The sequence below is a fragment of the Wenyingzhuangia gilva genome (genome assembly GCF_030519655.1).
Classification (GTDB): Bacteria; Bacteroidota; Bacteroidia; order Flavobacteriales; family Flavobacteriaceae; genus Wenyingzhuangia; species Wenyingzhuangia gilva.
Genome location: NZ_JAUMIT010000001.1, coordinates 230,686 through 461,371, shown reverse-complemented (window position 1 = coordinate 461,371; position 230,686 = coordinate 230,686). Strand labels below are relative to the sequence as shown.

Annotated in this window: 231 protein-coding genes, 3 tRNA genes, 2 pseudogenes and 1 riboswitch (2 of these 237 running past the window's edge); of the genes and pseudogenes, 145 read left to right on the top strand and 91 right to left on the bottom strand. The window is 31.7% G+C overall.

Annotation, left to right across the window (positions count from 1 at the left end; genetic code table 11):
• The 29 genes from QVZ41_RS02165 to QVZ41_RS02025 all read left to right on the top strand — a co-directional run.
• Window positions 1–1,304, top strand: partial view of a UDP-glucose dehydrogenase family protein gene (locus QVZ41_RS02165; RefSeq protein ID WP_302882904.1) — the 3' portion only. The gene continues 22 nt to the left of window position 1, outside the view; 1,304 of the gene's 1,326 nt are visible here — the last part of the coding sequence; the start codon falls outside the window, past its left edge; its stop codon occupies window positions 1,302–1,304.
• Window positions 1,305–1,928: 624 nt separating this feature from the next.
• Window positions 1,929–2,900 (top strand): type I phosphomannose isomerase catalytic subunit, encoded by a 972-nt coding sequence (locus QVZ41_RS02160; protein WP_302882903.1) that lies wholly within the window; start codon window positions 1,929–1,931, stop codon window positions 2,898–2,900.
• A 171-nt stretch (window positions 2,901–3,071) separates the two neighbouring features.
• Entirely contained in the window at window positions 3,072–4,457 is a 1,386-nt protein-coding gene (locus QVZ41_RS02155) for an MATE family efflux transporter (RefSeq protein ID WP_302882902.1), read from the top strand.
• Window positions 4,454–5,620: an EpsG family protein gene (locus QVZ41_RS02150; RefSeq protein ID WP_302882901.1), complete on the top strand. Its 1,167-nt coding sequence runs from the start codon at window positions 4,454–4,456 to the stop codon at window positions 5,618–5,620. The genes QVZ41_RS02155 and QVZ41_RS02150 overlap by 4 nt, the downstream gene beginning before the upstream one ends.
• A gap of 2 nt (window positions 5,621–5,622) precedes the next feature.
• The gene (locus QVZ41_RS02145) at window positions 5,623–6,558 is read left to right on the top strand and encodes a glycosyltransferase family 8 protein (RefSeq protein WP_302882899.1); all 936 of its coding nucleotides are present in this window, start codon (window positions 5,623–5,625) and stop codon (window positions 6,556–6,558) included.
• A gap of 19 nt (window positions 6,559–6,577) precedes the next feature.
• On the top strand, window positions 6,578–7,588 hold the full coding sequence (locus tag QVZ41_RS02140) for a polysaccharide biosynthesis protein (RefSeq protein ID WP_302882898.1): 1,011 nt from the start codon (window positions 6,578–6,580) through the stop codon (window positions 7,586–7,588).
• Window positions 7,589–7,598: 10 nt separating this feature from the next.
• Complete coding sequence (locus QVZ41_RS02135; RefSeq protein ID WP_302882897.1) at window positions 7,599–8,024, top strand: cupin domain-containing protein; 426 nt, start codon at window positions 7,599–7,601, stop codon at window positions 8,022–8,024.
• 6 nt (window positions 8,025–8,030) lie between these two features.
• A complete protein-coding gene (locus tag QVZ41_RS02130) occupies window positions 8,031–9,149 on the top strand; it encodes a polysaccharide biosynthesis C-terminal domain-containing protein (protein WP_302882896.1) in 1,119 nt (372 codons plus the stop codon).
• A gap of 11 nt (window positions 9,150–9,160) precedes the next feature.
• Window positions 9,161–10,291, top strand: coding sequence for a non-hydrolyzing UDP-N-acetylglucosamine 2-epimerase (wecB, locus tag QVZ41_RS02125; RefSeq protein WP_302882895.1), 1,131 nt, complete (start codon window positions 9,161–9,163; stop codon window positions 10,289–10,291).
• Between the two features lie 2 nt (window positions 10,292–10,293).
• Window positions 10,294–11,472 carry a glycosyltransferase gene (locus tag QVZ41_RS02120; RefSeq protein ID WP_302882894.1) on the top strand — a complete coding sequence of 393 codons (1,179 nt, stop codon included), beginning with the start codon at window positions 10,294–10,296 and terminating at the stop codon, window positions 11,470–11,472.
• Between the two features lie 111 nt (window positions 11,473–11,583).
• Window positions 11,584–12,747: a glycosyltransferase gene (locus QVZ41_RS02115; RefSeq protein WP_302882893.1), complete on the top strand. Its 1,164-nt coding sequence runs from the start codon at window positions 11,584–11,586 to the stop codon at window positions 12,745–12,747.
• Window positions 12,748–13,680, top strand: coding sequence for an NAD-dependent epimerase/dehydratase family protein (locus tag QVZ41_RS02110; RefSeq protein WP_302882892.1), 933 nt, complete (start codon window positions 12,748–12,750; stop codon window positions 13,678–13,680).
• A 315-nt stretch (window positions 13,681–13,995) separates the two neighbouring features.
• Window positions 13,996–14,943: a GDP-L-fucose synthase family protein gene (locus QVZ41_RS02105; RefSeq protein ID WP_302882891.1), complete on the top strand. Its 948-nt coding sequence runs from the start codon at window positions 13,996–13,998 to the stop codon at window positions 14,941–14,943.
• Between the two features lie 60 nt (window positions 14,944–15,003).
• Window positions 15,004–15,348, top strand: a complete 345-nt coding sequence (locus tag QVZ41_RS02100; protein WP_302882890.1) for a four helix bundle protein — start codon at window positions 15,004–15,006, stop codon at window positions 15,346–15,348.
• A 68-nt stretch (window positions 15,349–15,416) separates the two neighbouring features.
• Entirely contained in the window at window positions 15,417–16,595 is a 1,179-nt protein-coding gene (gene gmd, locus QVZ41_RS02095; RefSeq protein WP_302882889.1) for a GDP-mannose 4,6-dehydratase, read from the top strand.
• A 41-nt stretch (window positions 16,596–16,636) separates the two neighbouring features.
• Window positions 16,637–18,172, top strand: coding sequence for a lipopolysaccharide biosynthesis protein (locus QVZ41_RS02090; protein ID WP_302882888.1), 1,536 nt, complete (start codon window positions 16,637–16,639; stop codon window positions 18,170–18,172).
• A gap of 11 nt (window positions 18,173–18,183) precedes the next feature.
• On the top strand, window positions 18,184–19,236 hold the full coding sequence (locus QVZ41_RS02085) for an NAD-dependent epimerase/dehydratase family protein (protein ID WP_302882887.1): 1,053 nt from the start codon (window positions 18,184–18,186) through the stop codon (window positions 19,234–19,236).
• Window positions 19,237–19,265: 29 nt separating this feature from the next.
• Window positions 19,266–21,011 carry a thiamine pyrophosphate-binding protein gene (locus tag QVZ41_RS02080; RefSeq protein ID WP_302882886.1) on the top strand — a complete coding sequence of 582 codons (1,746 nt, stop codon included), beginning with the start codon at window positions 19,266–19,268 and terminating at the stop codon, window positions 21,009–21,011.
• Between the two features lie 45 nt (window positions 21,012–21,056).
• Window positions 21,057–22,187 carry a polysaccharide pyruvyl transferase family protein gene (locus QVZ41_RS02075; protein WP_302882885.1) on the top strand — a complete coding sequence of 377 codons (1,131 nt, stop codon included), beginning with the start codon at window positions 21,057–21,059 and terminating at the stop codon, window positions 22,185–22,187.
• Window positions 22,188–22,200: 13 nt separating this feature from the next.
• A complete protein-coding gene (locus QVZ41_RS02070; RefSeq protein ID WP_302882884.1) occupies window positions 22,201–23,166 on the top strand; it encodes a glycosyltransferase family 2 protein in 966 nt (321 codons plus the stop codon).
• 23 nt (window positions 23,167–23,189) lie between these two features.
• Complete coding sequence (locus tag QVZ41_RS02065) at window positions 23,190–24,185, top strand: hypothetical protein (protein ID WP_302882883.1); 996 nt, start codon at window positions 23,190–23,192, stop codon at window positions 24,183–24,185.
• 69 nt (window positions 24,186–24,254) lie between these two features.
• Window positions 24,255–24,794: an LbetaH domain-containing protein gene (locus QVZ41_RS02060; RefSeq protein WP_302882882.1), complete on the top strand. Its 540-nt coding sequence runs from the start codon at window positions 24,255–24,257 to the stop codon at window positions 24,792–24,794.
• A complete protein-coding gene (locus QVZ41_RS02055; protein ID WP_302882881.1) occupies window positions 24,781–26,037 on the top strand; it encodes a hypothetical protein in 1,257 nt (418 codons plus the stop codon). The genes QVZ41_RS02060 and QVZ41_RS02055 overlap by 14 nt, the downstream gene beginning before the upstream one ends.
• 6 nt (window positions 26,038–26,043) lie before the next feature.
• On the top strand, window positions 26,044–26,877 hold the full coding sequence (locus QVZ41_RS02050) for a glycosyltransferase family 2 protein (protein WP_302882880.1): 834 nt from the start codon (window positions 26,044–26,046) through the stop codon (window positions 26,875–26,877).
• 1 nt (window position 26,878) lies between these two features.
• On the top strand, window positions 26,879–27,964 hold the full coding sequence (locus tag QVZ41_RS02045; RefSeq protein WP_302882879.1) for a glycosyltransferase: 1,086 nt from the start codon (window positions 26,879–26,881) through the stop codon (window positions 27,962–27,964).
• Between the two features lie 27 nt (window positions 27,965–27,991).
• Complete coding sequence (locus QVZ41_RS02040; protein WP_302882878.1) at window positions 27,992–29,128, top strand: polysaccharide pyruvyl transferase family protein; 1,137 nt, start codon at window positions 27,992–27,994, stop codon at window positions 29,126–29,128.
• An 11-nt stretch (window positions 29,129–29,139) separates the two neighbouring features.
• Complete coding sequence (locus QVZ41_RS02035; RefSeq protein WP_302882877.1) at window positions 29,140–29,694, top strand: putative colanic acid biosynthesis acetyltransferase; 555 nt, start codon at window positions 29,140–29,142, stop codon at window positions 29,692–29,694.
• Window positions 29,694–30,599 (top strand): glycosyltransferase family 2 protein, encoded by a 906-nt coding sequence (locus tag QVZ41_RS02030; RefSeq protein ID WP_302882876.1) that lies wholly within the window; start codon window positions 29,694–29,696, stop codon window positions 30,597–30,599. Before QVZ41_RS02035 ends, QVZ41_RS02030 begins: the two co-directional genes overlap by 1 nt.
• 8 nt (window positions 30,600–30,607) lie before the next feature.
• Window positions 30,608–31,369 carry a glycosyltransferase family 2 protein gene (locus QVZ41_RS02025; protein ID WP_302882875.1) on the top strand — a complete coding sequence of 254 codons (762 nt, stop codon included), beginning with the start codon at window positions 30,608–30,610 and terminating at the stop codon, window positions 31,367–31,369.
• Window positions 31,370–31,535: 166 nt separating this feature from the next.
• Here the strand turns inward: QVZ41_RS02025 and QVZ41_RS14575 are convergent.
• A pseudogene (locus tag QVZ41_RS14575) lies at window positions 31,536–31,830 on the bottom strand (transposase); the annotation flags it as partial.
• A gap of 320 nt (window positions 31,831–32,150) precedes the next feature.
• Between QVZ41_RS14575 and QVZ41_RS02015 the strand changes: the two are divergent.
• The 17 genes from QVZ41_RS02015 to QVZ41_RS01935 all read left to right on the top strand — a co-directional run bounded on the left by QVZ41_RS02015 (window position 32,151) and on the right by QVZ41_RS01935 (window position 56,563).
• Window positions 32,151–33,542, top strand: coding sequence for an undecaprenyl-phosphate glucose phosphotransferase (locus QVZ41_RS02015; protein WP_302882873.1), 1,392 nt, complete (start codon window positions 32,151–32,153; stop codon window positions 33,540–33,542).
• Between the two features lie 81 nt (window positions 33,543–33,623).
• A complete protein-coding gene (locus QVZ41_RS02010; RefSeq protein ID WP_302882872.1) occupies window positions 33,624–34,604 on the top strand; it encodes an MraY family glycosyltransferase in 981 nt (326 codons plus the stop codon).
• 2,033 nt (window positions 34,605–36,637) lie between these two features.
• Complete coding sequence (locus QVZ41_RS02005; RefSeq protein ID WP_302882871.1) at window positions 36,638–37,864, top strand: oligosaccharide flippase family protein; 1,227 nt, start codon at window positions 36,638–36,640, stop codon at window positions 37,862–37,864.
• A 3-nt stretch (window positions 37,865–37,867) separates the two neighbouring features.
• Window positions 37,868–39,028 carry a hypothetical protein gene (locus QVZ41_RS02000; RefSeq protein WP_302882870.1) on the top strand — a complete coding sequence of 387 codons (1,161 nt, stop codon included), beginning with the start codon at window positions 37,868–37,870 and terminating at the stop codon, window positions 39,026–39,028.
• Window positions 39,015–40,148: a glycosyltransferase family 4 protein gene (locus QVZ41_RS01995; protein WP_302882869.1), complete on the top strand. Its 1,134-nt coding sequence runs from the start codon at window positions 39,015–39,017 to the stop codon at window positions 40,146–40,148. The genes QVZ41_RS02000 and QVZ41_RS01995 overlap by 14 nt, the downstream gene beginning before the upstream one ends.
• A 165-nt stretch (window positions 40,149–40,313) precedes the next feature.
• Window positions 40,314–42,203 (top strand): polysaccharide biosynthesis protein, encoded by a 1,890-nt coding sequence (locus QVZ41_RS01990; RefSeq protein ID WP_302882868.1) that lies wholly within the window; start codon window positions 40,314–40,316, stop codon window positions 42,201–42,203.
• A gap of 1 nt (window position 42,204) precedes the next feature.
• Window positions 42,205–42,993, top strand: coding sequence for a polysaccharide biosynthesis/export family protein (locus tag QVZ41_RS01985; protein WP_302882867.1), 789 nt, complete (start codon window positions 42,205–42,207; stop codon window positions 42,991–42,993).
• A 3-nt stretch (window positions 42,994–42,996) separates the two neighbouring features.
• Window positions 42,997–45,375 carry a GumC family protein gene (locus tag QVZ41_RS01980; RefSeq protein WP_302882866.1) on the top strand — a complete coding sequence of 793 codons (2,379 nt, stop codon included), beginning with the start codon at window positions 42,997–42,999 and terminating at the stop codon, window positions 45,373–45,375.
• A 65-nt stretch (window positions 45,376–45,440) separates the two neighbouring features.
• Window positions 45,441–46,352: a phosphatase PAP2 family protein gene (locus tag QVZ41_RS01975; protein ID WP_302882865.1), complete on the top strand. Its 912-nt coding sequence runs from the start codon at window positions 45,441–45,443 to the stop codon at window positions 46,350–46,352.
• A gap of 1,816 nt (window positions 46,353–48,168) precedes the next feature.
• Window positions 48,169–48,245, top strand: a tRNA-Thr gene (locus QVZ41_RS01970).
• 1,313 nt (window positions 48,246–49,558) lie between these two features.
• Window positions 49,559–50,374: a prephenate dehydratase gene (locus QVZ41_RS01965; RefSeq protein ID WP_302882864.1), complete on the top strand. Its 816-nt coding sequence runs from the start codon at window positions 49,559–49,561 to the stop codon at window positions 50,372–50,374.
• A gap of 2 nt (window positions 50,375–50,376) precedes the next feature.
• On the top strand, window positions 50,377–51,525 hold the full coding sequence (locus QVZ41_RS01960) for a pyridoxal phosphate-dependent aminotransferase (RefSeq protein ID WP_302883465.1): 1,149 nt from the start codon (window positions 50,377–50,379) through the stop codon (window positions 51,523–51,525).
• A gap of 35 nt (window positions 51,526–51,560) precedes the next feature.
• Complete coding sequence (locus QVZ41_RS01955; protein WP_420896117.1) at window positions 51,561–52,412, top strand: prephenate dehydrogenase; 852 nt, start codon at window positions 51,561–51,563, stop codon at window positions 52,410–52,412.
• Window positions 52,413–52,430: 18 nt separating this feature from the next.
• On the top strand, window positions 52,431–53,513 hold the full coding sequence (locus QVZ41_RS01950; protein WP_302882862.1) for a bifunctional 3-deoxy-7-phosphoheptulonate synthase/chorismate mutase type II: 1,083 nt from the start codon (window positions 52,431–52,433) through the stop codon (window positions 53,511–53,513).
• A gap of 133 nt (window positions 53,514–53,646) precedes the next feature.
• On the top strand, window positions 53,647–54,585 hold the full coding sequence (rsgA, locus tag QVZ41_RS01945; RefSeq protein ID WP_302882861.1) for a ribosome small subunit-dependent GTPase A: 939 nt from the start codon (window positions 53,647–53,649) through the stop codon (window positions 54,583–54,585).
• Entirely contained in the window at window positions 54,585–55,037 is a 453-nt protein-coding gene (gene dtd, locus QVZ41_RS01940) for a D-aminoacyl-tRNA deacylase (RefSeq protein ID WP_302882860.1), read from the top strand. Before rsgA ends, dtd begins: the two co-directional genes overlap by 1 nt.
• A gap of 2 nt (window positions 55,038–55,039) precedes the next feature.
• Entirely contained in the window at window positions 55,040–56,563 is a 1,524-nt protein-coding gene (locus QVZ41_RS01935; protein WP_302882859.1) for a hypothetical protein, read from the top strand.
• Here the strand turns inward: QVZ41_RS01935 and QVZ41_RS01930 are convergent.
• On the bottom strand, window positions 56,560–58,521 hold the full coding sequence (locus QVZ41_RS01930; protein ID WP_302882858.1) for a putative porin: 1,962 nt from the start codon (window positions 58,519–58,521) through the stop codon (window positions 56,560–56,562). The genes QVZ41_RS01935 and QVZ41_RS01930 overlap by 4 nt on opposite strands.
• Window positions 58,522–58,597: 76 nt before the next feature.
• Between QVZ41_RS01930 and QVZ41_RS01925 the strand changes: the two genes are divergently transcribed.
• Window positions 58,598–59,200 (top strand): ribonuclease HII, encoded by a 603-nt coding sequence (locus QVZ41_RS01925; protein WP_302882857.1) that lies wholly within the window; start codon window positions 58,598–58,600, stop codon window positions 59,198–59,200.
• Here the strand turns inward: QVZ41_RS01925 and lipB are convergent.
• Complete coding sequence (lipB, locus tag QVZ41_RS01920; protein WP_302882856.1) at window positions 59,197–59,910, bottom strand: lipoyl(octanoyl) transferase LipB; 714 nt, start codon at window positions 59,908–59,910, stop codon at window positions 59,197–59,199. The genes QVZ41_RS01925 and lipB overlap by 4 nt on opposite strands.
• Window positions 59,891–60,628: a hypothetical protein gene (locus QVZ41_RS01915; RefSeq protein WP_302882855.1), complete on the bottom strand. Its 738-nt coding sequence runs from the start codon at window positions 60,626–60,628 to the stop codon at window positions 59,891–59,893. Before QVZ41_RS01915 ends, lipB begins: the two co-directional genes overlap by 20 nt.
• Window positions 60,629–60,700: 72 nt before the next feature.
• Here QVZ41_RS01915 and gldA point away from each other — a divergent pair, with 72 nt between their 5' ends.
• Complete coding sequence (gene gldA / locus QVZ41_RS01910) at window positions 60,701–61,594, top strand: gliding motility-associated ABC transporter ATP-binding subunit GldA (protein WP_302882853.1); 894 nt, start codon at window positions 60,701–60,703, stop codon at window positions 61,592–61,594.
• 3 nt (window positions 61,595–61,597) lie between these two features.
• On the opposite strand, the gene QVZ41_RS01905 is transcribed toward gldA, so the two are convergent.
• Window positions 61,598–61,951: a DUF4870 domain-containing protein gene (locus QVZ41_RS01905; RefSeq protein WP_302882852.1), complete on the bottom strand. Its 354-nt coding sequence runs from the start codon at window positions 61,949–61,951 to the stop codon at window positions 61,598–61,600.
• Window positions 61,952–62,006: 55 nt separating this feature from the next.
• Here QVZ41_RS01905 and QVZ41_RS01900 point away from each other — a divergent pair, with 55 nt between their 5' ends.
• Window positions 62,007–62,462, top strand: coding sequence for a DUF4442 domain-containing protein (locus QVZ41_RS01900; RefSeq protein ID WP_302882851.1), 456 nt, complete (start codon window positions 62,007–62,009; stop codon window positions 62,460–62,462).
• Here QVZ41_RS01900 and QVZ41_RS01895 read toward each other — a convergent pair.
• The 11 genes from QVZ41_RS01895 to QVZ41_RS01845 form a co-directional block, all read right to left on the bottom strand.
• Window positions 62,452–63,141: a DUF4369 domain-containing protein gene (locus tag QVZ41_RS01895; RefSeq protein WP_302882850.1), complete on the bottom strand. Its 690-nt coding sequence runs from the start codon at window positions 63,139–63,141 to the stop codon at window positions 62,452–62,454. The genes QVZ41_RS01900 and QVZ41_RS01895 overlap by 11 nt on opposite strands.
• A 78-nt stretch (window positions 63,142–63,219) precedes the next feature.
• On the bottom strand, window positions 63,220–64,926 hold the full coding sequence (locus QVZ41_RS01890) for a solute:sodium symporter family transporter (RefSeq protein ID WP_302882849.1): 1,707 nt from the start codon (window positions 64,924–64,926) through the stop codon (window positions 63,220–63,222).
• A gap of 158 nt (window positions 64,927–65,084) precedes the next feature.
• Window positions 65,085–65,894 (bottom strand): HAD family hydrolase, encoded by an 810-nt coding sequence (locus QVZ41_RS01885; RefSeq protein ID WP_302882848.1) that lies wholly within the window; start codon window positions 65,892–65,894, stop codon window positions 65,085–65,087.
• Window positions 65,895–66,048: 154 nt separating this feature from the next.
• Window positions 66,049–67,959 (bottom strand): molecular chaperone HtpG, encoded by a 1,911-nt coding sequence (htpG, locus tag QVZ41_RS01880; protein ID WP_302882847.1) that lies wholly within the window; start codon window positions 67,957–67,959, stop codon window positions 66,049–66,051.
• A gap of 91 nt (window positions 67,960–68,050) precedes the next feature.
• On the bottom strand, window positions 68,051–70,453 hold the full coding sequence (locus QVZ41_RS01875; RefSeq protein ID WP_302882846.1) for a TonB-dependent receptor: 2,403 nt from the start codon (window positions 70,451–70,453) through the stop codon (window positions 68,051–68,053).
• Window positions 70,454–70,505: 52 nt separating this feature from the next.
• Entirely contained in the window at window positions 70,506–70,991 is a 486-nt protein-coding gene (locus QVZ41_RS01870; RefSeq protein ID WP_302882845.1) for a dihydrofolate reductase, read from the bottom strand.
• Window positions 70,992–71,048: 57 nt separating this feature from the next.
• Window positions 71,049–72,020, bottom strand: a complete 972-nt coding sequence (locus QVZ41_RS01865; RefSeq protein WP_302882844.1) for a hypothetical protein — start codon at window positions 72,018–72,020, stop codon at window positions 71,049–71,051.
• A 12-nt stretch (window positions 72,021–72,032) separates the two neighbouring features.
• Complete coding sequence (locus QVZ41_RS01860; RefSeq protein WP_302882843.1) at window positions 72,033–72,857, bottom strand: thymidylate synthase; 825 nt, start codon at window positions 72,855–72,857, stop codon at window positions 72,033–72,035.
• A gap of 89 nt (window positions 72,858–72,946) precedes the next feature.
• Entirely contained in the window at window positions 72,947–73,582 is a 636-nt protein-coding gene (locus tag QVZ41_RS01855; RefSeq protein WP_302882842.1) for a bifunctional nuclease family protein, read from the bottom strand.
• A 16-nt stretch (window positions 73,583–73,598) separates the two neighbouring features.
• Window positions 73,599–74,558: an electron transfer flavoprotein subunit alpha/FixB family protein gene (locus tag QVZ41_RS01850; RefSeq protein ID WP_302882841.1), complete on the bottom strand. Its 960-nt coding sequence runs from the start codon at window positions 74,556–74,558 to the stop codon at window positions 73,599–73,601.
• A gap of 49 nt (window positions 74,559–74,607) precedes the next feature.
• The gene (locus QVZ41_RS01845) at window positions 74,608–75,354 is read right to left on the bottom strand and encodes an electron transfer flavoprotein subunit beta/FixA family protein (protein ID WP_302882839.1); all 747 of its coding nucleotides are present in this window, start codon (window positions 75,352–75,354) and stop codon (window positions 74,608–74,610) included.
• A 142-nt stretch (window positions 75,355–75,496) separates the two neighbouring features.
• Here QVZ41_RS01845 and QVZ41_RS01840 point away from each other — a divergent pair, with 142 nt between their 5' ends.
• From QVZ41_RS01840 to QVZ41_RS01830, 3 genes are all read left to right on the top strand, one after another.
• Complete coding sequence (locus tag QVZ41_RS01840) at window positions 75,497–76,477, top strand: pyruvate dehydrogenase complex E1 component subunit beta (RefSeq protein ID WP_302882838.1); 981 nt, start codon at window positions 75,497–75,499, stop codon at window positions 76,475–76,477.
• 69 nt (window positions 76,478–76,546) lie between these two features.
• Window positions 76,547–79,060, top strand: coding sequence for a DUF5686 family protein (locus tag QVZ41_RS01835; RefSeq protein ID WP_302882837.1), 2,514 nt, complete (start codon window positions 76,547–76,549; stop codon window positions 79,058–79,060).
• Window positions 79,061–79,128: 68 nt separating this feature from the next.
• Window positions 79,129–80,043, top strand: a complete 915-nt coding sequence (locus tag QVZ41_RS01830) for a manganese-dependent inorganic pyrophosphatase (protein ID WP_302882836.1) — start codon at window positions 79,129–79,131, stop codon at window positions 80,041–80,043.
• Between the two features lie 69 nt (window positions 80,044–80,112).
• Here the strand turns inward: QVZ41_RS01830 and QVZ41_RS01825 are convergent, their stop codons facing one another.
• Window positions 80,113–81,168, bottom strand: a complete 1,056-nt coding sequence (locus QVZ41_RS01825) for a LacI family DNA-binding transcriptional regulator (protein ID WP_302882835.1) — start codon at window positions 81,166–81,168, stop codon at window positions 80,113–80,115.
• Between the two features lie 376 nt (window positions 81,169–81,544).
• Between QVZ41_RS01825 and QVZ41_RS01820 the strand changes: the two genes are divergently transcribed.
• From QVZ41_RS01820 to nagB, 3 genes are read left to right on the top strand one after another with little or no spacing between them, the layout of a single operon-like run.
• On the top strand, window positions 81,545–82,159 hold the full coding sequence (locus QVZ41_RS01820) for a hypothetical protein (protein ID WP_302882834.1): 615 nt from the start codon (window positions 81,545–81,547) through the stop codon (window positions 82,157–82,159).
• A 32-nt stretch (window positions 82,160–82,191) separates the two neighbouring features.
• Window positions 82,192–83,517 carry a sugar MFS transporter gene (locus QVZ41_RS01815; RefSeq protein WP_302882833.1) on the top strand — a complete coding sequence of 442 codons (1,326 nt, stop codon included), beginning with the start codon at window positions 82,192–82,194 and terminating at the stop codon, window positions 83,515–83,517.
• Between the two features lie 23 nt (window positions 83,518–83,540).
• Window positions 83,541–85,469 carry a glucosamine-6-phosphate deaminase gene (gene nagB, locus QVZ41_RS01810; protein WP_302882832.1) on the top strand — a complete coding sequence of 643 codons (1,929 nt, stop codon included), beginning with the start codon at window positions 83,541–83,543 and terminating at the stop codon, window positions 85,467–85,469.
• Window positions 85,470–85,647: 178 nt separating this feature from the next.
• Here the strand turns inward: nagB and QVZ41_RS01805 are convergent, their stop codons facing one another.
• The 4 genes from QVZ41_RS01805 to metK form a co-directional block, all read right to left on the bottom strand.
• A complete protein-coding gene (locus tag QVZ41_RS01805; RefSeq protein WP_302882831.1) occupies window positions 85,648–86,262 on the bottom strand; it encodes a deoxynucleoside kinase in 615 nt (204 codons plus the stop codon).
• 30 nt (window positions 86,263–86,292) lie between these two features.
• On the bottom strand, window positions 86,293–87,006 hold the full coding sequence (locus QVZ41_RS01800) for a hypothetical protein (RefSeq protein WP_302882830.1): 714 nt from the start codon (window positions 87,004–87,006) through the stop codon (window positions 86,293–86,295).
• A gap of 13 nt (window positions 87,007–87,019) precedes the next feature.
• Window positions 87,020–90,340 carry a proline dehydrogenase family protein gene (locus QVZ41_RS01795; protein WP_302882829.1) on the bottom strand — a complete coding sequence of 1,107 codons (3,321 nt, stop codon included), beginning with the start codon at window positions 90,338–90,340 and terminating at the stop codon, window positions 87,020–87,022.
• 94 nt (window positions 90,341–90,434) lie between these two features.
• Entirely contained in the window at window positions 90,435–91,691 is a 1,257-nt protein-coding gene (gene metK, locus QVZ41_RS01790; RefSeq protein ID WP_302882828.1) for a methionine adenosyltransferase, read from the bottom strand.
• Between the two features lie 293 nt (window positions 91,692–91,984).
• Here metK and QVZ41_RS01785 point away from each other — a divergent pair, with 293 nt between their 5' ends.
• From QVZ41_RS01785 to QVZ41_RS01750, 8 genes are all read left to right on the top strand, one after another.
• Entirely contained in the window at window positions 91,985–93,259 is a 1,275-nt protein-coding gene (locus QVZ41_RS01785) for an O-acetylhomoserine aminocarboxypropyltransferase/cysteine synthase family protein (RefSeq protein ID WP_302882827.1), read from the top strand.
• 138 nt (window positions 93,260–93,397) lie between these two features.
• Window positions 93,398–93,509: riboswitch (SAM riboswitch) on the top strand.
• Between the two features lie 105 nt (window positions 93,510–93,614).
• On the top strand, window positions 93,615–94,589 hold the full coding sequence (locus tag QVZ41_RS01780) for an alpha/beta fold hydrolase (protein WP_302882826.1): 975 nt from the start codon (window positions 93,615–93,617) through the stop codon (window positions 94,587–94,589).
• 149 nt (window positions 94,590–94,738) lie between these two features.
• Window positions 94,739–97,165 carry a bifunctional aspartate kinase/homoserine dehydrogenase I gene (thrA, locus tag QVZ41_RS01775; protein WP_302882825.1) on the top strand — a complete coding sequence of 809 codons (2,427 nt, stop codon included), beginning with the start codon at window positions 94,739–94,741 and terminating at the stop codon, window positions 97,163–97,165.
• A gap of 98 nt (window positions 97,166–97,263) precedes the next feature.
• Entirely contained in the window at window positions 97,264–98,439 is a 1,176-nt protein-coding gene (locus QVZ41_RS01770) for a trans-sulfuration enzyme family protein (protein ID WP_302882824.1), read from the top strand.
• A gap of 132 nt (window positions 98,440–98,571) precedes the next feature.
• On the top strand, window positions 98,572–99,288 hold the full coding sequence (locus tag QVZ41_RS01765; protein WP_302882823.1) for a 3-ketoacyl-ACP reductase: 717 nt from the start codon (window positions 98,572–98,574) through the stop codon (window positions 99,286–99,288).
• Window positions 99,289–99,444: 156 nt separating this feature from the next.
• Window positions 99,445–99,882: a DUF4870 domain-containing protein gene (locus QVZ41_RS01760; RefSeq protein WP_302882822.1), complete on the top strand. Its 438-nt coding sequence runs from the start codon at window positions 99,445–99,447 to the stop codon at window positions 99,880–99,882.
• A 46-nt stretch (window positions 99,883–99,928) separates the two neighbouring features.
• Window positions 99,929–100,273 carry a PadR family transcriptional regulator gene (locus QVZ41_RS01755; RefSeq protein WP_302882820.1) on the top strand — a complete coding sequence of 115 codons (345 nt, stop codon included), beginning with the start codon at window positions 99,929–99,931 and terminating at the stop codon, window positions 100,271–100,273.
• On the top strand, window positions 100,266–102,014 hold the full coding sequence (locus tag QVZ41_RS01750) for a PspC domain-containing protein (protein ID WP_302882819.1): 1,749 nt from the start codon (window positions 100,266–100,268) through the stop codon (window positions 102,012–102,014). Before QVZ41_RS01755 ends, QVZ41_RS01750 begins: the two co-directional genes overlap by 8 nt.
• A gap of 79 nt (window positions 102,015–102,093) precedes the next feature.
• On the opposite strand, the gene QVZ41_RS01745 is transcribed toward QVZ41_RS01750, so the two are convergent.
• Complete coding sequence (locus tag QVZ41_RS01745) at window positions 102,094–102,705, bottom strand: DUF975 family protein (RefSeq protein WP_302882818.1); 612 nt, start codon at window positions 102,703–102,705, stop codon at window positions 102,094–102,096.
• Between the two features lie 262 nt (window positions 102,706–102,967).
• Here QVZ41_RS01745 and QVZ41_RS01740 point away from each other — a divergent pair, with 262 nt between their 5' ends.
• Complete coding sequence (locus QVZ41_RS01740) at window positions 102,968–104,080, top strand: aminotransferase class I/II-fold pyridoxal phosphate-dependent enzyme (protein ID WP_302882817.1); 1,113 nt, start codon at window positions 102,968–102,970, stop codon at window positions 104,078–104,080.
• Here the strand turns inward: QVZ41_RS01740 and QVZ41_RS01735 are convergent.
• The 17 genes from QVZ41_RS01735 to QVZ41_RS01655 all read right to left on the bottom strand — a co-directional run bounded on the left by QVZ41_RS01735 (window position 104,077) and on the right by QVZ41_RS01655 (window position 122,542).
• On the bottom strand, window positions 104,077–105,057 hold the full coding sequence (locus tag QVZ41_RS01735) for a magnesium and cobalt transport protein CorA (RefSeq protein ID WP_302882816.1): 981 nt from the start codon (window positions 105,055–105,057) through the stop codon (window positions 104,077–104,079). The two genes, QVZ41_RS01740 and QVZ41_RS01735, sit on opposite strands and share 4 nt — an antisense overlap.
• A 14-nt stretch (window positions 105,058–105,071) precedes the next feature.
• Complete coding sequence (locus QVZ41_RS01730; protein ID WP_302882815.1) at window positions 105,072–105,908, bottom strand: mechanosensitive ion channel family protein; 837 nt, start codon at window positions 105,906–105,908, stop codon at window positions 105,072–105,074.
• A gap of 62 nt (window positions 105,909–105,970) precedes the next feature.
• A complete protein-coding gene (gene moaA / locus QVZ41_RS01725) occupies window positions 105,971–107,011 on the bottom strand; it encodes a GTP 3',8-cyclase MoaA (protein ID WP_302882814.1) in 1,041 nt (346 codons plus the stop codon).
• Window positions 107,012–107,074: 63 nt separating this feature from the next.
• Window positions 107,075–108,010 carry a bifunctional molybdenum cofactor biosynthesis protein MoaC/MoaB gene (moaCB, locus tag QVZ41_RS01720; RefSeq protein WP_302883464.1) on the bottom strand — a complete coding sequence of 312 codons (936 nt, stop codon included), beginning with the start codon at window positions 108,008–108,010 and terminating at the stop codon, window positions 107,075–107,077.
• Complete coding sequence (locus tag QVZ41_RS01715) at window positions 108,007–108,369, bottom strand: four helix bundle protein (protein ID WP_302882813.1); 363 nt, start codon at window positions 108,367–108,369, stop codon at window positions 108,007–108,009. Before QVZ41_RS01715 ends, moaCB begins: the two co-directional genes overlap by 4 nt.
• A gap of 40 nt (window positions 108,370–108,409) precedes the next feature.
• The gene (locus QVZ41_RS01710; protein WP_302882812.1) at window positions 108,410–108,844 is read right to left on the bottom strand and encodes a molybdenum cofactor biosynthesis protein MoaE; all 435 of its coding nucleotides are present in this window, start codon (window positions 108,842–108,844) and stop codon (window positions 108,410–108,412) included.
• Between the two features lie 29 nt (window positions 108,845–108,873).
• A complete protein-coding gene (locus QVZ41_RS01705; protein ID WP_302882811.1) occupies window positions 108,874–109,116 on the bottom strand; it encodes a MoaD/ThiS family protein in 243 nt (80 codons plus the stop codon).
• Window positions 109,110–109,679, bottom strand: coding sequence for a molybdenum cofactor guanylyltransferase (gene mobA, locus QVZ41_RS01700; RefSeq protein WP_302882810.1), 570 nt, complete (start codon window positions 109,677–109,679; stop codon window positions 109,110–109,112). The genes QVZ41_RS01705 and mobA overlap by 7 nt, the downstream gene beginning before the upstream one ends.
• A gap of 14 nt (window positions 109,680–109,693) precedes the next feature.
• Window positions 109,694–110,890 (bottom strand): molybdopterin molybdotransferase MoeA, encoded by a 1,197-nt coding sequence (locus QVZ41_RS01695; RefSeq protein WP_302882809.1) that lies wholly within the window; start codon window positions 110,888–110,890, stop codon window positions 109,694–109,696.
• Window positions 110,891–110,915: 25 nt separating this feature from the next.
• On the bottom strand, window positions 110,916–112,373 hold the full coding sequence (locus QVZ41_RS01690) for a rubredoxin (RefSeq protein WP_302882808.1): 1,458 nt from the start codon (window positions 112,371–112,373) through the stop codon (window positions 110,916–110,918).
• On the bottom strand, window positions 112,366–115,896 hold the full coding sequence (locus tag QVZ41_RS01685) for a nitrate reductase (RefSeq protein WP_302882807.1): 3,531 nt from the start codon (window positions 115,894–115,896) through the stop codon (window positions 112,366–112,368). Before QVZ41_RS01685 ends, QVZ41_RS01690 begins: the two co-directional genes overlap by 8 nt.
• Window positions 115,897–116,133: 237 nt before the next feature.
• Window positions 116,134–117,387 (bottom strand): alginate export family protein, encoded by a 1,254-nt coding sequence (locus QVZ41_RS01680; protein ID WP_302882806.1) that lies wholly within the window; start codon window positions 117,385–117,387, stop codon window positions 116,134–116,136.
• A 70-nt stretch (window positions 117,388–117,457) separates the two neighbouring features.
• Window positions 117,458–118,270 carry an ABC transporter ATP-binding protein gene (locus tag QVZ41_RS01675; RefSeq protein WP_302882805.1) on the bottom strand — a complete coding sequence of 271 codons (813 nt, stop codon included), beginning with the start codon at window positions 118,268–118,270 and terminating at the stop codon, window positions 117,458–117,460.
• 11 nt (window positions 118,271–118,281) lie between these two features.
• Entirely contained in the window at window positions 118,282–119,133 is an 852-nt protein-coding gene (locus tag QVZ41_RS01670; RefSeq protein ID WP_302882804.1) for an ABC transporter ATP-binding protein, read from the bottom strand.
• 21 nt (window positions 119,134–119,154) lie between these two features.
• Window positions 119,155–120,252, bottom strand: coding sequence for an ABC transporter permease (locus tag QVZ41_RS01665; RefSeq protein WP_302882803.1), 1,098 nt, complete (start codon window positions 120,250–120,252; stop codon window positions 119,155–119,157).
• A gap of 91 nt (window positions 120,253–120,343) precedes the next feature.
• Complete coding sequence (locus QVZ41_RS01660) at window positions 120,344–121,720, bottom strand: CmpA/NrtA family ABC transporter substrate-binding protein (RefSeq protein ID WP_302882802.1); 1,377 nt, start codon at window positions 121,718–121,720, stop codon at window positions 120,344–120,346.
• A 165-nt stretch (window positions 121,721–121,885) separates the two neighbouring features.
• Window positions 121,886–122,542: a Crp/Fnr family transcriptional regulator gene (locus tag QVZ41_RS01655; RefSeq protein WP_302882801.1), complete on the bottom strand. Its 657-nt coding sequence runs from the start codon at window positions 122,540–122,542 to the stop codon at window positions 121,886–121,888.
• Window positions 122,543–122,699: 157 nt separating this feature from the next.
• Here QVZ41_RS01655 and nirB point away from each other — a divergent pair, with 157 nt between their 5' ends.
• On the top strand, window positions 122,700–125,219 hold the full coding sequence (gene nirB, locus QVZ41_RS01650) for a nitrite reductase large subunit NirB (RefSeq protein ID WP_302882800.1): 2,520 nt from the start codon (window positions 122,700–122,702) through the stop codon (window positions 125,217–125,219).
• 25 nt (window positions 125,220–125,244) lie between these two features.
• Window positions 125,245–125,619 (top strand): nitrite reductase small subunit NirD, encoded by a 375-nt coding sequence (gene nirD, locus QVZ41_RS01645; RefSeq protein WP_302882799.1) that lies wholly within the window; start codon window positions 125,245–125,247, stop codon window positions 125,617–125,619.
• A 90-nt stretch (window positions 125,620–125,709) separates the two neighbouring features.
• On the opposite strand, the gene QVZ41_RS01640 is transcribed toward nirD, so the two are convergent.
• Window positions 125,710–125,865 carry a hypothetical protein gene (locus tag QVZ41_RS01640; protein WP_302882798.1) on the bottom strand — a complete coding sequence of 52 codons (156 nt, stop codon included), beginning with the start codon at window positions 125,863–125,865 and terminating at the stop codon, window positions 125,710–125,712.
• Window positions 125,866–126,097: 232 nt separating this feature from the next.
• Here QVZ41_RS01640 and QVZ41_RS01635 point away from each other — a divergent pair, with 232 nt between their 5' ends.
• From QVZ41_RS01635 to QVZ41_RS01590, 10 genes are all read left to right on the top strand, one after another.
• Window positions 126,098–126,511: an RrF2 family transcriptional regulator gene (locus QVZ41_RS01635; RefSeq protein ID WP_068824152.1), complete on the top strand. Its 414-nt coding sequence runs from the start codon at window positions 126,098–126,100 to the stop codon at window positions 126,509–126,511.
• A gap of 1 nt (window position 126,512) precedes the next feature.
• Window positions 126,513–126,725, top strand: a complete 213-nt coding sequence (locus QVZ41_RS01630) for a putative signal transducing protein (protein WP_302882797.1) — start codon at window positions 126,513–126,515, stop codon at window positions 126,723–126,725.
• Between the two features lie 179 nt (window positions 126,726–126,904).
• Window positions 126,905–127,162: a DUF2061 domain-containing protein gene (locus tag QVZ41_RS01625; protein ID WP_302882796.1), complete on the top strand. Its 258-nt coding sequence runs from the start codon at window positions 126,905–126,907 to the stop codon at window positions 127,160–127,162.
• On the top strand, window positions 127,162–127,791 hold the full coding sequence (locus QVZ41_RS01620; RefSeq protein WP_302882795.1) for a phosphoadenosine phosphosulfate reductase domain-containing protein: 630 nt from the start codon (window positions 127,162–127,164) through the stop codon (window positions 127,789–127,791). The genes QVZ41_RS01625 and QVZ41_RS01620 overlap by 1 nt, the downstream gene beginning before the upstream one ends.
• Window positions 127,792–127,891: 100 nt before the next feature.
• Window positions 127,892–128,791: a sulfate adenylyltransferase subunit CysD gene (cysD, locus tag QVZ41_RS01615; RefSeq protein ID WP_302882794.1), complete on the top strand. Its 900-nt coding sequence runs from the start codon at window positions 127,892–127,894 to the stop codon at window positions 128,789–128,791.
• A 112-nt stretch (window positions 128,792–128,903) separates the two neighbouring features.
• Window positions 128,904–130,145 (top strand): sulfate adenylyltransferase subunit 1, encoded by a 1,242-nt coding sequence (locus tag QVZ41_RS01610; protein ID WP_302882793.1) that lies wholly within the window; start codon window positions 128,904–128,906, stop codon window positions 130,143–130,145.
• Between the two features lie 90 nt (window positions 130,146–130,235).
• Window positions 130,236–132,338, top strand: a complete 2,103-nt coding sequence (locus QVZ41_RS01605) for a HEPN domain-containing protein (protein WP_302882792.1) — start codon at window positions 130,236–130,238, stop codon at window positions 132,336–132,338.
• Window positions 132,339–132,407: 69 nt separating this feature from the next.
• Window positions 132,408–133,163, top strand: a complete 756-nt coding sequence (gene cobA, locus QVZ41_RS01600; protein WP_302882791.1) for a uroporphyrinogen-III C-methyltransferase — start codon at window positions 132,408–132,410, stop codon at window positions 133,161–133,163.
• The gene (locus QVZ41_RS01595; protein WP_073121883.1) at window positions 133,163–133,759 is read left to right on the top strand and encodes a precorrin-2 dehydrogenase/sirohydrochlorin ferrochelatase family protein; all 597 of its coding nucleotides are present in this window, start codon (window positions 133,163–133,165) and stop codon (window positions 133,757–133,759) included. The genes cobA and QVZ41_RS01595 overlap by 1 nt, the downstream gene beginning before the upstream one ends.
• A 78-nt stretch (window positions 133,760–133,837) precedes the next feature.
• Window positions 133,838–134,890 carry an NAD(P)/FAD-dependent oxidoreductase gene (locus QVZ41_RS01590; RefSeq protein WP_302882789.1) on the top strand — a complete coding sequence of 351 codons (1,053 nt, stop codon included), beginning with the start codon at window positions 133,838–133,840 and terminating at the stop codon, window positions 134,888–134,890.
• An 80-nt stretch (window positions 134,891–134,970) separates the two neighbouring features.
• Here QVZ41_RS01590 and QVZ41_RS01585 read toward each other — a convergent pair whose 3' ends face one another.
• Together QVZ41_RS01585 and QVZ41_RS01580 are read right to left on the bottom strand one after the other, a co-directional pair.
• Window positions 134,971–135,381 carry a hypothetical protein gene (locus tag QVZ41_RS01585; protein ID WP_302882788.1) on the bottom strand — a complete coding sequence of 137 codons (411 nt, stop codon included), beginning with the start codon at window positions 135,379–135,381 and terminating at the stop codon, window positions 134,971–134,973.
• A 10-nt stretch (window positions 135,382–135,391) separates the two neighbouring features.
• Window positions 135,392–136,177, bottom strand: a complete 786-nt coding sequence (locus QVZ41_RS01580) for a TIGR00266 family protein (RefSeq protein WP_302882787.1) — start codon at window positions 136,175–136,177, stop codon at window positions 135,392–135,394.
• A gap of 233 nt (window positions 136,178–136,410) precedes the next feature.
• On the opposite strand from QVZ41_RS01580, the gene QVZ41_RS01575 reads away from it, so the two are divergent.
• Window positions 136,411–136,737 carry a 2Fe-2S iron-sulfur cluster-binding protein gene (locus QVZ41_RS01575; RefSeq protein WP_302882786.1) on the top strand — a complete coding sequence of 109 codons (327 nt, stop codon included), beginning with the start codon at window positions 136,411–136,413 and terminating at the stop codon, window positions 136,735–136,737.
• Between the two features lie 64 nt (window positions 136,738–136,801).
• On the opposite strand, the gene QVZ41_RS01570 is transcribed toward QVZ41_RS01575, so the two are convergent.
• The 3 genes from QVZ41_RS01570 to QVZ41_RS01560 form a co-directional block, all read right to left on the bottom strand.
• Window positions 136,802–137,398, bottom strand: a complete 597-nt coding sequence (locus QVZ41_RS01570; RefSeq protein WP_302882785.1) for a DUF1684 domain-containing protein — start codon at window positions 137,396–137,398, stop codon at window positions 136,802–136,804.
• A 4-nt stretch (window positions 137,399–137,402) separates the two neighbouring features.
• Window positions 137,403–138,113: a class I SAM-dependent methyltransferase gene (locus QVZ41_RS01565; RefSeq protein WP_302882784.1), complete on the bottom strand. Its 711-nt coding sequence runs from the start codon at window positions 138,111–138,113 to the stop codon at window positions 137,403–137,405.
• Window positions 138,114–138,242: 129 nt separating this feature from the next.
• Window positions 138,243–139,697: an ATP-binding protein gene (locus tag QVZ41_RS01560; RefSeq protein WP_302882783.1), complete on the bottom strand. Its 1,455-nt coding sequence runs from the start codon at window positions 139,695–139,697 to the stop codon at window positions 138,243–138,245.
• A 193-nt stretch (window positions 139,698–139,890) separates the two neighbouring features.
• On the opposite strand from QVZ41_RS01560, the gene QVZ41_RS01555 reads away from it, so the two are divergent.
• Together QVZ41_RS01555 and QVZ41_RS01550 are read left to right on the top strand one after the other, a co-directional pair.
• Window positions 139,891–140,052, top strand: a complete 162-nt coding sequence (locus QVZ41_RS01555; RefSeq protein WP_302882782.1) for a C1orf53 family protein — start codon at window positions 139,891–139,893, stop codon at window positions 140,050–140,052.
• 7 nt (window positions 140,053–140,059) lie between these two features.
• Window positions 140,060–140,770, top strand: coding sequence for a DUF4197 domain-containing protein (locus QVZ41_RS01550; RefSeq protein ID WP_302882781.1), 711 nt, complete (start codon window positions 140,060–140,062; stop codon window positions 140,768–140,770).
• An 86-nt stretch (window positions 140,771–140,856) separates the two neighbouring features.
• Here the strand turns inward: QVZ41_RS01550 and QVZ41_RS01545 are convergent, their stop codons facing one another.
• From QVZ41_RS01545 to purH, 8 genes are all read right to left on the bottom strand, one after another.
• Window positions 140,857–141,669 (bottom strand): ABC transporter substrate-binding protein, encoded by an 813-nt coding sequence (locus tag QVZ41_RS01545; protein WP_302882780.1) that lies wholly within the window; start codon window positions 141,667–141,669, stop codon window positions 140,857–140,859.
• Entirely contained in the window at window positions 141,669–142,502 is an 834-nt protein-coding gene (gene pyrF / locus QVZ41_RS01540; RefSeq protein WP_302882779.1) for an orotidine-5'-phosphate decarboxylase, read from the bottom strand. Before pyrF ends, QVZ41_RS01545 begins: the two co-directional genes overlap by 1 nt.
• Window positions 142,503–142,569: 67 nt before the next feature.
• Window positions 142,570–143,847: a rod shape-determining protein RodA gene (gene rodA, locus QVZ41_RS01535; protein WP_302882778.1), complete on the bottom strand. Its 1,278-nt coding sequence runs from the start codon at window positions 143,845–143,847 to the stop codon at window positions 142,570–142,572.
• A complete protein-coding gene (mrdA, locus tag QVZ41_RS01530) occupies window positions 143,828–145,717 on the bottom strand; it encodes a penicillin-binding protein 2 (protein WP_302882777.1) in 1,890 nt (629 codons plus the stop codon). The genes rodA and mrdA overlap by 20 nt, the downstream gene beginning before the upstream one ends.
• The gene (locus tag QVZ41_RS01525) at window positions 145,714–146,226 is read right to left on the bottom strand and encodes a hypothetical protein (protein ID WP_302882776.1); all 513 of its coding nucleotides are present in this window, start codon (window positions 146,224–146,226) and stop codon (window positions 145,714–145,716) included. Before QVZ41_RS01525 ends, mrdA begins: the two co-directional genes overlap by 4 nt.
• Window positions 146,219–147,040, bottom strand: a complete 822-nt coding sequence (mreC, locus tag QVZ41_RS01520; RefSeq protein ID WP_302882775.1) for a rod shape-determining protein MreC — start codon at window positions 147,038–147,040, stop codon at window positions 146,219–146,221. Before mreC ends, QVZ41_RS01525 begins: the two co-directional genes overlap by 8 nt.
• 4 nt (window positions 147,041–147,044) lie before the next feature.
• Window positions 147,045–148,073, bottom strand: coding sequence for a rod shape-determining protein (locus QVZ41_RS01515; RefSeq protein ID WP_073121913.1), 1,029 nt, complete (start codon window positions 148,071–148,073; stop codon window positions 147,045–147,047).
• Between the two features lie 51 nt (window positions 148,074–148,124).
• Window positions 148,125–149,651 carry a bifunctional phosphoribosylaminoimidazolecarboxamide formyltransferase/IMP cyclohydrolase gene (purH, locus tag QVZ41_RS01510; RefSeq protein ID WP_302882774.1) on the bottom strand — a complete coding sequence of 509 codons (1,527 nt, stop codon included), beginning with the start codon at window positions 149,649–149,651 and terminating at the stop codon, window positions 148,125–148,127.
• A gap of 145 nt (window positions 149,652–149,796) precedes the next feature.
• Between purH and xrtF the strand changes: the two genes are divergently transcribed.
• The 3 genes from xrtF (at window position 149,797) to QVZ41_RS01495 (ending at window position 151,753) form a co-directional block, all read left to right on the top strand.
• A complete protein-coding gene (gene xrtF, locus QVZ41_RS01505; protein WP_302882773.1) occupies window positions 149,797–150,333 on the top strand; it encodes an exosortase family protein XrtF in 537 nt (178 codons plus the stop codon).
• A 1-nt stretch (window position 150,334) separates the two neighbouring features.
• A complete protein-coding gene (locus QVZ41_RS01500; protein ID WP_302882772.1) occupies window positions 150,335–150,781 on the top strand; it encodes an exosortase F system-associated membrane protein in 447 nt (148 codons plus the stop codon).
• Window positions 150,782–150,850: 69 nt separating this feature from the next.
• Window positions 150,851–151,753 (top strand): EamA family transporter, encoded by a 903-nt coding sequence (locus tag QVZ41_RS01495; protein WP_302882770.1) that lies wholly within the window; start codon window positions 150,851–150,853, stop codon window positions 151,751–151,753.
• A 3-nt stretch (window positions 151,754–151,756) separates the two neighbouring features.
• On the opposite strand, the gene QVZ41_RS01490 is transcribed toward QVZ41_RS01495, so the two are convergent.
• The 11 genes from QVZ41_RS01490 to cyoE all read right to left on the bottom strand — a co-directional run bounded on the left by QVZ41_RS01490 (window position 151,757) and on the right by cyoE (window position 159,423).
• Complete coding sequence (locus tag QVZ41_RS01490) at window positions 151,757–152,155, bottom strand: EamA family transporter (protein ID WP_302882769.1); 399 nt, start codon at window positions 152,153–152,155, stop codon at window positions 151,757–151,759.
• A gap of 11 nt (window positions 152,156–152,166) precedes the next feature.
• Entirely contained in the window at window positions 152,167–153,516 is a 1,350-nt protein-coding gene (mgtE, locus tag QVZ41_RS01485) for a magnesium transporter (protein WP_302882768.1), read from the bottom strand.
• On the bottom strand, window positions 153,497–154,282 hold the full coding sequence (gene rsmA, locus QVZ41_RS01480) for a 16S rRNA (adenine(1518)-N(6)/adenine(1519)-N(6))-dimethyltransferase RsmA (RefSeq protein WP_302882767.1): 786 nt from the start codon (window positions 154,280–154,282) through the stop codon (window positions 153,497–153,499). Before rsmA ends, mgtE begins: the two co-directional genes overlap by 20 nt.
• Window position 154,283: 1 nt before the next feature.
• Window positions 154,284–154,499 (bottom strand): hypothetical protein, encoded by a 216-nt coding sequence (locus QVZ41_RS01475; protein WP_302882766.1) that lies wholly within the window; start codon window positions 154,497–154,499, stop codon window positions 154,284–154,286.
• An 87-nt stretch (window positions 154,500–154,586) separates the two neighbouring features.
• Window positions 154,587–155,108: a DUF420 domain-containing protein gene (locus QVZ41_RS01470; RefSeq protein WP_302882765.1), complete on the bottom strand. Its 522-nt coding sequence runs from the start codon at window positions 155,106–155,108 to the stop codon at window positions 154,587–154,589.
• 1 nt (window position 155,109) lies between these two features.
• Complete coding sequence (locus QVZ41_RS01465; protein WP_302882764.1) at window positions 155,110–155,805, bottom strand: SCO family protein; 696 nt, start codon at window positions 155,803–155,805, stop codon at window positions 155,110–155,112.
• Complete coding sequence (locus QVZ41_RS01460) at window positions 155,795–156,448, bottom strand: hypothetical protein (protein WP_302882763.1); 654 nt, start codon at window positions 156,446–156,448, stop codon at window positions 155,795–155,797. The genes QVZ41_RS01465 and QVZ41_RS01460 overlap by 11 nt, the downstream gene beginning before the upstream one ends.
• 73 nt (window positions 156,449–156,521) lie before the next feature.
• The gene (locus tag QVZ41_RS01455; protein WP_302882762.1) at window positions 156,522–156,866 is read right to left on the bottom strand and encodes a cytochrome C oxidase subunit IV family protein; all 345 of its coding nucleotides are present in this window, start codon (window positions 156,864–156,866) and stop codon (window positions 156,522–156,524) included.
• 33 nt (window positions 156,867–156,899) lie between these two features.
• Entirely contained in the window at window positions 156,900–157,874 is a 975-nt protein-coding gene (locus QVZ41_RS01450; RefSeq protein ID WP_302882761.1) for a cytochrome c oxidase subunit 3, read from the bottom strand.
• Between the two features lie 60 nt (window positions 157,875–157,934).
• Window positions 157,935–158,510 carry a cytochrome c oxidase subunit 3 gene (locus tag QVZ41_RS01445; RefSeq protein WP_302882760.1) on the bottom strand — a complete coding sequence of 192 codons (576 nt, stop codon included), beginning with the start codon at window positions 158,508–158,510 and terminating at the stop codon, window positions 157,935–157,937.
• A gap of 13 nt (window positions 158,511–158,523) precedes the next feature.
• Window positions 158,524–159,423, bottom strand: coding sequence for a heme o synthase (gene cyoE, locus QVZ41_RS01440; protein WP_302882759.1), 900 nt, complete (start codon window positions 159,421–159,423; stop codon window positions 158,524–158,526).
• A gap of 246 nt (window positions 159,424–159,669) precedes the next feature.
• On the opposite strand from cyoE, the gene QVZ41_RS01435 reads away from it, so the two are divergent.
• From QVZ41_RS01435 to QVZ41_RS01420, 4 genes are all read left to right on the top strand, one after another.
• Window positions 159,670–159,755: transfer RNA gene (locus QVZ41_RS01435), tRNA-Leu, on the top strand.
• Window positions 159,756–159,785: 30 nt separating this feature from the next.
• Window positions 159,786–159,871: transfer RNA gene (locus QVZ41_RS01430), tRNA-Leu, on the top strand.
• Between the two features lie 142 nt (window positions 159,872–160,013).
• The gene (locus QVZ41_RS01425; protein WP_302882758.1) at window positions 160,014–161,492 is read left to right on the top strand and encodes a glycoside hydrolase family 28 protein; all 1,479 of its coding nucleotides are present in this window, start codon (window positions 160,014–160,016) and stop codon (window positions 161,490–161,492) included.
• 63 nt (window positions 161,493–161,555) lie between these two features.
• Window positions 161,556–162,860, top strand: a complete 1,305-nt coding sequence (locus tag QVZ41_RS01420; protein ID WP_302882757.1) for a DUF4861 domain-containing protein — start codon at window positions 161,556–161,558, stop codon at window positions 162,858–162,860.
• 64 nt (window positions 162,861–162,924) lie between these two features.
• On the opposite strand, the gene QVZ41_RS01415 is transcribed toward QVZ41_RS01420, so the two are convergent.
• From QVZ41_RS01415 to QVZ41_RS01390, 6 genes are all read right to left on the bottom strand, one after another.
• Window positions 162,925–163,641, bottom strand: coding sequence for an SIMPL domain-containing protein (locus tag QVZ41_RS01415; RefSeq protein ID WP_302882756.1), 717 nt, complete (start codon window positions 163,639–163,641; stop codon window positions 162,925–162,927).
• Between the two features lie 56 nt (window positions 163,642–163,697).
• The gene (locus QVZ41_RS01410) at window positions 163,698–164,561 is read right to left on the bottom strand and encodes a cupin-like domain-containing protein (RefSeq protein ID WP_302882755.1); all 864 of its coding nucleotides are present in this window, start codon (window positions 164,559–164,561) and stop codon (window positions 163,698–163,700) included.
• A gap of 64 nt (window positions 164,562–164,625) precedes the next feature.
• Entirely contained in the window at window positions 164,626–165,582 is a 957-nt protein-coding gene (locus QVZ41_RS01405) for an RluA family pseudouridine synthase (RefSeq protein ID WP_302882754.1), read from the bottom strand.
• Window positions 165,583–165,657: 75 nt separating this feature from the next.
• Window positions 165,658–166,257 carry a PhnA domain-containing protein gene (locus QVZ41_RS01400; protein WP_302882753.1) on the bottom strand — a complete coding sequence of 200 codons (600 nt, stop codon included), beginning with the start codon at window positions 166,255–166,257 and terminating at the stop codon, window positions 165,658–165,660.
• 61 nt (window positions 166,258–166,318) lie between these two features.
• On the bottom strand, window positions 166,319–167,065 hold the full coding sequence (gene rlmB, locus QVZ41_RS01395) for a 23S rRNA (guanosine(2251)-2'-O)-methyltransferase RlmB (protein ID WP_302882752.1): 747 nt from the start codon (window positions 167,063–167,065) through the stop codon (window positions 166,319–166,321).
• 124 nt (window positions 167,066–167,189) lie between these two features.
• Complete coding sequence (locus QVZ41_RS01390; RefSeq protein ID WP_302882751.1) at window positions 167,190–168,791, bottom strand: BamA/TamA family outer membrane protein; 1,602 nt, start codon at window positions 168,789–168,791, stop codon at window positions 167,190–167,192.
• 227 nt (window positions 168,792–169,018) lie between these two features.
• Between QVZ41_RS01390 and rpsL the strand changes: the two genes are divergently transcribed.
• The 33 genes from rpsL (at window position 169,019) to carA (ending at window position 187,256) form a co-directional block, all read left to right on the top strand.
• On the top strand, window positions 169,019–169,393 hold the full coding sequence (rpsL, locus tag QVZ41_RS01385; RefSeq protein WP_068827466.1) for a 30S ribosomal protein S12: 375 nt from the start codon (window positions 169,019–169,021) through the stop codon (window positions 169,391–169,393).
• A gap of 29 nt (window positions 169,394–169,422) precedes the next feature.
• Entirely contained in the window at window positions 169,423–169,902 is a 480-nt protein-coding gene (gene rpsG / locus QVZ41_RS01380; RefSeq protein ID WP_302882750.1) for a 30S ribosomal protein S7, read from the top strand.
• 5 nt (window positions 169,903–169,907) lie between these two features.
• The gene (fusA, locus tag QVZ41_RS01375; RefSeq protein ID WP_302882749.1) at window positions 169,908–172,028 is read left to right on the top strand and encodes an elongation factor G; all 2,121 of its coding nucleotides are present in this window, start codon (window positions 169,908–169,910) and stop codon (window positions 172,026–172,028) included.
• Window positions 172,029–172,045: 17 nt separating this feature from the next.
• The gene (gene rpsJ / locus QVZ41_RS01370; RefSeq protein WP_010137088.1) at window positions 172,046–172,351 is read left to right on the top strand and encodes a 30S ribosomal protein S10; all 306 of its coding nucleotides are present in this window, start codon (window positions 172,046–172,048) and stop codon (window positions 172,349–172,351) included.
• 97 nt (window positions 172,352–172,448) lie between these two features.
• On the top strand, window positions 172,449–173,063 hold the full coding sequence (rplC, locus tag QVZ41_RS01365; RefSeq protein ID WP_302882748.1) for a 50S ribosomal protein L3: 615 nt from the start codon (window positions 172,449–172,451) through the stop codon (window positions 173,061–173,063).
• Window positions 173,063–173,692 carry a 50S ribosomal protein L4 gene (gene rplD, locus QVZ41_RS01360; protein WP_302882747.1) on the top strand — a complete coding sequence of 210 codons (630 nt, stop codon included), beginning with the start codon at window positions 173,063–173,065 and terminating at the stop codon, window positions 173,690–173,692. The genes rplC and rplD overlap by 1 nt, the downstream gene beginning before the upstream one ends.
• 9 nt (window positions 173,693–173,701) lie before the next feature.
• Window positions 173,702–173,992 (top strand): 50S ribosomal protein L23, encoded by a 291-nt coding sequence (gene rplW, locus QVZ41_RS01355; RefSeq protein WP_073121968.1) that lies wholly within the window; start codon window positions 173,702–173,704, stop codon window positions 173,990–173,992.
• Between the two features lie 26 nt (window positions 173,993–174,018).
• Window positions 174,019–174,846: a 50S ribosomal protein L2 gene (gene rplB, locus QVZ41_RS01350; RefSeq protein WP_302882746.1), complete on the top strand. Its 828-nt coding sequence runs from the start codon at window positions 174,019–174,021 to the stop codon at window positions 174,844–174,846.
• A gap of 6 nt (window positions 174,847–174,852) precedes the next feature.
• On the top strand, window positions 174,853–175,134 hold the full coding sequence (gene rpsS, locus QVZ41_RS01345) for a 30S ribosomal protein S19 (protein WP_068827452.1): 282 nt from the start codon (window positions 174,853–174,855) through the stop codon (window positions 175,132–175,134).
• A gap of 6 nt (window positions 175,135–175,140) precedes the next feature.
• Complete coding sequence (gene rplV, locus QVZ41_RS01340) at window positions 175,141–175,548, top strand: 50S ribosomal protein L22 (protein ID WP_302882745.1); 408 nt, start codon at window positions 175,141–175,143, stop codon at window positions 175,546–175,548.
• A 12-nt stretch (window positions 175,549–175,560) separates the two neighbouring features.
• Window positions 175,561–176,283: a 30S ribosomal protein S3 gene (gene rpsC / locus QVZ41_RS01335; protein ID WP_073121972.1), complete on the top strand. Its 723-nt coding sequence runs from the start codon at window positions 175,561–175,563 to the stop codon at window positions 176,281–176,283.
• Window positions 176,284–176,309: 26 nt separating this feature from the next.
• A complete protein-coding gene (gene rplP / locus QVZ41_RS01330; protein ID WP_068827446.1) occupies window positions 176,310–176,738 on the top strand; it encodes a 50S ribosomal protein L16 in 429 nt (142 codons plus the stop codon).
• 12 nt (window positions 176,739–176,750) lie between these two features.
• Complete coding sequence (gene rpmC, locus QVZ41_RS01325) at window positions 176,751–176,936, top strand: 50S ribosomal protein L29 (RefSeq protein WP_068827443.1); 186 nt, start codon at window positions 176,751–176,753, stop codon at window positions 176,934–176,936.
• Window positions 176,937–176,949: 13 nt separating this feature from the next.
• Window positions 176,950–177,207, top strand: coding sequence for a 30S ribosomal protein S17 (rpsQ, locus tag QVZ41_RS01320; RefSeq protein WP_068827442.1), 258 nt, complete (start codon window positions 176,950–176,952; stop codon window positions 177,205–177,207).
• Between the two features lies 1 nt (window position 177,208).
• Complete coding sequence (gene rplN / locus QVZ41_RS01315) at window positions 177,209–177,577, top strand: 50S ribosomal protein L14 (RefSeq protein WP_073121974.1); 369 nt, start codon at window positions 177,209–177,211, stop codon at window positions 177,575–177,577.
• A gap of 13 nt (window positions 177,578–177,590) precedes the next feature.
• A complete protein-coding gene (gene rplX, locus QVZ41_RS01310) occupies window positions 177,591–177,899 on the top strand; it encodes a 50S ribosomal protein L24 (protein WP_068827438.1) in 309 nt (102 codons plus the stop codon).
• Window position 177,900: 1 nt separating this feature from the next.
• Complete coding sequence (gene rplE, locus QVZ41_RS01305) at window positions 177,901–178,452, top strand: 50S ribosomal protein L5 (protein WP_302882744.1); 552 nt, start codon at window positions 177,901–177,903, stop codon at window positions 178,450–178,452.
• A gap of 2 nt (window positions 178,453–178,454) precedes the next feature.
• Window positions 178,455–178,724 (top strand): 30S ribosomal protein S14, encoded by a 270-nt coding sequence (gene rpsN / locus QVZ41_RS01300; protein ID WP_073121980.1) that lies wholly within the window; start codon window positions 178,455–178,457, stop codon window positions 178,722–178,724.
• A 70-nt stretch (window positions 178,725–178,794) separates the two neighbouring features.
• A complete protein-coding gene (gene rpsH, locus QVZ41_RS01295) occupies window positions 178,795–179,193 on the top strand; it encodes a 30S ribosomal protein S8 (protein ID WP_302882743.1) in 399 nt (132 codons plus the stop codon).
• A 12-nt stretch (window positions 179,194–179,205) separates the two neighbouring features.
• Window positions 179,206–179,751, top strand: a complete 546-nt coding sequence (gene rplF / locus QVZ41_RS01290; protein ID WP_302882742.1) for a 50S ribosomal protein L6 — start codon at window positions 179,206–179,208, stop codon at window positions 179,749–179,751.
• A gap of 11 nt (window positions 179,752–179,762) precedes the next feature.
• Complete coding sequence (gene rplR / locus QVZ41_RS01285; protein ID WP_073121986.1) at window positions 179,763–180,116, top strand: 50S ribosomal protein L18; 354 nt, start codon at window positions 179,763–179,765, stop codon at window positions 180,114–180,116.
• Between the two features lie 9 nt (window positions 180,117–180,125).
• Window positions 180,126–180,650 (top strand): 30S ribosomal protein S5, encoded by a 525-nt coding sequence (gene rpsE, locus QVZ41_RS01280; protein ID WP_143155302.1) that lies wholly within the window; start codon window positions 180,126–180,128, stop codon window positions 180,648–180,650.
• Between the two features lie 11 nt (window positions 180,651–180,661).
• Window positions 180,662–180,844: a 50S ribosomal protein L30 gene (rpmD, locus tag QVZ41_RS01275; protein ID WP_068827426.1), complete on the top strand. Its 183-nt coding sequence runs from the start codon at window positions 180,662–180,664 to the stop codon at window positions 180,842–180,844.
• A gap of 11 nt (window positions 180,845–180,855) precedes the next feature.
• On the top strand, window positions 180,856–181,305 hold the full coding sequence (gene rplO, locus QVZ41_RS01270) for a 50S ribosomal protein L15 (RefSeq protein ID WP_302882741.1): 450 nt from the start codon (window positions 180,856–180,858) through the stop codon (window positions 181,303–181,305).
• Window positions 181,306–181,319: 14 nt separating this feature from the next.
• Window positions 181,320–182,654: a preprotein translocase subunit SecY gene (gene secY / locus QVZ41_RS01265; protein ID WP_302882740.1), complete on the top strand. Its 1,335-nt coding sequence runs from the start codon at window positions 181,320–181,322 to the stop codon at window positions 182,652–182,654.
• 2 nt (window positions 182,655–182,656) lie between these two features.
• On the top strand, window positions 182,657–182,872 hold the full coding sequence (gene infA, locus QVZ41_RS01260) for a translation initiation factor IF-1 (protein ID WP_010137062.1): 216 nt from the start codon (window positions 182,657–182,659) through the stop codon (window positions 182,870–182,872).
• Between the two features lie 12 nt (window positions 182,873–182,884).
• A complete protein-coding gene (gene ykgO, locus QVZ41_RS01255; RefSeq protein ID WP_013621733.1) occupies window positions 182,885–183,001 on the top strand; it encodes a type B 50S ribosomal protein L36 in 117 nt (38 codons plus the stop codon).
• Window positions 183,002–183,003: 2 nt separating this feature from the next.
• Window positions 183,004–183,369, top strand: a complete 366-nt coding sequence (rpsM, locus tag QVZ41_RS01250; RefSeq protein ID WP_302882739.1) for a 30S ribosomal protein S13 — start codon at window positions 183,004–183,006, stop codon at window positions 183,367–183,369.
• A 7-nt stretch (window positions 183,370–183,376) separates the two neighbouring features.
• Complete coding sequence (rpsK, locus tag QVZ41_RS01245; RefSeq protein WP_068827418.1) at window positions 183,377–183,769, top strand: 30S ribosomal protein S11; 393 nt, start codon at window positions 183,377–183,379, stop codon at window positions 183,767–183,769.
• 89 nt (window positions 183,770–183,858) lie between these two features.
• A complete protein-coding gene (gene rpsD / locus QVZ41_RS01240; RefSeq protein ID WP_302882738.1) occupies window positions 183,859–184,464 on the top strand; it encodes a 30S ribosomal protein S4 in 606 nt (201 codons plus the stop codon).
• A gap of 20 nt (window positions 184,465–184,484) precedes the next feature.
• A complete protein-coding gene (locus QVZ41_RS01235; protein ID WP_073121997.1) occupies window positions 184,485–185,477 on the top strand; it encodes a DNA-directed RNA polymerase subunit alpha in 993 nt (330 codons plus the stop codon).
• Window positions 185,478–185,540: 63 nt separating this feature from the next.
• Window positions 185,541–186,014, top strand: a complete 474-nt coding sequence (gene rplQ, locus QVZ41_RS01230; protein WP_302882737.1) for a 50S ribosomal protein L17 — start codon at window positions 185,541–185,543, stop codon at window positions 186,012–186,014.
• A 144-nt stretch (window positions 186,015–186,158) separates the two neighbouring features.
• Entirely contained in the window at window positions 186,159–187,256 is a 1,098-nt protein-coding gene (gene carA / locus QVZ41_RS01225) for a glutamine-hydrolyzing carbamoyl-phosphate synthase small subunit (protein ID WP_302882736.1), read from the top strand.
• Between the two features lie 43 nt (window positions 187,257–187,299).
• Here carA and QVZ41_RS01220 read toward each other — a convergent pair whose 3' ends face one another.
• From QVZ41_RS01220 to ruvX, 10 genes are all read right to left on the bottom strand, one after another.
• Window positions 187,300–187,857: an acyl-CoA thioesterase gene (locus tag QVZ41_RS01220; RefSeq protein WP_302882735.1), complete on the bottom strand. Its 558-nt coding sequence runs from the start codon at window positions 187,855–187,857 to the stop codon at window positions 187,300–187,302.
• Window positions 187,858–187,953: 96 nt separating this feature from the next.
• Window positions 187,954–188,733 carry a nucleoside triphosphate pyrophosphohydrolase gene (gene mazG / locus QVZ41_RS01215; protein WP_302882734.1) on the bottom strand — a complete coding sequence of 260 codons (780 nt, stop codon included), beginning with the start codon at window positions 188,731–188,733 and terminating at the stop codon, window positions 187,954–187,956.
• A gap of 122 nt (window positions 188,734–188,855) precedes the next feature.
• Window positions 188,856–189,287, bottom strand: a complete 432-nt coding sequence (locus QVZ41_RS01210) for a DUF5606 family protein (RefSeq protein WP_302882733.1) — start codon at window positions 189,285–189,287, stop codon at window positions 188,856–188,858.
• Between the two features lie 15 nt (window positions 189,288–189,302).
• Window positions 189,303–189,890, bottom strand: a complete 588-nt coding sequence (gene def / locus QVZ41_RS01205) for a peptide deformylase (RefSeq protein ID WP_302882732.1) — start codon at window positions 189,888–189,890, stop codon at window positions 189,303–189,305.
• 202 nt (window positions 189,891–190,092) lie between these two features.
• Window positions 190,093–191,100, bottom strand: a complete 1,008-nt coding sequence (gene rfbB, locus QVZ41_RS01200; RefSeq protein ID WP_302882731.1) for a dTDP-glucose 4,6-dehydratase — start codon at window positions 191,098–191,100, stop codon at window positions 190,093–190,095.
• Window positions 191,101–191,958, bottom strand: a complete 858-nt coding sequence (gene rfbD / locus QVZ41_RS01195) for a dTDP-4-dehydrorhamnose reductase (RefSeq protein WP_302882730.1) — start codon at window positions 191,956–191,958, stop codon at window positions 191,101–191,103.
• Window positions 191,951–192,523, bottom strand: a complete 573-nt coding sequence (rfbC, locus tag QVZ41_RS01190) for a dTDP-4-dehydrorhamnose 3,5-epimerase (protein WP_302882729.1) — start codon at window positions 192,521–192,523, stop codon at window positions 191,951–191,953. The genes rfbD and rfbC overlap by 8 nt, the downstream gene beginning before the upstream one ends.
• Window positions 192,524–193,399 (bottom strand): glucose-1-phosphate thymidylyltransferase RfbA, encoded by an 876-nt coding sequence (gene rfbA / locus QVZ41_RS01185; protein ID WP_302882728.1) that lies wholly within the window; start codon window positions 193,397–193,399, stop codon window positions 192,524–192,526.
• Window positions 193,400–194,443, bottom strand: coding sequence for a hypothetical protein (locus QVZ41_RS01180; protein ID WP_302882727.1), 1,044 nt, complete (start codon window positions 194,441–194,443; stop codon window positions 193,400–193,402).
• A 20-nt stretch (window positions 194,444–194,463) separates the two neighbouring features.
• Window positions 194,464–194,871, bottom strand: coding sequence for a Holliday junction resolvase RuvX (gene ruvX / locus QVZ41_RS01175; protein ID WP_302882726.1), 408 nt, complete (start codon window positions 194,869–194,871; stop codon window positions 194,464–194,466).
• Between the two features lie 167 nt (window positions 194,872–195,038).
• Here ruvX and QVZ41_RS01170 point away from each other — a divergent pair, with 167 nt between their 5' ends.
• The 3 genes from QVZ41_RS01170 to QVZ41_RS01160 all read left to right on the top strand — a co-directional run bounded on the left by QVZ41_RS01170 (window position 195,039) and on the right by QVZ41_RS01160 (window position 198,409).
• Window positions 195,039–196,148, top strand: coding sequence for a glycosyltransferase family 4 protein (locus tag QVZ41_RS01170; protein ID WP_302882725.1), 1,110 nt, complete (start codon window positions 195,039–195,041; stop codon window positions 196,146–196,148).
• 1 nt (window position 196,149) lies between these two features.
• Complete coding sequence (locus QVZ41_RS01165) at window positions 196,150–197,229, top strand: glycosyltransferase (protein ID WP_302882724.1); 1,080 nt, start codon at window positions 196,150–196,152, stop codon at window positions 197,227–197,229.
• Window positions 197,230–197,311: 82 nt separating this feature from the next.
• Complete coding sequence (locus QVZ41_RS01160; RefSeq protein WP_302882723.1) at window positions 197,312–198,409, top strand: glycosyltransferase family 4 protein; 1,098 nt, start codon at window positions 197,312–197,314, stop codon at window positions 198,407–198,409.
• Here QVZ41_RS01160 and QVZ41_RS01155 read toward each other — a convergent pair.
• Window positions 198,406–199,539 carry a glycosyltransferase gene (locus QVZ41_RS01155; protein WP_302882722.1) on the bottom strand — a complete coding sequence of 378 codons (1,134 nt, stop codon included), beginning with the start codon at window positions 199,537–199,539 and terminating at the stop codon, window positions 198,406–198,408. The two genes, QVZ41_RS01160 and QVZ41_RS01155, sit on opposite strands and share 4 nt — an antisense overlap.
• Window positions 199,540–199,546: 7 nt before the next feature.
• A complete protein-coding gene (locus tag QVZ41_RS01150; protein WP_302882721.1) occupies window positions 199,547–200,527 on the bottom strand; it encodes a DUF5672 family protein in 981 nt (326 codons plus the stop codon).
• A gap of 121 nt (window positions 200,528–200,648) precedes the next feature.
• Here QVZ41_RS01150 and QVZ41_RS01145 point away from each other — a divergent pair, with 121 nt between their 5' ends.
• The 5 genes and pseudogenes from QVZ41_RS01145 (at window position 200,649) to QVZ41_RS01125 (ending at window position 205,578) form a co-directional block, all read left to right on the top strand.
• On the top strand, window positions 200,649–201,518 hold the full coding sequence (locus QVZ41_RS01145; RefSeq protein ID WP_302882720.1) for a hypothetical protein: 870 nt from the start codon (window positions 200,649–200,651) through the stop codon (window positions 201,516–201,518).
• Between the two features lie 37 nt (window positions 201,519–201,555).
• Window positions 201,556–202,476: a glycosyltransferase family 2 protein gene (locus tag QVZ41_RS01140; protein ID WP_302882719.1), complete on the top strand. Its 921-nt coding sequence runs from the start codon at window positions 201,556–201,558 to the stop codon at window positions 202,474–202,476.
• Between the two features lie 87 nt (window positions 202,477–202,563).
• Window positions 202,564–203,526 (top strand): hypothetical protein, encoded by a 963-nt coding sequence (locus QVZ41_RS01135; RefSeq protein ID WP_302882718.1) that lies wholly within the window; start codon window positions 202,564–202,566, stop codon window positions 203,524–203,526.
• 76 nt (window positions 203,527–203,602) lie between these two features.
• Window positions 203,603–204,157 (top strand): annotated as a pseudogene (locus QVZ41_RS01130) (L-threonylcarbamoyladenylate synthase); the annotation flags it as partial.
• Entirely contained in the window at window positions 204,157–205,578 is a 1,422-nt protein-coding gene (locus QVZ41_RS01125) for a CCA tRNA nucleotidyltransferase (protein ID WP_302882717.1), read from the top strand. The pseudogene QVZ41_RS01130 and the gene QVZ41_RS01125, both read left to right, overlap by 1 nt.
• Window positions 205,579–205,640: 62 nt before the next feature.
• Here the strand turns inward: QVZ41_RS01125 and fbp are convergent, their stop codons facing one another.
• Window positions 205,641–206,648, bottom strand: coding sequence for a class 1 fructose-bisphosphatase (gene fbp, locus QVZ41_RS01120; protein ID WP_302882716.1), 1,008 nt, complete (start codon window positions 206,646–206,648; stop codon window positions 205,641–205,643).
• A gap of 252 nt (window positions 206,649–206,900) precedes the next feature.
• Entirely contained in the window at window positions 206,901–208,010 is a 1,110-nt protein-coding gene (locus tag QVZ41_RS01115; RefSeq protein ID WP_302882715.1) for a M42 family metallopeptidase, read from the bottom strand.
• A gap of 103 nt (window positions 208,011–208,113) precedes the next feature.
• Between QVZ41_RS01115 and QVZ41_RS01110 the strand changes: the two genes are divergently transcribed.
• The 3 genes from QVZ41_RS01110 (at window position 208,114) to QVZ41_RS01100 (ending at window position 210,155) form a co-directional block, all read left to right on the top strand.
• Window positions 208,114–208,800: a DUF4294 domain-containing protein gene (locus QVZ41_RS01110; RefSeq protein WP_302882714.1), complete on the top strand. Its 687-nt coding sequence runs from the start codon at window positions 208,114–208,116 to the stop codon at window positions 208,798–208,800.
• Window positions 208,801–208,862: 62 nt separating this feature from the next.
• Window positions 208,863–209,255 carry an START-like domain-containing protein gene (locus tag QVZ41_RS01105; protein ID WP_420896108.1) on the top strand — a complete coding sequence of 131 codons (393 nt, stop codon included), beginning with the start codon at window positions 208,863–208,865 and terminating at the stop codon, window positions 209,253–209,255.
• 81 nt (window positions 209,256–209,336) lie between these two features.
• Window positions 209,337–210,155, top strand: a complete 819-nt coding sequence (locus QVZ41_RS01100) for an aminotransferase class IV (protein WP_302882713.1) — start codon at window positions 209,337–209,339, stop codon at window positions 210,153–210,155.
• Here the strand turns inward: QVZ41_RS01100 and QVZ41_RS01095 are convergent.
• The 5 genes from QVZ41_RS01095 to QVZ41_RS01075 all read right to left on the bottom strand — a co-directional run bounded on the left by QVZ41_RS01095 (window position 210,142) and on the right by QVZ41_RS01075 (window position 214,598).
• Window positions 210,142–210,699, bottom strand: a complete 558-nt coding sequence (locus QVZ41_RS01095) for a YqgE/AlgH family protein (protein ID WP_302882712.1) — start codon at window positions 210,697–210,699, stop codon at window positions 210,142–210,144. The two genes, QVZ41_RS01100 and QVZ41_RS01095, sit on opposite strands and share 14 nt — an antisense overlap.
• An 87-nt stretch (window positions 210,700–210,786) precedes the next feature.
• A complete protein-coding gene (locus QVZ41_RS01090) occupies window positions 210,787–211,059 on the bottom strand; it encodes an HU family DNA-binding protein (RefSeq protein ID WP_073122271.1) in 273 nt (90 codons plus the stop codon).
• A 167-nt stretch (window positions 211,060–211,226) separates the two neighbouring features.
• Window positions 211,227–212,171, bottom strand: a complete 945-nt coding sequence (gene fmt / locus QVZ41_RS01085; protein ID WP_302882711.1) for a methionyl-tRNA formyltransferase — start codon at window positions 212,169–212,171, stop codon at window positions 211,227–211,229.
• The gene (locus tag QVZ41_RS01080) at window positions 212,168–214,069 is read right to left on the bottom strand and encodes a RecQ family ATP-dependent DNA helicase (RefSeq protein WP_302882710.1); all 1,902 of its coding nucleotides are present in this window, start codon (window positions 214,067–214,069) and stop codon (window positions 212,168–212,170) included. Before QVZ41_RS01080 ends, fmt begins: the two co-directional genes overlap by 4 nt.
• The gene (locus QVZ41_RS01075) at window positions 214,062–214,598 is read right to left on the bottom strand and encodes an AAA family ATPase (RefSeq protein WP_302882709.1); all 537 of its coding nucleotides are present in this window, start codon (window positions 214,596–214,598) and stop codon (window positions 214,062–214,064) included. Before QVZ41_RS01075 ends, QVZ41_RS01080 begins: the two co-directional genes overlap by 8 nt.
• An 84-nt stretch (window positions 214,599–214,682) precedes the next feature.
• Between QVZ41_RS01075 and QVZ41_RS01070 the strand changes: the two genes are divergently transcribed.
• The 9 genes from QVZ41_RS01070 to QVZ41_RS01025 all read left to right on the top strand — a co-directional run bounded on the left by QVZ41_RS01070 (window position 214,683) and on the right by QVZ41_RS01025 (window position 223,598).
• Complete coding sequence (locus QVZ41_RS01070) at window positions 214,683–214,964, top strand: DUF493 family protein (RefSeq protein WP_302882708.1); 282 nt, start codon at window positions 214,683–214,685, stop codon at window positions 214,962–214,964.
• A 15-nt stretch (window positions 214,965–214,979) separates the two neighbouring features.
• On the top strand, window positions 214,980–216,572 hold the full coding sequence (locus QVZ41_RS01065) for a peptidylprolyl isomerase (RefSeq protein ID WP_302882707.1): 1,593 nt from the start codon (window positions 214,980–214,982) through the stop codon (window positions 216,570–216,572).
• The gene (locus QVZ41_RS01060; RefSeq protein ID WP_302882706.1) at window positions 216,572–217,411 is read left to right on the top strand and encodes a hypothetical protein; all 840 of its coding nucleotides are present in this window, start codon (window positions 216,572–216,574) and stop codon (window positions 217,409–217,411) included. Before QVZ41_RS01065 ends, QVZ41_RS01060 begins: the two co-directional genes overlap by 1 nt.
• Complete coding sequence (locus QVZ41_RS01055; protein ID WP_302882705.1) at window positions 217,398–218,750, top strand: peptidylprolyl isomerase; 1,353 nt, start codon at window positions 217,398–217,400, stop codon at window positions 218,748–218,750. Before QVZ41_RS01060 ends, QVZ41_RS01055 begins: the two co-directional genes overlap by 14 nt.
• A 48-nt stretch (window positions 218,751–218,798) precedes the next feature.
• Complete coding sequence (locus QVZ41_RS01050; protein ID WP_302882704.1) at window positions 218,799–219,713, top strand: ion channel; 915 nt, start codon at window positions 218,799–218,801, stop codon at window positions 219,711–219,713.
• A 224-nt stretch (window positions 219,714–219,937) separates the two neighbouring features.
• Window positions 219,938–220,324: a pyrophosphohydrolase domain-containing protein gene (locus QVZ41_RS01040; protein WP_302882702.1), complete on the top strand. Its 387-nt coding sequence runs from the start codon at window positions 219,938–219,940 to the stop codon at window positions 220,322–220,324.
• Window positions 220,325–220,369: 45 nt separating this feature from the next.
• A complete protein-coding gene (locus QVZ41_RS01035) occupies window positions 220,370–221,686 on the top strand; it encodes a D-arabinono-1,4-lactone oxidase (protein WP_302882701.1) in 1,317 nt (438 codons plus the stop codon).
• 22 nt (window positions 221,687–221,708) lie between these two features.
• Window positions 221,709–222,374, top strand: a complete 666-nt coding sequence (locus tag QVZ41_RS01030; RefSeq protein ID WP_302882700.1) for an HAD family hydrolase — start codon at window positions 221,709–221,711, stop codon at window positions 222,372–222,374.
• Between the two features lie 3 nt (window positions 222,375–222,377).
• Window positions 222,378–223,598 (top strand): BaiN/RdsA family NAD(P)/FAD-dependent oxidoreductase, encoded by a 1,221-nt coding sequence (locus QVZ41_RS01025; protein ID WP_302882699.1) that lies wholly within the window; start codon window positions 222,378–222,380, stop codon window positions 223,596–223,598.
• 298 nt (window positions 223,599–223,896) lie between these two features.
• Here the strand turns inward: QVZ41_RS01025 and QVZ41_RS01020 are convergent, their stop codons facing one another.
• Window positions 223,897–224,130, bottom strand: coding sequence for a hypothetical protein (locus QVZ41_RS01020; protein WP_302882698.1), 234 nt, complete (start codon window positions 224,128–224,130; stop codon window positions 223,897–223,899).
• Window positions 224,131–224,256: 126 nt separating this feature from the next.
• Between QVZ41_RS01020 and QVZ41_RS01015 the strand changes: the two genes are divergently transcribed.
• The 4 genes from QVZ41_RS01015 (at window position 224,257) to QVZ41_RS01000 (ending at window position 228,253) form a co-directional block, all read left to right on the top strand.
• Window positions 224,257–225,342, top strand: a complete 1,086-nt coding sequence (locus QVZ41_RS01015) for a diphosphomevalonate decarboxylase (RefSeq protein WP_302882697.1) — start codon at window positions 224,257–224,259, stop codon at window positions 225,340–225,342.
• 72 nt (window positions 225,343–225,414) lie between these two features.
• Window positions 225,415–226,341 carry a mevalonate kinase family protein gene (locus QVZ41_RS01010; RefSeq protein WP_302882696.1) on the top strand — a complete coding sequence of 309 codons (927 nt, stop codon included), beginning with the start codon at window positions 225,415–225,417 and terminating at the stop codon, window positions 226,339–226,341.
• 13 nt (window positions 226,342–226,354) lie between these two features.
• Window positions 226,355–227,269 (top strand): geranylgeranylglycerol-phosphate geranylgeranyltransferase, encoded by a 915-nt coding sequence (locus QVZ41_RS01005; protein WP_302882695.1) that lies wholly within the window; start codon window positions 226,355–226,357, stop codon window positions 227,267–227,269.
• A 48-nt stretch (window positions 227,270–227,317) separates the two neighbouring features.
• A complete protein-coding gene (locus QVZ41_RS01000) occupies window positions 227,318–228,253 on the top strand; it encodes a pseudouridine synthase (protein ID WP_302882694.1) in 936 nt (311 codons plus the stop codon).
• A gap of 42 nt (window positions 228,254–228,295) precedes the next feature.
• Here the strand turns inward: QVZ41_RS01000 and QVZ41_RS00995 are convergent, their stop codons facing one another.
• Window positions 228,296–229,036 (bottom strand): tyrosine-protein phosphatase, encoded by a 741-nt coding sequence (locus QVZ41_RS00995; RefSeq protein WP_302882693.1) that lies wholly within the window; start codon window positions 229,034–229,036, stop codon window positions 228,296–228,298.
• A 147-nt stretch (window positions 229,037–229,183) separates the two neighbouring features.
• Between QVZ41_RS00995 and QVZ41_RS00990 the strand changes: the two genes are divergently transcribed.
• Window positions 229,184–230,140 carry an acetyl-CoA carboxylase carboxyltransferase subunit alpha gene (locus QVZ41_RS00990; RefSeq protein WP_302882692.1) on the top strand — a complete coding sequence of 319 codons (957 nt, stop codon included), beginning with the start codon at window positions 229,184–229,186 and terminating at the stop codon, window positions 230,138–230,140.
• 160 nt (window positions 230,141–230,300) lie between these two features.
• On the top strand, window positions 230,301–230,686 hold the 5' end (the start) of the coding sequence (locus tag QVZ41_RS00985) for a GMP reductase (protein WP_302882691.1). The gene runs 655 nt beyond the window's last position; 386 of the gene's 1,041 nt are visible here — the first part of the coding sequence; its start codon is at window positions 230,301–230,303; its stop codon lies beyond the right edge, outside the window.

Here is a 230,686-nt window from a genome sequence, read left to right as displayed (position 1 = left end):
CAGGATATGTAGGGCTGGTTACGGGAACTTGTTTTTCTGAAATGGGAAACAAGGTAACTTGTATAGATATTGATCAAAAAAAGGTAGACGCCCTAAAAAACGGGATCATTCCAATTTACGAACCAGGGTTAGAGCCTTTGGTAAAAAAGAATGTAGAATTAGGAAACCTAAGCTTTAGCACTGCCATCAAAGAAGGCTTAGAGAATTCCGAAGTTGCTTTTATTGCGGTAGGAACGCCTATGGGAGATGATGGGTCTGCAGACTTACAATATGTGTTGGCAGTAGCCAAGCAAATTGGAGAAGAAATGACCAAGCCATTAGTAGTAATAGACAAATCTACAGTGCCTATTGGAACAGCAGACAAAGTAAAAGCCACCATAAAAGAGGCTTTAGACAAAAGAGGGGTAGATATTGAATTTCATGTGGTGTCTAATCCAGAGTTTTTAAAAGAAGGAGCGGCAGTAAATGACTTTATGAAGCCAGATCGTGTAGTGGTAGGGGCGGAAACAGAAGCTGCTTTTAAAGTCATGAGAAAGTTATACGCAACGTTTACTCACAACCATGATCGTTTGATTGAAATGGATGTTCGTTCTGCTGAAATGACAAAATATGCTGCCAATGCCATGCTTGCGACAAAGATTTCATTCATGAATGAAATTGCCAACATTTGTGAAAAAGTAGGAGCAGATGCCAACAAAGTAAGAATTGGAATAGGTTCAGACAATAGAATAGGATATAGTTTTATTTATCCAGGAGCGGGTTACGGAGGATCATGTTTTCCTAAAGATGTAAAAGCTTTAAAGAAAATTGCAGAAGAAAACGGATACAAAGCAAAGTTAATTACTTCGGTAGAAGAGGTAAATGATACACAAAAATTTGTGATTTCTAACAAAGTAATTGCAAGATTTGGCGAGGATTTATCTGGATTTACTTTTGGTGTTTGGGGATTGTCTTTCAAGCCGGGAACGGATGATATGAGAGAAGCACCAGCAATTTATGTAATCAAAGAATTGGTAAAACGTGGAGCAAAAATAAAAGCTTACGATCCAAAAGCCATGCACGAAGCACAAGAGTTTTATTTAAAAGGAGTAGAGAGTTTAGAGTATGTTTCTTCTAAATACCAAGCGTTAGAGAGTGCAGATGCCATGATTTTATTAACGGAATGGAAAGAGTTTAGATCTCCAGATTTCATGGAAATCAAGGCCTTATTAAAATCTCCGGTAGTATTTGATGGTAGAAATCAATACGGAGTATTTGAAATAGAAAAAGAAGGATTTGAATATTACCAAATCGGAAAAGCCTAATTTAATAGGTCGGTCATCGAGTAGCTTGTGCTGAGCTTGTCGAACTATGGTCATCGAGCGTAGTCGAGATGTCATTATTGAATAAAGTTAGCTGAGTCTAGTCTACGTAAGTCTAAAATAGGTCATCGAGCGGCCTGTACTGAGCTTGTCGCAGTAAGTCGAGATGCAGAGGAAATATAGAAAAACAAGTAAATCTTCGAACAAACAATGTCAGTTCGAGTGATTTTATGAAGTAAAACGAAATAAAATTGTATCGAGAACAGAAATAATTTAAATGAAACTCCGACATACACAGTTATTGCGTAATAATCACAAGAGAAATTTGCGTAAAAATAAAAGTTGTTTGAGTCCGATGTTCCATCGGGGAGTTCTTTTATTTTAGCAAATGATCTTCGAGATTTAGCAATGTTTGTGAAGTCTTGATTTTTGGTTACTTTTTATCAAGAAAAAGTAATAGAAGAAGAAATCTAAAAGGAATGTTGTTTTATGATAAAGAAAATAGTTGTGATAAAAGTTAAATAAAACAATGTCAGTTCGAGTGAATTTCGTAACGCAGTGAAGAAATTAGTATCGAGAACAGATTAAGTAAAATAAATAATAAAAACCAACAACTGATAACCGAAAATGATAAACTATCCAATAAAATTTACCCCAATTCTAAAAGATAAAATTTGGGGAGGTGAAAAATTAAAAACAGTACTAAATAAAAAAACCTCTTTAAACAACATTGGAGAAAGTTGGGAGTTGTCTTCTGTGGATGGAGATATTTCTCAAGTGTCTAACGGAGCATTAAAAGGGTTGTTATTAACGGAGTTAATCGAAAAATATAAAGGAGACTTGGTTGGTGATAAAATATATGAGCAATTCGGAAACAAATTTCCGCTACTATTTAAATTCATCGACGCCAAAGAAAATTTATCAATCCAACTACATCCCAACGATGAAATAGCCAAAAAGTTACACAATTCTTTCGGGAAAACAGAGATGTGGTATGTGATGGATGCGGATCAGAGTTCTGAACTAAATATCGGTTTTTCAGAGGCAATGACGCCTGTAAAATACAAGCAAGCCATTGAAAATAAAAATATTTTAGAAAAACTAAACTTTGAAAAAGTAACCAAAGGAGATTCTTTTTTCATCAAAGAAGGGTTGGTACATGCCATTGGAGCAGGTTGTTTAATAGCAGAAATTCAACAAACTTCAGACATAACTTATCGTATTTACGATTGGGACAGGGTAGATGACCAGGGAAATGAGAGAGAATTACATACAGACTTAGCATTAGAAGCATTGGATTATAATGCGGTGGGTGCAAACAAATGTAAATATCAAAAAGAAGTCAATCAACCTTCAAACATAGCATCTTGTGAATATTTTACGACAAATTATATCAAAGTTAATGATTTGTTTACGAGAGACTTATCTAGTGTAACATCATTTACAGTCTATATTTGTGTGGGAGGAGCAGGAACCATTTCATTAGGAGCTGAAAAAGAAGAAATCAAAAGAGGTGAAACCGTTTTAATTCCTGCAAATACAAAGGAAATTGTTGTCAAGTCACAAGAAATAGAATTACTTGAGGTGTATGTTAAATAATGAAGAATAATTGATCGTTTTTCGATGAAATATGTATATTTTTAAAGATAATTTAAGAATAGATGTTGAAGTCAATAATCCTAATTAAATCAAAAATACTAATGATTGAAGTTTCATTCTTAATGATGTTAAAATAAATAATAAACTCAACAAAAGTGTGGTTTAGGTAGTATGGGGTTAAAGAAAGATTTGTTAAGAGTATCGGGGGCTAATTTAGTAGTGATGCTTTCAAGTATTGTAAATGGTATTGTCTTACCATATGTGTTGTCAATTGGTAGCTTTTCTGAACTTAAAACATATACTTTATATGCTAGCTTTATTGGTTTTTTACATTTAGGTTTTGTGGATGGTTTAAATATCAAATATGGTGGGAAAACTCGTGAAGATATTGATAAAGTAGAATTTAATAGTTTTCATAATTTTTTTATAACCTTTCAATTAATCATATTGTCATTGTTTGTTGGGATTGGGCTAATCATCAATAATAACATCATTTTATTACTTGGTTTAGCAATTCTTCCAATCAACCTTCAGTCTTTTTTTCTGTATTATTTTCAGGCGATAGGAGAGTTTAAAGAGTATTCAAAAACAACAATACTTGTTCCTCTGATCAATCTAGTTTTAACACTTATTTTAGTTTTTATAGAAGTAGTTGATTATAGAGTTTACATTATTTCAACAATAATTAGTTACTTAATTTCAATCTTGTTTTTAGAAAGAAATTATAGAATATATTCTAATTTTTCCTTCGTTATAGATAAGAAGTCACTTGCATTAAAAGGTAGTTTTAAATTATATAAAGCAATCTTTATGTCTGGCTTTTTCATAATGTTGGGGAATGTTCTATTTACAATGTTTTTTGACATTGGTAAATGGGGAGCTAAGTTTTTAACAAACAATGAAGGTTTTGCTAAATATTCGTTAGGAATATCATTAATTGGTTTTGTAATGATATTTATAGGGGCTATTAATAAAACATTTTACCCTTATATATCCAGAAATAATAAAGTAGAACAGATTCTTAAGTATAAAAACATTTTATATATAATTAGTAGTTTTTCTTTAGCAGGTTTTTTTTTTCTTCAAATAATAATCAAAACATTTCTACCAAAATATATAGATTCATTACCTATTACGGCTGTCCTGATGACCTCAATTCCAGGGATGATGATCATCAAATCTATATATATCAATCTATACAAAGTTCAGAAAAAAGAAAAGAAGTTTTTGTATGATACTTTAATCTATTTAATGTTTGCAGTGTTATTAAATATCATTCTCTATTTTTATTTGGAATCTTTAATAAGTATTGCAATAGCCTCGGTAATTTCAATTTATATTTGGACAATATTTCCTATAAGTTGTTTTAAAATTAAAAAGGAAGAAGTCTCAAAAGAGGTCTTATATCTAATTAGTATTCTTAGCCTTTTTTGGTTTGTTTATATGATTCACCATACCCTTTTCATAAAAATAACTGTTTTAACAATTTCAATGTTATTTATTAACATAATATTTTTTAAAAAACTGATATTTAATATTCTGAATATAAAAGTATGATTTATTTTATTATCTTATTTTTACTTCTATTTTTTACTTTGATATATGATTTTTTAAAGGTCAAATCAGGAAAAAAAATGGTGTATTACATAGTTTTGATTGGATTGATTTGTCTGTCAGGATTTAGATACAGAGTTGGGGGGGATACTTTAATGTATATGATTGTTCATCCAAGATTACCTTCGTTATCTGAATTAGGGAGTAATCATGCTATTAATGAAAAGCTTCAACCGCTTTGGATATTTTTTGTTGCAGTTTCAAAGTCTATTACAGAAGAATTTTACATGATCCAATTACTTCATGCAATAATAATTAATACGTTGATTTTTAATTTTATAAAATCAAATACCAAATATATATTTACAGCAATATTGCTTTATTATATTGGATATTATGGGTATTTTAATTTTGAAATATTAAGAGAGTCAATCGCTGTTGCTATTTTTTTATATTCAATTAAATTCATAAAAAATAAAAAATGGGTTGCTTATTATATAATTTCATTACTAGCTTTATCCGTCCACTTTTCTGCCATAGTACTATTTGTAATTCCTTTACTGTTAAAATTAAAATTTAATTTATCAAGAGCTTTAATAATTTTTATTTTAGGAGTAATTTTTGGTGTTTTTTTTATTAAAATTTTATTTTCATTAAATGTTGGAGGAGGTCTCGTAGAAAGTATAAAATTATATCTTGATTACAAACCTACATTTTACGGGTTAATATCAATTTTAGTTCTATATATTTTATACCCATGGGTGATTTATAAAATATCTAATTATTATTTGAAAATTGAATCTAACTTAAATAATTTTTTGAATGTTTACATCCTGATTGGGGCTTCAACGTCTTTTTTCTTTATTTTTTTTAGATTCTTAAATTACCTAACACCTATTTTGTTTCTTTTTATAGCTGAAATTATACATGGGGTTTACAGAAAAGGTAAGCTTAAACAAGTTGGATTGACAAGTGGTATACTAACTTTTATAATTTTCTCAGTAATTCATATGAATGCTTATTTTTCAGATACCTCACAATTTGTAGAATCATCGAGATGGTATAGTAGGTGGTACCCTTACTATTCAATTTTTGATAAGGAAATAGATGAGACTAGAGAGAAGTTAGTAATTGAGCAAAATAAATTTCAACTTAAAAAGAAATAATAATGAATATAGCCTATTCTTGTGATGAAGCGTATATACATCATACAGGTATTTCAATACTATCTTTACTAGAAAACAATAAGGAGTTTAAAGAAATTAATATTTATTTTATTGAAAAGAATGTCTCAAAAAAATCAATAGCTTCCATAGAAAAATTAATTCATTCTTATCAAAGGAGTTTAATTTGTATACCGTTTCATGAATTGTGTTCGGAACTGAAAATAAATGCCTTGGGACGTCATATTGAAACAGTGTATTCAAAATTGTTTTTTTCTGGAATTCCCAATATTGATAAAATTTTATACATTGATAGTGACACAATAATTAATGATTCATTAATTGATTTTTGGAACATCGACTTAGAAGAAAATTTGGTTGCAGGAGTAGAAACTTACAGTGTAGAGGCAAAACCAAAGCTAAATTTAAATAAAAAAGATAGATTTATAAATGATGGGATTGTTTTGATTAACCTAAAGGAATTTAGAAAACAAAATATAAAACAGAAGTTTATAAATTGTATAAATAGTTATCATGGAAATCCTCCTGTACTTAGTGAAGGAGTTATAAATAAAGTATGTAAAAATAGGATAAAGGTAATTCATCCCAAATACAATTTAATGAGTGGTTTAATTACATACAAACACAACCCGTTTTTAGACTTAGATAAATTTTATACAAAAAAATGTATAAATGAGGCTATAAAGAAACCTGTTATTATTCATTATTTGTCGGGATTCTACAATAGACCTTGGGATGTAAATTGTACACATCCAATGAAAGAAAAATACCTGTATTATAAATCAATATCATACTGGAAAGACATTCCTTTGCAGAATAAAAAAATGAATCTAAGATTGCGTACAATCAAGTTTCTTTATCAATATATTCCAAACATATCCTTGGAATATATCAGGTTCTTAATAAAGAAAATGAGATAAAACTGTTAAAACGAAGAATATGAAAATACAAAATAAAACACTTTTAATTACAGGAGGAACTGGTTCGTTTGGGAATGCAGTTTTAAATCGTTTTTTAGCAACAGATCATTTTAGTGAGATTCGAATTTTTTCTCGTGATGAAAAAAAACAAGATGATATGCGTAATCAACTTAGAAATGAAAAATTAAAATTCTATATAGGTGATGTTCGTGATTATAATGCTGTTGAAAAAGCAATGAGAGGTGTTGATTATGTCTTTCATGCAGCTGCTTTAAAGCAAGTGCCATCATGTGAATTCTTTCCTTTAGAGGCAACCAAAACAAACGTGATGGGAACACAGAATGTAATTGATGCAGCTGGAGCCAATAAAGTAAATAAAGTAATTTGTTTAAGCACAGACAAAGCAGCTTATCCAATTAATGCTATGGGAATATCAAAGGCTTTAATGGAAAAAGTAGCCATTGCTGCTTCACGAAATTTAAGAGACACAACGGTTTGTTTAACTAGATATGGGAATGTAATGGCTTCAAGAGGTTCTGTAATTCCTTTGTTTTTAAAACAAATAAAAGAAGGAAATGATATAACGATAACAGATCCTAATATGACCCGTTTTTTAATGTCTTTAGAAGAGGCTGTAGAATTGGTTTTATTCGCTTTTGAACATGGTAATTCTGGAGATTTGTTTGTAAACAAAGCCCCAGCAAGTACTATTGGAGACCTGGCAAAAGCGATCAAAGAAATCTTCAAGGCCAAGAATGATGTAAAAATAATAGGGACTCGTCATGGAGAGAAATTATATGAAACTTTGTGTACACGTGAAGAGATGATCAAAGCAGAGGATATGGGAGATTTTTATCGAATTCCAGCCGACAATAGAGATTTAAATTATGCACGTTATTTTTCGGAAGGAGAACAAAATATTGCACTTATAGAAGATTATCATTCACACAACACCAAGCAACAAAATGTTGAGGAGGTGAAAAAGATGTTGTTGAATTTAGAAATTATCAAAAACGAACTGTTAAAATAAATTTTAAAAAATGCCAAAACCTATTTTAATTAAAGGAGGAAGTTTTTCTGACGAAAGAGGTTTGTTGTTGTATAACAACGATTTTGATGCAACAGAAATCAAACGTATGTATATAATAAAAAATAAAAGTCCAGAGTTAATAAGAGGGTGGCAAGGGCATAAAATAGAACAACGCTGGTTTTCTGTTATATGTGGAGAATTTTTGATTAAATTATTGGCAGTTGATAACTGGGAAAGTCCCTCTAAGGATTTAGAAGTGATGGAATTTCAAATTTCTGCAAGTAATATGAGTGTATTGCATGTGCCTGCAGGCTATATAAGTAGTATTCAGTCAACCAAAGAGAATGCTAAATTATTAGTAATGTCAGACTATTTGTTAGGTAGTATAAAAGATGAGTATAGGTACGATATTAAATATTTTGAGGATATAAATTAAATAAAAATGTTAAAAATAGGGATAACGGGACAACAAGGTTTTGTAGGAACCCATTTATATAATACAATTAGTTTAAGTCCACACGATTTTGTATTAATTGATTATGAAAGGAAGTTTTTTTCTAATGAGATTTTATTAGATGAATTTGTTTCTAAATGCGATGTAATAGTCCATTTAGCAGCAATGAATCGACATGAAAATCCAGCAGTTATTTACGAAACAAATATCAGCTTGGTAAAAAAACTAGTTTCTTCCTTAGAAAGAACAGGGAGTAAGCCACATATTTTATTATCATCTTCTTCTCAAGAAGAGAAAAATAATTTATACGGAAAATCTAAGAAAGAGGGTAGAGAACTTCTAATAAATTGGGCAAACAAAGTTGGAGCAGTATTTACAGGTTTAATAATCCCTAATGTGTTTGGCCCGTTTGGAAAACCTTTCTATAATTCAGTAGTGGCCACATTTTCGCATCAATTAGCCAATGGAGAAACTCCAACGATACAAGTTGATGGAGAATTAAAATTAATTTATGTGGGTGAGTTGATAGATAAAATAATCAATTTTATAAAAAATAAGATTGAAGAAAATATTTATGTAGTTCCTCATTCTAAGGAAGCAAAGGTTTCGGAATTATTAGTATTACTTAAGAAATTTAAGAATCAATACCAGAATAATGGAGAAATACCCTTATTAAATAATTCGTTTGAGTTGAATTTATTCAACACTTTCAGATGTGCGATGCCTATCAAAACTTATTTTCCTGTAAAGTTTACTAAACATACAGATCCAAGAGGATCCTTTGTAGAAGTGATTCGTTTAGGAATAGGAGGTCAGGTATCATTTTCTACAACTGTACCAGGAATTACTAGAGGAAATCATTTTCACACAAGAAAAATAGAACGTTTTGCCGTCATCAAAGGAAAAGCATTGATTCAATTAAGACGTATAGGGACCGATGAAGTTCTTGATTTTTATTTAGATGGTGAGCAGCCTTCCTATGTTGATATGCCAATATGGTATACACATAATATAAAAAATATAGGAGAAGAAACCTTATATACAAACTTTTGGATAAATGAACCATACAATCCAGAAGATGCAGATACGTATTTTGTAGAAGTTTAAAAAAATGAAAAATGAAAAAGTTAAAAGTTCTTACAGTAGTAGGTACAAGGCCAGAAATTATTAGACTTTCTAGAGTGTTATTAAAATTAGATGATACTGAAAGTATTGATCACGTTTTGGTACATACAGGACAGAATTATGATTATGAGTTAAATGAAGTGTTTTTTAACGATCTAGGCTTAAGAAAACCTGATTATTTTTTGAATGCGGCGGGTGGAAATGCAACGACTACGGCAGGACAAATTTTAATTAACATAGATCCTGTACTAGAGGAGGTAAAACCAGATGCTTTTTTAGTGTTAGGAGATACAAATTCATGTTTGTGTGCAATTGCAGCCAAAAAAAGAAAAATCCCAATTTTTCATATGGAAGCTGGTAATCGTTGTTTTGATCAACGTGTTCCAGAAGAAACAAATAGAAAAATTGTAGATCATATTAGTGATATAAATCTAACCTATAGTGATATTGCAAGAGAGTATTTATTAAGGGAGGGACTACCTGCAGATAGAGTCATTAAAACGGGTTCCCCTATTTTTGAAGTAGTCACCGCGTATAATAAACAAATAGAAGAATCTGAAGTATTGTCTAGACTAGAGTTAAAAAAAGGATTATATTTTTTAGTATCAGCCCACAGAGAAGAAAATATAAATTCAGATAATTTCTTAAAATTAGTAGAATCTTTAAATGCAATTGCAGAAAAATATAAGTTACCTGTAATTGTTTCTACACATCCTAGAACTAGAAATAAAATTAATGAAATGAAGGTTGAGTTCAATTCTTTGGTGAGTTTAATGAAACCCTTAGGTTTTCACGATTACAATAACTTACAGAGAAATGCAAAAGTGGTATTGTCTGATAGTGGAACAATTTCTGAAGAATCCTCAATTATGAATTTTTCTGCATTAAATATACGAGAAGCTCATGAAAGACCAGAAGCCATGGAAGAAGCTTCTGTAATGATGGTTGGACTTTCTCCTGAAAGAATAATGCAAGCATTAGTCATCTTAGAAAAGCAAAACATAGGTAAAGAAAGATTGTTAAGGCCTGTTGCAGATTACTCCATGCCGAACGTATCTGATAAAGTGGTAAGAATAATTTTGTCCTACACAGATTATATTAACAGAGTAGTTTGGAATAAATAGGTATGAGTAAAGGAACAATTATATATATTGGAGGATTTGAGATGCCGGATAAAAATGCTGCAGCACAACGAGTAGTCGCTAATGCTAAGGTGCTTAATTCGCTAGGTTTTAAAGTAGTTTTTATAGGGGTGTCTAAATCAATTGATGAGGCAATAGTAAAAGAGAAACATTTTAATTCAGACGTCTATGTTAAGAAATATCCAACAGGAGTTAAAGAGTGGTTTAAGCATTGGGTATCCTATAAAGACTATATAAAAATAGTGAAGTCTTACAAAAATGTAAATGGAATTATAGCTTACAACTTTTCATCTTATTCTCTTTACAGGTTAAATATTTGGGCTAAAAAAAATCAAATAAAAATCATTTCAGATTGTACGGAATGGTACGAGGTTGCTAAAGGAGAAAGTTTTTTAAAAAAACGAATAAAGACATTTGATATTTACACAAGAATGCACATCATGCATACTAAATTAGATGGAGCCATTGTCATTAGTAATTATTTACAAAATTTTTACGAAAAAAAAGGGGTAAAAACGATAAACATTCCTCCTTTGGTAGATAGTAAAGCCCTAAAATGGTTATACCAAGAACAAAGTGTCAGAATAGAACAAGACAGGGTTGAGGTCATTTATGTGGGCTCTCCTTTTTCAATTGAAACCAAAGGACAAAAAGATCGGCTAGATAATCTTGTAGGGATGTTTATAGACTTGTCTAGTGAAATAAAAGTAAGGTTAAATATAGTTGGTATAGAGAAAGAAATGTTTTTGGAATTTTATCCCGATTTACAATATAATTTAGAGGATGAAGTAGTTGTTTTTTATGGAAGAAAACCTCATTTAGAGGCAGTTGAGATGCTGAAAAAATGTGATTTTTCAATATTTTTAAGAGAAGATACGTTAGCAAATCGTGCAGGGTTTCCAACAAAGTTTGCTGAAGCTATTACATTAGGAGTACCAGTTTTAACAAATAAAAGCACTAATTTATCGGACTTTTTAATAGAAGGACAAAATGGATTCTGGCTAGATACTAGTAATTCAAATTCCTTAAAAGAAAGTTTGCGAAAAGCATTGCTTACAGATAGAGTAAAGTTAAATCAGATGAAAAAAAATACAATCAAAACGGAACTGTTCGATTTTAGAAAGTATACTTCGATATTTGAAGCATTCTTAAAAGAAATTTAGTGTTTACTTCTAATATTTATTTATGTTGGTTGTAAACAAGAATGTTGATGAGGGGAGAAAAAGAAATGTCATTTTACAACAAGTGTCAACACTAAAAGTGAAGTAAAATAAATGAGTATGAAGATAGCATTGGTTGAGAATTTTGGAGCTGATTTTGTGGGAGCTAGGCTGAGATATGCTGTGTTTTTAAAAAATAAAGGTTTTGAGGTTTATGCAATAATTCCTAAAGATGGACATAAGATGTTGATTAAGAGGGAAAAGATCAATGTGATTGAAGTTGAAGATAGCATTAGAGATAAAGGAATAAAATCAAAAATAAAGTACGCAAGTGAACTAAGGGGGATCCTAAAAAAAGAAAATTTTGATATTGTTCACTTTTATAGGTTACAACCAAACTTGATTGGAACTTTTATAGCTGGGCTTTACACTTCATCTAAAATTGTGAATCATATAACGGGTTTAGGGGTTGTTTTTTCTAGTAATAATACAAAAAGTAAGATCCTACAATTAGTAATTAAGCTTTTATATAAACTTAACAACTATTGCTTTAAACCCTATACTGTTTTTCAGAATAAAGAAGATATTCAAGAATTAGGTTTTAAAGAAAGAGTCTATTGTATTGAAGGAAGTGCAGTAAATGAAGATAGATTTAATGATCAATCAAATTTAAATAATATAAAAAAAATCAATGAACTTAGAGAGCAACTTAAAATCTCTAAAGAGAGTAAAATTATTGTTTTTGTCTCTAGATTATTAAAAGAAAAAGGAGTGTTAGAGTTGGTTAAGGCCGTAATCAAAGTAAATGAAAATTATGCCCCTCCTATAAGTTTGGTGGTTGTTGGCTGGAGTGATATTCAAAACCCTTCCGCTGTTAATCCTAAAGATTTAGAAGAATTAGCCAAGGAATTTGATTATATTAATTTTTTAGGAAAGCGATCTGATATTGAGGTTGTTATAGGAATGGGAGATGTGTCTATTTTACCAACATATTATAGAGAGGGAACTCCTCGGTTTTTATTAGAATCGATGGCTGTTGGAAAACCAATAATTACAACTGATATGCCAGGGTGCAACCATTTAATTGATAAAGAGAATATGAATGGTTTTTTAATAAAGCCTAGAAATGTAGAAGCAATTCAAAAAGCCATTGTGGAAGTTTTAAAAAGTGACATAGATGTTTTAGGAAAGAATAGTCAAAAATTATACAAAGAAAAATTCTCAGAAGACAAGGTTTATTCGGCCCTACTTAACATTTATACTTCAATTGTAGAATAAATGAAGAAAAACATAACAATCACAGGAGTTACAGGTTTTGTTGGGCAAAATTTAAGCCCATATTTAGAAAAAAATAGGTCAAATAAAATAAAAGGAATTTCTAGGAGTGCAAAAGAAACAAAAATGATTTCTTATAGTCATTTAACTTCTCAGGAATGGAATAATATGCATGTTTTTATTCACTTAGCAGGAAAAGCGCATGACCTAAAAAAAACATCTCAAGACCAAGAATATTTTCAAGTAAACACAGAGTTAACAATTCAATTATTCAACCAGTTTTTGCAAAGTACTTGTGAAACTTTTATATACATGAGCTCTGTAAAAGCAGTGGCAGATAAAATGGAAGGAGTTTTAACTGAAGAAACACATCCAAATCCGCAAACAGTTTACGGACAATCCAAACAAAAAGCTGAGGAGTATTTGTTGAACCAGCCTTTACCTAAAGGGAAAAGATTATACATACTAAGACCTTGTATGATTCATGGACCTGGGAATAAAGGAAATTTAAACTTATTATATAGTTTTGTGTCTAAAGGAATTCCATATCCATTTGGAGGGTATCAAAATCAGCGATCTTTTTTAGCTGTTGAGAATTTATGTTTTGTCATTAAAGAAATCATAGAAAACAAGGATATTCCAAGCGGAGTATATAATGTTGCAGATGATGAGTCTTTGTCAACCACAAATTTAGTAAGCATCATTGGAGAAGCCATTAACAAGCCAACAAAAATTTTAAAGATTCCAAAAAGCATCGTAAAATTGATGGCAAAACTAGGAGATGTAATTCCCTTACCTGTAAATAGCGAGCGTTTAGATAAATTAACCGAGAATTATTTGGTGAGTAATGTAAAAATAAAAAAAGCCATAAAAAAAGAGTTACCAATTAATACGAAACAAGGAATCGTCAAAACCATAAAATCTTTTAAGAAATAAGTTGCTTTAGTAGAATATCGAATGTTTATGGATATCACAGTATTTAAGGTTGAAATTGTAGTTGTTTTTAACAAACCACATCAAGTATTAAGAATATTCAAAATCAAATAATCAAACAAAAATTAATTGCTTGTTTATCATAAATTTAATGTGAAAACAATTTTCGGTTGTTTATATTTGTCAAAAGAAAAAGTTACAATTGTTTTGGTAAATCAATGTGAAAAGTTGACAGAAGTGAGTTTTTTAGTCAACAAATTTCAAATATATAATTGAGGGATATCGTAAATAATTAGAAGTATAGATAAAAAGAAGGCTATGAATAAAAACAAAAAGATATATGTCGCTGGCCATAGAGGAATGGTGGGAAGTGCAGTATGTCGAGTGTTAGAGCAAGAAGGTTATACAAATGTCATTGGAAAAACTAGTAAAGAATTAGATTTAAGAAATGCAATTGCGGTCAAAGAATTCTTTGAAACCGAAAAACCAGAGGTGGTAATTGATGCTGCAGCCAGAGTAGGAGGGATTTTAGCAAACAATGATTATCCTTATCAATTCTTGATGGAGAACATGCAAATTCAGAACAACCTGATTGATGCAGCGTTAAAACAAGACATTCAAAAATTCATTTTTTTAGGAAGCTCTTGTATTTATCCAAAATTTGCTCCTCAACCTTTAAAAGAAGAATATTTATTAACCGATACTTTAGAACCCACAAATGAGTGGTATGCCATTGCCAAAATAACAGGAGTCAAAGCTTGTCAAGCAATTAGAAAACAATTTGGAAAAGACTTTGTGTCTTTAATGCCTACAAATTTATATGGAACCCACGATAATTTTGACTTACAAACATCTCATGTCCTACCAGCCATGATTCGCAAATTCCATGAAGCAAAATTGAACAGTGAGCCTGTCGAACTGTGGGGGAGTGGAACGCCAATGAGAGAATTCTTGTTTGTAGACGACATGGCAAAATCAGTAGTATTTGCCTTAGAAAATGTATTGCCAGAGCATTTATATAATGTGGGAACAGGAGAAGATCTAACCATCAGAGAATTAGCAGAAACCATTCAAAAAGTAGTAGGGCATACTGGAGAAATCATTTGGGACAGCTCAAAACCTGACGGAACCCCTCGAAAGTTAATGGATATCTCCAAAATGCATGCGTTAGGATGGAAACATCAAGTAGGGCTAGAAGAGGGAATTCAAAAAACCTATCATTGGTTTCTAGAAAACATAGAAAGCTTTAAACAAGTAAAATTATAATTGGATAACGACCACCGCTCATCGAAAATCGAGTAGCGAACATCGGACAACGAACAAAAAATGGAATCAAATCTTGAAGTTTGGAAATTAGCACATCAATTAACATTGGAGGTATATCAAATTTCTAAAAACTTTCCTTCTTCTGAAATATATGGTTTAACGAGTCAGATAAGGAGAAGTTCAAGTAGTGTTCCAACAAATATAATAGAAGGACATGGACGACAATATAAAAAAGAATTTGTACAGTTCTTATACATCGCCAAAGGTTCTTTAGAAGAAACAAATTATCAACTATTTCTAGCAAGAGATTTAGAATATATCTCAAGTGAAAAGTATGAGGAATTATATGAAATGTGTACACGAGTAAAAATGATGTTATATAAATTAATAAAATCATTAAAATAACACCGACAAGCGACGATCGAAGAGCGAACAACGGTCATCGGAAACCGAACAACGAAAACTAAAAAAATATGAAAGTAGCATTAATCACAGGAATCACAGGTCAAGATGGATCTTACTTAGCAGAATTATTATTAGAAAAAGGATACATGGTACATGGTATCAAAAGAAGATCATCTTTATTTAATACGGATAGAATAGATCATTTATACCAAGACCCACATGATCCAAATCAAAGGTTAAAGTTACATTATGGAGATTTAACAGACTCTATGAATCTTACACGTATCATACAAGAATGTCAGCCAGATGAAATTTACAACTTAGGAGCCATGTCTCATGTAAAAGTATCATTTGATTGTCCGGAATATGTAGGAAATGTAGATGGTTTAGGAACCCTAAGAATCTTAGAAGCAGTAAGACTTTTAGGGCTGACAGAAAAAACAAGAATTTACCAAGCTTCTACTTCCGAGTTGTTTGGAGGATTACCAGAGAATAAAAATGAAAGAGGGTTTTATGATGAAAACTCACCTTTATATCCACGTTCTCCTTATGGAGTAGCAAAAATTTATGGTTTTTGGATCACAAAGAACTACCGTGAGGCCTATAACATGTATGCGTGTAATGGATTGTTATTCAATCACGAATCTCCAAGAAGAGGAGAAACGTTTGTGACTCGTAAAATTACCCGTGCGGTGGCAAAAATTGCTCTAGGTTTACAAGATAAAATTTACTTAGGAAATTTAGAGGCAAAACGTGACTGGGGACATGCCAAAGATTATGTTCGCATGATGTGGATGATTTTACAAGCAGACAAAGCAGAGGACTGGGTCATTGCCACAGGGGTAACTACAACAGTGAGAGATTTTGTTCGTATGGCATTTAGCGAAGTAGGAATTGAATTAGAATTTAAGGGAACAGGAGTAGACGAAAAAGGGTTTATCAAAAGCATAGATAAAGAAAAATACGAGGCAGCTACAGGAATGAATATCGACCATCGAACATCGAAAAGCGAACTTCGACCAACCATTGGCAAAGAAGTCTTATCTGTAGACCCTTCTTACTTCCGTCCAACAGAAGTAGACTTATTATTAGGAGATCCAACTAAAGCAAAAGAAAAACTAGGATGGGTACCAGAATATGACTTAGCAGGTTTGGTAAAAGACATGATGCAAAGCGATGTAAAGTTGATGAAAAAAGACAAAGACATGTTAGCAGCGGGGCATGAGATTTTAAAGCAGGTGGAGTAAGCAATAATTAAGTCATTGAAGAGTGCAAATTATAAAAATAAATGAATAAAATTTCAAGTAACAAAACGATTTTAAAGAATACTTTAATGTTGTATATCAGACAGATACTTAGCTTAGGTGTCAGTCTATATACAGTCCGAGTTGTCTTAGACGTGTTAGGCGCTGAAGACTATGGTATTTATAGTGTTATTGGAGGTATTGTGATGTTTTTTTCTTTTTTAAAAGGATCCATGTCTTCAGCAACACAACGTTTTTTTTCTTTTGCAATAGGAGAAAATGACGAATTGAAGTTAAATCAGATTTTTTCAGTTAATTTATTAATTTACTTCCTAATAGCTGTTTTTTCATTAATTTTATTAGAAGTAATAGGTTTTTGGTTTGTTAAAGAATATTTGAAACTACCTGAAATAAGAATTGATGCTGCTTTAAATATATACCATTTTTCAGTTTTCACCTTTTTTGTTACAATATTTTCGACTCCATTTACTTCGGCAATTATTGCTCATGAAGATATGCATATATATGCTTACCTATCAATTATTGACGTACTGATGAAACTTGGGGTGGTGTTTCTATTGGTGGTTCTTGAGGGTGATAAATTAATTCTATACTCACAACTTTTGTTTACTGTTTCGGTTGTTTTATTTGTTGTATATGGCTGGATATGTACTAGAAGGTATCAAGAATGTCAAATATCAAAATTTTATTGGAATAAGAAGATATTTTCAGAAATTATAGGGTTTACTGGCTGGACGTTGTTTGGTCAATTTACTAGCGCAGCTAGAAATCAGGCTGTAGTTGTTTTGGTAAATCAGTTTTATAATCCTGTAGTGGTTGCATCCACGGTAGTTGCTAGAAACATTTCTACTCAAATACAAATGTTCTCTAACAATTTTAATTCTAGTTTGTATCCACCAATTATAAAATCATACGCTTCTGATAACAAGGTTAATATGTTTGCATTAATTCATAGCGGATCAAAAATAACTTTTTTTTTAATGTGGATTTTTGCTTTACCATTTCTTTTAGAAATGGATGTGATATTAGGATTGTGGCTTAAAACTATTCCAGAAGGAACAATTCTGTTTACAAGGTTGGCTTTAATAGAGGTACTTGTTAATTCTATAAGTCTTCCAATTCAAACTGCTGCAAGGGCTCCGGGCAGGATGAAAGTATATGAGCTTGTTTTAGGTTTTATTCAGATTTTAATTTTTTTAGCGTCTTGGCTGTTCTTTTATTTAGGATATTATGCATATATAATATTTGTTGTTGCAATTGTAGCTAATGCAATAATGTTTTTTGTTCGTTTGTTAATAGTTAAGTATTTAGTAGATCTTTCTATTCAAGAATTCTTAAGCAAAGTATTTTACCCCGTAGGATTAGTGGTGCTAGTCACAACATTAGTATCTTGTACATATAAATATTTAATTTGTCAGACTAATGATGTTCCTCAATCGCTACTAGCTATATTGGTGTATGTAATTTGTATCTTACTGAGTGTATATTTCATTGGTTTAGATAAAGAATGGAGAGTCAAACTGAAGAATATGATAGTACAAAAAATAAAGTTTAATTAAATGACTTCATTATGAGAATTTTAATACTTGGAGGAACTGGTGCTATGGGTGTTCATTTAGTAGATTTATTATCAAAAACTCAAGACAAGGTTTTTGTTACATCACGTAGTGAGAGGGATTCCTATGAAAATATAACATATATTCAAGGAAATGCAAATCAAGATGAGTTTATAGCTAAATTGATGCAAAAAAAATGGGATGCAATTATTGATTTTATGGTGTATTCAACAGAGTCTTTTAAGAACAGAGTGGAGTTACTTTTAAAAGCTACATCACAATACATTTTTATAAGTTCCGCAAGAGTTTATGCTGAAACAAATCCCGTAATAACAGAGTCCTCTCCAAAATTATTACATGTTTCTAAAGATGAAGAATATTTATCTACAGATGAATATGCATTAACTAAAGCACGACAAGAAGATATACTGAAAATATCAGTAGAGAAAAATTACACAATTATTAGGCCGTATATTACTTACAGTGAAAGAAGATTACAATTAGGTGTATTAGAAAAAGAAGATTGGCTTTATAGAGCATCAAGAGGAAGAACAATTGTTTTTTCTGAGGATATGATAGATAAAAGGACAACACTAACATATGGGCTAGACGTGTCTTTTGCTATTTTTAAGATTATCGGAAAACAAGAAGCTTTAGGGAATGAATTTCATGTCACTAACAATCAAAGTGTAACATGGCGTTATGTACTTAATGTGTATAAAAAAGTAATTGAAAATCACACAAATAAGAAAACTAAAATATTATTACAAAATAAAGAAAGCTTTTTTAAACATCATGACGCAAAATATCAAGCCTTATATGATAGGTTTTATAACAGGTGCTTTGATAATTCTAAAATTTCAAAACTTGTTGATACAAGGGAATTTATAGAGGTTGAAAAGGGGTTGCAAAATTGTTTGCAAGAATTTTTTAAAAATCCACACTATATAAAAATAAACTGGAGAAAAGAAGCAGTGAAAGATAGAGCAACAGGAGAATTTGCTTCTTTGTTAGAAATAAAGAAATTAAAAGATATTGCGAGATACTTGAAATACAGGTTTTTTTAATTTTTTTCGCAAAAAATAAATGATACATTATGGGAAAGTTTTATACAGATGAGAAAAATGCTCAAATTATTATCGCTCTACTAAAAGAGCATGGAATTAAAAAAGTTATAGCTTCGCCGGGTACTACAAATATGGCGTTAGTGGTTAGTATGCAGTTTGATCCTTTTTTTGAAGTCTATTCTTCTGTAGATGAAAGATCTGCAGCATACATGGCGTGTGGTTTGGTTGCCGAGTCTGGTGAGCCAGTCGTTATAAGTTGTACAGGAGCTACAGCTTCAAGGAACTATTTGCCTGGTTTAACTGAAGCTTACTATCGTAAGCTACCAGTTTTAACAATTACATCTACCCAGCCAATATCGAGTATAGGACATAATATAGCACAAGTAATTGATAGAAGTTCTTTACCGACTGATATAGCTAATTTAAGCTTAACCTTACCTATTGTTGAAAATGAACAAGAAAAATGGGATTGTGAAATTAAAGTAAACAAAGCTATCTTGGAATTAAAAAGAAATGGAGGAGGACCAGTACATATTAATTTACCAACTACTTATGGAACTTTTGAAACAAAAGAACTTCCTATAGCTCATAAAATAGAGAGATATGAATTAATAGATAAAATGCCAAGATTACTAGAAAATGATCTTATAGCTATATTTATTGGAGCACATGTTAAAATGTCTAATGAGCTAACTTTATCAATAGAAAAATTCTGTGAAAAAAATAATGCAGTTGTTTTTTGTGATCATACTAGTGGTTACTATGGTAATTATAGAATATTAGGGTCTATTTTAGGTGGGCAATCAATGGGATTGTCAAATTTTAAACGTCCAGATTTAGTAATTCATATTGGTGAAGTAACGGGAGACTATTATTCATCACCTTTGATAAGAAATAAAGTATGGAGAGTAAGCCCTGATGGAGAGATAAAAGATACCTTTAAAAAATTAATTAAAGTGTTTCAAATGGATGAGGCAAGTTTCTTTAATTATTATGCCATTAATGGTTTAAATATGTCTAAAAACACATATTTTCCTTTGTGCACTAACAAAATAGAGGAGTTAAGAAGTAAATTACCAGAAATCCCATTTTCAAATATTTGGATAGCTTCAATGATGGCTCATTTAATTCCCCAAAAATCAACGATACACTTTGCTATCTTAAACAGTCTACGTTCGTGGAATTTCTTTGAGTTACCAAAATCTGTAGAATCATCATCTAATGTCGGTGGATTTGGAATAGATGGTTGTATGTCTACGTTAATTGGTGCTTCTTTAACAAATAAGGAGAAGTTATATTTTAGTGTTATTGGAGATTTAGCTTTTTTCTATGATATGAATGTGTTAGGAAATAGGCATGTTGGTAATAATCTCAGAATTTTAATGATAAATAATGGTGTAGGAACTGAGTTTAGACAATACAATCATAGGGCTTCGGAATTTGGGAATAGCGCAGATGCATTTGTAGCAGCTTCAGGTCATTATGGACAAAAATCTCCAAAATTAGTTAAAAATTATGCAGAAAACTTAGGTTTTGAGTATTTAACAGCTTCTAATAAAAAAGAGTTCACAGATGTATATAAAAGATTCTTAGAAAGCGATATTACTGAAAAATCAATGTTTTTTGAAGTTTTTACAGAAAATGAAAAAGAAAGCTATGCGCTTGAGAGAATGTTAAATATTGAAGAGAATGTTAAAGGAAAAGCGGTGAAAGTAGCAACACAACTTATTGGTAAAAAAGGAATTAAAGGGCTTAAAGGGATTATTGGGAAATAAATAACTAAACAGCAAAACATCCTTTTTGGAGTAAAATTTAAATAAATGAAAATAGCAATTTTAACACAACCATTACACAACAATTATGGGGGGCTTCTTCAAGCTTTTGCTTTACAAAAAGTACTTAAGAAAAAACTAAATATTGAATCAGAAACCTTAGACATAGGCTATAGTTCTTCTTTTATTTCAAAATTAAAAGGTGTTGTTAAATTGAACATAGACAAGTTTATTTTCCAAAAAAAAATAAGACCACAATTTAAACCAACAGAAGAGCAAAAAAAGAAAATAGCCACACACACAGATGCCTTTAAAAATGAGTATATTAAACTTGGACAAGGAAAATATACCAAACAGAATTTAGGAGACTTACAAAAATTAAATTATGATGGTTATGTGGTTGGAAGTGACCAAGTTTGGAGGCCTAGATATTCTCCAAATATTCAAACCTATTTTTTAAATTTTTTAAAAAATAACTCAACATCAAAACGTATTTCTTATGCAGCTTCTTTTGGTGTAGATTTTAACGAGTTTAAAGATAGAGATTTATATAAATGTGCTAGCCTTTTACAAAAATTCGATGCTGTTTCTGTAAGAGAAGAAGGAGCAGTAAAATTATGTGAAACAAAGTTTGGGGTAAAATCAAAGCTAGTCTTAGATCCTACATTATTGTTAGAAGTAGACGATTACAAAGCTTTTTTTGATAAAGATTTAGAAACAAAAAAACAGATAATGTTTTATGTTTTAGATCCTGAATATGCAAATAAAGAAATTGAGACTAGTGTTAAAGAGTATTTTGATTTGCCATTGTTTAAAATTATGCCAAAAGCAATGAATGAAGAAAGTGTAAAAAATATTAAAGATTGTATATATCCTCCTGTAGAAGATTGGATAGAAGGATTTTTAACGAGTGAATTCATTATAACAGACTCTTTCCACGGAACCATATTTTCAATACTATTCAACAAGCAATTTATAACTATTGGCAACGAAGTAAGAGGAATGTCTAGATTTAATTCTGTCTTAAAAATATTTAATTTACAAGATAGATTGGTAAGTGATTTAGATGGTATTAAAAAGGTTTTAAAAACTAAAATAGATTATACAGCTGTAAATAAAATTTTAGAAACAGAAAAGGAAAAATCTTTAGATTTTTTAAAAGAAAGCCTCTTAAAATAAATTATTTACTAACATGATCAGTATTATAATTCCAGTATACAATGCAGAAAACACAATTAAGAAATGTGTTCAAAGCGTATTTAATCAGTCTGTAACAAATTATGAAATAGTGATTGTGGATGATGGAAGCATAGATAACTCTATTCAGGAATTAAAAAAAATAGAAGAAGAGCACTCTTGTGTTAAAGTTTTTTCACAACAAAATAGTGGGGTTACTGCTGCTCGTAAAAAAGGCTTTTTAGAGTCTGTAGGAGAATATATTATGTTTTTAGATGCGGATGACAACTTAAAAACCAACTGCTTAGAAATACTATTAAATAACTTTACTAACGAAATAGATGTTGTAAATGCTGGTCTAATTGGTGTTCCAAATAAGAAAATATGGGAGCACAAAGATATTGGAATATTAAATAAAAAAGATTATTTGTTTAGCTTACTAAAAAGCAATTCCTACGGCTATTTATATGCTTCTTTATATAGGAGAAGTGTTATAAAAGAAGAAATATTTAATATTGATGCTAGCATTAAAATAGGAGAAGATGTATTGATGAAGCTCTATATATGTAAATACATTAATAAAGCGTGTAATATAAAGCATATTGTGTATGAATATGTAGATAATGAAGTGTCTGCGATGAATACTAAAATAATACATCCGGACTACTATGTTAGGTATATGGGTGTTAGGAATAACATCATCAATGATATAGACAACACAATGCTTAACTTTGCAGAGAAAACTTTTTTAGATCGAGTAGATGCAAACAAAATGATAACTGTTTTTTTTAACTCGTTAATAGTTTTTGATGATAAAACCTATAAGTTAGTAAAAGCGTATAGTGCAAAAGCGAATCATAAATACACAAAACTGTTAAATAGCAAAGTAAGAACAAAATTGTTCAAAAGTTTTAAAACCTTAGTGTACAAAACAAGAGCGGTTTTACTTGGGAAAAAGCTGAACTACATTATAATTCACTAAGAATTAAGATAATAAGACAACTTATGAAATTAAAAGATATCGCAATAAGAGTTGTGAAAAAGGCATATAGAAAACTAACTGGTAAAGTTTTTTTGAATCCCAAATGTGAAATGGATAGACAAGTAGCAAATGATGCTATTTTTACCCTGTTAAATGCACCAGAACCATGCATGATTTCTAGGTTTGGAACTACCGAAATGAATTGTATTAACAATTATTTGTGTATTACAAGTAATAAAAGTTTTTCACGAAAAATTTATGAATACATTACAGATTATACACATACACCTTGGTGGAATACTAACCACTTTAAATATATGAACATTTATTCTGGTATTTTTCCGCCATCTGAAGAAACAAGTGAGAAGTTTTCTGAAAGATATTTGAAGGACATTCCTTTAATAGATTTATTAGGCTCTTTTCAGTACCACGAAAAGTTTATGCCGCTTAAAAAGAGTGTTGTAAAAGTTCAGTTAGAAACCTTGTATCCCTTTTTTGTAGAAAATCCTTGGACAAGATTATTAAAAGGGAAAAAAGTATTGGTGGTGCATCCCTTTGATCAATCCATTAGAGAGCAATACGCAAAAAGAAAATTATTGTTTAAAGATGCTGAAATTTTACCTGATTTTGAATTGATTACTTTTCAAGCAATACAATCAGTTGCGGGTACTAAAGTCCCTTTTAAAGATTGGTTTGAAGCTTTGGAGTATATGGAAAATAAAATCTCTAAGATAGATTTTGATATCTGTATTTTGGGTTGTGGTGCCTACGGATTGCCATTGGCTGCTCATGTAAAAAGAATGGGGAAAAAAGCTGTACATATTGGTGGTGGTACGCAACTGTTATTTGGTATTAAAGGAAAAAGATGGGAAGAACAATACGAAAGAATACGTATTTATAGACCCGATGAAACCATAAATGTTAATTACGTAGATTTGTTTAATGAGCATTGGATTTATCCCGGAGCAAATGAAAAGCCCAAAGGAGCCGAAAATGTAGAGGGTGCCTGTTATTGGTAAAATAAATGAAAATTAAAACTAAAGTTTGATTATTCGGTTACAATTAGTTTAACTTCCAAATTTGAAGGAATGAATAAATTATATAAAAACTCGAGGTTTAATGGACAGCTAGGGTATGGTAGTTATATTCAATGTGATTCAGACATAATAGGTTCTTTTGTTAAGGTAAATCTAGTAAAGCATCCGTTTGAGGTACCATATGTGTCAACATCACCCAGTTTTGTTTCTTTAAGAAAACAAAATGGATCTACTTATGTGGACAAACAATATTTTGAAGAAATTAGATATGCTGATTCTAACAACAAACATGTAGTGTTTATTGGTCACGATTGTTGGATAGGTCAAGGATTTTTTATTGTAGGTGGTGTTACAATAGGCAATGGAGCTATGGTTTTAACACATGGAGTGGTAACAAAAGATGTTCCTCTTTACGCAATTGTGGGGGGAGGTCCTGCCAAAGTATTAAAATATAGGTATGATGAAGAAACTATCAAGTTTTTATTAGAGTTTGAGTGGTGGAATAAAGATGAGGAATGGTTAAAGCAAAACATTCATAAAATGTACAATATAGAATTGCTAAAAGAAGAGAGGATATATGAATGCATCTAAAATAGCAAAGTACAGTGTTCTACTATGTTTTGTGCCGTTTATTTTTAATTTCTTTTTCTATGGAAGAACGGCGGTAGTTACTATGTTGTGTAGTTACCCTTTAATGTTATTTTTAATTTTATTTAATATTAAATCTCCAAAAACAAACTTAGATAGTAAAACACAATGGATACTTAATATCTTTATTTTCTTAAATTTAACTTTAATGTGTAGAGGAATTATTGATATGACTTCACTTCAAGATAAAAAGGTGATTTTTTCGTCAACCATTCCTACCATGATTTTCTTACCACTGAGTATTTATCTTTTTTCTGAGGGTATACAAACAATTAAAATGGCATTTAGAGCATTTATGTTAAATGTGTTGTTATTTGCTACTATATTATTGTTTAAACGTTCTACAGGTACATTTGATTATGCACATGCTGTTGGACCTATATATTTGTTAATTATTTTTATGCCTTATTTACAAAAAAAATGGAGGCTTATTGTATTACTAGTTGCGTTCATATCATTTTTTAATGATTTATCTGTGAGGGCGAATCTATTAAATATTATGGTTGCGTTTTTAATTTCTTTTACATTCTATTTTAGAAATTTAGAAATTATGTATAAACTCATCAAAACATTTAGAAGAATACTATTATATGTTCCGGTATTTTTACTCTTTTTAGGACTTACTGGTGGGTTTAACATCTTTAAAATTGGAGAGTATGTTGGGAGTTATGAGTTAGATACAGGGGACTATGGTGATCAAGAAGTGACGGTAGATTCTAGAACGGGTATTTATACAGATGTGTTTTCTGCATTAAATAAAAAAGATGCACTTTTATTTGGGTTAGGGGCGAATGGGAAAACCAAAACATATTTATCCAAAGTAAGTTGGGGAGATTTAAAAAAGATATATGCTGAGGGAAGAAGAGCAACAGAATCAGGAATGCTAAACTACATACAATGGGGTGGTTTCTTAGGTATGTTTTGTTATTTGGTTCTTTTTATTAGAGCATCATATTTAGGTGTTTATAAATCTAATAATTGGCTATGTATTTGTTTGGGCTTATGGGTCGCATATAAATCAATGTTTTCTTTTATAGAAGATAGACTGTTTTTCAGTATCTATTCTTTATTTTTATTTATTCCTATTGCGATGTGTCTAAATAATGATTTAAGAAAATTAAATGATAAAGAAATACTTTTTTATATAAGAAATATGTTTAATAGTAATTACACCATAAAATACTAGTGAAATATGAATAATATAGCTGTTTTACTAACTTGCTTTAATAGAAAGCAAATAACTTTAAGATGCTTGAATCATTTCTTTCAATTAAGAAATGATATAGATGTTTTTTTAGTAGATGATAATTCTAGTGATGGTACTTATAGTGCTATTAAAGAACATTTTCCCCAAGTGAATATAATAAAGGGAAAAGGAGACTTGTTTTGGTGTAGAGGAATGAATATAGCATGGAAACATGCTAGTGAAAAAAATAAATACGATTTCTTTTTATGGCTTAACGATGACGTCATTTTGTATAAAGATGCTTTTGAGGAAATATTAAAATGTTCTGAAATAAAGGAGCATAAAGCAATTGTTTCTGGAGTCATTGAAAATCATGATAAAAATAAAATAATATATGGAGGGTTTGACGAGAACAAAAATATCATTATTCCTAAAGGTATAATGAAGTCGATTACTTTTTTAAATGGAAATTTTGTTTTGATACCAAGATTTGTTTTTGAGAAAATTGGGTTTATGGATAAAGTTTTTCATCATGATTTAGGGGATGTTGATTATGGTTTAAGAGCAATAAAGAAAGGAATACAAGTTATGAGTACTACTAAGCCCATAGGAAGTTGTGGTGTAAACAACATCTGTAGAGTAAGATTAAATAATAGTACACTTCTGAAAAGATTTAAGAGATTGTATTCACCATTAGGTTCCAACCCTAATATCAATTTTTATTATAGAAAACAGCACAAAGGCATCTTAAACGCAGCTGTATATTATTTATTTTTAATTTTTCTAAATATAATTCCAGATAAATTAAATACAGTTTTATTTAAACAAAAATATACATAATATGAAAGTAATTCATGTAGTAGGTTCTTTAGATATTAGTGCCGGGGGGCCTTCTAGGAGTGTGCCACAAAGTTGTGAGGCTCTTTCAAAATTAGGGGTTGATATAGAAATATATACCAGACCTAGTAAGAACCCTGTTAAAGTTAATACAACAGCAAAATTTAAAGTATCTTTTAAGACTATTTTTAAATTGTTTAAAGATGGTATGTTTTTATCTAAAGACAAAGTAGACCTAATACATCTACAACACGTTTGGGATCCATACATTCATGTAATGGCATTAATAGCTAGAATAAAAGGCATCCCATATATAATTACACCTAGAGGAATGTTAGAGCCTTGGATTATGAATAATAACCCTTGGAAAAAGAGAATAGCTATGTTTTTATATCAAAAACGTGATTTGAAACTAGCTGAAGCGATTCATGCTACTTGTACTCTAGAAAGAGATAATATTCATAAGTTAGGTTTTAATAATACAGAGAAGATTATACCTAATGGTATAGTGTTGGATGAGGTTAAGGACGTAAAGAAAACTTTTGGGACAAAAAAAATAGTGTTCCTATCAAGAATTCACCCAAAGAAAGGTATAGAACTACTTATAGATGCATGGGAGCAAATTCAAGATATTGGTTGGTCTATTGAAATTGCAGGTGATGGTAATGCGGAATATATAAAAAATCTTAAAAAAGATATTGAAGTAAAAAAAATTAAAGGAATTTCATTTGTTGGATCTAAATATGGCGAAACAAAGTGGGATTTTATTCGTAGTGCAGATATATTCATTCTGCCAACTTATAGTGAGAATTTTGGAATTGTTGTAGCAGAAGCATTAGCAGTTGGAGTACCAGCAATAACTACAATGGGGACACCATGGGAGGAACTTAATGAGTTCCATTGTGGGAAATGGATTGATTTAAGTGTAGAAAATATAAAAAATACAATATTAGAGTTAAGCTCGCTATCTTCAGATCAATTAAAGAAAATGGGAGAAAATGGGATTGAATTAATTAATAATAAATATACCATATCATCTGTTGGTAGTGCTATTTTTGATATGTATAAACGTGTGTTAAAAAACAAATAAGATTATAGTCTAAATACCAATACAATTATGAAAATAGGAATTATCACAATACTTAACGTTAATAATTACGGTGCGGAACTTCAAGCATCTGCATTAAACATAAAGCTTAGAGATTTAGGTTATGATAATGAGATTATTAATTATTTATATTACAAACATAAAGATTATAGACCAGAAAAAAAATCTAATCCTATTGTTAAAATAGATATACTTACGAATGTAAAAGGGATAGTGTTAAAGTGGATTGATAAATATAACAAGTTAACGCATCCACAAAACACAAAAATAAGAAAAGAAAGATTTGATAAGTTTCATAAGGAAAATACTAATATTTCTAAACCCATAAGAAGTATTTCTGAATTATATGATAATAAAAAGGATTATGATGTATATATAGTAGGAAGTGATCAAGTATGGAACCCAAATACGAGAACATCTATTGAACCATACTTTTTAACTTTTGCTCCAAAAGATAAAAAGAGAATTTCTTTTGCATCTAGTTTTGGTGTAGGAAGCTTAAACAAAGATTTCTATCCCACATATAAAAAGTGTTTTGAAAGTTTAGATGTTATTTCTTGTAGAGAATCATCGGGTGTTAAACTCATAAAAGAAATTACGAATAGAGAAGCTACTCAGGTTGTAGATCCTACTTTGTTACTGACCAAATCTGAATGGGAATCTAAAATGGTTAAGTATAAAAGTGAAGAACCATATATTTTGATGTATATACTTACATATTCACCATACATAACAAATTTAGCACTAGAAATACAAAAACAAACTGGATATAAAATCATAAGGGTTTGTTTTAATTCTGTAAACAAAGAGAAAGATGCATCAATATTAAATATTGTGGATGCGGGACCTTCAGAGTTTTTAGGTCTATATGCAGGTGCATCTTTTGTCTTAACCAATTCTTTTCATGGATCAGTTTTTTCTTTAATTTTTCAAAAACCATTTTACACAATTGCTCCAGCAACTAAAAATAACAATGCCAGACAAGAAAATTTATTGAGAATGGTAAATTTAGAAAATAGGTTAATAAAAGAAAATAGTCCATATCCAGAAGGTTTTTTAGATATAGATTTCGCCTATGCAAATAAAGTATTGGAGGAGGAAAGACAAAAATCAATTAATTTTTTAGTAGAGGCAATTAACTCATAATAGATAGCAAAATGGATGAGGGAATAGTTAATAATACAACAACAAGACATAAGTTTTCTTTTAAGAACAAAATTAAAAGAGCTTTATGGGGAGTCGTTTACATTTTTTTATTTAAGCCTTTTAAGTTACGTGTTTTTAAAAAATGGAGAGTTTTCATTCTTAGATTATTTGGGGCTCAAATAAGTTGGAATGCAATGGTAAATTCTAGTGTTAAAATATGGGCTCCTTGGAATTTAAAAATGGGAGCATATTCTTGTTTAGGTCCTAAAGTAGATTGTTATAATCAAGGGATGATTAAAATTGGTTCAGATGTAACTATATCACAAAAAACTTACTTATGTGCTTCAAGTCATGATTTTACAAGTTTAAATCATGAATTGTTTTTAGCACCAATAATAATAGAGGATAAAGTGTGGGTGGCTGCAGATGCATTTATTGGCCCTGGAGTAACTATTAAACAGGGTTCTGTAATTGGAGCTAGATCGGCTGTGTTTAAAAATGTAGAAGAGTGGACAGTTATAGGTGGGAATCCTGCTAAATTTATAAAAAAAAGAGAGTTAAAATAATGGATTCACTAAATAAAATTGCAGCAATAATTTTAACATATAATGAGGAACAACATATCTCAAGATGTATAAACTCCTTAAAAAATACAGTTGATGAAATTTTTATTGTAGACTCTTTTAGTAAAGACAAGACTTTAGAAATAGCAGAGAGTTTAGGAGCCAGAGTATATCAAAATCCATGGGTAAACTATGCAACGCAGTTTAATTGGGCTTTAGAAAATTGTGATATTCAATCACAATGGGTATGGCGTATAGATGCTGATGAATATTATGAAGATAATAAAAAATTAGATTTAAAGAAGTCTTTGTCAAACCTTGATCAAGACATAACGGGGATATATATAAAAAGAAAAATAATTTTCATGGATAAACCATTATTACATGGAGGTTGGTTTCCTGTATGGCATTTAAAAATATGGAAATATGGTAAGGGGTTTTGTGAAAATAGGTGGATGGATGAACATATCAAATTAACCGAAGGAACCACTACACAATTAGATTGTGTACAAGTAGATGAAAATTTTAATAATTTAACTTGGTGGACAGACAAACACAACCACTATGCAACTAGAGAAGTAGTTGATTTATTAGATACTAAATATCAAATATTTTCTAAAAGTAGTGTAGAACCTAATTTTTTTGGAACTGGGGAACAAAGGAAAAGATATTTAAAATTAGCATATTTAAAATTTCCATTATTTTTAAGACCTTTTATTTATTTTTCATATAGATATTTTTTTAAACTAGGATTTTTAGATGGGAAGTCTGGTTTTGTATGGCACATACTCCAAGGGTTTTGGTATCGTTTTTTAGTGGATGCCAAAATTTATGAATTAAAATTAAAATTTAAAAATGACGAGCAAGAAATAATTGAATTTATTAAAAAGGAGTACAGTACTAAATAAGAATCAACATGAAAATATCTATCATCACCATTGTATATAACAATGCAGCTTGTATAGAAAGTTGCATTCAATCTGTTTTGAGTCAAAGTTATAAAAACATAGAGCATATCATCATTGATGGAGGTTCTAAGGATGGAACTCAAAAAGAAATAGAACCTTATATTCCTCAATTGGGCTATTATCTTTCAGAAAAAGACAAAGGGTTATACAACGCTTTAAACAAAGGAATCAAAGCAGCGACTGGTGATATAATTGGAATTTTGCATTCAGATGATTTGTTTTATAGTAAAAACACCATCCAACAAATTGCAGACACTTTTCAACAAACCCAAGCAGATTTAGTATATGCCAATGGAATGTACGTGAACAAAGAAGACATCACACAGGTAAAACGTATATACAAAGCAAAAAATCATAAGAAAAGATATTTAAACTTTGGTTGGATTCCTTTACATACTACCATTTATGTAAAAAAGGAGGTATTCAACAAATATGGAATGTATGATGAGTCTTACCGAATAGCCAGTGATTACGAAATTTCCTTAAGATGGTTTCAAGAAAAAAACATCAAAAAACAATTTTTAAATAATTGGGTGGTAAAAATGCGCTTAGGAGGAAAAAGTACGACTCCTAAATTACAAAAGTTAAAGTCAACAGAGGATTTACAAATCATAAGGAAGAAAAACTTATGGGGACAGTTTACCTTGTTTTGCAAAATAGCAAGAAAAATTCCACAATACATCATTCCTAAAATTAAAACTTACAGCTAGAAAATTACTTCTTATTCTTAGCACAAGATGAGGAGTTAAAAAGAGTGTTTTCTAATTTAGAAGATACGATCCTAAAAAGTGTATAAGTGTTAAAACTTCAGGGTTAAGTTATTTAAAGTCGAATCCTGTTTTCAAATAGAGCTAAAAATTGATTGAGTATGACTCCCTAATTTCGGATTGTCATTGTCCATTTTTTAGTACTTCCTCTAAGGGCTAGAAATACAGATCCCATAACAGCTTCATATGTTGTAAACTAGAGTTTTTTTGGTGTATTTCCTTATTATTTCCGTTCAGATTTTCTATAAGATTTGTGGTGTAAATGATGGTGCTTTTTTCAATTGGAAAATCAAAGAATACAGTAAGCTCATCCCAATTGTTTTCCAAACTTTTAATAGCACAAGAAAATTTAGATCCCAGTTAGTTTTGAAGTCCTTTATAGCAGTTTTAGTGGCTTCTTTTGTAGCAACTAATCGAAGTGTCAAGAAAGAGTAATAAACTAAAGCTTTAAAATCTTTGAGTTTAGATTTTTAAGCAAGGAGCGTTCATACTAAACACTCCTCACCATTCACCGTTCACTCCTCACTATCCACTATTCTCAACCTTGAAAAACCAGCGTTGAGCCTTCTTAACCAAAACGCCATCATCAAATAAAGTATTTTAAACAAATCATCACTAACATATATCACAAAATATTTTTAAGTTTGTTCATTAAACTATGTTAAGAAAACAAAATTAATTCTGTTGTTAGTTTTACTTTGATTAATTTCACTAAAAAAAAGCCATGTTCGCACAAAAGAATAAAAACATATCCATTCTTTCTTTAACAGTAGATTTACTGTTGTTATTAATATCCTTTTTTTTAGCCAAACAAACCATTTTTAATTGGGAAATACCAGACAAAATATTATACAATGGGTTAATATTAGCATGGTTAATAGTATGGGCAATTGTAGGATTAAAATCAGGTTTGTATGATGTGCCTAGAATCATTCAAATGCACAGAGTATTTACCAAAAATACCAGAGCATTTTTAATTTTTGGTTTTATCAGCACAGGATTAATTTTCATAGGAACCAATTATAAGTTTTCAAGAAGTTTTGTGTTGGCAACTTTGTTGACTTTTTTTGTATTAATGATTATTTGGAGAATGGCCCTGACTTATTGGTTAAAGTACACCAGAAGAAAGGGGAATAAAGAAAGTAGAATAGTCATGGTAGGGATGAACAAAAATGTCACCAGTCTGATAAAAAAAATATACGTCAATCCTAGCTATGGATTTAATATTTTGGGAGTATTCACAGATGCAAAAATCACAGAAGAAATCAAAGATTATTACAAAGGGAATTTAAGTGAAGTTTTTGCTTTTTTTGAAGAAAATACTATAGATGAAATCATTGTCTCTTTACCATATTCACAAAGTAAGTTGATCAATGATTTGTTTCAATATGCGGATAACAACATGATTCGTGTGAGGGTAATTCCTGAGTTTTCAGAGTATTTATCTCAGGTATTTACCATTGATTATGTGCAGAACATTCCAGTAATGAAATTGAGAAAGGAACCTTTACAAAGTTTGTCAAATAGGTTCATCAAAAGAATTTTTGATTTGGTGTTTTCTTTAGCGGTAATCATCTTAATTTTTTCATGGTTATTTCCAATCATTGCCATCATCATAAAACTAACAAGCAAAGGACCAGTATTCTTTTCTCAATTAAGAACAGGTAGAGATGGGGAGTCTTTTAAGTGTTTAAAGTTTAGAAGTATGGAGGTAAATGAAGATTCAGATTCGAAACAAGCAACCAAAGGAGACAAAAGAATTACCAAGTTCGGAGCTTTTATGCGCAAAACAAGTATTGATGAGCTACCACAAATCATCAACGTACTAATCAATAACATGTCTTTGGTGGGGCCAAGACCTCACATGCTAAAACATACAGAAGAATATCGAGTATTGGTTGACAAATTTATGGTACGTCATTTTGCAAAACCAGGGGTAACTGGTTGGGCACAAATCAATGGATTTAGAGGAGAAACCAAATTTGTTAAAGACATGGCAAACAGAGCAGAAGCAGATATTTGGTATATTGAAAACTGGAGTTTTTTCTTAGATATAAAAATTATTTGTATCACAGCTTGGTCTATGTTCTTTAAAAAAGATGAAAACGCATTTTAATAGCAAATTTGTTGATAAAATAGAAGTATAGAATAACAACCCATTTATTGATCCCTAATAAAATAGGATATCAAGAACGATATGTACATCATCACCTTCTTACTGCTTTGTTTCTTATCAGTAGTGTATTTAAAGTTAGCAGACAAATTAAACATCATTGACAAACCAAATCAGAGGAGCTCTCATACGGTGCCCACCATCAGAGGAGGAGGAATTTTATTTGTTGTTGCTTTTTTATTAGATCAAATGTCAGTAGGATTCACAGAGATCTACTTCTCAATAGCCGTCTTATTAATAGCCACAGTAAGTTTTATAGATGACCTGGTTACACTAAGTCCTAAAATTAGGTTTCCTTTTCAGATGGTAACAGTAACTTTAGTGATTTATCAAATAGGTTTTTTTAATTTACCCATTTGGATTCCTTTAATAACTATTTTTTTAGGAACAGCCTTTATTAATTTTTATAATTTCATGGATGGAATCAATGGAATTACAGGTTTGTATAGCATAGCGGTGTTGATAGGAATATACACAGTCAACTTTAACATTCCTGTAATAAGCAATCAACTGATTGCTTATGAACTTTTGGCTTTGGTGGTTTTTGGATATTATAATTTTAGAAAGAAAGCACGTTTTTTCGCGGGAGACATTGGAAGTATGTCTATGGCTATAATTTTGGCATACATGATCCTTACCTTGTTGTATAAATTTCAATCCCCAATTTATATTCTATTGTTTGTAGTATATGGGATAGATGCAACCATCACAGTGTTTTATAGAGCACTGATAAAAGAAAATATAACAGAGGCACACAGACATCATATATATCAAAAGTTAGTAGACAGAACACCATTAACACATCTTCAGGTAGCAGGATTGTATAGTGTTTTACAGTTAGTAATAGTGGTGTTTATTAGGTTTGTTATACCTTATCCAATAGAAATACACTACATGTTTACAGTAGGGATAATACTTTTGATGATTATTTTATATGTGTTAATTTACATCAAGATGGAAAACATCATAAAAGTAAATAAACAACGATATCTTCCTAATTCCTAACTTCTAAATTCTTCACCCCTCACTCTTCACTAATCTTCATCATCGGTTATCGAGCGGCCTGTGCTGAGCTAGTCGAAGTATCAAGCAAAAATGAACATAAGAAGTTAAAAGAAAATGTAAAAGTTTGAAGTTAGAGAAAATTTAAAACATAGGATGAATTTATGTAGCCTAGATTTTTTCGTTCGTTTTGCACTTGTGCTGAGCTTATGGAAGTATTAATGTAGAATTTAATTGACATAAAAGGGTATTGCGTAAAAAATTCAATTGAAATGGCCGTAAAAACAAAAGCTGTTTGAACGCAGAGAGTTCTTTTGTTTTCGGTTATGAGATTAGAATTTTAGCGATGTTCTTTTTAGAGTCTTGACTTTTGCATACTTTGTGTCAAGACAAAGTATGAGAATTAAAAAAGAATCGTGATTGTTAGTTTATTTAGCAGGCAGTTCTTTATTTTCAACATTCACTATTCGCTTTACACTCTTTACCAATTCTAGAACTTTCAACTTTGAACCCAAATCCCAAATCCCGAACCCCGAACATCGGTCATCGAAGAACTTCTCTCAAAAACAGACAACCTATAACCAAGAACTTCTCACCACTCACTTCTCACCACTCACTCTTCACTAATCCTCGCCATCGGTCATCGAGCGGCCTGTGCAGAGCTTGTGGAAGTATCAAGACAAAATGAACATAAGAAGCTAGTATTGATAACAATTAATAGAAGAATGGAATTTATTGATAAATCTAAGAAATAAGTCATGGAGTCATGGAAGTGCGTAGCATAGCTAAAGAGCATGGAATGATGGAATGACTGTTACGTAGTAATTTCATAAGATTTATCTTGATTTTTTGGTTCGTTTTGTACTTGTGCTGAGCTAGTCGAAGTATCAAGCAAAAATGAACATAAGAAGTTAAAAGAAAATGTAAAAGTTTGAAGTTAGAGAAAATTTAAAACATAGGATGAATTTATGTAGCCTAGATTTTTTCGTTCGTTTTGCACTTGTGCTGAGCTTATGGAAGTATTAATGTAGAATTTAATTGACATAAAAGGGTATTGCGTAAAAAATTCAATTGAAATGGCCGTAAAAACAAAAGCTGTTTGAACGCAGAGAGTTCTTTTGTTTTCGGTTATGAGATTAGAATTTTAGCAATGTTCTTTTTAGAGTCTTGACTTTTGCGTACTTTGTGTCAAAACAAAGTATGAGAATTAAAAAAGAATAGTGATGGTTAGTTTATTTAGCAGGCAGTTCTTTATTTTCAACATTCACTATTCGCTTTACACTCTTTACCAATTCTAAAACTTTGAACTTTCAACTTTGAACCCAAATCCCGAACCCCGAACATCGAACATCGAAGAACTTTTCTCAAAAACAGAAAACTTATAACCGAGAACTCCTCACCACTCACTACTCACTTTTCACTAATCCTCGCCATCGTCATCGAGCGGCCTGTTCTGAGCTTGTGGAAGTATCAAGACAAAATGAACATAAGAAGTTAAAAGAAAATGTAAAAGTTTGAAGTTAGAGAAAATTTAAAACATAGGATGAATTTATGTAGCCTAGATTTTTTCGTTCGTTTTGCACTTGTGCTGAGCTTATGGAAGTATTAAAGGAGAATTTAATTGACATAAAAGGGTATTGCGTAAAAAATTCAATTGAAATGGCCGTAAAAACAAAAGCTGTTTGAACGCAGAGGGTTCTTTTGTTTTCGGTTATGAGATTAGAATTTTAGCAATGTTCTTTTTAGAGTCTTGACTTTTGCGTACTTTGTGTCAAGACAAAGTATGAGAATTAAAAAAGAATCGTGATTGTTAGTTTATTTAGCAGGCAGTTCTTTATTTTTCACTACTAACTACTAACTCCTCACCATTCACCACTCACTTCTAAACTCACAAGGTATCATCACTGATCAAGTCTTGATATTACATTTTTTTGTTTTTTATCAATCAACAGGATGAAATCATCAAAAAAGTATAGTATTTTGCGTTTCTGTAGAAATCAGTTTTGAGAACATAAAAACAACATTGGATCCTGAACATGATCAATAAAAAAGTCTTTCAATTAATAGAGAATATCAGTGCCTTGTTTTCTTTAAAAGTAATTGATTTGGGATTAAGCCTGTGGTTAATCCCTTATTTGATATTAAAAATAGGTTTACATAACTATGGGGTATATGCTTTGGCGATGTCTTTGGTTTGGTTTTTTGTGAATGTTTTAAATTATGGATTTAATTTGTCAACAGTAAGGGAGTTGGCAAAACACAAAAATGATCAGATAAAAGTAAATCTCATTTTCAATGAAGTCTTGTCAGTAAAATTATTTTTATTTGTACTTTTATTTGTGTTGTTTTTAGCAATTAGTTTGGTAATTCCTAAATTTTCAGAACATTTTCATTTGTATTTTTTTGCCTCTTTATTGTTGTTAGGCGATTTGTTCTCTTTAAGATGGTTTTTTATGGGGATAGAAAAAATGAAGTTCATAACGCTGATTCATCTTAGTGCAACGGTAATATTTACAGGTTTGGTTTTAAAGTATGTGGTTGTACCCTCTGATTATAGGGTAATCCCTTTATATGAAGCGATAGGTTTGTTAATAAGTGCTGTTTTTTCTTTTGCATGGGTTGTTAAAAAATATAAAATTCAAATCAAATTAATTCCTTGTAAAGCAGTATTAAACTATCTTAAAGTACATTTTCATTCCTTTATAAACTTATTACTGCCATCAACTTCAGGAATGCTAATTGTGTTACTGTCAGGAATGTTAGCAGGGCCATCTTTGGTAGGTTTAACACAGATTGGAGTCAAGTTCACAGCAGCTTTCACAACCCTAAACACAATTTTAACCAATGCTTTTTTCCCATGGGTAAATAGAAACAAAGCCATAGAACTAAAAACAAGAAAAATCTTAAATAGTTTAGGCTTATTCGTAAGCATATCGATGTTTTTTTTAGGGGAATTTTTAACAATAACATGGTTAAATTTTGAATCAGAACTAATGATGCAAAACATGGTGAGGATTGTAAAAATTCTAAGCCCTATTCCTTTTTTAGCAGCATTGGTTTCTAGTTATGGAGTCAATGGGTTGTTAACTCAATACAAAGACAAATTATTTGGAAGAATAACATTAATATCTACCTTTAGTATGTTGATAACGGCAATTGTATTAGTCCCCTTATATCCAATTATTGGAGCAGCAGTTTCTTTTTTATCAGCAAGAGTTGTGTATAGTGGTTTATCTTGGTGTTTTTTTAAAGTGAATAGTTAGTTGATGAATATTTTAGAATTAGGAATTTGTGTAGGTGTATTGGGATATGTGGGGTACCTATTAAAAAAAAAGCTAGAACTGACAACCAGTGTAAAGATCAAAACATTTTTAGTGCTTTTTACGCTAATCCATTATTCAGTCTCCATAGTGTTCGCAGTTTACTTAAATAGTTTTTCGAACATTAATGACCCCAAAGATTTTTTTACAATGGCTACAGATAGTAATTCATGGTTACCATTATTAGGCTTAGGTCATGATTTTATAGCTTTTCTAATTTATCCTTTGGTAAAAGCTGGAGTGGGAATAGAGGTCTTGTTTTTAATCTTCGCAACCATTAGTTATGTAGCTTTTTTTAAATACTTCAAGTTAATTGGAATACGAACCTTAGAAAAAACATCAATACTGTATTTGTTATTTTATTTAATTCCAACCATTCATGTGTGGACTGCTTTTTTAGGAAAAGAACCCTTATTGTTGTGGTTAATGGTTGTGCTGCTAGAAATAATAAATAATAAAAAAAGTAATGTTTTGACATTCTTGGTGTTGGGACTTATATTTTTAATAAGGCCACATGTTGGTTTGATATTATTATTTGTTTTGTTCCTTTTTAAACTAAGTGATAAAAAAACACCTAAAAAGTATAAAATTAAAATAGTTGTTACCTTTATAATATTAATATGTGTAGGCATAATATTACTCATGAAATTCTTTTTAAAATTTGAATCCTTAAGTTTGGAAAGTATATTAAGGTACATCGAAAGTTTTAATAGTGGTTCAGAGGATAAAGGTGGGAGTGCCATTAGCATAGAAGATACAAATATAGGAACAAGAATTTTATACCTTTTATGGATGCCTTTGCCGTATGTATATAAAATTAAAAATACCTTACAGGCATTGGTGGCTTTAGAAAATATATATTATGTTGGGGTTATGTTGTATATAGGTTTTGTGTGTATCAAAAATAAATTAAAAATGACAATTGAAAAAGAAGTGCAATTTTCCTTCATGGCAGCAGTAGCTTTGATGTTATTATTTGCTTCTTATTTGTATAATTTAGGCTTAGGAAACAGAATGAAAATAATGTTTTTACCTTACTTTTTTTATGGATGGATACAAATAGATAAAAGACTTCTTGATAAGACAAATGGATATGAAAAGAGATAAATTACTATTAATGGTCGTCAATGTAGATTGGCTTTTTTTACTTCATAGGTTAGAAATAGCCAATGAGGCATTAAATAGAGGCTGGAGAGTGGTAATTGCTGCGAAAGGTACTGGGAGAGAACATGAAATAAAAGAACAAGGGTTTGAATTTGTCAATATTGACATTTCTCGCTCTGGAACAAGTTTGGTCAAAGAATTTAAGACCTTTTGTAAATTATATTTTTTATACAAAAAATTACATCCAGAAGTAGTATACCAAGTAACCATGAAGCCTGTTATTTACGGTACACTTGTGTCAAAGTTTTTAGGAATAAGTACCCTGAATTCAATAAGTGGTTTAGGATATAATTTCACCAATCAACGTAAAGGAAGGGTGCAAAAAATCATGATAAAAATGATGCGTTATGGATTCAACAAAAAGAAGAATAGTCTAATTTTTGAAAATGAAGAGGACTGTCAAGAATTGAGAAATCTTAACATAATCAATATTCAAAATACTGTAAACGTAATCAAAGGGATTGGTGTAAACTTAGAGAAGTTTTCGTCTACTCAGCAACCATTATCCGATAAGGTAAGAATATTATTACCTACACGAATGCTATGGGATAAAGGAGTTAGAGAGTTTGTGGAAGCTGCAATTTTGTTGAAAAAAAAATACAATCACAGGGCAATATTTGTGTTGTGTGGTCGTTTAGACACAGAAAACAAAGAAGCAGTTCCCTTAGAATATTTAGAAAAATATCAAATAGAGGGATATTTAGAATGGATTGGAAATCAAAATGATATGGTTTCCCAATATGAAAAGGCAGACATTGTTGTTTTACCTTCTTACAGAGAAGGATTACCCGTTGTACTAATGGAAGCTTGTGCCATGGGAAAACCTATTGTTACTACCGATGCCATTGGTTGTAAAGAATGTGTACAGGAAGGGAAGAATGGTTATAAAGTACCTGTTAAATCTGTTTTAGAATTGGCAGAAGCCATAGAGAAATTAATCAACAGTCCAGAAGACAGAACAAAAATGGGAAAAGCTTCAAGGCAAAAAGCTGAAAAAGAGTTCGATAAAAAAAGAGTGGTGAAAGAGCATTTAACTTTATGTAGGGAGCTATTAAACGAATAAACCAATAAAAAGCAGAAGAACTAAATAAAGACTTAGGATGGCTTTCTAAATAAGAAAGATCAAAAAGAATAGAGGAGCAATAAGGAATTGAAAAATCCAATGTTATTTTGAATTACACAGACAAACAAAGAGGGGAAATAAGATGGAAATCATATATTTGCGGCTGTGAAAAAGTATATTATTGAAAAAATTAGCAACAACATTCCTAGATATCTAGTATTGTTGATAGATTTATTGATTGTTACAATCAATTTTATTCTAACTTATTTTATTTTAGAAAATTTTTCGAGGGAGATTGATTATATAAAACTATTAATTCAATTGCCCTATATTTTAGTCGTAGCGTTAATTTCTTTTCTAATTGTAGGCTCTTACAAAGGGGTTATCAGGTACACGGGACTAAGAGATACCATTAGTTTATACACAAGTATTACTTTGATGAGTGTTTTATTTGCCTTGGTAAATTATGCCAATGAAAGGTTAAACATATCTGCTCATTATATTTTACCATTTTCTTACATCATCGTTTTGTTTTTACTCAACGTAATGTCATTGGTAACAAGTAGATTTTTATTCAAGTTTGTATACAAAACATTGATAAAAAATCCAATGGACACCATAAACATCATGATTTTTGGTGCGGGAGAATTAGGAACAATTGTTTATTCTGCTTTAGAAAAAGAAAATGCACAACGAAATAAGGTTCGTTGCTTTATAGATGATGATCCTAGAAAACAAGGAAAAAAAATTGATAGAATTAATATTTATGGTTTGGAAAAAATTGATGAATATTTTGTGAATTCTAGAAGGATAAAAGAAGTAATCATTGCGACGGACAAAATTTCTCAAAAAAGACTTTTAGAGGTGTCAGATAAGTTCTTAACGCTTGGAGTAAAAGTCAAAATGGTGCCTCCTGTAGTCAACTGGGTAGAGGCTGATTTAAGTATCAATCAAATCAAAGAAATCAGGATAGAGGATTTATTAAACAGAAGTCCTATAAACATAAAAAACACCTTAATAGAAGCCGAAGTAAGCCATAAAGTGATATTGGTAACCGGTGCGGCAGGTTCCATAGGGACTGGTATAGTGGAGCAATTAGCGAATTATAATTGCAAAAAATTGATATTAATAGACCAGGCAGAGTCTTGTTTATACGATTTACAGCAAAGTTTAAAAAGAATTAAAAAAGCAAATATCGCTTGTTATGTGGCCGATGTAAGAGATGTAAAAATGATGGAAATGATATTTAAAGTACATCAACCCGATTTGGTCTTCCATGCAGCTGCATACAAACACGTGCCTTTGATGGAGGCAAATCCTTATGAAGCGGTAAAAGTAAATGTAGTAGGAACCAAAATCATCGCAGATTTGTCTTGTAAATTTAACATAGAGAAGTTTGTAATGATCTCTTCAGACAAAGCGGTAAACCCAACCAGCGTAATGGGAGCAACCAAAAGAGTGGCTGAATTGTACATAGGTACAAAAAATAAAAGAACCAATGGAACAAAGTTTATCACCACCAGATTTGGAAATGTGTTAGGGTCAAATGGCTCCGTAATCCCATTGTTTAAAAAACAAATAGCAGAAGGAGGACCAATCACCTTAACACATCCTGAAATCACAAGATATTTCATGACCATCCCAGAAGCTTGTCAGTTGGTGATAGAAGCAGGGGCCATGGGAATGGGAGGAGAAATTTTTATTTTTGACATGGGGAAATCTGTCAAAATCATCGACTTAGCAAAGAGAATGATAAAATTATCAGGTTTGCAATATCCTGATGATATTGACATCAAAATTACAGGACTCAGACCAGGAGAAAAATTATACGAAGAATTGTTAAATGATGGTGAAAATGCGTTGCCAACCCATCATCAAAAAATAATGATCAACAAATCTGAAATTTTAGAAGTAGAAGAAAAAACGAACTTAATCAACCAATTAATTGAAATCAATCACCCAGAAAATAATATACAAATTGTAGAAAAAATGAAGGAAATTGTACCCGAATTTATATCTAATAATTCTATATTTGAAAATCTTGATAACAAATAATATGAAAGGAATAAAAAAAATTGTTTTATCGCTATTAACCCTAGGAGTAATCTCATGTGCTTCTAGAAAAGACATCATTTACTTGCAGGATGTAAATGATAAAACAGAACAAAGTAATGTGTTAGAAATGGACAGTGTACATTTCAATCCTCTAACAATCAAACCAGACGATCGATTAACGATCAACATCTCATCCATCAACCCAGAAGCAGCCAGACCTTTTAATTTATACTTAAGCTCATTTAATACTGGAGGACTGACTGCAAATGGACAGCAACAACAACAATCTTATTTGGTAGACAAAGACGGATGTATTAGTTTTCCTCAATTGGGAGATTTAAAAGTGGCTGGATTCACAAGGGTACAATTAGAAAAACACCTAGAAAAAAAAATCAAACCCTTTTTACCAGATGTCAAAGCCAATGTACAATTGGTGAATTTTAGAATATCAATCCTAGGAGAAGTAGCTAGGCCTGGTGAATACACTATCAATAGAGATAAAATATCGGTATTACAAGCCATAGGTTTGGCGGGAGATTTAACCATTCATGGAAAGCGAGATAATATTAAAATAATGAGAGATGTAGAAGGGGCAATAAAATACTACCATATCGACTTGAGGTCTAAGGGATTTATGAATTCTCCAGCTTTTTATTTACAACAGAATGATGTGATTTATATAGAACCAAACAAACCGAGAGTTAATGCAGCAATAAGTTCTCCTACAAATTCATATATCATATCCGCAACAGGGTTATTAATCACAATTATTTCTATTTTAACGAGATAAATCATGGAAAACAATACAGAAAATATATTTACCAAAGAAAACGATAGCATAGACATTCGAGCGGAAATAGAAAAATACTTAATCCATTGGAAGTGGTTTTTATTATCAACGGTAATATGTGTAGGAATAGCAGTATTCTATGCCAAATCTAAAGTAAATATATACCAAACCAATGCCACCATTTTAGTCAAAGAAGAAGGAGGAGCGGCTTCTGAATTATCAGCTTTCCAAGACTTGTCAGCTTTAGGCTTGGGAGGAAAGAACAATGTAATGGATGAAATAGAAATCATCAAATCAAGAACCTTAGCAGAAGCTTATGTAAGAGAACTAGATTTAAATGTCTCGATATTTCAGCAGCAAGGACTAAAAAAAGTAGAAAAATTTAAGAATCTACCATTAAAATACCAGATTTTATCAGACAAAGAGGCTTTTTATAAATTGGATACTGTTTTAGAGATCACAATTTTAAATAAGGAACAGTTCGAGTATCAATTAGAGGGAACAGATGAAGAGGTCATAGCAAAATTTGGAGAAAAACTAAAAATTGGGAACTATGAATTTTTACTTACACCAAATTTCGTAAAATTCAACCAAGAAGCAGACAATAGCTATGAATTGAAGTTTAAAAGTTTAAATGAGACCATAGAGGATTTTAAAAGCAAGGTATCGGTATCTGAAGTAGACGATGCAAACATCATCAATATTGGAATACAATATCCGGTAAAAGAAAAAGCAGAATTGATTTTAAATACCTTAATAGATTTATACAACCAAATGTCTATTGAAGATAAAAATCAGGTAGGGAAAAAAACAGATGCTTTTATTGAAGAACGTTTAGAAGGAATCACAAAAGAACTAGATGAGGTAGATCGTCTAGAAGAAGTATATAAAAAAGACAAACAGATCACAAACATACAAGAGCAAGGAAAGTTATTTGTGGAAGAGAAATCTTTAAATGAACAAGTTTTATTCCAAAAATCAACACAGCTAAGTGTGGTACAGTTCATGATCGAAAACATCCAAAAGCAAAAAGAAGATTTTGACTTGTTGCCGGCAAGCATTGGGGTAGAAGACAACACGCAGTTAAGTGTCTCTGTAGCAAATTACAATCAGTTATTACTAGAGAGAAATAGATTGTTAAGAACCTCATCACCTGCCAATCCAGTCGTACAAAATTTAAATGTTGAATTAGGGAATCTAAGAGAGAACATCAAGAAATCATTAATCAACAGCAAACAGCAACTACAAATTGCCATCAATTCTCTAAAAGAAAAAGAGAGTCAATACGATGGTAAAATTTCTTCAATGCCCCAACAAGTTCGTGAATATCGCACCATTTTAAGAAGACAGGAAATCATTGCCCAATTGTATTCCTATTTATTACAAAAAAAGGAAGAAAATAAAATTTCCTTAGCGGTAACGGTGTCCAACGCAAAAATCATTGACAGGGCTTATAGCAACAAAAAGCCAGTGGCTCCCAAAAAAGCCATCATTGCTTTAGCAGGATTAATCATAGGGTTAATCATTCCTTTTGTTATTATTTATGTCAGAGAGTTATTAGATACCAAATTCCATTCCAGAGCTGATATAGAAAAACAGGTATCTATTCCAATTTTGGGGGACATTCCTTTTGACAAATCTGAGGAAAAAGTAATCATCAAGCAAGGGAGTAGATCTAGTTCTGCAGAGGCTTTTAGATTGTTGAGAACCAATTTAGATTTTATTTTATCAGGGGTCACAGAGAAATCTAAAGTCATTTTTGTAACGTCTACGGTCTCAGGAGAAGGAAAAACCTTTGTCGCTGTAAATACGGCTTCTTCTTTAGCATTAACTGGAAAAAAAGTACTCTTAGTTGGATTAGATTTAAGAGCACCTAAAATTACACAATACTTAGGCTTACCCAACAGAAGTGGGGTCAGCAACTACCTCATTGGACAGGTAGAAAAAATTACGGAGGTAGTATTCCCTATACAAGAAGTAGACAATTTACACGTGCTAAGTTCTGGAGTAGTACCACCAAATCCGGCAGAATTATTGTTGAGTCCTAGAGTGCAAACCATGTTTGAAGAATTAAAAGAAGTGTATGATTACATTGTGGTAGATACTGCTCCGGTCAACTTGGTAACAGATACCTTAATGATCAGTAAATATGCAGATATGTTTGTGTATGTAGCAAGAGCAAATTACCTAGACAAACGTTTGTTAGAAGTGCCTCAGAAATTATACCAAGAAAAACGTTTGCCAAACATTTCGATTTTGATAAATGCCATGAGTCATGAAAGATCCTATGGGTATGGAGGATATTATACCTATGGAGGCTATGGTTATGGAGAAGAGGACCAAGTGAAAAATAATTTTTTCAAAAAAATATTTAAACGATAGTTAACAAAGTGTTTAGAATTAATTTTCTAGACACTTTTTGTATCATAGAGAATAAAGTGATAGAGATGAAAAAGATATACATAGTTTTTTTAGTGATTCCTTTTTTGCTCACTGCCCAAGAGACAAAAAAATCTTATTTTCCCAGAACCTTAAACTTAGCAGGGGAGGTCATCAAAACTTCATTCAAAACCATTCCCTCTGATTTTGTTTACATGGGAAAGAATGTGTCAGAGGATTGGAAAAAAACAGCCTTGTATACTGGTGTAGTGGGAGCATTGGTGTTGGTAGATAAACCAGTCACACAGTTTTATCAAGAAGAAATTGAAACCAGAATTGATTACAAATTACCCAATATAGCGATTAACAATAATGAGTTTCCTTGGTTAAGTGGAAATGATGCTTACATATTTTATACCATGGCAGGGATATATGCAGGCTCCTTCTTTTCAGGATATGAAAAAGGACAATATGCAGCCATTAACAGCTTCAAAGCTTTAGCATATTCTATTGCTATTTCTCACGTAATGCTAAAAACTGTGTTTGGAAGATCAAGACCATATGTTAGTTTAAAGAATAAGACAGCGGATTTTGAAAATCCAACAGATAATCCGTTTGATTTTTTTAATTCTAGAGAAGGGGAGTATATTTTTGAAGGACCCCATGGAACTTCTTTTCCATCTTTACATGCCACTGCTTTTTTTGCCATGGCAAAAGTATTTCAAATGGAGTTTGACAATTACTGGATTCCTTATGGGTTCATGACGGCTGTATTTTTAGCAGATATTAAAAGTCATAGACATTGGGTATCCGATATGGTAGCAGGGGGAATCATAGGAACCGTTATTGGGAGGTCCATTGTAAGAAGTAGCTGGAAAGCAAGGGGCTTATTGCCAAACAAGGAAAAAGAAATTGCTATTCAATGCATCCCATCTGTCTCTTCTAAATACAATGGCTTAACCTTAGTAGCAACTTTTTAATTGTTTCGTCATGCTGAACTTGTTTCAGCATCTCACCTTTAACTTTCATCGTTGAATCTTAAACTTTAAGCATCAACCCTCGCCCCTTGAGTAGCGACCAACGGCCATCGAAGAACTTCTCTCAAAAACAGACAACTTATAACCGAGAACTTCTCACCACTCACCACTCACTTTTCACTAATCCTCACCATCGGTCATCGAGCGGCCTGTGCTGAGCTTGTTGCAGTAAGTCGAGATGCACTTTTTATCCCAATAAGAAACAGTTTCTAAAACGATAAATCTAAGAAATAAGTCATGCAATCATGGAAGTGCGTAGCAGGGCGGAGCGTTGAAAAAGAATCTAGTAGATTCTTTTAGTGAACGAGCCAGATGGCGGGCTGGAAGATAATAATATTTAGCATTGTTAAGCAGTAATTTCATAAGATTTATCTTGATTTTTTGGTTCGTTTTGTACTTGTGCTGAGCTTATGGAAGTATTAATGTAGAATTTAATTGACATAAAAGGGTATTGCGTAAAAAATTCAATTGAAATGGCCGTAAAAACAAAAGCTGTTTGAACGCAGAGAGTTCTTTTGTTTTCGGTTATGAGATTAGAATTTTAGCAATGTTCTTTTTAGAGTCTTGACTTTTGCGTACTTTGTGTCAAGACAAAGTATGAGAATTAAAAAAGAATAGTGATGGTTAGTTTATATAGCAGGCAGTTCTTTATTTTTCATTCCTCACTCCTCACTAATCTTAGGTCACTGAGCTTGTCGAAGTGCGAACCTCAAAGACCGACAACTTATAACCGACAACCTCTCACTCCTCACTAATCTTCATGATCAGTCATCGAGCGGCCTGTGCTGAGCTTGTTGCAGTAAGTCGAGATGCACTTTTTATCCCAATAAGAAACAGTTTCTAAAACGATAAATCTAAGAAATAAGTCATGCAATCATGTAAGTGCGTAGCAAAGCTAAAGAGCATGGAATGATGGAATGACTGTTACGTAGTAATTTCATAAGATTTATCTTGATTTTTTGGTTCGTTTTGTATCAAGACAAAATGAACATAAGAAGCTAGTATCGATAACAGTGAATAGAAGAATAGAATATATTGATAAATCTAAGAAATAAATCATGCAATCATGGAAGTGCGTAGCAGGGCGGAGCGTTGAAAAAGAATCTAGTAGATTCTTTTAGTGAACGAGCCAGATGGCGGGCTGGAAGATAATAATATTTAGCATTGTTACGCAGTAATTTCTTTTGTTTTCGGTTATGAGATTAGAATTTTAGCAATGTTCTTTTTAGAGTCTTGACTTTTGCGTACTTTGTGTCAAGACAAAGTATGAGAATTAAAAAAGAATCATGATGGTTAGTTTATGTAGCAGGCAGTTCTTTATTTTTCAACATTTACTATTCGCTTTTCACTCTTTACCAATTCTAGAACTTTCAACTTTGAACCCAAATCCCGAACCCCGACCAACGGTCATCGAAGAACTTCTCTCAAAACAGACAACTTCTCACCACTCATTCTTCACCAAACATATCTTGATTTTTGGTTTGTTTTATACTTGCATTGAGCTAATCGAAGTATCAAGCAAAAATGAATAAAGAAAACATCAATAAATGCATAAACTTTGTAGTCGTTACATAACAGATCAAGGTAGCGTTTTGGAATTTAACAAAATACTTTTGCAGAGCTTGTTAAAGTGCCAAACAATGAAAACTTCCTATTTAACTGATTTTTAATGATTTATTTTCGGGCTAAAAAAAACACTATTTTTTATTAAAAAAATATTTGGTGAATTGTAAAAACCAACTATATTTGCATCCGCAACGCCGATATAGCTCAGCTGGCTAGAGCAGCTGATTTGTAATCAGCAGGTCGTAGGTTCGAGTCCTATTATCGGCTCCAAAGAGACAACGAAAGTTGTCTCTTTTTTTTTGCTCATATGGGTACTTCCTTTCTTGTAGAGTTTTAGATATGTAAATTGTCACTTCGAGTAATTTTTGAGGAACGAAAAAATGTATCGAGAAGTGTCAGGCATAACAAAGCTTAAAAGGCTAATATGGCTTTCCTTAACTGTGTTGTTAAGCCATCCTGATTTATAGAAGACTGACGATTAAGTTTTTTTATACAAGGTTCACTGAATATGTCTCAGCATCCCAACCTTAAACTTCCTTTTCTCTTTTCTAAAGTTAAAAAAAATACACGTTACTAATATAAAGGAGCGCAGTCGAGATGCAAAATGAATAGAATACTATGAGGTTGAATTATAATGTGTTGAATGTTCGTGCGTTTAGTCTTTTTTAAGAGAGCGTATGCCCTTGATCAATTCATAGTTGAAATTTCTCAATTCGTTATTAAATAAATCTGTTTGTATATGGTCATCGAGCGCAGTCGAGATGAACTCTCTATACCAATAAGAAACAGTTCTTAAACCGATAAATCTAAGGAATAAATCATGTACTCATAAAATTCTTCATCGTTGAATCTTAAACTTTGAACTTTAAACATCAACCCCGCCCCTTGGGTAGCAAACATCGAACATAGAAGAACTTCTCTCAAAAACAGACAACTTATAACCGAGAACTTCTCACTACTCACCACTCACTTCTCACTTCTCACTATTCACTAAATCCTCGCCATCGGTCATCGAGCGCAGTCGAGATGCACTCTCTATACTAATAAGAAACAGTTCTTAAACCGATAAATCTAAGGAATAAATCATGTACTCATGAAATTCTCCATCGTTGAATCTTAAACTTTGAACTTTAAACATCAACCCCGCCCCCTTGAGTATCAAACATCGAACATAGAAGAACTTCTCTCAAAAACAGACAACTTATAACCGAGAACTTCTCACTACTCACCACTCACTTCTCACTCTTCACTAAATCCTCGCCATCGGTCATCGAGCGCAGTCGAGATGCATCATAACTAAAATTTCCCCCAGTCACTTCGAGTGCATTTATGAAATAAAATAAATTAAATGAATATCGAGAAGTACACTGAACAAAAAAAACAAAATTAATGTTTGTCAATGTTGATTTAATTTTTACATTTGCCGTATTATATCACGAACATGAAATTATTTAACACTAACGGATTTTATTATTTTTTCTTCTTTATGGAAGAAAAGAGACTTTTCGTGTGTTAATTTTATATAAAACAGCATAACTGGAAGTCTCGATTTATCGAGACTTTTTTTTTGTCAAAAAAAGAAAATGAAAATAGCAATTCAAGGAATAAAAGGGTCATTTCATCATATCGTAGCTGAAAACTATTTTGGAGAAGACATCGAGTTGATAGAATGCATGACTTTTGGAGAAATGCCTAGTCTTTTGTTAAATGGAACAGCAGATTATTTAGTTATGGCCATTGAAAATTCTATAGCAGGGGCAATCATTCCAAATTACACTTTAATTGACGAAAATAATTTAGCCATTGTTGGAGAGTATTATTTAGGAATAAATCAAAATTTAATGACTTTACCAGGTCAAAAAATAGAGGAAATCAAAAAGGTGTATTCTCATCCCATGGCATTGTTACAATGTAGAAGTTTTTTTAAAGATTATCCTCATATCAAATTGATTGAGGACACAGATACAGCAGAAGTCGCCAAGAGAATTCAAGAGAATCAACTCAAAAAAGTGGGAGCCATTGCTAGTGATAAGGCAGCAGAAATATATGGCTTAGAAATGATTGCAGAACAAATTCAAACCATCAAACATAATTACACAAGGTTTGTGATTTTACAAAAGAAGGAGTCTTTAAACAACCCTGAAGAGACCAAAGCTTCTTTAAAATTTGTGCTAAAAGACGAAAGTGGTTCCTTAGGAGAAGTATTGATGTTGTTAGCAAATCACAAAGTGAATTTATCTAAAATACAATCTTTACCCATTATAGAAACCCCATGGGAATATGCGTTTTTTGCAGATTTGGTTTTTGAGGATTACCAAGAATACAAAAATGCATTGGTAGACATCAGAAGTAAGGTGTCGAGTTTAAAAATATTAGGAGAATATAAAAATAACAAGTAATGATTGTTTCGGCAGCAAACAGATTAGACGAAGTAAAAGAATACTATTTCTCAAAAAAATTAAGAGAAGTAGCAGCGCTAAGAGCAGCGGGAAAACCAATCATCAGTTTAGGAATTGGAAGTCCAGACTTAGTACCTGATGAAAAAGTTTTACAAGCATTAAATACGGCTGCAAATGAAACAACAGCACATGGATATCAATCTTACCAAGGATTACCAGCCTTAAGACAAGCCATGGCTTCTTTCTATCAAGCAAATTTCAAAGTAACGTTAAATCCTGATACAGAAGTATTGCCTTTAATGGGGTCAAAAGAAGGAATTATGCATGTGTCGATGGCTTTTTTAAATCCAGGAGACCAGGTGTTAGTGCCAAATCCGGGATATCCAACATATACCTCAGTAACAAAGTTGGTAGGTGCAGAACCTGTTTTTTATGATTTAGTAGAAAACAATCATTGGTTGCCAAACTTGGAAGCTTTAGAAAAGCTAGATTTAACGAAAGTAAAAATCATGTGGATCAATTATCCACACATGCCAACAGGAGCAACGCCCAAAAATAAGATATATCAAAAGTTAATTGCTTTTGCTAAAAAGCATCAAATATTATTGGTAAACGACAATCCATATAGTTTTGTGTTAAACGAAAATCCTGAAAGTATTTTAAACTTTGAAGGAGCTAAGGAAGTTGCTTTAGAGTTAAATTCTTTGAGTAAGACTTTTAACATGGCAGGTTGGAGAGTTGGAATGTTTGTTGGAGCTCAAGAATATTTAGACCAAATATTAAAAGTAAAAAGTAATATGGATTCTGGAATGTTCTATGGAATTCAAAAAGGAGCCATTGAAGCTTTACACTTGTCAAAAGACTGGTTTAAAAGCATCAATGAACATTATCACAGACGTAGACAAATTGTTTATCAAATATTAGACAGCTTAAATTGTGTTTACGATAAAAGTCATGTAGGAATGTTTGTATGGGCAAAACTACCAGAAGGAATTACATCAGAACAAATGACAGACAAAATGTTGTACGAAAAAGATGTATTTATCACACCAGGAACTGTTTTTGGCTCTAACGGAGAGGGATATATAAGATTATCCTTATGTGTTTCGGAAGAAAATTTAGAACAAGTTTTAGCTAGGGTAAAGGCATAGTTAAAGTATAGATAAAGCATAGATAGAGTATTAAAATTATGTTAGTAACAATCATAGGGTTAGGGTTAATAGGAGGATCTTTAGCATTAGAATTAAAGAAACGTCTAGGGTATACTGTTCAAGGAATCGATACCAATAACAACAATGCCCAAAAAGCATTAGAACTTGGTATAGTTGATAAAATAGTAGACTTTCATCAAATTACTGACAGTGATGTGGTTGTGTTGGCAGTACCTGTAAATTTTTTACCTGACCTAGCTATAAATGTGTTAAATACCATTAAAAACAACGCTATTGTGTTTGATATGGGTTCTACGAAAGAGAAACTGAGTAAAACAGTTGAAAATCACGAAAAAAGAACTAATTTTGTGGCCGTTCATCCAATAGCGGGTACAGAACACTCTGGACCAGAAGCGGCTATTTATAATTTATTTGATGATAAAGTAAATATTATCTGTGATAAAGGGCTAAGTAGTAAGAAAGCTGTAGATAAAGTATTGCATATTTTTAATGCTTTAAACATGAGAACTATTTTTATGAATAGTGCAGAGCACGACAAGCACATTGCTTACGTTTCTCACTTATCTCACATTAGTTCTTTTATGTTAGGCAAAACAGTATTGGAAAAAGAAAAGAACGAGAAGAATATTTTTGACATGGCAGGTTCTGGTTTTGAATCTACCGTTCGTTTGGCAAAAAGTTCTCCAAACATGTGGACTCCGATTTTTATAGAAAACAAGGAGAATATTTTAAGTTCATTAAATGAGTATATAGATAATTTAACTGCATTTAAGAATTTAATCATAGAAGAAAATAAAGAAGGTTTGCAAAAAACAATGTTGGAAACAAATCATATAAAGGAAGTATTAAAAGGAATTCAAAAATAAAAGTATATAATTACTAAGATGGAAAACAAAAAAGAATTAAGAACGTGGTTGGATGACATGAAATTAGATCATCCTCTAGTAATTGCTGGACCTTGTAGTGCAGAAACAGAAGAGCAAGTATTAAAAATTGCTCACGAATTAAAAGACACAGATGTAACTGTATTTAGAGCAGGTGTTTGGAAACCAAGAACTAGACCAGGTGGTTTTGAAGGAGTTGGTGCTGTAGCATTACCTTGGTTAAAGAAAGTAAAAGAACAAACAGGATTGTTAACTGCTGTTGAGGTTGCTAATGTAGCTCACGTAAAATTAGCTTTAGAAGCTGATGTTGATATCTTATGGTTAGGTGCTCGTACTACTGTAAACCCATTTGCGGTTCAAGAAGTAGCAGATGCTTTAGAAGGTACAGATAAAATTGTTTTAATTAAAAACCCAATCAACCCAGATTTAGCTTTATGGTTAGGTGGTGTTGAGCGTTTGTATAAAGCAAATATTAAAAATTTAGGAGTTATTCACAGAGGATTCTCTTCTTACAAAAAAACTCGTTACAGAAACGTTCCTCAATGGCAATTGCCAATTGAATTGAAACGTCAATTCCCAGATTTACCAATTATCAACGATCCATCTCACATTTGTGGAAACAGAACTGGAATCCAAGAAATTTCTCAAATCGCTTTAGATTTAAACTTCGAAGGATTGATGATTGAAACTCATATTACTCCAGATGAAGCTTGGTCTGATGCTGCACAGCAAATTACTCCTGCTCGTTTGGTAGAAATTATGAATGATTTAAAAGTTCGTAAGCCTAAAGCTGAAGGAGAAACTTTAGATCAGTTACAACAGTTAAGAGCTGAGATTGATGTGATTGATAATCACTTAATTGATACTTTAGCTGAGCGTATGAAAGTGGCCGTTCAAATAGGTGAGGTTAAAAAATCTAAAAACATTTCTGTTTTACAAGATGCTCGTTGGGGAGAAATTTTACAAAACATGGTTGCTGTTGGAGAAAAATCTGGTTTAAGCCAAGAATTTATCGAGTCTGTTTTTAAAGCAATTCACCAAGAGTCTATCAACAAACAAGAAGAAATAGTTACTTCTAAGTAATTATAATCACTTTGTTATATTAAAAACGGGAACAAGTTTAACTTGTTCCCGTTTTTTTGTTTTATCCACATATAAGAAATAAATTTTTATCTTTCCAATACAATAAGTAAATAGGAACTACTATTTTTACCGCATGAATGGAATTGTTACAAAATCTACAGGAAGTTGGTATTCAGTAAGAACTGAAGACGGAGAAGTGCATCAATGTAGAATTCCAGGTAAGTTTAGAATGAAGGGAATTAAAAGCACCAATCCTATTGCAGTAGGGGACGAGGTGACTTTTGAATTGGAACCTAAAAAGGAAACGGGAGTTGTTAAAGAAATTCACGAACGTAAAAATTTCATCGTTCGTAAATCCGTAAACTTATCTAAACAAACACATATCATTGCTTCTAATATTGATATCGCTTTTTTAATTGTAACGCTACACAATCCAGAAACCACCACTACTTTTATTGATCGATTTTTAGCCACTGCTGAAGCGTATAGCATCAAAACTATTTTGTTGTTTAACAAAGTAGATACACATGATGAGGAAATGGATGAATTCAGAGAAGCTTTTAAATATATTTATACCAGTATTGGTTATGAATGTATTGATGTTTCTGCTACTGAAAAAATAAACATCGACCTTGTTAAAGCCTTGATGAAAGATAAAGTGAGTTTATTTGCTGGACATTCTGGAGTAGGAAAATCTACTTTGGTGAATGCTTTAGAGCCTACGTTAGATTTAAAAACCAAAGCCATTTCTGAACAACATCAGCAGGGTCAACATACTACTACTTTTGCAGAAATGTATCCCTTGTCTTTTGGAGGTTATATTATTGATACGCCTGGAATTAGAGGCTTTGGAGTGGTAGATTTTGATAAATATCAGGTTACAGATTATTTTCCTGAATTGTTTGCTTTAAAATCAGATTGTAAGTTTAACAATTGCCTTCATTTGAATGAACCTAAATGTGCAGTGAAAGATGCTTTGGAAGAAGGAAAAATAGCAGAAACTAGGTATGAAAGTTATCTTCAATTATTAAGCGAAGATGAGGAACATTATAGACAAGACGTTTTTAAATAATGAGAGTAGTTATTCAGCGAGTTAGTGAAGCATCAGTTACGATTGAGCAACAAAAAGTGGCTGAAATAGCGAAAGGATTATTGGTGTTGGTAGGAATTGTACCCGAAGATTCCCAAGAAGATATTGAATGGTTGTGTCAGAAAATTATTAAATTAAGAATATTTGGAGATGATAAAGGTTTGATGAATTTATCATTACAAGATATTGATGGAGAGGTAATTGTTGTAAGTCAGTTTACCTTACATGCCTTGACCAAAAAGGGAAATAGGCCTAGTTATATAAAAGCTGCAAGACCAGAAATTGCCATTCCACTCTACGAAAATTTTAAAAAACGTTTACAAGAACTACTTTCTAAAAAAGTTCAAAGTGGTGAGTTTGGAGCAGATATGAAAGTTGCTTTGGTAAATGATGGACCTGTAACCATTACTATGGATTCCCACAATAAAGAATAGTTATGAAAAGAATATTTACAATTTTATTACTCGTTTGCTCATTTGTATCTTTTTCACAAAATAAATACCAAGTTGAAAGACTTTCTTCTAGAATTCGCCTTTCTGGTGAAATTGTGAGAATGCAGGGAGAACAAGATTTAGGTTTTTTAGGTCATGGCTATGAAGTGTTTGGATTAATACCTAAGGCACCAAAATGGTATTTTGGTGTGAATGCTTACTCAGCTTTAACAGGAATAAGATCTGGTTTATTTGTGTTTGGAATTACAGGGGGAATTCAGAAACCTATTATTAAGGATTGGCTTTATTATGATGCGGGGCTTTTTCTAGGAGGTGGAGGAGGAAGTGGAGCACCAGACGGAGGTGGTTTAATGGTTAGGCCTCATTTTGACTTAGAAGCTTTTGTAAGTAAAAACATTTCTCTTAGAGCTGGAGTCTCATTGGTTGATTTTCCTAGTGGAGCTATTAATAGTTTTAATTTTAATGTAGGAGCCACTATTAATACCAATACTTATTTAGCTAATAATATTAATACAATTGAAAAAGGAAATACGGCTACCTTTTTTAATACCATAGAAATAAGTGCACTTTCTATGAACTTATTTAATTATAAAAAGGGACCTTTAAAAACAGATTTTACTGTTGATAAAAATGCTCCAAATATATCACTAATAGGAGCAATGATTAAAAGTGGCCATTACAATAATTTTTATGGGATTTTAAAACTAGGAGGAGCTTTTATTGGAGAAGTAGATGGTTTTATGATGCTTTTGTCTGGAGTTGGATATGAATTGCCTATAACCAATTGGTTGTCTATTGATGCCAAAGGACTTGTTGGAGGTGCAGGAGGTGGGAATGTGCAATTTGGTGGTGGTTTTGCTACTCAAATTGAAGCGGGTGTTGGATTTCGTTTCTCGGATTATTTATTTAATATAAGTTATGGAAACACCTATGCTCCTAATGGAAATTTTGAATCTAATCATTTAGATGTTTCTTTAGGGAAAAGATTTAAGCTATATAAAAATCCTGAAATTCATTCCATTGAATTGGTTGAGTCAGATAATTTAAAGAAAGAAGAATTTAGTTTTAGTACTTATAACAGGGCTTATTTTTCTGGAAATAAAAAGGATAAAAGTGGTAGAGTCTATGATGATGTTTTTAATTCTATAGGATTTGAATTAGAAAAGAAAATAAACAATCACATAAGCATTGTTGGGGCTACGGTATGGGCTTACCAAGGGAATTATGGTGCTTATGCCGAAGGTTGGTTAGGATTGCAATACTATTATCCTTTAGGTGCTTCATGGAGTGCAACGGCTAAGGGGTTAGTCGGTGCTGGTGGTGGAGGTAGTATTAATTTAGGAAGCGGATTGATTTATCAATATACTTTAGGAGTAGAAAAACAAATAAACAAGCGTTGGAGCTTTATTATGAATGCAGGTCAAGTAAGAGCTGTTAATGGTAATTTTACACCAATTTTATTAGATGCAGGAATTAAGTTAAATATCAGTCAGTTGGTAAAAAATTAATTCCAGAAATTCCAAATTAATCCTAATCTAATTGAGAGGTCTCTAGCTGGGCTGTTAGGGGTTACAAAGTAATTTCTTCCTGTTAAAGCAGCGGTTACATTCTCTACTTTAAAATAGATTCTGGTACGTCTTACTTCTCCATTTACAAAAACATCAAAAGTAGGATAGTCTCCAATTTGGGTGTTATTCTGAAGATAAAATTCATTTAACACAGGATTAAAAGCATTTGCATAATACTTGGTAAAATATTTAAAGCCAATTCCAATTTGTGCCAATAAAGGTTTTCCTTTAAAAAAGTAATCTTGGTAATATAAAGTATTTCTAGTAACAAATTCAGGGACTCTAAAAACATCGCTACCACGTGCCAATTTTTGATACATAATGGTGTTGTTCAATCTAAATTTTCCAAACTTAAACTCGTTATTTACTTTCACTTTTAAATAGTCAATAGTCTCTGTGTTTTGGCTCGCTACACTATTACTATTGTAGTACGTATAATTTTTTATTTGATGAATATAAGCATCAGCATTGATCCATTTGGTTTTAATGTTTCCATAGATAGTTCTATAAACAATGTTCTCAAAATTTTGATTCCAATTAAGGTTGCTAAAATTAGATTGATAGTACATCGTGTTTGTATTTGGAGCTGCTGTTTTTAATTGAATTCCAGCCCTAGCCAGGGTATTGTTTTTTAGTTTAAATCCGGCATTAACATGTAGGTTGCTTCCAAAGTTACCTCCGCTAATTACTTGTTCCGCATATGCGTTTAAAAAGATTCCTTTTAGTTTTCCATTCCAGTTGGCTCCTGCCGATGTATAACTAGTGGTTTTGCTTTTTGGAATAATGTTACTACCTACAATTAAAGAATTATCATAGGATTGATTAAAGTTATAAAGACTACTAAAAACTTTAAAGTTTCCTAAAATCCAAGGAGAATTGAACTTTAAATATACCTGATTTTCAGTTTCAGTAAAGTCGGTTTTATCACTAGTTCCACTATTAATGGTATCTAATCTTGTTCCATAAATATTAGGATTGTTATCAAAATATTGAGTATCACTAGAGTCAAAAGTATATTTTGATTTTTCGTAACTAATATGATGTCCTAATTTTAAGTTTGTTAAATGTTGATCTAAACTATCTTTAGAGTTTAGAATTCTGAGTTCGTGCTCATAATAATATCTGGTTGATTTTAGAAAACTTTCTGAGCTTGCTAAATTTACATTGATTCGACTTCTGGCAGAAAAGTCAGGATTGTCATTTTTGAAATTAATGACAGAACTCTCTGTTAAACCTCCATTTTCAAAATTGCTTAATTTCTGAGAAATAATGTGGGTTCTAAATTGATATCTTTTGGCAGGATTAAAATAGCTGTAGGCAAAACTAAAATTAACATGACTAACCCTAACCCTTTGATAGTCTCCTTGAGATCTTAGACCTTTGTAGTTAATTGCAACATTATTATATCTACCAAAATTAGTGGTAAATAAAGAGTTTAAATACTGTCCTGTGAATCCAGATCTATAATTTAAAATAGTTGTTGGTGTGGGAACGTGATAGTAGTTGATATCTTCAACTTTATAAAAATTATATTGTTTTGCTGTAATTCCAAGTTTTGGTGTGATTTGATTGTTAACAAAGTCATACCCTAATTTATTAAAGGTTTGTCCCATGTTTGCAAAGGCCAACCATTCAAAATCATCTTGATGTGTGTAATTATGAGCAAAATATTTTTGAATAGTTAAAGTGGTGTCTATTTGTACAGTGTCTTGGTCATAAGTAATCATTTTATAATCAACATATCTTGCACCGTACATGTTCTTAATACTATCCAAAGGAATGTCTTCAGACTTTTTTTCTTTTTGTATTTCTATGTTGGTTTCTACGATTTCATTTTCCTGAGAAAATATAGGGAACGCCGTGATAAAAAGTATCCAAAGGAAGATGTATTTTTTCATATTCAATAATTGCAAGACAAAGGTAATTTTTTTAAACGAATTAGTTTGATTAATATTGGGCAGTACAAGTATCAATATGGGATTAGCGATAAATTTTTCAGGACATATTTTAGAAGCAGGAACGGATGAAGCTGGTAGAGGTTGTTTATCGGGGCCTGTGGTAGCAGCAGCAGTTATTTTGCCAGAAAACTTTAATCATCCATTATTAAATGATTCTAAAAAATTAACGGAAAAACAACGTAAAATGTTGTTGCCAATTATAGAAAAAGAAGCGATTGCTTTTGGCGTTTCTTTTGTATATCAACAAGAGATTGATGAAATAAATATTTTACAGGCTTCTATTACCGCTATGCATCGTTCTATTGATGAATTGAGTATAAAACCAAAGTTTATTATTGTAGATGGAAATAAGTTTAGGCCTTATCAAGATATTCCTAGCGAGACCATAGTAAAAGGAGATGGAAAGTATTTGTCTATTGCAGCAGCATCAGTCTTGGCAAAAACTTATAGAGATTTTTACATGGAAAAAATTCATGAAGATTTCCCCGCTTATAATTGGAAGAAAAATAAAGGATATCCAACCAAAGAACACAGAAGGGCTATTTTAAAAATTGGAAGTTGCGAACATCACAGAAAAACTTTTAAATTATTGCCAGATGATCAGTTGAGCTTGTTTTAAGTATTGACCAATTCCCATTCAAAAAGATCTCCAAGATGTTTTAGCAATTTTTCTTGAACATCTTTAATCTCTATTTTTTTACCCAATTCCGATTGCATAGAAGTCACGGCTTTTCCTTTAATTCCACACGGGATAATATTGTCAAAATAACCTAAATCAACATTTACGTTTAAAGCAAAACCGTGCATGGTTACCCAACGACTACTGCGAACGCCCATAGCACAAATTTTTCTTGCAAAAGGAGTTCCAACATCTAGCCAAACACCGGTTTCACCTGTGCTTCTTTCAGATTTTATTCCGTATTCAGCCAAAGTTAAAATAACCGCTTCTTCTAAAAAACGAAGGTATTTGTGGATGTCCGTAAAAAAATTGTCTAAATCTATAATAGGATAACCCACAATTTGTCCAGGACCGTGATACGTAATATCGCCACCTCTATTGCTTTTGTAAAAAGTTGCTCCTTTGGCTTCTAGTTGTTTTTCGTTTAGTAATAAATTAGAAATATCTCCACTTTTTCCTAAAGTGTACACGTGTGGATGTTCTACAAACAAGAAATAATTTTTAGTAGGAACTTCAGTATCATTTCTGCGATTGTCCATTTTAGATTGGATAATTTCTTGAAACAATTGGTCTTGATAATCCCAAGTTTCTTTGTATCCTTTTTTACCAATGTTTTGGTAGATTACTTTTTTATTTAAATGTGACTTCAAATTCTAATAAATATGGATTTAGCGTTAAGGTATCCATAGGATAGCTTATTTCTAAAGTTTTATAATCATCACTAATAATGGCATCTTTATTAGTAACTTTTTTTATTTTTCTATCAAAATGATATACCAGCTTGTAATTGATACCGCTAAAAAATAGTTTGCTGCTTTTTACGTAAGCTTGGTATTTATTTTCATCTTCTTCAGATAGTTTTTTCTCAATTACAAATCTCTTAAATTTTTTTCTTTTAAAGTCAAAACCTGTATTGTATTTAATGGGGTTCTTAGTTGCTTTATTTTTTTTGTCAATAGACGAAGCTTTTTGCATTAACTCCTCAAATTGACCCATTTTACTGATGTCCTTAAATTGATTAGATATAGCCATCATTCCAATTTCTTTTTCTGGATCGATGTTCATTCGCATACTATAACTCTTTAGCTGATGAATGATTTTTTGATCTTCGGGACTTAACAAATCAATACTATCTTTCTTTTGATTTATAATATCTTTAAAATAAATAATAGTATCTGTTTTCTTACCTATATTAATTTTGTTTTTGGAATTATTATTCACAAAACCTTTCATGGTAGAAAGTTGATTTCCGTAGTCAATTACAAAGTTTATGTTTCCACTTCCATCATTGTGTAAATATATTTCTTCTTGTATTTCACAACTGATAAGTAATATGGCTGTAACGAATAATAACAATAATTTTTTCATAGTGATAATCAATTTTTTTCTTTCTTTAAAAGTAGTGAAAGAATGTTTAATTTAGCATTAAAATTAAAAAGGATGTCTATTAAGGTAGTTCATGTTTCTAAAAAGTACGGCGAACAGATTGCTGTAAATAATTTAGATTTTGAGATTAACAAAGGAGAAATTGTTGGGTTTTTAGGACCCAATGGAGCAGGAAAATCTACCTTAATGAAAATGTTAACAGGATTTTTAACTCCTACAGAAGGTGTACTTTATATTAATGATATTCCTGTAATTCCTAACCAAAAACAAACCAACAAACATATAGGGTATTTGCCAGAACACAACCCGCTTTATAAAGAAATGTTTGTGAAAGAATATTTAAGATTTATTGCAGATATTCATAAGGTTGATAAAAGTGAAATAGACAAAGTAGTTCTTCAAACAGGATTGAATTCAGAAGCATCTAAAAAAATACATCAATTATCTAAAGGATATCAACAAAGAGTTGGATTGGCAGCCGCTTTAATTCACAACCCAGAAGTGTTGATTTTAGATGAACCTACTACTGGTTTAGACCCGAATCAAATTCTTGAAATAAGAGCGTTGATTAAAGAAATTGGGAAAGAAAAAACCGTATTGTTTTCTACACATATCATGCAAGAAGTAGAAGCCGTTTGTGATAGGGTAATCATCATTAACAAAGGAAATCTAAAAGTAGATGAAAAATTATCAACCTTAAAAGCAGGGCAGCAACAAATCATTCAAGTAGAATTTGATTTTAAAATTGAAGAACAATTCATCAAACAAATTTCGAATCTAGTTTCTTGGGTAAATTACCATGATAATGAATGGGAACTGACCTTTAACACTCAAGAAGATCAACGTGCTGCTATTTTTGATTTTGCACAAGAACAAGGATTAAAAATATTGCAGATGAATACTAAAAATAAAACCTTAGAAACTTTGTTTAAAGAAGTTACTGCCTAGTAATTATTTAATTAACTCTAAGCTAATAGGATATTTATATAATTGACCACCACTTGCATTAATAGCAGCAATTACCACAAAAATAATTGATAATACACCAAGTATAATGGCTAAAGGAACCATAATAAAAGCTCCTATACCAAAAGTAAATAAAGCAAAAAGGAATCCTCCTGCACCAATAATTAGCATGGTTAGTTGAAAATTTAATGCCGATTTTCCATGTTCGTTTATAAATTGACTTTCATCTTTTTTTAATAACCATATCAGCAACGGAATTACAATAGGTAAAAATCCACTTAAGAATATTGATAAATGTATAATTATGGCTAACGTTTTTTCTGTGCGTGTATCTATCATAACTTTATTTTTTTGAATTTTATTTGTGTATCTTTTCCTTAGAGATAAATATACTATGAAACTTACTGTAAAACAATTTAATAGATTTATTTTATACAAACTACCAGCAGCATATCTTTGTGGAGTACGCTTGGTAGATTTGAACAATGATAGTGCTGTGGCTAAAGTTAGATTCAAGTGGATCAATCAAAATCCTTTTAAGTCTATTTACTTTGCAGTATTGGCCATGGCCGCAGAATTGTCTACAGGAGTATTGGTGTTAAAACAAACTCAAGAAAGTAAACTCCGATTTTCTACTTTGGTGGTAAGAATGAATGCCCAGTTTTTAAAAAAAGCGGTTGGGCTTATTCGTTTTACTTGTATTGATGGAGCTGACATTCAAAAACACATTTATACTGCCATGGAAACCAAAGAAGGAGTTGCCTTTACTTTAGAGAGCATTGGTGTTGATGAAATGGGTGATGAAGTTGCTAGATTTGAGTTTTCTTGGAGTATTAAAATTAAAGAGTAGCGTCTAATTCTTTTTTAAGTAACAATCCGTATTTACTTTCTTTTACTTCTGGAGTTAAAGCATCGTAAATTTGTTTTTTTAATTTAGGCGTTGCATTGTCCATTCTAGTCACCGCAATATAGGCAGCAATAATATCACTACTGTGATTAATGGCATAGTTTGCAGAGAACAAATAAATACGCTTTAAATTATTATTGTATTTATTATCTAACGCTTCAAGTTTATCTAATTCACCACTTTTTTGTGCAATGAATCTTTCTTTGATAAGGTCTAAATTTTGATATTGAATTTGTTTGGTGTAACTATCGTGTTCTTTTAACAAATCTTGTTGTGGAGATCCTGTGATTTTTGCATTTGAAATAAATTTATTCAAATCTGTTTCAATATTCATTTGTCCTGGTTCCCCAAAAAACAATATTTTCTTTGTCATAGATTTATCAAGAGAAATAGAGAAAAGATCACCTTCTTCAATATTTTCAGAAAAAGAAAAATTTTCTAATCCATTATCAACGTAAACAGAATCTAGCACTTGAGTAGTGTCAATATCAATTTTTTCTAGATAGATAGTTCCTTTTTTTAAGCCTACTATTTTTCCTTGAATATTAAAATTTCCGTTTTTGCTTTTTGAACAACTAACGAACAAGACAGCACATACTGTTAGATAAAGAAAATTTTTCATAATGATAAAATAAATAACCCCACTACAAGAGAGTAGTGGGGTTACAAATATATCTATTTGATTATGATTTACAAATACTTATTTTAAGAAGTCAGCTAATGGACTAAAGTAAATATATGTCAACACAACAATAATCACTACCATGATACTTACTGGTTTTAGATATTTCCAAGGAGTGATGTCTACTTGTTCAGTGTATTCTTGTACAAAGTCAGTACCTCTTGGTTTAAGTTTACCAATAATCAACATAATAATAATGTTCAATACAAAAAGAATAGCCATTACGTGTAAAAAGTGAGGATAAGTACCACCCGATTCAACAACCATTGGTTTTAATACGAATTGACTAATTGTATAAAGAACAACTCCGGAAATTAATCCTACTTTAGCAGCAATTGCAGGAACACGTTTGGTAACATATCCTACCACAATAATAGTAAAGATTGGAATAGAATAACATCCGTTAATTTCTTGTAAATAGTTGAATAAACCTCCTTTTGCGTAAATTAAGAAAGGAGCAATACAAACCCCTCCAATAGCTAAAAACACTCCAAAAGTTTGTCCCATTTTAACCACTTTAGCTTCTGAAGCTTCTGTGTTGATATGAGCTTTGTAAATATCTAGTCCAAAAATTGTTACTGATGAGTTTAAAGCTCCGTTAAAAGAACTTAAGATGGCTCCAAATAAAACAGCAGCAAAGAAACCAACCATTCCGGCAGGTAATACTTGTTTTACTAATAATGGATAGGCTTGATCTTTATAGATACTGTTTCCTCCTTCAAAAAACGTGAAAGATTCAGGGTGTTGAGACATGTAAAAAGCAATAATTCCAGGTAAAACCAACATTAAAGGTCCTAATATTTTTAAGAAAGATGCAATCAACAATCCTTTTTGTCCTTCTGCTAAGTTTTTAGCACCTAATGCTCTTTGAATAATTGCTTGGTTTGTTCCCCAATAGAACATTTGCACCAACATTAAACCTGTAAAGATTGTTGCAAAAGGCACTGATGCTGTTGAGCTACCTATAGCGTTAAATTTTCCTGGGAATTCAGTGAATAAGTTATCTATTCCTGCCATTGCAGAACCATCACCAATTGCGATCAATCCAAATAAAGGAATTGCCAATCCACCCACTAATAATCCAATAGCGTTGATAGAGTCTGATACTGCGACAGCTTTTAATCCACCAAAAACAGCATAAATGACTCCAATAAAAGCAATAGAAATTACCGTAGGCCATAAAGCGATAAAGTCATATTCTCTTTGTAAATCTAATAATTCAGTAGGGTTTAAAGTACTTGCTACATCAGCAGGAATCACTAATCCTAAAGCAGTAGGTACATCAAACATAGTATTTACAGCCAAAGCTCCAGAATATAGTACAATGGGTAATAACACCACTACATAACCACTTAAGAACAATCCTGAAACCCAAGTTTTGGTCATTTTATCATACCTGTTTTCTAAAAATTGAGGAACTGTTGTGATTCCACCTTTTAAATATCTAGGTAATAAAAACATTGCTGTAAGAACCATAGCAATAGCAGCTAAGGTTTCCCAAGCCATTACTACAACTCCTTCTTCAAAGGCAGCTCCGTTTAATCCTACAATTTGTTCTGTAGATAAGTTGGTTAATAATAAAGACCCTGCAATTACAGGTCCTGTTAAACTTCTACCTCCCAAAAAATATCCGTCGGAAGAATTTACATTTTTTCTAGTTGCAAGCCATGCGATTAGCGCTACTAAGAGGGTAAAGCCCAAAAATGAAGCTATTGATAAAATCATATTAGATTAATTATTAAATTAAGTTTTTTTACGGACGGCAAATTAGTGATTTTAAGATTCCTAATATTGGGTATTAGATCTTTTTTTGCAGTTTTGATTAAAAACAGACCAAAAAAGTTATTTTTTACTACCAGTGGGTATTCTTAAATAACAAAATCCTAAATAAAGTTTTTAATAGCTTTGGCTACACCGTCTCTTTTGTTGGTGTCTGATACGGCATCAGAAATTAACAAAACTTCTTCTTTTGCGTTTCCAACTGCCACACCTAATTTTACCGCTTCTAACATTTCAATGTCATTATAATTGTCTCCAAAAGCAATACAGTTTTCAAGAGTTAAGTGAGGGTATTTACAAGACAATAATTCATTAATACCAGTAAGTTTTGAAATATCTTTATTGGCAATTTCTATATAAGTATCTTTAGATCTGTATAAGTGTAATTTGTCACCGTGAAGTTTTCCTAATTCAGCATACAAATAATCCATGTGTTTTTTATCTCCCATACACATAACTTTATGTGCTCCTTTTTGTTCACTAATCCATAAATCAATTACGTCTTTTGTGGGTTTTACAATAGGAGTTACTTTGGTATTGTTTTCTTCTCTTTTTGCCCAAAAATCCATTTCTGGAACATACCAGTCGTTGTGGTTATACAAGCTAATATGAAACTTACCATCTTTGTTTATTTCAAGAATATCTTCTAAAATGGTTGGAGCAATAGAAATGTCATCTACAACTTCTCCATCTACTAAAACCAAACCACCATTGTAACAAATAAGAGGTAAGCCCTCAATATTTAGGTCTTTTTGAATATGAGTCATCGCACTTGGCATACGAGAGGAGATTAAAATAAAAGGGATATTTTGCTCAGTAATTCGAGCTACTTGCTCTTTTAACATTTCAGAAACTTCACGTTCTGAATTTAATAAAGTTCCATCAATGTCTGTAAATGCTATTTTGATATCCATAGGTTGTATTATTTGAGTTCTAACAAAAATAACTTTTTGAATGAATAATTGATGATGAAAACCAAATAAAGAAGATTTGAGAGATAAAAAAACAGCCTTTATCAAAATTTTGATAAAGGCTGTTTAGGTATATTTAGGTTTTGTTAATCAAATATTATTTGATCAACTCATAACTACGTTTGATAAATTTGGTTAACTCTTCACCATGTAATAAGTTTTGAGATAATTTAGCCAAATCAAAAGCTTGAGAAATCAATCCTTTTTGCTTTTCTTCATCGGCATTTAAAATTTCTGAAACCAATTCGTTGTTTGTGTTTACTACCAAGTTGTACATTTCTGGCATGTTTTCCATTCCAAACATTCCACCTCCTCCAGTAGCGCTCATTTCTTTCATTCTACGCATAAATTCTGGTACGGTAATAATGAACGGAGAAGCGTTAGAATCCATTGCTTCTAATTGAACTGTATAGTTTTCTTTAGGAACAGCAGCTTCAATAATTGGCTTTAATTTGTCCTTTTCTTCATCAGATAATTTAGAAATTACATTGTCTTCTTTCTTGATTAAATTATCAATATGATCAGCATCTACACGTACAAAAGTTATGTTTTCGTTAGTAGATTCTAATTTTTGAATTAGGTGAGAAACAATAGGAGAGTCTAATAATAATACTTTGTATCCTTTGTCGTTAGCAGATTGAATAAAACTGTGTTGTGCTTGTTTGTTTGCACTGTATAAAATAACTAGTTTACCATCTTTGTCAGTCTGAGCATCTTTAAATTGCTCTTTAATTTCATCAATAGTAACATATTCTCCATCAGTAGTTGGGTACAAAGCAAATTTGTTTGCTTTCTCAAAGAATTTCTCGTCAGATAACATTCCGTACTCAATAATTACTTTGATATCATCCCAATATCCTTCAAAAGCTTTTCTGTCTTTTTTGTAGATAGAACTTAACTTATCTGCAATTTTTTTAGTGATGTAACCAGAAATCTTTTTAACTGCACCATCTGCTTGTAAGTAAGAACGAGATACGTTTAATGGAATGTCTGGAGAATCAATTACCCCTTTAAGCATTTGCAAGAAATCAGGAACAATTCCTTCTACATTGTCAGTAACAAAAACTTGGTTTTGGTATAATTGAATTTTATCCTTTTGCATATCCATGTTTTTAGACAACTTAGGGAAGTATAAAATACCTGTTAAGTTAAATGGATAATCAACATTTAAGTGAATGTTAAACAATGGTTCTTCAAATTGCATTGGATACAATTCACGATAAAAGTTTTTATAATCATCGGCTTCTAAATCTGATGGCTTTTTAGTCCAAGCAGGATTTGTGTTGTTAATGATATTATCAACTTCTATTTGTTTGTGAGGTTCTTTTTCTTCAGTACCGTCTTCTTTTTTAGTAACTTTTGGTTCAAAGTTAGGGTCGTTTATTTTTTTAGTTCCAAATTTAATTGGCACTTGGTTAAAACGATTGTACTTGGTTAATAAACCAGAAATTTTAGATTCTTCTAGGAATTCAGTTGAGTCCTCAGCAATGTGTAAAATAATTTCAGTTCCTCTTTCTGATTTTTCTACAACTTCTAAATCGTAGTTTGGAGAACCATCACAAGACCATTTTACTGCTGGAGCATCTTTATAAGATTTTGTAATTAACTCTACTTTGCTTGCTACCATAAAAGCAGAATAGAATCCCAATCCAAAGTGACCAATAATTCCAGAGTCTTCTACTTTATCCTTGTATTTTTCAATAAATTCTTCGGCTCCAGAAAAGGCAATTTGGTTGATGTATTTTTCAACTTCTTCTTCTGTCATTCCTAACCCTTGATCGATAATATGAAGTTTTTTACCTTCTTTATCAATCTTTACTTCTAGTTTAGCGTCTCCTAATTCAACCCCTTCAGCTTCACCAATGGTGATTAAGTGTTGTAACTTTAAAGTTGCATCTGTTCCGTTAGAAATTAATTCACGTAAAAAGATTTCGTGGTCGGAGTATAAGAATTTTTTAATTAATGGAAAGATGTTTTCTACCGATACATTAATGTTTCCTTTAGCCATAATAAATATATTTATGTTAATTGTTTAAAATCTGTGTTATGCTTTAAACAAATAGAGTACCAAAAGAATAAAAATGACAGGTTGTCAGTGGTTAGAACATGTCTCCACCACCATCGCCTTCTTGACCTTGTTGTCCTCTATCATTTTCTTTTTCTTTAGATTTAATACCAAAGTTGTATACAAAACCTAATGTAATTCTACGACTTTCCCATTTAAATTCACCGTCTTGCTCAAAAGGAGCATCAGAATTAAATCGGAATCCAAAAGTGTTAAAAATATCAGAAACACCTAAAGAAATAGTTCCTTTGTCTTTTAATACTTTATAACTAGCTCCTGTGTTTACCATATGCATTGGTTCACGAACTCTTTGTAAGCTTTCGCTAGCTCCACGGTACATGGTAGATAATTGAAAAGTTAATTTATCACTTGCAGTAAAAGTATTACTTATTCTAAAATTAAAACGATTGTTGGTAACACTTCTGTTTTCTCCTGCTACAAATCCTCTAATTTCTCTAGTGTAAAAATCGGTACTAGCATTTAATCGCCACCAGTTTTGAATTCGTAAATAGGATGCCAATTCAAATCCATAGCTATTCGTATCATCAAAATTATCGTAAGACATAATAGCTCTTTCTGGCATGGTTGGGTCTACAGAAATAGTTCTACTAATATTGTCTTTGGTGTTTCTGTAAAAGGCAGTTGCTGAAACATTTCCGATTCCAACCTCACGATTGTATCTTACTTCTAAAGAATTGGTAAACTCTTGTTTTAAATTTGGATTTCCTCTAGAAGTTGTTAAAGGTGTTCCCCAGCTACGAATAGGGGTTACTTGCCTAATAGAAGGTCTATCTACTCTTCTAGAATAACTAAATTGAATTTGGTTGTCTTTGTTCAGTTCATAAGTAGCAAAAAAAGATGGATATAAAGAGTTTATTTTTTGATTGATACTACTATCTTGGTTGTCTACATCAGTATGGAAATCTCCATCAATATGATATGATTCTGCTCTTAAACCAGCTTGAACTCCTAATTTTTCAAATTGTTGTTTGTAATTAAAATAAGCTGAGTATATTTTTCTTCCATAAGTAAAGTTAGATAAATCTCTTGATACAGGATCTCCATCAATATTGTTTACTTCTTGAGTAGAAAAGTTTTCATTATCAGTGTTTTCTTCTCTATAGGCCAAACCTGTTTCAATATAGCTTTCTTCAGCAAAAGGAAGGGTGTAGTCTAAGTTGATTAAAGTAAGATTGTTTTTGTTAGAAATATCTTCGGTGTAATTTGTGCTATTATCATTTGTGTTTAGGCTGTTTGACCATTGACTGTCTTCTGGTTGGGTACGGTCACTGTACATAGCTTCTAAACTTAACTCATGATCTTTGTTTTCTCCAAACTGTTGATGTAATTCTGCATTATAAGTTTGATTATATGGTTTTCTTGTAAAAGCAAATATATTATTACTGGTTGGGGTTGAATTTTTAGTTTCAGAAATAATAGTATTGTTTCTGTAGTCTAAATCCACAAAACTTTGCGTGGTAGAAACTCCAATAGTTGTTTTTTCGGCTAAATCTATATCTACACCAACTTTAAAAAGTTGATTTAAGAAATCATCATTTCCGTTAATGTCTTGATAATTTGTAGACTCATCTGGGTTAACACGATCTAATTTTCCAAAGGTATTTTTCTTACCCCCATTGATGTTGTAATTTCCGTAATAATTTACATTCTTGGTTTTGTAGTTAAGGTTTACACCACCTGTATGTCTAAAGTTTCTACCGTATTGAGTGTTTGCATTTACACTACCATTAATTCCCTGCCTGGTGTTTTTTACCAATTCAATATTAATAATTCCACTATTTCCTTCTGGATTATATTTAGCAGATGGATTGGTAATTAATTCAATACTTTTAATAGCATTAGATGGAATTTGTTGTAATAATTGATCTGTAGGAATATTGGTTGGTTTTCCATCTATTAATACTCTAACATTCGTGTTTCCTCTTAAAGAAAGTTCTCCAGTTTGTTGATCTACAGAAACAGATTGCACATTGTTTAATACCGATGAAGCATCTGTACCAACAGAAGTTAAATCTTTACCAACATTAATAACCAATCTGTCAATTTTTTGAGTTACAGTTGAGGTTTCAGCTCTAAGAACCACAGCATCTAAAGCTTCAACATTTTCTTCTAAAAATATTTTTTTTAGATCAACATAATTTTTTCCGTTAAACTCAATGGTTTTATTGATGGTTTTATAACCAATGGCTTCAATGGTTAAATTATAGGTTTTGTTACTAAGGTTTTGAAGATTAAATGCTCCTGATTCATCAGATAAATTGGTTTTAATTTCATTTCCATTTTTTGCATATACGGTTACATATGGAACGGGTTCTTTGGTGTTTTTGTTGATGATAACACCTGAAATAAAATTTTTATCGGTTTGTGAAAAGGCAATTTGTGTAAATAGGGTAAGTAATAATAAAATTCTATTCATGTTGATTATTTCTCGCGGTTGGTTTATTTAGACCGAAGAAATTAATAAAGGTTTAATCCCTTCTTTTATATTTTACAAAACTGTAGTCGTAAATGTTCTTTTCGTCTGACTTAAATTCCTCTCTTTTTATTTCTTTCCAAATACTTTTGTCAATTTTTGGAAAAAAAACATCTGCATCAAAAGATCTGTGAACTTCGCAAATATCAAGTTCATCAACCAAATCAATCGCTTTGTTATAAATTTTAGCTCCCCCTATAACATAAGCATTGTCATCATTTTTAGCAATTTCAATAGCATTTTCAAGAGAGTTGGTGGTAATGCAACCTTCTACTTTGTAATTTTTGTTGCGAGTAATAATAATGGTAGTTCTATTAGGTAATGGTTTACCTATAGATTCATATGTTTTGCGTCCCATAATAATATGGTGACCCGTGGTTATTTGTTTAAATCTTTTTAAATCGGCAGGTAAGTGCCAAATTAAATCATTATTTTTCCCTAACTCGTTGTTGTCTCCTATGGCAGCAATTAGTGTAATCATATTTGTTTTTTAATCGCCTGCAATATAATATCATTTTACGATTAATGATTAGGAATTTTAAAAACCTACGCGATAAATTTTTTCTCGTTCTTTTTTTAGAACCAGTATTTGAATGTAGTTTTTGATGTTTTCAGACAAAGTTTTACCATTGTCTTTTTCGTATAAAAAGTATTTTCTGAACCCCTCATTGTTTCTAACCAGGTCGGCAATTGTTGATGGAAAGGTGTAGCCAAAATAGTAGGGTTCTCCATTAATTTTTGCAGGAGTCTCTGCTTTTGGAAGACTTTTAATGGTTTTGTAGTAGTTTTCCATTAATTCTTTATTCTGTGATTCAATTTTTGCGGCAATGACTTTCCCGTTTTCATCAACAATAAATTTAGGAAGTATACTGTGCTTGTAATCTATATCTTTATCGGTTATTAATGTAAGATCTAATTTATTATACATATAATTTGAGATGTATAAATAGTTACAATTATTTACACCTTGATAGGTAGTTTCTCCACTACAAATTTCAAAAACAGGAGGGGTATATCCTATTAGTTTTTCGCTACATTTTATGATAGGTTCTCCTTTAAAATCTTCTTGAATAACAACTAAAGTGTACTTGTAACGAGAGTCGTATTCGGGAAATTCAAACAAATTAAAATTCAGTTTTTTAAAAGCTTTTTTTAATTGTTTGTCTAGTTTTTTAGTTGAAGTGTTGGTGTCTATGTAGGTAATTTGTTTTCTGTTGTTAAGAGAAAATTCTATGTAAATTTTTCTTCTCCATTCTTTAAACTCAACACTCTTTAATGCACTGTTAGAAATATGTTTTTTAAAATGGTCTGTGATAGGATTGGCAAAACTTGTATGATCTTCTACTTTATTAACGATTTTCTGATCGTACTCAATAAATTTTTGAATACTATCATTCGTTAGTAATGGAAGTTTTTCTTGTTCTAAAGGAATCCTAGTGTTTACTACTTGTTTTTTACTCTTGCAAGAAACAATCAACAGTAGTAATATAAATAACTTAACAAGTTTCATTTAGGGGATTTTTTAAACAGATACTTTACCTTTAATTAATGGATGTGGATTGTAATCTTCTAAACTAAAATCCTCATAAGTAAAGTCAAAAATATTCTTTACCTCAGGGTTTAAAATCATTTTAGGTAAAGGTTTAGGATCTCTACTTAATTGTAACGCTATTTGTTCAAAATGATTGTTATAAATATGTGCATCTCCAAAAGTGTGAATAAATTCTCCAGGTTTTAAACCAACTACTTGAGCAATCATTAAAACCAACAAGGCGTAAGATGCAATGTTAAAAGGAACTCCTAAAAATACATCGGCACTACGTTGGTATAATTGACAAGATAGTTTTCCTTCGGCAACATAGAATTGAAAAAAGGCATGGCATGGAGGTAAGGCAGCTTTGTTGTTGGCTACGTTTTCTGCAAAAGAAATACTTGTATCAGGCAATACACTAGGGTTCCATGCAGAAACTAGCATTCTTCTACTGTTGGGATTGGTTTTTAAGGTTTCAATCAATTCAGAAATTTGATCAATCTCTTCACTGTTCCAATTACGCCATTGATGTCCGTAAACGGGTCCTAAATCGCCATTTTCATCAGCCCATGCATCCCAAATTTTTACATTGTGTTCTTTTAAGTATTTAATGTTTGTTTCTCCTTTTAAGAACCAAAGCAATTCGTGAATAATAGATTTTAAATGTAATTTTTTAGTGGTTACCATTGGGAAACCTTCAGACAAATCAAAACGCATTTGATATCCAAAAACACTTTTTGTTCCTGTACCAGTACGATCTCCTTTTTGTACTCCGTTTTCTTGAATGTGTTTGATTAGATCTAAATATTGTTTCATGGTAAAAAATATAAGTAACGGTAAAATTATAAAAAAGTCGATACGTTTAGGTATCGACTTTTGATATTTTATAAAACATTATTAACAACTTATCTTTTGTTGAGCTCATCTCTAATTTTAGCAGCTGTTTCGTAATCTTCTTTCTCTATAGCTGTATTTAGTTTCTTTTCAAGTTCTGGTGTAGAAATGTTTTGATATATCTTTTTTAAATCTTCAGGTTTTGAACTGTTCAGTAAGTCTGTAATTTCATCGTCTTCTTCTTCCATTAGATTTTCGTTTTCATCATCTTCTTGAGCATCTACAAAATCTTCTTGTTTAAGAATAATACCTGCTTTATCTAATATGTTTTGATACGTATAAATGGGTGTATTAAAACGAATGGCCAAAGCAATAGCATCAGAAGTTCTTGCATCAAAGACTTTTTCTTCATCATTTTGGATACAAATCATACTAGAAAAAAATACACCATCAACTAATTTGTGAATAATGACTTCTTTTACACGGATGTTATAAGACTCGGCAAAAGTTTTAAATAAATCGTGAGTTAAAGGTCTTGGTGGAGTTATTTCGCTTTCCAACGCAATGGCAATGGATTGAGCTTCAAAAGCACCAATTACAATTGGAAGGGTTCTTTCGCCATTTACCTCACTCAATACTAAGGCATAAGCACCTGTTTGGGTTTGGCTATAGGATATTCCTCTAATATCTAATTGTACTAAACTCATTCTTTATTTTTAATAATTATGCGTTTTCTACTTTAAACGCTTTTAATTTTTCAATTAATTGAGGAACTACTTCAAAAGCATCTCCTACAATTCCGTAATCTGCCGCTTTAAAGAAAGGAGCTTCAGGATCTGTGTTGATGACCACTTTGGTTTTAGAAGCGTTTACTCCAGCCAAATGTTGAATGGCACCAGAAATGGCAATGGCAATGTAAAGATTAGCAGCTACAGGCTTTCCTGTTTGTCCAACATGTTCTCCATGAGGTCTCCATCCCATGTCAGACACAGGTTTAGAACAAGCGGTGGCAGCACCTAAAACATCTGCTAACTCTTCAATCATTTTAAAGTTTTCAGGCCCCTTTAATCCTCTACCTCCAGAAACCACAATATCTGCATCTGCAATGGCAATTTTACCTGATGCTTTTTCAATAGATTCTGATTTAACACTTGTAGACAACAACACAGGAGAGAATTCTTCAACTTCAGCAGTTGTAGGATCTTCTTTAACTTCGAAAGCATTTTTAGCCAATCCAATGACTTTACTATCGGCAGTAATTACAGTGTTGCTAAATGCTTTGTTGGAAAAAGTTTTACGTTTTACTGTAAAAGGAGTAAGATTGCTTGGAGCACTCACTACGTTTGATACATAACCAGCATTAAATTTAGCAGCTAACAAAGGAGCAAGATATTTACCATTAGTACTACTATCAATTATAATGATGTTGGTATTACTAGTAAATGCAGCTTCGGTAATGATTCCAGCATATATTTTTGCATTAAAAATAAAGCTATCATCTTTTACAAATAATATTTTGTTGGCACCGTATTTTTGTAACTGTTCAGGCTCAGTTGCGTTAATTGTTATGACTGTTAAATCAGTGTTTAGTTGATTTGCTAGTGCTTTTCCATAAGAAACTACCTCTAAGGCAGATTTCTTAAATTTTCCTTCGCTATTGTCAGCGTATACTAATACAGACATTTTTGTATGTTTTTAGTTACCTAATTATTTAAGGCACAAGGTTTTTAAATTAAATTACTTTTGCTTCGTTGTGAAGTAAGTTGATCAACTCATCTAAGTTGTCGGCATCAACCATTTTACAAGCACTTTTCTCAGCATTTTTCTCAAAGTTTGTAATTTGAGTGGTGGTTATACATTCTATAGCAGGAACAACATTTAAAGGTTTTTTACGAGCCATCATAATTCCCCTCATGTTAGGTATTTTAAGGTCTTTTTCTTCAACTAAACCTTTTTGCCCAGCAATTACAATAGGTAACGTAGCACTTAATTTTTCTGTACCTCCATCAATTTCTCTAGAAGCACTTACTGCGTTTCCTTCAATTTCTAATCCAATACAAGCATTAATGTAGTCAATATCTAAGAAAGAAGCAAGTAAACCAGGCACCATTCCTCCATTGTAATCAATAGATTCTTTACCTGTTAAAATTAAATCGTATTCTCCATTTCTATATACTTCTGCAATTTGTTGTGCAACATAAAAACCATCAGTAGGTTTTGCATCAATACGAATTGCTTCATCAGCTCCAATTGCCAATGCTTTTCTTAAAGTAGGTTCGGTACTTGCATCTCCTACATTTACCACAGTAACAGTTGCTCCTTGTTTTTCTTGAAACCAGATTGCTCTTGTTAATGCAAACTCATCATAAGGATTTATAACAAATTGTACTCCATTTGTATCAAATTCTGTCGAATCACTAGTGAAATTGATTTTAGAAGTAGTATCTGGAACATGACTTATACAAACTAATATTTTCATATTGAGAAGTTTATCTATTTATATATATTTCTAAATAAGTAAAAGCTAATGTAAATTAAATTTTGTAAATATTTTGGTTTAATATTAGAAAATATGACTGTGTTTTTGTTATTTTTGTGAACGTTTAAATAAAATAGAGTACATGAAAACTATACAATTTAGAGAGGCAATTTGTGAAGCGATGAGCGAAGAAATGCGTTTGGATGAAAGCATTTATTTGATTGGAGAAGAGGTTGCTGAATATAATGGAGCTTACAAGGCTTCAAAAGGAATGTTAGATGAGTTTGGAGACAAACGTGTAATTGATGCACCGATTGCCGAGTTAGGGTTTGGTGGTATTGCCGTAGGTTCTACTATGACTGGTAACAGACCAATTGTAGAGTATATGACTTTTAACTTTGCTTTGGTTGGTATTGATCAAATTATAAACAACGCTGCAAAAATTAGACAGATGTCAGGAGGACAATTTCCTTGTCCAATTGTTTTTAGAGGACCAACTGCATCAGCAGGACAATTAGGAGCAACACATTCACAAGCTTTTGAAAACTGGTTTGCAAATACTCCAGGTTTAAAAGTTGTAGTACCATCTAACCCATATGATGCCAAAGGATTATTAAAAGCTGCGATTAGAGATAACGATCCAGTTATTTTTATGGAGTCTGAGCAAATGTATGGGGATAAAGGAGAAGTGCCAGAAGGAGAATACATTATTCCTTTAGGAGTTGCTGATGTTAAAAGAAAAGGTACAGATGTAACTGTGGTTTCTTTCGGGAAAATTATCAAAGAAGCTTACAAAGCTGCTGAGGTTTTAGAAAAAGAGGGAATTTCTATCGAAATTATAGATTTACGTACTGTTCGCCCTATGGATACTAAAGCGATTATAGAATCTGTGAAGAAAACAAATCGTTTGGTTATTTTAGAAGAAGCTTGGCCATTTGGTTCAGTAGCTACTGAAATAGCATACAGAGTACAAGAACAAGCATTTGATTATTTAGATGCTCCAATTCAAAGAATTAATACTGCAGACACACCAGCAGCATATTCTCCAGTTTTAATGGAGGAATGGTTACCAAATGCACAAGACGTTATTGATGCTGTAAAAGCAACTTTATACGTAAAGTAATTTCTGCGTAACAACATATCTTATTCTAAATTCCTTTCTTACTTTTGAGAAAGGAATTTTTTTATCTAAATGAATTATAAGTCCCTAATTAATATTATATTTTTATTGGTTACCATAACTACTTTTGCCCAGTCTAAGGTTAAAGGAGTAGTGGTAGATGTTGATGGAAATCCTTTACCTTTTGCGAGTGTAATTTTTAAAAATACTACCGAAGGAACCGTTTCGGATGAGAATGGAACTTTTTATTTATCATCACCTAAAACACATACCGAATTACAAGCAAGTTATGTTGGGTTCGATAAAGTAATACTACCGATAGAAAAACAAAATCAGTATTTTAAATTTGTTTTAAAAGAAAGTGCCGATCAACTACAAACTGTAACCATTGTAACAGGAAGGGTACCTAAAAAAGGAAATCCGGCCATTGCATTACTAGAAAAAGTTTGGGCAAGAGAAAAAAGTAACGGACTTAGAATGTTCCCGAATTATCAGTACGAAAAATACGAGAAAATTCAGTTCGATTTAAACAATATAGACTCCTCATTTACAGAACAAAAGATTTTTAAAGGGATGGAATTTGTTTTTAAACAAATAGATACTTCTAAAGTTTCTGGAAAAAACTTTTTGCCTGTTTATATAAACGAATCTGTTTATAATGTTTATGGAAGAAATGAAGGAGATAAACAATCTGTTAGAGAAGATTTGGTTGCTAATAAAAACTCTGGAATTGGTGCAGGTGAGGGAGTTACCACTTATATTAAAGACTTATATGTAGATTATGATATTTACGATGATTATATTCGTTTGTTTGGAAAAAGTTTCACAAGTCCTGTTGGGAAAGCTGGGGTTAATACTTACAATTATGTGTTAGCAGACAGTGCTACCATTTCTGGAAAATGGTGTTATAATATTATTTATTATCCCATTCGTAAAAACGAGTTGACCTTTAAAGGAGATATGTGGATTGCTGATACTGTTTTTGCAGTGAAAGATATCAGTATGCAAGTTTCTAAAAGTGCTAATTTAAACTGGATCAAAGAGGTTTATTTAGAACGTGATTACAAGGTTGAAAATGATTCAGTGATCCTTCCAGAAAAAGATTACATGATGGCAGACTTTAGTTTGCGAAAGAAAAAATCATCTATGGGAGTTTTTGGAAAAAGAACGACTTATTTTGATTCTTATAATTTTAACAAGCCTAAAAAAGAGAGTTTTTACAAAGAAAAATCAGATGTGTTTGCTGATAGTATTTACAATGCAGGCGATACTTATTGGAAAACGCATAGAATTGAAAAACTAGATAAAAATGAACAGGGAATTTATTCCATGTTAGATACCCTAAAAACGGTTCCAAAGTTTAAAAGAATATATAATTTGGGAGTGATTTTAGCGACAGGATATGTAGAGTTTCCAAACTTTGATTACGGTCCTGTATTTTCCACTTTTGATTATAATGATGTTGAAGGAATTAGAATTAGAGTGGGAGGTAGAACCTATTTTGGGGTGAATGATATGTGGCGACTTCAAGGATATACTGCTTATGGTTTTAAAGATCAAAGAGTAAAATATGGAGTGTCTTACAAATATATGTTCGACAAACAAAAAAGATTAATTTTTGGAATAGGGCATAGAGATGACGTTGAGCAAACAGGAGCTGGTTTAACTACAAGTAATGATGTGTTAGGTAGAAGTTTTGCTACCTCTGGATTGTTTTCTAGCGGAGCTTCAAACTTGCTGACAGATGTAAAATTAACCAACGTGTTTTTTAGTGCAGAACCAGTTGATAATATCAATTTTGAGTTGAATTTTGTTCAAAGAAATTTAAAATCAGCCTCTACTGCTTTTAATTTGTCTTATTATGATGAGTATGGAAATATTCAAAACGAAACACAACAAACAGAATTAGGTTTTGCGATTAAATATACACCAGGAAGAAAAATTTTTGGGAACGGAGTAGAACGTAAAAATGTAAATGACAATTTTCCTGTTTTCTATTTAAGTTATGCCAACGGTTTTGGAGCTTTGTTTAATAGCGATTTTGATTATCAAAAATTACAAATGTATTACAAGCAACCTTTTTATATAGGAAGCATTGGTAGAACCACCACTACAATTGAGGTGGGTAAAACATTTGGAGAAGCTTCTTTAGCGCTTTTAAATATTGTACCTGGAAATCAATCCTTTTTTAATATTCAAAATACTTTTGGGTTGTTGAATTATTATGAATTTGTGACAGATACTTATGCTTCTTTGCATTTAGAACATAATTTTAATGGACGTATTTTAGGTAAAATTCCTTTTTTAAGAAAGTTAAATCTTCGTGAGGTTGTTGGAATAAAAGGAGCATACGGAACCATTTCTCAAGTAAATATCGATAGGAATTTACCAGCATTTCAATCTTTACCTTTTTTAAATTTAGAAGCTAAAACCATTACTCCTAGTAAGGTTTATTATGAATATAATGCAGGAATTGATAATATTTTTAAAGTTTTTAGATTAGATTTTTATTGGAGAGGGAGTTATTTAGACCATCCTAATGCCAATAAATTTGGGATAAAAGGGTCTTTTGGATTTACTTTTTAACATATATACAGATACATTTTTTTATTTGTATTTTTGTGCTCTGAAAAAACGGACTTAACTTAATAAATATGGCATTAAAAATTTTTGGACATAGATCTCCAGATACTGATGCAACTGCATCTGCAATTGTATGGTCTTGGTATTTAAATCAACAAGGAGTTGAATCAAAACCTTATGTGTTAGGAACTCCTAATACAGAAGCTTTATTTGTTTTAAAACATTGGGGTTTTGAGGTTCCTGAAATTTTAACTTCAGTTTCGGCTCAAGATGAAGTAGTAATTGTTGATACCAATAATCCAGATGAATTGTTTGAAAACATTAACGAATGTAATATTACTCAAATTATAGATCATCATAAATTGGTAGGTGGTATAGAAACGGCTGGACCTATAGATATTACCATAAAACCTTTGGCATCTACAGCATCTGTAATGTATTTAATTTTAGGGTCTGAAGAGGTTGAAGACTTGCCAAATGAAATTGCTGGTTTAATGTTGTCTTGTATTATTTCTGACACCTTAGAATTCCGTAGCCCAACCACTACTGAGGATGATAAAATGATGGCTGAACATTTGGCTTTTAAGTTAGGAATTGATATTACAGAATATGCTACTAAAATGTTTGAAGCAAAATCTGATATTTCTGCCTTTTCTGATGAGGAATTGATTAAAATGGATAGTAAAAAGTACGAAGCTAGTGGTAATAAATACAGAGTTTCTGTGTTAGAAACTACAAGTCCAAATATTGTTTTAGATAGAAAAGATGCTATTCTATTAGCGATGGAAGCTATAAAAGTAAAAGAAGAACTAGATGAGGTTTTATTATTTGTAGTTGATATTTTAAAAGAAGAATCAACATTATTTGTCCCAAATGATGTGGTGAAACAAGTAGCAGAATCTAAATTTAATGCAACAGTAACTAGTGATTTGGTAGTGTTACCAGGAGTGGTATCTCGTAAAAAGCAAATTATTCCAGTGTTGTAATTAATATAATAAATAAGTATAAAAAAGCCCAACTAATTTAGTTGGGCTTTTTTATGTCTATAGAATTAGTTACTCATAAATTGTTTCTTTTTGGGTATAAGAACTTAAATTTTCTGAGTTTATAATATTAATCGGTAATAAATTTCTTTTAGGTGTTTTTTTGCCAAACATAAAATGTTCTATAAGATTTGTTAATCCTAAGTGTATTTGATGTTTTGCATTTTGATGAATTAAAAACTGAATAGTATTGTTTTTTAAGTAAGTGATGTTTTCTTCAAGTAAATCATAACCAATTAACTTAAGATCTTTTAGTTTATGTTTTTTTATCAATTCCGCAACCATGTATGTTTTGGAGTTTGTTACAAATATCCCTTTTATATCAGGATGTTGATTTAAAAAGTCTATCAACTCAATTTCTAAATTTTCAGATGAGAAAGTTTTAGTAACAGAGCTTAAAGCTGTTTCAGTTTGTTGTATATATTCTTTAAATCCTTGGTCTTTTTCGTGAAAATAGGTAGCATTTTTAAAGTTTGCACCAATATAAAGGATGGCTACTTTTCCGTTCCCTAAAATTAAATCAAACAATTTAGCAGCAATTCTACCACTTTTAATCAAATCTTGCCCTACAAAATTAAAAATCTTATTATTAGGAATGTTGTTGTTAAAAATACTTACAACAATATCTTGACTAGCTAATAAGTTAATAATTGTTTCTGACTCTTTTTGAAATGAAGGAACCATTAAAACAGCATCAGGTTTTAAATTAAGTACTTCATTACTTTTTTGTAAAAAGGAGTTAACGTCTTTAGAGTGATATAATAATGTATTTATTTCAATATCAAAGGCTGAAAACTCTTGCTTTACAGATTGAATCCCTTCTTTACAAGATAGCCAATAATCATCCAGATGATAATCAGGAATTAATACACAAATGCTGTAAACCTTATTGTTTTTTAAATTCCTAGCAATTAAGTTGGGTTTGTAGTCGATTTCTTCTAAGATTCGAGTAACATCTACAAAAGCTTTCTCAGAAACCTTCCCTCTTTTATGAATTACACGATCAACAGTTCCTTTAGAAACCCCTGCAAGTTCTGCAATATCTTTAATAGTGTATTTTTTTCTCATATGGTAAATATAGTAAAAAACATTTTTCGATTGTTTTTTGTGTCCGAAAATACGTTTAAATGTGTTCGAAAACATTTTTAAAAGTGCTCGAACACATTTTTTAGAGTGCTCGAGCACATATTTTGTATGTGTTCGAGCACATTTTTGTGTTTTTTCTTTTTTTTTACATTTTCATTCTATACTTTAGCAAAGTCAAAACAATTAATGTTGTTTATAAATCTGTTTTACAGTAGTTTATGTTTTTTGTTTTAACGTTGATAGTAAGTGAGTTGTTTAGTGTTTTAATGCCTGAAAAATTAAAGCTAAAAAATAAAAAATGTTAGATAAGAGATTATATAGATTAAACATCTTTAAAAGTCATCAAAATAACCGACGAATGGATACTTCTAAAAAGGAGTCAAATTTCGAAGGTGAACTAGCATTAAGTGTTTTTAAAGTTTCACATTATTATGATGTATTTACTAGGGTTGTTGAATTTGCTAGTGAAAAGAAAATATTGAAAGCTAAGAGTTGTATATCAAAAATTGCAGAGCTTAAAAGTGAAATGCATGCATTGCAAGATTTAAAAGAAAAATGTGAAATTCCAACGAGAGTAATTTTTACTGATAAAATTCAACCGTTTGAAGGGTTTTGTTGTGAGTTTGGAGATGCTGTTCGAAAATTATGTAATACTGCTGATGATGACGAAAAAGATATATCAAAGGTTGAGTTCAATATGAGTTTTTATAAATCTTATAAAGAGAGTTTGTTGACTAAAATTGATGGAGGTTTAACACTCTTTGAGAAACAATATCTTGCCCAATCAGTTAAGATTATGATGTTTGTTACGGGTTTAAATTTTCTAATAGATTATTTAAATAATGATCTTAACTATAAATCAACATATAAAGGACAAAATCTGATAAAGGCTAAAAACCAATTCAAATTAATAGATTCTTTTGTAAGCCAAATGAATAAAAATGAAATAATTAAAAACGAGTGTTTTGTGTAAAATGATTTTAAAAATTAAAATTTAAGTAAATAATGACAGCAGTAACTACTAAACAAAAAAACTTAGTTCCAATGATGATAATAGCAGGGCTATTTGTCATTTTTGGATTTGTAACATGGATTAATGGTGCATTGATTCCATTTATGAAAACAATTAATGAATTAACAGAATCTGAGTCGTATTTGGTGGCAACAGCTTCTTATATTTCATTTGTTGTGATGGCTTTACCATCTTCTTATGTTATAGGAAAAATAGGATATAAAAAGTCAATTTCTTTAGGACTTGTTATTATGGCTATAGGTGCCTTAGTTTTTATTCCTGCTGCAGAGGCAAGAACATATTGGGTATTTTTATTGGCGATTTTTTTACAAGGAGCAGGGATGACTTTATTACAAACGGCTGCTAATCCTTATATCACCATTTTAGGGCCTATAGAAAGTGCTGCAAAACGAATTGCTATCATGGGAATTTGTAATAAAGTGGCAGGGGCTGTAGGGTCAATTATTTTTGGAGCATTATTATTAACTGGTATTGACGAGGTAAATGTAAAATTAAGTACTGTTTCTGCTTCTGAAAAAACAGAACTTTTAAACACTATGGCCAACAGTGTGGTAATGCCTTATGTTGTTATGTCGGTTGTGTTAGTCGTTTTTGCAGTGTTAATTAGAAAAGCACCTTTACCTAATGTTGAATCTGCCTCTGATGATAGTCAAGAGAATGCTTCTGAAAAAACAACCAAAACAAGCATTTTTCAATTTCCACATTTATGGTTAGGAGTTTTAGCATTGTTTGTATATGTGGGAGCTGAAGTAATTGCTGGGGATACCATCATTGCATACGGAATATCATTAGGTTTTTCTGCTGCCAAAGCAAAGTTTTTCACCACATTAACACTGTTGTTCATGGTAGTAACTTATGGATTAGGTGCTATATTAATTCCAAAATACATTAGTCAAAATACTGCATTAAAAGCAAGTGCTTTGTTGGGTATTGTCTTCAGTTTATTAATTCTTAATACTACAGGGTTTACTTCAGTATTGTTCGTAGCGGCTTTGGGAATTTCTAATGCTTTGGTTTGGCCAGCAATATGGCCTTTAACACTAAAAGGTTTAGGAAAGTTTACTAAAACAGCTTCTGCCTTATTAGTAATGGCTATTTCTGGTGGAGCTATTATTCCACCTTTATATGGAAGAATGGTTGATGCTAACAAGTTGAGTTTAATTAGTGAAGGAGTAAATCAGGTAGATGCAACAGCAAAAGCAGCAACAGGTAGTTATTGGATTTTAATTCCATGTTATGCAATCATTTTGTTTTTTGCATTATGGGGACATAAATATAAAAGTTGGTTAAAAAAATAAGTTGAATATTAAAAATTAGTAAGATGATTAAAAGTAGTATAGATAAAGCAACTGGTTTCGAACGTAGGTTTGAAAATATTAATACTAGTATTTTTGAAAATGCTAAAAAAGGTTCTATAGCTGTTGCTCAGCAAATAGCAAATGTTATCAAAGATAAACAAGCTAAAGGTGAAAAATGTGTGTTAGGGTTAGCAACAGGTTCTTCTCCAAGAGATGTGTATGCCGAGTTGGTAAAATTACATAAGAATGAAGGGTTGAGCTTTAAAAACGTAATCACTTTTAATTTAGATGAATATTATCCTATGGACGAAAACTCTGTAAATAGTTACAGACGTTTTATGAGGGAAGCTTTGTTCAACCATGTTGATATAGATGCAGATAACTGTCACGTACCAGATGGTTCTTTAGATAAAGATAAAATACAAGAATATTGTACAGCCTACGAATCTAAAATTGAAAAATTAGGAGGAATTGATTTACAGTTGTTAGGAATTGGTTCAAACGGTCATATTGGTTTTAATGAATCAGGGTCTTTACAAAATTCTAAAACAAGATTGGTGGCCTTAGATTATTCAACTCGTTTGGCTGCAAGTAAAGATTTTGGAGGATTGAGTAATACACCAAAAACAGCGATTACTTTAGGAGTTAAAAAAATAATGGAAGCTAAAGAAGTTATTCTTTTGGCTTGGGGTGAAGGAAAATCAGCTATTATAAATAAAGCTGTTGAAGGTACTGTAACCAATCAAGTTCCAGCTTCATTTTTACAGGAACACAATAATGTGACTTTTGTAGTAGATAGAGAAGCTTCATCAAGATTAACCAGAGTAAAAACGCCTTGGTTGGTAGAAAAAGTGGAGTGGAATGAGCAGTTAACTAAAAAGGCGGTTGTGGGATTGGCTTTAGAATTAGACAAGCCTATTTTAATGTTAACAGATGCAGATTATATTGAAAACGGAATGAGCGATTTATTGGCTGAGTTTGGTAATTCGTATGACATCAATATTAAGATATTCAATAACTTACAAAACACCATTACAGGTTGGCCTGGAGGGAAACCTAACGCAGATGATAGCAGAAGACCTGAAAGAGCTGAGCCAGCAAGGAAAAGAGTATTGATTTTTAGTCCACACCCAGATGATGATATCATTAGTATGGGAGGTACTTTCAAAAGATTGGTAGAGCAAGGGCATGATGTACACGTGGCTTATCAAACTTCTGGAAACATTGCTGTTGCTGATGATGAAGCTTTGCGTTTTGCAAACTTTGTAACAGATTATAATCAGCAATTTGGAATAGATAATAAAGATGCTGAGGAGATTTACGAAAAAGCAAAATCTTTCTTAAAAGATAAAAAAAATAGTGAGGTTGATATTCCTGAAGTAAGATATATTAAAGGAATTATTAGAAAAGGTGAAGCTCGTGCAACAAGCCATTTTGTAGGTTTAGAGGATCATCAAATTCACTTTATGAACTTACCTTTTTATGAAACTGGAACCATTCAGAAAAATCCTATTGGAGAAGCAGATATTCAATTAACGATGAAGTTGATTGAAGAAATTAAGCCTCACCAAGTTTATGCAGCAGGAGATTTAGCAGATCCGCATGGAACACATAAAGTTTGCTTGGATGCTATTTTTGAATCGATGAAAAGATTAAAATCAAAAGATTTTATGAAAGATTGTTGGTTGTGGTTATACAGAGGAGCATGGCAAGAATGGGGAGTTGATGAAATTGAAATGGCTGTACCAATGAGTCCAGATCAAGTATTAGAAAAGAGATATGGAATCTTTAAACATCAATCTCAAAAAGATGGTGTCGTTTTCCAAGGAACAGATAGTAGAGAATTCTGGCAAAGAGCAGAAGATAGAAATAGCGAAACAGCTAAGTTATATCAAAAATTAGGGTTGGCAACTTATGCTGCTATGGAAGCTTTTGTTAGATGGGAATACTAAAAAATTATGTTTTTAAGTTCCGAAAGGACTTGAGTTTTATTAGGTTTCTTATTTGGGCTGCTTTATAATCTGTAGCCCATCTAAGATTTTAAAGATTAAATTTACTTACCTTACCCTTAGACTAAAAATCCCTCTATCTTATTTTGATAGAGGGATTTTTTATGTTGTAAAAAGTAGATTAAAATAAACCGTGTACCTGTGCATCAATTCGGTCAATAATAGTCCCTAAATCTTCGGGATTGCTTACATAGTCTAAGTTGTCAATATCAATAATAAGCTTTTTCCCTTTGTCGTAAGAAGTAATCCAAGCTTCATATCTTTCGTTCAATCTGCTTAAATAATCAATATTAATAGAGCTTTCATACTCACGTCCTCTTTTGTGAATTTGTCCTACCAAAGTCTTTATATCAGCTCTTAAATAGACCAATAAATCTGGAGGTGTTACCAAGTTTTCCATCAATTCAAATAACTGACTGTAATTGGTAAAATCCCTGTTGGTTAACAAACCCATGGCATGTAGGTTGGGAGCAAATATTTTTGCATCCTCATAAATGGTTCTGTCTTGAATAATGTTTCTACCACTTTTCTGAATTTTTAAAATTTGTTCAAAACGAGTGTTTAAGAAATAAACTTGTAAGTTAAAAGACCAACGTTCCATTTCGTTGTAAAAATCATCTAAATAGGGATTGTCTTCAACACTTTCAAAATGTGCATCCCACTTATAGTGTTTGGCTAAAAGTTCTGTTAAGGTAGTTTTTCCCGCTCCAATATTACCGGCAATTGCTATATGCATAGGACTTGTGTGTTTAAACACTAAAAATAGTTAATTTTTAGGAATAGAAAGTGTGTAGATGTTGTTCTCCTTAAAAAAATAGAGTTTGTTATTAATTACTTCAAATGATTCAATTTTATCAGGAGTAGAAAGGATTTTATTATTTTTTTGATATAATCCTCCATTTTTAATAACATAATTATTGGTAAGGGATAGGGGTAAAATAATGTTTTCTATATTGATGGCAGCTTCTTTTCTTGCTAAGAAGTTAAATTTTATCAATTGATTTTCTTTGTTAACCACCAATGCTTGATTTAAATTTCCTCTTAATTCTAAAATATTTTCTTTAAAAGGAATTGAAGTAATTTCCGTTTTTTGGGTCTTAAAATTGTAAAGTTTTAACATCATGTCCATGTTGTCATACAGCCAAATTTTGTCTTTACTGGCATTGGCAATAAGTTCCGTACCAATGGGTACTTCAAATTGTGTTATAAAACTTAGTTGATTGTCCAATAGTACTACTTTGTTAAAAAATTTGTACAGTAGTAAAATTTGTAGCGGATTGCTAATATCAACAACATCGGGAGTGCCGTATTCTATGTTTTTGTAATCGTTCTTTAAACTGCTTTTGTGTAAGGCATTGTTTTGTAAATAATAACAGTTTTCATAGATGTCTATACCTATAAATTTAGTTACCTCTTTAATCAATACATTTTGACAAAAGCAGTTTAAACAACAAAAGAATAATAAAATCCAAAGTTTCATGTTCAAATATAGACTAATAAACTTTAGGTTTTTCGTTTGGGTTGTATTCAACACCCATTAAATTTCCGTATCTGTGATAATTGTGAGAATAACTTTGTTCAATTAAATAATTTAATAGCTCAATACGTCCGCTATTTCTAGGTTCATCTCTATATACATTGATGGCATTTTGGTGACATCTAATTAAAAAGTGATCAGATAAAACTCCTAAGGCTCTTACACAAGTAAAATCTTTTGGGTGATGTTTTAGGGCATTACCACATGTGTCTTTAATTAATGGAATGTTTAAAAATTTAGCAATGTATTCTACTTTGTCAATGTGTTTTTGAGGTGTATGTACATCATAAAGTAATAGAATTTCTTTATAAGTATTATAGCTACAGATATTGTATTGACCACGTAGGTTTACATAATCTATTTTTTTGCTGAATAATTCATCATACCATTTTTGATAATCTTCTTTCCAATCTGTGGTTTTAGATTTGATGTTGGTAAACTGTAACACATAATTAATTCCACCGGCTTTCATTCCAAAACCAAAACAAGAAGCTTTAATTCCACCAAAAGGCTGTCTTTGTACAATGGCACCTGTGGTAGATCTATTTACATATTTATTTCCAGCCTCAATATGTTCGTTCCAGTAGTTAATTTCATTGTCATCTAAAGATTCTAGTCCGGCTGTTAGTCCATATTCTACATTGTTTGCAATTTCTACAGCATGCTTTAAATCGTCTGCTTTTAAAACAGATAAAATAGGTCCAAACAACTCATTTTGATATGGATAATCCTCCATAGTTACATTCCAAATAATTCCAGGGGATAACATATGGTTTCCGTTTAATCTTGGTTTAACCAACCATTGATCATCTGGCGTATTTTGAATTACGTGTTTTATTTTTTCTGAAATAGGAACTGCCAATGGTCCAATTTCGGTAGCAAAATCCCAAGGATTTCCAAATACTTTACTCATGGCAGCATCTTTTAATAAAGCTTTAAATTCTTTATCGTTAAAAACATCTTCTGTTAAAATTAACAAAGAAGTCGCAGAACATTTTTGACCAGCATTACCAAATGCAGATTGAACAATATTTACACAAGCTTGTTCTTTATCAGCTAAACTGGTTACAATCGTACTGTTTTTTCCACCAGTTTCTGCATATAAGTTTAACTGTGGGTTTCTTTCTAACAAGAAGTGAGCAGTTTCTGTACCACCAGTTAAAATTACAGCATCAAAAATATTTCCATTTCTTAAAAAATCATCTAAAATGCTTTCTTCACAAGGTAAAAAGTACAATGCATCTTTAGGAATTCCTGCTTCCCATAAACATTTACAAGTTAAATAAGCACAGGCTGATGCATTGGTTGAAGGTTTTAAAATTACTTTTTTACCGGCGGCTAAGGATGCTAAAGCACCTCCAATAGGAATGGCAATAGGGAAATTCCAAGGAGATAAGATCAAGTTAATTCCTTCGTCATCGCTGGTAAATTCTTTGGCAATTTCTAAACTACTTTCAGCATAAAAGTTGGCAAAATCAATCGCTTCAGAAACCTCTACATCTACTTCTTTTATGGTTTTACCAAGCTCTGCTACAGCAACACCAATCAAATCAGCTCTATTTTTTTCTATTTCTAAAGCGGCTTTTTTAAGTAAATCAGCCCTTTTTTCAACCGTAAAATTTTGCCACTCTGTAGGGGTGTCAATAGCTTTTTGATAATCTTCTTTAATGGCCATTTCGTAATCCCAAGGTGGAGTACCAGACCAGTTACTTACTTTAATAGTATATCTCTCATTATTGTCTAATTCACCTACAACAGGAATGGTGGTTCCAATAATGTTTTCAGGGGTTTCCCAATCCGTTTTAATTTTTTGAGCCCAAGTAATATTTGCAGGTAAGTTCCAGTCTGTATTTGGGACATTTTCAAAACCTTGCATTAACTTAGGTTTCTCATTATTCCTATCCTGTTTTCTACTAGGACTGGTGTCTAAATCTTCCATTAAAGAAATAGATTTTAAGAATTCTTCTTTTAGATTGTCCCATTTAGATGAACCAACTTTTAAATCGTAACCTTCTTTTAAAAAGTTTCCTGCTTGGGTACCTTCATCTAGCCTTCTAACCAAATAAGCAATGGCAGCGTTGTATTGGTTTTCTTTAACAGTTGGGGTGTATAATAGTAATCTTACTTTTTCAGCCAATAAATTGTCAACTGTTTGATTGGCCATTCCTTCTAACATTTCAAAATCAACACAATCTTCTAGTTGATTTTGTTTTACTAATTGTAAAGCAAAAGAAATATCAAAAATATTATGCGATGCCACTCCAACATTTACCACTCTTGCCGATTGTGGTGTTAACATTTCTGATAGTATTTTTTTGTAATTGGCATCGGTTTCAGGTTTAGAGCTAAAGGTTGCTAGTGGCCAGTCTTCAATAGAAGATTCTGTCATTTCCATTTCCATATTGGCACCTTTTACTAATCTTACTTTTACAGATGAACCACCGTTGTTAACTCTTTTATTTGCCCAAGTAAAAAGTTTACGGTAATAGTGAATCATTTCGGGAATGTAGGCTTGTAATACAATTCCTGCTCTGATGTTTTTGTATTCTGGTAAAGACAAGGTTTTGATAAAGACATCAAAGGTGATTTCTAAATCTTTGTACTCTTCCATGTCTAAATTCACAAATTTCTGAACGCCTGTTTCTTTTTCAATCTTTAAGATTTCATCATAAAACATAGCCAACCTATTGGAAAGTTTGTCAACAGTATCTTCATGAGCTAAAGACGATATCTGAGAAAAAATAGTAGAAATTTTAATAGAAATGTAGTTTACATCTTTTCTGTTTAACAAGGTTAAATAACCTAAAATTCTTTTTTGAGCTTCGTCTTCTCCAATCAATGCTTCACCAATTAGGTTTACATTTAAAGTGATATTCTGATTTTTTCTTTTTTGTGCATGTTTCTTAAATTTTTGACTGTTGATAAAAAAAACAACATCACTGGAAGTAGCTTGAATTTTCTTTAGCATAATAGATACACTAAAGGTTGGAATGATTTTTCCTACTACAGAAAATGTCTTTAATAATACGTTTTCTATAGGAGTGAATAAGGCTTGATAATTTTTGTGTGTTTTGAGCAGATGAATAACGTGTTCAGCAACTTTTTTATAATTTTTAGATCGGAAAGCAACATCCATCATTTGTATTAAAAAATGTTTGGATTCTGGAACTTCTATAATTGTTTTAAGCCGATCTGCAAAAGGATTTTTTGCTGTGTCAGTTTGTTTTGTTTGTAATTTTTCTGCTAATCTTAGGGTGTTTTGTATTTGTTTCTCCATATTCCATTAAGTTAAAAAAATAGGAGGGGATAACCAAAAAAAAGCCTTGATAATCACTATTATCAAGGCTTTTATAAAAATATGTTAAAAGATTTTACAAATTAAAAGCTTTTTTAACTTGATCTACATAATCTAACTTTTCCCAAGTAAAAGTTTCTACTTCAATTTCTTTTCTTCCCTCGTAGGGAGAATCAAAAACTACGGTTTTAATTTCTGGAGTTCTACCCATGTGACCATAAGCAGCAGTTTCTGTATAAATTGGGTTACGCAATTTTAATCTAGTTTCAATCGCAAATGGTCTCATGTCAAAAATAGAAGTTACTATTGCTGCAATTTGTCCATCTGTTAAATCAACTTTACTAGTTCCATAAGTATTTACAAAAATCCCCATAGGTTCCACTACTCCAATAGCATAAGAAACCTGTACTAAAATTTCAGTAGCAACTCCTGCAGCTACCAAGTTTTTGGCAATATGACGAGTAGCATAAGCAGCAGAACGGTCTACTTTACTAGGGTCTTTTCCAGAAAAAGCACCACCACCGTGAGCACCTTTACCACCATAAGTATCTACAATAATTTTACGACCAGTTAAACCAGCATCTCCATGAGGTCCTCCAATGACAAACTTTCCTGTTGGGTTGATGTGGAACTTAATGTCATCTCCAAACAATGCTTGAACTTCTTCGTTAAAAGTAGCTTTTACTCTAGGGATTAAAATATTAATAATATCAGCTTTGATTTTTGCTAACATACTCTCGTCATCAGGTCCAAAATCATCATGCTGGGTTGATACTACAATCGCTTCAATACGTTCTGGTTTGTTATCGTCAGAATATTGCAGAGTTACTTGCGCTTTTGCATCAGGACGTAAATAAGTAATATCCTTCATTTCTCTACGCAAAGCAGCCAATTCTTTTAACAAACGATGAGAAATTTCTAAAGCCAATGGCATAAAATTTTCTGTTTCGTTAGTTGCATAGCCAAACATCATTCCTTGGTCCCCAGCTCCTTGTTCTTCTTTACTAGCTCTATCAACTCCTTGATTAATGTCTTGAGATTGTTCGTGAATGGCAGATAATACACCACAAGAATTCCCATCAAATTGATAAGCTCCTTTGGTATAACCAATTTTGTTGATGGTATCACGTGCAATTTTTTGAACATCTAAATAAGCTTTAGATTTTACTTCTCCAGCTAAAACAACTTGTCCTGTCGTTACCAAAGTTTCACATGCTACTTTAGAATCTGCATCATAAGCTAAAAAATGATCAATCAATGCATCAGAAATTTGATCTGCAATCTTATCTGGATGTCCTTCTGAAACGGATTCAGAGGTAAATAAATATGACATATCTATTTTTGTTTTTATTAAATATTTATTGTGCTGATGGCCTTGGTCGGCTAAAGAAGTAGATAATTACTGCTTTAGCTCTTTATTTCTTACAAGGATTAGTTGTAAAAGAGGTGGCAATCAGTTCAAATCTTTCCCCTTTTTTTGTGAGGACAAAATTATAAAAAAGAAATGGAATACCCTCTCTAATAAATCTATTCTTTTTTTTTGAATTTAATAATAAGGTAGATAATCTGAATCTATGTTTTATATATTTGTTAGTTAGATGACTAGAAATTATTAAAAAAATAAAAATGGAAAATCAAAGATTAGAAACTTCAGCATTACATGCTGGGCATGATGTGAGTAACACTCAAGGGACAAGAGCGGTACCTATTTATCAAACTTCGTCTTATGTGTTTAATAATACGGAGCATGCTGCAAATTTATTTGGCTTAAAAGAGTTAGGATTTATTTATACAAGATTAAACAATCCAACCAATCAGGTTTTACAAGATCGTTTGGCAGCTGTAGAAGGAGGAATTGGAGCAGTGGTTTTTGCTTCGGGAACTTCTGCTATTGCAACAGGATTGATGACTTTATTAAAAGCAGGAGATCATATTGTGGCTTCTAGCAGTTTATACGGAGGAACATTTACCTTGTTAAATGTTACGTTGCCAAGATTGGGAATTACCACTACGTTTGTAGATGCATCAAATCCAGAAGAATTTAAAGCAGCTGTACAAGATAATACTCGAGCATTTTTTGTAGAATCTCTAGGGAATCCAAAATTAGATGTGTTGGATTTAGAAGCGATTGCTGAGCAAGCAAAAGCTGCAGAGGTACCTTTTATTGTTGATAATACAGTTGCATCACCTGCGTTGTTAAATCCAATTAAACACGGTGCGAACTTGGTGATTCATTCTTTAACAAAATATATTGGAGGTCAAGGAAATTCTTTAGGAGGAGCAATTATTGATGCCGGAACATTTAACTGGGCAAACGGAAAATTCCCTGAATTTACAGAGCCATCAGCTGGTTATCACGGATTGGTGTATCACGAAGCATTAGGAGCGGCAGCTTTCACTTTTAAATTAATTTTAGAAGGGTTACGTGATTTTGGGGGAGCTTTAAGTCCAACAAATGCTTTTAATATTATTCAAGGATTAGAAACTTTACCAGTAAGAATTAAACAACATTCTGCAAATGCATTGGAGTTGGCTACTTGGTTAGAAGAAAGAGAAGAAGTTGCTTGGGTAAATTATCCAGGATTAAAATCTAGTAAATACTATGATTTAGCTAAAAAATATTTGTCAAACGGACAAAGTGGATTGGTTACTTTTGGTTTAAAAGGAGGTTATGAAGCGGCTAAGAAATTTACAGATGCTACCGAAATTTTCTCTTTATTGGCAAATATTGGTGATACAAAATCATTAATTATTCACCCAGCAAGTACTACGCATCAACAATTGAGTGAAGCAGATCAAGCAGGAGCAGGAGTTACGCAAGATTTAATTCGTTTGTCTGTTGGTCTAGAAAATATAGAAGATTTAAAAGCAGATATTGTACAAGCATTTGGTAAAATCTAAGTGTATTTTATATTTGTGTTTTAAGATTAAAAAACCATCACTGCACAGTGATGGTTTTTCTTTTTTAAGTCTTTTACACATTTCTTTTATTTCGCAATTTATTTTATATCTTTGCTTCAGCTCATTATGTATTGAAGTAAGTTATCATGAAAGGTAGAGGGAATAGACCCGTTGAAGCCTTAGCAACCCTTTTTTAGTTTATAAAAATGAAGGTGCTACGTTCTACCAACGTTTGTTGGATAGATAACACAGGAGCAATTCTCTTAAAAATCACGATAACTTAACAACACACATATTATTCACTCTAAAATTATTTAGAGTAGAAGGCTATTTGAGTATAAATGATTTTACGACATTGAATAAAAGTTTACAACATAGAACCCTAAAAGATTACACTACCTTGGTTGGTGTAAATTATTCTAGCTTAGAACTTTCTTACGAAGTTTTTGGCCAGCCATTACACACAGCTCCTATTGTGTTAGTTAACCATGCCTTAACAGGAAATTCTGATGTTGCAGGAGAACATACAGGTTGGTGGAAAGGAATTGTTTCCAAAGGGAATTTGGTGGATACAAATAAGTATACCATCATCTCTATTAATATTCCAGGAAATGGATATGACAACAAACCAGAAAACTTAATAGAAGATTACAAAAGTTTTACAGTTAGAGATGTAGCACAATTATTTGGATTGCTGTTACAAGATTTAGGAGTGACCAAGTTGCATGCAATTATTGCAGGTTCTTTGGGAGGTGGAATTGCATGGGAAATGGCAGTGTTGTTTCCTGATTTGTCAGATTATATCATTCCTATTGCTTCTGATTGGAAAGCTACAGATTGGATTTTAGCTCACAACAAAGTACAAGAGCAAATTTTGTTGAACTCTAAAAAACCTGTTCACGATGCTCGTATGATGGCGATGTTGTTTTACAGGACAGCAGCTTCATTTAAAGAAAAATTTAATAGAACTCAAAACGAAGCATTAGGAATTGCCAATGTAGAAAGTTGGTTGTTACATCACGGATATAAATTAGAACAAAGGTTTGAGTTAAAGGCTTATCAAATGGTAAATCATTTACTGAGTACTTTAGACATTACTGCGGAAAGAGGAACTTTTGAAGAAGTGGCCAAATCAATTAAAGCAACCATTATTCAAATAGGAATAGATTCTGATTTCTTTTTTGTGCCAGAAGAAAATAGAGAAACTCAAGAAGTTTTAGAAAGAATAGGAGCAAATGCCTCCTATAAAGAAATCACTTCTATTCATGGACACGATGGGTTTTTGGTAGAAGATGAACAGTTAAAGGAATTATTAAAAGACGTTTTTTAATAATTCAGGAATTAAGGAAAAAGAATTTTAAATGTTAGGTCTTCGAGCGTAGTCGAGAAGTAGAAATATTAAAAGTTTCGAAAGCGAATTTTAAGGAATTGAAAAATGTGCTAAAAGCAAATAGCTTAAAGCCAAAAGCCTGAAAAGAAATGAAAGTATTAAAATTTGGAGGAAAATCATTGGCCAACGGAGAAGGGATTAAAAGCGTTGTATCCATTCTTTTAAACAAGATAAAAAGTAAAGAAGAAATTGTAGTAGTAGTTTCCGCAAGAGGAACAGCTACTGATGATTTGTTTGAATTGTTGGAAAGAGCCAAAAAAGGAGAAGATTATCAATCTGCTTTTGAAACTTTTAAAAATAATCAATTAGAACCTTTTTCTACTGTAGATTTTTCTCAAGAATTTTCTTTTTTAGAAAAGATTTTTGAAGGAGTAAATTTATTAGGAGATTACAGTCCAAAAATCAAAGATTTGGTGACTGCGTATGGGGAGTTGTTGGCTGGTAAAACAGTTACAGCGCTGTTAAAAGAGAACGGTGTAAATGCTCAATATACAGATTCTAGGGAGTTGTTTAAAACAGACAATGTGTATGGAGAAGCTACTTTATTAGAAGAGATTACAGAAGAAAACACCAAAAAGTATTTTAAAAATATAGATTTAACAACAACAGTTCCTGTGGTTACAGGATTTGTGGGGGCAAGTTTAGAAGGAGAAACAACTTCTATTGGAAATAATGGAAGTAATTATTCTGCTTCTTTAATAGCAGGATATTTAAATGCAGAAGAGTTAGAAAATTACACCATTGTAAGTGGAATTTATACAGCAAATCCGCTGTTGGTTTCTAATGCACAAAAAATAAATCATTTGTCTTTTAACGAAGCGAATGAATTGGCAAACTTGGGAGATAATGTTTTAGATGCCAAAGCGATTATTCCTTTGGTAAAAAAGAATATTTCTTTGCGAATTTTAAACACGTTTGAGCCAGAGAGCCCTGGAACTTTAATCAATGCTGAAGCGAGTTCTAAAAATGGAATCAAAGCTATTTCTGTACAAGAAAACATGGCTTTGGTAAGTTTAGAGGGTAGAGGTTTGTTAGGTAAAGTGGGAATTGATGCTCGTTTGTTTGCTGCTTTACAAAAGGAAAATGTTAGTGTTGGAATTATTTCTCAAGGTTCTTCTGAAAGAGGGATTAGTTTTGTGGTAAACGGTAAAGATGCGCACAAAGCAAAAGATGCATTAGGGAATGAATTTAATTTAGACTTTTTAAGCAATGATATCAATAGAATATCTATTACAAGAGGAGTTGCAGTAGTGTCTATTTTAGGAAATTCATTAAGTTCTTTTAATACATCTTATACTGCATTGGTTAATAATAATATCAAACCATTATTAATTAATAACACAGTAACGGGTAATAATGTTTGCTTGGTAATAGATAATAAAGAGTTAAGAAAAGCAGTAAACGTAATGCATGGAGAGATTTTTGGAATTGCCAAAAAAATCAATGTAGCAGTATTTGGTGTTGGTTTGGTTGGGGGGACATTAATCAAACAAATTTTAGAGAGTAAAGAAAATATTCTGAAGCGTAAAGGAATAGACTTAAATGTTTTTGCAGTAGCAAATTCTAAAAAAGTGTATTTCAATGCCGATGGAATTCAAGCTACTTGGAAACAAGATCTCAAAGAAACGGGAATTCCGTATAAAGGAATTGATGCGATTGTAAAATATGCAAAAGACCATCATTTAGGAAATTTAATAGCGGTTGACAATTCTGCAAGTGCAGGAATGACAGAAAATTATATTCCATTAATTGAGAGCGGTTTTAACTTAGTGTCTTCTAACAAAATAGGAAATACAAAATCGTTAGATTTTTATCATGAATTGCGTTTGGCTTTAGCACAAAATAGAAAACAATATTTGTACGAAACCAATGTTGGAGCAGGATTGCCTTTAATTGATACCATTAAATTGATGCATGCCTCTGGAGAAAATATCACAAGAATTAAAGGAGTTTTCTCTGGAACGTTAAGTTATTTGTTTAACAATTTTTCTGCTAAAAATGTAAAGTTTAGTGAAGTGTTGAATGAAGCAGCGGAACAAGGGTTTACAGAACCAGATCCTAGAGAAGATTTAAATGGAAATGATGTTGGTCGTAAATTGTTGATTTTAGCACGTGAGTTAGATTTACAAAATGAATTTAGTGATGTGGAAATTCACAATTTAATTCCAGAACATTTAAGAGATGGTGATACGGCTTCTTTCTTAAGTAAGCTAGAAGAGTTAGATCCAATCTATCAAGAAATAAAAGACAAACAAGAACCAAATCATGTATTGCGTTATATAGGTGATTTACATGGTGATTTGGCTTCGGATAAAGGAATTTTAGAAGTGAAATTAGTTTCTGTACCTCGCGATTCGGCTTTAGGACAAGTAAAAGGAGCCGATTCTATTTTTGAAATTTATACAGAGTCTTATGGAGATCAACCGGTAGTAATTCAAGGAGCTGGAGCTGGAGCCAATGTAACTGCTCGTGGGGTCTTTGGAGATATTATGAGATTAACGGAACTTGAATTGTAAATTTAAGTTAGTACTGAGTAGTCAGTACAAAGTAATTAGTTTAAAAGAATGTAAAACTATGTACTCAGTACTCGGTACTTTGTACTAAAGCGAATAAAATGAGCGACAATAAGAAAAACTTCGAAACCCTAGCGGTAAGAACGCAGTCAGAAACTACTCAGTTTTCTGAGCATTCAGTACCCTTATATTTAACATCTGGATTTGTTTTTGACGATGCCGAGGAAATGAGATCTTCTTTTGCTGAAGAAAAACAAAGAGATTTATATAGTAGATACAGCAATCCTAACACTAATGAATTTATTGAAAAAGTTTGTTTGATGGAAGGTGCTGAAGCTGGTTTTGCTTTTTCAAGTGGAATGGCAGCTATTTTTTCAACTTTTGGAGCATTGCTAAGTGCAGGAGACCATGTGGTTTCTTGTAGTTCTGTTTTTGGAGCTACCCACGGATTGTTTACCAAATATTTTCCGAAATGGAATATCAACTGTTCTTATTTTGATGTAAAAGATGTTGATAAAATTGAAAGTTTAATTCAGCCAACAACAAAGTTTATTTATGCAGAAACTCCAACCAATCCTGGTGTTGATGTGTTGGATTTGGAATTGTTAAGTAGCATTGCAAAAAAACATGGAATCTTATTAATTATAGACAACTGTTTTGCTACACCATATTTACAACAACCTATTAAATTCGGAGCAGATTTAGTTATTCATTCTGCCACCAAATTAATGGATGGTCAAGGACGTGTAATGGGAGGAATTACTGTTGGTAATAAAGATTTAATTCGTGAAATTTATTTGTTTTCACGTTTAACAGGACCTTGTATGAGTCCATTTAATGCTTGGGTATTGTCTAAGTCTTTAGAAACTTTAGCAGTAAGAGCAGACAGACATTGTGACAATGCATTAAAATTAGCAGAATTTTTAGAAAGTCATCCTAAAGTAAAATGGGTAAAATACCCTTTCTTAAAATCTCACCCTCAATACGAAACTGCTAAAAAGCAAATGAAATTAGGAGGATCTATTGTTGCTTTTGAAGTAGAAGGTGGCGTAGAAGGAGGAAGAAACTTTTTTGACAATATAAAAATGTGTTCATTGTCTGCCAATTTAGGAGATACTAGAACCATTGTAACACATCCTGCAAGTACCACCCATGCAAAGGTAGAAGCTGAGGTGAAATTAGCTGTAGGAATTACCGATGGAATGGTTCGTTGTTCCTTAGGTTTAGAACATATAGATGATATCATTGCCGATATCAAACAAGCTTTAGAAGCTTAATAATCATCAAAACCGAGACTGTGAAAAGCTCGGTTTTTTTATGCTTAAAAATATCTGTTTTTATTCTCAATATTCTTTTTCATCAAAATCTTAGGCCTTAACTTAGAGCTAGTAAATATTTAAAAAATACCCATGAATAATTTAAAAGGAAAAAATGCCCTAATTACAGGAGCAGGTAAAGGAATTGGTAAAGCAATTGCTTTAGCGCTAGCAGCTGAGGGTGTAAACGTAGCTTTATTGGCTAGAACAGAAGAAGATTTATTAGCCGTTGCAAAAGAAGCGATGGCTCTAGGTGTAAAAGTTGTTACTGCAGTTGCTGATGTAGCTTCTCTGGAAGAAGTAAATAAATCAACAGGAGTAATATTTAATAAATTTGATCATATTGATATTTTAATCAACAATGCAGGAATTGGAAAGTTTGGAAAATTCATGGAATTAAGTATTAAAGATTGGGAACAAATTATTCAGGTAAATTTAATGGGAACCTATTATGTAACCAGAGCTTTTTTACCACAAATGATTGAAAGAAAATCAGGAGATATTATTAATATCTCATCTACAGCAGGATTGCGTGGTGCAGCAGTAACGAGTGCTTATAGTGCTTCTAAGTTTGCTGTTTTAGGGTTGACAGAATCTTTAATGCAAGAAGTAAGAAAGCATAATATTAGAGTAACTGCTTTAACACCAAGTACTGTGGCTACAGATATGGCAATCGATTTAAAATTAACAGATGGAAATCCGGAATCGGTTATGCAGGCGGAAGATATTGCAGAGGTGATTGTAGCGCAACTGAAATTAAACAAAAGAGTATTTATTAAAGATGCAGGAATTTGGTCAACAAATCCTTAAGAGACTTTTAGAATATTATAAAAATCCCATCATGAAAATGATGGGATTTTTTTGTTTTAAATAATTTTTTAATAAAATTATAGTACTTTGTTTTGCATAGTACCTTTTTTTAAATGTATATTTGCATAAGAAACTACTAACGTTATAAAAAAAGTTATGCTAAATAATCATTATAAAAACATTGCAGCCTTTGTACATCTCTCTAGCTTCAGCAGATTTTTGATTCCTCTGGGTAATTTTTTAGGCCCTTTAATTTTATGGCTTTTAAATAAAGATAAATCGGAGTTTATAGATCAGCACGGAAAACAAGCCGTTAATTTTCAACTGAGTATGTTGTTGTATACCATTGTTATAGGAACTATTTCTATTCCTTTTTTCTTTATTAATCTTTTTCATGGTTTTGATTTTAATGAGTTCCATCACTTTAGTTTTAGTACCAATAAAGCTTTTCCGTTAATGTTTATTGGTGGTGGTTTGGGAATAATAGCAGTTGTAGGTTTTTTATTTGAGTTTGTATTGGTAATTATGGCAAGTTTAAAAGCTAAAGATGGTATGAGTTTTAAATATCCATTAACCATAAATTTTATCAAATAATCTAAAAAATGAAGAGTTGTATTTTAACATAAAAAAGTTTTAAAGAATGAAGATAGAAAACACAAAAGCACAAATGCGTAAAGGTGTTTTAGAATACTGTATACTCTCGGTCTTAAAAGACGAAGATGCATATGTAGCAGAAATTCTAAGCACTTTAAAAGATGCTAAGTTGCTTGTGGTGGAAGGAACCATATATCCTTTACTAACAAGACTTAAAAATGCAGGACTTTTAAATTACAGATGGGAAGAATCTTTGTCTGGTCCGCCTAGAAAATATTATGGTTTAACCGATACTGGTAAACTTTTCCTAAATGAACTAAATACAACATGGAACGAACTGCAAAATGCGGTTAATATAGTAACAAGCCCAAAACCACCAAAAGATGAATAAAACTGTTAATATAAATTTGGCCGGTATATTTTTTCATATTGATGAAGATGCATACCTAAAGTTACAAGGATACCTTACGGCCATTAAAAATTCGTTTGCCAATACTGAAGGAAGTGCAGAAATTATTGCTGATATTGAAACTAGAATTTCAGAGTTATTTAATGAACGTCTTAAAAATGAGAGACAAGTTATAGGTCTTAAAGAAGTTGAAGAGGTCATTGCTATTATGGGACAGCCCGAAGATTATTTGGTTGATGATGATATTTTTGAAGATGAACCTAGGTTTAATTCTTCAAAAAAATCAACACTTAATAAAAAACTTTTTAGAGATATAGATAATTCATACATCAGTGGAGTTTCATCTGGTTTTGCTCATTATTTAGGAATAGATCCTATATGGATGCGTTTGCTTTGGGTATTACTTGTCATGATGTCATTCGGAACTTTTGTGGTTATTTATATTCTTTTTTGGATATTAATCCCTGCTGCAAAAACAACTGCCGAAAAAATAATGATGACTGGGGAGCCAGTAAATATCAACAATATAGAAAAACAAATAAAAGATAGTTTTGAAACAGTTTCTGGCGTCGCTAAAAACGTATCTAAATCTGTTTCAGATACTGCTAAAAAACATGGAGGTGCTGTAAAAAAAACATCAAAAAACTTTTTTGATACTATTGCAGACTTCATCATGGTTGTTGTTAGGATATTTTCAAAATTTATAGGGATAATTATCATTGTTTTTTCAGCTGTTATCCTGATTTCACTTATTTTGGGGCTATTTTCAGTAGGGTTTAAAAATATTTTAAACATTCCTGGTTTAGATTATGTTTATGCATTTAATGCAGGGAATACTCCTATTTGGTTGGCATCTTTATTGGTCTTTTTTACTGTAGGAATTCCTGTTTTTTTCTTGTTTTATTTAGGTTTAAAGATTTTTGTGAATAACTTAAAATCAATTGGGAAAATTGCAAAATTAACGCTGTTAGGTTTATGGCTATGTGCTATTGTTGGAATTGTTATAGTGAGTGTAAGAGAGGTTAGTGAACATTCAATATCAGAAAGTGTGATAGATAAACATGTCTTAAATGTTACATCAAAAGATACTTTAAGAATTGATATAAGAAATAATGATTTGTATAGAAATCACGACTATAATGGTGGTTTTAAAATAGCAAATCATCATGATGATTTAAAAGGGCTTTATGTAAGAAATGTTAGGATTGTAATAAAATCAACCAAGGACTCATTAGTAACTGTAAATGTTGAAAAAACTGCTGATGGAAGTAGTTATCAAAAGGCAATAAATTACGCTAATAATATAAAATATGATTTTGATTTTAAGCATCAGAAGTTGATGTTAGATTCTTACTTGTATACCGATGTAGAAAATAAATTTAGAAATCAGAAAGTAACAGTTTTTGTTTACATACCAGAAGGTGTTATTGTAAACTGTTCTGAATCAACAAGGTTTTATTATACTTATCCATCGATTATAGAAAATAAACAGACCAATCACTATGTAAAAATTATAAAAGATGATGTGCTATGTTTAGATTGTGATGATGATTTTAAAGTAGAGGTAAAAACACCAAAAGTAAAAATAGATGAAGATGGAGTTGAAATTAATGGTGATGAAGGAAGTTTAAAAATTGATAAAAATGGAATTAGGGCAGAGTCCAAAGAGGTTAAAGTAAGGATTAATTCAGACGGAATTGACATTCAGTCAAAAGAAAATTAATCATTCACACTATTATAAACTGTGAGTTTTAGATAAAAAAAATCCCATCATGTTCATGATGGGATTTTTTTGTTAATAATTATTTACTGTACTGGCTTCCAATTTCAGCCAAAGGATCATTTTTAATGTCTTCATAAAATTTAACATAGGTTACATGCATATAAGGAATTAACCATAAAAACCCAATTCCTAAAGTTAAAATACAAAGTAGGCTCCATCCCAAAAATCTTAAATTCAGCCTAAAGAATTTCCATTTGTAACCATACATCATTTCTTTACTTTTTCTTAAGGCAGCTTCGGGTCCTATTTCTGGCTCATCTACCATAATATAAAAAACCATTGAATATGAAATTACGGCAATAATTCCAGGAATAATAAATAATAAACTCCATAAAATTACATACAAAACCATTAACAAATAAGCGATTAAGCAATTAGCAAAGTTGTTAAACCCTTCAAAGATTTGTTTAATATCTTCTTTTTGATTTCTAGAAATAGCCATTGAGAACGTTGCCAAACCATAAGCAAATGGTCCTGCCAATATCAAAGCTCCAATACTCCCAAGAATAGGGATTATAGATAGAGACCCAACGATAATATTATAAATTAAAAAAGTAATAATAGCCATTCCCCATTTTAAATCAAGGGAAGCCCTAGCCTGTTGCATTAATTTGGTGTTTTCAGTTGTCATAGTTTTTATAAATTAATGTTATTTAGAATATGCAAATTAATCATTTTACCTTTAATAGGTTATGTATGTTCCCTGTGTTTTATATCATATTTATAATTATATAATAATTAAAAGAAATTATTTAGTCTGATTACTTATTAGCTGCTGGGAGCGGTTTTGTGGGTGATTTTATAGCTAAACGATTATATTCGCATTAAAAGTTAACAATTGTTATGGAGGATTTGTGATGTAAATTAAACTATACTAAAACTAAACTGAACCATTGAAAAAGAAAATATATTTATCTCCTCCAGATTTAAGGGGCAATGAGAGGGGGTTTTTAAAATCGGTGTTTAAAAGTAATTGGATTACTTCCCAAGGACCTATGCTAAATAGGTTTGAAGAAGAGTTGGCTAAGTATGTAAATATGCCTTATGCTTTAGCTTTAAATTCAGCAACTGCTGCGATTCATTTGGGGTTAAAAATTTTAAAGGTAAAAAAAGGTGACAAGGTATTGTGTCCAACATTTACTTTTATAGCTTCTGTAAATCCTATTTCTTATATAGGAGCGATTCCTGTTTTGGTTGATGCCGAAAGAGATACTTGGAATATTTGTCCTGTTATGTTAGAAAAAGCAATTCTTTCTGAAATTGAAAAAGGAGATAAGCCTAAAGCGCTTATTTTGGTTCATGGTTATGGAATGCCAGCTAAAATAGATGAAATTTTAGAAGTAACTAAAAAATATAACATTTTGGTGTTAGAAGACGCTGCTGCTGCTCTTGGTGCTACTTATAAAAATCAACATTGTGGTACTTTTGGAGATGTTGGAGTGTATTCTTTTAACGGGAATAAAATCATTACCACATCTGGTGGTGGAATGTTGGTTACACATAAAAAAAAACATAGAAAAAAAGCATTGTATTTGGCTACACAGGCTAAAGATTTTGATGGAGAATACAAGCATAGTAAAATAGGATATAATTATAGAATGAGTAATGTTCTAGCTGCTATTGGGGTAGCTCAATTTGCTTTGCTTTCTATTTTTATTAAAAAGAGAAGACAAGGAAATGAATATTATATCAATTCATTAAAAGATTTTGATGTAGCGTTTTTAAATGATAATCTACATACCCAAAGTAATTTTTGGTTAACAAGTTTATTGTTTAAGAATTATGAAATAAAAGAGAAAGTGAGATTGGCTTTGCTTGCCGATGATATAGAATGTAGGTCTTTATGGAGGCCAATGCATCAACAAAAAGTTTATAAAAAATCTATTTTTTATTCAAATGGAAACAGTGATGATTTGTTTGCTAGGGGATTGAGTTTGCCTAGCGGTTCTTCAATGTCTACAAAAGATTTACAAAGAGTTTGTAATGTGATTAAAAGTTGTTTTTAAAACCACTTCTTTTTTCTGAAATAATATACAGAAACAAGTGTAACAATGACCATGACTCCAAGTAAAATAAAATATCCATTATGGGTTTTTAGTTCAGGGATATTTTCAAAATTCATTCCATAAATTCCAGCTAAAAAAGTTAAAGGAATAAAAATCACAGAAAAAATAGTTAAGGTTTTCATAACTTCATTTAATCGATGTCCTTGTATGCTAAATATCAAGTTAATTTTACTTTCCATTTCTTGTAAATCAAAATCAATACTGTTTAGTAGGTTGTGAATTTGTGTACTTAATTCACTGTAAAACTTTTTGTTTATTTTTTGTTGTTCTACTTTTTCTAGCTTGGTAATAATATCTCTTAAACTAGTTGCTGCTTTTTTAAAAGTGATTAGGATGTTTTTTTCCTTTTCTATATTCTGGGTAAATTCTGGAGTAGGTTTTACATCCGTTCCTTGGTTTAAAGTTTCCATTGAAGATGAAATTTTATCATAGGCATCTTCATAATTATCAATAATAGATTCTAGAATTAAGAACAATAAATAATCAGTTTTTTTGTTTCTAACAATTCCTTTGTTTTCTCTAATTCGTTCTCTAATCCACTCAAAATAATCTCCTTTTTCTTCTTGAATACTCCAAAGAATATGAGGAGTTAACACAAAAAACATTTGCTCTGTTTGAAAGTTTTTGGTTTCTGTTTTTAATACTTTTATGGTTACAAAGAGAGCATTGTCTAATTCCAGAACTTTGTTTGGGTGTTTTTCTTCGGCAATTAATTTTAATAAAAAATCATCTAGTAAACTACTGGCAATAATTGTTTTAAATTCTTTTTTATGATGGGTACCATAAGTGTTTAACCATCTTATGTTTTTGTTTTCAGTTCCAAAATCTATTTCCTCTATAGATGTAATAGGGTTTGATTGATAATTCTCTTTAGAATATTCTATCAGTGAAGTACTGTTAAAGAAATCTTTTTTCATAAGGGATATTTTATCTATAATTCTTGATTTTTGATATGCACATCCAATTGATTAAATGGTACCGAAATATCATTTTCTTTAAATGCTTTAGCAATATTTATTCTAATTTCGCTTTTAATTTTTTCAACACCAAATATATTTTCTGTGTAAAAAATAACTGTGAAGTCTAAAGAAGAAGCTCCAAAATCAGAAAAACGTACATCTATCTCTTCTTTTCTAATCACTTCAGGATGAATTTTAGCACTTTCTTTAAGCACATTAATTACCTGTTCTACATCACTACCATAAGCAACTCCAACTTTTACGGTAAATAATGTAGTAGTACCATGATGACTCCAGTTCACAACCTTATTTGTGGTGATTAATGAGTTGGGAATAATAATAGAAATATCATATCTGTTAATGGCTTTTGAGGTTCTTAAGCCGATACTTTGAATTTGAACAACATCATTATCTACTTCTAAAATGTCTCCCACTCTAGTGGTTCCTTCAAAAAGTAAAATTAATCCAGAAATAAAATCGTTAAAAGTTTGCTGTAACCCTAAACCAATACCTACTAACAGAGCAGCAGAACCAGCAAGTAAAAAAGTGATTTCAATTCCTAAACCTTCAAGCATAAAAACAATTCCAATCACCCAAAAAACATAGGAAGATATTTGTACCAAAGCATAGGCGTTGGAATGATCCATATCTGCTTTGTCTCTGTGTTTGTGAATGATTTTAGAGACAATCCAAACTAAAATTTTAGTGAAAATAAAAATGGCGAATACCAATAAAACATTATAAATTTTAATAGAATTTTCTCCTATTTTAATGATTTCAATATTGATAAATTCATTCAATGCATCCATGTAAAATAATTTTACATAAAAATAGACAAAAGCCCTTTAAAAATGGAGATGAAAATATTTATTTATCCACCAATAGCAATCATGCTACGGTTGTCTAAACGCAACTCATCAGTAGTAAATTGTTTTTGAGAATCCATGCCACCACGCATTTTCTTTTTAGATTGAATGGCAATTTTAATGGGTTTTTCTATATTTTCTCCTGCTCTTATAGCGGTTAAAAGATCTTCTTCTCCACCAGAAAATAAACAGTTTTTAAGTTTTCCGTTAGCTGTTAATCTAATACGATTACAGCTATCACAAAAAGGATTGGTTACCGTACTAATAATAGCAAAGCTCCCTTTTGCATTTTTAAGTTGATAGTTTTTAGAAGTATCGTTTGGAGCATCGTTTATTCGTACAATATCACTTGTTCCAAAATGATTTTGTGCCGTTTCTACAATAGTTGCCAAAGAAACTAGTTGATCTAATTTCCATTCGTTCCCATTAAAAGGCATAAATTCTATAAAACGAACGTTAAGCTTGTGGTGTTTGGTAAACTCAATAAAATCATTGATTTCATCATCATTTACATCTTTCATTAACACACAATTAAGTTTTACTTTAAAAAAATCATCGTTGGTAAATAGCATGATATTTTTATATACACGCTCAAAATCTTTACGACGAGTAATTTGGTTGAATTTGGTTTCGTTTAAAGAATCTATACTGATGTTTATTTTTTGAATATTACATTCTTTAAAAACATCCATAAATTTATCGATAATAGCACCGTTGGTGGTAATAGAAAGTTCAACAGGAAGTGTCGCCAATTTTCTTAAAATAATGGCAACATCTTTTCTAACCAAAGGCTCTCCTCCAGTAATTCTAATTTTGGTAACTCCTAAATCCACAAACTTTTTCGCAATTTCAAAAACTTCATCATAATTCATGATATGACTTTTGGGAGATAAAGGAATCCCCTCAGCAGGCATACAATAAGTACATCTTAAGTTGCACTTTTCAGTAATAGAAATTCGCAAATAAGTATGTTCTCTGTTAAAATTATCAATTAATATGTTGTCTGTTTTTTTGATATGCTTTTTTTTATTGTTTATGTGTTGCACTGTGTAGTTGTAGAATTGTTAAAACAGTTAAACGCTTTAACAACTCAACAAATCAACAGTAAATTAATGTCTTTCTCCTTTTAATACGCCATAAATATGAAGCACAGCAGGGAAAATAGCTTCCATAGATTCTTCTGCTCCTTTGGTAGAACCTGGCAAAGCCAGAACCAAAGTGTTGTTGATGATTCCGGCTACACTACGGGATAACATGGCATAAGGAGTTCTGGTTTGACCGTAACTTCTAATGGCTTCTTCAATTCCTGGAATTTGTCTTTCAAATAACGGAGTTAAAGTTTCTGGAGTAACATCTCTTGGAGATAATCCTGTTCCACCAGTGAATATAATTAAGTCAAAATCTTTTTGACTATTGGTGATTGCTTTTTCAGAAATAATGTCTTTTTCATCAGGAATAATGGTGTATTCTCCAATAGAAACTTCACATTCTTTCAATTTTTTAATGATCGCTTTTCCTGCCTTGTCTTCTTTTTGACCTGCAGAAATAGTATCAGAACAAACAATAACAGAGGCTTTTAATCCCGCTCCCGATTTTTTATGAAAGGTAGATTTTCCGCCTCTTTTTTCTAACAATTTAATGCTACCAATCTCTACTTGTTTGTCTATAGGTTTAAGCATGTCATACATATTCAAAGCAATCACACTTGCTCCATGCATGGCTTCCACTTCAACCCCAGTTTTGTAAATGGTTTTTACCGTCATTAAAATAGTAATCTCTAAACCATTTATTTGATATGCTACTCCAGTAAATTCAATGGGTAACGGATGACAATCTGGTAATAAATAAGGCGTTTGCTTTATTCCTAATAAACCTGCAGCCCTACTCATTTCAAAAACATCTCCTTTTGGAACAGTTTTGTTGTTGATGGCATCAATAGTTTCCTGCTTGCTAACTTTTACAATTGCTTGTGCAGTGGCGGTTCTTAAGGTTGAACTTTTATGTGTAATGTCTACCATATTGTGTTGATTCGTGGAGTTGTTTATTTGTTTAATTGAGCGTTGCGTAAAGCATTTAGTTTGTTTGAAATCATTTCAATTTGAGGATGAATGGATTGATAATCTTCTAAACCAATATAGTTTAATTCGTGAGAAATAATAATTTGATTTAAAACTTCCATCAATGAACTATAAGCTAATGTTGTAAAATGTGCTTGATCTTTTGAGGTTTTTCTAGAGCTCCCTTCTGCTATATTTGATGGAACGGAAATAGAGGCTCTTCTTAATTGTGATGTCATCCCAAATTTTTCTGAATCAGGAAATTTGGTTGTTACTCTGTAAATTTCTTTAACAAATTCTTTGGAGTCTTTCCAAACATTTAATTTCTCAAATGAAAATATATACATGGCAAACAATTAAACAGTTACACAAATCAACAATTCAACTCTATGAGTTTACTTTCCACTGATGTGTTTCGTCTTCAAAAATTTCTTTTCCAAAAATAGGACTCTCAGCCTTAATCGTTTCTACTAAATATTCTAAAGCTTTCATCGCTTCTTTTCTTCTAGGGGAGGATACAAACACAAATAAGCAAATTTCTCCAGCTTTAACTGTTCCTAAACTATGGTAGATATGCATACAAGTCAGCTCAAATTTGTCAAAAGTAGCTTCTCTGATTTCGCTAAATTTTGAGTTTGCCATTTCTTCATATGCTGTATATTCAATAGCAGATACTGTTTTACCATTAATTTCATCAGCTCTTACTTGACCTAAAAAAATGTCGTGAGCACCAATGGTTGTCTTGGTTTGATGTTTGGCTATAGAATTCGCAATAAAATCAGGAGTAATAGCACCTTCAATAAATACATTGTGTTTCTTCATATTCTTCCTTTTATGTTTTGTAAAGGTAATCATCCTCCAGCAAACGGAGGTAAAAATGCCAATTCATCTCCTTCTTTTACAGAGAATGTTTTGTTTTCTATTTTTTGATTAACGGCTATATTATAGGTGGTGTTGTTTAGGTTGGGATATTTGTTAAGAATGGCTTTTTCAATATTTTCTAGGTTACAAGTATCGGTTTCTACAGAAAAAGATTCTTGTGTTTTATTGGTGATTTCAACCAATTGTCCAAAGTACTTAATGGTTACTAGCATATGTTATAGCGTTCTAAATCTTTTGGGGTGTTGATATTTACTATTTTAGGGCGAATATGATCTGGAGCTACGATGGTTTTATCTTCTAATTGTTTGATGACAAAACGTAATTTCTGAATTTTATTTTTAAGTGCTAATTTAAAAATACCCAAACATTTTCTATTGTATAAAGCAATTAATGGAGTTGTCCTAGAATCTGCAATGTATTGAACAATGTCGTATTTGTTGTTACGTTCATCTAACAAAGGTTTAAAAACCTCTAAATCTACTTTAGGACAATCACAACTTACAACAATGCTATAATCCGTTTTGCTGGCTTTAAGTCCGGTATAAACAGCTGCTACAGGACCGTAATCTTTTACATTATCGGGAATTCTTTTTACGTCAAACTGATCGTAGTTTTTGTGATTACTCACAATAATAATTTCATCAACAATAGGGCTTAGTTTGTTAATAATGTGTTGGGTAAAGGTTATGTTTTTTAGCATCAAGGTGCCTTTGTCGACTCCCATTCTTGTGCTATTTCCACCTGCTAGAATTATTCCAGTAATGTTTTTTTGCATAACAATAGTTAGTTTTAATCAATAATATAGGTATTTACTTTTTCTCCTTTTTTTACCATTCTAACATCATCTTCCAAATAAATTAAAGCATTGGCTTGAGCAAAACTATTTAACATGGCTGAGCTTTGACTTCCTAAAATTTCTACTTCACCACCTGTAACTTTCGCTTTTAAAAACTCACCTCTTGTTCCGTTTTTAATGTATTCGTTAGATAGGGTTAAAGAAATAGTTGGTTTGCTGTAATTTGGATTGCCAATCATTTTTTGCAAAGCAGATTCAATGTAAATATAATAGCAAGTTAATGCCGATGCCGGATTACCAGGCAACGCAAAAATGATGGTGTTTTGGTTTTTTCCAAAAAATAAAGGCTTACCAGGTTTTTGTTTTATTTTATAAAAGATTTGTTCTGTCTTTAGCTCTAATAATGCTTTTCCAACAAAATCATAGTCTCCAACTGAAATTCCGCCAGAAATTAAAACCAAATCACTTTGTTTAATTACGTCGTTTAAAGCTGCTCTTGTTGCTTCGTAATCATCTTTTACTTTGGTAATGGTTACATCTGTAAACCCTTTTTTTGCCAAAGCGGTTTGGAGCATAATGGCATTGCTCTCATAAATTTGTCCATACTCCAAAGGAGTTCCTGGAGTAACCAATTCGTTTCCAGTCACTACAATACTGATACTAGGTTTTGGATAAACACTTACTTCGGTAATTCCTAGAGTGGCTAAAAAACCAATGGCTGCTGGATTTAGTTTTTCTCCTTTTTGTAAAGCAACTTGTTTTTGTTTGATCTGCTCTCCAGCTAATCGGATGTTTTTAAAATCAGTTAGGGTGTCATCAATATTTAAAACACCATTTTCTACTGAGGTGTTTTCTTGCATAATTACAGCGTTTGCATTAGTTGGAGTAGGGGCTCCCGTAAAAATTCTTACTGCTTCACCAATATTTAAGGTTCTTTTGTTGTTGTCTCCTGCTTTTATTTCATCAACCAGTGTAAAATTATTTTGATGAGTTTCATCAAACAAAATAGCAAAACCATCCATAGCAGATTGATGAAAAGGAGGCATGTTTATAGGAGAAATAATATCTTCTGCTAAAAACAAGTCCAAAGCATTTTTAAGTAAAACCTTTTTAGGTTTTTTGCTTAAAACGTTGGTGTTTACCAAATTCATCGCTTCTTTAATACTGACTAAATAGTTGTTCATATCCATAATAAAATAGAAGACTAAATTAGGGTTATTCTGCTAAAACAACTTCTTTAAACTTACTTTTTGGTGCATCACAAAGATTACAGCTATAATCTTCAGGAAGATCTTTAAAAGCTACTCCTGGAGCAATATTAGCTTCTTCATCACCTATTTCTTCATCATAAACAGTTAAGCAACTGGTGCATTGGTAAACTGGGATTTCTATCAATCCACCATCTTTATTTTCTGTTGGTTTGGCAACGTTTTCAGTATTGTTATCTAGTTGTTCAAAATACAATTGACTCAATTGCATCAACAAACCAGGCAGTTCTATTTCCTCAACATTTTGAGCGTATGATATATACTCTCTTGTGTTTGGATCAAAGTTTTTACAATACAAAACATTATACGATTCAATATTTTGGAATTCATTGGTGATTTTTGGAGATGGGTTTTTCTCTACAATCATAGAAGTAAAATACTGTGGTTTTTCACTTCTTTCATGATATCCAAAGGTCAATCCATAAGTACTAATATCATTTTGATCAAAAGACTTTACAATAAATCTTTTTAGTTTTAAGGCTTCAGGATTATTTACTGGTAAATGCCAGTTTAATTCTAAAGAAGAGTGACGAACGTTGATTCCTCTTTGTCCTAAAAACTTTTCTAGCATAAATTTATATTCCTTTTCTATTCCTTTTACAATAAAAGATTTCCAAGGGGTAATACAAATCCTGCTGATTTTGTAATCCATACAAAAGTCACAGAATTCATCTAAAAACTTTATGTCGTATTTGTTGTTTCTCCAATACAATCCCAACCAATATTGACTAATTCCCATTTTGTTCATTCCCTCATAATAAGGAAAAGGTCTGTATGGAATTTTTAAAGGTTCTTTAATTACTTTGTTATTAGCATCTGTTAAGTCTGTAATGTGATTGAATAAATCTTGAACATTGTCAAAATTTTGATATTCATCTTCTATAATCTTAGCGATTTTAGCAATGTTCCATGAGTACACCAAAACAGGGTAGTTGATGTCTTTTTTCCAACCCGGTAAATCTAAATTTAAGTGCCAATAATCTTCATCTTTAGAAGCGATAAAATTTAAATTTCCACTATAAATAGGAACCAAATTTTGTTGTGGATCTACAATGTTGATTTTTAATGTTGGGTTGTATTTAAAATCCTCATGTAAATACAAATAAGTAGAAGCGCTTAACCACGGTGTTTGCTGAAAAACATCTGCACAAACATAAGAAGATACAATGTTTTGATATTTATAAGTATCATCATCAATATCTTGCTTAAACTCTGGGAAATAAGTTTTTAATAAATGTTGCTGATTTTCTTTTACCGGCAATAATATATCTTGTCTAGATCCAAAACTGATTGAAGTTAAATTCAATGCCTTGGCTAAATGTGTTACTTGCTTTAATTCATTTGGAGTAATAACACCTCCTTTAATGAAAATTCTTTTTAGTTTTTCAATCATTATATTATGCATTTACAGGGGTTAATGATTCTTTTAAAATATCTCTAACTTCTGGTTTACAACTACCACATCCTAATCCGGCTCCAGTAGTTTTACAAAGTTCGGCAAAGTTTGTACACCCACCTGCAATGGCTTGTTTTAAATTACCATCACCTACTTGGCTACAAGAACAAACAAGTTTTCCTATCACAGGTTCTCCGCCTCCGCTACCACGTAATAATTCATCACGTTTGTCTGATAATTCTACTCGGTCTTCAATCAAAGCTTTGAATTCGGCAAATTCTTTTTTGTCTCCCATCAATACAGCTCCAATTAAAATATCGTCTTTCACCACACATTTTTTGTAGTAGCGTTTGCGTTCATCGGTTAAAATAATTTGTTCGTAAGAATTGTCTCCTTTCGGAATTTCAATATTCCCGATGCTACACAAGTCAAGATTTTCAAACTTTAAAATATTCATCAATACAGAACCATCGTAAACACTTCCTAAATCACCTAAAATATACTTTGCAGCAACATCTGCTTGTTGTTCTGCAGCTGAGGTAATTCCAAATAACCATCCATTGTATTGTGCAATTTCTCCCAATGCAAAAATATTAGGATCGCTAGATTGTAAATGTTGGTTGACTTCAATTCCTCTACCACATTTTAGTTTGATATCTCTTCCTAATTCAATATTTGGAATGGTACCAATAGCATAAACAATGGCATTGGTTTTAATTATTTTTCCAGTTTTTAATCTTACTTCTAATTCTGTTTCTTTGTTGGTTTCAAAAACAGTATCTACTTCGTTGTTGTAGTGTATTTGTATGCCTCTTTCTTTAACATCTTGATCTAATAATCTACTAGAAACCAAATCTAATTGGCGTTCCATTAACCTGTTGGCACGTTGAATAATACTAGATTTGATATCTATTTTAGACAATGAAGCGGCTAATTCTAATCCTAATAATCCTCCACCTACAATAGTTACATGTTGTTGATGTTGAGGTAAACCAGTTTTTTCTAAATGAGCTTTTAAAGCATCAGCATCTTTTTTGGTACGCATGGTAAAGGCACCAGCCATATCTATTCTGTAGTCTTTAGGGATAAAAGCTCTACTACCAGTCGCCATGATTAAAATATCATAATGATGTTTGTTTCCGTTGCTGTCTAAAATTGTTTTTTCTTCTCTGTTTACTTTTATAATACTGCAATTAGCATGTAAAGTAACTTTTAGTTTTTCTAGTTCCCCTTTTTTAATTTTTTGTAATTGTTCCCATGTCATTTCTTCGTTAATGTATTCTGGTAACATCACACGGTTGTAAAAAGGATAAGGTTCTAAAGAAAAAACATCTAATTCATCTTCAGTATTGTGTTCTCTGTAAGTTTGAATAAATCTATAGGAAGCAGATCCAGCACCAACCAAACATATTTTTTGTTTTTCTTTTTTAAACTTGGTTACTTGTGCAACAGCGTGTTTAAAATCAGGTTCGCTAGAAATAGGATCAATTAATTCATTTGTTAAGTTGTTAGCACGACCAAAGTCAGAACCAGATATTTTCCCAAAATGCATGGGCATAAAAATAGATCCTTTTTTGATGTCTTTGTTGATGATTGCTTTTACTCTAGCAGTACCACGATTGTTTTTTACCACCACCACAGTTCCTTCTTCAATGTCTCTTGCTTTGGCATCTTCTTCATTTATTTCAACGTAAGGGCCACTAATATGTGTTAGCAAGCGTTTTACTTTTCCTGTTTTGGTTCTGGTGTGCCATTGATCACGAATACGACCTGTGTTTAGGATTAATGGAAATTCATCTGTTGGTTGTTCTGACTGATTGTATATGTTTTGAGCAACATTAAAGTTTGCCTTTCCATTTGGAGTGTAAAATTTTTTATCTGTAAACAATCTAGGAGTTCCTGAACTGTCTTCTGATGGAAAAGGCCATTGAACCGTTCCTAAGTCTCTTAATTTTTGATAAGATAAACCAGAGATGTCAATATTGGTTCCTTTGGTCATTTTGCAATATTCTTTGTAAACTTCTTCGGCATTTTTGTAATCAAAACCTCTATAATTCATTGCCTGTGCAAATCGCCATAAGATTTCTACATCTGGTAAAGCTTCACCAGGAGGTTCAATTCCTTTTTCTAAATAAGAAATTCTACGCTCTGAGTTTGACATGGTTCCTTCCTTTTCTAACCAACCTGCAGCAGGTAATAATAAATCTGCATATTTGGTGGTTTCAGAATTGTGAGAAATGTCTTGAACCACTACAAATTTTGCTTTTTTAAGTGCTCTTTCTACTTTGTTAGAGTTTGGTAAACTCACTACTGGATTGGTACAAATAATCCAAATTGCTTTTAAGTCTCCTTTATCTAGAGCATCAAACATTTTGGTGGCTGTATATCCTGGTTTTGGGTTGATAGGATTACTTCCCCAAAAATCTGAAACTTCTTTTCTGTGGGTTGGATTCATTAAGTCTTTATGAACAGCTAATAAGTTAGCCATTCCTCCAACTTCACGACCTCCCATGGCGTTTGGTTGTCCTGTTAAAGAAAATGGTCCAGACCCAGGTTTTCCTATCTGACCAGTAACTAAAGAAATATTTAAAAGAGATACGTTTTTATCAACCCCAATAATACTTTGGTTTAATCCCATGGTCCACATACTAATGAATCCTTTGGCATCACCAATATATTTAGTAGCTAGTCTGATATCATCTAAAGAAACATCGCAAATTTTAGCAGCATCTTCTAAAGACGTCTCGAATACTTGTTTTTTAACGTCTTCAAAATTATTGGTGTGATTAAAAATAAAATCAATGTCGATTTTATCGGTTTCTATCAATTCACGAACAATAGCGTTGTTCAACACAACATCTGTTCCTTGTTGAATTTGTAAATGTAAGTCTGCAATAGCAGCGGTTTGTGTTTTTCTAGGGTCTACTACAATAAATTTAGTATCAGGATTTGCTTCTTTGTGAGCTTCTAATCTTCTATATAAAATGGGGTGACACCAAGCAGGATTTGCTCCTGTAATTAAAAAAGTATCTGCCAATTCAATATCTGCATAAGCAATTGGTACGGAATCTTCTCCCAACGCTTTTTTATATCCTACTACTGCAGAACTCATACATAGTCTAGAATTGGTATCAATATTATTAGTTCCAATAAATCCTTTGGTTAGTTTGTTGACTAAATAATATTCTTCTGTTAAACATTGTCCAGATACGTAAAAACCAACACTATCAGGGCCATGTTTTTTAATGATAGATTTAAAAACAGCAGCTGCTCTTTCAAAAGCAGTGTCCCATGAAACTCTTTTTAATGGATGGTTTTTGCTCCATTTCATTTCAGGGTATAAAATTCTATCCGTAGTATCTTGAGCAACATAATGAAGATTCATTCCTTTAGAGCATAACATACCTTTGTTTACAGGGTTTTCTGTGTCTCCAGTTACCTTTAATGTTCCGTTGTTGTCTTTATTTACGATGATTCCGCAACCTACTCCACAGTAAGAACAAGTTGTTTTGTATGATTTATTTGCAGACATATTGATTCGTTTTTTGTAGAATACTTATGCAAATATACTAAAATTACGTAGATATTAAGTATATATACGTAGTTTTAAGAGAATGATTTTGTTTAGAATTTAAATAATTGGATTTGAGGAAGTTGTTTCTTGGATGTAGATTAATAAAAAAAGGTGGTAGGGTTAAACGAAAAAAGCCCGAGCAAAATGCTCGAGCCTTTAACACTGAATAATTAAGGAATAATTACTGAATATTATTTATAAAAATTTAGGAGTAATAATTAGCATTAACCAAGCCCAATTTTGTGTGTCTTTTCCAGGTGCATTTGTAGCAGGGTTAGGAAAATCGTCACTTTCAAAAAATTGAGAATAACCAGCTATAACAGAATAACCTTTGAGTTTTTTAGCCACTACTAAATCTATTTCAGTACCTAAATTATTTTTTGTTAATGATTCTTCTTTGAAATAATGTCCCATTAAAGTTGTTGAAATTCCTTTGATAAGTTTGGTAGATACCTTTGCATTTAAATCAACAAGTCCGTTTCCTCCTGCATGATTTCCTACATAGAATCTATCCATTAAGCCATTAAAAGCATGATTGGTTCCGTATAAAGGAAAAAATCCAGCAGAGTCTGTAGTTTTACCAGAGATGATTTCTCCACCTAAACCAACAGAAGTTTTGTCGTCAATTTTAAGTCCTGCATTTAGGCTAGCAAGATAAGCCATGTCTACGGTTGTGTCTCCTGCTCTTTGTCCATCTTGAATGTAACCATTACCATTTAAAGTGATTGGTCCAAGTTTGGTGTCAAAATGTATACCAGCAGTGGTTAAGTTAGATTTGTTTGGTGTTCCATTTTGGAAATTAGTGTTTAATATTAATGCACTAATGTTAAAGTTCCCAAATTTTTTGTTTGCATGAATAAAGGCCATTTCTCTATAAGAAAATAGTAAAGCTGTATCATATATATTGTCTTTAGAGGTGTTTAACGAATATCCAGCATCAATTGCATATCCAGATTTCTTGTATTTTAAAATTCCAACATCATGTGTTCTTGCTTGTTGTGCCCAACCTAATCCTCCTAAGATTCTTTGGTCGTCGTAAGATAAAGGTTGACGACCTAGTTTAACGCTAAGTGCTTTAAAGATTTTTAAGTCTGCCCAAGCTTCTTGTACTCTTAAATTACCATTACCAGTAGCTGAGATTTGAGGACGATCACCTAGTGTGAATACTTCTTGTAAACCTATGTAGGTAGTGTAGCTTGATGTTGTGTAAGTTGCATTTAAAGCAGCCCTTACAGTTGTTTCAATATAACCTGGGGTTCCAACTCTACCTGAGGTATTTCCGGCAGGTGCAGCAGCAGCAGCAGGTTGGTATTTGTAATTAAATCCATCGATCCATTCTGTACGTGGTCTAAATTCTCCAGCTAATGAGAAACTTGGTTTTTCTTCCTGCGCGTTTGCAATGGTTGTGAATGCAAATGCAGCTACTAATAATGATTTAGTTAATTTCATAATTAAGTTTGTTAAGTTGTTTGTTGATTATATTTCTTCGCTGTTAAAAACGAATGGTTAAAAATTTGGTTTAGTGCTCTAAGAAGTCAATCAGATGTTTTCTGTATTTGTAGTAATCATCGTGTTCTAAAATGGCTTTTCTTGTTCTAGGTCTTTCAAATTCAATAGGAAGTACATCACCAATTTTGGCTTTTGGTCCGCTAGTCATCATAACAACTCTGTCTGCTAAAAAGATAGCTTCATCAACATCATGAGTAATCATTACAGCTGTAATTTTTTCTTTGTTCCAAACATCAATCAATACATCTTGTAGTTGACCTCTGGTTAAAGAGTCTAACATTCCAAAAGGCTCATCTAATAAAAGTACTTTTGGTTTGATAGCAAACGCTCTAGCGATTCCTACTCTTTGTTGTTCTCCTTGAGAGATTTCAGATGCCCTTTTGTAAAAAGAACTTTCCATTCCTACCTTGTGTAAGTAGTATTTACAGATATCTTCTTTTTGTTTTTTTGTAGCATGTGGATATACTTTTTTGACTCCTAGCATTACGTTTTCCATAGTGGTTAGCCATGGCATTAAACTCGGGGATTGAAAAATAACCCCTCTGTCTGGTCCAGGCCCTTTGATGCTGCTTCCTAGCACTGATATCTTACCTCCAGAAATTTCATTCAATCCTGCCATCATAGATAACATGGTAGTTTTACCACATCCAGAGTGACCAATAATGGTAATAAATTCTTCTTTTTTTATCTGTAGGTTTAGATTTTCTAATACTACATAATCACCTTTTGGTGTAGGGTATACTTTTTTTAAATCTATCAAATCTAACATCACTTCGTTAGATGGAAATTTCTCTATTTTTGGGTTGTGTATTAATTGGCTCATGTTTTCAGTTTTTAATTAGCATCCCATCTAAAGTCCTTAGGTTGAAGGTCTGGAAGTTCATAACTAGAAGTGCTTTTGGCAGCTTGTTGTTCTCCAAGATCCATTAAATATTCAATAATTTCTAAACGAGTTTTTTTGTATTCCTCGTTGTCATTAAGAGCTGTTTTGTTTCTTGGTCTTTCAATATTTATTTTAAACTCAGGTCCAAGTGTTGCATTAGGTCCTGGCTTTAAAGGAATAATTCTGTCCGCCATGTACATCGCTTCATCAACATCGTTGGTAATTAATAAAGCGGTACGTTTGTTAACTTCCCAAATTTTAAGAATTTCATCTTGTAAATTTCCACGAGTCAAAGCATCTAAAGCTCCTAGTGGTTCGTCCATAATAATCATTTCTGGGTTCATTGATAATGCTCTGGCTACAGAAACACGTTGTCTCATTCCTCCAGATAATTCTTTTGGATATTTGTTTAAAGCGTGAGTTAATCCTACCATTTCAACATGTTCTTTTACACGGACATCTTTTTCTTGTTTTGATGCTTTTGGAAAAGCTTCTTGGATGGCCATATCAATATTTTGATAAACGGTTAACCAAGGTAAAAGTGAGTAGTTTTGAAAGATAACACCTCTTTCGTGACTGGTATCTTCTACAGGTTTCCCTTTAAAAATAACTTCACCTTCAGTTGGTTTTAATAAACCGTTAATAAGGTTTACCAAAGTTGTTTTTCCACTTCCTGAAAACCCTACAATGGCTACAAATTCTCCTTCTTCAATACTAAGGTTGATGTTATCTAGAATTTCCCCTTTGTCCTCCTTTGTAGGATTGTAGGTTTTGTATATATTTCTGAGTTCTAATATTGCCATGATCTTTAGTTTTAAGGATTCTTAAATGGTTTCCTTTTCAAAAGAAACTAAGTTTTGAATAAATAACATGATTCGATCTAAAGCAAATCCAATGAAACCAATCACAAACATGGCAACAATTATTTTTGAGTTAGAGTCCATAGCTCCATTTTGGAATTCTTCCCATACAAATGATCCTAATCCAGGAGATTGTGCAAGTAATTCAATAGCAATTAACACCATCCATGCTACAGATAAAGTAATACGTAACCCTGTAAAAATTAAAGGTAAAGATGCTGGTAAAATCACTTTAAATATTTTTTGAAGAGGTCTTAATCTTAAAACTTTAGCTACATTAATATAGTCTGTGTTTACAGATGAAACTCCCATGGCAGTGTTTACTAAAGTTGCCCACATAGAACAAAGCCCTACAGAAATAAATGAAATGATAAATGAACTATCGCTATCAGAATTTTTAGTTAAGGTTTTTACAATCATGAATACTAATAACAACCATACCACAGGTGATACTGGTTTAAAAATTTGAATAATCCAGTTGATAGATCCTCTTAATGTTTTACTTAATCCAAGTACAATACCAATTGGAACAGCAATAAATAGCGCTAGTAAAAATCCAGCAAAAACTGTTTTTAAACTTGTTTTTATTTGATCTACAAATGAAGGTCTTCCTGTGTAAGTTATGGCTCTTTTACCTTGGGCTACACGTTTTTTGTTCATTTCAAAAGTTTTCTCAGCAAAGGCTTTTTTATCAGCAGAAATTTGTTTGTGATCTTCTAATAAAACTTGATAAGCAGCATATACTTGTGCAGGTGATGGAAGCGTGTTTGGTTGACAATTTGAGTCTCCAGACTCCATGCAAGCTTTTAATTTGGCAGCAGCCTCTTCACCTTGATTTCTTGTTGCGGCTTCAATTTTATACGCAGCTTCTTTATTATATAAAGAACTAGATCCTAGCTGCCAAAGTCCAATGAAAATAAATACAGATGCAATAGGTGCAACTATTTTTCTCATTACTTCTTTGGTGTTTTTTTTAGGCTCCTCTTTATTAATCAAACGTATTAGAGGTTCTAAAAACCCAAGTCCAATAAATTTAATTCCTCTGATGATTGAATCTTTCATGATGTACTATTTTTCCTTAATGCTTCCTTAGTTGTTCAGTAATTTTTAATCGGGGATGGGGTGTCCCCGATTTTATAATCTTTTAAGTAGATTAGTCTTTGTTTCCTATTTTAAAAGAGTTGATGTATCCGATAGGATCTTTACCGTCATATTTGTTTCCGTCAATAAAATCTACAGTTGCAGGTTTGTATCCGTCTGTTTCTGGGATATCTGTTGCTGGAATTTTTCCTTCTTCTACTAGTAATTCAGCTGCTTTTTTCCAGATGTCAGGACGGTAAATATCTTTTGCTTTTTTAGCATACCACGATGCTGGTTTTGTTTCTGGAATTTGACCCCACCTTCTCATTTGAGTTAAGAACCATACTGCATCAGAATAGAACGGGTAGGTAGCGTTGTAACGATAGAATACGTTAAAGTCTGGCATAGCACGTTTGTCACCTTTTTCAAATTCAAAAGTCCCAGTCATTGAATTTGCTAAAACAGCTTCGTCGGCACCAACATATTGTGGCATCGATAATATTTTTACAGCTTCAGCTCTGTTTCCAGGAGCATCTAACCATTGTCCGGCTCTAATTAATGCTTTGGTTACAGCAATAGCAGTATTTGGGTTTTCTTCAACAAACTTTTTGGTCATTACAAATACTTTTTCTGGGTTGTTTTTCCAAATGTCGTAGTTGGTTACAACAGGTACTCCAATTCCTTTAGCTACAGCTTGTTGATTCCATGGCTCTCCTACACAATATCCGTATATAGTTCCTGCTTCTAGAGTAGCTGGCATTTGTGGTGGAGGCGTTACAGATAATAATACTTCTGCATCAATTTGTCCTTGAATGTTGTCAGCTGAATACATACCAGGGTTAATTCCTGCAGCAGCTAACCAATATCTAATTTCGTAGTTGTGTGTTGATACTGGAAATACCATTCCCATTTTAAAAGGTTTTCCTTCGTTTTTGTATTGAGTAATTACTGGTTTTAATGCCTCAGCACTAATTGGGTGTATTGGTTTACCGTTTCCGTCTTTCTTTACGTGTGGTTCCATTCCTTCCCATACTTTATTAGAAACTGTAATTGCGTTTCCGTTTAAGTCCATAGAGAAAGGAGTTACCAAAGCGGCTTGACGACCAAAACCAGCACCTGCAGCAATTGGTTGACCTGCTAACATGTGTGATCCGTCTAATTGTCCATCAATTACTCTGTCTAAAATATTTTTCCAGTTAGATTGTGCTTCAACAGAAACAAATAATCCTTCATCTTCAAAGAAACCTTTTTCTTTTGCAATAGCTAAAGGAGCCATGTCTGTTAATTTAATAAAACCAAAAGTTAATTGTGGTTTTTCAATTTCTAGGGATGTGCTAACTTGGGCAACATCACTTGTTTTGGTTGTTTCCTTTTTTTTCTTGTCCCCACATGATGCTAGCATTATTGCAGCAGCAATCAAAGTGGAAGCTTTAAAGAATGTGATTTTCATATTGATTGATTTAAGTTGATTACGTATTGATACTTAGTTTTAGCAAAGGTATGTACGTAGTTTAGTTACGTAAAACTAGTTTAGGCATGTTGATTTAAGTTTTTAAGCATAAAAAAAACTGCCTATTGGCAGTTTTTTGTTTTGATTTAAGTTTTTACGTAGTTTTTAACTATCTAAGAAGAAATTGTGTTCAGAGATTTCTTTCTTAAGTTTAGGTACGTCTAATATTTTTATCAATTTAGATTTTGTATGTATCAGGTGTTCCTTTTTTAGGGCTGATAAAATACGAATCACTTGTTCGTCTGTAGTACCTGCGTAATCAGCTAGTTCTTTTCTAGATAGTTCAATTCCTATAGCTCCATTTTCTTCACCAAACTTTCTGTATAGATACAATAACATGTCTATTACTTTTTCCCTAACAGTCATTTGAGACATGGTTTTTACCTTGGTTTCGCTACGGTTTAGCTCTTCTGCATAAAAATGCATAAAATCAAAAGTAACTTTAGGTTCGGATAATAAGATCTCCTTTAGTAAAGCTGTAGAAAAGTTGCATAACACAGTGTCTTCTAGAGCGGTAGCTCCAATCTTGTAAGTCTCACCCATACCAAATCCACGGTGGCCAATTACTTCGCCATCTTTAGAGAGTCTAAGTATTTGTTCTTTTCCGTTGTACCCAGTCTTAATAACTTTTACTTTACCACTATGTATAAAGTATAAACCGTTTACAGGAGCTCCTTCCATGATAAACTGTCTTGACTTTTTACATTGAATGGTGTGTTTTTGTTCTGTAATCTCGGGATTTATATTGTCAATATGACCCAAGTTTTTTTTGATTAAGCACGTCTCATTGGTGCAATTTGTACAGCTGTAACTCATATTTCTACGTATTTATACGACAAATTTACTTAATTTTTTGTTAATCTAAGTATTACTACGTATATTTGCCTCGTAGTACAAAGTAAAACAAACTTATTTATATATGAAAACAATTTTAGTAATAGGTAACGGAATGGTAGGTTATAAGTTTTGTGAAAAGCTTATGACTAAGACTAATGGTGTTAATTATAAGGTGATTGTTTTTGGTGAAGAACCAAGACCTGCCTATGATAGAGTACACTTAAGTGAGTACTTTTCCGATCAAGATGCTGAGCGATTGAGTATGGCTCCAAGATCTTGGTATGAAGAAAATAATATTGAATTAATTACCAATGAACGTGTAACCGACATTCATAGAGCAAGTAAAACCATCACAACTATTAGTGATAAGGAATATACTTATGATTATTTAGTATTAGCAACAGGTTCTTCAGCATTTGTACCTCCTATTCCAGGGATAGAGAAAAAAGGTGTATTTGTTTATAGAACGATAGAAGATTTAGATGCTACGATGTCCTATGTAGAGGAGATTAAAAAAAATAAGTCAGACGGGAAAGCGGCTATTTTAGGTGGAGGTCTTTTGGGGCTAGAAGCGGGAAAAGCTATTATTGATATGGGACTTGAGACTTCAGTTGTGGAATTTGCTCCTAGGCTAATGCCAAGACAGCTTGATAATGATGCTAGTAAAGTTTTACAGCGTAAATTAGAAGGTATAGGTCTTGACGTATTGTTGAGTAAAGGAACTCAAAATATAGAGGGGGGTGATGCTATTACAGGAATGAGGTTTTCTGAAGATGAGGTGCTGCCTGTAGATATGTTATTGGTTTCTGCGGGAATTCGTCCAAGAGATGAATTGGCTAAAACATGTGGTCTAGATGTTGGAACACGTGGAGGTATCGTCGTGTCAAACGATATGAGAACTTCTGACGAGAATGTTTTTGCTATTGGAGAGTGCGCTTTGTTAAATCATATGATTTATGGTTTGGTAGCTCCTGGTTATGATATGGCCGGTGTTGCTGTAGATCAAATTTTAGGAGGTGATAGTTTAATGCCAACTTCTATTGATATGTCTACCAAATTAAAGCTAAGTGGAATTGATGTAGCTAGCTTTGGTGATGCATTAAACGAAGCAAAAGAAAGTGAATCGATTGTTTATGAAAATAAATTTCAAGGAATTTATAAAAAAATAAATGTTTCTAAAGACGGTAAAAAGTTGTTAGGAGGAATTTTGGTGGGAGATGCCAGTGATTATAATATGTTGCACCAAATCTTTTTAAATGGAATGAAAATTCCTGAAAATCCTGAAGATTTAATTTTAGGAGCTCGTGGAGGTGAAAGTGCATCATTTGGTTCTGCTTTAGATTTACCTGATAGTGCTGTTGTTTGTTCTTGCGAGGCTGTTACAAAAGGAGCTATTTGTTGCAAAGTGAATGATGAAGGAATGACTACTTTAAAAGAAGTAGCAGGGGCAACCAAAGCAACTACAGGTTGTGGAGGGTGTAAGCCAATGGTTACAGATTTAATTAATGAGTCATTAAAAGCACAAGGAGTTACTGTTAAGGAAACCATTTGTGAGCATTTTGATTATTCTCGTCAAGAGTTATATGATATTGTAAAGTTAAAAGGAATTAAAACTTACGCCAAATTGTTGTCAACTCATGGTAAGGGAAAGTTGGGTTGTGAAACTTGTAAGCCTGTGGCTGCATCATTATTTGCAAGTATATATGCAGATACAGGAAATGATCACAACGTGATTCAAGATTCAAACGATAAGTTTTTAGCTAACATTCAACGTAATGGTACATATTCAGTGGTGCCAAGAGTTGCAGGAGGTGAAATTACTCCAGAACAATTAATCGTTTTAGGTCAGATTGGTAAAAAATATGATTTATATACTAAAATTACTGGAGGAGCTCGTATTGACTTTTTTGGAGCTGAATTACACGAGTTGCCATTAATTTGGAAAGATTTAATTGATGCAGGGTTCGAATCTGGTCATGCTTATGGAAAATCTTTACGTACCGTAAAATCTTGTGTAGGTTCTACATGGTGTCGTTATGGTATGGATGAATCTGTGTCTTTTGCAATTGAAATTGAGAACAGATATAAGGGGCTAAGGTCACCTCATAAAATTAAAGGTGGGGTTTCTGGTTGTATTCGCGAATGTGCAGAGGCTAGAGGAAAGGATTTTGGAATCATCGCTGTTGAAGGTGGGTGGAATCTTTACATTGGAGGTAACGGTGGTGCTACGCCTAGGCATGCTGAGTTATTAGCAGAGAAAATTACTAATGAAGAGGTGATTAGATATGTTGATAGGTTTTTAATGTATTACATAAAAACTGCTGGTCCATTGGTAAGAACTGCTGCTTGGTTAGATAAAATAGAAGGAGGTATTGAACATGTAAAAGATGTGGTAATTAATGATTCTTTAGGGTTGTGTGATCAATTGGATAAAGATATGGCAGGTTTGGTAAATGCGTATAAGTGTGAGTGGAAAGAGGCGATAGAGAATATTAATGAACAAAATAATCGTTTTGCTCACTTTGTAAACTCTGAAGAAAGTGATGATACTATTGAGTTTGTTGCTTTAAGAGATCAAAAAATGCCAAAACTATGGGCTTAATTGCTAATCCTTAAAAATTTAAAAAATGAATTCAATTTTAGAACAATATAAAACAGTGCCAGAATCAGAAGTAAAAACATGGTTTAAGGCAGCTCCAGTAAGTAAGTTTCCTGAAAATGGAGGGGCGTGTGTAAAAGTAAATGATAAACAAATAGCTGTCTTTAATTTTACAGCAGAAGGAAAGTGGTATGCATCTCAAAATGTATGTCCGCACAAAATGGAAATGGTACTTTCTAGAGGAATGATTGGTGAAGACTGTGGTACGCCTAAAATTGCATGTCCATTACATAAAAAGACTTTTTCTCTTGAAACAGGAGAAAATTTAAACGGAGAAGATTATTCAATTGCTATTTTTCCAGTAAAAATTGAAGAAGGATTCGTTTATATCGGTACTCATTAATAAAAGTACTTTTTATTAATAAGTTTGTTTTATACTCAACTAAGCCCGATGGTTTTCATCGGGCTTTTTTTGTGATTATTTTAGAAGGATTTATGCTGCTTTAGAAATTTTTTCTTGCAATAGCATAAATTGCTCGGGGATTAAATTTCTTTTGGCTTCGCTGTATGTTGCCACATAAAAATAAGGATTGTTTCTTTTTGCTTTTTGAATCAATTCGAAGTACTGAGTGTAAGTAAGTTTTTTCATAAGTTTTGTTTTTAGGTGAGTTTTGTCTTTCAAAATTAACATATGATTATGTTTTTAAAGCTGTTTTTTGGCAGGATAAAGATGGTTTTTTTCTCAATATATAGCCTATAAAAGTTTGATTTATAATTGTTTAATTTTTTGTTTTTTAATATTTATTTACAAAAATACCTGAGAGATTATATCATAGAATCTTTTCTCCTACTGTATAAGTAGGATTTGTATATTTGTGAATATGTTATCGAAGAAAACAAAATACGGTATAAAGGCCTTGACTTATTTAGCCAAGCGAAAAGAGAATTGTCCTGTGCAAATTTCTGAGATCGCAGGTCATGAAAATATTTCGATTAAATTTTTAGAAAGAATTCTGTTAGAGCTAAGAAAAGCGGGAGTGTTAGATTCAAAAAAAGGAAAAGGAGGAGGTTATTTTTTAGCTCGTTTGCCAAAAGACATTCCAATGACAGATATTATTCGTACTTTAGAGGGGCCTATTGCAATGGTGCCTTGTGTTTCTCTTAATTTTTATAAAAAATGTGATGATTGTAAAAGTGAAGAAGTTTGTGCTGTTAACAAGCTTATGATACAGGTAAGAGATAGTTCGTTGCAAGTGTTTAGAAATACATCATTACAGGACTTAATAAATTACTAATATGGCTTTTATCAAAGTGTTTTCAGGTAGCATTGTTGAGGTTCAACATGTAAGACAATTATTACAAAATAAAGGTATTGAGCCTATTGTAAAAGACAACACTACTTCGGCCAGTGTTGCAGGATTTGGAGCAGTAATGCCAGACTTTCAGGAACTTTTTGTGCATTCAGATCAAGAATCAGAAGTCAAAAAAATCATTTCTTCTTTAGAATAATTCTCATCGAAATTTATTTAAATATACTTTACTTTTTTATTTAAACTTTATTACCCTACTAATTTTGTAGATTTTTGTGTTTTTTGTTGTGAGGATCTAATAAAAACTATATCTTTGCTGCCTACTTATTTTAATTCCCTACCTTTTAGGTAGGATAATAAGTGAAAAGATTTAAGAAAATGGTAACAGAGAAAATTTTTAATAACGATGGAGATAGTAGTTATACTAAGTCTGTATCTTCAGAAAAGCCAATTCGTAGTGTAGTAAAAGCTGTGAGTTGGAGAATGATAGGTAGTTTAGATACCCTAATCATATCTTGGATTGCTACTGGTGATGTAAAAACAGCAACATCAATTGCGTCTATAGATCTTTTCACAAAAATGATTTTATACTTTTTTCACGAACGCATTTGGAATGCAATAAAATGGGGTAAATAATGAGTAAACGATTTACAGATCAAGAAATAGCACAATTCAATACTGACTTAGAAGGAAAGTCTCCACAAGAGATTGTAACATGGGCTATAATTCATGCGAAAAAACCAGTGGTTACCACAAATTTTAGACCTTACGAAGGAGCAATTCTTCATGCGGTTAATAGTGTTAAACCTGGTATTGATGTTATTTGGTGTGATACAGGATATAATACTCGCAATACATATAAACATGCAGAAGAGTTAATTGAATTATTAGATTTAAATATCGATTTGTATGTGCCAAAACAAACTTCTTCTCATAGAGATGCAATCATGGGAATTCCTCAAATAGAGGATCCAATGCACAAAGAGTTTACAGAACAAGTAAAGTTAGAACCTTTTAGAAGAGCAATGGCTGCGCATCAACCAGATGTATGGTTTACCAACTTAAGAAAGGGACAAACTGCGTTTAGAGATTCAATTAACGTAGTTTCTCAAGGAGAAGATGGGATTTTAAAAGTGAGCCCTTTTTATAATTATACAGATGAGCAATTAGATGCTTATTTGGAAGAAAATAACATTCCAAACGAACACAAGTATTTTGATCCTACCAAAGTGTTAGGGAACAGAGAGTGTGGATTGCATAATTAAAAAAGTACAGAGTACAAAGTATTCAGTACATAGTTAAAAAATAAAATATAAGTTGTTAGTCTTAGTACTCAGTACTAATTGCTTAATACTAAATAAAGAAATGAACGAATTAAGAGTAAATACATTAGAAAGTGAAGCAATCTACATTTTAAGAGAGGTAGCGGCACAATTTGAAAAACCAGTATTGTTATTCTCTGGAGGTAAAGATTCTATTACATTGGTAAGATTGGCTCAAAAAGCATTCTGGCCAGCTAAAATACCTTTTCCATTTTTACACGTAGATACAGGTCATAACTTCCCTGAAACTATTGAGTTTAGAGATCGTTTGGCAAAAGAATTAGGAATTGATTTAATTGTACGTAACGTACAAGATAATATTGATTCTGGTAAAGTAGTTGAAGAAACTGGAAAATATGCTTCTCGTAATATGTTGCAAACTGAAACCTTGTTAGATGCTATTGAAGAATTTGGTTTTGATGCATGTATAGGTGGAGCGCGTAGAGATGAAGAAAAAGCAAGAGCAAAAGAACGTATTTTTTCTGTTCGTTCTGATTTTGGTGAGTGGGATGAGAAAAACCAACGTCCAGAATTATTTGATTTATTAAATGGTAAAATAGAATTAGGTCAAAACGTTCGTTGTTTTCCTATTTCTAACTGGACAGAATTAGATGTTTGGTCTTACATAGAAAGAGAAAATATTGAAATTCCATCTATCTATTTTGCACACAAACGTAAAGTATTCTTAAGAGACGGAATGATTTGGTCTGCAGAGGATGATGTAGTATATCGTGCAGAAGATGAAGAAGTACAAGAAATGATGGTTCGTTTTAGAACAGTAGGAGATATGAGCTGTACAGCAGCGGTTTTATCAGATGCAGTTTCTATTTCTAAAGTGGTACAAGAAATTAGAGATTCTTCTATTTCTGAACGTGGAGCTCGTATTGATGACAAACGTTCTGAAGCAGCAATGGAAAAACGTAAACAACAAGGGTATTTTTAGAATTTGCTTTGCAAATCGCCTTTAGCTTTTGGCAGTTAGCCATTAGCTCCAAAAAATTATTATAAAACAAGGCCAATAGCCAATAGCTAAAAGCCAACAGCTAATAAACAAAATGGAAGTTTTAAAAATAGCAACAGCAGGAAGTGTAGATGATGGAAAAAGTACGTTAATAGGACGTATTTTATACGATACACGTTCTTTAACTGATGATAAATTAGAAGCAATTGAGCGTACTAGTAAACAAAAAGGATTTGATTATTTAGATTTTTCTTTGGCTACAGATGGTTTGGTTGCAGAAAGAGAACAAGGAATTACAATTGATGTAGCTCATATTTACTTTTCTACAGCTAAAAAAAGTTACATTATTGCAGATACTCCAGGTCACGTAGAATATACTCGTAACATGGTTACAGGTGCTTCTACTTCACAAGCAGCCATTATTTTGGTAGATGCTCGTAATGGAGTGATAGAACAAACATATCGTCACTTTTTTATCAATAACTTGTTAAAAGTAAAAGATATCATCGTGGCTGTAAACAAAATGGATTTGGTTGATTTTGCTCAAGATAAATTTGTTGCCATCAAAGAAGAAATTACAGCATTGGCAAAAAGAGCAGGTTCTACTCAAAACATCACTTTTATTCCTGTATCAGCATTACAAGGAGATAATGTGGTAGATAAATCAGAAAATACACCTTGGTATACAGGAACTACTTTGTTAGAACATTTTGAAGCATTAGAAGCTCAAGATATATATGAAGAATCAGTAGCTCGTTTACCAGTACAAACTGTAATTCGTCCTAAAAAAGATGAATTTCACGATTTTAGAGGATATGCAGGTAAATTGTACGGAGGTAGTTTAGCAGTAGGTGACGAAGTAACGGTATTGCCATCAAAAACAGCTTCTAAAATAAAAGATATCTACTTTTTTGATAAAAAATATAGTGTTGCCGAAAGAGGAACGTCTATCAACATCACGTTAGAAAATGACATCAATATTTCTCGTGGAGATATTATTGTAAAATCTACTGAGTTGCCAAGAGAAACAAAAGCTTTAGAGGCTAAAGTTTGTTGGATGGACACTACAAATTTAGTGGTTGGTAAAAAATACTTTTTACAACAAGGGGCAAATGTAATTGCAGCAAAAGTATCAGCAATTAATTCAGTAATTGCTACTGATTTTTCAGGAGAGGCTCCAGCAACGGAGTTAAAAATTAATGAAATTGGAAATGTTTCTTTTAAACTAGCCAAAACGTTATTTTATGATACGTATGCCGAAAACAAAACTACAGGATCTTTTATTTTAATAGATCCTCAAACAAATAATACATCGGGAGCTGGATTTATTCAGTAAAAATTTAGTTTGTAAAGTTTCAAGTTATCAAGTTCTGAAAGTAAAGAGCCTTTTAACTTTTAACTTTTAAACCTTAAAACTCATTAAGACATGCAAAGTTTTAGATCAGAAATAGAAAACCCAATCGTTCAAAAAGATATTATTGAACTAGGAGATAAAATTCAACAGTTTTACGATGGTAAAATTGATGAAGAAAAATTTAGAAGTTTACGTTTAGCTCGTGGTGTATACGGTCAACGTCAGTTTGGTGTACAAATGATTCGTATCAAATTGCCATATGGTAAGGTAACTTCAGACCAGTTGTTAAGAATCTGTGACGTTTCTGAAGAATATTCAAGAGGACGTTTACACATTACCACTCGTCAAGACATCCAAATTCACTATGTGAGTTTAGATAGAACTCCTGAGTTATGGGCTGAATTAGAAAAGAGTGATATCACGATTCGTGAAGCTTGTGGAAATGCAGTACGTAACGTAACGGCTTCACCAGATGCGGGAATTAATCCAGAGGAACCATTTGATGTAACTCCATATGCACATGCAGTATTTCAGTTTTTCTTGCGTAACCCAATTTGTCAAGAATTAGGACGTAAGTTTAAAGTTTCTTTCTCTTCTGCAGATGATGATTCAGCTTTGTCTTACATGCATGATATAGGCTTTATCGCTAAAATTAAAGTGATAGATGGTAAACCAGTATTTGGATTTAAAGTAATGTTGGCTGGAGGATTAGGTTCTCAACCTCGTTTGGCTGATGTGGCTCATGAATTTTTAGCATCAGATAAAATTATTCCTTACATGGAATCTATTTTACGTGTGTTTGATAGATATGGTGAACGTTCTAAAAGAGCAAAAGCACGTTTAAAATTCTTAGTAAAAGACTTAGGTTTAGAAGCTTTTAACGAATTGGTTGCAAAAGAACAATTGGCATTGTCTAATCAATCTGTGGTAATTAATACAGAAGGTTTTGATAATACCCCAGATGTGTCAGGAATTGTAGCTCCAGAAGTTACTATTGAAGATGCAGAAGCATACGAAGCATGGAAAGCAAGCAATGTATTTGCTCAAAAACAAGAAGGTTTGTTTGCGATTGGGATTAAAATAAATATTGGAGATTTTTATTTACCAGAAGCAAGAGCTTTAGCTGCATTAATTAAAGAATATGCAGCAGACGAATTAAGGTTTACATTACGTCAAAACATATTGGTTCGTCACGTACGTGAGGATTTATTACCTTTCTTTTACACAAAATTAAAAGAATTAGGGTTTACAGAATTAGGATACGAAGCGGTTGCCGACATTACTGCTTGTCCAGGAACAGATACTTGTAATTTAGGAATTGCATCTTCTACAGGAGCAGCTCAAAAATTAGGTGAAGTTTTAAAAGCAGAATATCCTGAATTTGCAAATGATTCTGATCTAGTAATTAAAATTTCTGGATGTATGAATGCTTGTGGACAACACAACTTGTGTAACATTGGTTTCCAAGGAATGTCTATTAAGTCAGGAAAATTAGTAGCTCCAGCTTTACAAATTTTGTTAGGAGGAGGAACTTTAGGAAATGGTGAAGGTAGAATTGCTGATAAAGTCATTAAAATACCATCTAAGAGAGGACCAGAGGCTTTAAGATTAATCTTAAACGATTATATCGAAAATTCTGGAGGAGTAGATTTTATTGAGTACTATGATGAAAAAGGTGGTCAAAAATATTTCTACGATTTCTTAAAACCATTGTCTAGTACAGATGATTTGGTTGATTCTGATTTCATTGACTGGGGATCTGAAGAAAAGTACGAAACGGCTGTTGGAGTTGGAGAATGTGCTGGGGTTGTTATTGATTTAGTTGCGACTTTATTATACGATTCTAAAGACAAGTTAAACAACGCTAAGGAAGCTTTAGATACTGGAAAATTAAGTGATGCTATTTATTTTGCCTATAGTTCAATGGTACACACAGCTAAAGCTATTTTAACGGCTGAAGGAACTAAAACAAATACACATAATAAAATTATTTCTGACTTTAACGAAATTTTTGTGCAAGGAGGTAAAATTGATTTAGGAACTGATTTTGAATCATTCGTATATCAAATCAATCAAAATGCACAATCTACAGAATTTGCAAAATCATACATTGCAGATGCTGATAAGTTTTACAATTTAGTAGATGCTTACAGAGCAGCTGAATTGGCAGAATAATTAAAAAATAAAAAGCTAAGATTGAAGATTTGATTAATTTTGAATCTTCAATCTTAAAACAAAAAATACATGAGCGGTAAATTAACATTAGTAGGAGCGGGACCTGGAGATCCAGAGTTAATTACGCTTAAAGGAGTGAGAGCTCTTAAAGAAGCTGATGTTGTGTTATACGACGCCTTGGCAAATGAAGAATTGTTGCAGTATGCAGAAAATGCAGAAAAAATCTTTGTAGGAAAACGAAGAGGAATGCACAAATTCATTCAAGAAAAAATCCAAGAGTTAATTGTAGAACATGCTTCTCAAGGAAAACATGTAGTACGTTTAAAAGGTGGTGATCCTTTTATTTTTGGTCGTGGAGCCGAAGAGTTAAAATACGTGTTAGAAAAAGGAATTGATTTTGAAATTGTGTCTGGAGTAACTTCTGCCATTGCAGCACCTGCTAGTTACGGAATTTCATTAACGCAAAGAGGCGTGAACGAAAGTTTTAGAGTGATCACAGGAACTACGTCAGATGTTGAGCTAAGTGAAGATATTCAAGCAGCTGCAGCATCAAACGTTACCATTGTGGTGTTGATGGGTATGAGCAAGCTAGAAAAAATTGTAAATGCTTTTTTAGCTCATGGTAAAACAGAAATTCCTGTAGCCATTATAGAAAATGGAACGAAAGATGTTGAGCGTTTGGCAATTGGAAATATCAGTACCATTTTAGAAATCATCAACCAAAAAGGTTTAACAAATCCATCTATGATTGTAATAGGGGAAACCGTAAAACAAAGTGAAGTATTGTATCAATATTTACTAAAGAAAAAAGGACAAAAACTATAATGGAAAAGAATCAATTATATCCGGTATTTTTAAAAGTTACAGCCCTAAATACATTAATTGTAGGAGGAGGAAATGTGGCATTAGAAAAACTATCTTTTCTATTAAAATCTAGTCCAGATGCTAAGGTAACCATGATTTCTCCTTTTTTTAGAGAAGAAACCATAGCCAAAGCAAAAGAAGGTAAGGTAAGAATGGTTGTTGGGAATTATGATGCAAGTATGTTAGAAGGAAAACATATTGTAATTGCTACTACCGATGTTCCTGCAGTAAACCTAAAAGTTTACAATGATTGTAAAGAGCGTGCTATTTTGGTAAACTTGGCAGACAATCCTCCGTATTGTGATTTTTATATGGGTGGAATTGTAACCAAAGGAAATGTAAAAATTGGAATTTCTACTAACGGAAAATCTCCAACCATGGCAAAGCGTTTACGTCAATTTTTTGAATCTGTATTGCCAGAAAACATTGATGATTTGGCTGAGTATTTAAACAAATACAGAGATACTATCAAAGGAGACTTTGAAGAAAAAGTTGAGAAAATGAACGAGTTTACCAAAGGATTGGTAGCCGATGTTAAAAAGAAGATAAAAGAGTAAAAAGTAGTGATTGATTGGAAAAATATTCTCATTTTTGCAGTCGTTATTTAAAATGATAATAAATAAAAAAGTAAGGTAATGATTAAAACAGATATCTTAATCATCGGAGCAGGACCAGTGGGTATGTTTGCGGTATTCGAAGCAGGTTTATTAAAATTACACTGTCACTTAATTGATGCATTGGCACAACCAGGGGGACAATGTTCAGAAATTTATCCTAAGAAACCTATTTATGATATTCCAGCTTATCCAGAGGTATTAGCAGGAGATTTGATTGATAACTTAGCAGAGCAAATCAAACCTTTTGAGCCAGGATACACTTTAGGTGAAAGAGCGGAAACTATTGAGAAATTAGAAGACGGAACTTTTAAAGTTGTTACAAATAAAGGAACAGAGCACTATGCACCAACTGTATTTATTGCTGGTGGATTAGGATCTTTTGAACCACGTAAACCGCCTATTAAGGAATTGGTTGATTTTGAAGATAAAGGAGTAGAATATATCATCCGTGATCCAGAATTATACCGTGACAAGCGTGTGGTGATTTCAGGAGGTGGAGATTCAGCTTTAGACTGGTCTATTTTCTTATCTGATGTTGCTAGTGAAGTATCTTTAGTTCACCGTAGAAATGAATTTAGAGGAGCTTTAGATTCAGTAGAAAAAGTAGCTGAATTATCTAAATCAGGAAAAATCAACTTGATTACAGATGCTGAGGTGAAAGGAATTAATGGTGATGGAAAAGTTGAATCTGTGACAATTAAGCACAAAACTGAAGGGGAAATTGTTAAAGAATGTGATCACTTTATTCCGTTATTCGGATTGTCTCCTAAATTAGGACCTATTGCAGATTGGGGATTAGAGATTGAGAAAAATGCGATTGTTGTAAACAATGCGTTAGACTACTCTACCAATATTCCTGGTATTTTTGCTATTGGAGATGTGAACACATATCCTGGGAAATTAAAATTAATCCTTTGTGGTTTCCACGAAGCTACCATTGCAGTACAATTTGCTTATAACATTATCAACCCTGGTAAGCGTTATGTAATGAAATATACGACTGTAAACGGAGTTGAAGGATTTGATGGAGAAAAGAAAGAAGCTAAAAAAGCGGTGGTAAAAAGCATGTAATTTTAGACTTATTATAAAATTTAAAAAACCTCAAAAGCCTTGGCTTTTGAGGTTTTTTATTGCTGTAAACCTTTATGTTATTACTGTTTACTCATTTCCATAATTAATTCTGTTTCGTCTAAGTGAAATAAAATTTTGTTATTTTTTTGTTTGATGACAATTCCCATAATAGAATACTGATTGCTTTGATGACCAATTTTAATATGTTGTTCATTATCTATAAAAATCCAATGGGTATTGTCGGATTTTTCTGTAAATAACTTAAACATGGGAGTGTTAAAAGTAGTGTTGATGTTAAACTTTCCGTTCTTATGAAAACTAAAAGTAGCATTTTTAAATCCATCAGATAAAGCCTGAAATTGAAGATCATCGGGACTATTCACAATTTTATTGACTTTCCATTCTCCAGTAATATCATCTTTGCTTAAATTTTGTCCGTAACAAGTGATTCCAACGATGAATAGAAATAATATAAGTAATGTTTTTTTCATGATGATTGTTTTAATTGTCCATAAATCGCTCAAATCCCCCAAAAGTAGAACTTTCTCCTTTGGATTTTCCGTTCAATCTTGGAGCGTGTTGAATAATTCTATCGGCTAATCTTGAGAATGGTAAACTTTGTAAATACACTTTTCCTGTTCCTTTAATGGTGGCTAAGAACAATCCTTCTCCTCCAAAAAACATCGATTTTAGATTTCCTGCTCTTTTAATATTATAATCTAATCCTTGTGAAAAAGCAACAATACATCCTGTGTCAACCAAAATGGTTTCATTGTTTAATGTTTTTTCTACCACGGTTCCACCAGCATGTAAAAAAGCCAATCCATCTCCTTTTAGTTTTTGAAGAATAAATCCTTCTCCACCAAAGAATCCAGTTCCTAATCTTTGACTAAAAGCGATGCTTACTTGTGTTCCTTTGGCTGCACATAAAAAAGCATCTTTTTGACAAATAATTTGATTACCCATGGTACTTAAATCAATAGGAATAATAGAACCAGGATAAGGAGCAGCAAAACTGACTTCTTTTTTACCAAAACCTACATTGGTAAAATGAGTTAAAAAAATAGATTCCCCAGTTAAGACTCTTTTTCCCACATCTAGTAGTTTACCAAAAACGCTTTGGTTGGGTTGAGAGCCATCACCCATTTTGGCTTCAAATTTAATGTCTTGATCCATCCAGTTCATAGAACCAGCTTCGGCAATAACAGTTTCTTGAGGATCTAATTCAATAGAAACCACTTGCATGTCGTTCCCATGAATGGTGTAATCAATTTTGTGTGAATTCATGTTTTTTTTCTTTAAGTTAATTTTTGATGTTACAATAAACTTGGTGAAAAAGAAATCTCTATTTTTTTAAGAAGAAATCCTTTTACATAGCGTTTTAAATTTAGTGAAAAAGATTGTTTTAGTTTGTTTTTTCTGAAATCATCTTTTCTTATCACAATATTTTTAATAATTAAGCTTTAGGTTGTATCTTTGCACCTCAATTTTAACAACATAGTTAATTAAAATTCAGTACAATGTCTGACATTACCATTAAGATTAAAGATAGAGAAGGAGTAGTTCATGAGTTACAAGCCCCAACAGATATGGCGATGAACATTATGGAACTTTGTAAGGCTTATGAGTTACCTGTAGAAGGAACTTGTGGAGGAATGGCGATGTGTGCTTCTTGTCAATGTTATATTTTATCAGATCATGAATTACCTGAAAAAGGAGATGCTGAAGAAGATATGTTAGATCAGGCATTTTATGTAGAAGACAATTCTCGTTTGGGATGTCAGTTACCAATTACAGAAGAGATGGATGGGTTAGAAATTGAATTGGCTCCAGAGAGTGAAGTTTAGTACAGAAAAAAATTTAAATATAAAAGTTATAAAAAAGCTCAAAACCAAATGGTTTTGAGCTTTTTTAGTATTTAACTCCTGCTAAAATAGAAGTATTTAAATGATTGTTTTTTGGAGGAACAGGACAAATATAATTTTTGTTATAAGCACAATAAGGATTGTAAGCCTTGTTAAAATCTAAAATGATATAACCAGTGTATTCATCAGGAATAGTGGTATCCATATATCTACCTCCAGCATAAGTAGTTTTTCCATTGCTTAAGTCAGTAAAAGGAATGAATAAATAATTTTCATATCCTTTTTTCTTTTTTAGTTCTAAGTTTTGATAAATGCTTAATTGAAATTCTTTGCCATCAATTTTAAAAGTAGCCAATGCATATTGCTGATATGCTTCTGAACTTCCTTTGGTATCTTGAATGTACATGACTGGCGTGTTGAATGTAAATTCTAGTTTGGCTTTTACCTTGTATTTTTCATTTGCAGGAAAAAATGGAAGTCCAGTAAAGTTTTTTATTTTGTGATGTGGTAATGGACTTTCATTTTTGTCTTTAAAATGCACGTTTAATTCTTTTCTATGCTCTTTTATTTCGGTTTGGTAATCTTTGTTCTGAGCAATGCTAAAAGTGCTTAGAAACAAGAAAATTAGAAGTATTTTGTACATATAACTATGCTTTTGTAATTCTTGCTAAATAATCGTAATGATCTCCTTCTAAAATCAATTCACAATTTAAATTGTTATAAACGGCACATCGTTGTAAAGTATTGTAATCTACATAAAGCCAATCAAAAGTTTCTGATTGATGTTCTTGGTAATTCATCCAAAACTGAACTTCTCCATAATAATCTTTAGAAGCATCAATCCAGTGATCTCCGTTTTCATCCTCGTACATGTAAATAATATCAGAAGAATCGATTAAAATCTGTCCGTTCGGATTCAAAAAAGTCGATAAATGAGTTAAGAATGAGGCAAGATTATTAAGTTTTCCACAAATACCTGTTCCGTTCATCAATACCAAAATGGTATCAAATTTTTCATTGGTATTAAAATTATAAATATTGGCAACTTCGGCATTTTTTAAGCCTCTATCTTTGGCTACTTCAATGGCTCCTTCAGAAATATCAATGGCTGTAACTTTTAGATTTTTGTTTTGTAAATACAAAGCATGACTCCCAGCCCCACAACCAATATCTAAAGTGTTTCCTTTGGCAAGTTTTAAAGCTTTTTGCTCAATGACAGGCATTTTATTAAAATCTCTTAATAAATAATCTAAAGGAAGTTCATCTTCTTCTGCAATTGAAGAGTTGGTCAGTAACTTGTCTTTGGTGTTTTTATTAAAATAATAAGCTTTTAAAGCAGTTCCTAAAACGTCTTTCATTATGTTTTAATATTTGTGTACTTAATTTATTGTCAAATAAAAGTTTGTTTTTAACACGTTGATAAACAGTTATGAATAAATAATAACATTGTTTTGGTTTTAAAATTGTCAAATAACAGTCAAATAAGCTTAAGCCCAAAAGGGAATATATTTTTTATATTTTCTAGAATTACTTTCAGGATCATCTTCTTTTATCATTTCTGACTTCAAAGCTTCTTTTATTATTCTTGATGCAATTGCTGAATTTTTACTTTCAATATTAAAACGATCTCTCAATGATTGATTAGTCATGATGTCATTGGATACGTATTTTAAACAAGAGTGTTGATAACATGCTCTAATTTTATCATTTTTATCCATGCTATTTAGTTCCTTGTAGGCATACATTATAATTTTTGTATGTTTTTCTTGAATTAAAAATTTTGGAGCGGGTAGTTGGTACATTTCATTGTAAAAAATCACTTTATCAATACCACTTCCTTTTTCTTCACAAACTCCTAGTCTTCTCATCAAATCAGCTAATACATCATTACGAGATTGATATTCATCGATAAATCTTTCAGGAGTTATTAATGGAATACCTGGATTTGTGATTTCTACTCTGTCTGAAAAGATTTCAATCATTGGAAATCCTTTTTCATCAAAATCTTGATGTATAATTGAATTAGCTATCAGCTCTCTGACAGCTATTTCAGGATACATTCTTTTGTTGTCTCTTAATGCTTTTCCGATTTCTTCATTTTCAGGAAGTTGACTGTTTACCCAGTCTATTAATCCGGTATATCCAGAAACATATCCTTTTATTCCAATTTGCTCTCTAATAGTTTGAATTTTGTTGTTCCCTTTATAAACAATTACTCTAATAGCTTTTCTTTTAAGATCGCCAAATAAGGATAAGTCTTTTGCAAAAAGGATAGCTCCTAAGTTTGTTATAGAATAAGTTCCCTTAATATTTTTATTTATAATCTTTTCAGATGTTAATTTATCAAGTACTGCTTCTCTATTTGAAGGATATGGTATTTTTAATAAATCAAAATATATTTGCGTATCTAGAAGAGAAATAACTTCGTTTGATTCAATGTCCGTTTTTACAATTCTAGACTCAAACTTAGCTTCATTTTTTCTATTCCATATTTTAGATTCTTTTTCGGGGAAATCATTTAAGTGCCTTGTGTAGCTGCCTATTCTAATAAATGCAGTTTTTTTGAATTTGACAGGAACATTTTTTGCTGGAGGTATTATTAGCATTGTAATGTTTATTCCTAGATCATATGTAAATTCATGAATTTGAAAATCAATTCTAGGATTCAACCTTTGTAGTAGCCAATTTTCAAGTTCTTCCTTTCCTTGTTTTGCTTTTTTTAAGCTGAATGTAGTTCCTTTGATTAAATGAGTTTCATCTTCAACTCCAAATACTAGAAAACCATATCTTTTTTTATTTAAAGCAGCTCCGTTGGAAATAGCAGAAATTCTTTCTCCAATTTCTTCATTTGAATGAAAGTTAAGTTTAAACTCAAGCCACTCAGATTCCTGAGAATATGAAACAAGCTCTTTTAACAATTTTTTTAATTCTTTTTCTTCCATATCAAATAACCATCAAATAAGATTTTCCTTTGTTTAAAAGGGATGTAGAGGTTTTTGTATAAAAATATTAAAAACATATCAAATAAAAATCTAAAAACTAAAGTATATAAATATAATTTAATCTCAATATTTGAGAATAATTGTAGATTGTCTTTTTTCTCTTTGTTATTTTTGGCTTTTGAAAAGAAATGAAATGTTGAACATACCACCTGAAGAAGGAGATTTTTATACCAATGGACAAGGCTATCGAGTTTTTACAGAACAATATCATTTAAAAAGAGGGTATTGTTGTAAAAGTGGTTGCAAACATTGTCCGTATGGTTATGATAAAAAAACAGATTCGTTTAAAAAATAAATTGATTATGAAGAAAATAATAGCGCTTGTATTGGTTTTTAGTTTGTCTAGTTGTGCAGAATTGTCACAAATTGTGAGTAGTTTACCTGTAAGTACACAAAATATTAGCAATTTAGATATAGCCAATGGTTTAAAAGCAGCCTTGAATCAAGGAGTGAGTGATCAGGTGAGTAAATTAACTCAAGAAAAAGGTTTTTATAACAATGATTTGGTTCGTATTGCTTTGCCAGAAGATTTACAAAAAATTGATGCAGCTATGAGAAAATATGGCTTGGGTGATTTGGCAGATAAAGGATTGATCGCTTTAAACGCTACAGCAGAAGATGCTGTAAAAACCGCCACTCCTATTTTTGTAGATGCGATTAAAAACATGAGTTTTACTGATGCTCGTAATATTTTAATGGGAGATAATAAAGCTGCAACTACTTACTTAAGTCAGACAACTAATGAGAAATTGTATGCTTCTTTTAGTCCTGTAATAAAAAAGTCTTTTGATAAAGTTGGTGCTGCTGATATTTGGAATACTATTATTACCAAATACAATCAAATTCCTTTTATTAACAAAGTAAATCCTGATTTAACAGATTATGTTACCACTCAAGCTTTGGATGGTGTTTATACCATGATTGCTGTAGAGGAACAAAAAATTAGAACCGATATTTCTGAACGCTCTAGTACGCTATTGAAAAGAGTATTTGCTTTGCAGGATAATAAGTAAGAGTCTTATAACGATAAAAACATTTCGACTCCGCTTGATGAACCTATTTAAAGGTTTTCGAGCGGAGTCGAGAATTTAGTCATTTTCTATTTAAAAGTACTCAATGTAATTCGTTCTCTTAAAGATTTAAAATAATCAAAAGATTTTAAGAGTCTAGATCCAAACCAGCTAAACATTTCACCATCTACATAAACGGCACTGGCATGGTGGGTAAAACGTCCCATTTCAAACACGTGTTTGTCTTTAAAAGGAAAAGGTTCGGAAGAAAAGAACACAAAATCAGGATCTCCTTCTAATCTTATTCTTTTAGCTTCTATAGTTGGGTAACTTTCTTTTTTGTTTTTATAAATATTATCAAATTTATTTAAGGTTAACAAAGAGTTGATAAATGTGTTATCTCCTGCTGCCATCCATGGATTGTACCAAATAAAATAGGCTGATTTTTTAACTTCAAAATCTTTAATAAACCAGTTGAAATCCTCTAGTTTTAAGTTGATTTTATTACTAATTAACTGCGCATCAACCCTACGGTTTAGCATCAATCCCATTTTTTGAATCATACGAACTGCATCTTCAATATTGTTTACTACAGTTACATAAACTTGCGTGAATTCTTGTAATTGTTTTACAATTTCGGGAGTGTTTTCTTCTTTGTTACAAAAAACAATGTCAGGTTGTAATTCTTTTATTTTATCAATTTTAGCATCTTTTGTACCTCCAACAATTGTTTTGGTATGCTTAAAATGGACTGGGTGAACACAAAACTTTGTAATTCCTACAATATTGTCTTCTAGGTTTAAATCGTATAAAGTTTCTGTAATAGAAGGCACCAAAGAAACAATTTTCTTAGGTGTTTTATCAAAATTCAACTCGTTTCCTAAATCATCAAAAAAAGTCATTAGGCAATTTTGTTATCAGCTAAAATACTAGCCATTTGTTCTTGTAATTTTTTTGCTTCTGTTTGTGCAGCATTGGCAAAATCTTCTCCGTTGCTAGCATAAATAATTCCTCTAGAGGAGTTGATTAACAAACCAATGTTTTCTTTGTTAATTCCATATTCACAAACACCTTCTAAACTCCCTCCTTGAGCACCTACTCCTGGAACTAATAAAAAGTTGTTTGGAGCAATTTCTCTTATTCCTTTAAAGTATTCTGCTTTGGTAGCCCCAACTACAAACATTAAATTTTCTGAGTTTTCCCATGTTAAAGATGTTTTGATAACCTCTTTGTACAAAGGTTCTTCATTTATTAAATCTTTTCCTTGAAAATCTAATCCTCCTTTGTTAGAGGTTAAAGCTAACATAATAGTAAACTTATCTTTAAAAGCTAAAAATGGCTCTACAGAATCGCTTCCCATGTAAGGAGCCACAGTTACTGAATCAAAATTTAAATCTTCAAAAAAAGCTTTGGCATACATGGTAGAAGTGTTTCCAATGTCTCCACGTTTTGCATCGGCAATGGTAAAAATTTCAGGATAATTTTGGTTGATGTAATTGATGGTTTTGTCTAAAGATTGCCAACCTTTAATTCCGTAAGCTTCATAAAAAGCGGTGTTAGGTTTATAGGCAACTGTTAGGTGATGAGTAGCATCAATAATTTGTTTGTTAAACTCAAAAATTGGATCTTCTGTATTTAATAAATGTGGTGGGATTTTAGTGATATCAACATCTAAACCTACACATAAAAAAGATTTTTTCTTTTTAATTTCTCCAACCAATTCTGTAATTGTCATCTGTATATTTTTTACCGTTTTTCTAAGCTGTAAAAATACAGATATCCTTAGAAATAAACATGATTAATTATAGTTCGTACTTTTTAGCAGCATCTAATTTTATAAAAATGAATAATAACATGGTAAATCCCCATAAAGAAGAACCACCGTAGCTAAAAAAGGGTAGTGGAATACCAATGGTTGGGAATAAGCCAATGACCATGGCAACGTTGATTAATACATGAAAAAAGAAGACACAAGCTACTCCGTAACCATATATTCTACTAAATTTAGATTTTTGGTTTTCTGCTAAGAAAAGAATTCTTAGAATAAATGACATAAATAATATAACGACCAAAGCAGAACCCCAAAATCCCCATTCTTCTCCAATGGTGCTAAAAATATAATCGGTGTCTTGTTCTGGTACAAATTTACCTTGTGTTCTATCTCCTTGTAAATATCCTTTACCCCAAAAACCGCCTGAAGCAATAGTTTTTATAGATTGATAGGTATTGTATCCAATATCACTAGTGTCATTACTTAAGCCTAATAAAATATTGAATCTATCTCTGTGTCTTTGTTGAAAAACATAGTGAAATAAAAAATATACACTATAAATATATCCACTAACAATTGTTAAAATACCAATGATTTTAGGCCAAACAAAACGCAATATTTTTTTACGGACTTTTGAAATATACCAAAGAATGATGGCTGTAATGATGCAAGCTCCAGCAATGACATATACATAACCAAAAACCAAAGTGGTTACAAAAAGCACAATTGCTAAGGTTCCGATGATTAGAATATTTGAATGTAAACCTTCTCTGTAAAATAGTAAGATAAAAGATACATAAACTAGTGCTGATCCAGGGTCAGGTTGTAAGGTGATTAAGATGGCTGGAACCGTAATAATTACAAAAGTTTTTACCTTGTTTATAAAAGGTTTGAAACTAAACTGACGTTCATTTAAAAGTCTTGCCAATGCCAATACAGTTCCTGTTTTGGCAAATTCTGTGGGTTGAATACTAAAACTACCAATAGCATACCAAGACGTAGCACCGTTTATGTTTTTACCAACAAGAAAAAGCCCAGCAAGTAAGAGCATGCAAGCCAAATAAATATAAGCGGCAAATTTTTCGTAAAAACTACTTTCTATAAAAAGTAAAAAAATGGCAATCACAACAGAAAGCCCCATCCAAATAATTTGCTTTCCGTAACGAGTACTAAAATCTAAAATTTCTTGATGGTTTTCAGAACTGGAGGCAGCATATATATTCATCCAACCAAAACAGATAAGAATGATATATATAAAAACCAATAGCCAGTCTATATGCGGTAATAAGTTAATTCTGTGATTTCTCAAGTAATTGTATTGAAAGTTGTTTTTTATATTCTGCTTCTAAAGAAGTATTGATAATTCTATCTTCCCACCATTTTAAGGAAGTAGAAGTCCCTTTTAAATATTTTTCTATCATTAAACTTGCAATTGGGGCAGCAATGGTAGAACCAAAACCTCCGTTTTCGACAAAAATAGCCAAAGCAATTTTAGGATTGTCCTTTGGGGCGAAGGCTACAAAAATAGAGTGATCTGCTAATTCATATTTTACACCATTTTTACGAATATAATTTTGAACAGTTCCCGTTTTACCACAAATATCTATATCCTTTATTTGTACATGTTTTGCTGTTCCGTTTTGATAAACATCGAACATCCCTTCAATAACTGGTTCAAAGTTTTTGGCATCAATAGTGGTTTGTTTTTTGGTGGTGAATTTTTCTATGTCAATAGGGTTCCCATTTATTTTTTTTAATACATGTGGTGTAAAATAATATCCTCTGTTGGCTATAGCGGCAATCATGTTTGCTAATTGAATAGGAGTGGTTACAATTTCTCCCTGACCGATAGCGTTCGAAATAGTGGTGGTATACCTCCAAGTTTTTCTTGGATATACTTTATCATAATAATCAGCAGAAGGAATAAATCCCTTGGTACCTATAGGCAAATCATATCCTAAAAAATCTCCCAAACCAAAACTTCGTAAATGTTCAGCCCAATGGGTTAAGCTCTCTTGTGAGGTATCATATTTTTCAAGTAGTAATTTATAAACGTTAGAAAAGTAACTATTACAAGATTTTGCAATTCCAAGTCTTAAATCTATAGCTCTACCAGTAATACCACAATGACATCCCATAAAGTTAGTTGCTTTATTTCCATATCTATATCCGTGGTGACAATAAAAACCAGTATTTGGAGTGATGACATTTTCCTGTAAACCAATTAAACCTTCTACTAGTTTAAAAGGAGATCCAGGTGCGTAGGCTGCCTGTAAACCACGATCTAGCATGGGTTTGTTTATACTGTCATTAAAAAGCATGACTGAGTTTTTAGATCGCTCTCTACCTACCATTAAATTGGGATCGTAACTAGGAGCGGTCACTAGTGCTAAAATTTCTCCAGTATTTGGTTCAATGGCTACAATTCCACCTCTTTTGTTGCTCATTAACAATTCTCCATAAGCTTGTAAATCTAAATCTATGGTGAGTGATATATCTTCACCGGGTTGAGGGAGCGTGTCATAAATACCTTCTTTATACGGACCAATGACTTTGTTTAATCTATTCCTAAGTTTGTAAGAAACACCTTTTGTACCTCTAAGAATGTCTTCATATTCTTTTTCAATACCTTGTGTTCCTACCAACTCTCCTTGTTCGTAATAAGGATTTTTTTTAGCTAAGTATTCGTTTACTTCATTGATATAACCCAATATATTTGCAGCAGATTTATGAGGGTATTTTCTTAAAGATTTACGTTGTATGGAGAATCCTTTGTATTTATGAATTTTTTCTTGTAGATAGGCATAATCTTCTTTGGATAGTTGACTTAAAAATACCGAAGGTAGCCATGGAGAATAATTTCTAGCCCTGTCTAGTTTTGTAATAAGGTATTTCTTGTCAATTTTTAACAAACTACAAAATTCAATTGTATCAAATGCTTTAACTTCATTAGGGATGACCTTAACATCATAAGTTTGTTCATTTGCCACTAATAATTTACCATTTCTATCATATACAAAACCTCTTTCAGGGTATGTATAAATTCGTTTGATGGCAGATCCACTTAGGGAAATTTCATTGCTATCATGATGAACAATTTGTAAGAAAAAAAGTCTTGCAACAAATATAAACCCTGTAATTATAACTAGTAAAGGAAATAACAGGCTTCTTTTTTTCATTGCTTTTTGGTTGAGGTAAATATGGATAAGAAAATTACAACCACAAAGGTAGTAAATAAAGTATTAGTGAAAGTTTTGAATAAGATGGTTCCAATGTAGGAAACGCTAAAATATTCTAAAACGTATACAATGAATTGATGAATAAAAGCCAAACTTAAAATAAGCGTTATTTTAGGTAATGTACCGTAGTTGCTATATTTAAAAAGCTTTAAGTTTAAGTCTTTATCATTAAAAATAAATTTAATAATAGGAAGTCTTACATAGCAAATAAACAAAAGTGCAGCCGTATTTACTCCACCTGAATTGCTAAAAGAATCTAATAAAATTCCAAATAAGAAAGTACTTAATAATAGGCCTGTAATGTCTTTTTTAAGTGGATACCACATAACAAAAAGCAAGCATATTTGAGGATTGATATATCCAAAAATTCGCAAGTGATTTGCAATGAGTACCTGTAAAGGAATCAATAACAAAAAACGACCTAGTATTTTAAAAAAGTCACTATTCATTTCTTCGTTTTTCTAGGTTATCAATTTCAATTTTATGTAAATTTTTAATAATGTAAACATTACTTACATTTCTTACATCATTAAACAAAGCCACATTAATTTGGTCGTATCTATTGTTACGATAAGTGATATTAGAAACACTCCCAATTAAAATTCCAGCAGGAAAAATACTAGATCTACCTCCTGTTACAATGGTATCTCCTACTTTTAAAATAGCTTGTCTAGGAATGTCTTTTAATTGTACTTCTTTTGTTGATTTACCATTCCAAGAAAGCGTTCCAAAATAATCGGCATTTTTTAATTTTGCGTTTACTTTAAAATTGGTGTTTAAAACAGAAATAGCAGAAACATAGTTGTTAGAAACGTTAGTTGTTATTCCTATAATACCTTTTGGATTTACAACAGCCATATCTACATTGATACTATCATTTAATCCTTTGTCTATAGTTAAAAAATTGTTACTCTTGTGAAAATCATTATTAACAATTTTTGCAGGAGTATAGGTATATTTCTGTTGATTTAGAGAGTCAATACTATCTAAAAATATTGTTTTTTTAGGAGTACTAGCATTAATATAATTGATGAGTTTAGTGTTTTCCTCTGCTAATAATTGGTTTTCCTCTCTTAGATGTAAATAATCTCTAAATGAAGTTACGCTATTATACAATCCCCCTGAAATTTCATTTGCGGAATTGATAAACTTACTTTTTCTATAAGAGTGAAGTTGAATGGTTAAAAACAATGCAATCAATTCTAAAACAAAAAATAAGAGGAAGCTCATGTTTTTTTGAATTAAATATAAAATGAATTGCATGTGCCTAACTTAATAATACAGATTTATATTTTTCTAATTCTTTTAAAGCAATTCCAGTACCTCTTACAACAGCTCTTAACGGATCTTCTGCAATGTATACTGGTAAGTCTGTTTTTCTAGATAAACGTTTATCTAAACCTCTTAGCATAGATCCTCCACCGGCCATATAGATACCTGTGTTATAAATATCTGCTGCTAATTCTGGAGGTGTAGATGATAAACATTCCATCACAGCGTCTTCAATTCTAAGAATAGATTTGTCCAAAGCTTTGGCAATTTCTCTATAAGAAACTTGTACTTGTTTTGGTTTACCACTTAACAAATCACGACCTTGAACCAGCATGTCATCCGGAGGGGTTTCTAAATCTTCGGTCGCTGCACCAATTTGTATTTTAATTTTTTCGGCAGTTGTTTCTCCAACATGTAAGTTGTGTTGGGTACGCATATAGTACATAATGTCGTTGGTAAATAAATCACCCGCAACTTTAACAGATTTGTCACAAACAATTCCTGCAAGTGCAATCACTGCAATTTCTGTGGTACCACCACCTATATCAATAATCATGTTACCTCTAGGCTCCATAATGTCTATACCTACCCCAATGGCAGCAGCCATTGGTTCGTAGATAAGGTATATTTCTTTTGCATTCATGTGAATAGCAGAGTCTCTTACGGCTCTTTTTTCTACTTCTGTAATTCCAGATGGAATACAAATAACCATTCTTAATGAAGGAGCAAAAACTTTCTTTTTGATAGAAGGAATACTTTTTACAAACTCTTTAATCATTTCTTCTGATGCTTGGAAATCTGCAATCACCCCATCTTTTAATGGACGGATGGTTTTGATATTTTCATGCGTTTTTCCTTGCATCAAACTAGCATCTCTACCAGTAGCGATAATTTTTCCAGTGGTCCTATCTCTTGCCACAATAGAGGGTGAGTCAATCACTACTTTTCCATCGTGAATGATAAGTGTGTTGGCTGTACCTAAATCAATAGCAATGTCTTCGGTCCAAAAGTCAAAAAATCCCATGTTTCTAGTTTGTATTTTTAATTTGTATATAATCTATCAAATGTAATCAAATTAATGTTTGAAATGACGAGTTCCTGTCATTACCATTCCAATTCCATTTTGGTCACAATAATCAATAGATAATTGATCTTTTATTGATCCGCCAGGTTGAATTACAGCTTCTATTCCAGCTTTGTGAGCAATTTCTACACAATCAGGGAAAGGGAAAAAAGCATCACTTGCCATCACTGCACCTTTTAAATCAAACTTAAAATGATTTGCTTTTGCAATGGCTTGCTCTAAAGCATCTACACGAGATGTTTGTCCAGTTCCACCTGCACATAACGTTTTATTCTTTACTAATATTATAGTATTTGATTTGGTATGCTTACAAATTTTTGAAGCGAACAATAAATCTTCAATTTGAGCATCAGTAACCACTTTTTTAGTTACGTTTTTCAAATCTTCTCTTTTGTCAGTAATTAAGTTTGCATCTTGGAATAAAACTCCATTTAAAGCCGTACGGTAAGAAATTTTTGGTAACTCAACATCTTTTAAAATTAAGATGACTCTGTTTTTCTTTCCTTTTAAAATTTCTAAAGCATCTGCATCATAAGCAGGTGCAATTACCACTTCGCAGAATAATTTGTGAATTTCTTCTGCAGTTGCTACATCAATAGTTTTGTTAGCAATTAAAACCCCTCCAAAAGCAGAAGTTGGATCACCAGCCAAAGCATCAACATAAGCATCTTTTAAATTATCTCTTTGTGCAAAACCACAAGCATTGTTGTGTTTTAAAATAGCAAAAGTTGGAGCTTCTCCTTTAAATTCGTTAATTAAATTTACAGCAGCATCTACATCTAACAAGTTGTTAAATGATAATTCTTTACCGTGTAATTTTTCGAACATTGCCTCTAAATCACCGTAAAAAGCACCTTTTTGATGAGGGTTTTCTCCGTAACGTAAAGGAGTTACTTTGTCAAAAGATTGACGGAAGTTTGTTTCCTCTTCGTTCATATAATTGTAGATAGCAGAATCGTAGTGGCTAGACACAGCAAAAGCTTTTGCAGAAAAACGCTTACGATCTTCTATCGATGTATTTCCGTTATCAACAGAAATAATGTTTAAAAATTCATCGTATTGTTCCATTGAAGAAACACAGATCACATCTTTAAAGTTTTTAGCAGCCGCTCTAATTAAAGAAATTCCACCGATATCAATTTTTTCAATAATATCTTGTTCAGGAGCACCACTTGCTACTGTTTTTTCAAAAGGGTATAAATCAACAATCACAATATCCATTTCTGGAATTTCAAACTCAGCCAATTGCGCTTTGTCTCCTTCGTTGTCTCTACGGCTTAAAATACCTCCAAATACTTTTGGGTGTAAAGTTTTAACACGTCCCCCTAAAATTGATGGATATGAAGTAATGTCTTCAACAGCCACACAATCAATACCTAAGTCTCTAATGAATTTTTCAGTTCCACCAGTTGTGTAAATAGTAATTCCTAACTCGTTAAATTTTCTAACAATTGGCTCTAAACCATCTTTGTGAAATACTGAAATTAAAGCTGATTTAGCTTGCTTATTAGTGCTCATTTTTATGAATTTCGATTAAAAAGGCAAAATTACTAAAAGTCGCTCAAACGCTAAACTATTGAACTGTTTTATTATCAAACTTTTATTTATTTTTTCTGTATTTTCTTTTTAAAGTTTAAATTTGGGTATAAATTGAAGGTTTACTATGAAGAATAAAAAGATTTGGTGGTTCTTGTTGCGTTTTTTTGGAACCTATTTTTTACTTTTCTTAGGGTATTCTTTTTTCTTACTATCAACGCAAAGTAAGGCTCCAAATTTTAAATCAGATCCTATTACGCAGCACGTAGCCAAAAGTACTGAATGGATGTTGAATATTTGGGGAGCCAAGGCACATGTTGAGCAGCATTCAACCGAATTATCTCTAAAACTTTTTATGGAAGATAATTATGTGGCTAGAGTGATAGAAGGATGTAATTCTATGAGTATTATTATTTTATTTGTTGCTTTTGTTGTTGCATTTAGAGGAGCATGGAAAAAAACTTTTTTGTTTGCTTTTGTTGGAGGAATTACCATTTATTTTGTCAATATCTTTAGAATAGCATTGTTGTCCTATGGGATGGTTTATTTTAAACAATATGAAATGATATTGCACGATTTATTATTTCCTGCTTTTATTTATGGTTATGTGTTTTTATTGTGGGTAATTTGGGTAAACCGTTTTTCTAATTTAAAAAAGAAATAAGATGAAAAGGTGGGCCAGATTTGTTCTAGTAGCGTTGTTGTTTTTCTGCTTTATATTGGTTAGGGCTTATCAAGTTGATTTGTTTTATGATCCTTTAGAAGCTTATTTTGAGAATGATTATTTGTATTTGCCTTTGCCTGAGGTTGATAAAAGCAGATTGTTTATTTCTTATTTTTTTAGATATTTTATCAACTCCATTATATCTTTTGCCATTTTAAAAATAGCATTTCCTCATCGTTCATTTATAAGAACCATTGCTTTTTTTTACTTATTGGCTTTTGTTTTGCTGTCTTCTATTCTTTTTAGCTTGATGTTTTTTAAGATTGATGTAGGATATTTATTCCCTTTTTATATTCGAAGGTTTATCATACATCCTGTCTTTATTATTGTTTTGCTCCCATTTATTTATTTGATGAGAAAACGTTACAGAATGAATTTAAAAAGATGATTGATTAATATGATTTAGTTAACACTTAACTGTAATTCATGTTGTATTTTTGCTGCTTAATTTTATTATATGTGGATTTATTTTGGTTTAACAGCCGCATTGTTTTTAAGTCTCAATTCAATATGTAGAAAAAGAAGTGTAAAAGGGAATGCGCTTTTTCCTGTGCTTTTAATTAGTAATGGGATTAGCACTTTGTTGATTTTTCCACTTTTTGTTGCTTCTTTTTTTTATCCTGAATATCTTAAACAAATAGGAATGTACATTCCTAATATTGCTATTGAAGATCATTTTTTTATAGGTATAAAATCGTTAATTATGACTTGTTCTTGGGTGTTGACATTTTATGCATTAAAGCATTTGCCTATTACTATTGTAACTCCAATTAGGGCAGCAGGACCATTTTTTACTTTTTTAGGTGCTATTATTATTTATAGAGAAAACCCTAGTACGCTACAATGGGTAGGTTTTTTTACCATCGTAATTTCTATGCTTGCTTATTCACAAATAGGAAAAAAAGAAGGAATAATATTTAAAAGTAACAAAGCCATTTTTGCGATTATTGGAGCTACCTTTTTAGGAGCTTGTAGTGGTTTGTATGATAAGTTTTTATTTCAATATCAACAATATGAAGTGATAACTGTACAATGGTGGTTTTTTTGTTATGTAACCATTTTTATGTCTGCACTTGTTTATTTTGTGTACCTACCTAAAAAAGAAGAAATAGGTAAATTTACCTGGCATTGGTCTATTGCAGCTATTGGTGTTTTAATGCTTTTGGCAGATTACTTCTATTTTAAAGGATTACAAGATCCAGAAGTGTTAATCATGTTGATGTCTGCACTAAAAAGAAGTCAAATATTATTTACGGTTTTAATAGGTGGTTTAATTTTTAAAGAGAAGAATAAAAAGCTAAAATTAATTCCGTTGTGTGGTGTTATTATAGGTGTGTTGTGTTTAATTTATAGTGCCTAGTTTTTAAATAGAAACCAATATAACAGCAACCAAACCTAAAATAATTCCAATAACTTTTAGTAGGGTTAATTTTTCTGCTAAAAAAATAACACCTAGGGCAATGGTTACTAGCAATGCCAAATTTCTAATGGGAACTACTGTGCTTAACTTTCCGTGTTTTAAAGCCAAGAACCAACATACTTGAGCCAATCCACCCAATACCCCTCCAATCACCAAAAACTTAAGGTGTTTCATGTCTAACTTAGTTTTTTCTACTATCGCTAAAACAGCTAAAACAATCATGTGACTTACAATAAATATGGAGGCTCCGAGTCCTGTAGAGAAAAAAGGAGTTCCTTGTTTGTAAAAAAAGACACACGAACCAAAAAGAATCATTGCTAAAATAGCGTACACGATAGACATAAAATATTTGTTTAAATAGGTAAGATCATTTTAGCAATAGAGAAGTAGATAAAAATTCCAAAAATATCGTTACTGGTGGTAATAAAAGGACCTGTAGCCAAGGCAGGATCAATTCCTCTTTTGTTTAAGATTAAGGGAACAAATGTTCCTATCAATGCGGCAATAATAATAACAATAACCAATGAGGTTGCAATGGTTAAGCTTACTAAGAAATCATATTGACGAATAAAGCCATACCCAATAATTAAAGTTCCTAGAGCTATTCCATTCACTAAACTCAATCCAATTTCTTTAAGCATTCTGTCCCATAGGCTCCCCTTGATATTATCGTTGGCCAAACCTTGAACAATAATTGCTGAGGATTGAACTCCCACATTTCCTGCCAAAGCGGCAATCAATGGTGTGTAGAAAAATAACATAGGGAATTCTTTAAAAATATTTCCAAATCCTCCCATGATTCCTCCTGAACAGAATCCGCCCAAAAGACCTAAAATTAGCCAAGGTAATCTTGCTTTTGTTAATTCTAAAATACTTGCATCTGCTTCAACATCATCAGTTAAACCAGAAGCTAATTGATAATCTTTTTCGGCTTCATCTCTAATAATATCAATAATATCATCTACAGAAATTTGTCCTACCAATCGTCCCATTTCATCAACTACGGCTACTACAACTAAATCATATTTTTGCATAATTCTAGCAACTACATCACCTTTTTCATTGGCTTTTACAGAGGTGATAGAAGGACTGTAAACATCTCTTACAGGTGTTTTGGTAGAAGTAGTTAATAAGCTTTTTAAAGACAACCTACCTTTTAGTACATCATCATCATCTACTACATATACGGTGTAAACTTTTTCAATTTCTTCAGCTTGCAAACGCATCTCTTTGATACTTTGCATGCAAGTCCATCTTTCGTTTACTTTAATTAATTCTTTCCCCATTAATCCCCCTGCAGTATCCTCATCGTAACGTAAAAGGTCTACAATATCTTTGGCGTGCTCTATGTCTTCAATCTGAGAAATTACCTCGTGCATTTGCTCATCAGAAAGCTCAGAGATCATATCTGCAGCATCATCAGATTCCAATTCGTTTACTTCATTGGCAATTTCTTGAGAAGACATTCCTTTTAAAATCTCTTCACGAACATCTTCATCTAACTCAACAATTGCATCAGATGTTTTGTCAGTATCAACAATTTTAATGATGGCAATGGCTAATTCGGGTTCTATTTCTTCAAATAGCTCCGCTAAATCGGCATAATGTACATCTTTAAAAACTTCTGCAATCTGATCAACATTGTTTTCAGCAATAAGATCAGTCAGGTAGTTGATAAATTCTTTATTGATTTGAAATTCCATCTTTTTCTATTAATGCAGTTAGTTCAATAAAACCTTGTACAGATACTTGTTCGGGTCTTTCGTTAAATATTTTATGAGCTCTTAGTTCTTCGGAAAGGTTAAAACTTTTAAGACTACTACGCATCATTTTTCTACGTTGACCAAAAGCCGTTTTTACAACATGTTTAAACAATTTGTCTGAAACCGGAAGGAACAAATCTTTTTTACGTTTCATGATCATTACTCCAGAATCTACCTTTGGAGGTGGATTAAAAACAGTAGGAGGTACGGTAAATAAATATTCGGTATCGTAATACGCTTGCGTTAATACGGATATAATTCCGTAAGTTTTGCTTCCAGGAGGAGCACAAATTCTCATGGCTACTTCTTTTTGAAACATTCCTCCAAACTCAGGAATAAATTCTCTAAAGTCTATGGTTTTAAACACAATTTGACTAGATATATTATACGGAAAATTTCCTATAATGGCAAACTGTTGTTGTTTAAAGATCTCTTGTAAATCAATTTTTAAAAAATCTTTACCATAAATTCTAGGTCCTAAATGTAAATAATGAGCTTGTAGATATTCGACAGATTCATCATCTATTTCTATCACATGCGTGGTGTACTTTTTTTGTAAAAGATACTTGGTCATCATTCCCATACCAGGACCAATTTCTAGTACATTTTCGTATCCTTTTTCTGATAAAATATCAGCAATTTGCTCGGCAATACTTTCATCTGTTAAAAAGTGTTGACCTAAATGTTTTTTTGCTCTTACTGACATGTTATTTGTTTTTTTTATAGTACCTAAAAATAATAAAGGCAACAATGGCTACTAAAATGTATGGGATAATCATTAAGGTTACAATTCCATCATTTAATCCTTTTGCATAAGAACTATCTCCACTTTCTACAACCGCTTTACACATGGCACACTGACCATAATTTGCAAGACTGGTAAAACATAGAGATACAAATAATATGAATTGTAATTTTTTCATTTTCTGTTTTTCGTTTTCCGAAGATCGACCATCGAACATCGTTTTTTGACGATCGGTTACTTATTGTAAATTATTCAATGTTAATTGCTAACTGACAACATAATAAGGGTTAATCATGATATAAACTATTACTCCTGTAATAGCAACATACAACCAAATAGGAAAAGTATATTTGGCAATTTTTCTGTGTTTTTCTACTTCCTTATTAATTCCTCTTACAAAAGTAGTTAAGACCAATGGAATGACTGCAATGGATAAAATAATATGTGAAATTAAGATGAAAAAGTAAATGTATTTAATTGCTCCTGTTCCTCCAAATTTTGTAGAATCGCTGGTCATGTGATATAATACGTACATCACTAAAAACAAACCAGAACAAACCATGGCGATTTTTATTAAAAATTCGTGCCTTTTAATATTTCCATTTTTTACAGCGATTACAGCTGCTATTAATAAAATAGCAGTAATACCATTAATGGTTGCATAAATAGGAGGTAAGAATATAGGCAAAGTCATGTCTATTTTTACTCCAAACAAAACAGCTACTGCTACCGGAATGATAATAGACAATAAGGTGATTAATTTTTTATAATTTTTTGTTGTTTCCATGTTACTCGTTTAATAGTAAGTCTATGTCTTCTTTTAATAATGCTACTTCTTCAGTTTCGGTTCCTTGATAAAATATTTTAGGATTTCCATATTGATCTGTTCTAGATCTTAAATATCCATTTTTATCTACCAAAGCAAAAAATCCTTGATGTTCAAAACCACCTTCTACTTCAGGATTTAAACCTGCAAAAATATTTAAGCCATTGTTGGCCATTTCGTATATAGTATCTCTATCACCCGTTAAAAAATGCCAGTTTAAACTAGTAACTCCATAATTTTCGGCATATTCTTTTAGTTTAATAGGCGTATCAACACTTGGGTTAATGGTAAAAGAGGCAATACCAAAATCATTTCTTTCTCCAAATTCTTCTTCTACGGTTAACATATTTCTGTTCATAATTGGACAGATAGAGGGACAAGTGGTAAAAAAGAATTCTACCACAAATACCTTGTCTTTATAATCTATGTTAGAAATGATTTGATTGTTTTGATCTGTAAACGAAAATTTAGGCATTTTTCTAGCCTCATCATTAATTACCAAGTAAGCCAATCCACTTCCGTTAGGTAATCCTGTAGGTTTGGTGTATTTTAAACTAGTACTTTTTGGATTTGAATGATGTTTGAAATTACGAACGACAAAGATTCCAAATAGCAAAATAATAAAAGCGACTCCTATGTATGAATATTTATTTTTCATCTTTTCCTAATCTTTCTTTTCTAGAGGTGGTAGCTACTTCTTGCTCGTAAAAAACATTTTCAGTATCTGTCAATAATTTATTTTTCAGATCGTTTATAGACAACATATTATAAGCAAATACGTCTTCTCCTATTTTATCATCATCTGTTCTTCCACGTTGATTGTTTTTTTTGTCAATAATAAACGCATCATCAGAGGCTAAGTTACTATCTAAATCTGAAATGGTTTTTAAAGATTGGTAAAGTTTTGTGGTTTCTATAGTATCTAAACAGATGAATTTCCATTTGTAAAATTTGTCACCAGCAGTTTTGGCTAATTTTTCTTGAATACTTTTTATTTCAGGATTGTCTTTGTTGATGTAGAAAGATATCATTTGAAATTTTTTGTACTTGTCTAATTTTTTAAAAACAACTTCATTTAAATTAAATAATTGTGTTTCTTTTAAATTAGGCTTGGTTCCTAAAAAAGTAATCACATTAATATTGTCTTTAAAAGAGGTGGTGTCTTTTTTAAAAGTAGCTACTTCTAGCACATTTTCTTTAAAGACTTCGCAAGGCTTAAAGTTTACATCTCCTAATGATAATAAAATAAAGAATCCCAAAGGGCCTATAAATAATAAGATTAAAATAATTTTTTTCTTCATAATCACTAAAATTTAAATACTAAAAAAGGCGGAATAAATCCACCTTTTTGATATGAGTTATAATTCCAAAGAATTAGTATTTCCAGTTAATGTAAGGTGCCATTACGTCGTGAATGTAACCTCCTTCAATTAGTAGTAATGTAACCAAGTAAGGAATTAAAATAATTAGTGGCAATATAATTGAATTTACAAAGTTTTTACGCTCGTGATTCATGTGCATAAAGTACCACATAATTCCTCCTGCTTTTACCAATGTTAAAATGATAAAAATCCAGTTTAAAATTGAAGTTCCTAAAAATATAGTAAAGTGTAAACTGTGAGGTTTAATAATCCCTAAGATTACTTCAACAATAGTTACTAATGATAAGAATCCGAATACTTGCCAGATTAACTTAGTGTTTGATTCGTGTTGTCCCATAATATATGATATGAATGCTGTCGCTTTTAAAAATTATACTAAGTAGAAGAATGTAAATACAAATACCCACACTAAATCTACAAAGTGCCAGTACAATCCAACTTTTTCTACCATCTCATAATGTCCTCTTCTTTCGTAAGTACCTAATAATACGTTTGCAAAAATAATGATATTTATGATAATACCAGAAGTTACGTGGAAACCGTGGAAACCAGTAATAAAGAAAAAGAAATCTGCAAATTGGCTAGAACCATATTCGTTTACTTCTAAGTTAGCTCCTTCTACAACTCTTGCAGATTGCTCTAAATATTTTAAAGCTTCAGCTTTGTTAAGAATTACTATTTTTTGTTTTGTTTCAGGATTTATTTTTTCTAAACGAATTCCAATTTCTGGGTTGTGCTTAAATGCTTCAATAATCCCTTCAGTAGTAAATTCAGAAACAGTAGGCCCTTTTTCATTCCACAATCCGTTGTTACGAGTGTGTTGAACAATAGGGTTGTTTTTTTCTGCAAAATCAGCCAATGCAATTTGCTTTCCTTCTTGATTTACAAATTGAATAATTTTACCGTCTTTTAATTGAACAGCACCATATTCACCTTTGATAAAGTTTTTCCATTCCCAAGCTTGAGAACCAACGAAAACAATACCACCAATAATGGTTAAGAACATGTAAAGAATTACTTTCTTACGTTTCATTTGATGACCCGCATCTACAGCCAATACCATAGTAACAGATGAAAAGATTAAAATAAAGGTCATTAACGCAACATAGTACATTGGATAATTTCCGTGGATAAATGGAAAGTGAGTAAATACTTCATCTGCAATAGGCCATACGTCGATAAATTTAAAACGAGTAAGTCCGTAAGCGGCTAAAAAACCTGCAAAAGTTAGAGCATCAGATAAGATGAAGAACCACATCATCATTTTCCCATAACTTGCACCTAATGGTTTGGTAGCTCCACCCTCCCATACATTTGTGTTCTGATCAGCAGTTGTTGCTTTCATAAGTGTTATAATTGATTGTTTTGTTCGGTTTTGTTCGAATGGCAAATTTATAAATTTACATTAAGTATTAAAATAAAAGAATAAAAATAGTATTATCCATAGTAAATCTAAAAAGTGCCAGAAAATACTTCCTAGTTCAAATCCTAATGTGTTGCCGTTGTTATATTTACCTAATAATTGTCTTGTAATCATTACAATTAAAACAATTAATGCTGCAAATATATGTAACAAATGAGTAAATACAATGACCATTAGCATGGATGATGAGATCAAACTTTTAGGTCCAGTAAAAAATAAACCAGCATCTCTAAGCTCTCCAAAACCACTTATTTGTGATACTACGAATCCAATTCCTAAAAATAATGTGATTACTAATAGTAGCGAAGAAATACTGTTTTTTTGTTTTTTTGAGGCCATTAGCGCTGCATGTACTGTTAAGCTACTTATAATAATTAACACTGTACTAGTAAGCAAAGCAGGAGGTAATTCAAAACTAACCCAATCTTCACGATTACTACTAATTACATAAGCACTTACTAGACCAGCAAACATCATGGTCATACTCACCATAGATATCCATAACATTGGTTTTGCTGCTTTTCTTCTAGCGACATTTAATTCTTGATCTAAAGTCATTTTGTTATCCATTTTAGTGGAGAAATTTATCTATTATATATATAATTTGGATGGCTGTAATGTAAAATACACTTGCCAACATTAGTTTTTTTGCTGTTTGTTTAGTCAAGTTTTTGTATAGTTGTATTCCGTAATAAAAAATAACAGCACCACTCATAAAAATAATTACAGCGGTTATGGGATAAATATAAAATTCACCTGTTAGTTTAAATACAGGAATGATAGATACAAAAATTAAGAGAATTGTATAAAGTAAAATTTGTATAACTGTTTTTCTATCTCTTTTACCTGTAGGTAATAAATTATATCCTGCTTTTAAATATTCATCGTGTCCTAACCAACCAATTGCCCAAAAGTGAGGGAATTGCCAAAAAAATTGAATCATAAAAAAGATACCTGCTTCTATTCCAAATCTATCGGTAGCAGCTACCCATCCTAACATAAAAGGAATGGCCCCAGGAAAAGCACCTACAAAAACGGCCAAAGGCGTTACACCTTTTAAAGGAGTATAAGCACAGGTATATAAAAATATAGATACCGCTCCTAAAAGAGCACTTTTTTCGTTAATGGTATAAAGAATGTACAGCCCTAATATGGTAAAAACGACTGCAATAATCATGGCAGTATTTGTATTGTATCTACCTGTTGGCAAAGGTCTGTTCATGGTTCTTTGCATCAACTTATCAGCCTCTATTTCTATAATTTGATTAAAAGCATTAGAAGCTCCTACCATTAAGTAACCTCCAACGGCTAATAATGTTACAATAGTATAGTTAATGGTATCCGCTGCAAGTAAATAACCAGCTATTGCCGAAAAAACGACACTTAATGATAGTCCAAATTTGGTAAGTTGTTTAAAGTCGCTTAAAAAAGTGCCTTTGTTAATTACCAGTTTTTTATCTGTATTTGGCATTGGGTTTTTGTACTTCTGAAATTTGTGCAAAGATAGAGATATTATTTTCTTAGGAATTGAACTTATAGATTTTATTATACTTAAGTTTTGGTAGTTATTTATACGGATGAAAAAAAAATAAAAAAAAAGCAATATTATTTTTTTGTGAAGATAAATATCTCTTATATTTGCACTCGCATTTAAAGAAATGCATACGTTCAACAAAACATTGTATTATACATACCAAATATTTAGTGTAAACTAAATGCTCAAGTGGTGGAATTGGTAGACACGCTGGACTTAAAATCCAGTGGGCAGAAATGCCCGTATGGGTTCAAGTCCCATCTTGAGTACAAAGTTTTAAAAAAAATAAGTTTACACACGCTCAAGTGGTGGAATTGGTAGACACGCTGGACTTAAAATCCAGTGGGCAGAAATGCCCGTATGGGTTCAAGTCCCATCTTGAGTACAAAGCCTCATCGAGAATTCGATGAGGCTTTTTTTATTTCTCTTAATCTTTAAGAATATTTCTTGGATAATGTTGTTGTCATGTAGGTGCAGGACGGCTTTTTTTAGGATTTATTATAGCTTTAGCTTTTTAAATAATATCCATGAAAAATTATAGAATCTTATTATTGTTGTTTGTTAGTTGTTACATAGTGTCTTGTAAACAAGTTAAACAAACAAATTCTACAAAAAATCAAATCTTCAATGAGTCTAAGCCTGATTGGGTAAGTAAAGTAGGGGCAAAATCCTTTACTGTAAGTAGTGATATTTATTATGTGAACGATTTTGGAGCAGTAAATGATGGTGTTACCTTAAATACAATAGCGATTCAGAAAACCATAGATGAATGTTATAAAAATGGAGGAGGTACGGTTACTTTTAAACCTGGTGAATATTTAAGTGGTTCTGTTTTTATAAAATCTAATATTAAGTTTTTAGTTCCTAAAGGTGTAAAAATTAAAGGAAGTGAAGATATTAAAGATTATAAAGAAATTGACACTCGTGTGGCTGGAATTGAAATGGTTTGGCCAGCTGCATTAATTAATGTTGACAATCAAAAGAATGTAACTTTAGAAGGAGAGGGAGTTATTGATGGTCAAGGAAAAGTATTCTGGGATTATTATTGGGATTTGCGTAAAAACGATTACGAACCAAGAGGTTTAAGGTGGATTGTGGACTACGATGCAAAAAGACCTAGAACTTTATTGGTTTCAAATTCGGAAAATATTTTTGTGAAAGATTTAAATATTCAAAGGGCAGGTTTTTGGACAGTTCAGGTGTTGTATTCTAAATATGTAACGATTGATGGACTGGTGATTAGAAACAATATAGGAGGTCATGGACCAAGTACTGATGGAATTGATATAGATTCTTCAAAATGGATTTTGGTTCAGAACTGTGATATTGATTGTAACGATGATAATTTTTGTTTAAAAGCAGGAAGAGATTGGGATGGTCAGCGTGTAAATAGATCTACAGAATACGTAGTTATTAAAGATTGTGTTGCCAGACAAGGAGCAGGATTGTTTACCATTGGTAGTGAAACTTCTGGAAGTATTCGTCACGTATATGTGTCAAACATTCACGGAATGGGAACTAAGAATGGATTAAATATCAAATCGGCAACCAACAGAGGTGGTACTGTAGAAGATATTATTGTAGAAAATATTAAAATGGATAAAGTAGGGACTTTTATGCAAGTTGGAATGAACTGGAATCCTAATTACAGTTATTCAAAATTGCCAAAAGAATTTAACAAAGATTCTATTCCGGCACATTGGAAAAAAATGTTACAAAAAGTAGAACCAGCCAAGGGAATTCCAACTTTTAGAAATATCACCCTTAAAAATATTGATATCAAAGGAGCGGATGTTGCCATCAATGTTAACGGTATTGAAAATTCTATTATAGAGAATATTGTGTTAAACAATGTTTCCATACATGCAAAAACTGCAGGACAGGTTAGTTATAGTGCTAATTGGATTTTGAACGATGTAAAGATTGTTGCAGAAGATCAATCTAAAGTGGCGGTAAAAAATGTTGATAAGGTTGTTTTTGCTGAGAAAATCTACAGTGCTGAATAATAATTTTTAATTTAGTGTGGATTGTAAATTAAAAGGAATAAAAAAATAATTGATTAAAATATCATGAAAAAGCTAGTAAGTGTAAGTTTTTCAATAGTCTTAACAGGGCTTTTGTTGGTGTCTTGTAAAACCACAAAACAAGTAGATAAAACAGATATTGTATTAACTAATAGTTCGAATTTTAATTTGACAGATAAAGCGGTTTCTATTGATAGAAACTCGTTGTCAATACAAGAAGAGGGTGTAAAAAAATATCCTTTGTTGATGGTTGCTTCTGACACCATTCCGTCTCAATTGGTAGATGCTGATGATGATGGAGCATGGGATGAACTATTTTTTGTGAACAATTTTTCGGGTCAAGAAACAAAAAACATCACTTTAACATGGGTAGATACAGCTCCACAATATGTGATTAGAACTAGTGCTAGATTCGGGAAGCGTAGTTCAAAAACCACTCCTGTACAGCCAGCTTTAAAAGAAATATTAACTAGAAAAGAATTACCTAAAAGTTTAGGATATCAACAATATCAAACTGATGGACCTTCTTGGGAAAATGACAAAGTAGGATTTAGACATTATTTAGATGGTAGAAATGCCAAAGATTTATTTGGGAAAACAACTTCTAAAATGTCTCCAGAAGATGTTGGAATCAATGACAAAGGTGAGGTTGAAGATAATTACCATGTCATGGAATCTTGGGGTAGAGATATTATGTCTGTAGGAAATTCTGTTGGTTTGGGTGGTTATGCTTTAATCACAGATGATGAATTGATGAGATTAGGAGTTACTGTTAATGATTCAATCAATAATATAGAAAAAACAACCTTTAAAATTCAAACAGAAGGTCCTGTGGAGTCAATATTGACTTATGATTATCAAAATTGGTCTCCAAATGAAAGAACATATTCTGTAAAAGAAAAAACAAGCATTTGGCCAGGAATGTATGGATATAAAAATACAGTAGCTGTTTCAGGGCTCCAAGGAGATGAAAATTTAGCTGTTGGTTTGGTAAATATTAATAACGACCAGCCTTTAAATATTTGGGATGAAAACAGTGATTATGTAGTGTTGTATACGCATGATAAACAAACGTATAATAAAGAATGGTGGTTAGGAATGGCAATTCTTCTTCCAAAAGATAAATATATAGGTTACATAGAAGCTCCTAAAAAAGGAAATTTAACCAATACTTTTTTAGCCAAATTAAAAATAGAAGATAGTCAGCCAATCAGTTACTATGCAGTGGCTTGTTGGGAGTTAAGCAATCCTAAATTTGTAGATAAAGCTTATTTTGAAAATTATATTAAGCAGTTAACAAATCAATTGTCTGCTAAAATAGAAGTAGAGATAAAGAATGAATCCTTCTAAGAATAGATTCATAAAAAAAGCCTCATCAATTAATTGATGAGGCTTTTTTTAGTGTTTTATAATTTTAAAGTGATTGATATACGACGGTTAAACTTTTTGTAATTGTGATGGTTCCTGAGTTGATATCAATATTTGGAGCTGAATCTGAAAAGGCTTCAAGATTAGCGGCTTTATACATTGGTTTTGGTGAGTCACTTGGTGTAGAATTATTATTACTTATGGAGGTGATAATGATTTTAGAGTTAGAAAGCATAGATTTAGATTCGGCCTCCTTAAATAGTTTTTCTGCTAAAGTATTTGCATTACTTAATGCTTTTATATAAGCTTCATTTTCAGCTTCAGATTTTTTACTATAATCGTATTGAATACCATTTACAACGATGTCTTCGTTACTTAGTAATTGAGTGTATATTTTTTCTAAATTATTAATATTTCTAAAAGTTACAGAAGTACTAATCGTTGCTCTATATCCTTTAAAGACTCTTTCACTTTTTACCCAATCATATTCTTTGTTGATTTGTAAATTACTGGTTTGAATGTCCTTTTTTTCTATTTTTAACTTAGAAAGTTCTTTATTCAAATCACTTGATATTTGTGAAATTTCTTTTTTAAGAACATTTGCATCTTTATTGGTTTTGGTAATGCTAATATTTGTAGAAGCAATATCTGGAATAACTTCTACTTCTCCCTTAGTAGTTAAGGAAATCATTTGGGCATTTATAGTTGTGAAGCTACTAACCGAAAATAAGATGGCTACTAGTGCAATTTGAATTTTTTTCATGATTTTTGTTTTTAATATTATATTTTGAGTATAAGTAAAAGTCGTGCCAAAAATAATTAAGTAATGTTGTTTAACCTTTCGGTATCTTTTTTGGCTTTTTGATATTTCCAATTCATCCATTTTTCGCCTAATGTTTTTCTCATTAAATTTTCAACATTGCGCATCACCACAATATTGTAAACTGCTTTTGCAACATGCGATGGTTTTTTGGCAATGGTTCTTAAACTCATAGAAAATCCAGGAGTAATATACCTCATATAATGCCAATAACCCTCAGGGATGTATAACATGTCTCCGTGTTCTAAATTGGCAATGTATCCACTAGCGTTTTTTAAGGCAGGGAATTTTTCAAGATCAGGATTGGAAAAGTCGATTTCTCTTAAAGTCATCAAAGAGTTAGGAACTTTGTACATGTATTTGTTTTGTTGTTGATCAAACAAAATACATTGTTTTTTTCCTTCAAAATGAAAGTGAAAAATGTTCGCTAAATCAATATCATAATGCATAAATGTGTAAGAGTCATACCCGCCAAAAAACAAAGTGGGTAAACTTTTAATAAACGTTAATCCTACATCAGGATATTTAAAATCGTTTTGTAATACTGGAATTTCTTTTAAAATATTCCATAAGAAAATCCTAAACTTAGTAGGTTCTTTTTTTAGCAAATCAATATAATCACTCATTTTCATTTTGGCATGAGGACTATTAAATTTTACTTTTGGATCTACAGGTCTATCATCGTACAAAGGAACTATTTTGTCTCCAGCAATTTCTTTCATGTAAGCTAGAGACCATTTGTTAAATGCAGGCCAATCTTTAGAGTAGTTTTTTACAATTACAGGTTTTTGGGGTTTAAAATAGTTCTGTATAAACTCTTCTTTACTCATTTCTGAGAGCACGTCTATTTCTTCTAATTTCATGAACCTTTTATAAAATTTATATCATAAAAATACAACAATATATGTACCACTGTTGTTCAAAATTCTAATTTAAGAATTTTTCGGGGATAGGAGCTTCAATAAGAAATGGTTTGTTGTTATGGTATAAATTTAGTTTCCAAGCATGTAGATACAAACAATCGCTGGCATAGGTAAGAGGATTTTTTTTAAAATAATTAATGTCTTTGTAACCATGGTCTCCAACAATAGGATGATTTAAGGAAGCTAGGTGTAATCTAATCTGATTGGTTCTCCCTGTATGAGGTGTAACTTCTAATAAAGTCATGTTTTTTACGGGATATCTTTCTAGAACTTTAAACTCAGTATAAGCATCAATACCATCATCATTACTTGCTCTTCCACCTCCAGCAGTTTTTTGGATTCCTATTTTTGTATTTGTATTAAAATAATCTTCAGTTGGAATACCTTCTACCAAAGCCAAATATGTTTTTTGGGTTGATTTGTTTTCAAACTGCTCTCCAATGCTTTTTACAATTTCTCTATTTCTAGCCAAAATGACAATTCCTGTAGTATTGGCATCTAATCGGTGGATGATTTTTAAATCTTCTTCTGGGAAAGCCAGTTTTAAAATTTCTGTCAAAGAATTTTTGTTAAAACGTCCACTTGGATGCATAGGAAGCGGAGCAGGTTTGTTGATAATAATAATATTTTCATCGCTAAACAACAACTCGATTTTAGAGTTTACCCAAGGTTCTGTTTTAGGCTCTGAAGTATGTTGAGTAATATCTCCTCCTTTTATAATGGTGTTTTCTGTAGCAGGTTTTCCGTTAATTAGTAAGGTTTGATTTTTAATTTTTGTCAACCAAATTTCTTTATCAGAACGAGGGACCAGTTCTAGAAAAAAATCAATAATATGGAGTCCTTCGTATTTCTTTTTAACAGGAAGTTTGTATTGTGTAGGGTAAGCAATACTGCCAGGAAGCGGTTCAGTAACTGCTTTTATTTGTTGATTGAAATAAGAGGTAGAAATCACATTTTTCATAACACAAAAGTAATAAAAACAAAAAGCTCGTAGAAGTATATTTCTACGAGCTTTTTATTGTAATTGTTGTTTTGTTTACGATTGTTGAGGAGCATTTGCTTTTTTAACAAACTTGGTTAAAATCACAATGTGTGTTCCTTCAACACGTCCTTCAATATGTTCCGCATTGTCGTGCACTAAAGTAATGTTTCTTACAGCAGTTCCTCTTTTAGCAGTAAAGTTTCCTCCTCCTTTAACCTCTAAATCTTTAATTAAAGTAATGGTGTCTCCGTTTTCTAAAATAGCTCCGTTAGAATCTCTATGGATGATTTTTTCATCATCACTTAAATGATCTCCAGTAGCTTCGGCAAAACGCAAATCAGCATCTTCAAAATACATCATATCGATTAAATCTTGAGGCCAACCCTCATTTTTTAATCTGTTTAACATTCTCCAAGCGGTAATTTGCACCGCTTTGTGCTCGCTCCACATAGAATCGTTTAAACATCTCCAGTGATTGATATCCATGTTTTCAGGATTTTCAATTTGATCTTTACAAGTGTCACAAACCAATATGTTAGTGTCTAAAGTGTCAATCAAACTAGGTTTTAATCTAAGATCGTTTAAGTTTCCTGTAGCAGTGCATAGTTCACATTGATTACCACTTCTTTTTTCTAATTCTTCTTTAATATTCATTCTTATCCTAATTCGTTGAGTTGTTGATTAGAGAATTTGTTCTTTTTCTAATTCCTAATTGTTATTTCTTTATTCTCTGTCTTACGGCTTCGTATAAAAATGCACCACAAGCTACCGATACATTTAAAGAACCAATTTTACCTAGTAAAGGAAGTTTAACTTTTACATCGGCAATTTTAAGAATAGAAGGGTTGATACCTCTATCTTCAGAACCCATTACAATAGCAGTAGGTTTTGTAAAGTCAGCATCGTAAACGGTTTCTTCTGTTTTTTCTGTAGCACATACAATTTGAATGTCTGCAGCTTGTAACATAAAAATAGCATCTTTAATATGATCTACTTTACAAATAGGCACATTAAAAGCAGCACCTGCTGAAGTTTTTACTGTTTCTCCGTTAATAGGAGCGTTTCCTGTTTTAGGAATAATCACTCCGTGAGCACCCGTACATTCTGCAGTACGAATAATAGCACCAAAGTTTCTTACATCAGATAGTTGATCTAAAAGAATAAATAATGGTGTTTCTCCTTTTTCAATAGTACTTGTAATTAAACTGTCTAAATCATAAAAAGAAATAGGAGCAATTAAGGCAGCAGCACCTTGGTGATTATTGTCTCTAGACATTCTGTCCAGTTTTTCAACTGGTACAATACTAGAGGTAATATTATTGTTTTTTATCAATTGTTTTAACTCGGTCATTAAAGCACCGTTTACATCCTTTTGTAAAAAAACTTTGTCGATAGAGTTTCCAGCGTTAATTGCTTCAATTATTGCTCGGATACCGAATATTTTTGATGATTGTTTTTCCATGCTGCAAATGTAATGTTTTGATTTTAAGAATTAAGATACAGAAATCAAGAATCAGTATTTTTTGTTTAATTACTGATTTGTGTATTCGTTGAGTTGAGAATTTGCTCATTCCTCATTCCTCCCTTTAAAAAATAGTCACAAAATTAATGTGAAACAGTCCGTTATTTAAATTAAAACTAGTGTCTTGATTTTTTCCAACAGCATAGCTTATTTTTAATAATCCTGACGGAATTCCCATGGTGTATCCCAAACCAAAACTTAATAAATTATTTTCTTGGTTGATGTTTTTAAAATATCCCACATCACTAAAGCCATAAATATAACTAGCTATGTTTGTAAAGTACCTATATTCAATATTTGCATAGTCATATAAATGAGCAACAATACTCTGTTCTAAAAAACCACGCATGGTGGTAGCTCCACCCGTTCTATAAAGTTCGTTGATGTTTTTATTTGAGGAACGTAAATAAGCATTTCTATTTTCTATAAAAATGTGATTGATAGGATTAATTTGTACAGTATAAATAACATCACTTTTAAAAGTTTGTTGCTGAATGCTGGCGGTCGGATTTTTTTTGGTTCCTAATCCTACATCAAACTTTACTCTATTTTTAGGAATCCCAAAACGGTTTAATTCATTATAAGTATACTGCACACCAAATATGTTTTTGGTGTATTCAATAATATTAGCGTTAGAAGTATTTAGTGCCGATGAGCTTTCGGTATGGTAATAAGTGTTGATTAAGTGTTTATAATGAGGTCTGTATCCAAGACTTAATTCATGTTGTGTGTTTACAAAAGAGCTGTCTCTTCTAAAAATATTTAAATGATAGCCAGCATTGATAGGACTATTAAAAATATAAGGATTGTCAATATTTAAATCAATCTCTTGTTGATCATTTCCAGTATTGTTCCATTTAAAAGCAAAAGTTTCGCCTTTGTGTATAGTATTAGTTAGTGATATATCTACATAACCATTAAATCTAATTTTGCTTTCACCTGCCTTATTGCTAAAACCAAGCAAGGCGTCTAATTTATTTGCTTTCACTCTATCTATATATAAGTATAAATGAGTAGAATCTTTTGTAAAAAGGACTGCGGGTTTTTTAATGTTTTTGACAAAGGTGAGTTGGTTGATTTTGTTTTCTGTAGTATTTAAGAGTTCTTTACTGAATGGTTTTTTAGTCCTGATGTAATACTTTAAAAATCTTTTAGGGAATCTATCGTATCCTTTAATCACTGTTTTGTCAATGTATCTTTTGTTAGATTGGTGAATGTCTAAGTCACAAAACAAAGTATCATTCTGTAGGGTATGATTGATCAATTTTATTTCTGTAAAATTCTCTCCTTTTTGATCAAAATCATTATTTATTTTTTGAATCCATTTTTGAGTGTCTCTAGGTCTTATGTATATAGTCTCTTTTTTTGTCTTAAATATTTGTTGAATATTTTTTGGCACGTTGTGTATCTCTACAATTGATGTTTTATTTCCGAGACATACTAAATAAGTATCGGTACTGTTTTTTTTGATGGGCTCGATATTGAAAAAATAATAACCTTCGTTGTTCAGTTTTTTTTCCAAAGCATCAAAATCACGAACATCATTTATGGAAAACGAGCTTTGCAAACTATCTTTAAGAATAAAAGAAGGTGTGTTTTTTTGTGCCCGAGTAACATTTATGATTAAAAGAGCAATTATGAAAAATAAATAAAGATGCAATTTCATAAAACCAAAGCTAATAGATTTCTCTTTTTGATGCTTAAAATTGTTTTAAAATTTACAATTAAAATCAAATTTACGAACCAGTATATTATTGGATTCAAAATCAAAAAAATAAGTATGAAATAAAATTAACTCATTGATATTTGATTAATTAGAAAATATTTGTACTTTTGCAAACCCTTGAACAGATTTCAGGGGTAAATATTAAAACGTTATATATATATTAATTTATGCCAACTATTCAACAATTAGTTAGAAAAGGAAGAGCCCAAGTTACTAAGAAGAGTAAATCGGCTGCTTTGAAGGCATGTCCACAACGTCGTGGAGTATGTACACGTGTTTATACTACAACACCTAAAAAACCTAACTCAGCAATGCGTAAAGTAGCGCGTGTTAGATTAACAAACGGTAATGAGATAAACGCTTACATCCCAGGAGAAGGACATAACCTACAAGAGCACTCGATAGTATTAGTAAGGGGAGGAAGAGTAAAAGATTTACCAGGGGTAAAGTACCACGTAGTACGTGGAGCTTTAGATACTGCTGGTGTTGAGGGAAGAACTCAACGTAGATCTAAGTATGGAACAAAGCGTCCAAAAAAATAATCTATAATCTTTTAAATTCTTAAGAAAACATGAGAAAAAGGAGAGCAAAAAAGAGAATTCTTTTACCAGATCCAAAGTTTAACGACCAATTGGTAACACGTTTTGTGAATAACTTAATGTGGGATGGAAAGAAATCTACAGCGTTCAAGATTTTTTACGATGCATTAGAGATTGTAGAAAATAAAAAAGGTGAAGAAGAAGAAAAATCTTCTTTAGAAATATGGAAAGATGCATTATCTAACGTAATGCCTCAAGTAGAAGTACGTAGCCGCCGTGTTGGTGGTGCTACTTTTCAAATTCCAATGCCAATTAGACCAGACCGTAAGGTTTCTATGGCAATGAAATGGTTAATTTCTTACTCTAGAAAGAGAAATGAAAAGACTATGGCTCAAAAATTGGCTGCAGAAGTATTAGCTGCTGCAAAAGAAGAAGGAGCTGCTGTTAAAAAGAGAGTGGATGTTCACAAGATGGCTGAAGCTAACAAAGCATTTTCACATTTTAGATTTTAATAGAAATGGCTAGAGATTTAAAACTTACAAGAAATATTGGTATTGCTGCGCATATTGATGCAGGAAAAACTACCACTACAGAACGTATATTGTACTACACAGGAGTTTCTCACAAAATTGGAGAAGTTCATGATGGTGCTGCAACTATGGACTGGATGGAGCAAGAGCAAGAAAGAGGTATTACAATTACTTCTGCTGCAACTACTTGTGAATGGCAGTTTCCTATGGAAAACGCACAGCCGTTACCTGATACTAAAGGTTATCATTTTAACATTATCGATACTCCAGGGCACGTTGATTTTACCGTTGAGGTAAACCGTTCTTTACGTGTATTAGATGGATTGGTTTTCTTATTTAGTGCTGTTGATGGTGTTGAGCCTCAGTCAGAAACTAACTGGAGATTAGCTGATAACTATAAAGTACCTCGTATTGGATTCGTAAACAAAATGGACCGTCAAGGTTCTAATTTTGCTAACGTTTGTAATCAGGTAAAAGAAATGTTAGGGTCTAATGCTGTTGAAATCGTTTTACCAATTGGTGAAGAAAATGATTTTAGAGGTATTGTAGATTTAGTAAAAAACAGAGCTATTATTTGGCATGATGAAACTCAAGGGGCAACTTTTGATGAAATCGCTATTCCTGAAGATATGGTTGACGAAGCTGCAGAAGCTCGTGCTAGATTGATTGAAGAGGTAGCTGGATATGATGAAGCTTTGTTAGAGAAATTCATGGAAGATGAAGACTCTATTTCTGAAGATGAAGTACATGCTGCTTTAAGAGCTGCAGTTATGGATATGGCAATCATTCCTATGATTTGTGGATCTTCATTTAAAAACAAAGGAGTTCAGTTTTTATTAGATGCTGTTTGTAGATATTTACCATCACCATTAGATAGAGATAGTATTATTGGTACTCATCCTGACACAGGTGAAGAGGTAACAAGAAAACCAGATGTTAAAGATAAGTTTGCTGCATTAGCGTTTAAGATTGCTACAGATCCTTTCGTAGGACGTTTGGCTTTCTTCCGTGCTTATTCAGGACGTTTAGATGCTGGTTCTTATATCTTAAACAACCGTTCAGGTAAAAAAGAACGTATTTCTCGTATTTACCAAATGCACGCTAACAAACAAAACTCTATCGACTTTATTGAGGCTGGAGATATTGGAGCTGCTGTAGGATTTAAAGATATTAAGACTGGAGATACTATGTCTTCTTTAGATGGACCAATCGTGTTAGAGAGTATGGATTTCCCTGCTCCAGTAATTGGTATTTCTATTGAGCCTAAAACAAAAGCTGATGTTGATAAAATGGGTATGGCTTTAGCTAAATTAGCTGAAGAAGATCCAACATTTACTGTAAAAACAGATGAGGCTTCTGGTCAAACTGTAATTTCAGGAATGGGAGAATTACACTTAGAAGTTTTAGTAGATCGTTTAAAGCGTGAATTTAAAGTTGAGGTTAACCAAGGGCAACCACAAGTAGAGTACAAAGAAGCTGTAACAAAAACAACTGAGCACAGAGAAGTTTATAAAAAGCAATCTGGAGGACGTGGTAAGTTTGGAGATATTGTATTTACAATGGGACCTGTTGATGAAGACTTTGGTACAGGATTACAATTTATCGATGAAATTAAAGGTGGACGTATTCCTAAAGAATTCATTCCAGCTGTAGAAAAAGGATTTAAAGAGTCTATGCAAAATGGACCTTTAGCTGGATTCGTGATGGATTCATTAAAAGTTGTTTTAAAGGATGGATCTTTCCACCCTGTGGATTCTGATGCTTTGTCATTTGAATTGGCTGCTAAATTAGGATATAAAGCTTGTGCAAAAGCTGCAGGTGCTATCATCTTAGAGCCAATCATGAAGATGGACGTTATAACTCCAGAAGAAAACATGGGAGATATTGTTGGTGACTTAAACAGACGTAGAGGTCAAGTAAACGATATGAGTGATAGAGGAGGAGCAAAAGTTGTAAAAGCTGATGTGCCGTTATCAGAAATGTTTGGTTATGTAACTACTTTACGTACGTTATCATCAGGTAGAGCAACTTCTACAATGGAGTTCTCTCACTATGCACAAACACCTGCTAACGTTTCGGAAGAAGTAATTGCAGCGTCTAAAGCTTAATTTTAAAACATTAGAAAATGAGTCAAAAAATCAGAATAAAATTAAAGTCTTACGATTATAACTTAGTAGATAAATCTGCTGAGAAGATCGTAAAGACGGTAAAGTCTACAGGAGCTGTTGTTAATGGTCCTATTCCTTTGCCAACAAATAAAAAGATTTTTACAGTATTACGTTCTCCACACGTAAACAAAAAATCTAGAGAGCAATTCCAATTATCTTCTTATAAAAGATTATTAGATATCTATAGTTCTTCATCTAAGACTATTGATGCTTTAATGAAATTAGAATTACCTTCTGGAGTAGAAGTAGAAATCAAAGTTTGATAAAAACTTAATAGACATATAAAACCAGCCTAATAATGTTAGGCCGGTTTTTGTGTCTCTTATGAACATATTTAATAACAATAATTAATTAATAATAATGTCTGGGTTAATAGGAAAAAAAATCGGAATGACTAGCATTTTTGATGAGAACGGGAAAAATATTCCTTGTACTGTAATTCAAGCTGGTCCATGTGTAGTTACCCAAGTCAGAACTGAGGAAGTAGATGGTTATTCTGCTATCCAATTAGGTTTCGATGACAAATCTGACAAGAATACTACTAAAGCTTTGCAGGGTCACTTTGCTAAAGCAGGTACTACTTCTAAAAAGAAAGTTGTTGAGTTTAGTTTTGATGAGGAGTTGAATTTAGGAGATACAGTAGGTGTAGATCTATTTGTAGAAGGAGAATTTGTTGATATATCAGGAATATCTAAAGGTAAAGGTTTCCAAGGGGTTGTAAAACGTCATGGATTTGGTGGAGTAGGACAAGCTACCCACGGTCAACATAACCGTTTAAGAGCTCCGGGATCTATCGGTGCTGCATCTTATCCTGCACGTGTATTCAAAGGAATGCGTATGGCAGGAAGAATGGGTGGAGATAAAGTTAAAGTTGAAAACTTAAGAGTTTTAAAAGTTGTTGCTGACAAGAACTTAATCGTAGTAAAAGGATGTGTTCCTGGTGCTAAGAACTCTTACTTAACTATCGAGAAATAATGAAAGTAGCAGTTTTAGATTACACAGGAAAAGATACGGGACGTCAGGTTGAATTATCTGATGCGGTATTCGCTATAGAGCCAAATGATCATGCAGTTTACTTAGATGTAAAGCAACATTTAGCAAACAAAAGACAAGGTACTCACAAAGCTAAAGAAAGAGCTGAGGTTGCTGGGTCTACAAGAAAGATTAAAAAACAAAAAGGAACAGGTACTGCTCGTGCAGGATCTATCAAATCTCCAGTTTTTAGAGGTGGAGGTAGAATTTTTGGACCAAGACCAAAAGATTATTCTTTCAAATTAAACAAAAACTTAAAGAGATTGGCTAGAAAATCTGCTTTTAGTTTACAAGCAAAAGAGTCTAATATTATCGTTGTGGAGGACTTCAATTTTGAAGCTCCAAACACTAAGAATTTCATTAATGTATTGAAAGCTTTAGAGTTAGATAATAAAAAATCTCTATTTGTGTTGGGTGAGTCAAATAAAAATGTATATTTGTCTTCACGAAATTTAAAAGGGTCTGAAGTTGTAACTACCTCAGAATTAAACACTTATAAGGTTTTAAATGCTGGAAAAGTTGTTTTATTAGAGGGGGCAATTGAAGGTATTGAAGCTAATTTAAGTAAATAGGATACAGATATGAGTATTTTAATAAAGCCTATTATTACAGAAAAAGCAACAAAAGATAGCGAGTTATCAAACCGCTATGCTTTTGTTGTAAAGTTGAAAGCTAACAAAATTGAAATCAAAGAAGCTATTGAAGCGACTTATGGGGTTTCGGTTGAGAAAGTAAGAACAATGATATATCCAGTAAAACGTTCGACAAAATTCACTAAAAAAGGTGTAGTTGAGTCGAAAATTTCTGCATATAAAAAAGCTATCATCGAGGTAGCAGAAGGAGAGAATATTGACTTATACAGCAATATTTAATTAATTAAACAATTTTAAATTTTAACATGTCAGTTAGAAAATTAAAACCAATCACACCAGGTCAGCGTTTTAGAGTTGTAAATGGGTTCGACGCTATTACTACTGATAAGCCGGAAAAGTCATTATTGGCACCGAATAAAAGATCTGGAGGTCGAAACAACAGTGGTAGAATGACAATGCGCTACGTAGGTGGTGGTCATAAGAAGAGATACCGTATTATCGATTTTAATAGAGATAAGTTCGGAGTTGAAGCTACTGTAAAAACAATTGAGTACGATCCAAATCGTACTGCATTTATTGCATTAGTAGAATATACTGATGGAGAAAAAAGATACGTTATTGCTCAAGCAGGATTGCAGGTAGGTCAAACTATTGTTAGTAGTAATGAAGCGATTACTCCAGATGTTGGTAATGCAATGCCTTTGGCAAACATTCCTTTAGGTACAACAATTTGTTGTATTGAATTAAGACCAGGTCAAGGAGCTGTTATGGCTCGTTCTGCAGGTTCTTTTGCTCAGTTAATGGCAAAAGAAGGAAAGTATGCTACTGTAAAATTACCGTCAGGTGAAACAAGATTAATCTTGTTGACTTGTATCGCGACAATCGGAGTTGTTTCAAACTCAGATCACCAATTATTAGTTTCTGGTAAAGCTGGTAGATCAAGATGGTTAGGTAGAAGACCAAGAACAAACGCTGTAAGAATGAACCCTGTTGATCACCCTATGGGAGGTGGAGAAGGACGTTCTTCAGGAGGTCACCCAAGATCGAGAAATGGTATACCTGCTAAAGGATATAAGACTAGATCTAAGACAAAAGCGAGTAATAAGTATATTTTAGAACGTAGAAAAAAATAATAAGACATGGCACGTTCATTAAAGAAAGGACCTTTCATATTCCACAAACTTGAGAAAAGAGTTATCGCTAATGCTGAGGCAGGAAGCAAAGAAGTAATCAAGACTTGGTCAAGAGCTTCTATGATTACTCCAGACTTCGTTGGTCAAACTATTGGAGTTCACAACGGAAGAACATTTGTACCAGTATATGTTACTGAAAACATGGTAGGTCATAAATTAGGAGAGTTTTCACCAACACGTACCTTTAGAGGTCACGGTGCAGACAAGAAAAACAAAGGAAAAAAATAGTAGGATATGGGAGTTCGTAAACATAATATGGCAAAACAGATCAAAGAAGCAAAGAAAGAAGTTGCTTTCGCTAAATTGACTGGTTGTCCTACATCACCAAGAAAAATGAGATTGGTGGCTGATTTAGTAAGAGGAGTACAAGTTGAAAAAGCTTTACAAATCTTGAAATTTAGCTCTAAAGAAGCATCTATAAACTTAGAGAAGTTATTGTTATCTGCAATTGCTAACTGGCAAGCAAAAAACGAAGACGCTAGTTTAGAAGAAGCTAATTTATACGTTAAAACAATTACTGTAGATTCTGCAGGAATGTTAAAGAGATTAAGACCAGCTCCACAAGGTCGTGCACATAGAATTCGTAAGCGTTCTAATCACGTTACTATTGTGTTGGGAAGTAAAAATGTTGAAAGCAAATAATCAAAAGTAGAAATGGGACAAAAGACTAATCCAATAGGAAATCGTTTAGGAATCATCAGAGGATGGGACTCAAACTGGTACGGAGGTAATGACTACGGAGATAAAATTGCTGAAGACGATAAGATAAGAAAGTACTTAAACGCAAGATTATACAAAGCTAGTGTTTCTAGAATAATTATTGAACGTACTCTTAAACTTGTAACCGTTACTATCACTACTGCTAGACCAGGTATTATTATCGGGAAAGGTGGACAAGAGGTAGACAAGTTAAAAGAGGAGTTGAAGAAATTGACTGGAAACGAAGTACAAATCAATATTTTTGAAATTAAACGTCCTGAGTTAGACGCTAATTTAGTTGCTGCAAGTGTTGCTCGTCAAATTGAAAATAGAATTTCATACAGACGTGCAATAAAGATGGCTATTGCTGCAACAATGCGTATGAACGCTGAAGGGATAAAAATCCAAATTTCAGGTCGTTTAAACGGAGCTGAAATGGCACGTTCAGAGCACTATAAAGAAGGTAGAATTCCTTTATCTACTTTTAGAGCTGATATTGACTATGCTTTGGTAGAAGCTCATACTACTTACGGGAGACTGGGAGTTAAAGTATGGATTATGAAAGGTGAGGTTTATGGTAAACGTGATTTATCTCCATTAGTAGGTTTGGCTAAAAAGTCAGGAGGAAAAGGTGGAGCTAACGCAGGAGCTAAGAAAGGACCTCGTAGAAGAAAATAATTTTTCACAAAAATTAGAATTTAGAAATGTTACAGCCTAAAAGAGTAAAGTATCGTAAGGTACAGAAAGGTAAAGGTAATATGAGCGGTGATTCTCAAAGAGGGAATCAGTTAGCTTTTGGAATGTTCGGGATCAAATCTTTAGAACAAGCCTTAATTACCTCTAGACAAATAGAAGCAGGTCGTATTGCTGCGACACGTTATATGAAAAGAGAAGGTCAGTTATGGATCAAAATCTTCCCAGATAAGCCTATTACAAAGAAGCCTTTAGAGGTTCGTATGGGTAAAGGTAAGGGAGCTCCTGAGTATTTCGTAGCGGTAGTAAAACCTGGTAGAATATTGTTTGAAATCGGAGGAGTATCTTTCGATGTTGCAAAAGAAGCATTACGCTTAGCAGCTCAAAAAATGCCAGTTAAAACTAAGTTCGTTGTTGCGAGAGATTATGATAACGCTTAATATCTAAGAGAAATGAAACAATCAGAAATTAAAGAATTGTCAGTTGCAGACTTACAAGAGAAATTAGATTCTCTTAAAAAGAACTATACTGATCTTAAGATGGCTCATGCTATTTCTCCGTTAGAGAATCCTTTAGAGTTGAGAGCGCTTAGAAAAACTGTAGCAAGAGTAGCTACTGAGTTAACTAACAGACAATAAGTATTTTTACAAGATGGAAAATAGAAATCTTAGAAAAGAAAGAATTGGTGTTGTATCTAGTAACAAAATGGATAAGTCTATTGTTGTTGCTGAGGTAAAAAAAGTGAAACACCCAATGTATGGAAAATTCGTATTAAATACGAAGAAATACGTTGCACACGATGAGCAAAACGACTGCAACATTGGAGATACTGTAAGAATCATGGAAACACGACCTTTAAGTAAATCTAAACGTTGGAGATTAGTAGAAATCCTAGAAAGAGCGAAATAGTATGTTACAAACAGAATCAAGATTAAACGTAGCAGATAACACTGGAGCTAAAGAGGTCTTAGTGATCCGTGTTTTAGGAGGAACAGGAAAGCGTTATGCTTCTATTGGAGACAAAATTGTTGTAACTGTAAAGTCATCAACTCCAAATGGAAACGCTAAAAAAGGTCAAGTATTCAAAGCTGTTGTTGTTCGTACTTCTAAGGAAGTAAGAAGAAAAGACGGTTCTTACATTCGCTTTGATGACAACGCATGTGTGTTGTTAAACGCGGCTGGAGAAATGTCTGGAACACGTGTATTTGGACCTGTGGCAAGAGAACTTCGTGATAAGCAATTCATGAAAATTGTATCATTAGCACCTGAGGTGCTTTAATATTTGTAAAACAATGGCAAAGATTAAAATTAAATCAGGAGATACAGTAAGAGTTATTGCTGGAGATCATAAAGGAAAAGAAGGGAAAGTAGTAAAAATTATTACTGATAAAAACAAAGCAATTGTTGAAGGTGTAAACTTAGTTTCTAAGCACACTAAACCAAGCGCTCAAAACCCTCAAGGTGGAATTGTAAAGAAAGAAGCTGCTTTACCTATTTCTAACTTGGCAATTTTAGAGAATGGAAACATTACTAAGGTTGGTTATAAAGTAGAAGACGGTAAAAAAGTGCGTATTTCTAAAAAATCAGAAAAAGCTATTTAATATGAGTTATATTCCAAGACTTAAGCAAGAGTACACTGACAGAATTAAGGCTGCCTTAACTGAAGAGTACGGATATAGCAATATTATGCAAGTACCTAAATTAGAGAAAATTGTAATCTCTAAGGGAGTAGGTGCTGCTATTGCAGATAAGAAATTAGTAGATTACGCTGTAGAAGAGTTAACTACTATTTCTGGACAAAGAGCAGTTGCAACGTTATCTAAAAAAGATATTGCATCATTTAAATTACGTAAAGGGATGCCAATTGGTGCAAGAGTTACTTTACGTGGAACTAAAATGTATGAATTTTTAGATAGATTAATTACTGCATCTTTACCACGTGTAAGAGATTTCAACGGTATCAAAGCTACTGGTTTTGATGGAAGAGGAAATTATAACTTAGGAATTACTGAGCAAATTATTTTCCCTGAAATCAATATTGATCAAGTGAAAAAAATTGGTGGTATGGATATTACTTTTGTAACATCTGCTGCTACCGATAAAGAAGCTAAATCATTATTAACAGAGTTAGGTTTACCATTTAAAAAGAACTAGTCATGGCTAAAGAATCAATGAAGGCTCGTGAGAGAAAAAGAGCTAAAACAGTTGCTAAATATGCTGAGAAGCGTAAAGCTTTGAAAGAAGCTGGTGATTACGAAGGATTACAGAAGTTACCTAAAAATGCTTCTCCTGTACGTGGTCATAACCGTTGTAAGTTAACAGGAAGACCAAAAGGATATATGCGTCAGTTTGGTATTTCTCGTGTAACTTTCCGTGAAATGGCAAACCAAGGGTTAATCCCAGGTGTGACAAAAGCAAGTTGGTAAAATTTTAAGAATTAATTTTAGATGCTAGCCCCATGTATATGGGGTGATAATCTAAACCAATACAAATATTATGTATACAGATCCAATAGCAGATTACTTAACAAGAGTAAGAAATGCTTATTTAGCAGGACACAGAGTAGTGGAAATTCCTGCATCAAAGGTTAAAAAAGCAATCACAGAGATTTTATTTGACCAAGGATACATTTTAAGTTATAAATTTGAACAAGGTACTGCTCAAGGTACAATCAAAATAGCTTTAAAATATAATCCTGAAACTAACGAATCAGTAATAAAGAAAATCGAAAGAATTTCTTCACCAGGTTTACGTAAGTATGTTGGTGTAGAGGATTTACCTAGAGTTTTAAACGGATTAGGAATTGCTATCGTGTCTACTTCTAAAGGAGTAATGACTTCTAAGCAAGCTAAGCGTGAAAAAGTAGGTGGAGAAGTAATTTGTCACGTATATTAAAAATAGAATAGTATGTCAAGAATAGGAAAAAGCCCAATCGCAATTCCAGCTGGTGTTACTGTTACTATTAACGGAGACACAGTTACTGTAAAAGGGAAATTAGGAGAATTAACTCAAGAAATTACTGATGGTATCAGTATAAAAGAAGAAGAAGGTGTTTTAATCTTAGATCGTCCTTCTGAATCTAAAACTCACAAAGCTAAGCACGGTTTGTATAGAGCTTTAATCAATAATATGATTGAAGGAGTATCTAACGGGTGGACTAAGCAATTAGAATTAGTAGGAGTTGGATATAGAGCATCAAACCAAGGTAACGTTTTGGACTTGGCAATTGGTTTCTCACACAATATCATTTTAGATATTGCACCAGAAGTTCAAGTTGAAACAGTTTCTGATAAAGGAAAAAATCCAATCGTAAAACTTACTTCTTTCGATAAGCAATTGGTAGGTCAAGTAGCTGCAAAGATTCGTTCTTTCCGTGCACCTGAGCCATACAAAGGAAAAGGAATTAAGTTTGTAGGTGAAGAATTAAGAAGAAAAGCAGGTAAATCTGCATAATTTATAGTATTATGGCATTATCAAAGCTTGAAAGAAGACAAAGAATTAAGCGTAGAATTAGAAAAATTTCTGTAGGTACAGCATCTAAACCAAGATTATCTGTATTTAGAAGTAATAAAGAAATTTACGCTCAATTAGTTGATGACAACGCAGGTGTTACTTTAGTATCTGTGTCATCAAGAGATAAAGAAATCGAAGCAAAAGGTTCAAAAGTTGAAGTGGCTGCATTAGTAGGTAAATCTATTGCCGAAAAAGCTGTTGCTGCAGGAGTTGAAATCGTTGCATTTGATAGAAATGGTTATTTGTACCATGGTAGAGTTAAAGCATTAGCTGAAGCAGCTAGAGAAGCTGGTTTAAAATTTTAAGAAAATTATATTATGCAAGGATATAAAAACGTAGAAAGAGTTAAGCCAAGCGGATTAGAGTTAGTAGATCGCTTAGTAGCTGTAAACCGTGTAACTAAAGTTACAAAAGGTGGACGTACTTTTGGATTTTCTGCTATTGTTGTAGTAGGAAATGGTGAAGGTGTAGTAGGTTACGGATCTGGTAAATCTTTAGATGTTGCATCTGCAATTGCTAAGGCTGTAGAAGAAGCTAAGAAAAACTTAGTTCGTATTCCATTAATGAGCGCTACTTTACCTCATGAACAAAAAGGTAAATTTGGTGGATCTAAGGTATTATTATTACCTGCATCTCATGGTACCGGAGTTATTGCTGGTGGTGCTGTACGTGCGGTATTAGAATCAGTTGGTGTACACGATGTATTATCTAAGTCTCAAGGATCATCTAACCCTCATAACGTAGTAAAAGCAACTTTTGATGCTTTATTACAGTTAAGAAGTCCACAAGCTGTGGCTGCAGAGAGAGGTGTTTCTTTAGACAAAGTATTTAACAGTTAATATTGAATACCATGGGAAAAATTAAAATAACACAAGTAAAGAGCCAAATAAACCGTACGCAAGTTCAAAAAAGAACTTTAGAAGCGTTAGGTTTGTCTAGAATTGGTAAAACGGTAGAGCATGACGCTTCACCAGCAATTGTAGGAATGGTTAATAAAGTTAAACACTTAATTTCTGTTGAAGAAATTAAATAAGTCATAAAAAGATGAGTTTAGATAATTTAAAACCTGCTAAGGGTTCTGTAAAAAGTGGTAAACGTATTGCTAGAGGTGAAGGTTCTGGTCATGGAGGTACTGCTACAAGAGGACACAATGGTGCAAAATCTCGTTCTGGATATTCTAGAAAAGTAGGATTTGAAGGAGGGCAAATGCCATTACAAAGAAGAGTACCTAAGTTTGGATTTACCAATGTAAACCGTAAGGAGTACAATGGAATCAATTTAGATAAATTACAGTCTTTAGTAGAGAATGGAAAAGTTACAGATACAGTTAATTTAACTGTATTAATAGAAAACGGTTTGGCTGGTAAAAACGACTTAGTAAAAATACTAGGAGGTGGAGAGCTTAAAGCGAAGTTAAATGTAACTGCACACAAATTTACTGCAACTGCTAAAGCGGCTATCGAAGCTGCGGGTGGTGAAGCTGTAACCTTATAACATAATAAACTTAGATGAAGAAATTTATCCAAACTATAAAAGACATTTGGTCTATCGACGAGTTAAAATCTAAAATACTTTTAACATTAGGATTGATGGCTGTTTACAGATTTATGGCACAGGTAACATTACCAGGTATAGATCCTCAACAGTTAACAGCTTTAGGCGATAAAACATCAGATGGACTTTTAGGTTTATTAAGCGCATTTACAGGTGGTGCATTCTCAAGAGCTTCAATCATGGCTCTTGGGATTATGCCATATATATCAGCATCTATTGTAGTTCAGTTAATGGGAATTGCGGTTCCGTATTTACAAAAATTGCAAAAAGATGGTGAAAGCGGAAGAAATAAGATCAATCAAATCACACGTTGGTTAACAATAGGAATTACTATTGTACAAGGTGGAGCTTATTTAACAAGTTTACCTTCTTTAGGTATTCCTGCTGAAGCTTACCTATTAGGTCAAGGTGGAATGTTCTGGATTTCTTCAATGATTTTATTGACTGCGGGAACTGTTTTTGCTATGTGGCTTGGTGAGCGTATTACTGAAAAAGGAATTGGTAACGGAATTTCGTTATTAATTATGATTGGTATTATTGCTAGATTTCCAGGTGCATTTATGCAAGAATTAACTGCTAAGTACGCTGCTGGTTCTGGAGGATTTATGATGATTCTTTTAGAAATAATAGTTTGGTTGTTAATTATTTTAGCAAGTATATTATTAGTAACAGCGGTACGTAAAATTGCAGTTCAATACGCAAGACGTACTGTGGTTGGAAGTGTAGATGATGCTCAAGGAGCAAGACAGTATATTCCATTAAAGTTAAATTCTGCTGGAGTAATGCCAATTATTTTTGCACAAGCAATTATGTTTGTACCAGGATTGGTTGCAAGAAACACAGAAGGAACAGTACAAACAGTATTTAATGCTTTATCTGATTTTCACGGATGGGGATACAACATTTTATTCTGCATTTTGATAATAGTTTTTAGTTATTTCTATACAGCTATTACAATTCCAACAAATAAAATGGCTGAAGACCTTAAGAAAAGTGGAGGTTTTATACCGGGTGTAAGGCCTGGAGTAGAAACTGCAGAAAAATTAGATAGTATTTTGTCAAAAATTACGTTACCTGGATCTATTTTCTTAGCTTTGCTGGCTGTTTTCCCAGCCATTGTTGTTCACTTTGGTGTTCAACAAAACTGGGCACTGTTTTATGGAGGTACTTCGTTAATTATTATGGTAGGTGTTGCAATCGATACTATCCAACAAATTAACTCGTATTTACTAAACAGACATTATGACGGTCTAATGAAAACTGGAACAAAAAGAAGAGGGACAATTTAATTATGGCAAAACAAGCGTCAATACAACAAGACGGTACAATTACTGAAGCATTATCTAACGCAATGTTTAGAGTTGAGTTAGAAAATGGTCATATTGTTACTGCACACATCTCAGGTAAAATGCGTATGCATTATATTAAGTTGTTACCAGGAGATAAAGTTAAGTTAGAAATGAGTCCTTATGATTTATCAAAGGCTCGAATTACTTATAGATACTAAAATATCATTACGATGAAAGTAAGAGCATCAATAAAAAAGAGAAGTGCCGAGTGCAAGATTGTGCGTAGAAAAGGCAGATTATATGTAATCAATAAAAAGAATCCTAGATTCAAACAAAGACAAGGTTAGTTATGGCAAGAATTTCAGGTATTGACATTCCAAAGAACAAACGTGGTGTAATCGCGTTGACTTATATTTTTGGAATTGGTAAAACTAGAGCTAAAGAGATTTTAGCAAATGCTGGAGTAGATGAGAACATCAAAGTTCAAGATTGGACAGATGATCAAATCGGAGCAATTCGTGAGCAAGCAGGTACTTTCACTATAGAGGGTGAATTACGTTCAGAAATCCAAATAAACATCAAACGTTTGATGGATATTGGATGTTTTAGAGGAATCCGTCATAGAGCTGGGTTACCATTAAGAGGTCAAAGAACTAAGAACAACTCTAGAACGAGAAAAGGAAAACGTAAAACTGTAGCGAACAAAAAGAAATAATTAAGTTATGGCTAAATCTAATACAAAGACCGCTAAAAAGCGTAAAGTTATTGTTGAGTCTGTTGGAGAAGCACACATTACTGCTTCATTTAACAACATCATCATTTCTTTAACAAATAAAAAAGGAGACGTTATTTCATGGTCTTCTGCAGGTAAAATGGGATTCCGTGGATCTAAAAAGAACACTCCTTATGCTGCACAAACAGCTGCTGAAGATTGTGCTGCTGTAGCACACGAAGCAGGTTTACGTAAAGTTAAAGTTTATGTAAAAGGACCAGGAAACGGTAGAGAATCTGCTATTCGTACTATTCATAATGCTGGAATTGAAGTATCAGAAATTATTGATGTTACTCCATTACCACATAATGGATGTCGTCCTCCTAAAAGAAGAAGAATCTAATTTTTTTTATTATTAACACTAAGTTAGCAATTAAGTTATCGAAGGACTAAGCCTTAATTCATAACTGCTAACTTTTTAATTTTTTTATTATGGCAAGATATAATGGACCTAAAACTAAAATTGCTCGTAAGTTTGGAGAAGCAATTTTTGGTGATGACAAGTCTTTCGAAAAACGTAACTATCCTCCTGGACAACACGGGTTGGCAAAGAAAAGAGCTAAACGTTCTGAATATTCTTTACAGTTACAAGAAAAACAAAAAGCAAAGTATACTTATGGTATCTTAGAGCGTCAATTCTCTAATTTATTTAAGAAAGCTTCTGCAAGTAAAGGTATTACTGGAGAGGTATTATTACAATTATGTGAATCTCGTTTAGATAACACAGCTTTCCGTATGGGATTGGCTAATTCTAGAAGTGGAGCACGTCAATTAGTATCTCACAGACATATTACTGTTAACGGTGAAATCGTTAACATTCCTTCTTACCAATTGAAGCCTGGTGATGTTGTTGGTGTAAGAGAAAAATCTAAATCACTTTCAGTTATTGAGAACAGTTTAGCTAGTTCTTCTGCTGTTTATGAGTGGTTAACATGGAATAATGATACTAAGACAGGAACTTTTGTTACTGCTCCTGAAAGAATTCAGATTCCAGAAAACATCAAAGAGCAATTAATCGTCGAGTTATACTCGAAATAATAATTAGACACCAGTTAACTATGGCAATTTTAAATTTTCAGAAACCAGACAAAGTTATCATGATCGAATCTACCGACTTTGAAGGTAAATTCGAGTTCAGACCGTTAGAGCCAGGTTTTGGTTTAACTGTAGGTAATGCTTTAAGAAGAGTATTATTATCGTCTTTAGAAGGTTTCGCAATTACATCTTTACGCATTGAGGGAGTAGAACATGAGTTTTCTACTGTACAAGGTGTTGTTGAGGATGTTACTGAAATCATCTTGAACTTAAAACAAGTACGTTTTAAGCAACAGATTGAAGACACAGATAAAGAAACTGTTTCTGTATCTGTATCGGGTCAGAACCAAATCACGGCTGGTGATATTCAGAAATTTACTTCAGGTTTTCAAGTTTTAAACCCGGATTTAGTAATCTGTAACTTAGATAGCGCAGTTGCTGTTAGTTTTGATATTACTATTGAAAAAGGTAGAGGATTTGTTCCTGCTGAAGAAAATAAAAAAGTAAATGTGCCTTTAGGAACAATTTTTACAGATTCTATTTACACTCCTATAAAGAATGTTAAATATGCTGTAGAAAACTACCGTGTAGAACAAAAGACTGACTATGAAAAATTAGTTTTTGACGTTGTTACTGATGGATCTATCAATCCTAAAGATGCATTAACAGAAGCTGCAAAAATTTTAATCCACCACTTTATGTTATTCTCTGATGAGCGTATCACTTTAGAGGCTGATGAAATTGCAAGAACAGAAACTTATGATGAGGAGTCTTTACACATGAGACAGTTATTGAAAACCAAATTGGTTGATATGGACTTATCAGTAAGAGCTTTAAATTGTTTAAAAGCAGCAGAAGTTGAAACGTTAGGAGATTTAGTATCTTTTAACAAAAATGACTTAATGAAATTTAGAAACTTTGGTAAAAAATCTTTAACAGAGTTAGATGAATTGGTAAATGTTAAAAATTTACATTTCGGAATGGATTTAAGTAAATATAAATTAGACAAAGACTAAACCCCTTTCATATTTTGCTCCTCAAAATGGGTAGATGCAAGATGAAAGCTAAAATCATTTAAAATGAGACACGGAAAGAAATTTAACCACTTAGGTAGACAAACGGCACATAGAAATGCAATGTTAGCAAATATGGCTTGTTCTTTAATAGAACACAAACGTATTAATACTACTGTTGCTAAAGCTAAAGCTTTACGTATGTACGTTGAGCCTATCATTACAAAATCTAAAGAAGATACTACACATAATCGTAGAGTTGTTTTTTCTTATTTGAAAAACAAATATGCTGTTACTGAGTTATTCCAACAGATTGCTGTAAAGGTTGCTGATAGACCAGGAGGATATGTTCGTATTATCAAATTAGGAAACCGTCAAGGAGATAATGCTTCTATGGCAATGGTTGAATTAGTTGATTACAACGAGATTTATAATCCAAATGGGGCTAAGAAGAAAAAGACTACTCGTAGATCTAAGAAAAAAGCTGATGCTCCACAAGTGAAAGCTGAGGCTGAATCAACAGAAACTACTGAAGAGTAAGAATGATTTACTTCTGGTAAAATATATAAAGGATAAACTATTTAATAGTTTATCCTTTTTTTATATTTGCAAAAATATTTTTACAAACATTCTTTGTTGAAAGCTTAGGTGAAACACCTCCACCCAACAACAAAAACAACTTTTATGAAGTACAAAGAATTAAAGAAAGCAATTTTATTATTAGAAGATGGAACTATCTTCGAAGGAAAGTCTGTAGGTATTGAAGGTACTACCATTGGTGAAGTATGTTACAATACTGGAATGACTGGATATCAAGAAATTTTTACAGATCCGTCTTATTTTGGTCAAATTATGGTAACTACCAATGCACATATTGGTAATTATGGAGTAAACGATGACGAAGTAGAATCTGAAGGAATTAAGATTGCTGGTTTGGTATGTAGAAATTTTAGTTACGAGTATTCAAGAGAACGTTCTAATGGTTCATTAGATGAGTATTTTAAAAAACACGGATTACTTTCTATTACAGACGTTGATACAAGAGCAGTAGTAAGTTACATTAGAAAACATGGAGCAATGAATGCTTTGATTTCTACAGAAGTTGACAACATTGAAGGTTTAAAGGCAAAATTAGCTGAAGCCCCAAGTATGAAAGGTTTAGATTTAGCATCTGTTGTTTCAACAAAGGAGCCTTATTTTTATGGTGATGAAAATGCTAAATACAAAGTATCTGCTTTAGACTTAGGAATTAAAACTAACATATTAAGAAACCTAGCTAAGAGAGATTGTTACATAAAAGTTTTTCCATGTACAGCTTCTTTTGAAGACATGGCTGCTTTTAATCCTGATGGATATTTCTTATCAAATGGACCTGGAGATCCTGAACCACTAAAAGGTGTGCAAGAGGTTGCTAAAACAATTATAGATAAAGATTTACCTTTATTTGGAATTTGTTTGGGACATCAAATTATTGCATTATCTCAAGGGATTTCTACTTATAAAATGCATAACGGACATAGAGGAATCAATCACCCTATAAAGAATTTAATTTCTGGAAAAGGAGAAATTACTTCTCAAAACCATGGATTTGTTGTAAAAAGAGATGATGTTGAGGCAAACGATAATGTTGAAATTACTCATGTTCATTTAAATGATAATACCGTTGCCGGTATTAGAGTTAAAAATAAAAACACTTTTTCTGTACAATATCATCCAGAGGCTGGACCAGGGCCTAATGATGCTACTTACTTATTTGATCAGTTTGTTGAAAACATGAAATAAAAAAACAAAAAAGCCATTTCGGAAGAAATGGCTTTTTTGTTTTTTAATCTAATAACGAGGGATCTACATATACATTGTAATCTTTTAATTCTTCTAAATGTTCTTTATAATTAAAAGCAGCTTTGCTAAAGGCTTGTCTTCTTAATTTGTTTGTTTCTAATCTACTTTTAGATCTTATAAAACGTCTAACATCTTCTGAATTTCTAAGTTTTAGTCTTGGAACTGTCACATTTTTACCATCTTCTGTTTTGGCAACCATTACAAAATAAGACGAGTTACAATGTTTTTTAACTCCGGTTTGTATGTTTTCAGAAACCACTCTTATTCCTACAGTCATAGAAGTATTCCCAACATAATTTACTCTTGCTTTTAAAGTTAAAAATTCACCAACTTCAACCGGATTTAAAAAGTTAACGGTGTTTACAGAAGCTGTAACACAATAAGCACCAGAGTATTTTGAAGCACATGCAAATGCTATTTGATCCATTAAATTTAAAATATAACCTCCGTGAATTTTTCCGCTAAAATTAGAATTCATAGGTTTCATTAATTCAGTAATCTCAACGGCTGAGTCTTGTGGGCTTTTAATTATTGTGTCCATGTTGTAAACTTTTTATTAATACAAATATACGTAAAATATTAAGTATAATTACGTAGTTTATTTTAAGTTAATTATATTTTTATGATGATAAGAAAATTAATCAAACTTTTTAGCTTGTTCCCAGTAAACATCCATTTCTTCTAAACTAAGATCTGTAAGTTGAATGCCTTTTTTCATGGTATTGTTTTCTAAATACTCAAAACGTTTTTTAAATTTTATATTGGTGCGTTCTAAAGCGTTTTCGGGATTTACTCCAATTAGTCTGGCATAATTTACCATAGAAAATAAAACATCGCCAAATTCGGCTTCTATACGCTTTTTATCGCCTTTTAAAATTTCTTCGTTTAGTTCTGATAATTCTTCTTGTACTTTTTCCCAAACTTGTTCTGGGTGTTCCCAATCAAAACCCACTGCTGAAACTTTTTCTTGAATTCTATTGGCTTTTACCAGAGCAGGTAAAGAACTTGGAACACCTTGTAGAATAGAAGTATTTCCTTTTTCTTTTAATTTTAATTGCTCCCAATTTTTTTTTACTTCTTCCTCATCTTCTACTTTTATATCGCTGTAAATATGAGGATGCCTATGAATTAGTTTTTCTGAAATGGCTGAGGCTACATCACCGATGTCAAAATGATTGGTTTCGCTTCCAATTTTAGCATAAAAAACAATGTGTAAAAGTAAATCACCCAATTCTTTTTTAATTTCATTTAAATCATTGGAAAGAATGGCATCGGCAAGTTCGTAAGTTTCTTCAATGGTTAAATGCCTTAGAGATTCTATCGTTTGTTTTTTATCCCAAGGACACTGTTCTCTTAATTCATCCATAATGGTTAACAAACGATCTATAGCAGCTAATTGTTCTTTTCTTGAATTCATGTTTCTTAAAAATTGTGTGGTTTGTCAAAGGTAAAAAGTAGAAGCTATATTTATATGTTTAAACAAAAAAAGCTGTTAACACAAAAGTTAACAGCTTTAAGATGAAAACAAACAACTGTTTGTTAAGCTTCTTTTTGAGCTTCTTCTATTTTTTTTAAATCTTCTTTGATGCTTTCAAAATCAAATTCAGCATTTACCAAAATATTGTACCATTGTACTACTTTTTTGATGTTTGAAACGTATACACGTTCTTCATCATAATCAGGTAACACTTCGCTAAACAAGGCAGTTAATTCGTTGTTAGGAGCTTTGTGACTTAGTCCTTCTTTTCCTTCAAATTTATCGTGGATAGATAAAAACACTTGTCCTAAAGGAATTTCAGTCTCATAAGTATAAATACCTATATCACTTAAAACACTTACACTTTGAGTGTTTTTAACAGGAGATTTTTTACCATCTAACAAACTAGTAGTAATAAAACCACCTTTGGTTTGTCCTAAAATTTCATATAATCCTGGTTTTCCAGCAATTGCAATTACTTTTGTTAAACTCATTTTAATTATTTTTAGTTATCGTCTTTTTGCACTGTAATAGCGCATTCTATAATCTGCTCCAGTTTTTCCTTTGGAGATATTTTCTAATTTCTTTTTTAGTAATCTCTTTTTTAATGAAGATACTTTGTCTGTAAACAAAACGCCTTCAATATGATCATATTCATGTTGAAAAACTCTAGCTGCCAATCCACTATAAGTAGCTTTGTGCGTTTTAAAGTTTTCATCTTGATAAGTCACATGAATAGTTTCATTTCTCCAGATTTCTTCTCTAATTTCAGGAATACTTAAACAACCTTCTTCAAAGGCCCATTCATCACCTTCTTCTGATTCAATTTTAGCGTTGATAAATACTTTTCTAAAGTTTTGTAAGACTTCTTTTTCCCCTTCTTCTAAATCTTCATCTTCTGCAAAAGGAGTCGCATCAATAACAAATAAACGGATAGATTTTCCTATTTGTGGAGCTGCCAAACCAACACCATTTGCATTTTCCATGGTTTCCCACATATTGGCAATTAAGGTGCTTAATTCTGGATAGTCTTGGTCTATTTCTTTACCTACTTTTCTTAAGACTGGGTCTCCATAGGCTATAATGGGTAATATCATATCGGTATGCTAAAATTCGATTGCAAAAGTACAAAGAATAGCTTTATACTTTGGTATAACAGCAATAAAAAAGCCAAAGTGATTTGAAACCTTGGCTTTGTAGTATTGTTTTAAAGTCTTTATAATCCTAAAATTTTGTTTTCGATATATTCTGAACGAGTTCAGAACACTCAAACTGACAAATTTTATAATTACAATTATTTTAACTGTATTTTTCTAAATACCACTGAATGGTTTTTATAATTCCAGATTCAAAATTTTCATCGGCCTTCCAGCTTAATTCTGTTTCAATTTTTGTAGCATCAATCGCATAACGTCTGTCGTGTCCTGCTCTGTCTTCTACATAATTAATTAAATTTTTGTAGCTGTTTTCTTTGGGTTTTAATTCATCAAGAATTTCACAAATTTTATTGGCGATGTAATTGTTGTTTCTTTCATTTCTTCCTCCAATATTGTAAACTTCTCCAGATCTTCCTTTGTGATAAGCCAAATCAATTCCTTTGCAATGATCTAGTACATACAACCAATCTCTAATATTTTTTCCATCTCCATAAATAGGAATGGTTTCTCCATTAATGGCTTTTCTAATCACGGTCGGAATTAGTTTTTCATCGTGCTGCTGTGGACCGTAGTTGTTAGAACAATTGGTAATAACAGTATTCATTCCATAGGTGTGGTGGTAACTTCTTACCAACATATCGCTACTTGCTTTAGAAGCACTATAAGGAGAGTTTGGAGCATAAGGTGTTGTTTCTGTAAACAAACCAGTTTCTCCTAAAGTTCCATAAACTTCATCAGTAGAAACATGTAAAAATCTACAGTTTTCAAAACCTTGTTTATAGGAAAAAGGTTTTTGCATCCAATGTTTGTAAGCAACATCAAGCAAGGTAAAAGTTCCGTTTACATTGGTCTCTATAAAAACTCCAGGATTAGAAATGGAATTATCAACATGAGATTCAGCTGCAAAATGTAATACTCCTTGAATGTTGTATTCTGAAAAAATATTTTCTATCAGTTTTCTATCACAAATATCTCCTTTGATGAAAGTGTGTCTTGGGTGATTTTCAACTTCCTTTAAATTTTCTAAATTCCCAGCATAAGTCAACTTATCTAAACTGATTAGGTGATAATTTGTATGATTTTCTATAAAATGATAGATGAAATTAGAACCTATAAATCCGGCAGTCCCTGTAACTAATATATGTTTCATTTATAATTTTTTTAAACAGTTAGACAAAGATGTTTTCCAGTGTGGAATTTCAATATCAAATGTTTTTTTAATTTTTGATTTGTTCATCACGCTGTATTGTGGTCTTTCTGCTGCTGTTGGATAATCTTTGGTTTCTATAGGCAACACTTTACATTTAGTGTTGGTTTGATGAAATATTTCAAAAGCAAAATCGTACCAAGAACAAATTCCTTCGTTTGAGTAATGATATACTTCAACATGATCATTATTGATTTTAGGAAGGATTTCTAAAATGGTTTTTGCCAAATCATAAGCATAAGTAGGACTCCCAACTTGATCTGCAATAATGGTTAATTGCTCTCTGGTTTCGGCCAACTTTAGCATGGTTTTTACAAAGTTATTGCCGTAAGTAGAATATACCCATGACGTTCTAACAATAATAGAATTTGTAGGGTTAATTTCTATCATGGCTTGTTCTCCTAATAATTTTGTTTTTCCATAAACATTGATAGGAGCAGTAATATCATCTTCTTTAAAAGGAACATGATTTTTTCCGTTAAACACGTAATCTGTTGATGTATGAATTAATTTTATATTTAATTCTTTCGCAACCGTACTTAAGTTGATGGTGGCAATGTGGTTTACAGCATTACAAACATCTGTTTGTTCTTCTGCCTTATCAACAGCTGTATAAGCCGCACAGTTGATAATGGTTTTTATTTGATTGGTATTACAATATTCACGTACTTTTTCTAAATCCGTGATGTCCAAATCAGCTACATCTGTAAAAAAGAAATCGTATTGAGGGTATTCTTTAGAAAGCTCTTGAACTTCAGATCCTAATTGTCCACTTGCTCCGGTGACTAAAATATTATTCATAATAGTTGATGTTATAGTCAAACAAATCAGCGTTTTCTAGGGTTGGGTTTTTAGTGTCTTTATCAGATAAAATCAATGCTGATTTCTCTAACCCCCAATTTATATTTAGAGTAGGATCATCAAAAGCCAATCCTCTTTCATTTTCAAAACTATAAAGAGCATCAACTTTATAGCTAAAAATAGCAGTATCGCTTAACACTACAAATCCGTGAGCAAATCCTTTAGGAACTAGTAATTGTTTTTTATTTTCAGCAGACAATTCTACTGCCACATGTTGTCCAAAAGTAGGAGAACCCTTTCTGATATCTACTGCCACATCTATCACCGCACCTTGAATCACTCTCACCAATTTTGTTTGAGCAAATGTTCCCATTTGGTAATGCAGTCCTCTTAAGACTCCTTTTGTAGAAGCAGATTCATTGTCTTGACAAAAATGAATCTTATAACCTAAGAATTCAGTTAAGGTATCTTCTTTAAAGGATTCCATAAAATAACCTCTATGATCTCCAAATACTTTGGGTTCACAAATAATCACCTCTGGAATTTCGGTACGTGTATATTTCATCTATTTTGTTGCTCTTCTAATTAAATACTGACCGTATTCGTTCTTCTTCATTTCTTGCCCCAAAGCTAATAATTGCTCTTGGGTGATATATCCTTTTTCAAAGGCAATTTCTTCTATACAAGCGACTTTTAAACCTTGTCTTTTTTCTATGGTATGAATAAAGTTAGAAGCCTCTAACATAGATTCGTGTGTTCCTGTGTCTAACCAAGCATAGCCACGTCCCATTACTTGTACGTTTAATTCTTTATTTTTTAAATAAGCTTGATTTACACTGGTGATTTCTAATTCGCCTCTTTCACTTGGTACTACAGCTTCGGCAATTTGAATGACGTTATTAGGATAAAAATACAAACCAGAAACGGCATAATTACTCTTTGGGTTTTTGGGTTTTTCTTCTATACTTAAGGCTATTTTGTTTTCATCAAATTCAACAACACCATAACGTTGAGCATCATTTACATAATAACCAAAAATAGTGGCTTTGTTTTCATTTTTAGCACTTTCAATAGCATTGGAAAGTAGTTTGATAAATCCTTGTCCGTGAAAAATATTATCTCCAAGAATAAGGGCAACATCATCTGTTCCTATAAATTTTTTTCCAATAATAAAAGCTTGTGCCAATCCATCTGGATTGGGTTGTACTTCGTACGAAAGTTGAATTCCAAGTTGGCTTCCATCTCCTAAAAGATTGATAAATCTATCTTGATCTTCTGGCGTAGTAATGATTAGAATTTCTTTGATTCCAGCCAACATTAATACCGAAAGCGGATAATAAATCATAGGCTTGTCATAAATAGCCAATAATTGTTTGGAGGTTGCTTTGGTTAGTGGATACAATCTGGTTCCAGATCCTCCGGCTAGAATAATTCCTTTCATTTATTTTGTTTTTATAAAATTGAGATAAGTGTTTTGTTGATAGTCAAACGACCACTTATCACTTATATATTTTTTTTTTGGTTGTTTTAAAACTTCAAATATTTGATTTGAAGTAATGTTATAAAAATAAGATGTTTCCTTAAATTCATCTATTGATGAAAAACTTTGTTCAAGTAACATTGTCTTTTTAAAAGCATATGCCCAGTTATAAGTACCAGTGATTTTATTTTTAATATACTTGTTGAAAAATGGATTATTGGGATGAATTAAAGGTAGTATAAAATCAGCATTTTCTATATAGTGACTAAATTCATAATCTTGGATATAGGTTTCAAAAAAAATAAAACTAGTCAATAATTTATTTTTTATAACTTTTTCTTTAAACTGAATTCCTTCAGAAGTATTAATATTTCCTAGAATAATGAATTTAATGTTTTTAGGAATTTTAAGGTTTAATAAAAATAAATAATCTCTTCTATCAAACTCAACTTTACCAGGAATAACTAGCCAAGTTTCGTTTTTGGGTTTGGTTATTTTTTTGTTGATGTTTTCTTCCTTAAAAAAAATGGTGTAAATACTTTTTACAGGAGTTTTTGTGAGTTTTTCTGTGATTATATTTTCTTTTACAAAATCACTTAACACAAAATAACCATTAAGTTTGTGGCTAATATATTTTTGTTTTAAACTTTTTTTAAGTCGGTTAGGATTATGTAAGATTCCCCAAAATGAAATTTGTTTTTTGAATAAAAACAAAAGTAAAAATTTGAATATTTTTCTTTCGGCTGAATTAAAGATTACTTTGCTTATTTTCTCTGAAATCAAATATTTTTTTACAAATTGATTTGTTTTTTTATCTTCTAAGTTAAGTGGGATTAAAGTAATGTTGGGAATGTTTGTGAGGTCTTCAGGACTTTTATCATTTATAAACACAGTAATCTGATATTGTTCTTTTAAAAATAATATTTGACTATATAAACATTCGGCATGAGATTGATCAAACTCAATTAGCGCAATTTTTGGTAAATTTTGAGTGTTTTTGTTCATGAAAAAATAGGTTGACTAAATTATAGCGTATCTAAATATCCTTGTAAAATAATGGTGGCACTAATTTTATCAATCAAACCTTTGTTCTGTCTTTTTTTCTTACCTATTCCACTAGCAATCATAGTATCAAATGCCATTTTAGAGGTAAAACGTTCATCAAACCTTACAATAGGAATATGATAGGTGCTGTCTAGTTTTTTAATAAATTCTTTTATAAAAACTTCACTTTCGCTTTCTAAACCATTCATTTGTTTAGGTTCACCAATAACAAATACATCTACTGTATTGTTTTTTAAGTATTGATTTAAATAACTAAAAATTTCTTTGGTAGGAATGGTGTCTAAACCAAAAGCCATCATTTTTAAATCATCGGTTTCAGCCAATCCTGTTCTTACAGTTCCGTAATCAAAAGCTAATATTTTAGACATTTTACTTGCTTGCGTTTGTTGATGTGTAAAAATAAGTAAATTTGTTTGAGAGCTAGGGTTTTATTGATGTTAACTTCATTTTAGATTAGAAAAGATTCAATATATTGCAAAACCATAAGTGACTGCTATTAGAATTTGTTGTAGAGTATTTAATAAATAAAAAATTGATGAAGTTAGGTTTTGATGCCAAAAGAGTATTTCATAATACTACAGGTTTAGGAAATTATAGTAGAGATACCTTAAGGATTTTAGCTGCTCAATTTCCCCATCATAAATACTTTTTATACAATCCCAAACCAGGAAGTGTTAATCGACTTGTATTAACATCAAACATGGTTTTGTGTATGCCCAAAGCCAAGGTTTGGCAAAAGCTAAGTTCTTTATGGAGACAAAAAGCAATTGTAAAAGATTTAATGGCTGATAAAATTGAAATTTATCACGGATTAACCAATGAATTGCCTATTGGGATTGAAAAAACAAATATTAAATCTGTAGTAACTATTCACGATTTAATTTTTGTAAGATATCCTCAGTTGTACTCTTATATTGATGCTAAAATTCATTTTAAAAAATTTAAGAGAGCTGCTCAGGTTGCCGATAAAATCATTGCTATTAGTGAGCAAACTAAAAAGGATATTGTTTCTTTTTTAGATGTTGAGGCTTCTAAAATAGAAGTGATTTATCAAGGATGTCATGCAGCTTTTAAAGAAGTTTATAACAAAGATCAGAAACAAGAAGTTGCCGTTAAATATTCTTTACCAAGTAAGTATTTGTTAAATGTAGGGACTATACAGGAGCGAAAAAATTTATTGACCATTGTAAAAGCTATAAAAGATACTCAACATCATTTAGTAGTTGTAGGAAAAGAAACAACCTATATTGAAAAAGTAAAAGCGTTTATTAGAGACAACAACATGAAGCAAAGAGTACACTTTTTAAGAGGTGTAGCCATGGATGAGTTGGCCATGATTTATCAAATGGCAGATATTTTTATTTATCCTAGTATTTTTGAAGGTTTTGGTATACCTATTGTTGAAGCTATGTATTCTAAAACTCCAGTAATATCATCAAAAGGGAGTTGTTTTTCAGAAGCAGGAGGGGCGGAATCTATTTATGTAGAACCACATGATGAAATTGCTTTGAAAAAAGCGATTTTAAATATTGAAGAAAATTTAGAGTTACAAGAAAAAATGACTCTAAAAGGTTTTGAATATGTACAACGATTTAATGATGATGTAATAGGAAATCAAATATTAAAACTTTATAAAAGTTTATAAAATGAAAAAAACAATATGCTTTTTTAACTCTGTAAAATCTTGGGGAGGAGGAGAAAAATGGCACTTAGAAATGGCCACCTATTTAAGAAACAAGGATTACAATGTTATTGTATATTGTCAAAAAAATGGAGCTTTACATCACAAATCTATAGAGGCTGATTTAGAAGTAAGGTTGATAGATATTGAAAATTTAAGCTTTTTAAATCCTTTTAAGATTTACAATCTGGTTCAAATGTTTAAAAAGGATAAGCCGGATATTTTAATTTTAAACGCATCAAAAGACATTAAAACAGGAGCTGTTGCAGCAAAGTTAGCAGAGGTAAAAAAAGTGGTTTACAGAAGAGGGAGTGCTATTCCTATTAAGAATACATTTTTAAACAGATTTTATTTTAAAAATGTTTTAACCAACATGTTGGCCAACTCAGAAGAAACGAAGAGAACTGTCAATCAAAACAATCCGAAGTTGTTTCCTAAAGAAAATATTAAAGTTATTTATAATGGAATTCATTTTGATAATTACCATCCCATTCAAGATAAACCCAAGACAGATACGTTAATTATAGGGAATTTAGGAAGATTAGAGTATCAAAAAAACCAACAAGCATTGTTAGAGTTGGCCGTAGTGTTAAAATCTAAAAACCTAAATTTTAGATTATTGATTGGTGGTGATGGAAGGTTGTTAAATACTTTAAAAACCAAAGCCAAAGATTTAAATGTAGAGGATGTTGTTGATTTTAAGGGATATGTAGAAGATGTAAATGCATTTATGTCTCAATTAGATATTTTTGTTTTAACGTCACATTGGGAAGGTTTTGGTTATGTAATTGCGGAGGCCTCTTATCATTATAAACCTGTTATCGCTTTTGATGTTAGCAGTAATCCTGAAATTATAGACAACAATAAGACTGGGTTTTTAATTGAAAAAGACAATATTGAAGAGTTAGCAAATAAGATTATATTGTTACATAGCCAAGAAGAGTTAATAAAAGACATGGGGAGAAAAGGACATGATTTTGTAAATCAGCTGTTTGATGCAGAAGTTAATAATAAAAAAGTTGAAGGGTATTTAGAGTCTATATAAAAAGAATTTTGCTTTTTAAAATATAGTAATGTTAGAGGATCAATAAAAAGATATGACCTTATATTTGTATAAAAAAAAGTTAATGAAAAGAAAAACGAAACATATACTAATTGATTTAGAAAGATTGAGATATCCAAATTCGGGTATTGCAAATGTTTTTAAAAATTTAGCATTTGGTTTTTCAAAATTACCTACACTTGGTAATATGGTTGTTTCCCTTTATGGCCCAGAAGATACTATAGAAGAAATAGGAACTGGTTTTAGTGTTGTCCAAAGAAAAGCCATTCATAAAATGATTCCTTTCTATACTTTTAAGTATCATCTTATTCATACAAGTCATCAATTATCATCTTATTTTCATTTTAAAAAAGCAGGTCAGAAAAAAGTAGTAACTCTCCATGATTTAAATTTTCTTCATGAGAAAATTTCAGAAAAAAAAGAGAAAAAAGAACTAAATAAAGTTAAACGAAATATACATAATGCTGATGTAATTGTTTGTATTTCTGAGTTTACTAAAAATGATTTATTAGAAAATAAAAATTTATTTTCTTTTAGAAAAGAACCCAAAATAGTTGTTGTTTATAACGGAATTAGCTTTCCAAGTATTGATAAAAAATATAATTTAGGAACATTTTCATATTTAAAAAATAAAAAATACATCCTAAATATTGGAGTCTTATTTCATAAAAAAAACCAATTATCATTAATTAAAATGTTACCGTTTCTTGATGTGGACTTGGTATTAGTTGTGTCGAGTGAGAATCAGTCTTATTTAAAAAGAATAAATAAGAAAATTGAAGATTTAGGACTTCAAAAACGCATTCACTTTTGCTATAATATAACAGAAGAAGAAAAATGGGCATTGATTCAGAATTGTGAATCAATGTGTCATCCCTCTATAGCTGAAGGATTTGGAATTCCACCTATTGAAGCAATGGGATTTGGAAAACCTGTGTTTTTAAGTGACAGAACTAGTTTACCAGAGGTTGGTGGTGAGGTTGCTTTTTATTTTGAAAACTTTGAAACAGACTATATGGTTTCCATTTATAAAAATGGAATGAAAGAATTTTATGATAATGAATCAGAGTTTAGAGCTAAACTATTAAATAGAGCTGCTAATTTTGATTATAAGGTAATGGCTAAAAATTATCTTAGCGTGTATAAGAGTTTATTGTTTTAAATATTGAAAAAATTATTTAATTTTTGATGTACATTTTTTAAACTCAAACTTTCATCAAAAAAAGTATTAGCGTAATTTCTTTGAGTATTATAAAACTCATTCTCTGTTAATAATTGATGAACGTATTTAGCAAATATTTTAGGGTTATTGGTCGTTAAACATCCATTATTTATTTTGTTTAACAAACCATCTACACCGCGTTCGTTACAAACCACTGGAATTCCATAAGATAAAGATTCTACAACTTTAATTTTTAGCCCAGTACCACTAAGCATGGGACAGATGGTAATTTTACTTTTCTTATAAAAATCACTCAAATCTTTAACTTTTTCGATTTTTGTTACATTGTCATAATCATCAATAAAATGAACAATTCTACCTACAATAGTAATTTTGATTTCTTTGGGTAGCAAAGGATAAACATGATTAAAGAACCATTTAGCAGCAGTTATATTGTGAGGATTTGGACTGGCTACATAAAAAATATCTATTGATGGAGTAATATATTTTTGTTGATGTTTGTCATCAATACCGTGTGGTATTAATTCAATGTTTTTATGTGGTAAAAATTGATTAAAAATATATTTTTCTTCAACTGAGATAGCCCAAATAGAATCAAATTGGTTTAATAATTTAAGTTCTACCTTAAATAGGTTTCCTACATTTTTATGATTTTGAAATTGAGACGTGAGAAAGTCATGAGTGTCTACAATCGTTTTTGCTCCTTTTAAAAGTTTTTTGTTGCCAATAAATGAAGCAAACAATACATATGATATGAGAATATAGTCATATGTGTTTTGTTTTAAAATAGTTTCAAAATCTTTTTGTTGACCTGCTCCTAAATGAGTTGATATACTTGTTTTATTTTTTATTTTATTTGGAATTGAATGTGCAAACAAATAACGAATTCCATTTTTTTTTCTCTTTCTTATTAATTCAGCTTTGTTAATTAAATTAGAATTTTTCAGTTTTAAAAGGTCTTCTTTAGAGAAGATGAGACTTTCTTCACCCACAAAATCTATCTCAAAATTATTGGTCTTAAAATAATGCAACAATGCATTTGCTCTAGCATTATTTCCTTGATTAATATTTAAAGGATTGTCTGGATAAAAGAATAATATTTTAGGCATTGTATACTTATTTTAAAAGAATTTTTAATTCATTCATTTTTATCAATTCCCAACTTTTGTGACAACCAAAAGCATTTGGATTAAAAACATCTTCTGTTGCAAATTCTAAAGCAATTTTAAAAGGAGCGATTTTAAAATGTTGTTCGGTTAAAATTCTTGACAAATATAAATCTTCAGGAATAAACTTTTCTCTAACAATGTTTTGTTCTAGAACATTTAACATGGCTTTTTTTGAACGAATACTCAATCCACCGTTACCAACTTCAGCATTGTATTTATGATGAAATTCCTTTTTCCAGGGGGCACCAATATAATCGTATGCTAAAAATTGTTTATCTAAAGGTTTAAAAGTAATTACATCTGTTTGAAAAACCAATATATGTTCACTATCAATGTTTTGATAAAATTTTTTGGACAACATAATTTTATTATAGGCTTCAATGTCTAAGTTTTCAACATTTAAGTTGATGAATTTTATATTAGAATGTTCTTTTAAACAATCTTTAACAAATACTTCGTTTTCTGTTCCGTGATATACTTGTAAGCAAACCCCTAAATGTTGAGTGTTTAAAATTACATTTTCAACCACCACTTTAAAGTGTGGATGTTTTCTAGTCTCTACAATTACAGCTGTAAAGTTAGAGTTTTTGGCAATGTTTAGTGTTGGGGTTCTTTGTCGTAGAAGTAAGATATTTTCAATATGGTCATTCCAGTATTCTTTTCTAATTTTTACAATTATTTCGTTAACCTGAGAAAAGTAATTAATAATATTGGTTTTAAGTAACTTGTTCTTCAATATGTGTTTTCTTAACTCATCATATTCATTAGTTTCAATAGTATCATAGAGATATCTACTTGTCCAGGTTTTTAACTTATAAAGAGTGTAAGGGAAGCTTAAGTAAAATAAAATAAAAGTTGATAAACTTTTATTTTTACTTAGGTCACTTATGTCGTTGTTTAATTTTTTGAGTTCTTTGATATAATACATTTTGTAAAAATGTTAGACTTTAAATAAGTATGAATTAATTCAGATTATTTGTTACTTTGGCAAATATAGTATTCTACATATTGTTAGTTGTATAAAATCGCTACTGAGCTAAATAATTTAAATGACAAATAAAATGATAAAAGCAGGGTATCTTGTTTCTTATGATTATAGATATATTTTCACATCATTAAACCAGATTTATAAACATGTAGATTTAATTGTTTTATGTTATGATAAAAATTTTAAAACATGGTCTGGAAGTAATATCTCTATACCTGAAGAATTTTTTTTAGAAATTAAGAATTTAGATGTAGACAATAAAATAAAATTCTACAAAGATGAATTTTATAAAAAAAACATTCAGCCAATGATTTTGGAAACAGAACAAAGAAATAAACTTGCGGAATTTATGGGACATGGTGGTTGGCATATACAGATAGATGCAGATGAATATGTTTATGAGTTTGATAAGTTTATCACGTTTTTAAAACAAAACAATCATTTTTTATGCAAACCTCATAAAAATCCTGTAAATATAAATGTAAAATGGATTACACTGTTTAAGCAAGATGAAAATGGTTTTTATCTTATTAATCCAATCAAAGAAAGTTGCTATTTAGCAACAAATTACCCAAAATATACCTTTGGTAGAAAAACAGAGGCTAAAGATGTTTTTTCAGACCATTTTTTGATTCATCAATCTTGGGCTAGAGAAGAAGAAGAAATTTATACAAAAATTACAAACTGGGGGCATAAGAATGATTTTGATGTTCATGCCTTTTTTGATGTATGGAAAAAACTAAACAAGACAAATTATAAAGAGTATATCAACTTTCATCCTGTATATAAAAATGATTGGGCAAGTCTAAGGTTTATTGAGGCTCCAGATTTAGATACGTGTATTCAGAAAATTAAAACTTCTTACAAACAAAATGACATTAAATTTAAATTTTCTAGAAAAATAAAATCTATCTTAAAAAGTTATTTTTAATCTGGATTAGATATTTTTTAAAAAACAAATAATAAAAATGACTTGTAAGGAAGCTTTAATAATTCGCAAAGAAAAACATGTAGGATTTATAAAAAAAATACAATTAAAACTACATATAATTTCGTGTGATTTCTGTAAAATGTTTACAGATAATGATATAGGTTTGTTAAAAAAAAGACATTTAAGTCTGGAAAAAAATATTAAAGAAGAAAAATATGATAAACTACCAATTTCCATAGGAATACTCTCATGGAAATCTCCCAAAAAACTATTAGGCACTCTACTAACTTATTTGGAAAATGATTTGCTAGAAAATGTAAATGATGTAACTATTTTGTTTAATGAAGCAAGTGATCTAGATATAAAATTAGCTCAGTTTTTTGGGATTCATTATATAGCAAAAACAAAAAATATAGGTATAGGGCAAGGCTTTTTAGAACTTGCTAAGGAGGCTAAAACAGATCATATACTCATCTTAGAAAATGATTGGCATCTTATAGAAAATAAAAACACTACAGTAAAACAGTTAAAAAGTGGTTTAGATTTGTTAAATAAAGGATTTGATGTTGTTCGATATAGAAGTAAAAATAATCCTGGTTATCCACATTTTTCATTTGGTTTTAAAGGTAGAGAATTAGAGTATTATGATGAATGGCATCAATTAACTTCTCCTCATTTGTTAGATGCAATCCATTGGACACCTTTACCAGAGGTAAAGTTTAGAGATCAAATTCAAAAAGAAGGTGATTATTACGTGACAACATCTAGATATGGTAACTGGACAAATAATCCATGCATGTTTAAGAAAAACTTTTATATTTCTGTTATAGAGCCGTTTACTGGGGAAGGAATTGATTTGGAAAGAAAAATAGCTTATTGGTGGCCAAGACAAAACTTTAAAGTTGCTCACGGAGATGGACTCTTTAAACACATGGATAAAGAAAAGTACGGCAAATAAATATATAAAAAAATAAATTATTTTATGAACACAGTTATGTCTTAATTGATTAAGTGTTTTTAGAATATTAAGAAATTATTAATAAGTATGAAGATTATTTTTCATGAAAATCAGCTTTCTTACAGGGGGACTTCATTAGCAGTATATGATTATGCTTTCTATAACCAAAAAATATTGAATAATGAATCTGTCATCGTATACAATAAAAACAATCCAAATAATTTTGAAGCCGCAATAGAAAAGTTTAAAAATAAATTTGAAGTTATAGGTTATAGTTCTGTTAGTGAGTTAGAATTTATTGTAGATAAAGTGAAGGCAGATTTATTTTATGCTATTAAATATGGTATTAAAGATGATATAATTGTAAGTAATTGTAAAACTGCAATGCATACAGTTTTTAAATGTTTTGAACCACATGGAGATGTATATGCTTATGTTTCAGAATGGCTTGCTAAAGAAATGACTAATTTAGAATATCCATTTGTACCACATATGGTTCATTTACCGATAATTGAAGGGGATTTAAGGAAGGAATTAAATATTCCTAAAAAAGCTGTAGTATTTGGAAGGCATGGAGGAGGAGAAACTTTTGATATAGAATTTGTGAAAAAAACGATTAAGAAGTATGCAACAAAAAACAAAGAAGTATATTTTTTGTTTTTAGGTACGGATTCTTTTGTTAGTAAAACTTTCTTTAGACCTTATAAAAACATTATCTTTTTACCAGCAACTATCGATGTTTCATACAAAGTAAGGTTTATTAATACTTGCGATGCATATATACATGCCCGTGTGCAAGGAGAAAGTTTTGGGATTGCTGTAGGTGAGTTTTCTATTAAAAATAAACCTGTAATTACTTGGTCAAAATCAGAAGAACGTTCACATATAGAAATTTTAAAAGAGAAAGCTATTTTGTATGAAAATAAAGAAGACTTATATAATGTTTTTTCAAATTTTACTGTTGATTCTTCAATAGATTATGATATGTATTCTAAAGCTTTTTCACCTAATACCATAATGAATAAGTTTAAAGAAGTTTTTTTAGACTAAAAAAGGATCTTCATTAAAAGCGATAATGATATTTTTATTAGTTTTTGAAAAGATTTATTAAGATAATGAACAGTTTAGTTTTATAAAGCAAATGTATTATAATCTTTTACATAATAAAACCATCCTCTATCCTACAGATACTGTTTGGGGAATAGGTTGCGATGCTACATCAGAAGAAGCAGTCGCAAAAATATATACCATCAAAAAGAGAGAAGAAACCAAAAGTTTGGTCATTTTAGTTTCTTCCTTAGAAATGCTAAAAAAGTATGTAGCTAAAGTTCCTAGCAAAGCTTTAGAAATATTAGAAAAAGCCACAAATCCAACAACTATTGTTTACGATCATCCTATTGGAATTGCTAAAAATGCGATTGGAAAAGACAATACCATTGCCATTAGAATTGCATCTGATGATTTTTGTAAAAAAATGATAGCTGATTTTGGAAAACCTATCGTTTCCACCTCGGCAAATATTAGTGGAGAACCCACTCCAAAACAGTTTTCCGAAATAAGTCCAGCAATTTTGAAGGCAGTAGATTATGTAGTAGATTTGCACCACGATAAAATTTGTGAAAAATCTTCAACAATTATCAAGGTCACAAATCAAAATCAGGTAACCGTAATACGTCCCTAATGCAAATTCTAGAGAACTATAAATCTGCCATTGAACATCCCGTTTTTGAATATATCACCAAAGCTGCAAAACAATTAGAAGTAGATGCTTTTGTGATTGGTGGTTTTGTACGTGATTTTATTTTACAAAGAGGTACTGCAAAAGACATTGATGTGGTTGCCATTGGGAGCGGAATTGATTTGGCTTTAAAAGTAGCAGATTTATTACCTAACAAACCAAAAGTACAAGTTTTTAAAACTTATGGCACGGCTATGTTGCGTTATCAAGACATAGAAATTGAGTTTGTTGGGGCTAGAAAAGAATCTTATACAGAAGATAGTAGAAATCCAGAAGTTGAAGAGGGAACTTTACAAGATGATCAAAATAGAAGAGATTTTACCATCAACGCTTTGGCAATTTCTTTAAATGAAAATTCTTTGGGGGATTTGTTGGATCCTTTTGGAGGAATTGATGATTTAAAGTCTAAAATAATTCGTACACCATTAGACCCAGACATCACTTATTCTGATGATCCGCTAAGAATGATGCGTGCCATTAGGTTCGCTACGCAATTAAATTTTGAGATTGAAAAAGAATCTTTGTCGGCTATTACTAAAAATGCCGAAAGATTAGAAATTATTACTCGAGAAAGAGTCATGGTTGAGGTCAATAAAATTTTAGAATCTCCAGTGCCATCAGTAGGTTTTTTACATTTAGAAGAAACAGGATTGTTACATCAAATTCTACCAGAATTAACCGCTTTAAAAGGAGTGCAAGAGGTAGAAGGACAAAAGCATAAAGATAATTTTTATCACACTTTAGAAGTTGTTGATAATATTTCTGAAAACACAGATGATGTATGGTTGCGTTGGGCTGCTTTGTTACATGATATTGGAAAAGCTCCTACCAAACGTTTTTCTAAAAAAGTAGGATGGACCTTTCATAATCATGAGTTTGTGGGTTCTAAAATGGTATTTAAATTGTTTAAGCGATTAAAATTACCATTAAATAATAAGATGAAGTTTGTACAGAAAATGGTGTTATTAAGTTCAAGACCTATTGTACTGGCTTCAGAAGTAACAGATTCTGCCGTTCGTAGGTTAATTTTTGATGCAGGAGATGATATTGAAAGTTTAATGACTTTGTGTGAGGCAGATATCACCACAAAAAATCCTAATAAATTTAGACGTTATCACAATAACTTTAGATTGGTTAGAGATAAAATTAAAGAAGTTGAAGAACGTGATAAGGTTCGTAATTTTGAGCCCCCAATTTCTGGAGAAATTATCATGAAAACTTTTAATTTAAAGCCTTGCAGAGAAATAGGTCAAATTAAAGACTTTATTAAAGAAGCTATCTTAGACGGAAAAATTTCAAACGATTATGATGAAGCTTATCAACTAATGCTAAAAAGGGGAGAAGCTTTAGGGTTAAAAGCATAAAATAAATTTTAAACACAAAAAATCCGAAGATTTCTCTTCGGATTTTTTATGATGTGGGTTGACTAGGAGTATTGTTTCATAAACGCTTCAGCTTTATCAACCATATTTCTACTACCACAAATAAATGGCACTCTTTGGTGTAGTTCAGTAGGTTTAATATCTAATATTCTGGTGTATCCATCACTCGCTTTTCCGTTGGCTTGTTCCGCTAAAAATGCCATAGGATTACATTCGTATAACAATCTCAATTTTCCTTGAGGATTTTTAGTACTTTTTGGATACATATAAATTCCACCCTTAATCATGTTTCTATGAAAATCTGAGGCTAAAGATCCAATATATCTACTTGTATAAGGTCTATCATCTTCTATTTGCTGACAGTATTTAATGTATTTTTTAATTCCTTCTGGAAATTCTAAATAGTTTCCTTCATTTACAGAATAAATATTTCCATCTTCAGGGAATTCCATGTCTGGGTGAGATAAGTAAAAAGTTCCAATAGCTGGGTTTAATGTAAAACCGTTTACACCGTGTCCTGTGGAGTACACTAACATAGTTGAGGTTCCATAAATAATATAACCTGCTGCTACTTGGTGTTTTCCTTCTTGTAAAAAATCTTCTTTGGTTACAGGCGTTCCAATAGGTGTAATTCTTCTGTAGATAGAAAAAATGGTTCCCACAGATACATTTACATCAATATTAGAAGAACCATCTAAAGGATCTATCAATACCACATATTTATTTTGGTGATTTTTGTCTTTACTATTCACCACAATAAAATCATCTTCTTCTTCACTTGTAATTCCACAAACAATGTTTCTATTAATCATGGTTTGTATAAACTTATCGTTGGCATAAACATCTAATTTCTGTTGCGCTTCCCCCTGAACATTTACATCACCTGCAGCCCCTGTAATATCAACCAATCCTGCTTTGTTTACTTCGTGATTTACTACTTTTGCAGCTAGTCTAATAGAATTAATTAAGCTTGATAATTCACCTGTGGTGTATTTAAAAGCATGTTGATTTTCATTGATAAATTCTCCTAAGGTTTTGTGTTGATATGACATATAGTTCAGTTTTATTAGATGCTATAAATATCATACTTTTTTTTATTTTACTACAACGATTTCGTAACTTGTTTTTGACTGTTTTTAAGCAGTTTGTGCTTTTTGCATTGGTGTTGTTTTAACACTTATAATATTGAAGAGAACGAATAAATATATTTAGTGAATTAAAGTTTTTAATAGATCTATAATTTAAAGAAACAAAAAGGGCTGGAAAATTATTTCTAGCCCTTTTTGTTGAGTGTATTTTTGGTCTTAAAGACTATAACTTTTTTCTTGAAAATAGTTAAAGTTTTCTCCTTCTTTAATTTGTTTAACGCTTTCAAAAATTAATTTAATAACGTTTTCTACATCACTTCTATGTACCATTTCTACAGTAGTATGCATGTATCTTAATGGTAAAGAAATCAAAGCAGAAGGAACGCCTCCGTTACTATAAGCAAAAGCATCTGTGTCAGTTCCCGTTGCTCTTGATGATGCGTGACGTTGGAAAGGAATTTCATTCTTTTCAGCAGTTTCAATAATCAACTCTCTTACATTGTGTTGAATCGCTGGAGCATAAGAAATTACAGGCCCAGCACCAATTTTACTATCACCTTCAGATTTTTTATCAATCATTGGCGTAGTCGTGTCGTGACAAACATCAGTTACAATGGCAACATTAGGTTTAATGGTTTGTGTAATCATTTCTGCTCCACGTAAACCAATTTCTTCTTGCACAGAGTTGGTTACATATAAACCAAACGGCAAATCAATATTGTTTTCTTTAATTAAACGAGCCACTTCTGCAATCATAAATCCTCCCATACGGTTGTCTAAGGCTCTACAAACAAATTTATTTCCGTTTAAAATTTCAAAAGTATCAGGATATGTAATCACGCAACCAACATGTACGCCCAATGCCAAAACTTCTTCTTTGGTATCGCAACCCACATCAATAGTAATGTTTTCAATTTTAGGAGTATCTTCTTCCTTTCCCTTTAATCGTGTGTGAATAGCTGGCCATCCAAAAACACCTTTTACAATTCCTTTTTTAGTATGAATGTTTACTTTTTTTGATGGAGCAATAATATGATCACTACCACCATTTCTAATCACGTGAATTAATCCGTTATCGGTAATATAATTAACATACCAAGAAATTTCATCAGCATGTCCTTCAATCACAACTTTATATTCTGCCTTTGGATTTATAACTCCTACAGCAGAACCATATGCATCTGTAATAAATTCATCTACATAAGGTTTTAAATAATCCATCCAAATTTTTTGCCCATTACTTTCGTAACCTGTTGGAGCAGCATTGTTTAAATATTCTTCTAAAAAGTCTAATGACTTTTTGTTTAAAATTGTCTGTTCACTCATCATGTATCGATTTTTTAAGTACTCAAAAGTACTATTTTGATTTTAGATAATATGCATGTTGATTCTTGTTTTTAAGCAGGTTAATTATGTATTTTTGGTATTGATGAAATTAAAATTACAAATATCAGTTTCTTTAGTTTTTATGTTGATTTCTTTAGTTGTTCTAGCTCAGAAAAAAGAGGGGAGTGATTTAAAGGAGCAATATAAAGATGTATATGTTATTACAGATCCTGATGAAGAAATACAATTAGATACTGTTGTGTTGTTTCCAAAACCGAAATTCACAAATCATTATGACATGCGTTATTATGCTTGGTTTAGGAAAAAGACTTACAAAGCGTATCCATATGCAGTATTGGCAAAGCAAAAATTAGATAGTCTAAATGCCTCTATTAAAAACATAGATTCTTCTAGAAAGCGTAAGAGATATATTAAAGAAAAACAAGAGATTTTTGAGGAACAGTTTTCTGATGATGTAAAAAAATTAACTAGAACTGAAGGAAGGATTTTAATTAAGTTAATCCATAGACTTACTGGGGAAACGGTTAACGAACATATAAAAGACAAACGAGGGAAGTTTAGAGCATTTTGGTATAGATTTTCTGCAAGTTTTTTTAAGATTGATTTGGATTTAGAATACCATCCAGAAAATGTGATGGAAGATTATATGATTGAGCATATTTTGCAACAAGCATTTTTATATGGCCAACTAGAAAGATATCCATCTGTTTTACCAAGTGCAAAAATGCCTTTACCTGTTAGGGAAATTCACATCGAAAAAAAGAAATAACTTTAAAACCACATTCTTTTTTTAATAAGTAAAAAAATATTACTTTGCCAACCATCAAAAAAATGAGTACGATCATGGTTAAAGAAAAGTTTCAGATAGAATTCCCTATACACGCATCACCATCAATGTTGTATCAGTATTTTGCAACTCCTTCAGGTTTAGGAGAGTGGTTTGCAGACAATGTAAATTCTAGAGGTGAGATGTTTACCTTTATTTGGGATGGTGCAGAAGAACAAGCAAAATTGTTGGCTTCAAAAACGGATGATCGAGCAAAATTTCATTGGGTAGAAGATGAAGATGATAATGCTTATTTTGAATTTAAAATTCAAGTAGATGCCCTTACCAAAGACGTGTCTTTAATTATTACAGATTTTGCAGAGGAAGATGAGATGGACGAAGCAAAAATGTTGTGGGAAAATCAAATTTCTGAACTAAAACACATTATTGGAGCATAATTAAAAAGCACCAATTGTATAAAAGCTTTGATGAATATCAAGGCTTTTTTTATGTAAATTTGCCAAAAATATATGAGTAGCATGATTAATTTTAATGGGAATATTGTTTCAGAAAACAACAATCAAATCAATTTTAATAACAGGGCGTTTAAATATGGTGATGCTTTGTTTGAAACCATTAAAATAAAAGATGAAACTGTTCTGTTTTGTGAAGATCATTACTTTAGATTAATGGCTTCTATGCGTATGTTACGTATGCAAATTCCGATGGATTTTACTTTAGAGTTTTTTGAAGCAGAGATTTTAAAAACAATTAACGCCAATACAGGGACAGAAAATAGAGTAAAATTTACAGTTTATAGAGATGCAGACGGATTGTATGCTCCAGTAAACCATCAAGTTTCTTATGTGGTAGAAGCTAAAAAAGTAGAGGTTGTTATAAAAAATGATTATGTGGTTGATTTGTATAAAGACTTTATGATCAATCCCAATTTGCTTTCTACTGTTAAAACCAACAATAAAATCACCAATGTTTTAGCGGGTATTTATGCTCAAGAGAACGAATTTGATAACTGTGTGTTATTAAATAGTAATAAAAATGTGGTCGAATTTACCAATGGAAATATCTTTTTGGTAAAAGGAAATGTAATTACTACGCCACCTTTGTCTGATGGTTGTGTAAAAGGAGTGATGAGAAAAAACATCATAGATGTTTTAGAAAAAAACGCAGATTTTGAAATTGAAGAAACTTCTATTTCTCCATTTGCCATTCAAAAAGCAGATGAGGTGTTCTTAACCAACGTTATTGTAGGAATTCAGCCCGTAACTAAGTACCGAAAAAAGACCTTTGAAACAAAAACGGTGGCTGAAATTACAGAATTGATGGCTAATTTAGGTTAGGATCTATAGGAGCATTTGCCCATATTTGATATTTTCCGCCAAGTTCCATTAAATTTTCTTTCCACAAATTTCTATTGTGGGTGCTAAAAATGTTTTGGTAATCGTTTTCTCTAACCAACCAAGAGTCTCTTTCCCATTCATAATTTAATTGTCCTTGTCCCCAGCCTGAGTAGCCAAGAAAAAACCTAATATCTTCATTTTTTACCAAACCTTCATTCAGTAACCGCGATAATTCATTAAAATCTCCTCCCCAATAAATACCATCAGTCACTTTTACACTATTGGTTAGTAGGTTAGGAATTTTATGAATAAAATATAGATTGTCTTGTTCTACGGGGCCACCTTGATAAACTTTAAAATCACATTTAATTTCTGGAATCAAATCGTTTAAGCTATATCCCAAAGGTTTATTCATAATAAACCCTATAGAGCTGGCTTTGGTGTGCTCTGTAAGTAAAATAATGGAACGATTAAATGATAAGTCTCCTAATATAGAAGGCTCAGCAATTAGTAATCTTCCTTTAGAGGGTTTTAAGAAAGGCATAACTATAGCTTTTTAATAAACATAAGAAAAAAAAAGCATAAAAAAAACTCCTTTTTTCAAAGGAGTTTTAAATACTATAACTTGTTATTAGTTTACAGCGTCTGATAATCCAGCACCTGGCTTAAACTTAACAACGTTTTTCTCTGCAATTTTAATAGTAGCTCCAGTTTGAGGGTTTCTACCATCTCTAGCAGGTCTTTTAGATACTGACCAAGTTCCCCATCCAATTAATGAAACTTTTCCTCCATCTTTTAAAGTAGAAGTTACATTGTTTGTTACTGATTCTAAAGCTGCTTTAGCTGCTGTTTTAGAAATTCCTGCATCTGTTGCAATTGCATCGATTAAATCTGATTTGTTCATAACTGAATATTTTATTTTAAATTAAATAAGTTTATACATAAACAAATATATAAGGAATTATAGCTTGTGCAAGTGTTCAGCCCTTAAAAACATTGAATTGTTAATAACTTTCTGTTTTTGTTGATAAAGAGGGTTTAAAATTGTTGTTTTATGTACTGTGTTAGTATTTACTGCATATTTGCGTTCTCAGCAAAAGTATATCCATTTAGTAGACTAACAGCATCCATTAGTTTTTTACCTGCTAGTTTTAATTGGTTGATTTTTATGAATCCATTTAATGTTGCCACTTTAATGGTCTTTTTATCGGTAACAATACTTCCAGGATTTAATTGATGAGGTTCATCGATGATTTCACATCCATAAATTTTAACACTAATTTCTTGATCATCGTTTACCAAAGTAGTCCATGCTGCAGGATATGGATTTAAACCTCTAATATGATTGTGAATTTTATCACTGGTTTGATTCCAGTTTATTTTACAAGTATCCGTATGAATTTTATAGGCTAATTTATCACTATGTGCTGCTTGTTTTTGTGTTTTAACTTTTCCTTGTTCTATTAATTCTAAAGTTTCTATCACCAAATCACTTCCTAAATGCATTAACTTGTCGTGTAATTCTCCCACAGTTTCGTTTGCACCGATAGTAGTTTTGTTTTGTAGAATAATTTCTCCAGTATCGATTTTATCATCTAAAAAGAAAGTAGATGTTCCTGTTTCGGTTTCTCCATTAATAATTGCCCAGTTAATAGGGGCAGCACCTCTATAATCTGGCAATAAAGAGGCGTGAAGATTAAAAGTTCCATATTCTGGTAAACTCCATACAGATTGTGGCAGCATTCTAAAAGCTACTACAATTTGTAAATTAGGATTTAAAACTTCTAATTCTGCTTGGAATTCTGGAGCTTTTAAATTGGTAGGTTGTAAAACTGTTAATCCTTTTTCTACAGCGTATTGCTTTACTGCAGATTGTTGAACTTTTCTTCCTCTACCAGCTTGTTTGTCTGGAGCGGTAATAACTCCTACTACGTTGTAGTTTTCTTGTAAAACTTTATCTAAAATGGTCACAGCAAAATCTGGCGTTCCCATAAATACAATTCTTAATTTACTCATATCAATTGATAATATTGTTGGTTTTGTTGGATGTAATTTTCGTTGATTAAATACTTTAACACTTTTTTTAAACTGATGGAGTTTATTTTTAAAGCAATCATCAAATCATTAAAGGTATGTGGTTTGCTTTTTAAAAACGCAAGAGCATTCTTACTTAAATTTTCTAGGTTGATGCTTTTTGTGTTTTCTAAACAAATATCGCAAATACCACAGTTTTCTGTAGTCTTTTCATTAAAGTAATTTAAAATCAGTTGGTTTCTACAAATGTTTTCGTTTTCAAAATAAGTCAAGGTACTTCTGCTTTTTTCATTGTCGATATGATTCAAATCAACCAAATCTTTTTTAACTACATTAATCGTTTGTTTGTCTTCTCTGGGAACTAAAAACTGTAAACTATGGTTATTTTGTTTTTTTTCGTATTCAATAAACTGAATGTCTTTTAAATAAGATAGTTTTTTATCAATTTCAGGAATAGAGATTTCTGTTTTACTAGACAACCTAGGGATGTTTAGTTTTTTTGGCATTTCAAAAATTCCTGTATAGTTCCTTAAAATAGTTTCAATCAATATTTGATAACTATAATGGTTGTCGCAAAAATTTAAAAGTTGCTGACTACTACAAATTACTTTTATATAGGTACTACTTTCATACAATTCCTGATAATTTATAATACCATAATTATCTAATCGTCTTAACGCCTTACTTGTTTTATTTGAGTTAAGATTGTATTTAAGGCAAAAGGCATCAATGTCAAAATCAAAAGCTTGTTCAATCATTTCACCGTACGCAATTTGAAAATGTTGATTTAATTTCTGATAAACATTAAAAACATCTTCAAAAGTTAGCTCGTTTTGAGTGCTTAAATTTTTGAATTTTTTGAAATCATTTTGAGATAAAATTACGCATGAAAAAGATTTTTGTTCATCTCTACCTGCTCTACCAGCTTCTTGAACATAACTTTCTATGGTTGATGGAATTTCTAAGTGAACCACAAGTTTTACATTACTTTTGTCAATTCCCATCCCAAAAGCACTGGTAGCTACCATAATGTTTTGTTCCTCAGTATTCCAAGCTTGGTAGTTTTTTTCCTTTTCTTTAGTACTTAAACCAGCGTGATAATAAGTACTTTTAAAATCTTGTTGTTGCAATCTGCTAGCAAGTTCCATAACTGCCAATCTATTTTGTAAATAGATGATGGTGACAATTTTTCTCTTGCCTAATATTTTACAAAGCAAATCAAACTTTTGAGGTGTTTCATAAATTTGATAAGCAAGGTTTTTTCTGTCAAAAGAACCTATGTGTTTTTTAACATTCTTTAATCGGAGCAAATTAATAATTTGTTCTTGTGTTTTAACCGTTGCGGTAGCAGTTACCGCTAAAAAAGGAATGTTTGGTAACAGGTCTCTTAGTAAAGAAATTTTTAAGTAAGCAGGTCTAAAATCATGTCCCCATTGTGAAATACAATGGGCTTCATCTATCGTTATAAAAGAGATTTTTAATTGCTTTAACTTTTCCTGAATAATGGGTTGGTTTAATCGTTCAGGAGATAAATACAACAGTTTTATCTTTTTAATTCTGATGTTATCAAACAAACGAATAATATCATCAGCATTTGATTTGCTTGGAATTGTTATCGCTTCGATTCCTTTTTGTTTTAAAGAATCAACTTGATCATTAATCAAAGCAATCAAAGGAGAAATTACAACACAAGTTCCTTCTAAAAGCAATGCAGGTATTTGGTAGCAAATAGATTTTCCTCCTCCTGTTGGTAAAATAGCAAAAGTGTCTTGTTGCTTTAAAATGTCTTGAATAATATCTTCCTGTAAGGGTCTAAAAGAACTGTGATTCCAGTATTTCTGGAGGATTTCTTTTAGTTGTTCAGGAGAAGTGTTAAGCATGACATTTTTTTAAGATAAACTTAAGTCTTTCTTTTGGAGTTCCTTTAGGCACTACAATAATATTTTGATGTGTTTTTTTGTATTCTTCAACAATTTCTTTGTGAATGGCTAAAGCCTCTTCATAGGTTTCAAACCTTTCCGAATCGTTGGTGTAAATTTGTTCCCAAGGCGGAAAAATGAATACCGTATCGTAAATGTATTTGTTGTTAGATTGTTTAAAGGTTTCTTCAATAGGGGTATGGATACTGTTTAAATAAGCAGTAATATCTGGCATTCCTCTATCAAAAAAACAATGTGTTTTTTCACTATTGCTAGCTTGCTGATATTGAATAATTCTTTTTCCTAAAACAATTTTGCTAAATAGTATTGGTTGAGATAAGAAGAGCTTTTTAGAACCCATTCTTTCTGCTTCTTGAATAATTTCTCTTGAAACTTCTTCCATACAAAAGTGACCTTTTGAACGAAGTAGGTTTAATACTGTAGTCTTACCGGTACCAGGAGCACCTGTTAGTACTATTTTTTGTGGCATATATTTAAAATAAACTTATTACGAGGGAGTAAAAATAAGAAATAATTATAGTTTTGTAGCCTGATTACTAAGGATAACTATAATATGACCGAAAAAGAAGCGTTTTATAAAGATTTAAAAGAGAAGTTAGAAAATAACACTAAATTCCCTTCGGATTATTTATATAAATTTATCGTTCCAACAACCAAAAAACAAGTGAAGGAAGTGGAGGCTGTTTTTAATAATACAGGTGCTGTAATTACTACAAGAGCTTCTAAAACAGGTAAGTTTGTAAGTCTTTCTGTAATGCTAAAAGTAAAAAATGCCGATGAGGTAATTGCTAACTATTATGCTGTAGAAAAAATTGAAGGTTTAATATCATTATAATTATAGGTTAATTTTATGAATAAATATTTTTTAGGAATTGCAATGTTGTTGATGTGTTTTAGTACATCGGCACAAAAAAAAGACAAAGTTTTATTTAAAATAGATGGAGAACCGACATATGTTTCGGAATTTACAAAATTATTTAAACAAAAAGATGCTGCTGTTATAGAGCAAGACTTTAAGAAAGATTTACAATTAATGGTAGATTATAAATTAAAGTTAAAACAATCTAAAGCAGAAGGATTGGATACTTTAAGTTCTATTAAAAAAGAACTAAACAAGTACAAAAGAGATTTAGCGGCTCCTTTTTTAACAGATGATGCAACTTTAGAAAATTTATTACAAGAAGCTTATTATAGAACTGTTAATAAAATAAAAGCAAGTCATATCCTAATCGCTTTTAAAGGAAATGATACCATTGAAGCTTATAATAAAATAAAAGATATTCAAGCACAGATTAAAAACGGAGTTGATTTTGGAGATTTAGCCATTAAATATTCCGATGATAAAAGTGCACTACAAAACAGAGGTGAGTTAGGTTATTTTACAGCTTTTAGAATGGTATATCCTTTTGAAGATGCTGCATACAATACACCTGTAGGACAAGTATCAGATATTGTAAAATCTCAATTTGGATATCACATCATTAAAGTTGATGACTTAGCTAAATCCGAAGGAAAAGTAAAAGTGGCTCATATTATGGTTGCTGGTTTAGATGCTTCTAAAAAAGCAAAAATTGATAGTATTTACCAAAAATTAGAAAATGGAGAAGACTATGCTACACTAGCAAAAAAATACTCAGATGACAAAGGAAGCAGTAATTCTGGAGGAGTTTTACAAGCTTTTGAAAAAGGTAGATTACCTGCTGAATTTGAAGAAGTAGCTTTTTCAATGTCAGAACCTAATGCTTATTCAAAGCCATTTAAAACTCCTTACGGTTGGCACATTGTTAAGTTTATAGAAAAAGAACCAATTAAGCCATTTGATGAGTTAAAAGAAGCGTTAAAAAAGAAGATTTTAAATGATGAAAGAGGAAAAAAACCTAAAGAAGTAGCTTTTGCTAAAATGGAAGCAAAAAATAAACTAGAAGTGAACAAAGAAGCTAAAGCTATTTTTGAATCCAATAAAGTTTATAACACTCCCATAGATAGTTTACAAAATGTTTTGTTTACCATTAATGAACAGCCTTACTTGCAAGCGGATTTTCTTGAATATGTAAAAAACAGAAGAACTCAAAAACCTTTAGATTATTTTCAGGAATACAAAAATCAACAATTAAAAGAATATGTAATTGATCATTTACAAGATCAAAATGAAGAATACAGAGCTATTTTAGAATCATATCAAAATGGTCTTGAAATTTTTGAGTTGATGAAAGTGCATATTTGGGATGTACCTGCCAAAGAACCAGAATTGGTAAAAGCTTTTTATCAAGAAAATATAGAGAATTACAAAGACAAAGGAGAGAAGTTTGAGGATGTAAAAGGATATGTGGAAAGTGATTATCAAGATAAAGTCCAAAAAGAATGGATCCAATCATTACGTAATCAAAGCAAAGTAAAATACAACAAACGTCAGGTTAAAAAATTAGAGAAGTCATATAAATAATGAAACAAATATTAACACTTATAGGAATTTTATCATTAATGGCCTGCCATCAAGATAAGACTACTGCAACAAATGTTGTGGCAAAAGTGTATGACTTTACTTTAACAAAAGAGGATTTAAAAAACAATTTACCCAAAACCACTTCTATTGTAGATAGTTTAAAAGTTACCCAAGAGTACATTCAAAACTGGGCAAAACAAAAATTACTATACAGAAATGCAGAAATCAATTTAGACAACACAAAAGAGTTAGATGAGTTGGTTAGCAAGTACAAAGAAGAACTATATGTAACTTATTATAAAAACGCTTTGGTAAACAAAAAGTTAGATACTTTGGTGTTTCAAAACGAAATAGATAGTTTTTACGTTAAACACAAAGAAAGTTTTAAGTTAAATGAGACTTTAATAAAGTTTAAATACATACATGTAGATGCTAATAATAGAAAGAGATATAACATTAAAAAATTATTTCTTTCTGATGAGGTAGATGATAAGTCAGAACTATTAACTGATTACAAAGGATTTGATGATTATTTTTTTAAAGATTCTGTTTGGGTTTCTTTAAAAGATGTTTACTTTCAAAAACCAGAATTTCCTGTATTGTCCGATTGGGAGTTAAAATCAACAAATAAGTTGATTGAAAAAGCCGAGGCAGATAAAAGCGTTTATTATATTTACATTCGTGAAACTTTACATGATGGAGACCTTGCACCTTTAGAATACGTAAAGCCCACAATTAAAAATATATTACTACAAAAAAATAAATTAAAGTTCTTTGATCAAATGGAACAAATTTTGATTGATGATGCCGTAAAACAAAAAAAATATGAAGTTCGTTAAAAAATACCACGCATTATGGTTATGTCTTTTAGGCTTTTACGCTGTAAATGCTCAAGAAAGAATTAAGATTGATGGTGTTGCTGCTGTGGTAGGAGAAAACATAATATTAGAATCTGATATTGTTAAATATAAACAAGAAATTGCATCAAGAGCTGAAGAAGAAGTAGATATTCCTGATTGTGAAATTATTGAAGATGTAATGAGCCAAAAATTATTAGCTCATCATGCAGTAATTGATAGTATTGTGGTTTCTGATGTGGAAATTGCTGGAAATGTAGAAAGAACTTTAGAACATTTTAAATCTCAAATTGGAGATATGGACAAAGTAGTTGCTTTGTATGGTTTTGATGATTTAGAGGATTTAAGAGGTGAATTAACAAGAATACAAAGAGAGAATGCTTTGATCTCTAAAGAGAGAGAGGCTATTGTTGCTGATGTAGTGGTAACTCCAGAAGAAATTAGATATTTCTACAAAGATTTAAAAGACAAAGGAGATTTACCAAATTTTGGAGTAGAAGTGGAACTTTCTCAAATTGCCATGAAGGCAGAACCTACCGAAGAAAATGTTCAAGCAACGATAGACCAGCTAAACAAAATCAAAAAAGATATTGAAGGTGGATTTAGCATGAGATTAAAGGCTATTTTGTATTCAGAGGATCCAAGTGTTGCTCAAAACGGAGGGAAAATTACCTTAACTAGAGAAAGTGAATTGGTAAAAGAATTTAAAGAAGCTGCATTTAGTTTAGAAGAAGGAGAGGTTTCAGAGCCTTTTAAAACTGTATATGGATATCATATTTTACAAGTAGACAAAATCAAAGGTCAGCAAAGAGATGTAAGACATATTTTAATACAACCTAAAATAGATGAAGCTAAATTATCGGCTGCCAAAGAAAAATTAGAATCGGTAAGAGCAGAAATCATAGCAGGTGATATTTCTTTTGAAGAAGCGGTAACTAAATATTCTGATGACGAGGATACCAGATTAAACAAAGGAGTTTTAGTAAACCCGAATACTGGAGATTCTAAGTTTGAATTAAATAAAATGGGAGCAGATTTCTTTAAAAGAATAGATGGATTAAAAGAAGGGGAACTTACAGATGTTTACTTTGAAGAGTCTAGAGAAGGAGTTAAAATGTATAAACTTAACTTGGTTAAAAATAAAATTGAAGCTCACGAAGCCGACTTGGCAAAAGATTATGTAAAGTTCCAACAGTTAGCACTTCAAAAAAAGAAACAAGAAGTTTTAGAGAAATGGTATGATACCAAAATTAAAGATACTTACGTAAAGCTAAACGGAAAATTTAAAGATTGCGATTTTAAATATCAGTGGATCCATTAATACATTTATAAGCCTTGATTTATTCAAGGCTTTTTTTTTAATTAGCATATGGCAAAAACATTAAAAGATCCGGGCGTTGGTTATAAGTCAAATAGAAATGCACAAAGAGTTATTGTAAATGGGAATTCTAATGTAAAACACATTAACAGACCCCGCACAATAGATGATTTGTATACTTATTTAATTAATATTCCTTGGCTGTTTTTTTTAACCTATGTTTTAATTGGCTATGTGTTAATTAACACTTTATTTGCCTTGATTTATTATCTTATTGGAGCACAACACTTTCAGGTTTCTACAGGAAGTGATATTGAAGATTTTACACATTTGTTCTTTTTTAGTGCTCAAACTTTAACTACCGTAGGATATGGTGCTATTGCTCCTAGTGGAATTTTGGGAGGTTTTGCTTCATCCTTTGAAGCTTTATTAGGATTAACCTCATTCTCATTTATCACAGGTTTGTTGTATGGTCGTTTTTCTAAACCTAAAGCTAAAATTAAATTTTCAGACCATTTGGTGGTTCGTGATTTTGAAGACCACACCGCATTGATGTTTAGAGTTATTAATAAGCGTATTAATATGATGATTGAACCAGAGTTAAATGCCATCATAAATATTACCGAAAAAGACGAGAATGGTGAATTTAATAGAAAGTTTTATCAACTGAACGTACAACGTAACAAAGTTATGTATTTACCAACTATGTGGACATTAGTTCATCCTATTGATGAAGACAGTCCATTATTTTCGTATACCAAACAAGAATTAAAAGATTTAGAAGTAGAAATTTACATCCTATTCCAATATCATGAAGAAGCTTTTAATCAAAAATTGTATCAATTACATTCTTATGATTTTAGCCAACTTAAAATAGATTATAAATTTGGTTCTTCTTATGAGTTTGATGAACACGGTTTTACCATTGTCAATCATGATAAGTTAAACGAAATAGAAAAAATGTAATGCTTATTTTAAAGCAATCCTAATTATAACAAAAGAGATGATTACTATAATACCTGCAATAAAAACTTTAATAGCCGTATTTTTGTAATAGAGTTTATGTCGTTTTAAATCTTTTCTATAGCTCCAAATCATAGCTGCTATAAAGGTTAAAACAAAAAATATTGCAAAGTAGATCTGTCTAGTAGAAAACATAAAATTTAATTTTCACCAAAATTAATAAACTAATGAAGAATAAAATCAAAGCAGTACAAGAATTTCACACCGCATATAAATTAGGATATCAAAACGAACCAATTGCAGCCATTGGTGAGGATAAAATCAACCTTAGATTTAATTTAATGGATGAAGAAAATAAAGAGTATTTAGAGGCCGCTAAAAACGGTGATTTGGTAGAAGTAGCAGATGCTCTTGGTGATATGTTATATATTTTATGTGGAACCATTATAGAGCATGGTATGCAACATAAAATAGAAGAAGTTTTTGAAGAAATTCAAAGAAGCAATATGAGTAAATTAGGAGAAGACGGTGAGCCTATTTACAGAGAAGATGGAAAAGTATTAAAGGGTCCTAATTATTTTAAACCAAATATCGAAAAGATATTAAATAGTTAACGACTACACTAGCTATAAATAATCAACAAAAGACAACAAAATATTTTGAGCAAACCAACCAAAAATGCCCAAACAACCAACACTTGGATTAGTTGGAACAAAAATATAAAACACACTTACGAGAAGTTAATCAAAGTAAGCAACGAAGAAGAAATGATAGATGCCGTAGCAAACAACGTTTCAGTTCGTGTGTTTGGAAATCGTTTTTCTTCAGCTGATATTCAAGCGGGGACTCCTACTTTAATTGATGTTTCTAATTACGATAAAATTGTAAATATCAATAAAGAAACAAAGGAAATTACGGTTCAGGCAGGTGCAAGTTTAGAAAAAGTCATCAATACCGTTCAAGCTTGTGGTTGGTGTATTCCTTGTTTACCAGACATCAATAAAATTACCATAGGAGGAGCGCTGGCAACAGCTACTCACGGAACAAACGGATTCATTTTATCTAAATATGTATCTAAATTTAGAATGGTCATGGCTGATGGAAGTATCAAAGAATTTACAGATCAAGATTCGGAAATTGATGCCTTTCGTGTTTCTTTAGGATTGCTAGGAGTTTATTCTGAGATCACTTTTAAATGTGAAGAAAATTATAGATTACACATCAAAGAAGCTCCTATGAAAGATGATGATTGGACAGCTAAATTAGATGGTTTTTTACAAACATATGATTTTGTCAGAATTTTATGGCTGCCTCATACCAATCATGGATATGTAATTTTAGGAACCAAAGTAAATCAGGAATTCACTTTTAAAGAAAAATCAGCTCCAAAATATTATAAAAATAGAAGGAAAGTTTCTCAAAAACTTTACAAATACACGCACAAATATCCAAGTTTTACAGCCATTGCTAATAAGATTTTATACTTTTTATTTTTTACAGCCAAGCAAGAACATGCAGGTAGTTTGTATGATGCAACGGTGACTAAAAAAAGAGGAGCTACTATGGAGTTGGCAGAATGGACAGTAGCATATTCTAAATTCCAAGATTTATTTAAAGATTTAAAAGCCATGTTAGAAGATAAAACAAACAAGGCTTATGTGCATGTGCCTATGGATGTTCGTTTTTTAAAAAAAGACAATGCATGGTTAAGTTATGCTGCCGATGAAGATGTGGTAACTGTAGGTTGTGTGTGTAGAAATTCTCCTAAAGCAGACGACTACGAAGCTTTTGAAAAAGTGGAAGAGGTCTTTTTAAAATATGGAGGAAAACCACATTGGGCAAAACGCTTTAAAGCAACTTATAGTGATTTTGAAAAACTTTATACCAAATGGAATGATTTTGGAACTTTACGTTCAAAATTAGATCCTACAAACAAATTTTTAAATGGTTATTTAACCAAGTTGTTTGTAAAATAATTTCATCCTAAAGAAATATACCATGAATAAACTACCATTTCCAAAAGCCGTTTTGTTTGATTTTGACGGTGTTATTGTAGATAGCGTTAAATGTCATATGTCAGCATGGAGTAATGCTTTTAGAGAAGTATTTGATAAAGAAATTTGTCCTTTTCCAAGAGATACTCATGCTGGAGTTGCTCCCTATAAAATAGCAGAATATTTTGCTGAGTTTGGAGGGGACATCAGTAAAGCACCAGAAGTAAATAAATTAAAGCAGAAACATATTGTGACCACTTCGGTTGCACCAGATTTATTGCCTGGAGTGAATGAAATTCAAAAGTTTTTAGCAAATCATAATATTCCACACGGGATTGCAAGTAATGCTTATACCGATTTTGTAAAACACGCCGTAAAGAAAACGGGAGCTGATTTTAAGGTTTGTATGGGGGTTGATATGTTTTCAGAGCCAAAACCAAGTCCAATTCCTTATTTAACTTTGGCCAAACATTTAGGTGTAAAAGAAGAAGATTTTAAGGAAACGCTGATTTTTGAAGATAGTTTAACAGGAATTAGAGCTGCAGCTGCTACGGGAATGATAGCCGTGGGATTAACAACTGAATATACAGAAGAGCAATTGTTAGCAAATGGGGCGGTAAAAGTTTTTCCAACCTTATTAGAAGCTTACCAAGAGATTGTATCTTTGTAATCTATGGCAAGACATTACAATGTAATTATTATTGGAGGAGGAGCAGCAGGTTTTTTTACAGCTATTAATACCAAAGAAAAGAACGGAGATTTATCTGTTTGTATCCTAGAAAAAGGAAAAGAAGTTTTACAAAAAGTTAAAATTTCTGGAGGAGGTCGTTGTAATGTTACTCACGCTTGTTTTGATCCCAAAGAATTAACCGAATTTTATCCTCGTGGAAAACGAGAGTTGTTAGGCCCTTTTCATCAGTTTATGACGGGTGATACTATGGAGTGGTTTGAAAATAGAGGAGTGTCTTTAAAAATTGAAGAGGATAATCGTGTTTTTCCAGAATCAAATTCTTCACAATCTATTATTGATTGTTTTTTAAATGCGACTCAGAATTTAGGGATAGAAGTAAAAAAAAGTGAAGGAGTTACTAATTTCCAGAAATTAGAAACTGGAATATGGAAAGTTATTACTAATCATCAAGATTATACTTGTGATAAATTGGTGGTTTCTGCAGGGAGTAGCAAACCGATGTGGAAATTATTAACGGATTTAGGTCATACGATTGTTGAACCTGTTCCATCATTATTTACGTTTAATATCAAAGATCCGTTATTGGTTGATTTGCCTGGAGTAGCTGTCCAAAATGTAGAGATTTCCATCAAAAATACCAAGTTAAAAAGTACAGGGCCTTTATTAATCACTCATTGGGGAACTAGTGGTCCAGCAGTACTAAAATTATCAGCATTTGGAGCTATTTTATTGGCCGAAAAAGATTATCAATATCAAGTAATTGTCAATTGGTTAAGCTGTAACAAGCAACAAGCATTGGATGTTTTGTATAAAATTAAAAAGACTGAAGTTAAATCAATCATCGAAAAACGCAGTCCGTTTGAAACCATTAGCAAGCGTTTATGGTCTAGATTTTTAGAAGTTTGTGAGATGGATGGACAAGCCAAATGGGCAGATGTTTCTAATAAAAGTTTAGAATTGTTGGCAGAAAAATTAACTGCTACGGTTTTTCATGCACAAGGAAAAAGTACTTTTAAAGATGAATTTGTCACAGCTGGGGGAATAAAATTAAAAGAAATCAACTTTAAAAAATTTGAAAGTAAACTCCACGAAAATTTATTTTTTGCCGGTGAAATTTTAAATATAGATGCGGTTACAGGTGGATTTAATTTTCAAAATGCTTGGACAGGAGGTTGGGTAATATCGGAGTCGATTGCTTATTGAGAATTATAAAAGTTAAGAAGATGGCTTCTCGACTCAGCTCGAAGACCTACTTTATTATAAACGGTTAAAAACATCAACAAATAAACTTTTAGAGTGTTCTAAGTTTAAAGTTGTAGCTTATTCTTTGGACAGTGTAATTGTTAAGTTTTTTCTTTTTAATCGATTAAACAAATCAACAAATAAACTTTTTTAAAATGTAATTGTTGATTGTAGAATTTCTAAATTCCATTAACCATTAACCATTAACCATTAACCATTAACCATTAACCATTAACCATTAACCATTAACCATTAACCATTACTGATACACTTCTCCCCTGTGAGGTTTTAAAGCATCTCTATAAATTTTCATGTCGGCTTCATCAACTACAATAAAAGCAGTTGCCCACATATTGTTTACTTCTTGATGATCTATAAGATGATAGTTAAGTTTTTCTAATTCAGCAAACTCTTTTAAATGGATGCAGTGGTGTTTGGCTGTTCCCAAACCGGTAGCACCTCTAAAATCCCAAATCAATTTTAATTTTCTCATGAGCACAAATATAGCCAATCTATAAAACTTTGGAATGTGATTTGTGTAGATAAAAAATAATATTAAAATTTTCACATATCAACTATATAACTTACGTTTATAGTTATAAAAAAATAGACATTTGCAATGGAGCAAAAATTTATCCCTAAGTCTTTAGCCGCAAGTAAAGAATCTGGAAAAGTAACTTGGCAAACCCCAAGTAATATCGCTTTAGTAAAATATTGGGGAAAGAAAAATCCTCAATTACCAGAAAATACCTCAATCAGTTTTACTTTATCTAATTGTCATACCACCACAACTTTAACCTATGGAAAAAGGAAAGATGTGAAAGGTACTTATGATTTTAAAGTGATTTTAGATGGCAAAGAGCAAGAAGACTTTAAGCCAAAAATTGAAACTTTTTTCAAAAGAATAGAAAGGTATGTTCCCTTTTTAAGAGAATATACATTTATAATTGATACTAAAAATTCGTTCCCTCATAGTAGTGGAATTGCTTCATCAGCAAGTGGAATGAGTGCGATTGCTTTGTGTTTAATGAGCATAGAAAAAGAAATCAACATCAATTTAACCGAAGAAGCCTTTTATCAAAAAGCCTCTTTTTTAGCTCGTTTGGGTTCAGGAAGTGCCTGTAGAAGTGTAAAAGGAGATATTGTTGTTTGGGGAGAACACGAAAACATTGAAGGAAGTTCAGACTTATACGGAATTCCTTATAAAGATGGTGTAGCTTCTGTTTTTAAAAACTATCAAGACACTATATTATTAATTGATAAAGGAGAAAAACAAGTAAGTAGTACAGTTGGTCATAATTTAATGCATGGACATCCGTTTGCAGAACAACGTTTTTTACAAGCACAGGAAAACATCAATAAAATAAAAGACATTTTTGCCAATAGCGATGTAGATCAATTTATTGCATTGGTAGAAAGTGAAGCGTTGACTTTACACGCTATGATGATGACTAGTAATCCATATTTTATTTTAATGAAACCAAATACCTTGGAAGTCATTAATCAGGTTTGGGCTTATAGAAAAAAAACAGGAAGTAAGTTGTGTTTTACTTTAGATGCTGGAGCTAATGTGCATTTGTTGTATCCTGAAAATGAAAAAGAAACAGTACAGGAGTTTATTAAAAACAAACTAGCTATATATTGTAAAGACAAATCGTTTATTCATGACTGTGTGGGGAATGGTGCTAAACAATTAACAATCTAGTGATTAAGAAATATTAATTGTATATCTTTGTGGTGTTCATTGCGCAACGCAAATTGCACAAAAAACTAAACTATGAAAGGACCATTATTTTACGCAAAAATTTTGCTGTTTGGGGAGTATGGAATTATTAAAGATTCTAAAGGCTTGGCCATTCCTTATAATTCTTTTAAAGGAGCTTTTAAATTAGCAGATGTTTTAGAAGGAGATAAATTAAAATCTAATCAAAACTTAGTTAAGTATTTAAACTACTTAAAAGGACTAGATACAGATTTAGTTTCTTTTGATTTAGTGCAATTAGAACAAGATTTGGCAGAGGGAATGTATTTTGAATCTAGCATTCCACAAGGATATGGAGTGGGGAGTTCTGGTGCTATTGTAGCAGCCATTTACGATCAATATGCAAAAGATAAAATTACAGTTTTAGAAAACTTAACCAAGGATAAATTACTAAAGCTAAAAACAGTTTTTGGTTTGATGGAATCTTTTTTTCACGGAACAAGTTCTGGTTTAGATCCTTTAAATAGTTACTTAAGTTTGCCTATTTTAATTCAATCAAAGAATGATATTGAATCTGTAGGAATTCCTTACCAGCAAAACGGAAAAGGAGCAGTATTTTTATTAGATTCAAAAATAATAGGAGAAACGGAACCGATGGTGAACATTTTTATGAAAAAAATGAAAAACGAAGGCTTCCGTAAAATGTTAAGTGAAGAGTTTGTAATTCATACAGATGCTTGTATTGATAACTTTTTACGTGGTGATGCAAAAGAATTATTTGGAAATGTAAAAAAATTATCCAAAGTAGTTTTACATCACTTTAAGCCAATGATCCCTAAGCAGTTTCATGCTTTATGGAAAAAAGGAATTGATTCTAACGACTATTATTTAAAACTTTGTGGTTCTGGTGGTGGAGGCTATATTTTAGGATTTGCTGCTGATTTTGAAAAAGCAAAAACGTCTTTAGCTGGTCATCATTTAGAATTGGTTTATAGATTTTAAAATCTAACCAATTATGAATAAAGCAGCCACTAAAAGGCATAAATTTTTAGCATTATTTTCAGTAGTTAGAGGCTATAATATCATGCTTTTAACTGTGGCACAATATTTAGCTGCTATTTTTGTATTTACTGTCAATCAAACTTTAAGAGAGGTGCTGTTAGATTGGCACTTACACTTGGTTGTTTTATCAACCATTAGTGTAGTTTCAGCAGGATATATCATCAACGATTTTTACGATGCTCCTATTGATGCTATTAACAAACCCGTTAAAACGCAAATAGGAAACTGGGTTAGCCAAGCAACCAAACTTCAGGTTTACTTTGCTTTAAATTTTATTGCTTTTGTTTTTGGAATGATCATTTCATGGAAAGCAGGTGTTTTTTTTGGGGGATATATTTTTTTAATATGGTTATATTCACACAAGCTTCAAAGGTACCCGTTTATTAGAATTTTATCAGTTTCTATTTTAGATGTCTTGCCTTTTTTCGTGATTTTTGTCTATTATGAAAATATTTCAGAGTTAATTATTACCCACGGTTTGTATCTGTATTTACTGATTTTATTAAAGGAATTGATCAAAGATTTTGAAAGAGCCAAAGGAGCATTGTTAAATGATAGAGAAACATTGGTGTTAAAATATGGTGATCGTAAGGTCAAAACGTATGTATATGTTTTGTTGATTTTATTAACTATTCCTACTTACTTTTTATTAAGATTTCCAGAAGTTGGAACCATGAAATACTATTTTTATACAAGTGTTTTTTGGGGGCCATTATTTTTAGTTTTGTTAATTAAAGCAAAAAAGAATAAACATTATTTTTTGCTTCATAACTTTTTAAGAGTTGTATTAGTGATTGGGGTTTTTAGTCTTTCTTTAATTGATACTTCTGTGTTGTTAATCAGGATATTAAATGAAGTAAGATTATAGTATTTTATTACGGATTGTTTCGTAATTTTGCCACACAAAATTTATAAAATGAATACAAATAAAAACTCGTCGGGAAGACGACAACAAGGTCAAGGAGGAAAAGGAAAACCTTCTGGTAATTTTAAACCTAATAGCAAACGTTTTACTAAAAGACCTGCAGACGCTACAAATGAAGAAGGAGCAAGGCCATTTACTAAAAAGAAATCTTTTAGTAAGGCAAAACCATCAGCAACTGATGCTCCAAAAAAGAGAGTGGTTAGTACACCATCAAATCAAACAGGAATTCGTTTAAATAAATACATTTCTAATGCGGGAATATGTTCTCGTAGAGATGCAGATACTTATATAGAAACGGGAAGTGCTACTGTAAATGGTAAAATTATTACCGAAATGGGCTACAGAGTACAACCCACTGATGAGGTACGTTTTGATAATGTATTAATTAATCCAGAAACAAAAAGATATGTGTTATTAAACAAGCCAAAGAACTATATTACTACCATGGAAGATGAAAGAGGTAGAAAAACAGTGATGGATCTTGTAAGTAAAGCTTGTAAAGAGCGTATTTATCCAGTAGGTAGATTAGATAGAGATACTACCGGGTTATTGTTGTTTACTAATGATGGTGAGTTGGCAAAAAAATTAACACATCCAAAACACAACAAACGTAAGTTGTATCATGCAACTTTAGATAATAAAGTGTCTCTAAAAGATTTACAATCTATTGCAGAAGGACCAATTATTGATGACAAAAAAGTTTTTGTAGATGATGTAGCCTATGTACAAGGACAGTCTAAAAATGAAGTGGGAATTGAAATCCATTCAGGACGTAACCGTATTGTCCGTAAAATATTCGCTCACTTTGGATATAAAGTAGTAAAATTAGATCGTGTAATTTTTGCAGGATTAACTAAGAAAGATTTACCAAGAGGTCATTACAGACATTTAACTGAGCAAGAAGTTATCAATCTTAATAATTCATAAAAAATAAAAACCTCAACTAACTAAGTTGAGGTTTTTTTATGTTTAAAAAGAAAATGTTTTGATGTTGTTTTCTAACAAAGGCAATAACAATTTTTTGTTCTTTTTTGTCGCTATTTCGTTCATTAAATGTATATGTCTCTTGTGATGTGTATCTGTACCCGCAAAAGTATACATTCCTCTTTTTAAGAGTTCATAAGCAATTTTAGTGGTAGGTTTACCATATTGTTCTGTTAAGGATAGTAAGTTTAGTTGAAACAAACAACCAGCTTCAATTAATTTTTCATATTGAGCCATGCTATCGTGATAATAATTATATCGTTCAGGATGGGCTAATACAGGAATATATCCTTTTACTTGAATCTGAAATAATAGATCATCTAAATTAAAAGGAGGATTAAAAAAAGACATTTCTACCAAAATGTATTTATCTTTTAAAGGTAAGATATCATTATTGGCAAGTAAAGCACTAAAATGGTCATCAAGCATATATTCTGCTGCTGCATGTATATTTACGTTATGGTATCCTTTTTCTATAAGTGCTTTTTTTAAATCAGCTTCTTTTTCTTTAATAGTTGTAGAACTATTTTCCCAAACACCACCTAAAACATGAGGTGTGATTCTAAAATCACTAATTCCGTGCTTGTGCATTCTTTCAATTAGACCAATAGAATCTTCAATATTTTTGGCTCCATCATCTATTCCTGGTAATAAATGAGAGTGAATATCAACAAAACCTTTGGGGTAGAGTTCTGTAATATTAATTTTATTGTTAAATATTCCCATAATCAATCATCTATAATAATCTACAAAGTAAGTCAATTTTTTAAAAACTGACATAGGTTAAGTCAATAATGTTAATTAAAAATTAAATAAAACAGAATGTTAATCCGTATAACTTACTATATTTGCCATTAGCCAAAATTTATAATGATGGAATACTTGGATTTTGAATTACCTATTAAGGAATTAGAAGAACAGTTACAAAAATGTGCCATAATTGGTGAAGAAAGCGAGGTTGATGTAACCAATACCTGTAAAGAGATTGAAGATAAAATTATCAATCTTAAAAAGGACATTTATGAGAATTTAACCCCTTGGCAAAGAGTACAATTATCTAGACACCCAAACAGACCTTATACTTTAGACTATATTAAAGCATTGGCAGGAGATACTTTTATGGAGTTACATGGTGACAGAACTGTAAAAGATGACAAAGCAATTGTTGGTGGTTTAGGAAAAATTGGAGATCAAAGTTTTATGTTTATTGGTCAGCAAAAAGGGATCAATACTAAAATGCGACAATACAGAAACTTTGGAATGGCAAACCCAGAGGGATATAGAAAAGCTTTACGTTTGATGCGTATGGCAGAAAAATTCGGAATTCCTGTAGTTACTTTTGTAGATACTCCTGGTGCTTATCCTGGTTTAGAAGCAGAAGAGCGTGGACAAGGTGAAGCTATTGCACGTAACATTTTTGAAATGTGTGTGCTAAAAACTCCTATTATCACTATTATTATTGGTGAAGGAGCTTCTGGAGGTGCTTTAGGAATTGGAGTTGGAGATAGAGTGTTAATGATGGAAAATTCATGGTATTCTGTAATCTCACCAGAAAACTGTTCTACTATTTTGTGGAGATCGTGGGAGTTTAAAGAAAAAGCTGCTGCAGCTTTAAAGTTAACTTCTAAAGATATGAGTGCTTTAAAATTAGTCGATGGTGTTATTCCAGAACCATTAGGAGGAGCTCATTCTGATAGAGAAACTACTTTTAAAACTGTTAAAGAAACTATTGTGAAGTTATTAGCAGAGCTACAAGCAAAAGAAATACCTGAGATGGTGAATGAACGTATTGAAAAATATGCAAACATGGGAGTTTACGAAGAAAACTAAACCCTTGTATTAATAAATTTAAAATCCCGAGTTTTCACTCGGGATTTTTTGTTTTTTAATAAATAATATTGTTAATAAGTCATGAATAGAAATGACTTTTAATGGAAATATACTTTTAAACAATTTGTAAATTTAAGAGTATAGCTAAAATCACATTTCTATGAGAATTGAATATGATATCAAATTAGGATTTAAAGATGTAATGATTAGACCTAAGCGTTCTACATTAAAAAGTAGAGCCCAAGTTAATTTAGATAGGGAATTTAAATTTTTAAACAGTAAAGCTAGTTGGATGGGAGTTCCAATTATGGCTGCAAACATGGATACTGTTGGGACTTTTGAAATGGCCTTGGCTTTAATGGAACATTGTGTTTTTACTGTTATTCACAAACATTATTCAGTAGCTGAGTGGAATCAGTTTTTATCAAAAGCTCCCCAAGGAATAGAAAATTTTATAGCCATTAGCACGGGAACAGGTTCTAAGGATGCTGAAAAATTAAAGCACGTTTTGACTGAAAATCCATTTCTAAAATTTATTTGTATTGA

Coding starts and splice junctions, on each gene's coding strand:
- QVZ41_RS02160 (WP_302882903.1), top strand. CDS start 1,929: ATGATAAACTATCCAATAAAATTTACCCCAATTCTAAAAGATAAAATT.
- QVZ41_RS02155 (WP_302882902.1), top strand. CDS start 3,072: ATGGGGTTAAAGAAAGATTTGTTAAGAGTATCGGGGGCTAATTTAGTA.
- QVZ41_RS02150 (WP_302882901.1), top strand. CDS start 4,454: ATGATTTATTTTATTATCTTATTTTTACTTCTATTTTTTACTTTGATA.
- QVZ41_RS02145 (WP_302882899.1), top strand. CDS start 5,623: ATGAATATAGCCTATTCTTGTGATGAAGCGTATATACATCATACAGGT.
- QVZ41_RS02140 (WP_302882898.1), top strand. CDS start 6,578: ATGAAAATACAAAATAAAACACTTTTAATTACAGGAGGAACTGGTTCG.
- QVZ41_RS02135 (WP_302882897.1), top strand. CDS start 7,599: ATGCCAAAACCTATTTTAATTAAAGGAGGAAGTTTTTCTGACGAAAGA.
- QVZ41_RS02130 (WP_302882896.1), top strand. CDS start 8,031: ATGTTAAAAATAGGGATAACGGGACAACAAGGTTTTGTAGGAACCCAT.
- wecB (WP_302882895.1), top strand. CDS start 9,161: ATGAAAAAGTTAAAAGTTCTTACAGTAGTAGGTACAAGGCCAGAAATT.
- QVZ41_RS02120 (WP_302882894.1), top strand. CDS start 10,294: ATGAGTAAAGGAACAATTATATATATTGGAGGATTTGAGATGCCGGAT.
- QVZ41_RS02115 (WP_302882893.1), top strand. CDS start 11,584: ATGAGTATGAAGATAGCATTGGTTGAGAATTTTGGAGCTGATTTTGTG.
- QVZ41_RS02110 (WP_302882892.1), top strand. CDS start 12,748: ATGAAGAAAAACATAACAATCACAGGAGTTACAGGTTTTGTTGGGCAA.
- QVZ41_RS02105 (WP_302882891.1), top strand. CDS start 13,996: ATGAATAAAAACAAAAAGATATATGTCGCTGGCCATAGAGGAATGGTG.
- QVZ41_RS02100 (WP_302882890.1), top strand. CDS start 15,004: ATGGAATCAAATCTTGAAGTTTGGAAATTAGCACATCAATTAACATTG.
- gmd (WP_302882889.1), top strand. CDS start 15,417: ATGAAAGTAGCATTAATCACAGGAATCACAGGTCAAGATGGATCTTAC.
- QVZ41_RS02090 (WP_302882888.1), top strand. CDS start 16,637: ATGAATAAAATTTCAAGTAACAAAACGATTTTAAAGAATACTTTAATG.
- QVZ41_RS02085 (WP_302882887.1), top strand. CDS start 18,184: ATGAGAATTTTAATACTTGGAGGAACTGGTGCTATGGGTGTTCATTTA.
- QVZ41_RS02080 (WP_302882886.1), top strand. CDS start 19,266: ATGGGAAAGTTTTATACAGATGAGAAAAATGCTCAAATTATTATCGCT.
- QVZ41_RS02075 (WP_302882885.1), top strand. CDS start 21,057: ATGAAAATAGCAATTTTAACACAACCATTACACAACAATTATGGGGGG.
- QVZ41_RS02070 (WP_302882884.1), top strand. CDS start 22,201: ATGATCAGTATTATAATTCCAGTATACAATGCAGAAAACACAATTAAG.
- QVZ41_RS02065 (WP_302882883.1), top strand. CDS start 23,190: ATGAAATTAAAAGATATCGCAATAAGAGTTGTGAAAAAGGCATATAGA.
- QVZ41_RS02060 (WP_302882882.1), top strand. CDS start 24,255: ATGAATAAATTATATAAAAACTCGAGGTTTAATGGACAGCTAGGGTAT.
- QVZ41_RS02055 (WP_302882881.1), top strand. CDS start 24,781: ATGAATGCATCTAAAATAGCAAAGTACAGTGTTCTACTATGTTTTGTG.
- QVZ41_RS02050 (WP_302882880.1), top strand. CDS start 26,044: ATGAATAATATAGCTGTTTTACTAACTTGCTTTAATAGAAAGCAAATA.
- QVZ41_RS02045 (WP_302882879.1), top strand. CDS start 26,879: ATGAAAGTAATTCATGTAGTAGGTTCTTTAGATATTAGTGCCGGGGGG.
- QVZ41_RS02040 (WP_302882878.1), top strand. CDS start 27,992: ATGAAAATAGGAATTATCACAATACTTAACGTTAATAATTACGGTGCG.
- QVZ41_RS02035 (WP_302882877.1), top strand. CDS start 29,140: ATGGATGAGGGAATAGTTAATAATACAACAACAAGACATAAGTTTTCT.
- QVZ41_RS02030 (WP_302882876.1), top strand. CDS start 29,694: ATGGATTCACTAAATAAAATTGCAGCAATAATTTTAACATATAATGAG.
- QVZ41_RS02025 (WP_302882875.1), top strand. CDS start 30,608: ATGAAAATATCTATCATCACCATTGTATATAACAATGCAGCTTGTATA.
- QVZ41_RS02015 (WP_302882873.1), top strand. CDS start 32,151: ATGTTCGCACAAAAGAATAAAAACATATCCATTCTTTCTTTAACAGTA.
- QVZ41_RS02010 (WP_302882872.1), top strand. CDS start 33,624: ATGTACATCATCACCTTCTTACTGCTTTGTTTCTTATCAGTAGTGTAT.
- QVZ41_RS02005 (WP_302882871.1), top strand. CDS start 36,638: ATGATCAATAAAAAAGTCTTTCAATTAATAGAGAATATCAGTGCCTTG.
- QVZ41_RS02000 (WP_302882870.1), top strand. CDS start 37,868: ATGAATATTTTAGAATTAGGAATTTGTGTAGGTGTATTGGGATATGTG.
- QVZ41_RS01995 (WP_302882869.1), top strand. CDS start 39,015: ATGAAAAGAGATAAATTACTATTAATGGTCGTCAATGTAGATTGGCTT.
- QVZ41_RS01985 (WP_302882867.1), top strand. CDS start 42,205: ATGAAAGGAATAAAAAAAATTGTTTTATCGCTATTAACCCTAGGAGTA.
- QVZ41_RS01980 (WP_302882866.1), top strand. CDS start 42,997: ATGGAAAACAATACAGAAAATATATTTACCAAAGAAAACGATAGCATA.
- QVZ41_RS01975 (WP_302882865.1), top strand. CDS start 45,441: ATGAAAAAGATATACATAGTTTTTTTAGTGATTCCTTTTTTGCTCACT.
- QVZ41_RS01965 (WP_302882864.1), top strand. CDS start 49,559: ATGAAAATAGCAATTCAAGGAATAAAAGGGTCATTTCATCATATCGTA.
- QVZ41_RS01950 (WP_302882862.1), top strand. CDS start 52,431: ATGGAAAACAAAAAAGAATTAAGAACGTGGTTGGATGACATGAAATTA.
- rsgA (WP_302882861.1), top strand. CDS start 53,647: ATGAATGGAATTGTTACAAAATCTACAGGAAGTTGGTATTCAGTAAGA.
- dtd (WP_302882860.1), top strand. CDS start 54,585: ATGAGAGTAGTTATTCAGCGAGTTAGTGAAGCATCAGTTACGATTGAG.
- QVZ41_RS01935 (WP_302882859.1), top strand. CDS start 55,040: ATGAAAAGAATATTTACAATTTTATTACTCGTTTGCTCATTTGTATCT.
- QVZ41_RS01930 (WP_302882858.1), bottom strand. CDS start 58,521: ATGAAAAAATACATCTTCCTTTGGATACTTTTTATCACGGCGTTCCCT.
- QVZ41_RS01925 (WP_302882857.1), top strand. CDS start 58,598: ATGGGATTAGCGATAAATTTTTCAGGACATATTTTAGAAGCAGGAACG.
- QVZ41_RS01915 (WP_302882855.1), bottom strand. CDS start 60,628: ATGAAAAAATTATTGTTATTATTCGTTACAGCCATATTACTTATCAGT.
- gldA (WP_302882853.1), top strand. CDS start 60,701: ATGTCTATTAAGGTAGTTCATGTTTCTAAAAAGTACGGCGAACAGATT.
- QVZ41_RS01905 (WP_302882852.1), bottom strand. CDS start 61,951: ATGATAGATACACGCACAGAAAAAACGTTAGCCATAATTATACATTTA.
- QVZ41_RS01900 (WP_302882851.1), top strand. CDS start 62,007: ATGAAACTTACTGTAAAACAATTTAATAGATTTATTTTATACAAACTA.
- QVZ41_RS01895 (WP_302882850.1), bottom strand. CDS start 63,141: ATGAAAAATTTTCTTTATCTAACAGTATGTGCTGTCTTGTTCGTTAGT.
- QVZ41_RS01890 (WP_302882849.1), bottom strand. CDS start 64,926: ATGATTTTATCAATAGCTTCATTTTTGGGCTTTACCCTCTTAGTAGCG.
- QVZ41_RS01885 (WP_302882848.1), bottom strand. CDS start 65,894: ATGGATATCAAAATAGCATTTACAGACATTGATGGAACTTTATTAAAT.
- htpG (WP_302882847.1), bottom strand. CDS start 67,959: ATGGCTAAAGGAAACATTAATGTATCGGTAGAAAACATCTTTCCATTA.
- QVZ41_RS01875 (WP_302882846.1), bottom strand. CDS start 70,453: ATGAATAGAATTTTATTATTACTTACCCTATTTACACAAATTGCCTTT.
- QVZ41_RS01870 (WP_302882845.1), bottom strand. CDS start 70,991: ATGATTACACTAATTGCTGCCATAGGAGACAACAACGAGTTAGGGAAA.
- QVZ41_RS01865 (WP_302882844.1), bottom strand. CDS start 72,020: ATGAAACTTGTTAAGTTATTTATATTACTACTGTTGATTGTTTCTTGC.
- QVZ41_RS01860 (WP_302882843.1), bottom strand. CDS start 72,857: ATGAAACAATATTTAGATCTAATCAAACACATTCAAGAAAACGGAGTA.
- QVZ41_RS01855 (WP_302882842.1), bottom strand. CDS start 73,582: ATGAGTTTAGTACAATTAGATATTAGAGGAATATCCTATAGCCAAACC.
- QVZ41_RS01850 (WP_302882841.1), bottom strand. CDS start 74,558: ATGTCTGTATTAGTATACGCTGACAATAGCGAAGGAAAATTTAAGAAA.
- QVZ41_RS01845 (WP_302882839.1), bottom strand. CDS start 75,354: ATGAAAATATTAGTTTGTATAAGTCATGTTCCAGATACTACTTCTAAA.
- QVZ41_RS01840 (WP_302882838.1), top strand. CDS start 75,497: ATGAAAACTATACAATTTAGAGAGGCAATTTGTGAAGCGATGAGCGAA.
- QVZ41_RS01835 (WP_302882837.1), top strand. CDS start 76,547: ATGAATTATAAGTCCCTAATTAATATTATATTTTTATTGGTTACCATA.
- QVZ41_RS01830 (WP_302882836.1), top strand. CDS start 79,129: ATGGCATTAAAAATTTTTGGACATAGATCTCCAGATACTGATGCAACT.
- QVZ41_RS01825 (WP_302882835.1), bottom strand. CDS start 81,168: ATGAGAAAAAAATACACTATTAAAGATATTGCAGAACTTGCAGGGGTT.
- QVZ41_RS01820 (WP_302882834.1), top strand. CDS start 81,545: ATGGATACTTCTAAAAAGGAGTCAAATTTCGAAGGTGAACTAGCATTA.
- QVZ41_RS01815 (WP_302882833.1), top strand. CDS start 82,192: ATGACAGCAGTAACTACTAAACAAAAAAACTTAGTTCCAATGATGATA.
- nagB (WP_302882832.1), top strand. CDS start 83,541: ATGATTAAAAGTAGTATAGATAAAGCAACTGGTTTCGAACGTAGGTTT.
- QVZ41_RS01805 (WP_302882831.1), bottom strand. CDS start 86,262: ATGCATATAGCAATTGCCGGTAATATTGGAGCGGGAAAAACTACCTTA.
- QVZ41_RS01800 (WP_302882830.1), bottom strand. CDS start 87,006: ATGAAACTTTGGATTTTATTATTCTTTTGTTGTTTAAACTGCTTTTGT.
- QVZ41_RS01795 (WP_302882829.1), bottom strand. CDS start 90,340: ATGGAGAAACAAATACAAAACACCCTAAGATTAGCAGAAAAATTACAA.
- metK (WP_302882828.1), bottom strand. CDS start 91,691: ATGTCATATTTATTTACCTCTGAATCCGTTTCAGAAGGACATCCAGAT.
- QVZ41_RS01785 (WP_302882827.1), top strand. CDS start 91,985: ATGGAAAATCAAAGATTAGAAACTTCAGCATTACATGCTGGGCATGAT.
- thrA (WP_302882825.1), top strand. CDS start 94,739: ATGAAAGTATTAAAATTTGGAGGAAAATCATTGGCCAACGGAGAAGGG.
- QVZ41_RS01770 (WP_302882824.1), top strand. CDS start 97,264: ATGAGCGACAATAAGAAAAACTTCGAAACCCTAGCGGTAAGAACGCAG.
- QVZ41_RS01765 (WP_302882823.1), top strand. CDS start 98,572: ATGAATAATTTAAAAGGAAAAAATGCCCTAATTACAGGAGCAGGTAAA.
- QVZ41_RS01760 (WP_302882822.1), top strand. CDS start 99,445: ATGCTAAATAATCATTATAAAAACATTGCAGCCTTTGTACATCTCTCT.
- QVZ41_RS01755 (WP_302882820.1), top strand. CDS start 99,929: ATGAAGATAGAAAACACAAAAGCACAAATGCGTAAAGGTGTTTTAGAA.
- QVZ41_RS01750 (WP_302882819.1), top strand. CDS start 100,266: ATGAATAAAACTGTTAATATAAATTTGGCCGGTATATTTTTTCATATT.
- QVZ41_RS01745 (WP_302882818.1), bottom strand. CDS start 102,705: ATGACAACTGAAAACACCAAATTAATGCAACAGGCTAGGGCTTCCCTT.
- QVZ41_RS01735 (WP_302882816.1), bottom strand. CDS start 105,057: ATGAAAAAAGATTTCTTTAACAGTACTTCACTGATAGAATATTCTAAA.
- QVZ41_RS01730 (WP_302882815.1), bottom strand. CDS start 105,908: ATGGATGCATTGAATGAATTTATCAATATTGAAATCATTAAAATAGGA.
- QVZ41_RS01715 (WP_302882813.1), bottom strand. CDS start 108,369: ATGTATATATTTTCATTTGAGAAATTAAATGTTTGGAAAGACTCCAAA.
- QVZ41_RS01710 (WP_302882812.1), bottom strand. CDS start 108,844: ATGAAGAAACACAATGTATTTATTGAAGGTGCTATTACTCCTGATTTT.
- QVZ41_RS01705 (WP_302882811.1), bottom strand. CDS start 109,116: ATGCTAGTAACCATTAAGTACTTTGGACAATTGGTTGAAATCACCAAT.
- mobA (WP_302882810.1), bottom strand. CDS start 109,679: ATGCAAAAAAACATTACTGGAATAATTCTAGCAGGTGGAAATAGCACA.
- QVZ41_RS01695 (WP_302882809.1), bottom strand. CDS start 110,890: ATGGATATGAACAACTATTTAGTCAGTATTAAAGAAGCGATGAATTTG.
- QVZ41_RS01690 (WP_302882808.1), bottom strand. CDS start 112,373: ATGCATAATATAATGATTGAAAAACTAAAAAGAATTTTCATTAAAGGA.
- QVZ41_RS01685 (WP_302882807.1), bottom strand. CDS start 115,896: ATGTCTGCAAATAAATCATACAAAACAACTTGTTCTTACTGTGGAGTA.
- QVZ41_RS01680 (WP_302882806.1), bottom strand. CDS start 117,387: ATGAAATTAACTAAATCATTATTAGTAGCTGCATTTGCATTCACAACC.
- QVZ41_RS01675 (WP_302882805.1), bottom strand. CDS start 118,270: ATGAGCCAATTAATACACAACCCAAAAATAGAGAAATTTCCATCTAAC.
- QVZ41_RS01670 (WP_302882804.1), bottom strand. CDS start 119,133: ATGGCAATATTAGAACTCAGAAATATATACAAAACCTACAATCCTACA.
- QVZ41_RS01665 (WP_302882803.1), bottom strand. CDS start 120,252: ATGAAAGATTCAATCATCAGAGGAATTAAATTTATTGGACTTGGGTTT.
- QVZ41_RS01660 (WP_302882802.1), bottom strand. CDS start 121,720: ATGAAAATCACATTCTTTAAAGCTTCCACTTTGATTGCTGCTGCAATA.
- nirB (WP_302882800.1), top strand. CDS start 122,700: ATGAAAACAATTTTAGTAATAGGTAACGGAATGGTAGGTTATAAGTTT.
- nirD (WP_302882799.1), top strand. CDS start 125,245: ATGAATTCAATTTTAGAACAATATAAAACAGTGCCAGAATCAGAAGTA.
- QVZ41_RS01640 (WP_302882798.1), bottom strand. CDS start 125,865: ATGAAAAAACTTACTTACACTCAGTACTTCGAATTGATTCAAAAAGCA.
- QVZ41_RS01635 (WP_068824152.1), top strand. CDS start 126,098: ATGTTATCGAAGAAAACAAAATACGGTATAAAGGCCTTGACTTATTTA.
- QVZ41_RS01630 (WP_302882797.1), top strand. CDS start 126,513: ATGGCTTTTATCAAAGTGTTTTCAGGTAGCATTGTTGAGGTTCAACAT.
- QVZ41_RS01625 (WP_302882796.1), top strand. CDS start 126,905: ATGGTAACAGAGAAAATTTTTAATAACGATGGAGATAGTAGTTATACT.
- QVZ41_RS01620 (WP_302882795.1), top strand. CDS start 127,162: ATGAGTAAACGATTTACAGATCAAGAAATAGCACAATTCAATACTGAC.
- cysD (WP_302882794.1), top strand. CDS start 127,892: ATGAACGAATTAAGAGTAAATACATTAGAAAGTGAAGCAATCTACATT.
- QVZ41_RS01610 (WP_302882793.1), top strand. CDS start 128,904: ATGGAAGTTTTAAAAATAGCAACAGCAGGAAGTGTAGATGATGGAAAA.
- QVZ41_RS01605 (WP_302882792.1), top strand. CDS start 130,236: ATGCAAAGTTTTAGATCAGAAATAGAAAACCCAATCGTTCAAAAAGAT.
- cobA (WP_302882791.1), top strand. CDS start 132,408: ATGAGCGGTAAATTAACATTAGTAGGAGCGGGACCTGGAGATCCAGAG.
- QVZ41_RS01595 (WP_073121883.1), top strand. CDS start 133,163: ATGGAAAAGAATCAATTATATCCGGTATTTTTAAAAGTTACAGCCCTA.
- QVZ41_RS01590 (WP_302882789.1), top strand. CDS start 133,838: ATGATTAAAACAGATATCTTAATCATCGGAGCAGGACCAGTGGGTATG.
- QVZ41_RS01585 (WP_302882788.1), bottom strand. CDS start 135,381: ATGAAAAAAACATTACTTATATTATTTCTATTCATCGTTGGAATCACT.
- QVZ41_RS01580 (WP_302882787.1), bottom strand. CDS start 136,177: ATGAATTCACACAAAATTGATTACACCATTCATGGGAACGACATGCAA.
- QVZ41_RS01575 (WP_302882786.1), top strand. CDS start 136,411: ATGTCTGACATTACCATTAAGATTAAAGATAGAGAAGGAGTAGTTCAT.
- QVZ41_RS01570 (WP_302882785.1), bottom strand. CDS start 137,398: ATGTACAAAATACTTCTAATTTTCTTGTTTCTAAGCACTTTTAGCATT.
- QVZ41_RS01565 (WP_302882784.1), bottom strand. CDS start 138,113: ATGAAAGACGTTTTAGGAACTGCTTTAAAAGCTTATTATTTTAATAAA.
- QVZ41_RS01560 (WP_302882783.1), bottom strand. CDS start 139,697: ATGGAAGAAAAAGAATTAAAAAAATTGTTAAAAGAGCTTGTTTCATAT.
- QVZ41_RS01555 (WP_302882782.1), top strand. CDS start 139,891: ATGTTGAACATACCACCTGAAGAAGGAGATTTTTATACCAATGGACAA.
- QVZ41_RS01550 (WP_302882781.1), top strand. CDS start 140,060: ATGAAGAAAATAATAGCGCTTGTATTGGTTTTTAGTTTGTCTAGTTGT.
- QVZ41_RS01545 (WP_302882780.1), bottom strand. CDS start 141,669: ATGACTTTTTTTGATGATTTAGGAAACGAGTTGAATTTTGATAAAACA.
- pyrF (WP_302882779.1), bottom strand. CDS start 142,502: ATGACAATTACAGAATTGGTTGGAGAAATTAAAAAGAAAAAATCTTTT.
- mrdA (WP_302882777.1), bottom strand. CDS start 145,717: ATGAAAAAAAGAAGCCTGTTATTTCCTTTACTAGTTATAATTACAGGG.
- QVZ41_RS01525 (WP_302882776.1), bottom strand. CDS start 146,226: ATGAATAGTGACTTTTTTAAAATACTAGGTCGTTTTTTGTTATTGATT.
- mreC (WP_302882775.1), bottom strand. CDS start 147,040: ATGCAATTCATTTTATATTTAATTCAAAAAAACATGAGCTTCCTCTTA.
- QVZ41_RS01515 (WP_073121913.1), bottom strand. CDS start 148,073: ATGGGATTTTTTGACTTTTGGACCGAAGACATTGCTATTGATTTAGGT.
- purH (WP_302882774.1), bottom strand. CDS start 149,651: ATGAGCACTAATAAGCAAGCTAAATCAGCTTTAATTTCAGTATTTCAC.
- xrtF (WP_302882773.1), top strand. CDS start 149,797: ATGAAGAATAAAAAGATTTGGTGGTTCTTGTTGCGTTTTTTTGGAACC.
- QVZ41_RS01500 (WP_302882772.1), top strand. CDS start 150,335: ATGAAAAGGTGGGCCAGATTTGTTCTAGTAGCGTTGTTGTTTTTCTGC.
- QVZ41_RS01495 (WP_302882770.1), top strand. CDS start 150,851: ATGTGGATTTATTTTGGTTTAACAGCCGCATTGTTTTTAAGTCTCAAT.
- QVZ41_RS01490 (WP_302882769.1), bottom strand. CDS start 152,155: ATGTCTATCGTGTACGCTATTTTAGCAATGATTCTTTTTGGTTCGTGT.
- mgtE (WP_302882768.1), bottom strand. CDS start 153,516: ATGGAATTTCAAATCAATAAAGAATTTATCAACTACCTGACTGATCTT.
- rsmA (WP_302882767.1), bottom strand. CDS start 154,282: ATGTCAGTAAGAGCAAAAAAACATTTAGGTCAACACTTTTTAACAGAT.
- QVZ41_RS01475 (WP_302882766.1), bottom strand. CDS start 154,499: ATGAAAAAATTACAATTCATATTATTTGTATCTCTATGTTTTACCAGT.
- QVZ41_RS01470 (WP_302882765.1), bottom strand. CDS start 155,108: ATGGAAACAACAAAAAATTATAAAAAATTAATCACCTTATTGTCTATT.
- QVZ41_RS01465 (WP_302882764.1), bottom strand. CDS start 155,805: ATGAAAAATAAATATTCATACATAGGAGTCGCTTTTATTATTTTGCTA.
- QVZ41_RS01460 (WP_302882763.1), bottom strand. CDS start 156,448: ATGAAGAAAAAAATTATTTTAATCTTATTATTTATAGGCCCTTTGGGA.
- QVZ41_RS01455 (WP_302882762.1), bottom strand. CDS start 156,866: ATGGGACAACACGAATCAAACACTAAGTTAATCTGGCAAGTATTCGGA.
- QVZ41_RS01450 (WP_302882761.1), bottom strand. CDS start 157,874: ATGAAAGCAACAACTGCTGATCAGAACACAAATGTATGGGAGGGTGGA.
- QVZ41_RS01445 (WP_302882760.1), bottom strand. CDS start 158,510: ATGACTTTAGATCAAGAATTAAATGTCGCTAGAAGAAAAGCAGCAAAA.
- cyoE (WP_302882759.1), bottom strand. CDS start 159,423: ATGCCAAATACAGATAAAAAACTGGTAATTAACAAAGGCACTTTTTTA.
- QVZ41_RS01425 (WP_302882758.1), top strand. CDS start 160,014: ATGAAAAATTATAGAATCTTATTATTGTTGTTTGTTAGTTGTTACATA.
- QVZ41_RS01420 (WP_302882757.1), top strand. CDS start 161,556: ATGAAAAAGCTAGTAAGTGTAAGTTTTTCAATAGTCTTAACAGGGCTT.
- QVZ41_RS01415 (WP_302882756.1), bottom strand. CDS start 163,641: ATGAAAAAAATTCAAATTGCACTAGTAGCCATCTTATTTTCGGTTAGT.
- QVZ41_RS01410 (WP_302882755.1), bottom strand. CDS start 164,561: ATGAAATTAGAAGAAATAGACGTGCTCTCAGAAATGAGTAAAGAAGAG.
- QVZ41_RS01405 (WP_302882754.1), bottom strand. CDS start 165,582: ATGAAAAATGTGATTTCTACCTCTTATTTCAATCAACAAATAAAAGCA.
- QVZ41_RS01400 (WP_302882753.1), bottom strand. CDS start 166,257: ATGAATATTAAAGAAGAATTAGAAAAAAGAAGTGGTAATCAATGTGAA.
- rlmB (WP_302882752.1), bottom strand. CDS start 167,065: ATGGAAAAACAATCATCAAAAATATTCGGTATCCGAGCAATAATTGAA.
- QVZ41_RS01390 (WP_302882751.1), bottom strand. CDS start 168,791: ATGAAATTGCATCTTTATTTATTTTTCATAATTGCTCTTTTAATCATA.
- rpsL (WP_068827466.1), top strand. CDS start 169,019: ATGCCAACTATTCAACAATTAGTTAGAAAAGGAAGAGCCCAAGTTACT.
- rpsG (WP_302882750.1), top strand. CDS start 169,423: ATGAGAAAAAGGAGAGCAAAAAAGAGAATTCTTTTACCAGATCCAAAG.
- fusA (WP_302882749.1), top strand. CDS start 169,908: ATGGCTAGAGATTTAAAACTTACAAGAAATATTGGTATTGCTGCGCAT.
- rpsJ (WP_010137088.1), top strand. CDS start 172,046: ATGAGTCAAAAAATCAGAATAAAATTAAAGTCTTACGATTATAACTTA.
- rplC (WP_302882748.1), top strand. CDS start 172,449: ATGTCTGGGTTAATAGGAAAAAAAATCGGAATGACTAGCATTTTTGAT.
- rplD (WP_302882747.1), top strand. CDS start 173,063: ATGAAAGTAGCAGTTTTAGATTACACAGGAAAAGATACGGGACGTCAG.
- rplW (WP_073121968.1), top strand. CDS start 173,702: ATGAGTATTTTAATAAAGCCTATTATTACAGAAAAAGCAACAAAAGAT.
- rplB (WP_302882746.1), top strand. CDS start 174,019: ATGTCAGTTAGAAAATTAAAACCAATCACACCAGGTCAGCGTTTTAGA.
- rpsS (WP_068827452.1), top strand. CDS start 174,853: ATGGCACGTTCATTAAAGAAAGGACCTTTCATATTCCACAAACTTGAG.
- rplV (WP_302882745.1), top strand. CDS start 175,141: ATGGGAGTTCGTAAACATAATATGGCAAAACAGATCAAAGAAGCAAAG.
- rpsC (WP_073121972.1), top strand. CDS start 175,561: ATGGGACAAAAGACTAATCCAATAGGAAATCGTTTAGGAATCATCAGA.
- rplP (WP_068827446.1), top strand. CDS start 176,310: ATGTTACAGCCTAAAAGAGTAAAGTATCGTAAGGTACAGAAAGGTAAA.
- rpmC (WP_068827443.1), top strand. CDS start 176,751: ATGAAACAATCAGAAATTAAAGAATTGTCAGTTGCAGACTTACAAGAG.
- rpsQ (WP_068827442.1), top strand. CDS start 176,950: ATGGAAAATAGAAATCTTAGAAAAGAAAGAATTGGTGTTGTATCTAGT.
- rplN (WP_073121974.1), top strand. CDS start 177,209: ATGTTACAAACAGAATCAAGATTAAACGTAGCAGATAACACTGGAGCT.
- rplX (WP_068827438.1), top strand. CDS start 177,591: ATGGCAAAGATTAAAATTAAATCAGGAGATACAGTAAGAGTTATTGCT.
- rplE (WP_302882744.1), top strand. CDS start 177,901: ATGAGTTATATTCCAAGACTTAAGCAAGAGTACACTGACAGAATTAAG.
- rpsN (WP_073121980.1), top strand. CDS start 178,455: ATGGCTAAAGAATCAATGAAGGCTCGTGAGAGAAAAAGAGCTAAAACA.
- rpsH (WP_302882743.1), top strand. CDS start 178,795: ATGTATACAGATCCAATAGCAGATTACTTAACAAGAGTAAGAAATGCT.
- rplF (WP_302882742.1), top strand. CDS start 179,206: ATGTCAAGAATAGGAAAAAGCCCAATCGCAATTCCAGCTGGTGTTACT.
- rplR (WP_073121986.1), top strand. CDS start 179,763: ATGGCATTATCAAAGCTTGAAAGAAGACAAAGAATTAAGCGTAGAATT.
- rpmD (WP_068827426.1), top strand. CDS start 180,662: ATGGGAAAAATTAAAATAACACAAGTAAAGAGCCAAATAAACCGTACG.
- rplO (WP_302882741.1), top strand. CDS start 180,856: ATGAGTTTAGATAATTTAAAACCTGCTAAGGGTTCTGTAAAAAGTGGT.
- secY (WP_302882740.1), top strand. CDS start 181,320: ATGAAGAAATTTATCCAAACTATAAAAGACATTTGGTCTATCGACGAG.
- infA (WP_010137062.1), top strand. CDS start 182,657: ATGGCAAAACAAGCGTCAATACAACAAGACGGTACAATTACTGAAGCA.
- ykgO (WP_013621733.1), top strand. CDS start 182,885: ATGAAAGTAAGAGCATCAATAAAAAAGAGAAGTGCCGAGTGCAAGATT.
- rpsM (WP_302882739.1), top strand. CDS start 183,004: ATGGCAAGAATTTCAGGTATTGACATTCCAAAGAACAAACGTGGTGTA.
- rpsK (WP_068827418.1), top strand. CDS start 183,377: ATGGCTAAATCTAATACAAAGACCGCTAAAAAGCGTAAAGTTATTGTT.
- rpsD (WP_302882738.1), top strand. CDS start 183,859: ATGGCAAGATATAATGGACCTAAAACTAAAATTGCTCGTAAGTTTGGA.
- QVZ41_RS01235 (WP_073121997.1), top strand. CDS start 184,485: ATGGCAATTTTAAATTTTCAGAAACCAGACAAAGTTATCATGATCGAA.
- rplQ (WP_302882737.1), top strand. CDS start 185,541: ATGAGACACGGAAAGAAATTTAACCACTTAGGTAGACAAACGGCACAT.
- carA (WP_302882736.1), top strand. CDS start 186,159: ATGAAGTACAAAGAATTAAAGAAAGCAATTTTATTATTAGAAGATGGA.
- QVZ41_RS01220 (WP_302882735.1), bottom strand. CDS start 187,857: ATGGACACAATAATTAAAAGCCCACAAGACTCAGCCGTTGAGATTACT.
- mazG (WP_302882734.1), bottom strand. CDS start 188,733: ATGAATTCAAGAAAAGAACAATTAGCTGCTATAGATCGTTTGTTAACC.
- QVZ41_RS01210 (WP_302882733.1), bottom strand. CDS start 189,287: ATGAGTTTAACAAAAGTAATTGCAATTGCTGGAAAACCAGGATTATAT.
- def (WP_302882732.1), bottom strand. CDS start 189,890: ATGATATTACCCATTATAGCCTATGGAGACCCAGTCTTAAGAAAAGTA.
- rfbB (WP_302882731.1), bottom strand. CDS start 191,100: ATGAAACATATATTAGTTACAGGGACTGCCGGATTTATAGGTTCTAAT.
- rfbD (WP_302882730.1), bottom strand. CDS start 191,958: ATGAATAATATTTTAGTCACCGGAGCAAGTGGACAATTAGGATCTGAA.
- rfbC (WP_302882729.1), bottom strand. CDS start 192,523: ATGAAATATACACGTACCGAAATTCCAGAGGTGATTATTTGTGAACCC.
- rfbA (WP_302882728.1), bottom strand. CDS start 193,399: ATGAAAGGAATTATTCTAGCCGGAGGATCTGGAACCAGATTGTATCCA.
- QVZ41_RS01180 (WP_302882727.1), bottom strand. CDS start 194,443: ATGAACAAAAACACTCAAAATTTACCAAAAATTGCGCTAATTGAGTTT.
- ruvX (WP_302882726.1), bottom strand. CDS start 194,871: ATGTCTAAAATATTAGCTTTTGATTACGGAACTGTAAGAACAGGATTG.
- QVZ41_RS01170 (WP_302882725.1), top strand. CDS start 195,039: ATGAAGTTAGGTTTTGATGCCAAAAGAGTATTTCATAATACTACAGGT.
- QVZ41_RS01165 (WP_302882724.1), top strand. CDS start 196,150: ATGAAAAAAACAATATGCTTTTTTAACTCTGTAAAATCTTGGGGAGGA.
- QVZ41_RS01160 (WP_302882723.1), top strand. CDS start 197,312: ATGAAAAGAAAAACGAAACATATACTAATTGATTTAGAAAGATTGAGA.
- QVZ41_RS01155 (WP_302882722.1), bottom strand. CDS start 199,539: ATGCCTAAAATATTATTCTTTTATCCAGACAATCCTTTAAATATTAAT.
- QVZ41_RS01150 (WP_302882721.1), bottom strand. CDS start 200,527: ATGTATTATATCAAAGAACTCAAAAAATTAAACAACGACATAAGTGAC.
- QVZ41_RS01145 (WP_302882720.1), top strand. CDS start 200,649: ATGACAAATAAAATGATAAAAGCAGGGTATCTTGTTTCTTATGATTAT.
- QVZ41_RS01140 (WP_302882719.1), top strand. CDS start 201,556: ATGACTTGTAAGGAAGCTTTAATAATTCGCAAAGAAAAACATGTAGGA.
- QVZ41_RS01135 (WP_302882718.1), top strand. CDS start 202,564: ATGAAGATTATTTTTCATGAAAATCAGCTTTCTTACAGGGGGACTTCA.
- QVZ41_RS01125 (WP_302882717.1), top strand. CDS start 204,157: ATGCAAATTCTAGAGAACTATAAATCTGCCATTGAACATCCCGTTTTT.
- fbp (WP_302882716.1), bottom strand. CDS start 206,648: ATGTCATATCAACACAAAACCTTAGGAGAATTTATCAATGAAAATCAA.
- QVZ41_RS01115 (WP_302882715.1), bottom strand. CDS start 208,010: ATGAGTGAACAGACAATTTTAAACAAAAAGTCATTAGACTTTTTAGAA.
- QVZ41_RS01110 (WP_302882714.1), top strand. CDS start 208,114: ATGAAATTAAAATTACAAATATCAGTTTCTTTAGTTTTTATGTTGATT.
- QVZ41_RS01105 (WP_420896108.1), top strand. CDS start 208,863: ATGAGTACGATCATGGTTAAAGAAAAGTTTCAGATAGAATTCCCTATA.
- QVZ41_RS01100 (WP_302882713.1), top strand. CDS start 209,337: ATGATTAATTTTAATGGGAATATTGTTTCAGAAAACAACAATCAAATC.
- QVZ41_RS01095 (WP_302882712.1), bottom strand. CDS start 210,699: ATGCCTTTCTTAAAACCCTCTAAAGGAAGATTACTAATTGCTGAGCCT.
- QVZ41_RS01090 (WP_073122271.1), bottom strand. CDS start 211,059: ATGAACAAATCAGATTTAATCGATGCAATTGCAACAGATGCAGGAATT.
- fmt (WP_302882711.1), bottom strand. CDS start 212,171: ATGAGTAAATTAAGAATTGTATTTATGGGAACGCCAGATTTTGCTGTG.
- QVZ41_RS01080 (WP_302882710.1), bottom strand. CDS start 214,069: ATGCTTAACACTTCTCCTGAACAACTAAAAGAAATCCTCCAGAAATAC.
- QVZ41_RS01075 (WP_302882709.1), bottom strand. CDS start 214,598: ATGCCACAAAAAATAGTACTAACAGGTGCTCCTGGTACCGGTAAGACT.
- QVZ41_RS01070 (WP_302882708.1), top strand. CDS start 214,683: ATGACCGAAAAAGAAGCGTTTTATAAAGATTTAAAAGAGAAGTTAGAA.
- QVZ41_RS01065 (WP_302882707.1), top strand. CDS start 214,980: ATGAATAAATATTTTTTAGGAATTGCAATGTTGTTGATGTGTTTTAGT.
- QVZ41_RS01060 (WP_302882706.1), top strand. CDS start 216,572: ATGAAACAAATATTAACACTTATAGGAATTTTATCATTAATGGCCTGC.
- QVZ41_RS01055 (WP_302882705.1), top strand. CDS start 217,398: ATGAAGTTCGTTAAAAAATACCACGCATTATGGTTATGTCTTTTAGGC.
- QVZ41_RS01050 (WP_302882704.1), top strand. CDS start 218,799: ATGGCAAAAACATTAAAAGATCCGGGCGTTGGTTATAAGTCAAATAGA.
- QVZ41_RS01040 (WP_302882702.1), top strand. CDS start 219,938: ATGAAGAATAAAATCAAAGCAGTACAAGAATTTCACACCGCATATAAA.
- QVZ41_RS01030 (WP_302882700.1), top strand. CDS start 221,709: ATGAATAAACTACCATTTCCAAAAGCCGTTTTGTTTGATTTTGACGGT.
- QVZ41_RS01025 (WP_302882699.1), top strand. CDS start 222,378: ATGGCAAGACATTACAATGTAATTATTATTGGAGGAGGAGCAGCAGGT.
- QVZ41_RS01020 (WP_302882698.1), bottom strand. CDS start 224,130: ATGAGAAAATTAAAATTGATTTGGGATTTTAGAGGTGCTACCGGTTTG.
- QVZ41_RS01015 (WP_302882697.1), top strand. CDS start 224,257: ATGGAGCAAAAATTTATCCCTAAGTCTTTAGCCGCAAGTAAAGAATCT.
- QVZ41_RS01010 (WP_302882696.1), top strand. CDS start 225,415: ATGAAAGGACCATTATTTTACGCAAAAATTTTGCTGTTTGGGGAGTAT.
- QVZ41_RS01005 (WP_302882695.1), top strand. CDS start 226,355: ATGAATAAAGCAGCCACTAAAAGGCATAAATTTTTAGCATTATTTTCA.
- QVZ41_RS01000 (WP_302882694.1), top strand. CDS start 227,318: ATGAATACAAATAAAAACTCGTCGGGAAGACGACAACAAGGTCAAGGA.
- QVZ41_RS00995 (WP_302882693.1), bottom strand. CDS start 229,036: ATGGGAATATTTAACAATAAAATTAATATTACAGAACTCTACCCCAAA.
- QVZ41_RS00990 (WP_302882692.1), top strand. CDS start 229,184: ATGGAATACTTGGATTTTGAATTACCTATTAAGGAATTAGAAGAACAG.